This is a genomic window from Pseudoduganella lutea (assembly GCF_004209755.1).
GTDB lineage: Bacteria > Pseudomonadota > Gammaproteobacteria > Burkholderiales > Burkholderiaceae_D > Rugamonas > Rugamonas lutea.
Window position 1 is genome coordinate 4,131,226 of the sequence record NZ_CP035913.1, and the last position, 230,686, is coordinate 4,361,911.

Annotated in this window: 173 protein-coding genes, 1 tRNA gene and 1 other RNA gene (2 of these 175 running past the window's edge); 89 read left to right on the forward strand and 86 right to left on the reverse strand. The window is 65.3% G+C overall.

The window, feature by feature from the left end:
• The 8 genes from EWM63_RS17605 to EWM63_RS17640 form a co-directional block, all read left to right on the forward strand.
• Nucleotides 1–209: the end of an outer membrane beta-barrel protein gene (locus EWM63_RS17605; RefSeq protein WP_165390853.1), read on the forward strand. 283 nt of this gene lie to the left of the window's left edge; only the last 209 of its 492 coding nucleotides appear in the window; the start codon falls outside the window, past its left edge; its stop codon occupies nt 207–209.
• A 437-nt stretch (nt 210–646) separates the two neighbouring features.
• Nucleotides 647–2,008, forward strand: a complete 1,362-nt coding sequence (gene ltrA, locus EWM63_RS17615) for a group II intron reverse transcriptase/maturase (RefSeq protein WP_207221342.1) — start codon at nt 647–649, stop codon at nt 2,006–2,008.
• A gap of 274 nt (nt 2,009–2,282) precedes the next feature.
• A complete protein-coding gene (gene paoA, locus EWM63_RS17620) occupies nt 2,283–2,933 on the forward strand; it encodes an aldehyde dehydrogenase iron-sulfur subunit PaoA (protein ID WP_130187701.1) in 651 nt (216 codons plus the stop codon).
• Nucleotides 2,930–3,883, forward strand: a complete 954-nt coding sequence (locus EWM63_RS17625) for an FAD binding domain-containing protein (protein WP_130187702.1) — start codon at nt 2,930–2,932, stop codon at nt 3,881–3,883. The genes paoA and EWM63_RS17625 overlap by 4 nt, the downstream gene beginning before the upstream one ends.
• A gap of 4 nt (nt 3,884–3,887) precedes the next feature.
• Nucleotides 3,888–6,089, forward strand: coding sequence for an aldehyde oxidoreductase molybdenum-binding subunit PaoC (gene paoC / locus EWM63_RS17630; protein ID WP_130187703.1), 2,202 nt, complete (start codon nt 3,888–3,890; stop codon nt 6,087–6,089).
• Nucleotides 6,090–6,203: 114 nt separating this feature from the next.
• Entirely contained in the window at nt 6,204–6,623 is a 420-nt protein-coding gene (locus EWM63_RS17635; protein ID WP_165390854.1) for a DUF4019 domain-containing protein, read from the forward strand.
• A gap of 39 nt (nt 6,624–6,662) precedes the next feature.
• Nucleotides 6,663–7,805 carry a hypothetical protein gene (locus tag EWM63_RS32415; protein ID WP_229487349.1) on the forward strand — a complete coding sequence of 381 codons (1,143 nt, stop codon included), beginning with the start codon at nt 6,663–6,665 and terminating at the stop codon, nt 7,803–7,805.
• Nucleotides 7,806–7,929: 124 nt separating this feature from the next.
• Nucleotides 7,930–8,718, forward strand: a complete 789-nt coding sequence (locus tag EWM63_RS17640; protein ID WP_229487962.1) for an alpha/beta hydrolase family protein — start codon at nt 7,930–7,932, stop codon at nt 8,716–8,718.
• On the opposite strand, the gene EWM63_RS17645 is transcribed toward EWM63_RS17640, so the two are convergent.
• Nucleotides 8,719–9,558 carry a class I SAM-dependent methyltransferase gene (locus EWM63_RS17645; protein ID WP_229487350.1) on the reverse strand — a complete coding sequence of 280 codons (840 nt, stop codon included), beginning with the start codon at nt 9,556–9,558 and terminating at the stop codon, nt 8,719–8,721. It abuts the gene before it with no gap.
• Nucleotides 9,559–9,778: 220 nt separating this feature from the next.
• On the opposite strand from EWM63_RS17645, the gene coxB reads away from it, so the two are divergent.
• The 4 genes from coxB to EWM63_RS17665 all read left to right on the forward strand — a co-directional run bounded on the left by coxB (nt 9,779) and on the right by EWM63_RS17665 (nt 14,338).
• The gene (coxB, locus tag EWM63_RS17650) at nt 9,779–10,798 is read left to right on the forward strand and encodes a cytochrome c oxidase subunit II (RefSeq protein WP_229487351.1); all 1,020 of its coding nucleotides are present in this window, start codon (nt 9,779–9,781) and stop codon (nt 10,796–10,798) included.
• The gene (gene ctaD / locus EWM63_RS17655; protein WP_130187707.1) at nt 10,795–12,708 is read left to right on the forward strand and encodes a cytochrome c oxidase subunit I; all 1,914 of its coding nucleotides are present in this window, start codon (nt 10,795–10,797) and stop codon (nt 12,706–12,708) included. The genes coxB and ctaD overlap by 4 nt, the downstream gene beginning before the upstream one ends.
• A complete protein-coding gene (locus EWM63_RS17660) occupies nt 12,705–13,328 on the forward strand; it encodes a cytochrome c oxidase subunit 3 (RefSeq protein WP_130187708.1) in 624 nt (207 codons plus the stop codon). The genes ctaD and EWM63_RS17660 overlap by 4 nt, the downstream gene beginning before the upstream one ends.
• Nucleotides 13,329–13,480: 152 nt before the next feature.
• Nucleotides 13,481–14,338 carry a cytochrome c oxidase assembly protein gene (locus EWM63_RS17665; protein WP_130187709.1) on the forward strand — a complete coding sequence of 286 codons (858 nt, stop codon included), beginning with the start codon at nt 13,481–13,483 and terminating at the stop codon, nt 14,336–14,338.
• Here EWM63_RS17665 and EWM63_RS17670 read toward each other — a convergent pair.
• Nucleotides 14,335–15,264: a PLP-dependent cysteine synthase family protein gene (locus EWM63_RS17670; RefSeq protein ID WP_130187710.1), complete on the reverse strand. Its 930-nt coding sequence runs from the start codon at nt 15,262–15,264 to the stop codon at nt 14,335–14,337. The genes EWM63_RS17665 and EWM63_RS17670 overlap by 4 nt on opposite strands.
• Before the next feature lie 192 nt (nt 15,265–15,456).
• Between EWM63_RS17670 and lpxO the strand changes: the two genes are divergently transcribed.
• Entirely contained in the window at nt 15,457–16,356 is a 900-nt protein-coding gene (gene lpxO, locus EWM63_RS17675) for a lipid A hydroxylase LpxO (protein ID WP_130187711.1), read from the forward strand.
• Nucleotides 16,357–16,572: 216 nt separating this feature from the next.
• Here lpxO and EWM63_RS17680 read toward each other — a convergent pair whose 3' ends face one another.
• The 4 genes from EWM63_RS17680 to EWM63_RS17695 form a co-directional block, all read right to left on the reverse strand.
• On the reverse strand, nt 16,573–18,861 hold the full coding sequence (locus EWM63_RS17680) for a xanthine dehydrogenase family protein molybdopterin-binding subunit (protein WP_130187712.1): 2,289 nt from the start codon (nt 18,859–18,861) through the stop codon (nt 16,573–16,575).
• Nucleotides 18,858–19,916 carry an FAD binding domain-containing protein gene (locus tag EWM63_RS17685; RefSeq protein WP_130187713.1) on the reverse strand — a complete coding sequence of 353 codons (1,059 nt, stop codon included), beginning with the start codon at nt 19,914–19,916 and terminating at the stop codon, nt 18,858–18,860. Before EWM63_RS17685 ends, EWM63_RS17680 begins: the two co-directional genes overlap by 4 nt.
• Nucleotides 19,913–20,440 carry a (2Fe-2S)-binding protein gene (locus EWM63_RS17690; protein ID WP_130187714.1) on the reverse strand — a complete coding sequence of 176 codons (528 nt, stop codon included), beginning with the start codon at nt 20,438–20,440 and terminating at the stop codon, nt 19,913–19,915. The genes EWM63_RS17685 and EWM63_RS17690 overlap by 4 nt, the downstream gene beginning before the upstream one ends.
• A 235-nt stretch (nt 20,441–20,675) precedes the next feature.
• On the reverse strand, nt 20,676–20,870 hold the full coding sequence (locus tag EWM63_RS17695) for a hypothetical protein (RefSeq protein WP_130187715.1): 195 nt from the start codon (nt 20,868–20,870) through the stop codon (nt 20,676–20,678).
• Here EWM63_RS17695 and EWM63_RS17700 point away from each other — a divergent pair.
• Nucleotides 20,869–22,527: a methyl-accepting chemotaxis protein gene (locus tag EWM63_RS17700; RefSeq protein WP_130187716.1), complete on the forward strand. Its 1,659-nt coding sequence runs from the start codon at nt 20,869–20,871 to the stop codon at nt 22,525–22,527. The genes EWM63_RS17695 and EWM63_RS17700 overlap by 2 nt on opposite strands.
• 289 nt (nt 22,528–22,816) lie before the next feature.
• Entirely contained in the window at nt 22,817–23,344 is a 528-nt protein-coding gene (locus tag EWM63_RS17705; protein ID WP_165390856.1) for an Imm42 family immunity protein, read from the forward strand.
• A 60-nt stretch (nt 23,345–23,404) separates the two neighbouring features.
• Here EWM63_RS17705 and EWM63_RS17710 read toward each other — a convergent pair whose 3' ends face one another.
• Nucleotides 23,405–26,554, reverse strand: coding sequence for a ligand-binding sensor domain-containing diguanylate cyclase (locus EWM63_RS17710; protein ID WP_229487352.1), 3,150 nt, complete (start codon nt 26,552–26,554; stop codon nt 23,405–23,407).
• Nucleotides 26,555–26,740: 186 nt separating this feature from the next.
• Between EWM63_RS17710 and EWM63_RS17715 the strand changes: the two genes are divergently transcribed.
• A complete protein-coding gene (locus EWM63_RS17715; RefSeq protein WP_130187718.1) occupies nt 26,741–28,240 on the forward strand; it encodes a DEAD/DEAH box helicase in 1,500 nt (499 codons plus the stop codon).
• Between the two features lie 83 nt (nt 28,241–28,323).
• On the opposite strand, the gene EWM63_RS17720 is transcribed toward EWM63_RS17715, so the two are convergent.
• Nucleotides 28,324–30,243, reverse strand: a complete 1,920-nt coding sequence (locus tag EWM63_RS17720) for a hypothetical protein (RefSeq protein WP_130187719.1) — start codon at nt 30,241–30,243, stop codon at nt 28,324–28,326.
• Between the two features lie 160 nt (nt 30,244–30,403).
• Between EWM63_RS17720 and EWM63_RS17725 the strand changes: the two genes are divergently transcribed.
• Nucleotides 30,404–32,416, forward strand: coding sequence for an acyltransferase family protein (locus EWM63_RS17725; protein ID WP_229487353.1), 2,013 nt, complete (start codon nt 30,404–30,406; stop codon nt 32,414–32,416).
• Entirely contained in the window at nt 32,413–34,500 is a 2,088-nt protein-coding gene (locus EWM63_RS17730; RefSeq protein WP_130187720.1) for a DUF7024 domain-containing protein, read from the forward strand. The genes EWM63_RS17725 and EWM63_RS17730 overlap by 4 nt, the downstream gene beginning before the upstream one ends.
• Nucleotides 34,501–34,530: 30 nt before the next feature.
• Here the strand turns inward: EWM63_RS17730 and EWM63_RS17735 are convergent, their stop codons facing one another.
• From EWM63_RS17735 to EWM63_RS17795, 13 genes are all read right to left on the reverse strand, one after another.
• Nucleotides 34,531–34,935 carry a GtrA family protein gene (locus EWM63_RS17735; RefSeq protein ID WP_130190447.1) on the reverse strand — a complete coding sequence of 135 codons (405 nt, stop codon included), beginning with the start codon at nt 34,933–34,935 and terminating at the stop codon, nt 34,531–34,533.
• Nucleotides 34,935–35,930: a glycosyltransferase family 2 protein gene (locus EWM63_RS17740; protein WP_130187721.1), complete on the reverse strand. Its 996-nt coding sequence runs from the start codon at nt 35,928–35,930 to the stop codon at nt 34,935–34,937. Before EWM63_RS17740 ends, EWM63_RS17735 begins: the two co-directional genes overlap by 1 nt.
• A gap of 10 nt (nt 35,931–35,940) precedes the next feature.
• Entirely contained in the window at nt 35,941–36,279 is a 339-nt protein-coding gene (locus EWM63_RS17745) for a DMT family transporter (RefSeq protein WP_130187722.1), read from the reverse strand.
• Nucleotides 36,280–36,288: 9 nt separating this feature from the next.
• On the reverse strand, nt 36,289–36,777 hold the full coding sequence (locus EWM63_RS17750; protein ID WP_207221110.1) for a hypothetical protein: 489 nt from the start codon (nt 36,775–36,777) through the stop codon (nt 36,289–36,291).
• A gap of 8 nt (nt 36,778–36,785) precedes the next feature.
• Nucleotides 36,786–37,757, reverse strand: coding sequence for a UbiA family prenyltransferase (locus tag EWM63_RS17755; RefSeq protein ID WP_165390857.1), 972 nt, complete (start codon nt 37,755–37,757; stop codon nt 36,786–36,788).
• Nucleotides 37,754–42,052 carry a glycosyltransferase gene (locus EWM63_RS17760; RefSeq protein WP_130187725.1) on the reverse strand — a complete coding sequence of 1,433 codons (4,299 nt, stop codon included), beginning with the start codon at nt 42,050–42,052 and terminating at the stop codon, nt 37,754–37,756. Before EWM63_RS17760 ends, EWM63_RS17755 begins: the two co-directional genes overlap by 4 nt.
• A 3-nt stretch (nt 42,053–42,055) precedes the next feature.
• Entirely contained in the window at nt 42,056–43,399 is a 1,344-nt protein-coding gene (locus EWM63_RS17765) for an FkbM family methyltransferase (protein WP_130187726.1), read from the reverse strand.
• Nucleotides 43,396–44,442, reverse strand: a complete 1,047-nt coding sequence (locus EWM63_RS17770) for an FkbM family methyltransferase (protein WP_130187727.1) — start codon at nt 44,440–44,442, stop codon at nt 43,396–43,398. The genes EWM63_RS17765 and EWM63_RS17770 overlap by 4 nt, the downstream gene beginning before the upstream one ends.
• A 17-nt stretch (nt 44,443–44,459) precedes the next feature.
• Nucleotides 44,460–45,737, reverse strand: coding sequence for an ABC transporter ATP-binding protein (locus tag EWM63_RS17775; RefSeq protein ID WP_130187728.1), 1,278 nt, complete (start codon nt 45,735–45,737; stop codon nt 44,460–44,462).
• 12 nt (nt 45,738–45,749) lie between these two features.
• Nucleotides 45,750–46,550 (reverse strand): ABC transporter permease, encoded by an 801-nt coding sequence (locus tag EWM63_RS17780; protein ID WP_307720785.1) that lies wholly within the window; start codon nt 46,548–46,550, stop codon nt 45,750–45,752.
• Between the two features lie 160 nt (nt 46,551–46,710).
• Nucleotides 46,711–47,430 (reverse strand): Crp/Fnr family transcriptional regulator, encoded by a 720-nt coding sequence (locus EWM63_RS17785; RefSeq protein ID WP_130187730.1) that lies wholly within the window; start codon nt 47,428–47,430, stop codon nt 46,711–46,713.
• Between the two features lie 20 nt (nt 47,431–47,450).
• Nucleotides 47,451–48,680, reverse strand: a complete 1,230-nt coding sequence (locus EWM63_RS17790) for a tetratricopeptide repeat protein (protein WP_229487354.1) — start codon at nt 48,678–48,680, stop codon at nt 47,451–47,453.
• The gene (locus EWM63_RS17795) at nt 48,677–50,590 is read right to left on the reverse strand and encodes a CHASE2 domain-containing protein (RefSeq protein ID WP_229487355.1); all 1,914 of its coding nucleotides are present in this window, start codon (nt 50,588–50,590) and stop codon (nt 48,677–48,679) included. The genes EWM63_RS17790 and EWM63_RS17795 overlap by 4 nt, the downstream gene beginning before the upstream one ends.
• Nucleotides 50,591–50,784: 194 nt before the next feature.
• Here EWM63_RS17795 and EWM63_RS17800 point away from each other — a divergent pair, with 194 nt between their 5' ends.
• The 5 genes from EWM63_RS17800 (at nt 50,785) to EWM63_RS17820 (ending at nt 59,697) form a co-directional block, all read left to right on the forward strand.
• Entirely contained in the window at nt 50,785–52,188 is a 1,404-nt protein-coding gene (locus EWM63_RS17800) for a FecR family protein (protein WP_130187731.1), read from the forward strand.
• Between the two features lie 461 nt (nt 52,189–52,649).
• Entirely contained in the window at nt 52,650–54,581 is a 1,932-nt protein-coding gene (locus EWM63_RS17805; protein ID WP_130187732.1) for a DUF4214 domain-containing protein, read from the forward strand.
• A 280-nt stretch (nt 54,582–54,861) separates the two neighbouring features.
• Entirely contained in the window at nt 54,862–56,970 is a 2,109-nt protein-coding gene (locus EWM63_RS17810) for a type I secretion system permease/ATPase (RefSeq protein WP_130187733.1), read from the forward strand.
• 1 nt (nt 56,971) lies between these two features.
• The gene (locus EWM63_RS17815; protein WP_130187734.1) at nt 56,972–58,333 is read left to right on the forward strand and encodes an HlyD family type I secretion periplasmic adaptor subunit; all 1,362 of its coding nucleotides are present in this window, start codon (nt 56,972–56,974) and stop codon (nt 58,331–58,333) included.
• Complete coding sequence (locus tag EWM63_RS17820) at nt 58,333–59,697, forward strand: TolC family outer membrane protein (protein ID WP_229487356.1); 1,365 nt, start codon at nt 58,333–58,335, stop codon at nt 59,695–59,697. Before EWM63_RS17815 ends, EWM63_RS17820 begins: the two co-directional genes overlap by 1 nt.
• An 82-nt stretch (nt 59,698–59,779) precedes the next feature.
• Here EWM63_RS17820 and EWM63_RS17825 read toward each other — a convergent pair whose 3' ends face one another.
• The gene (locus tag EWM63_RS17825; protein ID WP_130187735.1) at nt 59,780–60,691 is read right to left on the reverse strand and encodes a sulfurtransferase; all 912 of its coding nucleotides are present in this window, start codon (nt 60,689–60,691) and stop codon (nt 59,780–59,782) included.
• Between the two features lie 84 nt (nt 60,692–60,775).
• Nucleotides 60,776–61,342, reverse strand: coding sequence for a PEP-CTERM sorting domain-containing protein (locus EWM63_RS17830; protein ID WP_130187736.1), 567 nt, complete (start codon nt 61,340–61,342; stop codon nt 60,776–60,778).
• 237 nt (nt 61,343–61,579) lie between these two features.
• On the opposite strand from EWM63_RS17830, the gene dnaE reads away from it, so the two are divergent.
• The gene (gene dnaE, locus EWM63_RS17835) at nt 61,580–65,128 is read left to right on the forward strand and encodes a DNA polymerase III subunit alpha (RefSeq protein ID WP_130187737.1); all 3,549 of its coding nucleotides are present in this window, start codon (nt 61,580–61,582) and stop codon (nt 65,126–65,128) included.
• A 145-nt stretch (nt 65,129–65,273) separates the two neighbouring features.
• The gene (locus EWM63_RS17840) at nt 65,274–66,077 is read left to right on the forward strand and encodes a hypothetical protein (protein WP_130187738.1); all 804 of its coding nucleotides are present in this window, start codon (nt 65,274–65,276) and stop codon (nt 66,075–66,077) included.
• On the opposite strand, the gene EWM63_RS17845 is transcribed toward EWM63_RS17840, so the two are convergent.
• The 3 genes from EWM63_RS17845 to EWM63_RS17855 all read right to left on the reverse strand — a co-directional run bounded on the left by EWM63_RS17845 (nt 66,064) and on the right by EWM63_RS17855 (nt 68,490).
• Nucleotides 66,064–67,107: a glycosyltransferase family 4 protein gene (locus tag EWM63_RS17845; RefSeq protein ID WP_165390858.1), complete on the reverse strand. Its 1,044-nt coding sequence runs from the start codon at nt 67,105–67,107 to the stop codon at nt 66,064–66,066. The genes EWM63_RS17840 and EWM63_RS17845 overlap by 14 nt on opposite strands.
• A gap of 163 nt (nt 67,108–67,270) precedes the next feature.
• The gene (locus EWM63_RS17850) at nt 67,271–67,501 is read right to left on the reverse strand and encodes a DUF6139 family protein (RefSeq protein WP_130187740.1); all 231 of its coding nucleotides are present in this window, start codon (nt 67,499–67,501) and stop codon (nt 67,271–67,273) included.
• Nucleotides 67,502–67,659: 158 nt separating this feature from the next.
• On the reverse strand, nt 67,660–68,490 hold the full coding sequence (locus EWM63_RS17855) for a glycosyltransferase family 2 protein (protein ID WP_130187741.1): 831 nt from the start codon (nt 68,488–68,490) through the stop codon (nt 67,660–67,662).
• A 28-nt stretch (nt 68,491–68,518) separates the two neighbouring features.
• On the opposite strand from EWM63_RS17855, the gene EWM63_RS17860 reads away from it, so the two are divergent.
• Genes EWM63_RS17860 through EWM63_RS17870 form a run of 3 tightly spaced genes read left to right on the forward strand, consistent with a single transcriptional unit; the run spans nt 68,519 to nt 72,399 of the window.
• Nucleotides 68,519–69,799 carry an O-antigen ligase family protein gene (locus EWM63_RS17860; protein WP_130187742.1) on the forward strand — a complete coding sequence of 427 codons (1,281 nt, stop codon included), beginning with the start codon at nt 68,519–68,521 and terminating at the stop codon, nt 69,797–69,799.
• A complete protein-coding gene (waaF, locus tag EWM63_RS17865) occupies nt 69,799–70,851 on the forward strand; it encodes a lipopolysaccharide heptosyltransferase II (RefSeq protein WP_130187743.1) in 1,053 nt (350 codons plus the stop codon). The genes EWM63_RS17860 and waaF overlap by 1 nt, the downstream gene beginning before the upstream one ends.
• 18 nt (nt 70,852–70,869) lie before the next feature.
• Nucleotides 70,870–72,399, forward strand: a complete 1,530-nt coding sequence (locus EWM63_RS17870; RefSeq protein ID WP_130190451.1) for a GGDEF domain-containing protein — start codon at nt 70,870–70,872, stop codon at nt 72,397–72,399.
• Nucleotides 72,400–72,447: 48 nt separating this feature from the next.
• On the opposite strand, the gene EWM63_RS17875 is transcribed toward EWM63_RS17870, so the two are convergent.
• The 10 genes from EWM63_RS17875 to EWM63_RS17920 all read right to left on the reverse strand — a co-directional run bounded on the left by EWM63_RS17875 (nt 72,448) and on the right by EWM63_RS17920 (nt 81,684).
• Nucleotides 72,448–73,458, reverse strand: coding sequence for a tetratricopeptide repeat protein (locus tag EWM63_RS17875; protein ID WP_130187744.1), 1,011 nt, complete (start codon nt 73,456–73,458; stop codon nt 72,448–72,450).
• Between the two features lie 179 nt (nt 73,459–73,637).
• A complete protein-coding gene (rng, locus tag EWM63_RS17880; RefSeq protein WP_130187745.1) occupies nt 73,638–75,101 on the reverse strand; it encodes a ribonuclease G in 1,464 nt (487 codons plus the stop codon).
• The gene (locus EWM63_RS17885; protein ID WP_130187746.1) at nt 75,098–75,718 is read right to left on the reverse strand and encodes a Maf family protein; all 621 of its coding nucleotides are present in this window, start codon (nt 75,716–75,718) and stop codon (nt 75,098–75,100) included. The genes rng and EWM63_RS17885 overlap by 4 nt, the downstream gene beginning before the upstream one ends.
• A gap of 38 nt (nt 75,719–75,756) precedes the next feature.
• Nucleotides 75,757–76,227, reverse strand: a complete 471-nt coding sequence (gene rlmH / locus EWM63_RS17890) for a 23S rRNA (pseudouridine(1915)-N(3))-methyltransferase RlmH (RefSeq protein ID WP_130187747.1) — start codon at nt 76,225–76,227, stop codon at nt 75,757–75,759.
• Between the two features lie 12 nt (nt 76,228–76,239).
• Entirely contained in the window at nt 76,240–76,950 is a 711-nt protein-coding gene (gene rsfS / locus EWM63_RS17895; protein ID WP_130187748.1) for a ribosome silencing factor, read from the reverse strand.
• A gap of 6 nt (nt 76,951–76,956) precedes the next feature.
• Nucleotides 76,957–77,625, reverse strand: a complete 669-nt coding sequence (locus tag EWM63_RS17900) for a nicotinate-nucleotide adenylyltransferase (RefSeq protein ID WP_229487357.1) — start codon at nt 77,623–77,625, stop codon at nt 76,957–76,959.
• Nucleotides 77,622–78,530, reverse strand: coding sequence for an oxygen-dependent coproporphyrinogen oxidase (gene hemF, locus EWM63_RS17905; RefSeq protein ID WP_130187750.1), 909 nt, complete (start codon nt 78,528–78,530; stop codon nt 77,622–77,624). The genes EWM63_RS17900 and hemF overlap by 4 nt, the downstream gene beginning before the upstream one ends.
• Nucleotides 78,531–78,548: 18 nt before the next feature.
• A complete protein-coding gene (gene purD, locus EWM63_RS17910; RefSeq protein ID WP_130187751.1) occupies nt 78,549–79,817 on the reverse strand; it encodes a phosphoribosylamine--glycine ligase in 1,269 nt (422 codons plus the stop codon).
• 194 nt (nt 79,818–80,011) lie between these two features.
• Nucleotides 80,012–80,737: a YebC/PmpR family DNA-binding transcriptional regulator gene (locus EWM63_RS17915; protein ID WP_130187752.1), complete on the reverse strand. Its 726-nt coding sequence runs from the start codon at nt 80,735–80,737 to the stop codon at nt 80,012–80,014.
• Between the two features lie 107 nt (nt 80,738–80,844).
• Nucleotides 80,845–81,684 carry a DUF4214 domain-containing protein gene (locus EWM63_RS17920; protein WP_130187753.1) on the reverse strand — a complete coding sequence of 280 codons (840 nt, stop codon included), beginning with the start codon at nt 81,682–81,684 and terminating at the stop codon, nt 80,845–80,847.
• 169 nt (nt 81,685–81,853) lie between these two features.
• Here EWM63_RS17920 and EWM63_RS17925 point away from each other — a divergent pair, with 169 nt between their 5' ends.
• The 4 genes from EWM63_RS17925 to EWM63_RS32840 are packed head-to-tail and all read left to right on the forward strand — an operon-like array spanning nt 81,854 to nt 84,323.
• A complete protein-coding gene (locus EWM63_RS17925) occupies nt 81,854–82,804 on the forward strand; it encodes a DMT family transporter (RefSeq protein WP_130187754.1) in 951 nt (316 codons plus the stop codon).
• A gap of 1 nt (nt 82,805) precedes the next feature.
• Entirely contained in the window at nt 82,806–83,207 is a 402-nt protein-coding gene (locus EWM63_RS17930) for a methylglyoxal synthase (RefSeq protein WP_130187755.1), read from the forward strand.
• Nucleotides 83,207–84,199, forward strand: a complete 993-nt coding sequence (locus EWM63_RS17935; RefSeq protein WP_371861248.1) for a quinone oxidoreductase family protein — start codon at nt 83,207–83,209, stop codon at nt 84,197–84,199. Before EWM63_RS17930 ends, EWM63_RS17935 begins: the two co-directional genes overlap by 1 nt.
• A gap of 1 nt (nt 84,200) precedes the next feature.
• On the forward strand, nt 84,201–84,323 hold the full coding sequence (locus tag EWM63_RS32840; RefSeq protein ID WP_259772484.1) for a hypothetical protein: 123 nt from the start codon (nt 84,201–84,203) through the stop codon (nt 84,321–84,323).
• A gap of 324 nt (nt 84,324–84,647) precedes the next feature.
• On the opposite strand, the gene EWM63_RS17940 is transcribed toward EWM63_RS32840, so the two are convergent.
• Complete coding sequence (locus EWM63_RS17940; protein WP_130187756.1) at nt 84,648–85,304, reverse strand: DUF4136 domain-containing protein; 657 nt, start codon at nt 85,302–85,304, stop codon at nt 84,648–84,650.
• Nucleotides 85,305–85,497: 193 nt separating this feature from the next.
• Between EWM63_RS17940 and pepN the strand changes: the two genes are divergently transcribed.
• The 3 genes from pepN to EWM63_RS17955 all read left to right on the forward strand — a co-directional run bounded on the left by pepN (nt 85,498) and on the right by EWM63_RS17955 (nt 89,353).
• Nucleotides 85,498–88,131, forward strand: a complete 2,634-nt coding sequence (gene pepN / locus EWM63_RS17945; protein ID WP_130187757.1) for an aminopeptidase N — start codon at nt 85,498–85,500, stop codon at nt 88,129–88,131.
• Between the two features lie 27 nt (nt 88,132–88,158).
• Entirely contained in the window at nt 88,159–89,169 is a 1,011-nt protein-coding gene (locus EWM63_RS17950; protein ID WP_130187758.1) for a class 1 fructose-bisphosphatase, read from the forward strand.
• Nucleotides 89,170–89,277: 108 nt separating this feature from the next.
• Nucleotides 89,278–89,353, forward strand: a tRNA-Thr gene (locus EWM63_RS17955).
• Between the two features lie 778 nt (nt 89,354–90,131).
• Here the strand turns inward: EWM63_RS17955 and EWM63_RS17960 are convergent.
• Nucleotides 90,132–90,623 carry an Hcp family type VI secretion system effector gene (locus EWM63_RS17960; RefSeq protein ID WP_130187759.1) on the reverse strand — a complete coding sequence of 164 codons (492 nt, stop codon included), beginning with the start codon at nt 90,621–90,623 and terminating at the stop codon, nt 90,132–90,134.
• 129 nt (nt 90,624–90,752) lie between these two features.
• A complete protein-coding gene (locus EWM63_RS17965) occupies nt 90,753–91,433 on the reverse strand; it encodes a TonB-dependent receptor plug domain-containing protein (protein WP_130187760.1) in 681 nt (226 codons plus the stop codon).
• Nucleotides 91,434–91,793: 360 nt separating this feature from the next.
• Between EWM63_RS17965 and EWM63_RS17970 the strand changes: the two genes are divergently transcribed.
• Nucleotides 91,794–92,993 carry a GGDEF domain-containing protein gene (locus tag EWM63_RS17970; RefSeq protein ID WP_229487359.1) on the forward strand — a complete coding sequence of 400 codons (1,200 nt, stop codon included), beginning with the start codon at nt 91,794–91,796 and terminating at the stop codon, nt 92,991–92,993.
• Nucleotides 92,994–93,044: 51 nt separating this feature from the next.
• On the opposite strand, the gene EWM63_RS17975 is transcribed toward EWM63_RS17970, so the two are convergent.
• A complete protein-coding gene (locus tag EWM63_RS17975; protein WP_130187761.1) occupies nt 93,045–94,169 on the reverse strand; it encodes a branched-chain amino acid ABC transporter substrate-binding protein in 1,125 nt (374 codons plus the stop codon).
• 82 nt (nt 94,170–94,251) lie between these two features.
• Nucleotides 94,252–96,720 carry a coiled-coil domain-containing protein gene (locus EWM63_RS17980; protein ID WP_130187762.1) on the reverse strand — a complete coding sequence of 823 codons (2,469 nt, stop codon included), beginning with the start codon at nt 96,718–96,720 and terminating at the stop codon, nt 94,252–94,254.
• A 220-nt stretch (nt 96,721–96,940) separates the two neighbouring features.
• Between EWM63_RS17980 and EWM63_RS17985 the strand changes: the two genes are divergently transcribed.
• From EWM63_RS17985 to EWM63_RS18010, 6 genes are all read left to right on the forward strand, one after another.
• Entirely contained in the window at nt 96,941–97,405 is a 465-nt protein-coding gene (locus tag EWM63_RS17985; RefSeq protein WP_130187763.1) for a hypothetical protein, read from the forward strand.
• A gap of 164 nt (nt 97,406–97,569) precedes the next feature.
• Nucleotides 97,570–99,990, forward strand: coding sequence for a catalase (locus tag EWM63_RS17990; RefSeq protein WP_130187764.1), 2,421 nt, complete (start codon nt 97,570–97,572; stop codon nt 99,988–99,990).
• A gap of 217 nt (nt 99,991–100,207) precedes the next feature.
• Nucleotides 100,208–101,884 (forward strand): MFS transporter, encoded by a 1,677-nt coding sequence (locus EWM63_RS17995; protein WP_130187765.1) that lies wholly within the window; start codon nt 100,208–100,210, stop codon nt 101,882–101,884.
• Nucleotides 101,881–103,038, forward strand: a complete 1,158-nt coding sequence (locus EWM63_RS18000) for an HlyD family secretion protein (RefSeq protein ID WP_130187766.1) — start codon at nt 101,881–101,883, stop codon at nt 103,036–103,038. Before EWM63_RS17995 ends, EWM63_RS18000 begins: the two co-directional genes overlap by 4 nt.
• Nucleotides 103,035–104,474, forward strand: a complete 1,440-nt coding sequence (locus EWM63_RS18005; RefSeq protein WP_229487360.1) for an efflux transporter outer membrane subunit — start codon at nt 103,035–103,037, stop codon at nt 104,472–104,474. The genes EWM63_RS18000 and EWM63_RS18005 overlap by 4 nt, the downstream gene beginning before the upstream one ends.
• 57 nt (nt 104,475–104,531) lie before the next feature.
• Nucleotides 104,532–105,098, forward strand: coding sequence for a GNAT family N-acetyltransferase (locus EWM63_RS18010; RefSeq protein WP_130187767.1), 567 nt, complete (start codon nt 104,532–104,534; stop codon nt 105,096–105,098).
• 10 nt (nt 105,099–105,108) lie between these two features.
• On the opposite strand, the gene EWM63_RS18015 is transcribed toward EWM63_RS18010, so the two are convergent.
• Entirely contained in the window at nt 105,109–105,522 is a 414-nt protein-coding gene (locus tag EWM63_RS18015) for a hypothetical protein (protein WP_130187768.1), read from the reverse strand.
• Between the two features lie 211 nt (nt 105,523–105,733).
• Here EWM63_RS18015 and EWM63_RS18020 point away from each other — a divergent pair, with 211 nt between their 5' ends.
• Nucleotides 105,734–106,405, forward strand: a complete 672-nt coding sequence (locus tag EWM63_RS18020) for a response regulator (protein WP_130187769.1) — start codon at nt 105,734–105,736, stop codon at nt 106,403–106,405.
• On the opposite strand, the gene EWM63_RS18025 is transcribed toward EWM63_RS18020, so the two are convergent.
• Together EWM63_RS18025 and EWM63_RS18030 are read right to left on the reverse strand one after the other, a co-directional pair.
• On the reverse strand, nt 106,386–108,446 hold the full coding sequence (locus EWM63_RS18025; protein ID WP_130187770.1) for an ATP-binding response regulator: 2,061 nt from the start codon (nt 108,444–108,446) through the stop codon (nt 106,386–106,388). The genes EWM63_RS18020 and EWM63_RS18025 overlap by 20 nt on opposite strands.
• An 84-nt stretch (nt 108,447–108,530) precedes the next feature.
• Nucleotides 108,531–110,132, reverse strand: a complete 1,602-nt coding sequence (locus EWM63_RS18030) for a methyl-accepting chemotaxis protein (RefSeq protein WP_130187771.1) — start codon at nt 110,130–110,132, stop codon at nt 108,531–108,533.
• 157 nt (nt 110,133–110,289) lie between these two features.
• On the opposite strand from EWM63_RS18030, the gene EWM63_RS18035 reads away from it, so the two are divergent.
• Nucleotides 110,290–111,060, forward strand: coding sequence for a GAF domain-containing protein (locus EWM63_RS18035; protein WP_130187772.1), 771 nt, complete (start codon nt 110,290–110,292; stop codon nt 111,058–111,060).
• Nucleotides 111,061–111,201: 141 nt separating this feature from the next.
• On the opposite strand, the gene EWM63_RS18040 is transcribed toward EWM63_RS18035, so the two are convergent.
• From EWM63_RS18040 to EWM63_RS18080, 9 genes are all read right to left on the reverse strand, one after another.
• Complete coding sequence (locus EWM63_RS18040; RefSeq protein WP_130187773.1) at nt 111,202–114,366, reverse strand: efflux RND transporter permease subunit; 3,165 nt, start codon at nt 114,364–114,366, stop codon at nt 111,202–111,204.
• A gap of 9 nt (nt 114,367–114,375) precedes the next feature.
• Nucleotides 114,376–115,602, reverse strand: a complete 1,227-nt coding sequence (locus EWM63_RS18045; RefSeq protein ID WP_207221111.1) for an efflux RND transporter periplasmic adaptor subunit — start codon at nt 115,600–115,602, stop codon at nt 114,376–114,378.
• Between the two features lie 8 nt (nt 115,603–115,610).
• Nucleotides 115,611–117,062, reverse strand: coding sequence for an efflux transporter outer membrane subunit (locus tag EWM63_RS18050; protein ID WP_229487361.1), 1,452 nt, complete (start codon nt 117,060–117,062; stop codon nt 115,611–115,613).
• Nucleotides 117,059–117,721 carry a CerR family C-terminal domain-containing protein gene (locus tag EWM63_RS18055; protein WP_130187775.1) on the reverse strand — a complete coding sequence of 221 codons (663 nt, stop codon included), beginning with the start codon at nt 117,719–117,721 and terminating at the stop codon, nt 117,059–117,061. Before EWM63_RS18055 ends, EWM63_RS18050 begins: the two co-directional genes overlap by 4 nt.
• Nucleotides 117,722–118,354: 633 nt before the next feature.
• Nucleotides 118,355–119,707 (reverse strand): hybrid sensor histidine kinase/response regulator, encoded by a 1,353-nt coding sequence (locus EWM63_RS18060; protein ID WP_130187776.1) that lies wholly within the window; start codon nt 119,705–119,707, stop codon nt 118,355–118,357.
• 85 nt (nt 119,708–119,792) lie between these two features.
• A complete protein-coding gene (locus EWM63_RS18065; RefSeq protein WP_130187777.1) occupies nt 119,793–120,578 on the reverse strand; it encodes a 2OG-Fe dioxygenase family protein in 786 nt (261 codons plus the stop codon).
• A gap of 130 nt (nt 120,579–120,708) precedes the next feature.
• Nucleotides 120,709–121,200 carry a DUF6702 family protein gene (locus EWM63_RS18070; RefSeq protein ID WP_229487362.1) on the reverse strand — a complete coding sequence of 164 codons (492 nt, stop codon included), beginning with the start codon at nt 121,198–121,200 and terminating at the stop codon, nt 120,709–120,711.
• The gene (locus EWM63_RS18075) at nt 121,200–123,749 is read right to left on the reverse strand and encodes a M1 family metallopeptidase (protein ID WP_165390859.1); all 2,550 of its coding nucleotides are present in this window, start codon (nt 123,747–123,749) and stop codon (nt 121,200–121,202) included. Before EWM63_RS18075 ends, EWM63_RS18070 begins: the two co-directional genes overlap by 1 nt.
• A gap of 277 nt (nt 123,750–124,026) precedes the next feature.
• Nucleotides 124,027–124,488, reverse strand: a complete 462-nt coding sequence (locus EWM63_RS18080) for a MarR family winged helix-turn-helix transcriptional regulator (protein ID WP_130187779.1) — start codon at nt 124,486–124,488, stop codon at nt 124,027–124,029.
• A 129-nt stretch (nt 124,489–124,617) separates the two neighbouring features.
• Between EWM63_RS18080 and EWM63_RS18085 the strand changes: the two genes are divergently transcribed.
• The 4 genes from EWM63_RS18085 (at nt 124,618) to EWM63_RS18100 (ending at nt 130,334) form a co-directional block, all read left to right on the forward strand.
• Nucleotides 124,618–124,953 (forward strand): hypothetical protein, encoded by a 336-nt coding sequence (locus EWM63_RS18085; RefSeq protein WP_130187780.1) that lies wholly within the window; start codon nt 124,618–124,620, stop codon nt 124,951–124,953.
• Between the two features lie 248 nt (nt 124,954–125,201).
• Complete coding sequence (locus EWM63_RS18090; RefSeq protein ID WP_130187781.1) at nt 125,202–127,472, forward strand: CHASE domain-containing protein; 2,271 nt, start codon at nt 125,202–125,204, stop codon at nt 127,470–127,472.
• A 263-nt stretch (nt 127,473–127,735) separates the two neighbouring features.
• Complete coding sequence (locus EWM63_RS18095) at nt 127,736–128,548, forward strand: formate/nitrite transporter family protein (protein WP_130187782.1); 813 nt, start codon at nt 127,736–127,738, stop codon at nt 128,546–128,548.
• 43 nt (nt 128,549–128,591) lie between these two features.
• Nucleotides 128,592–130,334 (forward strand): bifunctional protein-serine/threonine kinase/phosphatase, encoded by a 1,743-nt coding sequence (locus EWM63_RS18100; RefSeq protein WP_130187783.1) that lies wholly within the window; start codon nt 128,592–128,594, stop codon nt 130,332–130,334.
• Between the two features lie 63 nt (nt 130,335–130,397).
• On the opposite strand, the gene EWM63_RS18105 is transcribed toward EWM63_RS18100, so the two are convergent.
• Together EWM63_RS18105 and EWM63_RS18110 are read right to left on the reverse strand one after the other, a co-directional pair.
• Nucleotides 130,398–131,219 (reverse strand): sugar phosphate isomerase/epimerase family protein, encoded by an 822-nt coding sequence (locus tag EWM63_RS18105; protein WP_130187784.1) that lies wholly within the window; start codon nt 131,217–131,219, stop codon nt 130,398–130,400.
• An 11-nt stretch (nt 131,220–131,230) separates the two neighbouring features.
• A complete protein-coding gene (locus EWM63_RS18110; protein WP_130187785.1) occupies nt 131,231–132,070 on the reverse strand; it encodes a phytanoyl-CoA dioxygenase family protein in 840 nt (279 codons plus the stop codon).
• A 116-nt stretch (nt 132,071–132,186) separates the two neighbouring features.
• On the opposite strand from EWM63_RS18110, the gene EWM63_RS18115 reads away from it, so the two are divergent.
• The 7 genes from EWM63_RS18115 to EWM63_RS18150 all read left to right on the forward strand — a co-directional run bounded on the left by EWM63_RS18115 (nt 132,187) and on the right by EWM63_RS18150 (nt 140,658).
• Nucleotides 132,187–133,116: a LysR family transcriptional regulator gene (locus tag EWM63_RS18115; protein ID WP_229487363.1), complete on the forward strand. Its 930-nt coding sequence runs from the start codon at nt 132,187–132,189 to the stop codon at nt 133,114–133,116.
• 340 nt (nt 133,117–133,456) lie between these two features.
• A complete protein-coding gene (locus EWM63_RS18120) occupies nt 133,457–134,089 on the forward strand; it encodes a phasin family protein (protein WP_130187786.1) in 633 nt (210 codons plus the stop codon).
• 325 nt (nt 134,090–134,414) lie between these two features.
• Nucleotides 134,415–135,506, forward strand: coding sequence for a DUF5694 domain-containing protein (locus EWM63_RS18125; protein ID WP_130187787.1), 1,092 nt, complete (start codon nt 134,415–134,417; stop codon nt 135,504–135,506).
• A gap of 54 nt (nt 135,507–135,560) precedes the next feature.
• Nucleotides 135,561–136,172, forward strand: coding sequence for an alpha/beta fold hydrolase (locus EWM63_RS18130; RefSeq protein WP_130187788.1), 612 nt, complete (start codon nt 135,561–135,563; stop codon nt 136,170–136,172).
• Between the two features lie 157 nt (nt 136,173–136,329).
• Entirely contained in the window at nt 136,330–137,679 is a 1,350-nt protein-coding gene (locus EWM63_RS18135) for an alpha/beta fold hydrolase (RefSeq protein WP_130187789.1), read from the forward strand.
• A gap of 217 nt (nt 137,680–137,896) precedes the next feature.
• On the forward strand, nt 137,897–139,846 hold the full coding sequence (locus EWM63_RS18140; RefSeq protein ID WP_130190457.1) for a metallophosphoesterase family protein: 1,950 nt from the start codon (nt 137,897–137,899) through the stop codon (nt 139,844–139,846).
• A gap of 374 nt (nt 139,847–140,220) precedes the next feature.
• A complete protein-coding gene (locus EWM63_RS18150; protein WP_130187790.1) occupies nt 140,221–140,658 on the forward strand; it encodes a GFA family protein in 438 nt (145 codons plus the stop codon).
• 82 nt (nt 140,659–140,740) lie between these two features.
• Here the strand turns inward: EWM63_RS18150 and EWM63_RS18155 are convergent, their stop codons facing one another.
• Nucleotides 140,741–141,778: a M29 family metallopeptidase gene (locus EWM63_RS18155; RefSeq protein WP_130187791.1), complete on the reverse strand. Its 1,038-nt coding sequence runs from the start codon at nt 141,776–141,778 to the stop codon at nt 140,741–140,743.
• Between the two features lie 149 nt (nt 141,779–141,927).
• Between EWM63_RS18155 and EWM63_RS18160 the strand changes: the two genes are divergently transcribed.
• The 7 genes from EWM63_RS18160 (at nt 141,928) to EWM63_RS18195 (ending at nt 151,602) form a co-directional block, all read left to right on the forward strand.
• Entirely contained in the window at nt 141,928–142,389 is a 462-nt protein-coding gene (locus EWM63_RS18160; protein WP_130187792.1) for a hypothetical protein, read from the forward strand.
• Between the two features lie 156 nt (nt 142,390–142,545).
• Nucleotides 142,546–144,081 carry a hypothetical protein gene (locus EWM63_RS18165; RefSeq protein WP_130187793.1) on the forward strand — a complete coding sequence of 512 codons (1,536 nt, stop codon included), beginning with the start codon at nt 142,546–142,548 and terminating at the stop codon, nt 144,079–144,081.
• Entirely contained in the window at nt 144,039–145,595 is a 1,557-nt protein-coding gene (locus EWM63_RS18170; protein WP_229487364.1) for a hypothetical protein, read from the forward strand. Before EWM63_RS18165 ends, EWM63_RS18170 begins: the two co-directional genes overlap by 43 nt.
• 14 nt (nt 145,596–145,609) lie before the next feature.
• Nucleotides 145,610–146,110: a hypothetical protein gene (locus tag EWM63_RS32070; protein ID WP_207221112.1), complete on the forward strand. Its 501-nt coding sequence runs from the start codon at nt 145,610–145,612 to the stop codon at nt 146,108–146,110.
• A gap of 3 nt (nt 146,111–146,113) precedes the next feature.
• On the forward strand, nt 146,114–149,770 hold the full coding sequence (locus EWM63_RS18180; protein WP_229487365.1) for a tubulin-like doman-containing protein: 3,657 nt from the start codon (nt 146,114–146,116) through the stop codon (nt 149,768–149,770).
• A 3-nt stretch (nt 149,771–149,773) separates the two neighbouring features.
• Nucleotides 149,774–151,099 carry a hypothetical protein gene (locus tag EWM63_RS18190; RefSeq protein WP_165390861.1) on the forward strand — a complete coding sequence of 442 codons (1,326 nt, stop codon included), beginning with the start codon at nt 149,774–149,776 and terminating at the stop codon, nt 151,097–151,099.
• 140 nt (nt 151,100–151,239) lie between these two features.
• On the forward strand, nt 151,240–151,602 hold the full coding sequence (locus EWM63_RS18195) for an apolipophorin (protein WP_130187795.1): 363 nt from the start codon (nt 151,240–151,242) through the stop codon (nt 151,600–151,602).
• A 76-nt stretch (nt 151,603–151,678) separates the two neighbouring features.
• Here the strand turns inward: EWM63_RS18195 and EWM63_RS18200 are convergent, their stop codons facing one another.
• From EWM63_RS18200 to EWM63_RS18215, 4 genes are all read right to left on the reverse strand, one after another.
• Nucleotides 151,679–153,796, reverse strand: coding sequence for a tetratricopeptide repeat-containing diguanylate cyclase (locus tag EWM63_RS18200; protein ID WP_229487366.1), 2,118 nt, complete (start codon nt 153,794–153,796; stop codon nt 151,679–151,681).
• Nucleotides 153,797–153,970: 174 nt separating this feature from the next.
• Nucleotides 153,971–155,785, reverse strand: a complete 1,815-nt coding sequence (locus tag EWM63_RS18205; RefSeq protein WP_229487367.1) for an ABC transporter ATP-binding protein — start codon at nt 155,783–155,785, stop codon at nt 153,971–153,973.
• On the reverse strand, nt 155,775–157,526 hold the full coding sequence (locus EWM63_RS18210) for an ABC transporter ATP-binding protein (protein ID WP_130187797.1): 1,752 nt from the start codon (nt 157,524–157,526) through the stop codon (nt 155,775–155,777). The genes EWM63_RS18205 and EWM63_RS18210 overlap by 11 nt, the downstream gene beginning before the upstream one ends.
• Nucleotides 157,527–157,633: 107 nt before the next feature.
• Nucleotides 157,634–158,653, reverse strand: coding sequence for a phasin family protein (locus EWM63_RS18215; RefSeq protein WP_130187798.1), 1,020 nt, complete (start codon nt 158,651–158,653; stop codon nt 157,634–157,636).
• A gap of 202 nt (nt 158,654–158,855) precedes the next feature.
• Between EWM63_RS18215 and EWM63_RS18220 the strand changes: the two genes are divergently transcribed.
• Nucleotides 158,856–160,139 (forward strand): amidohydrolase family protein, encoded by a 1,284-nt coding sequence (locus EWM63_RS18220; RefSeq protein ID WP_130187799.1) that lies wholly within the window; start codon nt 158,856–158,858, stop codon nt 160,137–160,139.
• A gap of 17 nt (nt 160,140–160,156) precedes the next feature.
• Here the strand turns inward: EWM63_RS18220 and EWM63_RS18225 are convergent, their stop codons facing one another.
• Entirely contained in the window at nt 160,157–163,438 is a 3,282-nt protein-coding gene (locus EWM63_RS18225) for an alpha/beta hydrolase-fold protein (RefSeq protein ID WP_130187800.1), read from the reverse strand.
• Complete coding sequence (locus EWM63_RS18230) at nt 163,435–165,354, reverse strand: glycoside hydrolase family 13 protein (RefSeq protein ID WP_229487368.1); 1,920 nt, start codon at nt 165,352–165,354, stop codon at nt 163,435–163,437. Before EWM63_RS18230 ends, EWM63_RS18225 begins: the two co-directional genes overlap by 4 nt.
• A gap of 471 nt (nt 165,355–165,825) precedes the next feature.
• On the opposite strand from EWM63_RS18230, the gene EWM63_RS18235 reads away from it, so the two are divergent.
• Nucleotides 165,826–168,558: a TonB-dependent receptor gene (locus EWM63_RS18235; protein WP_130187801.1), complete on the forward strand. Its 2,733-nt coding sequence runs from the start codon at nt 165,826–165,828 to the stop codon at nt 168,556–168,558.
• Between the two features lie 57 nt (nt 168,559–168,615).
• On the opposite strand, the gene EWM63_RS18240 is transcribed toward EWM63_RS18235, so the two are convergent.
• A complete protein-coding gene (locus EWM63_RS18240) occupies nt 168,616–170,832 on the reverse strand; it encodes a TonB-dependent siderophore receptor (RefSeq protein WP_130187802.1) in 2,217 nt (738 codons plus the stop codon).
• Nucleotides 170,833–171,002: 170 nt separating this feature from the next.
• Nucleotides 171,003–172,868: a M2 family metallopeptidase gene (locus EWM63_RS18245; protein WP_130187803.1), complete on the reverse strand. Its 1,866-nt coding sequence runs from the start codon at nt 172,866–172,868 to the stop codon at nt 171,003–171,005.
• A gap of 106 nt (nt 172,869–172,974) precedes the next feature.
• Between EWM63_RS18245 and EWM63_RS18250 the strand changes: the two genes are divergently transcribed.
• The 4 genes from EWM63_RS18250 to EWM63_RS18265 all read left to right on the forward strand — a co-directional run bounded on the left by EWM63_RS18250 (nt 172,975) and on the right by EWM63_RS18265 (nt 180,338).
• A complete protein-coding gene (locus tag EWM63_RS18250; protein ID WP_130187804.1) occupies nt 172,975–175,362 on the forward strand; it encodes a TIM-barrel domain-containing protein in 2,388 nt (795 codons plus the stop codon).
• Between the two features lie 194 nt (nt 175,363–175,556).
• On the forward strand, nt 175,557–176,882 hold the full coding sequence (locus EWM63_RS18255) for an MFS transporter (RefSeq protein ID WP_130187805.1): 1,326 nt from the start codon (nt 175,557–175,559) through the stop codon (nt 176,880–176,882).
• A gap of 120 nt (nt 176,883–177,002) precedes the next feature.
• Nucleotides 177,003–178,634, forward strand: a complete 1,632-nt coding sequence (locus EWM63_RS18260) for an alpha-D-glucose phosphate-specific phosphoglucomutase (RefSeq protein WP_130187806.1) — start codon at nt 177,003–177,005, stop codon at nt 178,632–178,634.
• 36 nt (nt 178,635–178,670) lie between these two features.
• Entirely contained in the window at nt 178,671–180,338 is a 1,668-nt protein-coding gene (locus EWM63_RS18265; RefSeq protein WP_130187807.1) for an alpha-amylase family glycosyl hydrolase, read from the forward strand.
• 94 nt (nt 180,339–180,432) lie between these two features.
• Here EWM63_RS18265 and EWM63_RS18270 read toward each other — a convergent pair whose 3' ends face one another.
• The 3 genes from EWM63_RS18270 to EWM63_RS18280 all read right to left on the reverse strand — a co-directional run bounded on the left by EWM63_RS18270 (nt 180,433) and on the right by EWM63_RS18280 (nt 186,836).
• Nucleotides 180,433–183,168 carry an alpha-1,6-glucosidase domain-containing protein gene (locus EWM63_RS18270; RefSeq protein ID WP_130187808.1) on the reverse strand — a complete coding sequence of 912 codons (2,736 nt, stop codon included), beginning with the start codon at nt 183,166–183,168 and terminating at the stop codon, nt 180,433–180,435.
• An 86-nt stretch (nt 183,169–183,254) separates the two neighbouring features.
• On the reverse strand, nt 183,255–184,997 hold the full coding sequence (locus EWM63_RS32950; protein WP_307720788.1) for a methyl-accepting chemotaxis protein: 1,743 nt from the start codon (nt 184,995–184,997) through the stop codon (nt 183,255–183,257).
• A gap of 246 nt (nt 184,998–185,243) precedes the next feature.
• Complete coding sequence (locus EWM63_RS18280) at nt 185,244–186,836, reverse strand: POT-type proton-dependent oligopeptide transporter (RefSeq protein WP_130187809.1); 1,593 nt, start codon at nt 186,834–186,836, stop codon at nt 185,244–185,246.
• Between the two features lie 298 nt (nt 186,837–187,134).
• Between EWM63_RS18280 and EWM63_RS18285 the strand changes: the two genes are divergently transcribed.
• The 4 genes from EWM63_RS18285 (at nt 187,135) to EWM63_RS18300 (ending at nt 193,052) form a co-directional block, all read left to right on the forward strand.
• Nucleotides 187,135–188,754: an alpha-glucosidase family protein gene (locus EWM63_RS18285; protein ID WP_371861100.1), complete on the forward strand. Its 1,620-nt coding sequence runs from the start codon at nt 187,135–187,137 to the stop codon at nt 188,752–188,754.
• Between the two features lie 101 nt (nt 188,755–188,855).
• Nucleotides 188,856–190,721 carry a glucokinase gene (locus tag EWM63_RS18290; protein ID WP_130187811.1) on the forward strand — a complete coding sequence of 622 codons (1,866 nt, stop codon included), beginning with the start codon at nt 188,856–188,858 and terminating at the stop codon, nt 190,719–190,721.
• A 492-nt stretch (nt 190,722–191,213) separates the two neighbouring features.
• Nucleotides 191,214–191,759 carry a PadR family transcriptional regulator gene (locus tag EWM63_RS18295; RefSeq protein ID WP_130187812.1) on the forward strand — a complete coding sequence of 182 codons (546 nt, stop codon included), beginning with the start codon at nt 191,214–191,216 and terminating at the stop codon, nt 191,757–191,759.
• Nucleotides 191,760–191,819: 60 nt separating this feature from the next.
• Nucleotides 191,820–193,052, forward strand: a complete 1,233-nt coding sequence (locus EWM63_RS18300) for an MFS transporter (protein WP_130187813.1) — start codon at nt 191,820–191,822, stop codon at nt 193,050–193,052.
• Here the strand turns inward: EWM63_RS18300 and EWM63_RS18305 are convergent.
• From EWM63_RS18305 to EWM63_RS18320, 4 genes are all read right to left on the reverse strand, one after another.
• Nucleotides 193,036–193,731 carry a hypothetical protein gene (locus EWM63_RS18305; protein ID WP_165390862.1) on the reverse strand — a complete coding sequence of 232 codons (696 nt, stop codon included), beginning with the start codon at nt 193,729–193,731 and terminating at the stop codon, nt 193,036–193,038. The two genes, EWM63_RS18300 and EWM63_RS18305, sit on opposite strands and share 17 nt — an antisense overlap.
• A complete protein-coding gene (locus EWM63_RS18310) occupies nt 193,694–194,344 on the reverse strand; it encodes a glutathione S-transferase family protein (protein ID WP_130187815.1) in 651 nt (216 codons plus the stop codon). Before EWM63_RS18310 ends, EWM63_RS18305 begins: the two co-directional genes overlap by 38 nt.
• Before the next feature lie 54 nt (nt 194,345–194,398).
• Nucleotides 194,399–194,962, reverse strand: coding sequence for a hypothetical protein (locus EWM63_RS32430; RefSeq protein WP_229487370.1), 564 nt, complete (start codon nt 194,960–194,962; stop codon nt 194,399–194,401).
• Between the two features lie 72 nt (nt 194,963–195,034).
• Nucleotides 195,035–196,828: a thiamine pyrophosphate-requiring protein gene (locus EWM63_RS18320; protein WP_130187816.1), complete on the reverse strand. Its 1,794-nt coding sequence runs from the start codon at nt 196,826–196,828 to the stop codon at nt 195,035–195,037.
• A gap of 128 nt (nt 196,829–196,956) precedes the next feature.
• On the opposite strand from EWM63_RS18320, the gene EWM63_RS18325 reads away from it, so the two are divergent.
• A complete protein-coding gene (locus EWM63_RS18325; protein ID WP_130187817.1) occupies nt 196,957–197,277 on the forward strand; it encodes a glycine zipper domain-containing protein in 321 nt (106 codons plus the stop codon).
• 296 nt (nt 197,278–197,573) lie between these two features.
• Here EWM63_RS18325 and groL read toward each other — a convergent pair whose 3' ends face one another.
• Nucleotides 197,574–199,220: a chaperonin GroEL gene (gene groL / locus EWM63_RS18330; protein WP_130187818.1), complete on the reverse strand. Its 1,647-nt coding sequence runs from the start codon at nt 199,218–199,220 to the stop codon at nt 197,574–197,576.
• Nucleotides 199,221–199,258: 38 nt separating this feature from the next.
• Complete coding sequence (groES, locus tag EWM63_RS18335; RefSeq protein ID WP_130187819.1) at nt 199,259–199,549, reverse strand: co-chaperone GroES; 291 nt, start codon at nt 199,547–199,549, stop codon at nt 199,259–199,261.
• A gap of 263 nt (nt 199,550–199,812) precedes the next feature.
• Here groES and EWM63_RS32845 point away from each other — a divergent pair, with 263 nt between their 5' ends.
• From EWM63_RS32845 to EWM63_RS18355, 5 genes are all read left to right on the forward strand, one after another.
• The gene (locus EWM63_RS32845; protein ID WP_259772485.1) at nt 199,813–199,947 is read left to right on the forward strand and encodes a hypothetical protein; all 135 of its coding nucleotides are present in this window, start codon (nt 199,813–199,815) and stop codon (nt 199,945–199,947) included.
• A 175-nt stretch (nt 199,948–200,122) separates the two neighbouring features.
• Complete coding sequence (locus EWM63_RS18340) at nt 200,123–200,353, forward strand: hypothetical protein (RefSeq protein WP_130187820.1); 231 nt, start codon at nt 200,123–200,125, stop codon at nt 200,351–200,353.
• Nucleotides 200,350–200,661, forward strand: coding sequence for a cell division protein ZapA (locus EWM63_RS18345; protein WP_130187821.1), 312 nt, complete (start codon nt 200,350–200,352; stop codon nt 200,659–200,661). Before EWM63_RS18340 ends, EWM63_RS18345 begins: the two co-directional genes overlap by 4 nt.
• Before the next feature lie 46 nt (nt 200,662–200,707).
• Nucleotides 200,708–200,888: non-coding RNA, 6S RNA (ssrS, locus tag EWM63_RS18350), on the forward strand.
• Between the two features lie 96 nt (nt 200,889–200,984).
• Nucleotides 200,985–201,449: an EVE domain-containing protein gene (locus tag EWM63_RS18355; RefSeq protein ID WP_130187822.1), complete on the forward strand. Its 465-nt coding sequence runs from the start codon at nt 200,985–200,987 to the stop codon at nt 201,447–201,449.
• Nucleotides 201,450–201,510: 61 nt separating this feature from the next.
• Here EWM63_RS18355 and lgt read toward each other — a convergent pair whose 3' ends face one another.
• Together lgt and EWM63_RS18365 are read right to left on the reverse strand one after the other, a co-directional pair.
• Nucleotides 201,511–202,371: a prolipoprotein diacylglyceryl transferase gene (gene lgt / locus EWM63_RS18360; protein WP_130187823.1), complete on the reverse strand. Its 861-nt coding sequence runs from the start codon at nt 202,369–202,371 to the stop codon at nt 201,511–201,513.
• Nucleotides 202,372–203,268, reverse strand: coding sequence for a LysR family transcriptional regulator (locus EWM63_RS18365; protein WP_130187824.1), 897 nt, complete (start codon nt 203,266–203,268; stop codon nt 202,372–202,374).
• 133 nt (nt 203,269–203,401) lie between these two features.
• On the opposite strand from EWM63_RS18365, the gene ilvD reads away from it, so the two are divergent.
• On the forward strand, nt 203,402–205,264 hold the full coding sequence (ilvD, locus tag EWM63_RS18370; RefSeq protein ID WP_130187825.1) for a dihydroxy-acid dehydratase: 1,863 nt from the start codon (nt 203,402–203,404) through the stop codon (nt 205,262–205,264).
• A 132-nt stretch (nt 205,265–205,396) separates the two neighbouring features.
• On the opposite strand, the gene EWM63_RS18375 is transcribed toward ilvD, so the two are convergent.
• Nucleotides 205,397–205,627, reverse strand: a complete 231-nt coding sequence (locus EWM63_RS18375; protein ID WP_130187826.1) for a TIGR04438 family Trp-rich protein — start codon at nt 205,625–205,627, stop codon at nt 205,397–205,399.
• 188 nt (nt 205,628–205,815) lie between these two features.
• Here EWM63_RS18375 and EWM63_RS18380 point away from each other — a divergent pair, with 188 nt between their 5' ends.
• Nucleotides 205,816–206,127: a c-type cytochrome gene (locus EWM63_RS18380; RefSeq protein WP_130187827.1), complete on the forward strand. Its 312-nt coding sequence runs from the start codon at nt 205,816–205,818 to the stop codon at nt 206,125–206,127.
• Nucleotides 206,128–206,217: 90 nt separating this feature from the next.
• Here EWM63_RS18380 and EWM63_RS18385 read toward each other — a convergent pair whose 3' ends face one another.
• From EWM63_RS18385 to EWM63_RS18400, 4 genes are all read right to left on the reverse strand, one after another.
• Complete coding sequence (locus EWM63_RS18385) at nt 206,218–207,348, reverse strand: branched-chain amino acid ABC transporter substrate-binding protein (protein WP_130187828.1); 1,131 nt, start codon at nt 207,346–207,348, stop codon at nt 206,218–206,220.
• Nucleotides 207,349–207,456: 108 nt separating this feature from the next.
• Nucleotides 207,457–208,593 (reverse strand): branched-chain amino acid ABC transporter substrate-binding protein, encoded by a 1,137-nt coding sequence (locus tag EWM63_RS18390; protein WP_130187829.1) that lies wholly within the window; start codon nt 208,591–208,593, stop codon nt 207,457–207,459.
• Nucleotides 208,594–208,754: 161 nt separating this feature from the next.
• Nucleotides 208,755–209,270, reverse strand: coding sequence for a hypothetical protein (locus EWM63_RS18395; RefSeq protein WP_130187830.1), 516 nt, complete (start codon nt 209,268–209,270; stop codon nt 208,755–208,757).
• A gap of 22 nt (nt 209,271–209,292) precedes the next feature.
• A complete protein-coding gene (locus EWM63_RS18400; protein ID WP_130187831.1) occupies nt 209,293–209,736 on the reverse strand; it encodes a DNA polymerase III subunit chi in 444 nt (147 codons plus the stop codon).
• A 197-nt stretch (nt 209,737–209,933) separates the two neighbouring features.
• Here EWM63_RS18400 and EWM63_RS18405 point away from each other — a divergent pair, with 197 nt between their 5' ends.
• Nucleotides 209,934–210,953, forward strand: coding sequence for an IS110 family RNA-guided transposase (locus EWM63_RS18405; protein WP_130187832.1), 1,020 nt, complete (start codon nt 209,934–209,936; stop codon nt 210,951–210,953).
• 377 nt (nt 210,954–211,330) lie between these two features.
• On the opposite strand, the gene EWM63_RS18410 is transcribed toward EWM63_RS18405, so the two are convergent.
• Nucleotides 211,331–213,409 (reverse strand): M3 family metallopeptidase, encoded by a 2,079-nt coding sequence (locus EWM63_RS18410; protein ID WP_130187833.1) that lies wholly within the window; start codon nt 213,407–213,409, stop codon nt 211,331–211,333.
• Between the two features lie 28 nt (nt 213,410–213,437).
• A complete protein-coding gene (gene folD, locus EWM63_RS18415; RefSeq protein ID WP_130187834.1) occupies nt 213,438–214,283 on the reverse strand; it encodes a bifunctional methylenetetrahydrofolate dehydrogenase/methenyltetrahydrofolate cyclohydrolase FolD in 846 nt (281 codons plus the stop codon).
• Between the two features lie 395 nt (nt 214,284–214,678).
• Between folD and aceE the strand changes: the two genes are divergently transcribed.
• The 5 genes from aceE (at nt 214,679) to EWM63_RS18440 (ending at nt 222,226) form a co-directional block, all read left to right on the forward strand.
• Nucleotides 214,679–217,375, forward strand: coding sequence for a pyruvate dehydrogenase (acetyl-transferring), homodimeric type (aceE, locus tag EWM63_RS18420; RefSeq protein WP_130187835.1), 2,697 nt, complete (start codon nt 214,679–214,681; stop codon nt 217,373–217,375).
• A 20-nt stretch (nt 217,376–217,395) separates the two neighbouring features.
• Entirely contained in the window at nt 217,396–219,060 is a 1,665-nt protein-coding gene (gene aceF, locus EWM63_RS18425) for a dihydrolipoyllysine-residue acetyltransferase (RefSeq protein ID WP_130187836.1), read from the forward strand.
• Between the two features lie 12 nt (nt 219,061–219,072).
• Entirely contained in the window at nt 219,073–220,923 is a 1,851-nt protein-coding gene (gene lpdA, locus EWM63_RS18430) for a dihydrolipoyl dehydrogenase (RefSeq protein ID WP_130187837.1), read from the forward strand.
• A gap of 171 nt (nt 220,924–221,094) precedes the next feature.
• A complete protein-coding gene (locus EWM63_RS18435; RefSeq protein ID WP_130187838.1) occupies nt 221,095–221,403 on the forward strand; it encodes a DUF1272 domain-containing protein in 309 nt (102 codons plus the stop codon).
• Nucleotides 221,404–221,518: 115 nt separating this feature from the next.
• Nucleotides 221,519–222,226, forward strand: a complete 708-nt coding sequence (locus tag EWM63_RS18440) for a hypothetical protein (protein ID WP_130187839.1) — start codon at nt 221,519–221,521, stop codon at nt 222,224–222,226.
• Between the two features lie 22 nt (nt 222,227–222,248).
• On the opposite strand, the gene EWM63_RS18445 is transcribed toward EWM63_RS18440, so the two are convergent.
• The 4 genes from EWM63_RS18445 to EWM63_RS18460 all read right to left on the reverse strand — a co-directional run bounded on the left by EWM63_RS18445 (nt 222,249) and on the right by EWM63_RS18460 (nt 226,247).
• Nucleotides 222,249–223,484 carry an MFS transporter gene (locus EWM63_RS18445; RefSeq protein ID WP_229487965.1) on the reverse strand — a complete coding sequence of 412 codons (1,236 nt, stop codon included), beginning with the start codon at nt 223,482–223,484 and terminating at the stop codon, nt 222,249–222,251.
• 231 nt (nt 223,485–223,715) lie between these two features.
• Nucleotides 223,716–225,038: a GH1 family beta-glucosidase gene (locus EWM63_RS18450; protein WP_130187841.1), complete on the reverse strand. Its 1,323-nt coding sequence runs from the start codon at nt 225,036–225,038 to the stop codon at nt 223,716–223,718.
• A 215-nt stretch (nt 225,039–225,253) separates the two neighbouring features.
• Nucleotides 225,254–225,433: a hypothetical protein gene (locus tag EWM63_RS18455; protein ID WP_130187842.1), complete on the reverse strand. Its 180-nt coding sequence runs from the start codon at nt 225,431–225,433 to the stop codon at nt 225,254–225,256.
• A gap of 151 nt (nt 225,434–225,584) precedes the next feature.
• Nucleotides 225,585–226,247, reverse strand: a complete 663-nt coding sequence (locus tag EWM63_RS18460; RefSeq protein WP_130187843.1) for a TetR/AcrR family transcriptional regulator — start codon at nt 226,245–226,247, stop codon at nt 225,585–225,587.
• A gap of 231 nt (nt 226,248–226,478) precedes the next feature.
• On the opposite strand from EWM63_RS18460, the gene EWM63_RS18465 reads away from it, so the two are divergent.
• The 3 genes in view from EWM63_RS18465 to EWM63_RS18475 are tightly spaced (at most 24 nt apart) and all read left to right on the forward strand, a layout consistent with a single transcriptional unit that may run on beyond the window.
• Nucleotides 226,479–227,636 carry an HlyD family secretion protein gene (locus EWM63_RS18465; protein ID WP_130187844.1) on the forward strand — a complete coding sequence of 386 codons (1,158 nt, stop codon included), beginning with the start codon at nt 226,479–226,481 and terminating at the stop codon, nt 227,634–227,636.
• Nucleotides 227,637–227,648: 12 nt separating this feature from the next.
• Nucleotides 227,649–229,268 carry a DHA2 family efflux MFS transporter permease subunit gene (locus EWM63_RS18470; RefSeq protein WP_130187845.1) on the forward strand — a complete coding sequence of 540 codons (1,620 nt, stop codon included), beginning with the start codon at nt 227,649–227,651 and terminating at the stop codon, nt 229,266–229,268.
• 24 nt (nt 229,269–229,292) lie between these two features.
• A protein-coding gene (locus EWM63_RS18475) for an efflux transporter outer membrane subunit (protein ID WP_130187846.1) crosses the window boundary here: on the forward strand, nt 229,293–230,686 show its 5' portion. Its footprint extends 70 nt past the window's final position; only the first 1,394 of its 1,464 coding nucleotides appear in the window; it begins with the start codon at nt 229,293–229,295; the stop codon falls past the right edge of the window.

Consider the following 230,686-nt stretch of genomic DNA (forward strand, 5'->3'; position numbering starts at 1 on the left):
ACCTCGACCTGTTCGCACGCGTGGGCTACGGCTATGGGGAAATCGAAGCGGACCGCGCTGGCTACCGCGGCGAAGGCAACGTCGACAGCGCGATCTACGGTATCGGCCTGGGCTACCAGTTCGTGCCGAACCTGTCCTCCCGCGTCGAGCTGCAAAAGCCGGCAAGCGACATCACCAGCGTCACGGCAAGCCTGGTCTGGAAGTTCTGATCCACGGGATCGCGAAAAAGGCGCTGCTGGCGCCTTTTTTTTTCGTGTGCGCCCAGCATGGGCGCACTCTTGTGGGTGAAAGTCCCGCCGCAAGCTGACCACAGCAAGCGAAGTGAAGCGCAACTGCGGAAGGGTGACCGACTGTGGGGAGGAAGCGTGGAGCGAAACTGCGAGCCGATGGACAAGAATCGGATATAAGGCGCTGCCGAGCAGGGCGAGCGGGCACGTAACCGCGAAGCTCTTGTGGTCAAGGCGAAGTGGCGTAGATCTGGCGGTTGTGCAGTGAAGGAGTGCGTTCTTACCTGGGGAGATCTCGCCTCATGCCTGAAAGGGCGACGTGGCAGCACGGAGCGAGAAGTCAGCAGAGGCCGTAGTAGCTTCTTTTTTTTTCTGAGAGGCAAAGGGCCAAACGAGTAGGAGTGTCCGACACCTTGTCGATGAATCGGGTAAGGCATCAGATGTCCGCAGAAGCGGAGCGGGTCGCGGTAAGGCGGGGTGAAGCCTCGTCCCAAGCTTCCAGTGATGAAACCCGGTTCACGCGGCAGAAAACGAAAGACACAGGGCGAAACTTGCTCACGCAAGCGCTCGCGAGGGAAAACATGCATCGCGCGTGGAAGCGCGTGAAGGCGAACAAGGGAGCCGCAGGTGTCGATGGGCTGGATATCAGCCAGACTCAAGAACATCTGAAACACGCTTGGCCGACCATCAAGAAACAACTGCTGGAAGGCACGTACAGGCCGATGCCGGTGCGGCGTGTGGGCATTCCGAAGCCGGATGGAAGCGAACGTGAGCTGGGGATACCCACCGTGATCGACCGTCTGATTCAGCAGGCACTGCTGCAAGTGCTGCAACCGCTGATCGACCCTACCTTTAGTGAACACAGCCATGGGTTTCGGCCCGGCCGCCGTGCGCATGATGCCGTGCTCAGGGCACAGCAATATGTGCAGGAAGGCTACCGCGTCGTGGTCGATGTGGACCTGTCGAAATTCTTTGACCGGGTCAACCACGATATCCTGATCGACCGCCTACGGAAACGCGTGAACGACATCGGAGTGATCCGGCTGGTGCGCGCCTACCTGAACGCGGGAATCATGGATGGCGGTATGGTAAGCCAGCGAATGGAAGGTACGCCGCAAGGCGGGCCGCTGTCTCCACTGCTGGCCAACGTGCTTCTCGACGAGGTGGATCGCGAACTGGAACGCCGGGGCCACCGCTTTGCCCGCTATGCCGATGACTGCAACGTGTATGTGCGCAGTGAGAAAGCTGGCGAGCGGGTGATGGCCCTGCTCAAGCGTCAATACGACAAGCTGCACCTGAAGATCAATGAATCGAAAAGTGCAGTGGCTAGCGCATTAGGCCGCAAATTTCTGGGGTACGAGCTTTATGCAACCAAGAAAGGAGCGGTCAAACGGGCTGTGTCGGACAAAGCGCAAGACACGTTTCGGCAACGGATCAGGCAACTTACTCGCCGGTCCGGTGGCCGCAGCATCAGCGAGATAATCGACAAACTCCGCCCCTACGTGCTGGGATGGAAAGCCTATTTTGGACTGTCGCAAACTCCAGGAATCTGGCGTGAACTGGATGAATGGATGCGTCATCGAATGCGGGCGATCCACCTGAAACAATGGAAACGAGCGAAAACGATATATCGTGAGCTGCTCAATCTCGGGGCAACGCCCAATGTGGCGTTACGGGTGGCGCAGAACAGTCGCCGCTGGTGGCGCAACAGCCGATTTGCTCTAAATAACGTGCTGACGATCGCTTACTTTGATCGCCTCGGCATGCCACGCCTCACTTAACCTCAACTACTCGAACCGCCCGGTGCGGACCCGCATGCCGGGTGGTGTGGCAGGGGACCGGTCAGCAATGCTGACCGCCCCTATGCCGATCCGCCCACGTGCGAACGGTCTTTATTTTGCCGGGATCGGCGCGCTCCTGCACGCATCCCAACCGTGTGCAGCCATTTCACGTATTGCCATTACTATCATTGTCGGTTCCCGCCCGGCCACGAGTCCAGCGTGGCCCGCCGCGAACCTTCCCGGCCATACCCCAACCGCCATAGGATACCGACACATGGATGATATCGACACCACCCGGCGCGACCTGCTGATCGCGGGTGCGCTGACCGCCACGGCCGCCGCCGTGCCCACGGTGGCGGGCGCCCAGCCCGCCACCGCCGCAAGCCCGAACACAGGAGTACCGCAGACCCCTGTTTCTTCGAAGGTCACGCTGAAGGTCAACGGCCAGCAGCACACGATCGCCGTCGACACCCGCACCACCTTGCTCGACCTGCTGCGTGAGCAGCTGCACCTCACGGGCACCAAGAAGGGCTGCGACCAGGGCCAGTGTGGCGCGTGCACCGTCATCGCCGATGGCCGCCGCATCAATTCCTGCCTGTCGCTTGCCGTGATGCACGAGAATTCGGAGATCACCACGATCGAAGGCCTTGGCACGCCCGAGAAGATGCACCCGATGCAGGCGGCGTTCGTGAAGCACGATGGCTACCAGTGCGGCTACTGTACCCCCGGGCAGATCTGTTCGGCCGTGTCGGTGCTCGATGAAATCAAACAGGGCATCCCGAGCCACGTGACCGCCGACCTGACGAAGCGCCCGCCGCTCACGGAACTGGAGATCCGCGAGCGCATGAGCGGCAATATCTGTCGCTGCGGCGCCTACTCGAACATCGTCGATGCGATCGTCGAAGTCTCCGGGAGGCCGGCATGAAGGTCTTCACGTATGAAAAGGCGCGCACGCCCGCCGAGGCGGCGGCCGCCGCCGCGCGCGTGCCCGGTGCCCGCTTCATCGCCGGCGGCACGAACCTGCTGGACCTGATGAAGCTGGAAATCGAAACGCCACCGCACCTGGTGGACGTCAACGGCCTGGCACTCGACAAGATCGAGCCGACCCGCGAAGGCGGGCTGCGCGTGGGCGCGCTGGTGCGCAATACGGATCTCGCGGCGGACGAGCGCGTGCGCCGTGACTACGGCGTGCTGTCGCGCGCGCTGCTCGCCGGTGCATCGGCCCAGTTGCGCAACAAGGCCACGACCGCCGGCAACCTGCTGCAGCGCACCCGCTGCCCATATTTCTACGATACCGCGCAGCCGTGCAACAAGCGCCAGCCGGGCAGCGGCTGCTCGGCGATCGGCGGTTTTTCGCGCCATCACGCGATCGTCGGCACCAGCGAAGCGTGCATCGCCACGCATCCGAGCGACATGGCGGTGGCCATGGCGGCGCTGGAAGCCACCGTGGAAACGGTGCAGCCGAACGGCGCCACGCGCACGATCCCGATTGCCGATTTCCATAAACTGCCGGGCAACACGCCGCACATCGAACACGTGCTGGCGCCCGGCGAGCTGATCACGGCGGTAACGCTACCGAAGCCGGTGGGTGGCAAGCAGCTGTACCACAAGGTGCGCGACCGCGCCTCGTACGCGTTCGCGCTGGTGTCGGTGGCGGCCATCGTGCAGCCGGACGGCACGGGCCGCGTGGCGGTCGGCGGCATCGCGCACAAGCCTTGGCGCGTGCCGGCGGCGGACCAGAACCTGCCGCGCGGCGGCCGCGCGGTGGCCGAGCAGTTGCTGGCGGGCGCGAAGCCGATGCACGACAACGCGTACAAGGTCCCCCTCGTCCAGCGCACCATCGACGCGGTGCTGGCGGAAGCAAAGAAAGGATGATGCAATGAAGTTCACCACTCCCGCCACAACCAATCCGATCGACCAGCTGAAGGTCGTCGGCAAACCGGTCGACCGCATCGACGGCCCCTATAAAACCACCGGCACGGCGCGCTATGCCTACGAGCGGCACGACGTGGCGCCGAACGCCGCCTATGGCTACGTGGTCGGCGCCACGGTCGCGAAAGGCATCATCAAATCGCTCGACGTTACCGCCGCGCGGCGTGCGCCCGGCGTGATCGCCGTTGTCACCCACGTCAACGCGGGCAAGCTGGAAAAAGGCGACTACAACACGGCCAAGTTGCTGGCCGGGCCGCAGGTCGACCATTACCACCAGGCCGTGGCGCTGGTCGTTGCCGAAACGTTCGAGCAGGCGCGCGCCGCCGCGTCGCTCGTCAAGGTCTCGTACTCGCAGATCAAGGGCGAATACGACCTTGCCAAGGCGAAGGCTTCGGCCAAGGTACCGAAGGGCGGCGACGAGCCGGCGGAAACCAAGGCCGGCAATTTCCAGTCCGCGTTCGACAGCGCTCCCGTGAAATTCGACGCCACGTACACCACGCCGGACCAGACGCACGCGATGATGGAACCGCATGCCTCGGTCGCCGCGTGGGAAGGCGACAAGCTGACCGTGTGGACGTCGAACCAGATGATCGACTGGGGCAAGGGCGACATGGCCAAGACGCTCGGCATCCCGAAAGAGAAAGTGCGGATGGTGTCGCCGTATATCGGCGGCGGCTTCGGCGGCAAGCTGTTCCTGCGCGCCGAGGCGCTGCTGGCCGCGCTGGGCGCGAAGCAGGCGGACCGGCCGGTGAAAGTGGCGCTGCAGCGGGCGCTGATGATCAACAACACCACCCACCGCCCGGCCACGATCCAGCGTATCCGCATCGGCGCCACCCGCGAAGGGCGCATCACGGCGATCGCCCATGAAAGCTGGTCCGGCGACCTGCCGGACGGCAAACCGGAAACGGCCGTCAACCAGACCCGCCTGCTGTACGCGGGCCAGCACCGGATGACGCGCCTGAACCTCGCCGTGCTCGACCTGCCCGAAGGAAATGCGATGCGCGCACCGGGCGAAGCGCCGGGCATGATGGCACTGGAAATCGCCGTCGATGAACTGGCCGAGAAACTGAAGATGGATCCGGTCACGTTCCGCATCGTCAACGACACCACCGTCGATCCGGAGAAGCGCACGCGCAAGTTCTCGCAGCGGCGCTTCGCCGAATGCCTGCGCACGGGGGCGGAAAAATTCGGCTGGAACAAGCGCAACCCGCAGCCGGCGCAGGTGCGGGAAGGGCGCTGGCTGATCGGGCAGGGTGTCGCGTCCGCGTTCCGCAACAACCTCGTGCAAAAGTCCGCCGCGCGCGTGCGGCTCGATGCCAAGGGCATCGTCACCGTCGAAACGGACATGACGGACATCGGTACCGGCAGCTACACGATCATTGCGCAGACCGCGGCCGAGATGATGGGCGTCGCCCTGGACCAGGTGGTGGTGAAGCTGGGCGACTCCGATTTTCCCGTCTCGGCCGGTTCGGGCGGGCAATGGGGCGGCAACAGTTCCACGGCCGGTGTGTACGCGGCGTGCGTGAAGCTGCGCGAGGCCGTGGAGAAAAAACTCGGCCTGGCGGCGAACGCCGAGTTCACCGATGGCACCGTGCGTTCCGCCGGCAAGTCCGTGCCGTTGCGCGAGGCCGCGGCCGGTGGCGAACTGGTGGCCGAGGACAAGATGGAATACGGCGACCTGGACAAGAAGTTCCAGCAATCCACGTTCGGTGCGCATTTCGTCGAGGTGGCGGTGGACGCGTACACCGGTGAAGTCCGCATCCGGCGCATGCTGGCCGTGTGCGCGGCCGGCCGCATCCTGAACCCGAAGTCGGCGCGCAGCCAGGTGATCGGCGCGATGACGATGGGCGCCGGCGCCGCGCTGATGGAGGAACTGGCCGTCGACAAGCGCATCGGCTTCTTCATCAATCACGACCTGGCCACGTACGAGGTGCCGGTGCATGCCGACATCCCGCATCAGGAAGTGGTGTTCCTCGACGAGACCGATCCGATGTCGTCGCCGATGAAGGCGAAGGGCGTGGGCGAACTGGGGATCTGCGGCGTGGCGGCGGCGATCGCCAACGCGATCTACAACGCCACCGGCGTGCGGGTGCGCGAATACCCGATCACGCTGGACAAGCTGATCGACAAGCTGCCGCAGGTGGCATAGTCGCTGGCAGTCCGGTAGTTATCATCCTCATGCGGCATTAACCGTTCGATGGCAAGATCGTGGATGGCGCGGGCAGTGTGCCCGCGCCTTTCATCATGCCATGAAAGGATCCTCATGAAGCTGTTCGCCGCCGCATTGCTGTTATCCGCCACCACGTTTGCCCACGCGCAGGGAGCGCCGAACCAGGAAGCCATCGATGCCGCGAAAAAGGCGGCCGATACCTGGCTGGCGCTCGTCGATGCCGGCCAGTACAAGGCATCGTGGGAGCAGGCGGCCGAGCCGTTGCGCAAGGCAGTCAGCGTGACCCAGTGGGAGCAGGGCAGCCGCGCGGCGCGCATGCCGGTCGGCGCGTTGCAGGGGCGCACGCTGGCGTCGTCGACCTACACGACAACCTTGCCGGGCGCGCCGCAGGGCCAGTACGTGGTGCTGGAATACACCACCCGCTTCGCCGACCGCGCCAATGCCGTGGAAACCGTGATACCCACGCTGGAAGCTGACGGCAAGTGGCGCATGGCGGGGTATTTTCTGAAGTAACAAAGGTTAGTGCCGGATAGTGTCGCGGACGGGTGACATATGGTCGCCCGCCCCTTGACCCATGCGGTACGCAGCCCGAAGATCGTGGCCTTTGCCACCATTCCGAGCTCATCCATGACTAGTCTCCAGCAAGTGTGCGGGCTGCTCGCGCTCGCCGCCACGGCAGGCGCGATGGCAGCGCCGCCGCCGGTCGAGGCCTTTTTCAACGACCCCGAAATCAGCCACGTGACGTTGTCTCCGAAGGGCAACTATGTCGCCTACGTGCAGACCGGCGCTGACGGCCGGCAGATCGTGGCCGTGCGCGATACGCGCGACCCCTCGAAGGTCACGATTCCCGGCACGGCCGATAGTGCTCACGCCGTCATCGCCGCGATCCACTGGGTGAACGACGACCGACTGGGATTCACGATCGGCGACCGCCGCCTGGAATTCCTGGGCAACTTCGATGAATATGCCGCCGACCGCAACGGCAAGAACCTGGTTCATCTCATCTCGGGCAACTGGGCCCAACGGGGCGACCTGGCCAGCAGCAATATGAAGAGCCGCCTGCTGACGGCCGATTACGGCTTCTTCAGCGCCACCGTTGACGGCTCGGACGACATCGTTGTCCAGAAATACAAGTGGAACAAGGTCGGCAAAACGCCGGAGACGTCGCGCCTGTACCGGCTCGATACCCGCACGCGTGCATTGACCGACCTGCTGCCCGGCGCCCAGCCTGCGCGGGTGATCAAATGGGTGCTTGACATGGACGCCGTGCCGCGCATCGCCGTCTCGGCAGCCAAGGGGCGTTGCGTGGTGTCGTACCGCGACAGGGACGCGGCATCGTGGACCGAACTGGACAACAAGAATTGCCTGGACAGCGAACAGATCGATCCGCAATTTTTCGACGGCAATGGCACGCTGCATGTGCAAACCGCGCACAAGGGCTTCGACGCACTGTATGCCCTACGATACGGCAGGAAAGAAGCGGGCCGCCGAACCGCTGGTCAGTTTCGAAGGCTTCGACTACAACGGCACGCCCGAGGCGGATTTCCGGACCCGCGCGCTGGCGGGCCTGCATTACCGCACCGATGCCCGCGCAACGGCATGGCTCGACACGGCCATGAAAGCCGTGCAAGAAAAAGTCGATGCACAGTTGCCGGGCCTGGCCAACCGGATCACCTGCCCGCTGTCCTGCCGTGATGCAACGGCGTTGCTGGTCAGCTCCACGTCGGACCGCGAACCGATGCAGTATTTCATCTACACGCCGGCTACCTCCAAACTGGTCGGCCTGGGCAGTGAACGGCCGGACATCCGCCCGGCGGACATGGGCCAGCGCGACTTTTACCGTTACCGCGCGGGCGATGGCCTGCAGGTACCCGTGTATGTCACCCTGCCGCCCGGAAAACCGAAAGGTCCGCTGCCCACCGTGGTACTGGTGCATGGCGGCCCCTACGTGCACGGCACTTCATGGGAATGGGAACGCGAGGCGCAATTTCTCGCCTCGCGCGGCTACGTGGTACTGCAGCCTGAATTTCGCGGTACGCTGGGCTACGGCGTGAAGCATTTCCAGGCCGGCTGGAAACAGTGGGGCCGTGCGATGCAGGATGACCTGGCCGACGCGGCGCAGTGGGCCGTGAAACAGGGTTGGGCCGAACCGGGCCGCATCGCCATCATGGGGGCCAGCTACGGCGGCTATGCAACGCTGATGGGGTTGATTCGCCATCCGGACATCTTCCGCTGCGGTATCGACCTGATGGGTGTGTCCGACATCGGCATGATGTTCTCGGTCGTGGAATCGGACTTGCCGCAAGAATGGCTGGAATATGGCGCGAAGACAATGCTGGGCGATCCGGACGATCCGGCGCTGGCCAGCGTGTCGCCGCTGGCGCAGGCGGCACGGCTGACCCGGCCCCTGTTGATCGCCCATGGCGCCAAGGACCGGCGCGTGCCGATCGTGCATGCCAGGCGGATGAAAGATGCGCTCGCAAAGCACAACAATGCCGTCGAGTATGTCGTCTACGACGATGAAGGGCACGGCCTGTACCACCGCGAAAACCGCATCGACTTTTACAAGCGGGTCGAGGCGTTCCTGGCAAGGCATCTACGCCAGTAATCACCCGCGCCGGTAGATCCCCACGATGATGTCGCTGGGGAAAAGCCCCAGCAGCGGGATCATGGCGCGGATCGCCAGGTACTGCGTGTTCAGCTTGACCGGGTTGGGCTTGCCCACATAGGCCAGCCTTTCCTTCAGACCGTCCGCCCGCAGCGCCGCCAGTTCGGCGCTGTGCACGTGGGTGAACCCGGCGCCTTGCAGCAGCGACGTGAGGTTGGCCGGGTCGAAGTAATGCAGGTGGGGCGACGGCAGGCTTTTCTGCCACATGCGTTCGAACGCGCCAGGCAGGCCGGCGCGGGTCAGCCACTTCGACAGGCGGTAAAAGAAGCCGCGGCTGTTCGGCAGGTTCAGGACCAGGATGCCGCCCGGGTTCAGGCGCGCGTGGCAGGCGGCGATGGCACTGCGGATGTCGGGAATGTGCTCGATCACATCATTGAAGACGATGGCGTCGAACGTTTCGTCCGGCGCCAGCGCCGCGGGGAAATAGCCGGGCCGCACGGGCAGGCCGCGGGCGGCCGCCTTGCTGCCCACCGCCGCATCGGGCTCGATGCCCAGCACGTCGAAATGGGGCGCCGCCGCTTCCAGGAACCAGCCGTGCGCGCTGCCCACGTCGAGCAGGCGGCGCGCACCGGGCGCGCCATGCGTGCGGGCGAGCTGCACGATCTCGCGGAAATTCTCCATGCGCAGCATCTTCAGCGATGCCTCCCGCGCCGCCTCGTCGATCGCCGCATGGGCTTGCGCTTCATTGATTGAAACCTGCAGGGCCGCCGATTCGTAGCGGCAGGTGTTGCATTGAGCGTGCCAGGGCCTGAGCCCCTGCTGCACGGTCCCGTCACACACGATGCATTTCATCACGACCCCATCGTCGGTTATCGAAAAGACACACTCCCATACTGCCAGAATTCCGCACACAAAAGTGCATCCGGCATCTCGCGATCATTGTGGCGGGACAGCCACACACGTGCGTCGCGCCGTCGGGAATTGGGGCACAGTCGAAGCACCGGATTATAAAAATGCAAACATGCTTCGCCTGACTATTTTTGCCCTATTGCGTGTCGCATTGCCTGCCACATTGCTGTCGTGCTGCACCGCCGCCGGGGCCGTGTCGCCCCGTGTGCAGCAGAGTGCCGTGCAGCCGGCCGGCGTGCAGGCGGAAACGATCTTCGGCCTGTGGAACGTCACGCTGGCACTGTGCACGGCCGTCTTCGCGGCGATCGTGTTGGCGCTGCTGGTGGCCTTGTGGCGCGCACACAGGGCACGGCAGGCCGCTGCTGGTTCGTCCACCCTTGCGCCGGATCTGGCGCCGTTGCACCACCCCGAGCGCCGGGTGCACCGCGCGATACTGTGGGCCACCGTGGTCGCCACGGTCGGCCTGTTCATGCTGCTCGTGGCCGATATGTGGACGGCGCGCGCGCTGGCCCGGCTGCCGATGAAGGAAGCGTTGAGGATCGAGCTGACCGGCCACCAGTACTGGTGGGAGGTGCGCTATACGGATGAAGGATTCAGCACGGCCAACGAACTGCACCTGCCGGTAGGCCGGCCGGTCGTCGTCACATTGAAAAGCCGCGACGTGATCCACACGCTGTGGGTGCCGAACCTGGCCGGCAAGCGCGACATGATCCCCGGTCGCACCGCCACGATTTCGCTGCGCGCCGACCGGCCCGGCGTGTACCGCGCCCAGTGCGCCGAATTCTGCGGCCTGCAGCATGCGCTGATGGCGCTGCCCGTGACGGCCGTGGCGCCCGCGCAGTACGAGCACTGGGCGCGGGCGCGCAAGGCCGCCGCGCCGGAACCGGCAACCGACAGCCGGCGCCACGGGCGCGACGTGTTCGTGCGCGCCGCCTGCGTCGCCTGTCACACGATCGCCGGCACCATGGCCAGCGGCACGCTGGGGCCGGACCTGACGCACCTGGCCAGCCGCCCCACGCTGGCCGCCGGCATGCTGCCGAACGACCGTGCCAACCTGCAGGCATGGATCGTCGATCCGCACCGCTTCAAGCTGGGCGCGAACATGCCGCCGAATCCGCTGCCGGCGCGCGACATGCATGCGCTGCTCGATTACCTGGAGAGCCTGGAATGAGCGACGCCGCTTCCGCCACCCCTGCCGAAGTGCTGGAACAGACGTGGCGCGACCCGCCCGGGCTGTGGGGATGGCTGAGCGCCGTCAACCACAAGACGATCGCGGCCCGTTTCATCTACGTCACGTTCGGCTTCTTCGTGGCTGGCGGCATCCTGGCGTTGATGATGCGGCTGCAGCTGGCGCGGCCCGACAGCCGGCTGATCGGGCCCGACCTGTACAACCAGCTGTTCACGATGCACGGCACCACGATGATGTTCCTGTTCGCCGTGCCGGTGATGCAGGCCGTCGCCATCTGGCTGCTGCCGCTGATGCTGGGCACGCGCACCGTGGCGTTCCCGCGCATGAACGCGTTCGCGTTCTGGATCTTCCTGTTCGGCGGCGTGATGCTGTTCGCGGCCTTCCTGATCGGCGCCGGGCCGGATGCCGGCTGGTTCGCCTACGTGCCGCTGGCGAACGCCGATTATTCCCCCGGCAAGCGCATCGACATCTGGGGGCAGATGATCACGTTCACCGAGACCGCGGCGCTGATGGAGGCGATCGTCATCATCGTCACGATCTTCAAGATGCGCGCGCCCGGCATGACGCTGGACCGCATGCCGCTGTTCGCATGGGCCATGCTGGTCACGTCGTTCATCGTGCTGTTCGCCATGCCGGCCGTGATGCTGGCCAGTACCGCGCTGATCACCGACCGGCTGGTCGATACCCACTTCTACGATCCGGAACTGGGCGGCGATGCGCTGCTGTGGCAGCACCTGTTCTGGTTCTTCGGCCACCCCGAGGTCTACCTGATCTTCATCCCGCCACTGGGGGTGATCTCGGCCATCATCGCCACGTTTTCGCGGCGGCCCATGGTGGGCTACCGGGCCATGGTGCTGGCGCTGATCGCCACCGGCTTCCTGTCGTTCGGGCTGTGGGTGCACCACATGTTCGCCACCAACCTGCCGGAACTGGGCAAGGCCTTCTTCACGGCTGCCAGCCTGATGATCGCGATCCCGACGGCCGTGCAGATCTTCTGCTGGATCGCCACGCTGTGGACGGGCCGTCTGCACCTGCGCACGCCGCTGCTGTTCATCCTGGCGTTCTTCGTGATCCTGCTGGCCGGCGGCCTCACCGGGCTGATGCTGGCCTCGGTGTCGCTCGATACGCAGCTGCACGATACTTACTTCGTCGTCGCCCACCTGCATTACGTGCTGCTGGGCGGGGCCGTGTTCCCCATGTTCGGCGCGTTCTACTACTGGTATCCGAAATTCACGGGACGGATGATGAGCGAACGACTGGGCAAGTGGCAGTTCTGGCTGTTCTTCATCGGCTTCAACGTCACGTTCTTCCCGATGCACATCCTGGGGCTGGAAGGCATGCCGCGCCGCGTCTACACCTACCCGGACGGCATGGGCTGGAATGCGATCAACCTGGTTGCCACCATGGGCGCGTTCATGATCGCCGCGAGCGTGCTGCTGTTCATCGTCAACGCATGGCGCAGCCGGCGCCGCGGCGCGCCTGCCGGCGCCGATCCATGGGGCGGCGGCACGCTGGAATGGCGCGCCGCCTCGCCGCCCCCGGCCGCCAACTTCGACGTGCTGCCGGTGGTGCATGGCCGCTATCCGCTGTGGCAGCCGGCCGCGCTGCCGGACCGCGTGGCCGGTATCGACCCGGCACTGCGCGAAGTGCTGCTGACGAGCGTCACGGCGGCCGAGCCGGATCACCGGATGCTGATGCCGTCGCCGTCGCCATGGCCCTTCGTCACGGCGCTGGCCACCACCGTGCTGTTCGTCGGCTCGATCTTCACGCCGTGGGCCGTGGTCTGGGCCTCGCTGCCGGTGGCGATCACGGCCACGTTCTGGTTCTGGCCCCGGCACAGCGAAAGCCGCATACGGCACGAACGAGAAGTGCGGCCCGAGGTGCGGTCATGAAGGACGAAGCCTCCGGCAACGACGACGGCCGTTCGCTGCACGTGGGGCACCTGCCCACGTTCGCCTTCGGCCACCGCAGCCCCATGTGGTGGGGCACGCTGGGGCTGGTGGCGATCGAAGCCACCGTGTTCGCCCTGGTGATCGTCGCGTATTTCTACCTGCGCGGCCTTGCCGATGCATGGCCGCTGTCGGGCAGCCTGCCGCCGGACCTGCTGTGGGGTACCGTCAACACGGTCGTTCTGCTGCTCAGTATGATCCCGAACGAGATGGCGCGCCGTGCCGCCGAGAGGCTGGACCTGCGCGGCGTGCGCACCGGGCTGGCCTGGTGCCTCGCGTTCTCGCTCGCCTTCCTCGCCGTGCGCGCGCTGGAGTTCACGGCGCTCAATTGCGCATGGGACGACGACGCCTACGGTTCCGTCGTCTGGATGATGATGGGCCTGCACACGCTGCACCTGATCACCGACACGTGGGATTCCGCCGTGCTGGCCGTGCTGATGCACACCGGGCCGATCGACGGCAAGCGCTTCGTCGACGTCAGCGAAAACGCCGGCTACTGGTACTTCGTCGTGGGCAGCTGGCTGCCGATCTACGCCACCGTCTACTTCGGCGCCCGGATATGATGCCCACCACCAAAACTGGGGACGTACCCTGGTTTCCAGGAAATACCGGACACGTACCGGGACGCCGCACCGTCCTGTTTCCAGGCAGGACAGCGAAGGTATCGGGACATTTCCTCAAAACAGGGGTACGTCCCCAGTTTTTGCTGTTGGCAATGTTCGCAAGGGAAACTCCGGCGCATGTCCTGTCCAGCACCCAGCCAACACCACTGACCTGGGGTGCGGACTGGTGGGTACTGGCGTGCCTGGCCATATCGCTGCTGTTGTACGTGGCCGGCGTGGCGAAACTGTGGCCGCGGCTGGAGGGCGGAAGGCGGCCGGTGCTGGTGCGCACGGCGTGGTTCGGTGCCGGCTGGCTGGCCATGGTGGCGGCGCTGGCATCACCGCTCGATCCGGCAGGTGGCATGCTGTTCGCGGCCCACATGGTGCAGCACGAGCTGCTGATGATCGTGGCGGCGCCGCTGCTGGTGCTGGGCCGGCCGTTCGGGCCATGGCTGTGGGCGTTGCCGTCATCCTGGCGCCGCGCCATCGGCCGCGGCGTGCACTGGCGGCCGTGGGCGCTGGCGTGGCAGGCGATCACCCGGCCATTGTCGGCATGGCTGATCCATTTCGCGGCCCTGTGGGTATGGCATGCGCCGCCCCTGTTCCAGCGGGCGCTCGTCGACGACACGGTGCACGCGTGGCAGCACGCCAGCTTCCTGTTCCCCGCGCTGCTGTTCTGGTGGGCCGTGCTGGGCGCGCGCGGCCCGGCGCCTGGCGCGGCGATGCTGTACCTGTTCACAACCATGATGCACACGGGCGCGCTCGGCGCGCTGTTCGCGCTGTCGGGCACCGTGTGGTACCCGGCCTATGGCGACGGCCCGCTGGCGTTCGGCCTGATGCCGCTGGAAGACCAGCAGCTGGGTGGCCTGATCATGTGGATCCCGGGCGGGCTGGCCTATGTCATCGCCGGGCTTGTCCTGTGCCTGCGCTGGCTGGCACCGGGCAAAAGCGACGCCGTGAACACTGCCTAGAAATACTTGGACAGGTAATTCACGCCTGAATCCGGGAATACCGTGACGATGCGGCCGGACAGTTTCGGCAGCAGTTGCGCGATGCCCGCCGCCACGCAGCCGGACGAGCCGCCGGCCAGGATGCCTTCCTCGCGCGCCAGGCGGTGGCAGTAGTCGACGGCCGTGTCGTCCGGCACCTGGATCACGTCGTCCACCACGGCCGCGTCGAACGTGCCGGACGGCGCCCGCTTGCCCACGCCTTCGATCACGGTACCAAAGTCGCCCTCGGCCGCCGCGCCCGTGACCGCCGCCCGGTACGACGAGTGCAGCGGTTCGATGCCGATCACGGTGATGCGGCGGTCGCGCTCCTTCAGGAAGCGGCCGATGCCGGAAATGGTGCCGCCCGAACCGATGCCGCACACGAACACGTCGATACGCCCGTCGAGCTGGAACCACAGCTCGGGCGCCGTGTCCGTGTAATGGGCCTGCCGGTTCAGTGCCGAGCGGTACTGGTCGAGGTGGAACGCGCCATGTTCGGCGGCGATGCTTTCGGCCATGCTGTAATAGCTGCGTTCGTTCGACTCGGGGACATCCGAGGCGCACATGTGCACTTCGGCGCCATAGGCTTCGATGCGCCGGATCTTTTCCGTGCTGGTGCGGTCCGGCACCGTGACGTCGCAACGCAGCCCGCGCACCGCCGCCGCCATTGCCAGCGCCGCGCCGGTATTGCCGGACGAACTTTCCACCACGTGTTCCACGTCGGCCGGCAGGTAGCGCAGCATGTAGCGCACCATCCGGTCCTTGACGCTGCCGCCGGGATTCATGAACTCGAGCTTGGCCACCACATCATGGTCTCGGAACAGGCGCCCCAGGCGCACGACCGGGGTATTGCCGATGGCATCGAGCACGCAAGCGTGCACTTGCGACGTACGTTCGGAAGCCGACATGATTGCACCCTGCAATGTTTTCCTGAGAGAAATTTTAACATCGATGCACCGCCAGCAGCGCGCGCTTGGGTGAAAGCCGCATAAGCTATTGCAGGAAACGCATATCGCCGGCACAACGACGGGGTGGCGGCGAACCCGTGGCGGCAAGCTGCGTTAGAATGGCCGGTTTCGGCAATACTCGAGGTAAGCGCAATGAAATGGGCCCTGGTCGGTTTTTACATCCTGTCCGTGCTGCACATCCACTTCCGCGGCAAGGTGCGGCTGCCCTTCGGCCGCCAGCTGTTCGACCACTCGTCGTTCATGGCTCCGATCAATATCTTCATGCACTTCTTCTCGCGCGTGCCGTCCACGCCCTACCTGCCCGTATCCGATTTCAAGGAACTGGCGCCGCTGCAGGAAAACTGGCAGGTGATCCGTGAAGAAGCGGAAAACCTGATCCGCCTGCAGAAGATCAAGGCTTCGGAAAAGAACGACGACGCCGGCTTCAACTCGTTCTTCAAGGCGGGCTGGAAGCGCTTCTACCTGAAGTGGTACAACGCCAGCCACCCGTCCGCCGCCGAGCTGTGCCCCAGGACGCACGCGCTGCTGCAGGGCATCCCTTCCGTGAAGGCGGCGATGTTCGCCGAACTGCCGCCGGGCGGCAAGCTGAACCCGCACCGCGACCCGTTTGCCGGTTCGCTGCGCTACCACCTGGGCCTGGCCACGCCAAACGACGACCGCTGCTTCATCGACGTCGACGGCGTGCGCCACAGCTGGCGCGACGGCCAGGGCGTGATGTTCGACGAAACCTACATCCACTGGGCCATCAACGGCAGCGAGAGCGACCGCATCATCCTGTTCTGCGACATCGAACGCCCGATGCGCTTCCGCTGGGCGCAGGCCGTCAACCGCTTCCTGGGCCGCACCATGATGACGGCCGCCGCCTCGCCGAATGAAACGGGCGACCAGGTGGGCATGGTGTCGAAGCTGTTCCGCATATCGCACTACGCCGGCATCTACCGTCGCCGCTACAAGGCGTGGAACAAGACGGCATACAAGCTCACCAAGGTGGCGCTGATCGTCGGGCTGGGTGCGCTGATCTACTACATCTGAAGCGTCGACAGCAGTTGCGCCGCAGGGGTCTGTCCCCGCCAGTCGTTGGCCTTGAGCTTGGCCGTCAGCATAAATCGAGGGGACTGACCCCGGTTTTTGCAAGCGCTTCGAAAGCGCCGGCAAAAAACCGGGGTCAGTCCCCTTGATCGAAGCTATCGACTACCAACTGTGCCAACGACTGGCGGGGACAGACCCCTGTAGTTCACCCGCCGCGGATTATGGCCCGCCGCCGAGTACCTTGTCCGGCGTCATCGGCGTGCTGCGCAGCCGCTTGCCGGTGGCGTGCCAGATGGCGTTGCTGACCGCGGCGGCCACGCCGACGAGGCCGATTTCCCCCACGCCCTTGGCACCCAGCCGGCTCACGATCCGGTCGTCTTCCTCGACGAAGATCACGTCCATCGCATGGATGTCGGCATTCACCGGCACGTGGTACTCGGCATAGTTGTGGTTCATGAAGCGGCCCAGCCGGTGGTCGGCGTATGACTCTTCGTGCAGCGCCTGGCTGATGCCCCACACGATGCCGCCGGTGATCTGGCTTGTCGCCGTCTTCGTGTTCATGATGCGGCCGGCGGCGATGGCGCTCGTCACGCGCGTTACGCGCACCATGCCGGTTTGCTCGTCCACGCGCACTTCCACGAACACGGCGGAATGCACCAGCCGGCGGAACTTGCGCTGCTTGAGCATGTTCGGCAGCATCAGGTATTTTTCTTCCAGCTTCACGACACCGCTGTCGTTCAGGATCGCCGTCAGCGGCAGCGCCGCCTCCTGCCGGTGTTTCAGCCGGATCGTGCCGCCGGCGAATTCCACGTCCTTGAATTTCGCCTCCGCGAGCGGCGACCCGCGCAGCTTTTGCGCATGCTTGAACAAGGTCTTCTGCAGCTTCTCGCACACGCCGGCCACGGCCGAGCCCACGGTGGTCACGTGCGACGAGCCGCCTTCGATCGGCGCCACCGGCAGCGTCGAGTCGCCCAGCTGGAACGTGACGTCTTCCAGCGGCAGGCCCATGGCCTCGGCCGCGATCATCGCCATCACCGTGTAGGTGCCGGTGCCGATGTCGGTGGCGGCGCTCGACACCACCAGCTTGCCGTCCGCATGCAGCACGGCGCTGGCGCGGGCGAACATCTGCATCGCATCCCACACGCCGGTGGCCATGCCCCAGCCGATGAACTCCGTTCCTTCGCGCATCGAGCGAGGCTCCAGCGGCCGGCCTTCCCAGCCGAACTTCTTCGCGCCCAGCTCGTAGCAGGCGCGCAGTTCCTTGCTGGAGTAGGGCTTGTCCTCGATCGGCACCCGGTCCGCGTAGTTCTTCAGGCGCAGCGCCAGCGGGTCCATCTTCAGCTCATAGGCCAGTTCGTCCATCGCCACTTCGAGCGCATGCACGCCGTGCGCGGCGCCCGGGGCACGCATGTCGATCGGCGTGTACTGGTCGAGCTTTACCAGTTTGTAGTCGAGCTTGATGTTGTCGCAGGCGTACAGCAGGCCCGACCAGTTGACGACCACTTCCACGTAATCCTCGATCGGCGATGTCTCCGCAATAGCCTGGTGCCAGATCGCGCGCAGCGTGCCATCCCGTTCGGCGGCCAGCTTCACCCGCTGCACGGTCTCGGGCCGGTGGCCGAACGTGAACATCTGCTGGCGCGTCAGCACCACGCGCACCGAACGCTTCAGGTGCAGCGCGGCCATCACGGCCAGTGTCAGCTGGTACTGCGGGCGCAGGCCGGAGCCGAATGCGCCGCCCACGTAGGTATTGCGCACCGTGACCTTGCTCTTGGAAAGGCCGAACACGTGCGACACGTACCAGCGGCTGTTCTGCGAACTCTGCGTCTTGTCGTAGATGGTGAGGTGGCCGTCGTCGCCGCGGATCACGGTGGACGCGAACAGCTCCATCGGATTGTGGTGCTCCACGCCGCTGTAGAACTCCGCGTCGACCTTGACGGGTGCGGCATCGAAGGCGGCGTCGGTATTGCCCTTCTCGTCCGGCGGCGGCTCGAAGCCGGCCTTCAGCGGCTTGGGTTTGTAAGCACGGTCCAGGTTGGCCGACAGCTTGGTGCCGTGCGGTTCCACGTCGATGTCGAACGTCACCAGCGATGCCGCGTAGCGCGCCGCTTCGAACGTCTCGGCCACCACTAGCGCCAGCGGCTGCCCGCTGTACATCACGTGGCCATCGTACAGGGGCCGGAACGGCGAGCCGGCCGGCGCCGTCATGTCCTTGTAGGCGATGTCGAAGGAGCGGATCTTCGGCCGGTTCAGGTGTGTCAGCACCTCGACCACGCCTTCGACGGCCAGCGCGGCGCGCGTGTCGATCGACCGGATCGTGCCCTTGGCGGCCGGCGAGCTCACCACCACCCCGTAGGCCAGGTCCGGCGCCGGGTGTTCGGCCGCGTACTTTGCCTGGCCCGTCACCTTGGCGCGGCCATCCACCCGCGAGACCGGCGTGCCGGTGCGCACCGGGCCGGTGCCGCGGTCCGCCGTCGGCGCCTGCAATGCTTCGATCAGATCCGTCATTCGCGCTCTCCCGTGCTGATTCCCTGGTTCGTTACCGTTCCCTGGCTGGCCACGCGCAGTGCGCGCACGATGGCGTTCCTGGCCAGCGGAATTTTGAAGTCGTTGGCGCCGCGGCCCATCGCGCCATGCAGCAGCGCGTCCGCCACGCGGCCGAACGCGTCGTCGTCCGGCATGGCGCCTTCCAGCAATTGCTCTGCTTGCGGCAGGCGCCATGGCTTGTGGGCTACGCCGCCGAGCGCAATGCGCGCGCCGGCGATCCTGCCGTCCGGACCGATGTCCAGCGCGGCCGCCACCGACACGAGCGCGAATGCATACGACAGCCGCTCGCGCAGCTTCAGGTAGGCCGAGTGGCGCACGAAGCGCGCCGCGTCCGGCAATGCGATGCCGGTAATGAGTTCATCGGGCGCCAGCGTGGTGTCGATGTCGGGGCGGTCGCCCGGCAGCCGGTGGAACTCGGCGAACGGGACCTCGCGCTTGCCCCGCACGGATTGCACGTGCACCACCGCCTCGAGCGCGGCCAGCGCCACGCACATATCGGAAGGGTGGGTGGCGATACAGTGTTCGCTCGTGCCCAGGATCGCGTGCTGGCGCGTGATGCCGCCGTTGGCGGAACAGCCGCTGCCCGGCGTGCGCTTGTTGCACGGCGTGGCCACGTCGTAGAAATACCAGCAGCGCGTGCGCTGCAGCAGGTTGCCGCCATTGCTGGCCATGTTGCGCAGCTGCGGCGAAGCACCGGCCAGGATCGCGGCCGACAGCAGCGGATAGCGCTGCTCCACGAGCGGGTGCCAGGCGGTATCGGCATTGCGGGCGGTGGCGCCCAGCAGCAGGCCGCCATCCGGCGTTTCCTCGATGCCGTCCAGGGGCAGGCGGTTGATGTCGACCAGGTGCGGCGCGATCGTCACGCCTTCCTTCATCAGGTCGAGCAGGTTCGTGCCGCCTGCCACGAAACGGATCTCGTGTTGATTGGCGGTCGTCGCGGTAGCGGTAGCATTGGCGGCAATGCCCTGCAGCGCGGCATCGATGGTGGTGGGGCGGTCGTAGGCGAACGGGTTCATGCCGGCACCGTTCCGATGATGACCGGCCCTTCGGCATTCTCGCTGTCCGCCGGCACGCCGGCGACCTGGGAGACCGCGCGCAGGATCTGCGGATACGCGCCGCAGCGGCAGATGTTCCCGCTCATCAGCTCGCGTACTTCGGCCGAACATTTCGCCCGGCCTTCGTTCACCAGCCCGATCGCCGAACAGATCTGGCCAGGCGTGCAGTAACCGCACTGGAAGGCATCGTGTTCGACGAACGCCTGCTGCATCGGGTGCAGCGTATCGCCTTGCGCCAGGCCTTCGATCGTGGTGACCTCGCGGCCATCGTTCATCACGGCCAGCGTCAGGCAGGAATTGATGCGGCGCCCATCGACGAGCACCGTGCAGGCGCCGCACTGGCCGTGATCGCAACCCTTTTTCGTGCCGGTCAGCCCCATCCGCTCGCGCAGCAGGTCGAGCAGGGTGACCCAGGCTTCAATGTCCATCGTGTGCTGTTGCCCGTTGACGGTGATCGTCAGCGGACAGCGCGCGGGAGCTCCCATGGCGTGGCCCTTTCAGTTTGTTCATGAAAGGCGTCACGTTAGCGCGCACAAAAATGTCATTGCGTGCGCGCACACACACAAGCGATCGTCAAGATGGTGCCACTGCCGCGCCAAAGAAAAAGCCCGCAGCTTGCGCTGCGGGCTTGAGGGTACAACGAGGTGTTCTTGATTTTTATTCCGGCACTTCGGTGTTGCCGAAGCGTTGAAATCTGTTAATGATAGTAATCAACTTGTTTCAAAATTTCAAGAAAGAAATCCGGAATTCGTAACGGAAATGTAGTGGATTTGCAACGCGCAGTAACACTATCCGCATGCGCTGCGTGGCTCCCTGTTCGCAATCATCGTGGCAAGCTTGCGATGTCGCGATGCTGGCCTGCCGGTCGCTCGCCCGTTTCCCACCGCTGTCGTCCACCTGCAAGGAGATGACCATGCAATGGTTTCGTGACTTGAAGATCGCCCGCAAGCTGCTGCTTGCGTTTGCCGTCGTGCAGTTGCTCATGCTGGTGCTCGGCATCGCCTGCCTGCAGTCGATGTCCCGTATCAACGACGCCTCCGACGACCTGGCGGAGAACTGGCTGCCCAGCGTGCGCGGCGTGATGCAAGTGCGCGCCGACGTGAACGACCTGCGGCGCCTCGAACTGGCTTTCCTGCTTGCCAGCACCGTGCAGGAAAAAGACCGTATAGCCCAGCAGATGGACACGGTACAGGGGGCCTCGCGCGACAATGCCGCCCGTTATGAAAAGCTGATTTCCAGCCCGGCGGAGCGGGCACTGTTCGACAGTTTCGGGGGCAGCTGGCAGGCATTCCTCGCCGAGCACGGCAAGCTGATGGCGCTGTCCCGCGCAGGCAATAACGATGAAGCCCGGGCAATCGCCAACGGCTCGGCGTCCCGCCTTCTCCGCGAAATGAACACCACGCTGGACAAGCTGGTCCAGATGAACGTCGAGGGCGGCGACGCGGCCAGCGCGAACGCCACGCAGCTGTACCAGAGCACAAAGGCCTGGACAATCGGGCTGCTGGTCGGCGCCGTGACCGCCGGCATCGCGCTCGCGCTATGGGTGGCCGGCATTGTCGCGAAACCACTGCGCGAAGCGGTCGATGTCGCTCGCACCGTGGCCGGCGGCGACCTGACGCGGTCGATCCACGTGCGCTCGCGCGACGAGACCGGCGAGCTGCTGGCCGCGCTGAAGGACATGACGGCCAACCTGCAAAGCCTTGTCGCACAGGTGCGCACCGGTACCGAAACGATTTCCACCGCGTCGAGCCAGATCGCGGCCGGCAACCAGGACCTGTCGTCGCGCACGGAGCAGCAGGCCAGTTCGCTGGAAGAAACGGCATCGTCGATGGAAGAACTGACGTCGACCGTGCGCCAGAATGCCGACAATGCGCGGCAGGCGAACCAGCTGGCGCAATCGGCATCGAGCATCGCCGTGCGCGGCGGCGAGGTGGTGGGCGAAGTGGTCGGCACGATGGCATCGATCAACGCGGCATCGCAGCGGATCGTCGAGATCATCGGCACGATCGACAGCATTGCCTTCCAGACCAACATCCTGGCGCTGAACGCCGCCGTGGAAGCGGCCCGTGCCGGCGAGCAGGGCAGGGGGTTCGCCGTGGTGGCCTCCGAAGTGCGCAACCTCGCGCACCGCTCGGCCGCCGCCGCGAAGGATATCAAGCAGCTGATCGGCGATTCCGTGCAAAAGGTCGATGCCGGCTCGCGCCTCGTCGACGAAGCGGGCAGCACGATGCGCGATATCGTGGCCAGCATCGCCCGCGTGTCCGACATCGTCAGCGAAATCACGGCCGCCAGCAACGAGCAGAGTACCGGCATCGAGCAGGTCAACGAGGCGGTAACGCAGATGGACCAGGTCACGCAGCAGAACGCGGCGCTCGTCGAGCAGTCAGCGGCGGCGGCCGAGGCAATGCAGCAGCAGGCCGCGCGGTTGGCCGAACTCGTCGCGACGTTCCGCGTCAATGCCGATGCGATGGCCGGCCTGGCCGCGCAGGCCGCCGTTGCGCCGGTGCGGGCGGCCGCTGCGCGGCCGGCGCTGCAACATACGGCAGGGAAGGATGAGTGGGAGGCTTATTAGATACATAACTCAACAGCTTTATGAACAGCTGTTCAGGGGGGGCTGGCGTATCCATATCCAAAGCAAAGGCAGCAAAGACCCGTTCTTGTTCGAGGCACAGGAGCGCCGCAATCGGCGCATCGCCAGCCCACCTCACGGGTCACCTCAAGGAGGCGGCGACTTTGGCGTTTAGCGCCCAAGCAAATGATCGCGAGTGTTTCATACTCGGTGAATGTGACAATGAAGAACACCGGCACCACATCGTGGACGACCGCCGGCAAGTATGTCCTGTCGCTGGCTGACTCCAGGAATGAAAACAGTAGATGACAAGGCGTTATTCGCCGTTGAATGGGATTTGACCGCAACGGTGGACGGATGGGTATTTGGGGTGTTCACCTTCCTGATCGGGGACGTCTGCGTAGGCGATCCGGAAGACACCTCGGTCGACATGCTGGGCGTTGCCCGGTGGGTCCGTGATTTCCTGTCCGTGCCCCGGAACCGGTTCGAGGAAGGCTTGTTTGCCATGCCTGCCGAACGCGTGTATGCCTTGCTTGCGGGTTCGGTTCTTGCCGGTGGCGGCGATTCGGGCGCACACGTCGAGCCTTATGAAAACACGTTCGCGCGCTTCCATTTGTCCCATCTGGGCATGTCCTCGTTCGATGCGGTGACGTTATTGCTGGTAAAAGACGAAAACGGTGCCGAGCGTTGCATCTGGCAAATTGGCTCTGGCCCAGTCTCGGATGCTTGCTTCCCTCCCAGTACGCTGGAAAGCGTGCTCGCGGAATTTCTCCACGCATTTGAAATGCGCTGCCCGAACCCGACTCGCACGGGCGCGTGACAGGCCCGCTCTGTGTACCTTATACGCGGGAATCGAGAACCCGACACCTACCGGCCTGCGTCATTCCTTATTTGCATTTATCGCTACCACCACTGCATTCTTCCCGCGCACCTTCGCGCGCACCAAGGCCTCGTCCGCCCGCCGCACCAGCTCCTGCGGCGCTTCCGATTGCGGCTGCATCGCCGCCACGCCGATGCTGACGGTGAGCTTGCCCAGCGGCGAATCCTCGTGCGGCAGCTCAAGTGCCGCCACCTCGGCGACGATCGCCTGGGCGCCACGCTCGGCAACGGACGCATCGCCGGCGGCCCACAGCACGGCGAATTCCTCGCCGCCGTAGCGGGCCACCACGTCGGTGGTGCGCCGGCCATGCCTCCCCAGCACTTCGGCCACGGCGCGCAGCGCGGCATCGCCGGCCGCGTGGCCATAGCGCTCGTTGTACTGCCTGAACCAGTCCAGGTCCACCATCGCCAGCGCCAGCACCTGGCCCGTGCGGGCGGCGCGGCGCCATTCGGCGTCGAGCTGCGCATCGAAGGCGCGGCGGTTCGTTACGCCCGTCAGTCCGTCCGTGGTCGATTGCGCCGCCAGCTTCAGGTGCGTGTCTTCCAGCGCGCTCGTACGTGCCCGCACCAGCTCTTCGAGCGAACGGTTGTCGCGCTTCAGGCTGCGCACGCGCCAGTGCCAGATGGTCCACAACAGGGCCAGGGCCAGCAAGGCGGCCAGTGTGCGGAACCACCACGTTTCCCAGAACGGCGGCGTAATCGTTACCGCCAGCGTCACCGGCTGCTCGGTCCATTGGCCGCGATGGTTCGACGCCTTTACGCGAAACACGTAGCGGCCCGGGTCGAGGTTCGTATACGTGGCGTGGCGGCGCGTTGCATCCGTTTCCACCCAGTCGCGGTCGAAGCCCTCGAGCCGGTAGGCATAACGGTTCAGCGCCGGCTCCGTGTAGTGCAGCGCCGCGAACTCGATCGAGAACGCCGGCGTGATGGAGGAGAGCGTGAGCGCGCGTGGCGCCGTCACCGTGCCCTCCAGCGTCACGCCTGCGTGCGGGCCCGGTTCGGCCAGCGAGCGGTTGTAGACCTTGATGTCGGTGATCGCCAGTTGCGGCGGCACCGACTGGCTGCGCACCTCGCGCGGCGACACCGCCGTCAGGCCGTGCACGCCGCCGAAATACAGGATGCCGTCCGGGCCCGGTGTCGACGAGTTGACGGTGAAGCCGTCCGTCATGCCATCGGCCGCCGTGTACAGCGTGGCCTTCGTCGTGGCGGGATCGACGCGGAACAGGCCCACGATCGTGCTGACCCACAGCTGGTCGTCCAGGTCGCTGCGGATCGACAGGATCTTGGCCCCTTTCGTTGCTTCGGCATACGAGCGGAACGTGATCGCATCGCCCGACTGCACCACCTGCTGCAAGCCTTTCGCCGTGCCGATCCAGATGCGGCCCAGCGAATCCTCGTGCACGGACGAGACGTTGTCGTCGGCCAGACTGTCGGCGGCGCCCGCGCGGTGCGTGAAGTGGCGGAACTTGCCGGTCTTCGGGTCGAGCATGTCGAGGCCGCCGCCATTCCACTCCGAGCCCATCCACACGCGGCCGGTGCGGTCTTCCAGCACGGACGAAGTGCCGTTGACGGCCCGGCTGTCCGGATCGGCGGGATCGTTCTGGAAAATGCGGTGCTTGCCCGTGGCCGGTTCGTAGCGGATCAGGCTGTTGCCCGTGGCCAGCCACAGGATGCCGCCGCGGCCCGGCGCGATCGCATTGATGTAGTCGCTGGCCGGGTTGCCGAAGTGGATGGTCTTGAATGACCCGGCCGGATCGTCGAGTCGGTTCAGGCCATTCGACGTGCCGGCCCACAGCGGGCCGTCGGCACCCTGGTAGAGGCTGTAGACGATGTTTTGCGACAGCGACCCCGGCTGGCGCGGATCGGACGTGTAGCGCCGCACCACGGCGTTAGTGGCCGGGTCGAACAGGCTGATACCGACGTTCCCGCCCAGCCACAGCTTGCCGTCCGGCGCCTTTGCCACGGCCAGCACGGCGGCGCTTGTTCCAACAGTGGCCGTGCTCCCGGTAGTGGTGGTGGCGGTGCCGAAATGCTGCGGCACGTAGCGGGCGAAGCCGCTGCTGTTCAGGTTGACGAGGGCGATTCCGTCCGTGAACGTGGCGATCCACAGCATGCCGCTGCGGTCCTGCAGCATGGCCCGCGTGCTGTCGCCCGGCAGCGAATACGGATCGTTCGGCGTGTGCCGGTATTGCGTGAACGTGCCCGCCTGCGCATTCCAGCGCAGCAGGCCGGCCGACAGCGTGGTGGCCCACAGCGTGCCGCTGCGGTCGATGTAGAAGCTCGTCACGCGGCTGTTCGGGGCCGGTATCTGCCGGCGCGTCGTCCAGTCGCTCTTGCCATCCCAGCGCAGTACACCACTCTCGGTGCCGATCCACAGCGCGCCGTCGGCATCGAACTGCAGCGCGCGGACGATGTTCGTGCGCGGGTCGGTCTGCCCGGCCGGGTCCACGTGGTGGTGGACGAATTCGCTGCCGCCCGGCGGCAGGTAATCGAGTCCGCCGGGCCAGGTGGCCGCCCACAGGCCGCCCTTGGCATCGAGCGCGATGGCGTTCACGTCGTTGCTGGCCAGGCTGCCCGGCCGCTTCGGATCGTGCGCATGCACGGTGAACTTGCCGGTGGCGGGATCGAAATGCTGCAGGCCGCCCCAGCTGGCCAGCCACATGCCATTCGCGCCGTCGGAAATGATCTGCTTGATGATGGCCCGGTTGACGGACCGCGTACCCTGCGGCCCTTGAGGCGCCTTGTACACGGTGAAATCGTTGCTGCCCGGGTTGTACAGGGCCAGCCCGTCCTGCGTGCCGGCCCAGATGCGGCCCTGCCGGTCTTCATACAGCGCGGAAACGCGGTCGTGCGGCAGGCTTTTCGGGTCGTTCGCCCGGCTCTGGTAGCGCACGGCCTGGTAGCCGTTGTAGCGGTACAGGCCATTTACATGGGTACCGATCCACATGAAACCCTGGCGATCCTGCAGCAGCGACAGCATCGATGGCTCGTCGTTGCCGAGCGGACCCAGCTTCTTGAAGCGCAGGGTCGGCGGTGCCCCGGGTTCGGCCAGCGCCGCCGGGGGAATGGAAGCCAGCATCACGAGCACGGTGAATGCCGCCATGGCGGCCGCCCGCAGCGGCCTTGCGAGGAAGTAGAGGTGAGCGCGCATCCGGCGATTATGCCAGCAAACGTTTTCCTTTAATGCAATAAAATCCGGCGCTGTACGGCTATTTTGTGCGTAGCCGGCCTGGAACAGGTATTATTCGGGGTTGGCCGTTCCAGCCTCGACAGGTTGGCCGTCCCGGTCACAGCTGTAGTTTTTTATCGGAAAGCATGGTCGCACGACCACTCATTTATGTCTGACATCGAAACAACCGCCCAGCCCGTGGCGCCCGTCCAGGTGCGTTTCGCCGACTTTGGCCTCTCTCCCGACATCCTGCGCGCCCTGACCGACCAGGGGTACGAACACCCCACGCCGATCCAGGCGCAGGCGATTCCCGTGCTGTTGCAGGGGCGCGACGTCATGGGCGCAGCCCAGACCGGCACCGGTAAAACGGCCGGCTTCTCGCTGCCGATCATCCAGCTGTTGCTGGCGCACGCGAACGCCAGCATGAGCCCGGCGCGCCACCCGGTGCGCGCGCTGATCCTGGCACCGACCCGCGAGTTGGCCGTGCAGGTGGCGGAAAATGTCGCCGCGTATTGCAAGCACACGCCGCTGCGCTCGACCGTCGTCTACGGCGGCGTCGACATCAAGCCGCAGGCCGCGATCATGCGCGGCGGCGTCGAGATCGTCATCGCCACGCCGGGCCGCCTGCTGGACCACGTGGAACAGAAGAACATCTCGCTGTCGCAGGTGCAGATGCTGGTGATGGACGAAGCGGACCGCATGCTCGACATGGGCTTCCTGCCGGACCTGCAGCGCATCATCAACCTGCTGCCGAAACAGCGCCAGAACCTGATGTTCTCGGCCACGTTCTCGCCCGAGATCAAGCGCCTCGCGTCGACCTTCCTGACCGACCCCGTCACGATCGAAGTCGCGCGCAGCAATGCCACGGCCGACAAGGTCACCCAGGTGGTGTACAAGGTCACCGAGGAAAACAAGCGCGAAGCCGTGGCCCACATCCTGCGCCAGCGCGAGCTGAAGCAGGTGATCGTGTTTTCGAACACCAAGATCGGCGCCTCGCGCCTGGCGCGCGGCCTGGAACAGGAAGGCATGAAGGCTTCCGCGATCCATGGCGACAAGACGCAGCAGGAACGCATGGCGGCGCTGGATGCCTTCAAGCGCGGCGAAGTGGACGTGCTGGTGGCCACCGACGTGGCGGCGCGCGGCCTGGATATTTCCGACCTGCCGTGCGTGATCAACTATGACCTGCCGTACAACGCGGAAGACTACGTGCACCGCATCGGCCGCACGGGCCGCGCCGGCGCCTCCGGCGATGCGATCTCGATCTATTCGGACAAGGACGAGCGCCTGCTGGTCGACATCGAAAAGCTGATCAAGCAGACGATCAAGCGCGGCGAGCTGGAAGGCTTCCGCCCCGGTGCCCGTCCCGCCAGCGAAGAACGGCATGGCGAGCGCCGCCACCCGCGCAGCCCCGAGGGCGAGCGCCCACGGAGCAGCGGCTATGCCGGCAGCGGCAACGGCCGCCCGGGCCCTGGCCCCGGCGCCGGCACCGACCGCGGTCCCCGCCCGTCCGGCCCGCGCCGCGACAAGGTCGATCCATGGTTCCTCAAGCCCTACGAGCCTAGCCGCCCCGGCAACGCGGCCACGACCACGACGACGCCATCCTCGTCTTCGCCATCGAAGCCCAAGCCAAAGCTGGCCGCGCTGCTCGGCGGCCTGCGCAAGGAATAAGTCCCACGGAACCGCCGCGCCAGTCGCGGCGGTTCCGTTTCCACGGGGTTGCTTCACCCCGTCGCTTCACCCTCACTTCACCCTTATTTCACCTCGATGCCGGTCAGGAAGAACGCCAGTTTGCGCGTGTCCTGCCCATTCGGCTGGGCGGGGGCCTCGTGCCGCAGCGTGACCGTGATGCGCGTCCCCTGGATGTGACCGAGCGGGATGGTATTGCGCTTGTCCAGTTCCACCCAGCCCGCATCGCGCCCGTCGACCGCCACGCGGGTACGGCGATTGCCCTCGAAATAGTGACCCAGCAACGTCAGTGTGCTGGTGCGTTTGTCCGCCGGAAGGTCGATCGACAGGGTGGAGGCATCGCCATTGCTCCACACGCCATCCCATTCGCCGCCGCCCGCTTCCGGGCCGCTCCAGCCCTGCGCCAGCTGCACGCCCTGGCTGTACTGGAACTGGGGCAGGGTCAGGCGGATGACACCGGCGCCTTCCTGCCGGCACAGCAGCGCACCGTCGACATAGCGCCACCCCCGGTAGGTATCGGTCACCGCATTGGCCGGCGCCAACGCCTGCCCGGTGCCGCACAGTTTCTGCTCGATGCCCGGATGCCCTGTGTTGTACAGCCATTTCACGGGCTGGCCTTCGCGCGGCCAGTGATACACGTGGGCCGGGTTGATGTAGTCGTCGTTGTTGGCGGACCGCTCGGCAAAGATTTCCGGCTCCGGGTGATATTGACCCGGCAGCCAGCGCAGCGCCGCCAGCGCCAGGGGGCTGAACTGCACGTAGGTGTAGCTGAGCGCATGCACCATGCAGACCAGCTGCACGGCGAAGATGCCGGTCACGGCCATGCGAGGCCAGCGTGGCAATTGCGCGGCCTGCCACAGCAGCACGAACAGCAGCGGCATGGCCGCCCAGAACGCATAGCGCATGATGCCCACGGCGCCGGAATTCCAGTTCAGCACCGCCATCGCCGGTACCACCAGTGCCAGCATGAACAGCATTGCCAGTGCCAGCAGCGGCACCGTGCGCGCGTGCCGCTTGCCGAAAACTGTCCACAGCAGGGCTGCCGCCACGGCGGGCACGCCGATCAGCAGGCCCTGGTTCAGGTCGAAGAAGAACGACACGAAGCGCGTGGTGCTGACGAAATCGGAATTGGAAAACTTCTTGACGATGATGTTCGGCACGCCATACTGGTACAGGTTGAACAGCGGCGGCAGTGCGAACAACGCCAGGCCCAGTGCCAGGCCGGCCACGGCGCGCCCGGTGACTTGCCGGCGCAGGTTCGCCGCCAGGCCAATGGCCGGCTGGTAGTCGATGCACAGGCGCAGCAGTGGGGCAAAGCCGAAAAAGAACAGGATCGTGGGATTCTGCAGCGTGGCCAGTCCGCCCAGCAGGCCACCCCGAATAAAGGCGCCACTGCCGTAATATGCGAGCGCCGCCAGCAGCGCTGCCGCGCTCAGGCATTCCGGGCTCGACCAGCGGGCATACAGCATGCCGCCGCACAGCATGAACAAGGCCAGGCCCGCCGCGGCGCGGGTGGCCGAACCGAACAGGCGCAGCAAGGCCATGCCGAGCACGAAGATCATCACGGCATTGACCACCAGGAAGCAGCGGAACGGCGGCAGGCCTGTCAGCTGGAACAGCTTGTAAGGAATCGCCGCCAGCGCCGGATAGCCGAAGAAGTGCACGGCGTAGACATCGCCGCCGCGGCCGCGCACGAACGCGGCGTAGACCTCTTCCTTGCCGGCCACCATGTCTTTTTCCAGGAATTCGTATACGTGCCGCCATTGCGGTATCGCGTGCTTGACGGTGTCGATATCGGCAAGGCGGATGTCGGGCGTGCCGTGCGTGGCGATCGCATGGGCGACCAGCGTGTATTCGACAAAATCGCCATTGTGATCGGGTGGCGCCAGGCTCACGAAAGCCAGTAGCACGAGCAGCAGTCCCAGCACGAAACGGCGCGCGCCGGCTTTTCTGGTGTCGATTGAAGGGGTCAATAAGGCGGTCAAAACGTCATCCTGGACTCGATAAGGCGGCCAGTATATTGCAGAACTGTCACCATGGAAAATCGGGGTAAGGATGGGGTAAACGAGCGATAGGTTGCGCCAGGGACATCGTGTAAAATCGTCCATTTTGTGACGCCCGAGCTGGGTCGATGAAGTCAGCGCGATGAAACTGGAAAGCCACGACAGGCTGGGCCACCCGACCCACGCCAGCGAAAAACTGCCTGGCGGTGAAAAACTGCATGGCAGTGAAAAACTGCTCTATCGGCCTGACATCGATGGCATGCGCGCACTGGCCGTCATCGGCGTGCTGGTCTTCCACGCATTCCCTGGCGCCCTGCGCGGCGGCTTCACCGGTGTCGATATTTTCTTTGTCATTTCCGGCTTCCTGATCACCCGCATCGTCGCCGGTGAAATCGCGGCGGGCCATTTTTCGATCGCCGCTTTTTACGGGCGCCGCATCCAGCGCATATTCCCGGCGCTGGTCCTGGTCATGGTGGCCTGCATTGCGTTCGGCTGGCTGGCGCTGTTTCCCGACGAATTGAAAATGCTGGGCAAGCACGTGTTCGGCGGCACGGCATTCCTGTCGAATATCTTCCTGTGGCAGGAAGTAGGGTATTTCGATACCGCCGCTGAAACCAAGCCGCTGCTGCACTTGTGGTCGCTGGGCATCGAGGAACAGTTTTATGTGCTGTGGCCGCTGGCACTGCTGTGGTCGGCGCGCCGTGGCAAGGCGCTCGCCTGTGCCGCCGTGCTGGCGGTGTTGTCGTTCGCCGTCAACGTGGGAGGCCTTCATGCGTTCCCCAGTGCCACGTTCTATTCGCCGGCGAGCCGCGCCTGGGAACTGCTGGCTGGCGCGCTGCTGGCCTGCGCGGCGCTGGGGCAGCACCCGGCTGCCACGGCCGGCCTGGCAGGGCGCCTGTTGCACCGCTATCGTCATCCCGCCTCCGTGCTGGGCCTGCTGCTGGTCGCGCTGGCCTATGGCCTGGCCAGCAAGGAGCGCGCCTTTCCCGGCTGGTGGGCGCTGCTGCCCGTGGCCGGCGCCGTGCTGCTGATCGGTGCCGGGCCGCAGGCCTGCGTCAATCGCGTGCTGGGCAGCCGGCCACTGGTTGCCATCGGGATCGTCAGTTACCCCTTGTACCTGTGGCACTGGCCGCTGCTGTCGTTCGCGCAGATCGTGGAATCGGGCACGCCCTCGGCCGGCCTGCGCGCCGCCGCGCTGGCGCTGGCGCTGCTGCTGGCCTGGGCCACGTGGCGCCTCGTGGAACGCCCGTTGCGCACATGGCGCACGCCGCGCGCGCGCGTGGCGCTGCTGTCGGCGGCAATGCTGGCGCTGGCCGCCGGCGGGGCGCTGCTGTACCTGAAGGATGGCCTGCCGCGGCGCGCCGCCATCGCCACCAGTGAACGGATGCAGAAGGCACTGGTCCTCGTGGAAGACGTGGCCAACGCGGCGGCCTGCAAGCAGCGCTACGGCTTCGACACGCTGTACAAGTATTGCCTGCAAACGTGGCCGGACCGGGCGCCCACGGTGGCGCTGGTCGGCGACAGCCACGCCTACCACGTCAATGCCGGCCTGCAGGCCTGGTACGGCAGCCGGGGCGAGAACATGGTGATGTTCGGCACCCGCATTCCCTACTGGGGCCTCGATCCGTCGATCGGCGATGAATACCAGGCGGTAACGCAGCGCATGCTGGAACTGGCGCTGGAAACGCCGTCGATCCACACGGTGCTGCTGTCCACCGCGGCCAAGCTGAGCGATGGCAATACCGTGCATATCGCCGCGCTGCGTGAAACGCTGCGCCGCTACACGCAGGCGGGCAAGCAGGTGATCTGGCTGCACGACGTGCCGGCGCTCGATTTCGATCCCCGGTCCTGTATTCCACGTGCCGGCATCCCCAGCAGCAAGACGCGCCGCGACTGTTCGATTGCCCGCGCCAACTTCGAACGCGGCACGGCCGACCATGAGCGCCTGATGCGCGCCATCCTGGCCGACTTCCCGATGGTGCAGCAGTTCCGCCCCGCCGAGTACCTGTGCGACAGGCAGCGCTGCCACGTCGCCGCCGGCGGGACGCTGATGTACCGCGACAATAACCACCTCAGCTACGAGGGCGACCTGCGGGTCGGCGCCGGATTCGCCGCCGAGCAGGAAGCCAGGCTGCACCGCACCACGACCAAATGACCAAGATGCCCGACCCTGCGCCGGCCACGCTGCTGCGTGGCGATTCCGCCGTTGCGCTGCTGCGCCGCCATGGCTTTGCACTTGCCCTGGGCGTGCTGGCGCTGTACCTCGTGCTGCGCAGCGCCGGCATGTATCCCGCCGTCTTCGCCGACGAATGGCTGTACAGCAAATCGGCCCGCCTGTACCCGCTGGCCGATTCGATCCTGCCGTCGTGGCTGTACCTGGCGCTGTTCGGGCAGACGAGCCATTGCGGTCCCGGCTTCCTGGCGTGTGCCCGCATCATGAATATCGCGCTGTATATCGCTGCCGCGCCGTTCGTCTACGGCGTTGCCCGCACGGTGCTGGGCCGCGGCGCGGCGCAGGCGCTGACGGTGGTCGTGCTGCTGATGCCCGTGAACACCTATACGGCGTACTTCATGCCCGAGGCAATGTATTTCCTGGCCTTCTGCGTGCTGGCGTGGACCGCATTGACGAAGCACCACTTGCCGCCATTGCGCTATGGGCTGGTGGCGGGTGCCGTGCTGGGCACGGCATGCGCCATCAAGGTACACGGCCTGTTCCTGCTGCCGCCGCTGCTGGCATTCATGCTGTACCTGTGCGTGGCGGGCGGGCAGGGCTGGCTGCGCCGGTTCGCGGTGATGGCCGGCGCCGCGCTGGCCATGACCCTGCTGGTCAAGGCGGCGCTCGGCTACCTGGTGGCGGGGCCTGCCGGGGTGGGGCTGCTGGGCAGTTTCTACGGCAACCACGCCACCAATAACGAAGGTGCCGGGCGCTTTGCCCGGCTGATCGCGCCGGCATTGACCAGCCTGTATGGACACGTGCTGGCGCTGGCCGCGCTGGCGGCCTTGCCGCTGGCAACGCTGCTGGCGCACCTGGCGGCGCCGAAACGCGACCGCGACCCCGCGCTGGCACGGGCGCAGGTGTTCGTGTTGCTGATGCTGGGCGCAGCCGTCGCGGTCACGGTGCTGTTCACGGCCACCATCGCCGATGCGGCACCGGGCGAAGGCACGCGGCTGCACATGCGCTACTACAATTTCGTGCTGCCGCTGCTGGTGCTGCTGGCCGCCGCCCCGCTGGCCGCGCCGCAGCCGCGCGAACGCCGGCGCCGCATCGTCGTGGCCGCGCTCATGGCGGTGCCGCTGGTGCTGGCCGCCGCGATGCCGCTGGTCGCCGTCTATCCGACCAGCTTCGTCGACAGCCCTGAACTGAACCTGCTGGCCGCCACGCCGTATTACCTGAAGCTGCTGGTGGCCTTCCAGCTGGTGGCGCTGGCAGTGTGGGCGCTGTGGCAGCGGCCGGGCCGGCTGCTGTTCGCCTTCCTGCTGCTGCCGCTGGCGATGGTGCTGGGCGAGAAGACCTCGTACCTGACGATGGCCAGCCAGCAGGTGCCGGACCCCTATGACAAGGCGGGTAGCATGGTGCGGGACTACCTGGGCAAGGAAGAGGCGGCCGGCGTGACGGTGGCCGGCGACGGTGCCGGCCTGCTGCGGGCGCTGTTCCATATCGATACGGCCGGTGCCGATTTCATCGAGCTCGTACCCGGCGCGCCGCTGCGGGCCAACGAGTTGCCGCCGGACCGGCGCTGGCTGGTGGTCGTGGGGCCGCACCCGCTGCCCGACACCATCGTGCCGGAAATCCGCACGCCGGACTACGCGCTGATCCGCCTGAATACCGTCAAGGGTGAATTGACGCGGGTGCCGATGGCCGATCCAAAGGCCGGCGGCGTGCTGGCGTCCGTCACCGGGCTTTCGACGCCGGAGCCGTGGGGTGCATGGTCCGATGGACCGCAGGTGCGGCTGACGTTCGCCGCGCCGCTGCCGCGCGCATTGCGGCTGGTCATCCGCGGCAATGCGTTCGGCCCCAACCAGGAGCACGATTTCACGCTGCGCGTGGGCGACCAGCAACAGGCGTTCAGCATGGGACCGCGCGAACAGTCGCGCGTGTTCGACATGGAGACTGACGGCACCGTGACCGAGGTAACGATCGACGTGCCGAAACCGACCGCACCCGCGGCCATCGGCCAGGGCGCCGATACGCGCCAGCTGGGCATCGCGCTGCATTTCGTGGCGATCGGCAGCCGCTGAAGGCAGGGGCCGGGCGCCGGGCCGGCAGGCTCAGTGCCCGCGCGCGGCGCGCTGGCGGAAGATCCAGTGCTTGCCGAGCAGGAAGCCATTGACGGCCACCACCGGCATCGACAACAGCTTGCCCGGCATCGCCATGCCGAGCAGGCGTTCGGCGGCCGCCACCATGGCCACGGTGATCAGGTAGTTGATCGCCACCAGGCACAGGTAGCGCAGCACGGTGCCGCTGCCGCCACCGGCCAGGTCGCGGAACGTGACCCGCGCATGGAAGCTGTAGTTCACCAGCAGGCCCACGGCAAAGCCGGCGCTGGCGGCAGGCACAGCCGGCACGCCTGCAACGAGCAGCGCCTGCATCGTGCCCACGTCGGCCAGCGCGCTGAGCACGCCGCCGGCCAGGTAGGTGAGAAAGCGGCGGCTGAGGAAACCGCGCAGTGCCATCACGGCCGGCGCCGCCGCAGCGCCAGGTGCAGCGCGCGGCGCGGCACGGAAGCGATGTCATGGGCCGCGAAGGCCAGCACCAGCTGCAAGCCCACGATGACAGGGAGCGCCGCCACCATCACGGTGCCGGCAGTGGTGGGCACGCCTGCCCGCGCGGACATGATCCAGTGCACCGCGCCGAAGCCGGCCCCGCCCAGCAGCAATAGCAGACCCAGCGGCAGCTGCAGCGACGCCACGGACATATTGCGCAGGTAGTAGTTATAGAAGATGCGCTTGGCGAAATTGCGCATGTGCTTGAACAGGAACTCGGTGACGATCTTCGAAATCTTCAGGTTGCTGACCTCGTCGCCATAGTGCGCATCCATCGGAATGTCGATGACGGCGGCGGAAATCGTGTTCAGGCGGAACAGCATGTCCGTCTCGAAGAAATAGCGCTTGCTGATCTTGTCGAACGGCAGGTGGCGGGCGACGTCGGCATGGATCGCCGTGTAGCCGTTCGTGGGATCGAACAGGTCCCAGTAGCCGGACGAAAGCTTGGTCATCAGGGACAGCACGGCATTGCCGAACAGGCGCATGGCGGGCATGCGGCGGATGTGGTCCAGGTTGAAGAAGCGGTTGCCCTTCGTGTAATCGGCCTCGCCATTGACGATCGGCGCCACGAAGTTGTCCAGCAGCCCCGGGTCCATCTGGCCGTCGCCGTCGATCTTGACCATGACGGTCATGCCGTCGTCGATCGCGGCCCGGTAGCCGCTCATGACCGCTCCGCCCACGCCCTGGTTGACGTCGTGGCGTACCACGGTCACGCGCGGGTCGGTGCACTGGCTGGCCACGAAATCGCCGGAATTGTCCGGGCATTTATCGTCCACCACATAGATGCGGTGGACCTGCGGCCCGATCGCGGCGATCACGCCGAGGATATGGCGGGTGACCCGGTAACTGGGAATGATGACGGCGATGCGCGGTGCGGGCTGGCCCGGATGAGTACTGATGTTCATGGTGCGGTCGTTAGCGGGCCAGCACGAACGCGCCGGCGATGATGAGGGCGATGCCGAGCAGTTTTGCCGGCGCCAGCGGTTCCTGCAGGGCGACGCAGCCCAGTGCCGTCACCATGACCATCGTGATGGCCGTCATCACGGGATAGGCGAGGCTGATCTGCAATTTCTGCAGCGCCAGCGAATAGCAGGCGAAGCCCAGCACATAGCTGCCCACGGCGGCACCCAGCCAGCACAGGCGAGGCAGGTTCCAGTCAGGGCCGGCCTGTGCCGCATACTTGATCAGCAGGGTCGACAGGGCACTGGCGAGGGCTGCGCCGGCACACCACAGGTATCCGATCGGAGAGTTCATGGCGGCCTTCTAGAAAGTGGCGGTTACGACCAGGGCCACGCAGGCGGCGATCGTCATGAGGCTGACCTTGTCCTTGCTGACATACAGCACGGGGTCCTCGTTGACCTGGCCGCGGTAGGCCAGGATCCACAGCCGGCCCAGCCAGAACACGATCAGCGGCACCACGGGCAGCAGGAATTGCGGTGTGCTGTATTGTTCCAGCACCTGGTCCGAATTGAAATAGAGAATGAACACGAGCACCGAGAGAAAGCCGCTGTTGATGCCCATGGCGGCCACGGGCGTCCGGTCGTCCACCGTATAGCCACGCCCGCTGGTCTTGTCCTTGCCCTGTGCATTGAGGTTGTAGAGCTCGCTGTAGCGTTTCAGCAGCGCCAGGCTGAGGAAGATGAAGAACGAGAAGCCCAGCAGCCAGAACGACGGCGTGATGCCCGTCGCGGCACCGCCGCCGAGCACGCGCAAGGTGTAGAGCAGGGCCAGCGTGACGATATCGATCATCAACAGCCGCTTCAGGCGGAACGAGTACGCCAGCGTGCTGACGAAATAGATGGCCAGCAGCCCCCCAGCAGCGGATTGAATACCAGGCACAGCGCCAGGGCGCCAAAGGCCAGCAACGGGCTGGCGAACAGCGCCAGCGAGAGGGGCAGATGCCCGGCGGCGATGGGCCGCCGGCACTTGGTCGGGTGCAGGCGGTCGTCCGGCGCATCGAGTGCATCGTTGAGCAGGTAGGCGCTGGAAGCGCACATCGAGAACACGAGGAAGGCCAGCAGCGACTGCAGCAGGTGGCTGGCGTCCAGCGCATGGCCGGCCAGCATCGGCACGAATACCAGCAGGTTCTTCAGCCACTGGCGCGGCCGCATCGCCTTGACGAGCGCCGGCAGCATGGGCCGCCGCTCGTCGCCGATCCGTTCGGTGGCGCGGCCATCCGGCAGCCTGAAGGGGCGGCTGCCCACGGAATAGGCGCCACGGGCCACATGCCATACGGGGATGTCGACCCGGGCATTGCCGATATAGTCGAAGCCGCCGTTGCCGTAGCGCTGTACCAGCCCGGATGCCTTGTTTGCCGACGTGAAATTGACATCGCTGTCGGTGGCATACACGTGGTCGATCGTCTGCAGGTGGAGGGCAATGCGCTCGGCCAGCAGCCGCTGGCTGCCGGTGGCAAGCACGATCACCCGCCCGGCGCGGCGCTGGGCGGCGATTTCCTGGACCAGCACGCGGTCGTAGGGCAGGGTGGCCGGATCGGGCTGCACCCACTCGGCCAGCGCGTGCTTGAAGCCCGCCTTGCCGCGCAACAGCCAGAAGGGCAGGCGCCACGCCTGCAGGAAATGCAGGCGCAGGAACAGCATCAGCGATTCCCACAGCATGTCGCTGTAGATCAGCGTGCCGTCCAGGTCGACGACCAGCGGCGGTTCACCGGCACGCGAAGGCGCATGCGCGGTCGGCTCGAGCGATGGGGAGGAGGCGTTCTGTTCGGTCATGCGGGAGTTTCCGTCGAGTGCGGGCCAAACAGCAGGTCGGCCAGCTGGCGGGCATTGCTGGCCCAGGTTTGCCATGCCATGCCGGCCGAAGCGATCTCGCTGCCGGACGTGTGCAGGGCCAGCCACTCGCGCAGGCTGGCGGCCAGCGCGCCGCCGGAGGTGCCGTCGAAATAGTGCGCGTGGTCGCCCGCCACTTCGCGGAACACGGGAATGTCGCGCGCGATCACCGGCAGGTCGTGGCGCGCGGCCTCGATCAGCGGCAGGCCGAAGCCTTCGCCCTCGCTCGGCACCAGCAGGCATGCGCTGGCGCGATAGACGGCTTCCAGGTATTCATCGGTGATGCCGCGCAGCCAGTGCAGCCGCTTGCCCAGCTCTGGGTGCGCGGCAAGGCGCGCCATGATCGCCGGGATCGTGCGGCGCTGGCTGTCCGGCAAGCCCTTCCAGCCTTCGCCGCCGACGATCACCAGCCGCACATCCACGCCATCGGCCCACAGCTGCTCGAACGCGTCGAGCGCCTGCATGTGGCCCTTGCGCGGCTCGATCGTGCCCACCATCAGGAACGATGGCGCGCCGGCGATGTCGGCCAGTACGGCCGGCGCGTCATCGGGCAGGCCGGTGCTGGGGCGCGACGCATCGATGTCTGCGCCATGGTGCACCACCGCCAGCTCCGGCAGCGGCTGGTCGCTCATGTGCTGTTGCAGCCAGTCGCGCGTTTCATCGGCCACGGCGCCGCTGATGCAGATCAGCCGGTCACCGTTGGCGGCCACCGCCTTCATCCAGCTCTCGAACACGGCATCCGTGCGCGGCGGGAAATATTCGGGCCGCAGCACGGGTAGCAGGTCGTGGATGAGGAAGTTGACGGACACGCCGGCCGCGCGCCAGCGCGTGTACAGGCCGGTGCGCGCCGCCTCGGTGACGGCGCCCGGGAAGAAGTCCGGTGCGTAGAACACGTCGCCCTGGCCCACGCGCACTTCGTCGTCCACCACGCCATGGTCGTCCGTGCCCAGCAGCGCATGCTCGTAGCGGCGCGCGTAGCGGTAGTGCCAGCGGTCGCCCTCGTCGGTCAGGTACACCGGGTGCACCTGGAAGCGCGTGGTGGGCAGCCGCAGCAGTTCGAACAGCTGCGCGCGCACCACGCGCTGGATGCCGGTCTTCAGGTCGTCGCGCGCCACGGCCGACACGTCGACCAGCAGTTGCGGCGCGATGTCGCCGCCTTCCACGCTGGCATGCGTGCGGCCATGCACCACCGCATCCACCAGTTGCTGCGCGCTTTGCTGCCACGTCAGCCAGGGCATCCGGCTCGAGGCCGGCACGCTGCCGGCGCGGCGCAGCGCCAGCCAGGCTTTGATGGCGCTGGCCAGCTGCGCGGGCTCCTTGCCGTCGAAGTAGAAGGCGTGTTCGCCGGCCACTTCGCGGAACACGGGAATGTCGCGCGCGATCACGGGCAGGCATTTCTGCGCCGCCTCGATCAGCGGCAGGCCGAAGCCTTCGCCCTCGGAAGCCGCCAGCAGCGCGGCGCAGTTCGCGTACAGCCGGGTCAGCATCTCGTCGGACACGCCCGGCAGCCAGAACAGACGGGTGCCGCGTTGCGGGTGCGTTTCCAGCCGCTTGGCCAGCGCATCCATCAGCCAGCCGTTCTTGCCGACGATGACGAGATTGGCTTCCACGCCGCGTTCCCACAGCAGGTCGAACGCGGCCAGCGCCTGCGCCTGGCCCTTGCGCGGTTCCAGCGTGCCGACCATCAGCAGCGTGGGCGCCGCCGCCACGGCGGCCAGTACCTGTTCCGCATCCGGCGGCAGGCCGGCAGACGGCGCGCTGGCGTCGATGTCGGCGCCCAGGTGGAAGTAGCCGAGCTTCAACGGCGTGGCGCGGCGGTTCGGGCGGCTGGCCAGCAGGTCGTGGAGTTCCTGCGCCACCGAGCGCGAGATCGCCACGATGCCGTCCGCCGCCAGCGTAATCGTGTTGACGTAGTCGCCGTAGTACTTGCCGGTACCGTAGGGGAAGGCGTGCGGCAGCAGCAGTGGCAGCAGGTCGTAGACGACGAACCACATCCGCACGCCGCGGCGCCGCATCTGCAGCAGCAGCGCCTCGTTCTGCGTGGTGATGTTCGACGCCAGGTCGAGGCCCAGGAAGATGTCGCCCGCGGCCAGTTCGACCGGCGCGTCTTCCAGCTGCGGCGCCTGGCCACCCGTCATGCGGAACGTGAAGCCGCGCGCGTAGCGGTAGCTGCGCATGCCGCCTTCGCTGTACACGGGTTCGACCCGATAGCCGGGCGGCGGATCCTTCAGCATCGCCAGCAGCACGCTGCGCACCACCCGCTGGATGCCGGTCTTGTGGTCGGTCTGCACGAGCGCCGAGATGTCGACCAGCAGTTGCCGTGGCGCCGCCGGTGGCGCATTGCCGGCGATCAGGCCAGCCAGCTCGACCAGCGCACCGTCGTTCGGCGGGCGCGGCGTGCCGTGCGCGGCCAGCGCGCCCAGCATGCGACGGTAGTGCACGGGGCGGGCATGCCGCGCGAAATGCTCGATCGCTTCCACGTACAGCCGGCCAACCTGGGCCGGGCCATGTTCGCTTGCCACGAAGGCGCGCGCCCGTTCGCCGAGCGCCAGGCGCGCCGGCGCGTCGGCGTGCAGCCGGGCCAGCGCGGCCGCCAGGTCCTCGGTGGCGAATTCGTCGGACAGCTTCACCAGCACGTCACCCGGCAGGTCGGCCGACGCGCCGTGCGCATTGATCACGGTGGCCACGCCGTACAGCAGGCAATCGAGTACCGAGGCGGAGGTTTCGCCGCGCGTCTGCGCACGCAGTTGCACCGCCGTGTCGCTGGCGGCCAGCCAGCGCGCATAGTCGGTGCCGCTGACGAAACCGGTGATGCGCACCTTGCCTCCCAGTTCGCTGATCCTGCGCGCCAGCTCGCGGCCATACGGGCCGCTTTCGTTCTCACCCACGAACACGAGGCGGCAGCGCGGATCCTGCGCCAGCGGCGAAGCGAGGAAGGCATCGAGCAGGCGGTCGTTCAGCTTGGTCGCGCCCAGCATGCCGAAGGCGCTGACGATGTAGTCGTCGTTGCCGACACCCAGCGCCTGGCGGGCTTCGGCACGGAACGCCGCCGGGTCGGCGGGCGCGCCGCCGCGCAGCAGCGGCAGCGTGCGCCAGCCATCGGCGCTGCCGGGGCCATACCAGCGCTCGGCCAGCCGCTTCGAGAAATCGCTGTGCACGATCACGCCGGCCGCGTTCTTCAGCACCGGCAGGTTGCACGGATAAGCCCAGATCGTGGGGTTGCGCCCGTGCTCCGCGTGGTGGCGCATGCCCGTGTGGCCGTGCGACGCGTACAGCGCGTTCAGGAACGCTTCCGGCACGTCGCCGTCGCGCTCCATGTTGTCCAGCACGCCGGAAAGATAAAAGTCGTGCAGCACCACGATGCCCGGGTGCCGCTCGAGCAGCGCGAACATGTGCTTGTGGTAGTTCGAATTGCCGAAGTGGTAGACGATGCGATCGAACAGGTCGCCGTGCTGCATGAACCAGGCTGCATCGCGCACGGGGAAGCGCGCCAGAGAAGCATCGGGCACAGCGCCCGGCGTGAGCACCAGTTCGATGGCGTAATGCGCTTCCAGTTCGGCGATCACTTCGGCGCTGTAGTCGGCGATCCCGGATTTTTCCGGGGGCAGCGGCGAGATGTAGGCAAGGCGCGGCTTTTCGCTCATCCTTCCGCTCACCGGCGCCTGGGTGCGGGGTTTGACCGCATTCTCGAGGGCCGCCCAGATCCGCGTGGCGGCCGCTTCCGGCTGCAGCGGCACGGTGACAACGGTGGCCTTCGGCAGCAGGGCGCCCAGGCGGCGCTCTTCCGCGGACGACCCCACGAACACGAGCGCGGCCTGTTCCAGCAGGGGGCCGGGTGCGACGGCGACGTTGCCGATACCGGCCACGTTCAGCGCCGACGGCACTGGATCGGCCAGCGCGCCCGGCTGCGGATGATCGAGCACGCCGGGCATGTAGACGGCATCGGCGTCCAGCGAAGCCAGGAAGCCGAGCCGCAGCTGGCGCGCCGCGTGGTCGCTCCACGGCGTGCCCGGGGCGGGCGTACCGTAGCTGAGCACCCGTTCGGGCGGCAGCACGCCGTCGAACGCGTGGCGCAACGCATCGACATGCTCGGCGTGCCGGCCCGCCATGGCGACCAGCACCGTGTGTTTGCCTGCCTGGCCGGCCTGTTGCGCCAGCGCGCGCGCCTGTGCCAGCACGCCTTCGCGATCGTGGGCGGCGCCGTTCTGGCAGGACTGGAGATCGATGACGAGACGCATGGTTCAGGACTTTGCTTGATCTTGTTTCTGGTAAGTGCGCTGCAGGTCGGCCAGCACGGTGCGGGCCGATTGCGGCAGGTCGCGCAGCTGGTGCGGCACCGCCGCCGTCGCGGCCGGCGTATCGGCGGTGGCGCTCTTGGCGGCCGTGAGGAAGCGTGCCACGCAGGCCTGCAGCCATGGCGACCGGTCGATGACGGGCAGCAGCGTGCGGCGCAGCGACTCCTGGGCCGTCAGCCAGCGCAGGGTGCGGCGCGCGGCGCCCTTGGCCTTGCGGCGCGCCATGTTCGGCAGGCTGTCCGGCCCGCGGCGGGCGATGTAGCGCAGCGGCGCGGTGATGCGCCACGACGTGCTCGCATACACGGCCAGCAGGCGCTGTTCGAGGTTGCGGCCCCATTCGTCGGTGCGCAGCAGGTCCGCATGCAGGGCTTTTTCGCGGTCTTGCGCGGCGCGTATTTCAGCGCTCAGTTCCTCGGCCTTCTCGTGGCCGGCGGCAATCGCCTGCGCGGCTTCGCGCAACGCGGCATCGATCCGTTCGAGCTCGCGCGCGGCGTGGTCCAGTTGCTGCCCCCGCTCTTCGAGCAATGCCGATTGCTGTTCCACCCGCTGCCAGTGACTGCCCACCTGGGCTGCCAGCGTGCTGTTCTCCTCCTGCGCTGCAACTAGGTGATGCGACACGAATTCGTCGAACACGTTGGCCTGCACCGTCAGCGCGGCCATCAGTCCGGCGTGTTCCTCGGCCACGTAGTAGCGGTTCAGGCCATCGAAATACGCGAAGCGGTAGCGGTGCGGCGTCACCAGGTGTTCCCACGTATCGTGGTTCGTTTCGCGGCTGCCCGGCAGCGTGGCTTCCACGACGACGATCCATGGCCGGAAACGTTCGAAGTCCATGCCCTTCAGCACCTCGGCCTCGAAGCCTTCGACGTCGATCTTCAGGAAGTGGATGTCGCGCGGCGCATGCTGTTCGCAGATGGCCGCCAGCGTGTGCACCGGCACGTGCGTTTCCGTGACTTCATAGCCCTGCGCGCGGTGCATGGCGGCTACGCCGGCATCGGTCGTGGCCCAGCCGTTCATGCTGGGCACTTCGAACAGGATGAGTTCACCCGGCGCGGCACCGGCTGCGCACGTCAGGTTGATGTCGCGCGGGCGCTGTTGTTCGAACGGCTGGCGGTAGGACGGCATCGGTTCGATGTTGATGCCGTGCCAGCCGGCGTCGTAGAACGCCTTCGTTACCGAGTGCAGCACCGGGTCGTTGGCGCCCACGTCGATGTAGCAGCCGTTCTGCACGTGGCCGAGGGCGCGCCACAACAGCACGTCCTCGAAGTTCTGCGAGTAGGAAATAAAGCTCATGCGCGCTCCTGCGCGAACGCGGCCGCCAGCGCGGTTCCGCCAATGGCATCGAAGCGCCGGGCCAGCGATTCGGCCAGCGACGGCTTGTCGTACACCAGCAGCAGGGTCAGGCACTGGGCCAGCAGGGCATCGGGATCAAGCGCATCGGGGGCGCGCAGGAACAGTGCGTCGCCCCAGCCCAGGCGGTCGCGCGACCGGTTGCCCGACGGGCAATGGCTGGCGTAGTGGCACTGCGAGCTGAAGTCGATGAAGTGGAACCCGGCTGCGCGCAGCAATTGTTCGACTTCGGAGAACAGGCCCTGGTTCTCGTAGATCGGCGCGAACGAAACTTCGCAGTGGATCACATTGGTTCGGCCCAATACGTCCTGTGCGTGGCGCAGCACGGGCAGCTCGAAGCCCTGGATGTCCAGTTTCAGGAAGTCGACCGGGCCGGTGCCGGCCAGCACGTCGTCCAGCCGGCTGGTCGCCACGTCCAGGCGCTGCACCGTGGCGAGATGGCTGAGGTCGACGAGCTCCCTGTTGAGCGCGTCGTTCAGCGGCAGCAGCGATGAAGTGGCGTCTTCGTTATTGATGTGGAAGGTGTGCCGGCCGCCATCGCCGATAAAGGTGGGATACAGCGTGACGCGGCTGTCGGGATTGGCGCGGCGGCTGGCTTCGATCTTGTCTTCCTGCGGCTCGAAGCCGATGATCCGGTAGGGCAGGCCCGCGCCGGTCAGGGGGGCATAGACATGGCTTTCGCCTTCCAGTTCCTGCGCACCGATATCGACGATGGTCAGTTCGCGGCGCAGCAGCGGCGCGGCGGTGGCCAGCACGCGCTGCCTTGTCGCGTCGCTGTCGTGGGCCACGGTGCGCGCCTGCGCATATTCTTCCGACGCGGTGATGGCGGCCAGTACGTCCGCCACGGGCGTGCCGTCCATCAGGCGGCCGGTCCAGTAGGCGAGGCCCGAAGGATCGGCGGCGCGGCCCAGCAGGGCACGGTACAGGCCGGAAATCAGGGCGGCGGCTTCCCGCCGGTCGAGCGACGTTGCACGAAGTTCTGACATAACTATTCCAATGTGGTTCAGCGCGTGCTGAACTGCAGTTGCGGTTGCAGGTTGACCAGGCCGCTCCATGTGATGGCTTCGGGATTGGGCGCGACGACGAAGCTGTGTACCTCGTGCAGGTAGTTGAGAACGCGTTCGAACGAACCTTCGCCGTGTCCGCCTTCACCCAGGCCGACGGTGATCGTGTACTCGTCGGGGAACAAGGAGAGCGGCAGGGCGAAGCTGGCCGTCAGCACGCTGCCGGGAAGGCCGGGGCCGGCGGCATGGCGCATGCAGTAACTGTTCGTCTCGAACAGTACGGCGCCGAACCGGTTGCGGATCTTGAAACCCACGTGAGGATCGCGCAGGTGCTCATGCAGCAGGTATTCGATCTGCAATGTCACGGCCTGGTCGGCGATCAGCGTGGTACGTTCCGCGCCGTGCGCGTCGAGCAGCCGCACCAGCACGCAATCGGCGGCCGGCGTCGTGATGCTGCCTGTCTTGCCCGTCAACGCCACCAGGTGTTCCTTCGGCGGCACCGGGGCCGTGGCGGCGCGGATCTGCAACTGGTCGGCGGCCTGGTCGAGCCGGCTCAGCAGATCAGCCTGATACAGGTCGAGCGCATCGGCCGGCACGCCGTCGAATGCCACCTGGCCGCCGCGCAGGAAGATGCAACGGTTGCAGATATTGAGCACCGTGCCGGCACTGTGCGACACGAACAGCAGCGTGGTTCCCGCCTTGGTGAAGCTTTCGATGCGGGCAAAACACTTTTGCTGGAAGAAGACATCGCCCACCGCCAGCGCTTCATCGACGATCAGGATGTCGGGCCGCACGCAGGTGGCCACGGCGAACGCGAGCCGCATCTGCATGCCGCTGGAATATACGCGCACCGGCTGTTCGATGTAATCGCCGATTTCCGCGAACTCGAGGATCTGCGGCATCAGCCCGGCGATCTCTTCAACCGTCAGCCCCAGCAGCTGGCCGGACATCGTCACGTTCTGGCGCCCCGTGAAATCGGGATGGAAACCCATGCCCAGTTCCAGCAGCGCCGCCACGCGGCCCTGCGTGGTGACCGTGCCGATGGTGGGCTGCGTGGTACCCGTGATCAGTTTCAACAGCGTGCTCTTGCCGGCGCCGTTCACGCCGATCAGGCCCACGGCCTCGCCTGCCTCGATGTGGAAGTCGATATCGCGCAGCACCCATTTCAGCGTGTGCCGGGTGCCGAGCATGGGCAGCGCCCATTCGACCAGGCGCGACCAGCGTTTGCCATACTGTTTGTAGGCCTTGCCGAGGCCGCGGACCGAGATACTACCCATGATTGCCGCCCATTACAGTTCATCCACCATTTCGCTGGACCGTTTGCGGAACAGCTTCAGGCCCAGGATGCACAGCAGCAGCGCCACGAACAGGGGCCAGGCCAGCGTTTCCCAACGGGGCCACAGGCCTTCGACGAAGATGCGCTGGTAGCTCTGGATGACCGGCACCATGGGGTTCCACGCCATCCAGGGCCGCATGGGCTCGGGAATGATCGAGAACGGGTAGACCACGGGCGTGAGCCAGAACCAGAACTGGATCGCCACATTGAAGAACTGTCCCACGTCGCGGAAGAACACGTTCAGGATGCCCAGCACCAGCGCGAGCCCGATCGCCAGCAGCACCTGCAGCAGCAGCACCGGCACCATCGCCACGACCGGCACGCCGGCGAATTGGCCCGTGACCAGCAGGAAGGCGATGAACAGCGCGAACACGACTGCGAAGTTGACCAGTGCGTTCGCCACCACGATGATGGGCAGGCAGATGCGGGGGAAACTGAGCTTTTTCAGCAGGTTGCCGTTCTCGATGAACATCACCTGCCCGCGCGACGTGATCTCGGCGAACAGCCCCCACGTGAGCACGCCGGCGCACAGGTAGATGCTGTAGGCGTAGGGCGAGGCGATACCGGGCAGGCGGCTGTGCATGACCTGCGAGAAGATCAACGTATAGACGAGTATCATCGCCAGCGGGCTCAACACTGCCCACGTCGCCCCCAGCATGGTATTGCGGTACTTCGACTGGAATTCGCGTTTCACACTGCCGGCAATGAAGCCGCGATAGGTCCAGATTCCGCGTAGCAAAGCACGCGAAATCAAGCGGGACCCCTGGCGTGGAAGGTAGGTGAAGACATCGGAAACGTTGAGCTCGCGTGTGGCGCAAGGAGGAATTTCGGGAGGGCGCATTATAGCGCACTCGGCTTGCCATAGATGTAACAGGTTGATACAGAGTAATTGCTTTCTGTTACCTGTCTGGGCCTTATTCCCGATGTACCAGGCCGTGCAGCTTTTCCGGTTCGACGATCATCAGCCGCTGGTTATCCTTACGAACGATGCCCTGCTGCACCAGGGTCAGCAGCGCACGCGTCACGGTTTCGCGGCTGGTGTTGATCATGTTGGCGATATCCTGGTGCGTCGGCAGGTTTTCGACCACGTAACCGTCCGCGGTGCTGGTCTTCATCAACAGCAGGTACGCGTAGATCCGTCGCGTCGTGTTGTTGATGCTGAGCAGCGCACGAAATTCCGAATCCCGCTGGATTTTCTGCGCCAGGTGGCGCAATACCTGCCTGGCGACCGAGGGAACGTGCGAAAACAGGTGCAGGGCAGCCTGCGCCGGCAGGAAGGCCACGATGACGGTTGAAATCGCCACGACGGAAGCCGACCGTGTCGAATTGTTGATCAGCGCGATTTCACCGAAGAAGTCGCCGGGTGCCAGCAGGCGCAGGCCCACCGCGCGGCCTTCCTCGGTGATGTCCATGACCTGCAACTGGCCGGCAAGGAGGAACAGCAGCCCATCGCCGCTGCCGCCCTTGTGCAGCACGATCTCACGTTTGCTGTATTGCCGGATGCGGATTTCGGCTGCCACCTGGGCCAGCTGTTCCGGTGTCAACTCGGCCAGCAACGGGATCTTGCGCAAGTGGACCTGCAGATGCAGCGGGTCCGTCGCGCCCGCCGGCTTCAGGTCGTTACTGACTTTCATTGTACTTTCATTGCCCATTGCTATTGACTCTGCCATTGCCAGCTAAGCTGTACCTGCCTGTCATTGTACTGAAACAACGGGATATTCTCGCTATTGCGGATGAACCTTCCCTCGAGCACCAGCGAGTGGTTGCGCCCGACGGCATAGCTAAGCATGGTGCGCAGCGCGCTGGTGCGCTGCTTGCGGACAATATCGATCAGCCCGGGCGAATATTCGGTATCGTTATTCCAGGTCTGGCGGCTGGCGCCGAGTTCGCCTGTCAGGTCGCGCGTGAGCTGGTGGCGCACGAGCAGGTTGGAATACCAGCCCGACCGGTCGCCGCCGGGGCGGTCGGCATCCGCACGATCCAGCGCATAGCCGATGCCGGCCGAGGCGTAGGAGCTGTCATTCCGGTAGAACAGCTGGCTGCGCAACTCCACCGTCTTGGCATCGAAATTCTGCAGGGTCAGGTATTTCTGGATGTTGACGTTGGCCGATACCTGCGTTTTCAATCCATAGGGCAAGGTCCACGGCAGCGCCGTGCGCAACTGGAACTGCGTCTGGCGCTGGTAAAGGTGGCCGCCCAGCGTCACGAGCCCGAGCAACGCGCTGCCGCGCACGGTCTGGCGACCCCATTGCCACGCCTGCTCCAGGCCGCCGAACAGGGAGGCCGTGTCGTAGTCGCGCAGGCGATCGTAGCGGCGGCCCTGGATTTGCGCAAAGCCCATGATGCCATTGCCTGTCAGCTCGCGCGCCACGTCGAGCGTCACCGCGTTGAACTGGTCGTGCGTGGGCCGGAACTCGTCCAGGACGGGGAGTTCCACGGGCAGCCCCAGGTCGGTACCGTTGGCCTTCGTGCCCTGGTTGACGTTCTGCGCCATGCCGCGTCCCACGCTGAACGATGCCTGGCCCAGCGGTTGCCATTGGCGGCAACCGGTCAGCCGCGATTCGGCGATCAGGTCGGTAATGCCGGGCGGGGGATCGAAATTCTGTTCGATATGCACGAACAGCCGTTCCGCCTCGTCGCGCTGGCCCAGCGCACAGCGGATCAGCGCCAGGTCGAGCCAGGCGCCCGCATGCTTGGCCTCCTTGCGGATCACGCGTTCCAGCAATTCGATGGCGTCGGCCTTGCGCCCGTCCGCGATCGACTGCAATGCCTTGCGATAGTCCTCCTGGGTATCTTCGGCCACTGGCTGGGCCATGGCCGGGCGGCACAGGGCCGCCAGCAAGACCCAGCACAGCAGGCGCAGGGAAAAGCGGGCCAGCATCATGAGGTGGCGTTTCGGGCGGAGGGTAGCGGCATGTCGTTTTCCGGAGCAAGTGAATATAGTGTGGTCGGCTTTTCCTTGCCCCGCAAGATGCGCTCTCCCAATGATATGAAGCGATGGCGCCGTGCCCGCTCGACGGTGCCCGCGCCGACGATCACATCGTGCGGGAAATCGCGTGCGGCCTGTTCGAGGCGTGAAGCGGTATTGACGCTGTCGCCGACAGCAGTATAAATGCTGCGGAAGACCGTACCGAAATCGCCCGCGACGGCGATGCCGCTCTCGATGCCGATGCGCACCCGCAGCGGCGCGTGGCCGGCCTGCTCGCGCAGGCGGCTCAGTTCGCCAACGCGTTCGACGATCTGGCGGGCGGCGTCGAGCGCCAGGTCGGCATGGCGGGCGACCGGCAGGGGGGCGCCCCAGAACGCCACCAGGCCATCGCCCGTGTATTTGTCCAGCGTGCCCTGGTGCCCGATCACGGGCATGGTCAGGCATTCGAGGAAATCCCGGGTCAGGCGTGCCGCCTCTTCGACCGGCAGCGATTCCACGTGGCCCGTGTAACCTTCCATGTCGGCGATCAGCGTGGTCACATCGAATGCCTGCGGCTTGAGCGGGTCGTCCTCGTCACGTTGCAGCAGTTCCGCCACCACTTCGGGCGCCACGTACTGGCGCAGCGTATTGAGCAGGTGCCGGGCCCGGTACTGGCTTTGTTGCCACTGGTAGGGTACTGCGAGGGCGAGCAGCACGAGAAGCGTGCCGAGGGGGCCGGTCGTGACGAAATCGGGGTCATGGGGGCTGAGCGCCCACGCCATGCCAAGCCACGTCACGCCCAGTCCGCCCAGCAGGGCCACGCTCGCCAGGGCCGACAGGCGGGGCAGGCCGATCAGCGCCAGCAGCGTGGCGGCGAGCGCGAACAGGCAGGCGATCAGTGAGCCTGGCCAGGGCCTCGGGGTCTCGCCGGCCTGCATGTCGAGCAGCATCGACAGCACTTCGGCCTGCACGCCCAGGCCGGGCCGGCTGCTGCCCAGCGGCGTGGCGACCCGGTCGCCTTGCCCCAGCGACGAGGAGCCGACGATGACCAGCCGGTCACGGAACGCGTCGGCCGCATAGGCCTGGGCAAGGATCTCGGCCGCGGTGGCCACGGTATAGGCGTTCCAGTCGCGCCGGTACGGTACGCGCGCCGAGTCGGCTCGCCCCAGGGCGAGCGGGGCATGGTTGCCGGTGCCGCAGCAGTCGACCAGTGCCAGGCCGAGGGCGGGGAAGGTGAGCCCCTCGAAACGGGTCAGCAGCGGGACACGGCGCAGCACGCCATCGGCATCGGGCACGAAGCCGATATTGCCGACCTTGCCATGCCGGGACAGCGCGGCGTGCGAAGCGATGAAACCGGTCGCGGGAACACCCCGGGCGCCGTATCGCCCCGTCGCGCCGCCTGGTTGACCTTCCCGCAGCATCTGCGGCCGGCCCTGCTGGAAATCGAAGGCCTGGGCCAGCACCAGCGGCCCGTGTTCCGACAGCAGGGCCAGGCGGCGATCGCCGTCGGCGTCGGCGGGGTTGGGCAGCACGATGTCGAGCGCGACACCACGCACGCCATAATGGCTCAGCAGGGTCTCGACGAGGTCGGCGATCCGGCTGCGCGGCCATGGCCATGGCCCGAGCGCACCGGTGCTGCTTTCGTCGATGTCGACGACGAGGATCCGTTGTTCGGGCGCATCACTTTTCCGGGCTTGCAGGAACAGGTCGCGTAACCACTCGTTACCGAAATAAGAACCGGTGTAGGGCACGGACGCGGTGACGCCATGGGACAACAGCTCGCCAGCCAGCGTGATCGCCACCGCCAGGATCGCGATGCCAGCCCGCACGATAGCGGGATGGCGCAGCCTGGAGAAGTGAAAAAGGTCGTGGAAACGACGCGGCACGTTGCGGCTGGCAGAATTGGAAACGACAAGTATATCGCGAGTCCTCAGGGCAATGTCATTTGCTACAAAATGTAAGGCCCCCGGTGGTGCATTGAGTTTCCGCTAAAATGCACAGTGTCCCCGCCTCCCGCGTACCCGAAGCCCACGTTATTACTTGCTACCAATGACCGATGGCGAAATAAGGATTCCACGTCATGCTGCGCCATTCTTCCTCTATCCTCGCCTTTACTCTTGCGCTGTGCGCGTCATCCGCGCTGGCCGCCGATGCGGGAACCATCATTTTCGTTTCGGGTTCAAGCGAGCTCGATAGCAAAGCCGCGACGGTCGGGGCAACGGTTGCCGAAGGTGCGTTGCTGCGTACGCGCGGCGATGGCTTCATGTATGTGAAAACCGTCGATAACGGGCTGTTCATCCTGCGCCCGAATTCCGAGGCAAGGGTCGTGACGTACCAGGTCGACCACGCCAATCCGGGCAATACGCAAGTCAAGTTCGAACTGGTCAAGGGCGTGGCGCGTGCCCGTTCCGGCGACGCGGTCAAGGCCGCGCGCCAGAATTTTCGCTTCAATACCCCGGTGGCGGCGATCGGTGTGCGCGGCACCGATTTCACTGTGTTCACCGACAGCCAGACCACCAGCGTGACCGTGCTGGCCGGGGGCGTGGTGGTGAGCGGCTTTGGCGGCAGTTGCCGGCCGGAAGGCGCCGGCCCCTGTGAAGGCACTGCCAGCCGGGAGCTGTTTGCGGCACAGAAAGGTCAGTTGCTGCGCGTGCAACGCGGCAAGGCCTTGCCTGAAATCCTGCGGGGCGGCGACGCATCGCCCGACGAGGTCTCGCCACCGCGCAATGACGAACCCGAAGCGCGCGGTTCCGGCCATTCGGCAATGGGGCAGGGGCCCAGCCTGGATCCGCAAAAAGCCAGCAACCTTGGTGCGGTAACGACCAATCTGAATAAGCCGCCAACCGGGCCGGGCGAGGACAAACCGGACGGGTCATTGCCGCCGGAAGAACTGCCAGACGTGGTTCTGCCGCCAGAAAAACCACCGGTCGTCGTGGTGCCGGTCGATCCAATTCCCGTGGAACCGGAACGCAAGGTGATTTGGGGGCGTTGGCAGCCAGTACTGGGCAAGCCGGCGCCGATTAATATCCTGACGCAGAACAAGAAGGGCGACATGGTTGCCATGAACGGCAATTTCGTGTTGTATCGCATGCCTGGCAAGGATTATGTGGCGCCCGAACGGGGAACCATGGGTTTCAAGCTGATGCAAAGCGAGGTATATATGTATACCGACTATGGCAGCAAGCGCATTGAAAGTCCCGCGACCATGAGTAATGGCAAGCTGACGGTGGATTTCGGGGCCCGGAGCTTTGCCACCAGCGCCGATGTCCTGGTAGGGCGTACCGAGAAGTTTGGCCTGTCGGCACAAGGTGTGCTGGGTAATGATGGGCGGCTGTATGGCGATGCCGCGAACGGCAAGGCCGGCGTGATGAATGTGCAGGGTCTCCTCGGCAGCGAACAGAATGGCAGCGCCAGATACATCTTCGATGCCCGGCTGGATAAGAACCGCACTGTCAACGGCGGCACGCTGTGGCAAAAGCAGTAGTGGGCGGGAAGCGTTATCGGCGTGGATTCGCAATCTAGGCTGCCTTGGCTGTTTTTTAGATGAAATAAAAAAGCCCCGCGTATTGGCGGGGCTTTTTTTATTCGGGCTGCTCATTGACACGAGTAAGAGGGGACACAAGGCAAGGCCATTGGTCCGCATAACTTTTCCCTTAAGAAGCATGCATTTTGGGAGTCGCCATCAGTGCAAAGCGGCAAAAGAACGATCTGAATCCGGCTTGTGCTCTGATAAAAGTTGAATGATAATTGGCCGCCAATTGTTTGCCCAACAACTGGTATTAGGAAAATACTGAAAAAAGATGAAGATACTGCTGAAAATGTGATGGTGATCACATTTTCGACTTGTCCCTTCTGTCATGATTCGGGTATTGGGCTGCAGAACACTGTCTTGTGGCTGCAATATTGATGACTTTTGATCTTTCACGATCCCTCAGGAGCTTTTAGATGGCAACTACTTACCACGCCGCACTGCAAGAACTGTACGTCGCATACTTCAACCGCCCAGCGGACCCAGGTGGTCTGGACTACTGGGAAGGCATCGTTGAAGCCGCGAACGGCAACCTGTCGGCTGTGTCGGCTACCTTCGCTGCTTCCCCGGAATACAAGGACGCGTTCGCAGGCAAGACCAACGAACAGATCGTTGACCAGCTGTACATGAACCTGTTCGGCCACGCTGCCGATGCAGGCGGCAAGAAGTTCTATGCCGACGCGCTGACCCAAGGCCGTATCACCGTTGACCTGGTGGTCCGTGACATCGCTGGCGGCGCACAAGGCGCCGACGACGTTGCTTTCTCCAACAAGGCCAAGGCAGCCCTGGCGTTCACGGCCGCCCTGGACACCGATGCCGAGAAAGCTGGCTACGCTGGTGAAGACGCCCTGGCCCTGGCCAAGGAATTCATCGCCGGTATCACGACCGATGCGTCGTACGCCGCTGCCGTGACCCCGGCCGCGCTGGCCGAAGTGATCAATGATGTGGTTCACGCTGGCACGCCGTTCGTGCTGGTTGACGCCCTGGCTGCCCTGGATGCCGCCAACGACGCCGTGTCGGACTTCCTGGCTGAAACCGACCTGGACGAAGACGAAGACACCGACACCACCGAAGAAGATATCGAAGCTGCAGTGACTGCTGCTGGCGAAGCTATCGAAGAAGCCGGCGTGGAAGGTTACGTCGACGCTTCGACCGCTGTGAAAGCTGCCCTGGTGTCCGACGCGCAAGAAGCCCTGGTGCTGGAACTGGCTGACGCCGAGAAGGCCTACGCTACCTCCGTGGCCGCTGCTGACAAGGTCACCGGCCTGTCCGACGCGATCGAAGCACAGACGACCGCTGCCGATGCAGTGGAAGCAGCTGACGAAGCCGCTGCCGATGCAGGCGCGGTTGTGCTGGGTGCTGTTGCTGCCTACAACGGCTTCAACGCCGACGCTGACGCCGAAGTTGCAGACGACGGCACCGTGACCGGCGTTATCGAGCTGAACGACGACGGCGAGCTGGTGCTGGCCGATGACATCACCGAAGCCGACAACAAGGGCGTGACCGCCCTGCTGAACGCCGTGATCGCTCGTGAAGAAGCCGAAACCGCTGCTACCGCCGCCGCTACCGCTGCTGCCGATGCAGCCCTGGCTGTCGAGGTCCTGGACCTGTCCGACGACGCTGAAGACGAACTCGTGGCAGTGGGCGCGTTGATCGAACTGACCGGTACCGTGGACGAAGACGAAGCACCGACCGTCGAACAGATTCTCGACGAGCGTGCTGCGCTGGAAGCCGCAGTTGAAGCGGAAGAAGAAGGTGCTGAAGATGCGCTGGCTGCATTCAATGATGCAATCGACGCCTTCCTGACCGCCAACACGACGGCCCTGTCGGAAGACGTGGTTGCCAAGGCTGACGCTGTTGATACCGCCCAGGAAGCCCTGGACGACCTGAACGACGCCGTTGAAGGTCTGGGCGAAGCACAAGCCCTGATGACCCAGCTGGAAGGCCTGAAGGACAACATCGCCTTCGCGGAAGAATCGTTCGAACTGAACGATTACAACCTGCCACGTCTGTTGACCACCGCTTCGGTTTCGGCAACGTCCGGTAGCGACATCTACCTGGCCAACGAAGACCAGGCAGCTGCTCGTATCGTCAACTTCGGCGCCGCTGGCGACGACGTGCTGTACATCGGTTCGGGCTACAAGCTGAACACGACCGGCGACATCACCAAGGGCGTGAACGCCGATCTGGAAGTGTTCTTCGTGAAGAGCGGCACGAGCACCAACGTGATCGTCGAAACGTCGGCCTTCGGTTCGAACACCGCAACCAAGGAAGTCATCACCATCACCCTGACCGGTGTGGCCCCGGCTGACCTGGAGTTCGCAAACGGCATCATCACCCACGCTTAATACGCGTCCGAAGCCGGTCCCTGACCGGCTTTTGCAGAAAACCCCGCTGTTGCAGAACGGCGGGGTTTTTTTACGTCTGCGCCTCACATGGAGGCCTTGGCAAGCGGACCGGGCACATCGGGCAAATAGTGGCTGAACACTTGAAACTCGTTGTTTCTATGAAATATATGTGATGGGTGTCACATATTTTTGGCGTTTTGGGCGATAATCTCGCCTTCCTGAACAAAACGGGATGACTTGACGTGCCGCTTTTGCCGGCACTGTTGACCTGCCATTACCAATGAAAAACCTCCTCACAGTACGTAATGAAATCGAGCAAGCACTGCTCGGCTTCAAGAAAACCTTCTACACGGTCGGCGCTTTCAGCGCCATCACGAACCTGCTGATGCTTGTGCCGTCGCTGTACATGCTGCAGGTGTACGACCGTGTGCTGCAGAGCCGCAACGAATATACGCTGCTGATGCTCACGGTACTGATGCTGGGAGCTTACATGCTGATGTCGGCGCTGGAACTGATGCGCAGCTTCGTACTGATCCGCGTTGGCGCCCGTTTCGACATGCACCTGAACAAGCGCGTCTACACGGCCGCGTTCGAACAGAACCTGAAGCGGGCGGGCGCATCGGCTGGCCAGTCGCTGTCGGACCTGACGAACCTGCGCCAGTTCCTGACCGGCAACGCACTGTTCGCGTTCTTCGACGCGCCCTGGTTCCCGATCTACCTGATCGTGATCTTCCTGTTCCACTGGCAGCTGGGTGTGTTCGCGCTGGTCGGCACCGCCATCCTGGTAACGCTGGCCATCGTCAATGAAAAAGTCACCCGCAAGCCGCTGGCCGAAGCGAACGCCATGGCCATCACGTCGACCACGCTGGCCACGAACAATCTGCGCAATGCCGAGGTCATCGAATCGATGGGCATGCTGCCCAACCTGATGGGCCGGTGGTACAAGTCGCATGGACTGTTCCTGCACCTGCAGGCCGATGCCAGCGAAAAGGCCGGCAAGATCGCCGCCATCACCAAGTTCGTGCAAGTGTCGCTGCAGTCGCTGATCCTTGGTTTCGGCGCATTGCTGGTGCTGGAAAACCTGATGACTCCGGGCATGATGATTGCCGCGTCGATCCTGGTCGGTCGCGCGATGCAGCCGGTACAGCAGCTGATCGGCGTGTGGAAGACCTGGTCCAGCACGCGCAGTGCCTACGAGCGCCTGACCGAGCTGCTTCAGGCGAACCCGAAACGCGAGTCGGGCATGCAACTGCCGAAGCCGACCGGCCAGCTGTCCGTCGAGGGCGTGACTGCCGCGCCGCCCGGCACCAACGTGCCGGTCATCCGCAACCTGTCGTTCGGCATCAATCCTGGCGACGTGCTGGGCATCGTCGGCCCGAGCGGTTGCGGCAAGTCGACGCTGGCACGCCTGCTGGTGGGCGTGTGGCCGGCGGCGATGGGCAAGGTGCGCCTCGATGGCGCCGACATCTATCACTGGAACAAGGCGGAACTGGGTCCGCACCTGGGTTACCTGCCGCAGGATATCGAACTGTTCTCCGGCACGATCGCGGAAAACATCGCGCGATTCGGCGAGGTGGACGCCGAAAAGGTGGTGGAAGCCGCCAAGCGCGCCGGCGTGCACGACATGATCCTGCACATGCCGGACGGTTACGACAGGAAGCTGGGCGACGGCGGTGCCGGCCTGTCCGGCGGCCAGAAGCAGCGCCTGGGCCTGGCCCGCGCCATGTATGGCGATCCGGCGCTGCTCGTGCTGGATGAGCCGAACTCGAACCTCGACGATGCGGGCGAAGCGGCCCTGGTGCGCGCGGTGACCGACCTGCGCCAGCGCGGCAAGACCATCGTGCTGATCACGCACCGCACCAGCGCCATCGGCGCCACCACCAAGCTGCTGGTATTGCAGGAGGGCGGCACGGCCATGTTCGGGCCGACCCGTGACGTGCTGAACTCGCTGCAGGAACAGCAGGCCAAGCGCCTGCAGGCTCAGCAGGGCCAGCCGGGCCAGCAAGCTGCCCAGCAGCAGGCGGCGGCACAGCAGGGGGCACAGCAGAAACCAGCCGCACAGCGGCGAGCTGCGACACAGCAGAAACCGGCGGCCCCGCAGGCCGTGCCGGCAGCCGGGCCACAGGCAGCGCAGGCGACTGGACCGCAGGCGGTCCCTGTGACAGCAACGCCCAACATGGCATCACCGGTAACGCCGCAGCCGGCTCCGGCAGCGGAGCAACCAGTATCGGCAACGCAGCAACCGGCAGCGGCAACGCCGGCGCAACCATCGGCCGAACCACGGGCGGAAACGCAGGTCGCACAGGCCGCACCACAGGGCGCGCCACAGCCGGCGCCCGCGCAGCCGGCCAGCCCGGCACCCGCGGCGGCCACCACGGAGCAGAAATAACATGTCCAATATCATCAAGGCGCCGCAGGGCGCAGCCGACGTCGTCAGCCACGACGTCACCCCCATCACCGTCGAGACCGATGACCGCAAGTATGCACGGATGGGCTGGTTCATCGTGCTGGCCGGCGTGCTGGGTTTCCTGGTCTGGGCGTGCACCGCGCCGCTCGACAAGGGCGTGCCACTGTCCGGATTCCTGGCACCGGAAACGAACCGCAAGGCGATCCAGCTGCAGGCGGGCGGCACCGTGTCCGAAATCCTCGTGCGCGATGGCGACGTGGTCAAGGCCGGCCAGGTGCTGGTGCGCATGAACGACGTGCAGGTGAAGTCCGCCGCCGACGTCACGCGTACCCAGTATTTCACGGCCCGCGCCGCGGAGGCACGCCTGCTGGCTGAACTGAGCAACGAAAAGACGGTGCCGTTCCCGGCTGCGCTGGAAGAATTCCGCAACGACCCGGCAGTGCAGCAGGCCGTGTCGCTGCAGGCGCAACTGCTGATGTCGCGCCAGATGGCGTTGCAGAACGAACTGGGCGCGCTGCAGGAAAACATCGAAGGCCTGAATGCGCAAGCGAAGGGCCTGGAGGAATCGCGCATCGCCAAGAAGGCGCAGCTCGACATCCTGAAGGAACAGCTGGACAGTTCGCGCGACCTGGCGAAGGAAGGCTACATTCCGCGTTCCCGCCTGCTGGACCTGGAGCGCACCCACGCGCAGATCAGCGGCACGATCTCGGAAGACATCGGCAATATCGCGCGCTCGAAGCGCCAGGTCCTGGAACTGAAGCTGCGCGGCGCCCAACGCCTGCAGGAATACCAGCGCGAGGTGCGTACCCAGCTTTCCGACGTGCAGAAGGAAGCGGAAGGCTTGCAGGCGCGCCTGGTGGGGCATGCCTATGAAGTGGAGAACGTCGAAGTGCGGTCGCCGGTCGCCGGCATCGTCGTCGGAAGAAGCATCTTCAGCCGTGGCGCCGTCGTGACGCCCGGCCAGAAGATGATGGAAATCGTGCCGGCCGAAGATGCGCTGGTGGTCGAAGGCGACCTGCCGGTCAACATGGTGGACCGTGTGCACGTGGGCTTGCCGACCGAACTGATCTTCTCCGCGTTCAACACCAACAAGACGCCGCACATCCCCGGCACGCTGATCCATATCGCGGCCGACCGCAGCGTCGATGAAAAGACCGGCTTTGCTTTCTACAAGGTCAAGGCGAAAGTGTCGCCGGAAGGCGCGAAGATGATCGCGCAGCTGAAACTGGACATCGTGCCGGGCATGCCGGTGGAACTGTTCGTGAAGACGGGCGAACGCACGATGATGAGCTACCTGATGAAGCCGGTCATCGACCGTGCCCATTCGGCGCTGTCGGAGGATTGATGACGGACATGACCAGGACAAGGAAACACCAGGGCGCCGCCGTGCTGCGCCGCATTCCGGTACTGCTGGGCACGGCCCTGCTGCTGCACGGCGGTGCCGCTTCCGCGCTGGGCCTGATGCAGGCCTACCAGGCGGCGCTGCAGAACGACCCCGCGTTCCGCGCCGCGTTCTACACGGCCGAAGCCGGCAGGGAATACCAGGCGATCGGCCGCTCGGCCCTGCTGCCGACCCTCAGCGCCAGCGTCAGCGGCAGCAAATCGCACACGGTGACGTCCTTCCCCGGCAGCACGCTGGCCGAACGCGACCAGCACTATATCGCCCGTTCGAAAGTGGTCCAGCTGCGCCAGCCGCTGATCAGCCTCGATGCGCTGGCCCGCTACAAGCAGGGCAAGGCGCAAACGAACTACAGCGTCGCCCAGTTCGACAGCCAGCAGCAGGAAGTGATCGTGCGCGTGGCCGCCGCTTATTTCGAGGTGCTGTTCCAGCAGGACCAGCTGGCACTGGCCGAGATCGAGCGCGACATGTATGTGGAACAGCGCAAGGTCAACGACCTGCTCTTCGCGAAAGGCGAGGGTACGAAGACGGACGCGATCGAAACCCAGTCGCGCCTCGACCTGGCCGAGGCAAAGGTACTGGAAGGGCAGGACAACGTGCTCAATGCGCGGACCACGCTGGCCGGCATCATCGGTGGCGACGTCGATGCGCTCGACCCGATGCGCCCTGGCTTCCGCGTCGCGCCGGCCGATACGCTCGGCTTCGACGAGTGGAAGCGCACCGCGATGGAAAACAATCCGGACATCAAGGCCTTGCAGTACGGGATCGAGATCGCGCGGCAGGAATTCAACAAGGCGCGCGCAGGCCACACGCCGCGCCTTGACCTGGTGGGCTCTTACCAGAAAAGCGAATCCGATTCGGTCAACACGATCAACCAGAACATCGATTCGCATGCGATCGGTTTCCAGCTGAATATCCCGCTGTACAACGGCGGCGCCATCAGCGCGCAGGCGCGGCAGGCCGCGGCCAACAAGAGCAAGGCCGAGGAAGACCTGCAGGCGCAGATCGACAAGACCTTGACCGCGCTGCGCAAGGACTACAACACGTTGACCAGCAGCGTGCGGCGCATCGATGCGCTGGTGAAGGCTGTCGATTCGGCCAATCTCCTCGTGAAAGCCACCGAGCAAAGCATCAAGGGCGGCGTGCGCATCAACCTCGACCTGCTGAACGCCAAGCGCCAGCTGTATACGGCGCAACGCGACCTGGCGCAGGCCCGCTACGGCTACCTGCAGGCCTTGCTGCGCATGCGCGCGGCGGCCGGCGTGCTGTCCGTGGAAGACTTGCGGATGGTGGCGGCGTATTTCGACTGATGCGACGGCGCGCAGCCGTTGCATGAAAAAAGGCCAGGCATTTGCCTGGCCATTTTCTTATTGCGGCGGGCCCGGAATCGGGTCAGGCCTGTTCCTTGCCGTGGCAGTGCGGGCAGGAGACGCCGTACACGTATTCCGGTGCGAGTTGCTGGCGCGGGGTGACGATGGCGCGGCAGGCGAAGCACTGCACCGTTTCGGTGGGCTGCAACTGCGGATTGAGCGCGGTGCGGTAGTCGAACACGAAGCAGTCGCCCGTGTAGTGGGCACCGCCGACGTCCTCGAAATACTTCAGGATGCCGCCTTCGAGCTGGTAGACGTTGTCGTAGCCGATGTTCTGCATGTGGATCGCCGCCTTTTCGCAGCGGATGCCGCCGGTGCAGAAGGTGACCACCGTCTTGCCTTCGAAGTCGGCCCTGTGTTCTTCGATCACCTGCGGGAACTCGGTGAACTTGCTGATGCGGTAGTCGACCGTGTTGTCGAACGTGCCCACGTCCACTTCGAAGTCGTTGCGGGTGTCCACCATCACCACCGGCTTGCCCTTGTCGTCGTGGCCCTGGTCCAGCCAGCGCTTGAGGGTTTTCGCGTCCACGAACGGCGCGCGGCCTTCTTCCGGCTTGATCAGCGGCATGCGCATCGTGATGATCTCGGCCTTGATCTTCACGAGCATGCGCTTGTGCGACTGCTCGGCGGACAGGCTTTCCTTCACTTCCAGGTCCGCCAGGCGCGCATCGGCGCGCACCCAGACCATGAACTCGTCGATATTGGCGCGGGTGCCGGACAGGAACATGTTGATGCCTTCGGGCGTCAGCAGGATCGTGCCCTTCAGGCCGAGGCGCTGCGTGATGTCCTGGTACCGCGGGCGGAGTTCTTCGAGATGGTCCAGCGTGATGAACTTGTAGGCGGCGATGTTGACGAACAGGTCGGCGGCAGGCGCCGCCGAATGTGCCAATGCGGCGCCGGCCTCGATGGGGGCGCCGAGAGTGCTAGCTTGCATAACGGATCAGAGAGGGAAAGCGGAACAGCCGACATTATAAGCGTATCGGCTGGCAATTCCGCGTTGCCGCGGTTTCCGGTTCTGTTATGCAACGGTCTTGCCGGCCAGGCGCTTTCGGCGCACCGCCAGCGCGGCCAGGCCGAGGCCCGACAGCAGCAGGGTGGAAGGCTCGGGAACGACTTGCCGCTCCGGCTGGATCGACCAGTGCGCATAAGTGACACCCGACTGGTTCGCCGCATTGCCCACCACGAGGAAGGGAATGACCGGATCGATATAGCTGCTGGCCGTATTGGTGTAGCCTACGCCGGTCACGCCGAGAAAGTTGATGCTGTAGCCGGTCACCACCAGGCAGCTGAGCGAATTCGAACAGCCGTTGGTGCGGGCCGGGTTCGTGTCGTACACGTCCTGGAAGACGTTGTACAGCGCCTCCGAGGCGCCCCAGCTCTGGTTGAAGCTGCTGAACGCCATCGTGGTATTCGTCGGACGGATATCGGAGAACGACACGTTATAGTGGTGGCCATCGTATTCCACCCCCTGCGCACCCATCAGGATGCCGTTTGAGACGACGAGGAGCGGTCCGGCCTGGGCTGCGGTATGCAGACCCATCAGCATGCCGCCGGTGACGAGAATATTCTTGACGATGGTTCGCACGACGGCTCCCGTTGGTTAGTTACCAAGAGTTAAAGCAAGCATAATGCCAGCTATATAATCTTGAGTAAAATCAATGATATGGCTGAGCCTGCTCAACGGCTCGGCAGTCAACTGTAAAGTTTCTCGACAAAAACTCATGTGTAAAGGGAACTCCGCCGGGGTTTCCTGCGACGGCGCAAGGCGGCGGCGGTAAAATAGCACCTTCGCCGTCCGCAATCCGATCTTCGATACGACCCCATGAGCAACGAAATCCTCGACCAGCAAGTCATCCAACCCGACGAACCGGCAGCCCCGCCAGGCCCGGATTTCGTTCACCTGCGGGTGCACTCGGAGTACTCGATCGTCGATGGCCTGGTGCGTATCGACGACCTGGTCAAGGCCGCCGTGAAGGACAAGCAGGGTGCGCTGGCCATCACCGACCTGTCGAACCTGTTCGGCATGGTGAAGTTCTACAAGAGCGCGCGCGGCAAGGGCATCAAGCCCGTGATCGGCTGCGACGTGTGGATCACCAATGACGACAACCGCGAAAAACCGAGCCGCCTGCTGCTGCTGGCGAAGAACCGCGTGGGCTACCTGCAGCTGTGCGAACTGCTGTCGATGGCATGGTTGACGAACCAGTACAAGGGCCGCGCCGAGCTGCGCACCGAGTGGCTGCAGGCGTTGAAGGACCAGGCCTATGACGTGATGCCCGGGGAAAGCGGCGCCAACGGCCTGATCGCGCTGTCCGGCGCGCAGTTCGGCGATATCGGCTGCGCGATCGACAACGGCAACCTGGAGCTGGCCGAAAAGCATGCGCAAAAATGGTCGGCCATCTTCCCGGGCCATTTCTATATCGAGATCCAGCGCGCCGGCCAGCCGAACCAGGAGGCGCAGGTGCGCCAGTCCGTGGCGCTGGCCGCCAGGCTGCGCCTGCCGGTGGTGGCCACGCACCCGGTGCAGTTCATGTCCGAGCACGAATTCATCGCGCACGAGGCGCGCATCTGTATCGCCGAAGGCGAAATGATCGCCAACGCGAGACGGCCGAAGCGCTTCAACGAGCAGATGCGCTTCATGACCCAGGAGGAAATGGCGATCCTGTTCGAGGATCTGCCGGCCGCGCTGGCAAACTCCGTGGAAATCGCCAAACGCTGCAACGTCACGCTCACGCTGGGCAAGCCGCAGCTGCCGAACTTCCCCACGCCGGGCATGACGATCGACGAATTCCTCGTGGCCGAGACGAAGAAGGGCCTGGAAGAGCGACTGGTGCAATTGTTCCCGGACCCGGTGTATCGCGAGAAGATGCGCCCGCGCTACGAGGAGCGGCTGGCGTTCGAGAACAACACGATCATCAACATGAAGTTCCCCGGTTACTTCCTGATCGTGGCGGAGTTCATCCAGTGGGGCAAGAACAACGGCGTGCCGATCGGCCCCGGCCGCGGCTCGGGCGCGGGTTCCCTCGTGGCGTATGCGCTGAAGATCACCGACCTCGATCCGCTGAAGTACAACCTGCTGTTCGAGCGTTTCCTGAACCCGGAACGGGTATCGATGCCCGACTTCGACATCGACTTCTGCCAGGAGAAACGCGAGCTGGTGATCCAGCACGTGAAGGACCTGTACGGCCGCGATGCCGTATCGCAGATCGCCACCTTCGGCACCATGGCGGCAAAGGGCGCGATCCGCGACGTGGGCCGCGTGCTGGACTTCGGCTACAACTTCTGCGACGGCATCTCGAAGCTGATTCCGTTCAAGCCGGGCAAGCCGGTGACGATCGCCGAGGCGATCGAGGAGGAGCCGCTGCTCAAGGAACGCCTCGAGAACGAGGAGGAAGTGAAGCAGCTGCTGGACCTGGCGCAGCAAGTGGAAGGCATCACCCGCGGCATCGGCATGCACGCCGGCGGCGTGCTTATTGCGCCGGGCAAGCTGACCGACTTCTGCCCGCTGTACACGCAGTCCGGCGACACGGGCGTCGTGTCGCAGTACGACAAGGATGACGTGGAGGCCGTGGGCCTGGTGAAGTTCGACTTCCTGGGGTTGACCACGCTGACGATCCTCGACCGCGCGGTGAACTACATCCGCGAGCTGGACCCGGCCGACAAGGACTTCAACCTGGAATCGCTGCCGCTGGACGACCGCGGTTCCTACGACCTGCTGACCAAGGCGAAGACGGTGGCCGTGTTCCAGCTGGAGTCGCGCGGCATGCAGGGCATGCTCAAGGACGCGCGCCCCGACCGCTTCGAGGACATCATCGCGCTGGTGGCGCTGTACCGCCCGGGCCCGATGGACCTGATTCCGGACTTCTGCAAGCGCAAGCACGGCGAAAAGTTCGACTATCCGGACCCGCGCACGGAAGGCATCCTGTCCGAGACCTACGGCATCATGGTCTACCAGGAGCAGGTGATGCAGATGGCGCAGATCATCGGCGGCTACTCGCTCGGCGGCGCGGACATGCTGCGCCGCGCGATGGGCAAGAAGAAGGCCGAGGAGATGGCCGAGCACCGCGAGATCTTCCGCAAGGGTGCTGGCGAGCGCGGGCTCACCACCGAGAAGGCCGACGAGATCTTCGACCTGATGGAAAAGTTCGCGGGCTACGGTTTCAACAAATCGCACGCCGCCGCCTACGCCCTGCTGTCGTATCACACCGCGTACCTGAAGCAGCACCACACGGCCGCGTTCATGGCGGCCAACATGTCGCTGACGATGGACGACACGGAAAAGGTCAAGATCCTCGTCGAGGATTCGATCGAGGTGTGCGGCCTGACGATCCTGCCGCCGGACGTGAACCTGTCGGCCTACCGCTTCCGGCCCGATGGCGCGCCGCGCTCCGTCACCGGCAAGAAGGTGACGAACATCCGCTATGGCCTGGGCGGCGTCAAGGGCGCCGGCCAGAACGCCATCGAGGCGATCATCGCCGCGCGCGAAGCCGATGGCCCGTTCAAGAGCCTGTTCGACTTCTGCAAGCGCGTGGACAAGCGCCAGATCAACCGCCGCACGATCGAGGCACTGATCCGCTCCGGCGCGTTCGACTCATTGGGGGTTGAGCGCTCCGTGCTGTTTGCCTCGGTGGGGTTTGCCATGGAATGCGCCGAGCAGGAACTGAAGGCCGCCAACCAGGTCAGCCTGTTCGGCGGCGACGACAGCGACCTGGTCGCCCCGCCCGAATACGTGCAGGCCACTGCATGGACCGACCGCCAGAAACTGGCCGAGGAAAAGATCGCGCTGGGCTTTTACCTGTCGGGCCACATGTTCGATTCGTATGCGGCCGAGGCACGGCGCTTTGCCCGCACCAAGCTCTCCGAGCTGGAACCGTCGCGGGAACCGCGCATGATGTGCGGCGTGATCACCGGCATCCGCACGCAGATGACCCAGCGCGGCAAGATCCTCATCGTGAGCCTGGACGACAAGAGCGCCGTGGTGGAAGTCACCGTCTACAACGAGATCTTCGAGGCCAACAAGAAAGCGTTCAAGGAGGACGAGTTCCTGGCCGTGACCGGCAAGGTATCGGAAGACCGCTTCACGGGCGGCCTGCGCATCTCGGCCGAGAAGGTGTACGACATCGTTTCCGCGCGCCTGCAGTTCGGCCGGCAGATGGGCTGGCTGCTGCCCTCGAGCGTGCCGCCGGCGAAGCTGCAGGAAGTGCTGGCACCGCACCGCGACGACTATGGCTTGCCGGTGCAGATGCGCATCCGGCCGCAGGGCATCGACTGCACGCTGCAACTGGGCGACGACTGGCGCGTGGCGCCATCGGACGAACTGACGCTGGCGCTGGAACAGGTACTGGGTGCCAAGGACGTGGCAGTCGAGTATTAAAAATAGGGACGGACCGTTTTTCACGTCCCTGCTTTTCGCGCAGGTTACTTGCGGCTTGCTACTGTTGCGCTCGTTACGCGTGTGGCCGTCGAGGCCGGGGCCGGTTCGCTAGAATGGCCGCCTACCTTCCATAGACGGAGCCCCCATGCGAATTGTCCTTCCGTTGCTTGCCGCCGCCCTCTCTGCTGCGCCGGTACAGGCGCAAACGCTGCCATCCTTGTCCGTGCCGACATTTTCCCTGCAGTATGTGGAGAGCATGACCTGGGCCGGCGAGCCCCTGGATGCCGCCATCAGCGTGGAATCGACGGATGAGCAGGTAACCGTGCTCCGGCTGGACGGCACCGCCGAGCGGCTGGCAACGGTGGTTTCGGAGAGTTCCTACTCGCAGATCGTGTCGGACCAGTCGCGGATCAGGTTTGCTGTCGCCGAAGGCTATCGCATCACGAAAATCGAATTTTCGGGCATGCTGTCGGGCGAGCTGGTGCCCGCGGAGGTGCCGGCCGGCGCGACCATGGTGTCGCAGCCCCTGCCAAGGAACCAGATGCTCGTGACCGGCACCTACTTCGAGCCGGACAGTAATGACAGCGCGGGTTCCTACTGGACGATGGAGACCGATATCGAAAGCGCGCAGGGGATCGTCGCCGATATCGACAATTCGCTGAATTTGCCTGTGTTCGACTGGCATCTGGGGCTGTACGCGATTGCGCACGGTGCCGAATCGTCGTATTACCTGCCGGGTGATGACGACCCCGAGCTGTATTTCATTCCCGCCGCGGCCTACCTGCACCTCAGCGACCCGCGGCTGACGATCCATACCGAAGCGTGGACGCCTTCGCCGGTACCCGAACCTGGCCAATGGGCCATGCTGGCCAGCGGCCTGATGCTGCTGGGAACCCTGGGCTGGCGCGGGCGCGCCGCGAGGGCTCGCCTGGCGATCAGGCGCCGGTAGCCCGCGGCGCGCGCACGGCGGCCACCAGGTTGCGCACGAACGCCTTCATGTCGAACCGGCTGTCGAAGGCATCGAGCGCCCGGTCGGCCATCTGTGCCGTGTAGGGCACATCGTCCAGCAGGCGCGCGATGGCGCTGCGCATCGCCCCGGCATCGCCCTGCGGTACCAGCAGCGCTTCATTGCCGTCGCTGACATAATCCTCCACCGTCAGCGTGCGCGTGATCACGGTGGCCTTGTTGAAGGCCATCGCCTGCAGCAGCACCATCTGGCCGGCGGAAATGTCGGCCACGCCCAGCGGCACCACCACGAAGCGCGCGTTCTTGAGCTGCTCGACATAATCGCCGTCGTAGCAGTTGCGCAGCACCTTCACATTCGGGGGGATGGCAAGCCCGGCCAGGGGCTTGTCGTTGTCGCAGACCACGTGCAAGTCGACCGGCAGGCCGGCCATCGCCTCGAACAGCGTGCCGTAATCGCGGCCGGAGCGGCCCGCCGTCAGGATATAGGGCGAGTTCGATGCTTCCGGCAATTCCTCGCGGCCGTAGATGTGGGTGCCGTGCGGAATATAAAACACCTCGGTGCGACCGTTGCTGAACAGTTCCCGGTAGCGCTCGCGTTCCTTCTTCGAATGGCAGATGACCTTGTCGACGAAGCGCATCACGAAGCGGAAGTACAGCAGCCGCAACCTGTTTTGCAGCGGGTGCTTGCGTGGCGTGAGGATGAAGCCCAGCAGCACGATTTGCGTGCGGCGCGAGAAGAGGGCGCGCAGCGGGGCGAAGATGAGCACTTCGATGTCCGAGCCCAGCACCACGGCCTCGGGGTGCGTGCGGCTGGTGATCAGCGAACGGATACCGGCGCGCAGCGCGAACCAGGCCAGCTTCGGCCAGCCGACAAGCAGCAGCTTCAGCCGCGAGTGGTAGCGAAAGCGCACGTCGTCCGCGAACAGCCGGTATTCGACGCCGAGTTCCTGCAAGCCGAGCGCAAACGGCGAACGCGTGCCGTCTTTCGTGTAGGTGGGGAAGAAATGGATCACGGCGGGCCCTGTCGCGGTGGGTTGAACAACGGGAGTTACCAACTTGGCAATTGTAACCCCGTTATAACCACCGCGGAACGCCCCGGACGGGGCGACAGGCCTCCTGTTGCGCCAGCACAGCGGGCGCGGCCGCATCCGGCGGGCGGGTGCGGCTTGCTGTGGCTTACATATCCTTCAGGCCGGTGATCGCGTAGCCCTTGGTGCCGATCTGCTCGGGCAGATGCTCGATGTGGAACTCGGGCAGGGTATCGGCGTCGTCGTCGACTTCCAGTGCCTTGGCTTCCGGTTCCCAGTCGGTATTGATCGCTTCCTGGGGAATCGGCTTTCCTTCGGGCACTGCCAGATAGGAAAAAATGCCATCGTGTTCGGGTCGTCGGTAAATATCCAGGCGCATCGCGGTTCCTCCTCGTTGGTTGCTTGGTGCATTGTTCAAGTCGCCAGCTTGGCAGTACCCGCACGCAAGCTCAGTTCGGTACCGCACATGCTGCCAATACCCGGCTGATTGTACTCCCGGGGTGGAAGACCGCCAGTTCCGCAGGCCCGCCTCTTCCTTCAGGCCAGGGCCGCCAGTTCGCGCAGGCCCGCCTCGGCCTGCGTGGTGCCATCGGCGGCACGTTGCAGCACCACCTTGCGGTTCGACGTTTCCTGGTCGCGCTGGTTCTCGTGGTGCCACAGGTGATAGACCTCGGTGGCAAACGCGCCGTCCTTGCGCAGCACGCCGGCATTGAACAGCCGCACCACGAGGTCGGAATCCTCGTGGCCCCAGCCGGTGAAACTTTCATCGAAGCCGTTGACGCGATCCAGGTCGGCACGCCAGACGGCCAGGTTGCAGCTCTTGATGCGCCGCCAGCTGAACTTGCGCCGCTCGCGGCCCACGTCCGGCAGTACCAGCACCGTTTGCAGGAATTTGTTGAAATCCCCGGCCAGCCGAAGCCGCAGGCGATCGATCGCGCCAAGCCGGTGCAGATTGATGCGCGTCTCGAGCAGCGTGCGGGTGTACTGTTCGGAGAGCAGCACGCGGCTGCCGGAAACAATGAAGCCGGGCCGCGCCAGCTTGCGGTGCTGCGTCACGAAATTGCTTGCGGGAATACAGTCGCCGTCCAGGAACACGATGTAATCGCCGCTGGCGGCCAGCGTGCCCAGGTTGCGCACGCGCGCGGCGCGAAAGCCTTCGTCCGGCTGCCACACGTACCGCAGCGGCACCGGGGAGCGCGGACGCAGCGCCTCCACACAGTCCCGTGTGTTGTTCGTGGAGCCGTCATCAGCGATAATGATTTCGAAATGCGGGTCATCCTGTGCAAAGCAGGCTTCGATCACGGCCGCCAGCGCGTCCGGGCGGTTATAGGTCGTGACAATGACAGAAATTTTTGACGCTGGTTGCATGTAGTCGGCGCGCCCCACAAGAACATTGATGAATAAAAATATTGCCAGGCAAGCCGACGACGTTGCCCCTGTATCCGCTGTTTCCACCGTTTCCGCTGTCACCGCTTTTACCGTTGCCTGCCTGGTCTTCCTCCTGCCCTTCCTGACGCTGATCACCAATGCCGGCGTGGGCCTGTGCAGCTTTGGCTTCCTGTTGGCGGCAATCTGGTGCCACAGGCAAGGCCTGCCGGAGTTCCGGCGACATCTTAACGATATCCGCGGGGTTTTGACAGCTTTTGGCGCCGCCTGCCTGTTTGCCGCGCTCGCGGTACTGCTGCATCCCGATATCTTGCTGCGCAGCTGGGAAAAGCCCAGCCGCATGCTGCTCGCCGCCACCGCGCTCATTGCCGTGCTCGCTTGCCGCCCCAGCCGCATGGCGCTGTGGTGGGGCCTGATCGGCGGCACGGTCGCCGGCGCCTGCTGGGTTGGCTACCAGCGCTGGGTGCTGCATATCGACCGGCCGGGCGGACTGATGAACGCGATCACCTTCGGCGACATCGTGCTGTGCATGGGCCTCATGTGCCTGGCCGGCGTGCTGGATTTCCGCGGCCGGCAGCGTTGTTGGCCGGCGCTGGGCGTGGTTGCCGGCCTCGTCGGCATGCTGGCCACCGGCACGCGCGGCGGCTGGGTGGCAATCGTGTTCGCGGCACTGCTGTTCTTGAAATACGGCCATTACCTGCGCGGCAAGTTCGCCAAGGCTGCCGCCGCGCTGATAGCGGTGCTGATGATCGGCGCCTATTTCGTACCGCAGACGGGCATGAGCGAGCGCCTGGACCAGGGCGTGAGCGACGTGGAAACCTATTTTACCGGCGGCAGTGCCTTCACGAACGTGGGCGTGCGGCTGGAGTTGTGGAAGGGGGCCGTGCTGCTGGCCGCGCGCCATCCATGGATGCCGAGCAGCCAGCAGCAGGTCAAGGCCGAGCTCGGGGAACTGGTCGCCGCCGGGACGCTGCAGCCGTTCGTGCTGGAAGCCGAGCATTTCCACAACGATGTCCTGCAGGCGCTCGTGTTCGGCGGCGTGCCGGGCCTTTTATGCTGGTTCGGCACGCTGCTGCTGCCGTTCCTGTTTTTCCTGCGCATGCTGCATTCCCATGAATCGGCGCCCCACGGGCTCGTTGCCACGGCACTGGCCGGCTTGCTGCTCGTGCTGAGTTACTTCAGCTTCGGCCTGACGGAAGTGATCTTCTGGTCCGTGCGCGGCGCGATGTTCTATGCGCTGATGCTGTTCGTGCTCATGGGCCTGTGCCTGAACGCCCGCGAAAGAACGTGATGTCCAAGAATTCCCCACGCATCCTGGTGATCTCCCCCAACTGGATCGGCGATGCCGTCATGGCGCAGCCGCTGCTGCAACGGCTGCGCGCGCTGCACCCGGGCCACCCGATCGACGTGCTGGCCCCGCCCGCCGTGGCGCCCGTCTGGCGCCAGATGCGCGAGGTCGATGAAGTGCTGCAGACGCCGTTCCGCCACGGCGCGCTGCAATTGCGCGAACGCTGGCGCTATGCGCGCCTGCTGAAGGCGCGTGGCTATGCCGAAGCCTATGTATTGCCGAACACGTTGAAATATGCGCTGATTCCGTGGCTGGCCGGCATTCGCCGCCGCGTGGGCTACAAGGGCGAAAGCCGGTATGGCCTGATCAACGTGATGCACCACGACGATGTGCCGCCGCGCCCGATGGTGCCGTTCTACGCGGCGCTGGCCAATGCGCCGGATGCGCCGCTGGCGCCCGCGCCGAAGCCGGCGCTGCAGGTGACGCCGGAACAGGTGGCCAGCGCCTGCGCCACGGCCGGCCTGGCCCCGGAGCGCCTGCTGGTGGTGTTCGCGCCGGGCGCCGAATTCGGTTCGGCCAAGCGCTGGCCGCCGCAACATTTTGCCGCGCTGGCGCAAGCCATCGTGGCGAGCCGGCCCACGGCGCAGGTTGCATTGCTGGGCTCGCCCAAGGACCGTGCCGTGTGCGACGAGATCATGGCGGCCGTTGCCGGCACGCCTGCCGCGGCCTGCGTGCGCAACATCGCCGGCCAGACCAGCCTGGCCGAAGCGGTGGCGCTGATCGGCCATACCGCCGCCGTCGTCAGCAACGATTCGGGGCTGCTGCACGTGGCCTCGAGCCTGGATCGCCCCGTGGTGGCCATCTACGGCCCCACGGACCCGGACCACGCGCCGCCGTTCTCGAGCGTGGCGGCGGCGCTGTCGCTGCGCCTCGACTGCTCACCATGCCGGCAGCGCGAATGCCCGCTGGGCCACCACGACTGCATGCGCAAGCTCGACGCCGGCACCGTCTGGCACACCCTGCAACCGATGCTGCCGGCCGCCGCCGGCGCCTGACAGCGCAGCGACGTGGTGATGAAGCGCCTGCCGGTCACGTTCTGGACCACGCTGTTCGTCACGCTGGTCTGCGTGGCGCTGGTGGCGCTGGACTTCGATCGCAGCTGGCTGGCCCGCAAGGTCTTGCTGGAACAGACCGAGCGCAACGCCACCAACCTGGCGCGGGCGATGAGCGGCCATGCCGACGACACGCTGCGCGCCGCCGATACCTGCCTTACCGACCTGGAGGAGCGTATCGAGGTGGATGGCACCGGCCCCGCCCAGCTGCAGCGGCTGCACCGGCTGATGGTCGATCACGTGCGCACGCTGCCGCAGTTGAACGGCCTGTTCTTCTACGATGAAACGGGGCGCTGGATCGTCAATTCCCGGCCCCGGCTGGACCGCGCAGCCAACAACGCCGACCGCGAATATTTCCGGTATCACCGCGAGCACAGGGATGCCGGCCCGCGCATCGGCAAGCCCGTCGCCAGCCGGTCGACGGGCCGTTGGGTGATCCCGCTGTCGCGCCGCATCGACAAGCCGGATGGCAGTTTCGGCGGCGTGGTGCTTGCCACCATCGATATCGAGTATTTCAGTCGTTTCTATGCCGGTTTCGACATCGGCAACAACGGCGCCGTGGCGCTGCTTTCCGACGACGGCACGTTGCTGGTGCGCCGCCCGTTCAAGTCCGAAAGCGTTGGCATCAGCAGCGTCCGTACGCCGCTGTACGACGCCTACACGCGCGTGGCCCGCACCGGTACCGGCGAGTTCCGCTCGACACAGGATGGGCAGGTAAGACTGAACAGCTACCGCCCGCTGCAACACTATCCGCTGTTCGTCACCGCCGCGCTGTCGAAGGACGAGGTGCTGGCGCACTGGTGGCACGACACGCTGGTGCGCACGGCGGGCGTGCTGCTGCTGGCTGGCCTGCTGGCGCTGTTCGGGCAGCGGCTGGTGCGGCAGATGCGCCAGCGGCTGCGGGCCGAACAGGAGCTGCGCGAAGCACGCGACGTGCTGGCGTCGCTGAATGTCACACTGGAAAAGCTGGCGTTGCAGGATGGCCTGACCGGCCTGGCGAACCGCCGCCAGTTCGACGTTTCACTCGGCAACGAGTCCAGCCGCGCGATGCGGCAGGGCGTGCCACTGGGCCTGGCGATGATCGATGTCGACCACTTCAAGGCCTACAACGACCGGTATGGCCACAGCGCCGGCGACGACTGCCTGCGCGCGGTGGCACGGGCGATCCGCCAGCAGACACCGAAGCGGGCCGGCGACCTGGCCGCGCGCTACGGCGGCGAAGAACTGGCGGTACTGTTGCCGCACACGGATGCCGCCGGTACCGAAGCGGTGGCCGAGCGGATGCGCGAAGCCGTAGCGGCGCTGCGCCTGCCGCACGCGGGCAGCCCGCTGGGCATCGTGACGATCAGCGGCGGCGCCGCCGCCATCGTGCCGCGCCGCGGCATCGACCATGCGGCCGTGCTGGTCGAACATGCCGACCGGGCGCTGTATGCGGCCAAGGCGACGGGCCGCAACCGCGTCATGCGCCATGCGGAATTGCGGGAGACGTAGCCGGCGCTTCATCGGCCACATGCTTCGCCGGCCTGTCTCGGCGCGCGATCAGGGCAGGATATCGAGCTGTAGCTGCCACGGCCAGACAAGCTGCCTGCCCAGTGCTTGCCGCTGCACGACGATCGCCGCGGACAGGGTGTCGTCGATGCGGTCGGCCAGTTCTTCCAGGCGAGCCAGGATCTCTTCGCGCCTGCCCTGGTCGTTTTCCCACAGCAGCGCTTCCCGGCATGCCATGAACGATGCGCGTTCGATCATCACCTCCGGATGGTTGAACAGCCAGCGCACGAACGGCGTGCCATCGGGGCGCTCACGCCACAATGGGCCGTACATCGCCACGTAGTCCCGGGCGGCATCGGGCAGCGTCGTATCGTCCGGGTGCCAGAGCACGAACGGCGCGGGCGCGGGATTGCCGCCCAATATCTCGGCGATGTAGGGATTGCTGGCAAAGCCATGGCGCAACGCCGTGGCGGCAGCCACGAAACGGCCGCCTTGCAGGTGGGCCAGCGCCAGGTCATACCAGTACGGCGGGAAGGCCTCCGCGTGCGCCGCGAAAATCTCGATGGCACGCTCGTGCTGGCCGGCGCGCAGCGCCTCCGAACCCAGAAGGTAGCGCACGCCCTGGTTGTCGTTCGGATTGCGCAGCAGCATCTGCTCGCACAATGCCGCGGCATCCTTGTGCCGGCGCAGACGCACGTAACCGAGGACCGCCGCGTGCGTCAGCCGCAGGTAGGCGCGGTTGTCGATATCGACCCACTCGATCCGCCCGGCGTAGCCTGCGGGAATGGCGCGGTTGGCCAGGGCGAGGCCTTGCAGAGCGATATCGAGCGCCTTGGCCGGATTGCCCTGGCGGAGCCAATGGAACGCGAGCTGGGTGTGGGCATCGAGGAAATCGGGCGCTTCGGCCAGCATGCGTTGCAGCGCCGCAACGTAGATCGTGTCGTCCAGGCGGCCGGTTTCATGCTGGTCGAGAATGTCGTTGAACTGTCCCAGCAGGGGGCCGTATCGCTCTTCCGTATAGCCGAAGGCACCGGTTCCGGCAGCGTTGGCTTCAAATTCCAATGGCATATCGTGCAGGTAATGTTGTCGATATCAACATGATAGCAGTGGCAGCATGAGTGAACCGCGCTGCTGGGGCGGCTTGCTCAGCCGTTGTCCGCAATGAAACACGTACGCAGACAGCCGGAGAACATGGCATGCGGATGGTGCTCCCTGCACAGTGCCCCATCCGCCTGGACTGATCACATCAGGATCACGTCGTACTGCTCCTGGTGATACGAATTCTCCACCTGCAGCGAAATCTTCTTGCCGACGAAATCGCCCAGCATGGCCAGATGCTGCGATTCCTCTTCCAGGAACATGTCGACGACTTCCTGCGAGGCGAGGATGCGGAATTCGCGCGGGTTGAACTGCTTGGCTTCGCGCAGCAGTTCGCGCAGGATCTCGTAGCAGATCGTGCGTGACGTTTTTACCTGGCCCTTGCCGCTGCACGCGGGGCAGGGCTCGCAAAGGATGTGGGCCAGCGATTCGCGGGTGCGCTTCCTCGTCATCTCCACCAGGCCCAGTGCCGAGAAGCCGCTGACGGACACCTTGGTGCGGTCGCGTGCCAGGGCTTTCTTCAGTTCCGCCAGCACGTTGTTGCGGTGCTCGGCGTTGTCCATGTCGATGAAATCGAGGATGATGATGCCGCCCAGGTTGCGCAGGCGCAGCTGGCGCGCGATCGCGTGAGCCGCTTCGAGGTTGGTCTTGAAGATGGTGTCGGCGAAATTGCGGCCGCCCACGAAGCCACCCGTGTTGACGTCGATCGTCGTCATCGCCTCGGTCTGGTCGACGATCAGGTAGCCGCCCGATTTCAGGTCCACGCGGCGGCCCAGCGCACGCTGGATTTCCTCTTCCACGCCATACAGGTCGAACAGCGGGCGCTCGCCCGTGTAATGGTGCATGCGCGGCAGCACGCTGGGCGTGTAGGTCTTGCCGAACTCGGTGAGGCCAACAAAGTTTTCGCGCGAGTCGACCTGGATCGTGGCTGTTTCATCGTGCACGAAGTCGCGCAGCACGCGCTGCGCCAGCGACAGGTCCTGGTGCAGCAACGAAGTGGGCGGGCGCGTGCGGGCGCCATGCGTGATCGTGGCCCATGTCTTGCGCAGGTATTCGATATCGGCGGCCAGGTCGCCGTCGCCGGCATCCTCGGCCTGCGTGCGCACGATGTAGCCGCCTTTTTCCTCTTTCGGCAGCAGGCCCTGCATGCGCGTACGCAGCGCTTCGCGCTCGGACTCCTTCTCGATCTTTTGCGAGATGCCGATGTGCGAATCCTGCGGCAGGTACACCAGCATGCGGCCGGCGATCGAGATCTGCGTCGACAGGCGCGCACCCTTCGTGCCGATGGGGTCCTTGATGACCTGCACGGTCAGTACCTGGCCGTCGAACAGCAGCTTCTCGATCGGCGTGGGCGTGGCGTTGGTGCCGTCGTGCGGGCGGGCTTCCCAGATATCGGCCACGTGCAGGAACGCGGCGCGTTCCAGGCCGATGTCGATGAAGGCCGACTGCATGCCGGGCAGCACGCGCACCACCTTGCCGGAGTAGACATTGCCGGCCAGGCCGCGCGTAAGCGTGCGCTCGATGTGCAGTTCCTGCACGGCGCCCTGCAGCACGAGGGCCACGCGCGTTTCCTGCGGCGTGATGTTGATGAGGATATCTTCGCTCATGGCAGCCTCATGCCGGCACGGCGCAGCAGGTCGGCCGTCTCGAACAGCGGCAGGCCCATGATGCCGGAATGGCTGCCATCGATGTGTTCGATGAACATCGCGGCCAGGCCCTGGATGCCGTAGCCCCCGGCCTTGTCGTAAGGCTCGGTGGTGGCGCAGTAGGCGGTGATGTCGGCGGGCTTCAGCGTGGCAAAGCGCACCTGCGACACCTGCGTGAAGCTGTCGGAGAAATCGTGGGTGCGCACCGCCACGGTCGTCAGCACCTGGTGCGTGCGGCCCGACAGCTGGCGCAGCATCGCTTCCGCCTCGTCCTTGCCGGCCGGCTTGCCCAGGATGGTGCCATCGATCGCCACCGTGGTGTCGGCCGTCAGCACGGGGCGGGGTTTCAGGTGGCGCCGGCGGCACAGGTCGAACGCGACGTCGGCCTTTTCATTGGCCACCCGGCGCACGTAGGTCTCGGCCGGCTCGTCCGGCAGCACTTCCTCCGTCACGTCCGGACCGCGCGGCCCGTCGCTGCGCAGCAGCATCAATTCGAAATCGACGCCGATCTGGCGCAGCAGTTCGCGGCGCCGCGGGCTTTTCGAGGCCAGGTAGATTTTTCGTTCGACCAGTTTCATCTTGTTGTTTTCGATGTGGCGTCCTGGCGACGCCGGGGCTACACCCTGTGATAAGGGTGATTCTGCGTGATGGTCCACGCACGGTAGAGCTGCTCGGCCAGCATCAACCGCACCACGCCATGCGGCAGCGTCATGCTCGAGATACGGATCAGCCCTTCGGCCTTCGCCTTCAGGCCCGGATCGAGGCCGTCGGCGCCACCGATCAGGAAAGCCGTGTCGCGGCCATCCTGTTGCCACAGCTCGAGCTGCTGCGACAGCCCCACGCTGGTGAGATCCTTGCCGCGTTCATCGAGCGCGATGATGCGCACCGATTTCGGCAGCGCGGCCTCGATGCGCTCGCGCTCGAGCGCCATCGCGGTGGCGGCGGTCTTGCTGCCGGACCGCTCGACGGGCTTGATTTCCTTCAGCACGATGCGCAGCTCGGGCGGCATCCGTTTCACGTACTCGGCAAAACCGGTTTCGATCCAGGCCGGCATCTTGTGGCCGACGGCAGCGATGATCAGCTGCATGCGACGCTACCCTTACTCTTCCGCGGCGGGCTTCTTGATCCGCTTGATGACGGTCTTGGCGGGCGTCTTCGGATCCTTGGCCTTGGCTTCCTTCGCCGCCTTGGCCGATGCCACGGCCGTCTTCGGTGCCGCCACTTTCACCTTCTTGCCTTCCGGTGCGGTGACAGCCGGTGCCGCTTTCTTCGCGGCGGCCTTCTTGGCCACGGCACCCGCGGCGGCGGCGGCTTTTGCCGTGCCGGGCTTGCGTGCCGCCGGGGTCTTTTTCTCGATCACCGGTTCGGCTTCCTTGGCAACCTTGTTGGCCGCCAGGTGGCCAGCCTTTTTCTTCGGTGCCGCCTCAAGCGCCTCGGCAGCCTTGCCTTCGGCCGTGGTCTTGCGTTTCGCCGCGCCCAGTTTCACGGGCTTTTCGCCCCAGATCTCTTCCAGGCGGTAGTAGGCGCGGATCGGTGCCTGCATGATGTGGACGATCATGTCGCCCAGGTCGACCAGCACCCATTCGCCGGTGTCTTCGCCTTCGACGCCGACGACGTCGCCGCCGGCTTCCTTCACCTTGTCACGCACCGAAGCGGCCAATGCGCGCGTCTGGCGATTCGAGGTACCCGAGGCGATGGCGATGCGGTCGAACAGGCTCGTCAGACCGGTGGTGTCGAACAGGACGATGTCCTGGCCCTTGACGTCTTCCAGGGCGTCGACGACGAGGGCTTGCAGTTTTTTGATATCCATTCAGTTTTACTTCTTATAAAGATTATGTTGTTCAATATAGTCTAGCACCGGTGCGGGAATCGGCGAGCCGCTATCGTGCTGGTAGTTGCCCGCCGCCAGCGCCTGCCGGATGCGGGTCGATGAGATGTCCACCGCCAGGTCCGGGGCGATGCAGGTCTGCCCGGCCGGTCTGGCGCAAAGCTGTTCCGGCGCCACCAGTCGGCTCCGGAACTCGGCCGCCACGGCGGCCGGAATATCCGGGCCGTCGAGCATGAAGCCGGGGCGCGCCGCCACGCACAGATGTGCCAGCGCGAATAAGTCATGCCAGTCGTGCCACGTATCCAGCCGCTGCAGCTGGTCCGCGCCCATCAGGAAGCACAGCGCGGCATCCTGCCCCAGTTCGGCACGCAACGCTCGCAGCGTCTCGACCGTGTAGGTGGGGCGGCCCCGTTCGAGTTCCTGGCGGTCGATCACCACGCGGCAGGGCAGGTCCGCGAATGCCAGCGCGGCCATGTCCGCGCGTTGGTCCGGCGTTGCCACCAGGCTGCTCTTCTGCCACGGCACGGTGGGGATCACGCGCAGTTCGCTGGCGCCCAGCAGGCGCACGAACGTGGCAGCGAGCGCCACGTGGCCGTTGTGGATCGGATCGAAGCTGCCGCCCAGCAGCAGCACACAGGAAGACAAGGGTGCCGTCACGCGAGCCAGTCGCGGTGCGGCAGGAAATCGGTGTACAGCGCCGCTTCCGGCGTGCCGTCCGCCGGGTGCCAGTCGTAGCGCCATTTGACGACCGGCGGCATCGACATGAGGATCGCCTCGGTGCGCCCGCCCGACTGCAGGCCGAACAGCGTGCCGCGGTCGAACACGAGGTTGAATTCCACATAACGGCCGCGCCGGTAGGCCTGGAAATCGCGTTCGCGCTCGCCGTAGGGCGTGTCCTTGCGGTTCTGCAGGATCGGCAGGTAGGCGCCGATGAATCCGTCGCCCACGCTTTGCACCATGGCGAAGCTGGTGTCGAAATCGCGCTCGTTGAAATCGTCGAAGAAGATGCCGCCCACGCCGCGCGCTTCCTGCCGGTGCTTCAGGTAGAAGTACTCGTCGCACCACTGCTTGAAGCGCGGGTGCAGCTCGTCGCCGAACGGCGCCACCATCTCGCGGCAGCTGCGGTGGAAGTGGCGTACGTCCGCCTCGTTGCCGTAGTAGGGCGTCAGGTCCATGCCGCCGCCGAACCACCAGACCGGCGTGCCGTCCTCGGTCGACGTGGAGAAGAAGCGCACGTTCATGTGCACCGTGGGCGCGTACGGATTGCGCGGATGCAGCACCAGCGAAACGCCCATCGCTTCCCATGCGCGCCCGCCGATGCCGGGGCGGTGCGCCGCGGCCGAAGGCGGCAGCTTCGCGCCCATCACGTGCGAGAAATTGCAGCCACCGCGTTCCAGCACGTTGCCTTCCTCGACGAGGCGCGAGATACCGCCGCCGCCTTCGGGCCGCTGCCACGCGTCGCGCAGGAACGGTGTGCCGTCGGCTTCCTCGAGCGCGGCAACGATGCGCTCCTGCAAATCGACCAGCCAGGCCTTGACGGCTTCGGGATTCGGTGTCGTCATTGTGCTCGAGTCCCGGGCTCAGTGCTTCAGGCCGCGCCAGCCGATGTCGCGGCGGCACTGCATGCCCTCGAAGCGGATCTCGCCGACCGTTTCGTAGGCCTGCTTCTGCGCCAGCTTGATCGAGTCGCCCAGGCCGACCACGCACAGCACGCGCCCGCCGGAGGTGACCAGCTGGCCATCGACTTCGGCGGTACCTGCGTGGAACGTGACCGATTCCGGCGTTTCCGGCGGAATACCGTCGATGACGTCGCCCTTCACCGGATCGTCCGGATAGCCCGCCGCGGCCAGCACGACACCAACGGCGGTGCGGCGGTCCCATTCCAGGCCCACGGTGTCCAGCGTGCCGTTCACCGCGTGTTCCATCACCGACACCAGGTCGGTCTTCAGGCGCGCCATGATCGGCTGCGTTTCCGGGTCGCCCATGCGGCAGTTGAATTCCAGCGTCTTCGGGTTGCCGGCGGCATCGATCATCAGGCCTGCGTACAGGAAACCGGAGAACGGAATGCCATCCTTCGACATGCCCGCGATCGTGGGGTTGATGATCTCGCGCATCACGCGCGCATGCATGGCCGGCGTCACGATCGGCGCGGGCGAGTAGGCGCCCATGCCGCCCGTGTTCGGGCCCTGGTCGTTGTCGAGCAGGCGCTTGTGGTCCTGGCTCGTCGCCAGCGGCAGCACGTTCTTGCCGTCGCACATCACGATGAACGACGCTTCCTCGCCGGCCAGGAATTCCTCGATGACGATGCGCGCGCCGGCATCGCCGAAGCGGTTGTCCGAGAGCATGTGCTCGACCGCCTGGTGCGCTTCATCGAGCGTCATCGCCACGACCACGCCCTTGCCGGCGGCCAGGCCGTCGGCCTTGATCACGATCGGTGCGCCCTTGGCGTCGATGTAGGCATGGGCCTGCGCCGCGTCGCTGAAGGTTTCGTACTCGGCGGTGGGAATGCCGTGCCGCTTCATGAACGCCTTGGCGAAATCCTTCGACGACTCCAGCTGTGCCGCTTCCTTCGTGGGGCCGAAGACCTTCAGGCCGCGCGCACGGAACAGATTGACGATGCCACCGGCCAGCGGGGTTTCCGGGCCCACCACGGTCAGCGCGATATGTTCGCGGATCACGAACTCGGCCAGCGTGTTCAGGTCCGTGATCGGCAAATTCTGCAGGCGCGGATCGCGGGCCGTGCCGCCGTTGCCGGGGGCCACGTAGACGATCTGCACCCGTTCCGATTGCGCCAATTTCCAAGCCAGCGCGTGCTCGCGGCCGCCGGAGCCGACTACCAGGATTTTCATAAGGATCTTCGGTTGGTTTTTTGGGAAGCTGTTTCCGCATGCGCGCATGGTCGAACATCAGCACGAACAGATGCGCGAACACACGCATGAGGAAAGAACCTCGCAGACTGAAACAGCGGCCCGCGGGCCGCTGCTGCATCAGGTCTGCTGCATCAAGTCTCCATCGTCATCTGCCGGCCCGTGCCGGCCCGCGATCATTCCTCGATCACGGCGTTGGTATAAACCTCCTGGGTATCGTCCAGGTTTTCCAGCGCGTCCAGCAGTTTCTGCATCTTCACGGCGTCGTCGCCCGTGAACACGGTCTCGGTGGCCGGCTTCATCACGATCTCGGCCACCTCGGCCTTGAAGCCGGCGCCTTCCAATGCTTCCTTGACGGCGGCGAAATCGTTCGGCGCGCACAGCACTTCGAAGCCGCCTTCCTCATCGGTGATCACGTCTTCCGCGCCAGCTTCGAGCGCGGCATCCATCAGCGTTGCTTCGTCCGTGCCCGGGGCGAACAGGAACTGGCCGCAGTGCTTGAACAGGAACGACACGGAATTTTCCGTGCCCATGTTACCGCCGAATTTGGAAAATGCATGGCGCACTTCGGCCACGGTGCGCACGCGGTTGTCGGTCATGCAATCGACGATGATCGCCGCGCCGCCGATGCCATAGCCTTCGTAGCGTACTTCCTCGTAGCTTGCGCCATCTTCGCCGCCGGTGCCGCGCGTGATCGCGCGTTGCACGTTATCCTTGGGCATGTTGGCGTCCGCCGCCTTGTCGATCGCAAGGCGCAGGCGTGGATTCGAGTTGATGTCACCGCCGCCCATGCGGGCGGCAACGGTGATTTCCTTGATGAGACGTGTCCAGATCTTGCCGCGTTTCGCGTCCGTTGCAGCCTTTTTGTGCTTGATATTGGCCCATTTGCTGTGTCCAGCCATGTTCGGTCTTCCTTAGACGGTATGCAATCGAGGGCGGTATTCTAGCATACCGCCCCTTGCCGATCGCGCCGCCCGGGCCGGGGAAGGACTCCGTTCCCGCGCCTGGTTTATGCCGTGTAGAGCGTGTACTCGATGCCGGTCTGGATCTCGCCGATCACTGTCGCGCGGTTCTCGGCGCTCTGGGCAATGTGGTTCAGCACTTCCGCGCGCGACAGTCCACCTTCGAGCACGCCTTTCCAGTAGTCGAAGCCACCCTGGTCGTATGCACGGTCCAGGATGTTCGCATAAACGTTGGTCAGGAACTGCTCGTTCGTGGAGCTGGTGCCGTATTTCGCGATGAACTCGGGGCTGGCCATGAGTTCGCCGGCAATGAACGGAGCGCTGTAGTTCCGGTCCGACACGGAAATCCAGAAGCCCAGGCCGCCTTCGTCCGGCACGCGATCGAACGCGGCGCGGTACAGGCGGTAGATGTCGCCGGCACTGCCATTGATGTCGTAGGCGATCGCCCCGTCCGAGAAGCTCAGGCGCTCGACCGAAGCCAGGGTGTCCGACACCGACACGCCGGAGATCGACCTGACGCCGGCCGGCACGCCGTTCTGCATGGCCACCGTATAGTCGGACCGGGCTCCTGCATAGATGGCGGTGTCGTTGCCGGCGCCGCCTTCGATGCGGTTGGTACCGGCGCCGCCGATCAGCAGGTCGCTGCCGGAGCCGCCGACCAGCAGGTCGTTACCTTCGCCGCCATCGAGACGGTCGCCGATGAAGTCGAACCGGAAACCCAGCGGGGAGTTGGTATCGCTGTATTCGCCGCTGTTCACGTTGTCGTCGCCGCCGCCGCCGATCAGCACATCCGCGCCGCCCTGGCCAAAGAGGTGATCGGTGCCTGCGCCGCCGGTCAGTGTGTCGTTCGCGGCCGTGCCGCCCTGGAAGGTTGGTGAGTCTGCCATGATAGTTTCCTTGTCAATATAACATTACTTGTTTATCAAGGTTACAAGGAAAAAGCTGAGTTGTCGATGGCTGGCTTTCATTCGTGCGCGGATTGTTACGGTCAAGAAGGCGTCCACGGCGCCAGGGCAGGGGCCGGCAACGAGGTCGGTTTGCCCGTACAATGCCCCGATGGACAAAACCATAACGACCCCATCAGCGCCCTACCTGGGCGGACTGGCGCTGGCCATTGGTGGCGCCGTGCTGTTCTCGGCAAAGGCCGTTATCGCCAAGCTGTTGTATCGCTATCACATCGACGCTGTGACGCTGATCGCGTTCCGCATGCTGTTTTCGCTCCCCGTCTTTGCCGCCGTGGCGCTCTGGAAGATGCGGGGTGCCGCACCGCTGTCCACGGGCGACCGCTGGCGTATCGTGGGACTCGGCCTGGTCGGCTATTACCTGTCCAGCTTTCTCGATTTCCTCGGCCTGCAATACATTACCGTCGGCCTGGAGCGCCTGATCCTGTTTCTCACGCCCACCTTCGTGCTGCTGATCTCGGCCACGTGGCTGCGCCAGCACATCGGCCGGCTGCAATGGCTGGCGCTGGCGGTCTCGTATGCCGGCATCGTGCTGGTGTTCGTGCACGACCTGCAAGGCGGCTCAAACGTGCTGCTCGGTTCCGCACTCGTGACGGGGTCCGCCGCCGCGTATGCGGCTTACCTGCTGCTGTCCGGTGAAATGGTCAAGCGCCTCGGCGCGCTGCGGCTGGTGGCCTACGCGATGTGCGTGTCCAGCGCCGCCTGCATCGGCCAGTACTTCCTGCTGCGCCCCGCGGCGGGGCTCATCCAGCCGCTGCCCGTCTATGGCCTGTCGCTGATGAACGGCCTGCTGTGCACGGTGGCACCCGTGTTCATGACGATGACCGCCGTCCAGCGCATCGGCGCCGGCGCCGCTTCGCAGGCCGGCATGATCGGCCCCGTCTCCACGCTGTTCCTCGGCGCCGTCGTCCTTGCCGAACCCGTCACGAGCTGGCAACTGGCCGGCACCGCGCTGGTGCTGGCCGGGATCTACCTGCTGTCGAGTGCTAAAAAGGCTAATACGGCCAATATGGCCAATGCGGCAAAAACCAAGAATGGAACCTGAGATGAATGCTCCCCGGATTGCACTGATCGCCCATGACAAGAAAAAAGACGACATGATCGCCCTGGCCGGCGAATACGTGGATTTCCTGCGCCGTTGCACGCTGACCGCCACCGGCACGACCGGCGGCCGCCTGGTCGGCGAACTGGGGCTGGTGGTCGACCGCAAGCATTCCGGCCCGCTGGGCGGCGACCTGCAGATCGGCGCGATGCTCGTGGAAGACCGGATCGACGCCGTGATCTTCCTGCGCGACCCAATGACGCCGCAACCCCATGAACCGGACATCAATGCGCTGGTACGCGCCTGCGACGTGCATGACGTGGCATGCGCCACCAACGTGGCGACGGCGCACCTGGTGCTGTCGCAACTGCAGGCGGCAATGGCCGCATCGAACGAGGAGGCATGATGAGCAAGCCAATCGAAGGCAAGGCAATCAGGATGAGCCGCACCGGCGGCCCGGAAGTCATGGAATACGTGGACGTGGAAGTGGGCGCGCCCGGCCCGGGCGAGGCCACCGTGAAGCACGCGGCGATCGGCGTCAATTTCATCGATGTCTATTTCCGCACCGGCCTGTACCCGCAGCCGCTGCCGAATGGCCTGGGCATGGAAGGCGCCGGCACGGTGGAAGCGGTGGGCGAGGGTGTCACGCACGTGAAGGTGGGCGACCGCGTGGCCTACGCGGGCCGCCCGACCGGCGCCTATGCGCAGGTGCGCAACCTGCCCGCCAGCCTGCTGGTGGTGCTGCCCGACCATATCGCTTTCGATACGGCGGCGGCCATGATGTTGCAGGGGATGACGGCGCAATACCTGCTGCACCGCACCGCGCACCTGAAGCCGGGCGACACGATCCTATGGCACGCGGCCGCCGGCGGCGTCGGCCTGATCGCGTGCCAGTGGGCGAAAGTGCTGGGCGTGAACCTGATCGGTACCGTCGGTTCCGATGAAAAGGCGGCGCTGGCCATCGAACACGGCGCCGCGCACGTGATCAACTACAAGCGCGACAACTTCGTCGAGAAAGTCAGGGATTTGACGAACGGCGAGGGCGTGTCGGTGGTCTACGATTCGATCGGGCAGGATACCTTCTACGGCTCGCTCGACTGCCTGGCGCCGCTGGGGCTGATGGTCAGCTTCGGCAACGCCTCCGGCCCGGTGCCGGCATTCGCGCCCGGCGAACTGCAGTCGCGCGGCTCGCTGTTCCTCACGCGGCCCACGATGATGCACTACACGGCCAAGCGCGAGGACCTGGAAGCCACGGCCCGCTCGCTGTTCGGCGTGGTGGCCAGCGGCGAGGTGAAGATCGCCATCCACCAGCGCTATCACCTGCCCGACGTGGCGCAGGCCCACATCGACCTGGAGTCACGCAAGACCACGGGCTCCTCCATCCTCATTCCGCACTGACATGAGCAATCCGAACGAAGAAGACGACGGCAACCCGAAATTTGGCCGCCTGCTGGTGGGGCTGCTGCTGGCACTAGTGCTGGTCGTGCTGATCACCTTTGCCAGCGAAGCGATGTTTACGTAATGCCGTACAGTCAATCGTTGTGAATTTTTGAGTTGGCGTTCGAGTGCCTGGTGGTGGAGCAGGGGTTTCAAGGAGCACCGCTCCTTGCCTGCGTAACGGAGAGGGCCTGCAAGCCCTCTCTCCTTCCGGACATTTTTTCCGGGCGTTTCATCCGGAAAATGTGTCGGACACCGGTTCTCGACTCAAAAAATCTGCACATCATACGAAAACCGGTGTCGGACACCGTTTCCCTGCGGGAAAGGGTGTCCGACACCAATGTGCAAATGCCGACAGCAGCATCGAATGTTAGCAACTGAGCGGCATAAGGGGCCGTCTCTGGTCTTCTTACTGCAACTCCAGATCCACCTGCTTCGCCTTGCCGTTCTCGCCCGGGAACCCGGTGAAGGCGCTCTGCACGAGCAACGGCATGACCGATGGCGTGGACTGGCGCCGGCTGGTGTTCTGCACCGTCACGTCATACAGCTTCTTGCCCGTGTTGTCGGCGATCGACACGTTCAGCTTGCGCTCGTAGTTGTGCCGGATGACTTCCCGGTATTCGGTCGGACCATACATCCACGGGTCGTAGTAGGGACGGAACGCCCAGTACCGGTAGCGGTACCGCGAAGGGTAGAAGCCGCGGTGCGGCCAGCCGCCGCCGTACATGCCCCAGTAGGGGCCGCCGCCGGCCCAGAACGGATCGTAGGCCTGCAGCACCCGCGTCGGCCGGTCGATCGTGGAGAACGCCATGTCGACGCGCAGCTTTGCCTGCTCCGGCGCGCCCGCCTGGGTAAAGCCGAACTTCGACAATTCGTTCGCCACCAGGCCCTGGTAGCTGCGGTATTCCAGCGTGTCCTCGCTTGGCGCGGGCGTGCCGAACACATACGACTTGTCCTGCAGTTCCGCCGGCCACTGGTGGAATACCGTGACGTCGCTGCGGATGGTGGTTGCGCACCCGCCGAGAAGCAGGCTGGCTGCCGCGACAAGGATGGCGAAGGATTTCATGATCTACTCCCAGAAAAAGGTATTTCCCCACGTACAGTGTATGGCCGGTCCGCTTGCACGACTTAATTATTACAGAATCTTACGGCTGCGCGGAAAGCTGCAACGTTCCGCGATGGTGCCGCTGATGAATCGCGATCCATGGGCCCCGCTGTTGGTAAAATAACCTTTTGTCCGCAACGAAGGTACAGGCCCCATGAGAACCGACAGCCCGCAGACGATTTACCGCAAGGACTACACGCCGCCCAGCTACCTCGTCGAAACCGTGGAACTGGGTTTCGATCTCGACCCGGCCCGCACGATCGTCGCGAACCGGATCACGCTCCGGCACAATCCCGACAGCAAGAGCCGCGACATCGTGCTGCACGGTGAAGACATCGAACTGGTGGCGCTGAGGCTGAACGGTACCGAGCTCAACCCAGGTCAGTACATACTGGGGACGACCACGCTCACTATCAAGAAGGCACCGCTGAACGTGGTGCTGGAAATCGAGACCACCTGCACGCCGGAAAAAAATACCACGCTCTCCGGCCTGTACGTATCGAATGGCAGTTTCTACACGCAGTGCGAAGCGGAAGGTTTCCGCCGCATTACCTATTTCCCGGACCGGCCGGACGTGATGGCCGTCTTCACCGTGATGCTGCGCGCCAACAAGGAAAAGTATCCGGTGCTGCTGTCGAACGGCAACCTGGTCGAGGCCGGGGATCTCGACGATGGCCGCCATTACGCGAAATGGGAAGACCCGTTCAAGAAACCTTCCTACCTGTTCGCGCTGGTCGCGGCAAAGCTGGTCTGCCAGGAAGAAACGTTCAAGCTGGCGGACGGCCGCGAGGCGCTGCTGCAGGTGTGGGTCGAGGAGGGCAATCTCGACAAGACAGATTACGCGATGCAGTCGCTGAAGAACTCGATCCGGTGGGACGAGGAACGGTGGGGCCTGGAACTGGACCTGGACCGCTTCATGATCGTCGCCGTGGGCGACTTCAACATGGGCGCGATGGAAAACAAGGGCCTGAACATCTTCAACACCAAGTTCGTGCTGGCCAACCCCGCCACCGCCACGGACGTCGACTATGCCGGCATCGAAGCCGTCGTCGGCCATGAATACTTCCACAACTGGACCGGCAACCGCGTCACGTGCCGCGACTGGTTCCAGCTGTCGCTGAAGGAAGGCCTGACCGTGTTCCGCGACCAGGAATTCTCGGCCGACATGATCGGCACCGACAGCGGCCGCGCCGTCACGCGCATCGACCAGGTGCGCACGCTGCGCCAGGCGCAGTACCCGGAAGACGCGGGTCCGATGGCGCACCCGGTTCGCCCCGACTCGTTCGTGGAGATCAATAATTTTTACACGGTCACCGTGTATGAAAAGGGTGCCGAGGTGGTGCGCATGTATCAGACCCTGCTGGGCCGCGAAGGCTTCCGCAAGGGCATGGACCTGTACTTCGCGCGGCACGACGAGCAGGCCGTCACGTGCGACGACTTCCGCGCCGCCATGGCCTCGGCCAGCGGTCGCGACCTCACGCAGTTCGAGCGCTGGTACAGTCAGGCCGGCACGCCGGTCGTGACCGCGCGCGGCGAATACGATGCCGGTGCGCACCGCTACGTGCTGACGCTGTCGCAGCATTGCCCGCCAACGCCGGGCCAGCCGGAAAAGCTGCCGTTCCACATCCCGGTCGCCGTCGGCCTGCTGGCCGGCAGCGGCCGCGACCTGCCGCTGAATCCGAACGGCGACACCACCGTGGTGCTGGAGCTCACCGAAGCGGAGCAGTCATTCGCGTTCGACGGCATTCCCGAGGCACCGACCCCGTCGCTGCTGCGTGATTTCTCCGCGCCGGTGATCCTGGAATATCCGTACACCGACGAGGAACTGCTGCACCTGTTCCGCCACGACAGCGACCCGGTCAACCGCTGGGAAGCGGGCCAGCGCCTGGCCATGGACCGGCTGCTGAAGCTGACCGCCGCCGTGCAGGCGGGCGCACTGCTCGACCTGGACTACACGTTCGTGTCCGCACAGCGCGCGCTGCTGCTCGATAACACGCTGGAAGCGGCGTTCCGCGAGCAGGCGCTGATCCTGCCATCCGAATCCGTGATCGCGGACCAGATGGAAGTGGTCGATCCGCAGGCGATCCACCACGCGCGCCAGTTCATGCGCCGCACGATCGCCGTCATGCTGCGCAGCGAGCTGCTGAACGCGATCGCCGCCAACCAGACGCCGGGCGACTACAGCCCCGATGCCGTCTCGGCCGGCAAGCGCGGCCTGAAGAACCTGGCGCTGGCCTACCTGCTGGCCGCGCCGGATGCCTTCACACTCGACCTGGCGCGCCGCCAGTTCGACGAAGCCACCAACATGACGGACCGCGCATCGGCCCTGACGGCGCTGATCCACAGCGGCGCGGATGCCGATGAGCCGCTGCGGGCGTTCTACGACCAGTTCAAGGGCGAGGCGCTGGTGGTCGACAAATGGTTCGCGATGCAGGCCAGCGCGCCGACCACCAATGTGGCCCGCGTGCGCGAACTGATGGGGCATCCGGCCTTCACGCTGCGCACGCCGAACCGCGCGCGCAGCCTGCTGTTCAGCTTTGCCAACAACAACCCGGCGCAGTTCCATGCGAAGGATGGCAGCGGCTACGAGTTCTGGGCCGAGCACGTCATCAAGCTCGATGCGCTGAACCCGCAGGTGGCGGCCCGCTTCGCGCGCAGCATGGACCGCTGGCGCCGCTATGCGCCGGAGCTGCAGGCGCACATGCGCCACGCGCTGGAGCGGGTGGCCGGCGAACCGAAGCTGTCGAACGACGTGATGGAAGTCGTGTCGAAAGCACTCGCGAACTAAAGAATTTATTTGAAACCAAGGGAATCCATGAAACGTATCAGCCTCACCCAACACCTCGTCGAGGAACAGCGCCAGCACCACAACATCCCGGCCGAACTGCGCCTGCTGATCGAAGTGGTCTCGCGTGCCTGCAAGACGATCGCCCACTCGGTGGGCAAGGGCGCCCTCGGCGACGTGCTGGGCGCGCTCGAGAGCGAGAACGTACAGGGCGAAGTGCAGAAGAAGCTCGACGTGATTTCCAACGAGATCCTGCTGGAAGCCAACGAATGGGGCGGCCACCTGGCCGCGATGGCGTCCGAGGAAATGGAGACGATCCACCTGATCCCGAACCGCTATCCGAAGGGCGAATACATGCTCGTGTTCGATCCGCTGGACGGCTCGTCGAACATCGACGTCAACGTGTCGATCGGCACCATCTTCTCGGTGATCAAGGCGCCGGAAGGCATGGCCACGCCGACCGAAACCGATTTCCTGCAGCCGGGCAGCAAGCAGGTCGCCGCCGGCTACGCGGTCTACGGCCCGCAAACGATGCTGGTGCTGACCACCGGAAATGGCGTGAACTGCTTCACGCTGGACCGCGAAATGGGTTCGTGGGTGCTCACGCAGCGCAACATGCAGATCCCCGCGACGACGAAGGAATTCGCGATCAACATGTCGAACCAGCGCCACTGGCAGCCGCCGGTGCAGCGCTACATCGGCGAACTGCTCGCCGGCAGCACGGGCCCGCGCGGCACCGACTTCAACATGCGCTGGATCGCCTCGATGGTGGCGGACGTGCACCGTATCCTGAACCGCGGCGGCATCTTCATGTACCCGGCGGACGTGCGTGACCCGAGCAAGCCGGGCAAGCTGCGTCTGATGTATGAAGCGAACCCGATGGCCATGATCGTCGAGCAGGCCGGCGGCATGGCCACCGACGGCAAGCACCGCATCCTCGACATCCAGCCGCACACGCTGCACCAGCGCGTGCCCGTGTTCCTGGGCTCGCGCGACGAGGTGGCCGTGGTCACCGGCTACCACCATGAAGGTACCGCGTAAGTTTTTCGGAAAGAGACCCTAGTCAACTGTAAAACCTGTTGCTATAATGTGGCCTCTTTCGCAGCGCATCATGTGCGAAAGGCAAGGTTAGACCGCAGTACAGGTTTAGCCGCTGTAGCTCAGTCGGTAGAGCAGCGCATTCGTAATGCGAAGGTCACCAGTTCGATTCCGGTCAGCGGCACCAAAAAGTGAGAAGGGCCACCCAAATTGGGTGGCCCTTTTTGCATTGAAGTCACGAATTGCGGTGTGAACAATGCAGTCCGACTATTATTTTCATCGCCCTTCTCAGGCCTGCTCTGGTTTGCTCGCCGCGTTGAGCTTGAAGGTCGCCTGTTAAGTTCAGCGGCGAATCAGCGCTTTCGTAGCCTTAACACCAGTGCTGCGAGGACTGCCGAACCGATGAACGAAAAGACGATGATGTTATAAGCCTTGTCCAGATTCATGCCCGGATCGAAAAAGATTATAGAAACCCAGACAAGTACAGCTGTGGACAAGGCGACTCCAAGAGAAATACATGTGGATCTCATTTGAATGGCTCCGCAAGCGGACAATTGAAATACTGCCCGGCTCTGCTACCGCCAGCGCGTACAACTTCTTCGGCAAAGGAAGTGCAGTTATGAGCCACGGCGCCCCATAGCCACGGCTTTTGCATAAGTTCATGCAGCTTTTCATGAGAACCGTCAGGGTTAGGCAGCTTGATAAGCCAACGGCGAATTTCACGCTTGCCGTTTTCTCTCAAGTACCGAATATAGCTACTCTCAGGTATGAATCTAGGCAATTTATATGGGCAGCGATATGGACATACCAACTCCAACTTCCTCCGATGTGTAGTAGGGTATGGCCGCATGCGTTCACCCCGCTACCTGTCACAATAACAGCACAAACATGCTGGAAGTCGGAGACTTCAAGTGGGCAGACAATCATTGCTGCGCCCTCGTAAGGTTTAGACATATCGTCTCCGGTCAGCACACTTTATGGGCTGAACAATCCCAGCTACCGGAGGTATTGCCCTGCGTACCGCCCCGGATGCTTTGTTTTACGTAGTGCCACTTGATCTTCGCGTAGGCAAGCTGAATCCGTTCGACGATAATCCCACCCTCGCCACTGTCAGGGGCAATACCGGCAATGATCAAGTTTTCAAGTTCAATCTTGAAATATGGGATTGGCTTGCCGTCACCGTCAGCCCGCATGAACTCAAAATACGCCTTCGGAAGGGTCTTCCCGGCTGCACAGGTTTGCAGGAGAACAGGGGAAGCCAAGTCGGCGAGCTTGGTAAAGGTGATGGGGTACAGGTCCGCCCGTCCTGTTGTATGGCCCCCTGCCGTGGATAGCACCTTGGCTCTTGGCTGCTGGACTGCGTAGAGAACGCCCTGTACCTCGATCCAGTTTAGGTGCCGTTCGTCTTCTGATTCGCCATTGATGCCTTCGATCTTTAGATATGCGTCGCTTGCCATTTCTGCCTCCGCTGTCGGTTGAGCAAGTGGTGATTCTTGCTTGGGTGTACCGGGCGGAGCTTGGCTTGGAACAGAGAACGGGACGAGCAAGGTCAACGGGGATTTTCCCTGGAAAGTGACTGATACCGGCTACGTCGGTATCGCGCACAACCACCATATTTTTTCGTCAGCTGTCGATTTCGCAGGCACAAAGCTGCGGCCCAGCCGGTAGGAATCCTGGGTGGTATAGGACAGCGAACCCTGCACGTACCAGCTGCCCTGGTTGCTGCCGGCGTTCAGATAGGCGCTTTCGCCATTGCCATGGCCACCACGGCCCCTCGTCAGGCCCGCGTCGGCGTCGTCTTCGAACGCGAGGACAGGCCGGCGGCTCACCAGGTTGGTGGCGCCGCCCAGGGTGTTGGCGCCATACAGGGCGGAGCTGTAGCCCTTCGCCACGTCGATGCGGGCCAGGTCGAACGTGGTGAAGCGGCCCATGTCCGCATAGCCATCGTAGAGCACGTACACGGGAATGCCATCGACGTACACCGGCACCTGGCGCAGGTTGAAGCCGCGTACCCACAGCATCAATTCGTTGCGCTGGCCCTGCTTGGACAGGCTCACGCCAGACAGCAGGTCGATGGCCTCGCCGGCATTGACACGGTCATGGCGGCAGATCTCGTCGGCGGAAATACTGTCGCCAACCTGGCTGGGAGCATGCGGCAATGTCGCGGTGCCGATTTCGCCAAGGATGAAGACACGGGGCGTTTCCGCCGAGGCGGAGGCAAGGACGAAGGCGGCGGCAATGCCGGCCGAAAGAGGGAGCAATTTCATGGCGTCTTGTGAAAAAAGAAACCGTGATATATATCGATATATAGCGGTGTCAAATTCCAAATAGCGCTGCAGTCGATACGTGACAGCCGCAAGCCGCTCAGGCTGACACGGAGAACCACGAACGCAGGGGCAGGGTGGCCGAGAGACCCCATCAAGAATTTTCTCAAAAGCATTGTTTTTGCTATAATGCAAATCTTCGTGCGGGATCTTTCCGTCATGCGCACGCCAAGACGGCGGTGCTGTAAATTCGTTACAAATATCCCCCAAGTTAGTGACTATTAGTGAGAAATTCCCGTAGGGATACGTTTACAATAGCCCCCGTTTGCCTGCGCAGCAGGCTCATCAGTTTCAGGAGGAGACGTGTCCCCCCCGGTCCATGACGCGGCGTTCGCGATCTCCCGTTTGTCGGCGGAATTCACCGACAGGACGATCGAAGCGCATTTCAGCCATCATCTGCTGCCGCAGACGAAGATACAGCTGCGTACCACGCTGCTGTTTTGCGCTGCCGTTTACCTCGTCTTCGCGATCACCGACATCCTGGCGCTCGGCCTTACGCCCGTGGCGCTGGCACTGTTCGGCTGCCGCATCGCCGTGGCCGTGGTGGCCCTCGCCAGCTGCGTCACGAATCACCTGCATCCCCATTCCGTCGGCCGCGTCTACCTTACTGCCAGCATCACCGAGATCGTCGGCATGCTCGCGTTCGCGCCGATCGTGCTGGCCCGGCCCGACGAATTGCCGTGGCATTCGATGTCGATGGGGCTGATGGTGCTGGTGGTGTACCTGTACATCCCGAACCGCCTCGTGTACGCGCTGGCCATCGGGGTCATCTCCACGCTCGTGTTCATCGTGATGGCGCTGCTGGTCGGGGAACTGAGCGGCAAGGAACAGCTGACGATGGTGATGCTGCTGTCGCTGGCGAACTGCTTCGGCTACATTGCCGCGCGCCGCTACAGCCTGATCCGGCGCGAGGAATTCCGTGTGCAGTCGGTATTGAAGAATCTTTCCGAGCGCGATCCGCTGACCGGTTGCCACAACCGGCGCTACCTGCAGCAGGAACTGCTGAACATGGAACTGTCGCGCGCGCGGCGCTTCCGCCTCAGCCTGGCCGTGGTCGCCTGCGACATCGATTACTTCAAGTCCGTCAACGACACGTATGGCCACGCGGCCGGCGACCGGGTGCTCGTGGAATTCGCGGCGCTCCTGCGCGGCATGATCCGCGAAAACGTCGACAGCCTGATCCGCTTCGGCGGCGAGGAATTCCTGCTGGTGCTGCCCGAAACCGACCTGGCCGGTGCCATGCACCTGGCCGAGCGCATGCGCGCGGCATTGTCGGCCGCGGTAACGGAGATCGCTCCCGGCAAGACGGTGGGCGTCACGGCAAGCTTCGGGGTTACCTCCGTCAACTTCGCCAGCGTCGTCGCGCGCTTCCCGCAGGAAGCCGTGATCGAACTGGCCGACCAGTTGCTGTACGCGGCCAAGCACGACGGCCGCAACACCGTGAAGGCGCTGGAATTCTACGGCCGCCCCGGCCTGCACGTGGCGGCCCGCGCGGCCGGCTGAAGAACAAACGGCCGTGCAGCGCTTGTTTTCGTGTCGGGAAATGCGCGGCGGTCAGTAACTCGTCAACGCGCTCGGCTGCCCACCCTTGAACGTGAAGATCGTCACCGGCGACGCCTTCATGTCGCCCTTGGCATCGAACGCATACGTGCCGGCCACGCCCTGGTACGAGCCGGCGGAAATCGCGGCGCCCACTTTCGCGGGTTCGACGGAGCCCGTCTTCTGCATGGCCTGCGCGAACAGGTTGACGGCGTCGTAGTACGACGCGGCATACACGTCCGGCTCTGCGTTGAAGCGCTTCTTGAACTTGGCCTTGAAGCCCGGGCCGCTGGCGGCCTTGTCGAGCAGGGCGCCGCCCTGCGAGCACAGCACGTTGGCGCCGACGGCATCGCCGCCCAGCTTGCCCATCTCGGCCGTGCAGATCGTGTCGCCGCCCAGCAGCCTGGCCTTGATGCCCAGCTGGCGGATCTGGCGCGCCATCGGGCCGCCCTGCGGCGCATAGCCACCGAAGAAGATCGCTTCCACGTTCTTCGGGCGCAGCTTCGTGAGGATCGAGGTGAAGTCGACCGCCTTGTCGGTCGTGTATTCGTGGCCGGCCACCGTCATGCCTGCGGCGCGTGCGGCTTTCTTGAATTCCTCGGCCAGCCCCTGGCCGAACGCGGTGCGGTCGTCGATCACCGCCACCGTCTTCAGCTTCAGTTCCTTTGCCGCGTAGACCGCCATCCGCGAACCGAGCTGCGTATCGCTGGCGTTGACGCGGAACAGGTTTTTATAGCCCTGCTGCGTGAGTTTCGGATTGGAGGCCACGCTGGCCACCACCACGCCGGCATTGGCATACACGCGCGAAGCGGGGATCGCGACGCCCGAGTTGTATGGGCCAACCACATAGCGCACGCCACCGTCGGCCAGCTTTTGCGCGACGTTGACGCCGGCCTTTGGATCGCCCTGGTCGTCTTCCGACACCAGTTCGAACTTCACCTTCTTGCCGGCGACGGTGATCGGGCTGGCGTTCAGCTCCTCGATCGCCAGCCGCACGCCGTTTTCATTGTCCTTGCCGGAAAAGGCTTGCGCGCCGGACAGCGGGCCGCTGTGGCCGATGCGCACCACGGTGTCCTGCGCCGCGGCGCCGACGGTCATCGTGGCCAGCGCGAGGGCGCCGGCCAGGTTTTTGGTCTTCATTCGAACGTCTCCCGTCGTTATAGTCGAGTCCGGTGAATTATCCACGTTCTCGCGGCGGGAGCAAGCGATGCGATGGCTCCGCTCAGACCGGCGGCACGGTGCCCGTCCGGGTAACCGGCCGCACCGCCGGGTTGATCTCGTTGCGCGGCGGTGGCGCCGAACCCGCGTTCGGGCCGCCGCCAATGCCGCCGGCCAGGTACTGCGCGGCGATGGCCGCGGCCGTGGATGGGTCGGCCGCGTTCGGCGCGCGCGCGGCATTGTTCGCGGCAGCCCCCGCACCTGCCGCGCCTGCTGCACCTGCATCGGTACCCGGCGTGCCCGGCGCCGTACCGGCCGGAGCCCCCGTTGCCGATGGGGTGCCGCCGGCCGTGGTACCCGCTGCCGGATTGGCCGGCGTGCTCAGCGAAGCCTGCGCGGCCGCCGCCGTATCCGCCGCCGCCTGCGCAATGGCGGCGCCATCGGCGGTGGCCGCCGCAGCAGCGGCGATCTGCGCGTCGGCCGCGGCGCCTGCCACGGCCTGCTCGTTCGCCATGCCGGCCAGCGCCGTCGCACCGGTGGCGGTGCCGCGGCCTGCCGCCGCTGCCGCCTGTTGCGTGCGCAGCGCCACGCGCTGCTGGTCGAGAATCGTCTGCGCGCGTTCCGCACCCTGTTCCTGCAGCACCCGCAGCGCATCGCGCCGGCGCGCGTTTTCGGCCTCGGTCAGCTGGGCCGCCTGGCGGGCGTCATTGGACTGCTGGATCGCGGCCTGCCGTGTCGCTTCCTCGCGCACCTGCACGAGGCGCTGTTCCAGCAAGGTGTCCTCCTGTACCGCCTGCGTCTGCTGCGTCGCGATGCGGCGTGCTTCGAGCAGGCGGTCCTGTGCCAGGCGGTCGGTTTGCACCACCGTGTCCTGGCGGGCTTCGTCGAGGCGGTCGGCCAGCCGCTGCGCGGCCGCGTCTTCCTCGCGCGTGGTGGTCAGCTGGCGCGTCGCGGCGGCCCGCAGTTCCTGCAGCCGCTGGTCCTGCGTGACGACATCCTGCTGTTCGGCCAGCGCCTCGTTCGCGGTCTGCCGTGCCAGCGCCAGGCGGTCGGCCGCCGCCCGTTCCTGCTGCGTCAGTGCCGCGCGGTCGCGGTCGAGCCGTGCCGCTTCGTCGCGTGCCACTTCCTGGCGCCGCGCTTCGGCATTGGCGGCCACCGCCGCGCGCTCGGCGGCAAAACGCTCCGCTGCCAGCTGGCGGGCCAGCGCATCGGCCCTGGCCTGGTCGGGCGACGTGGTAGCGGCAGGCGGGGTCTGCACCGGGTTGGCCTGCGCTTCGCCCGTGGCGCCTGTCACGCGCGTGGGAGGCGGCTGCACCGCATCGCTCGCGGCCTGCCGGGCGTCGGCCGTTTCGGCTGCCGTCGTTGGCACGGGGTTGGCAAGGGCTTGCGGCGCATAATTAGGGACTTGCTGAGTGGGGACTTGCTGAGCCGGGACCTGCTGCGCGGGTGGTTGTTGCGTCGGCACCTGTTGCGCCGGCACTTGCTGGGGTAGCGCCTGCAGCGTCGGGCTTTGCTGCGCCAGCGCCTGCTGCGATACCGGCTGCTGCGATACCGGCTGCGCGGGTACCTGTTGCGCGGGTATCTGTTGCGGCACTTGCTGCGCTGCGGCCTGCTGTGCCGGGGCCTGTGCCGCGGCATTGGCCGGCAGTGGGTCAGGGGCCGCTGGCTGCGCACCGATCGTCAACTGCGCATTCTGTTGCGGCGCGTTGGCCGGACCGAGCGCGCCGCTGGCGCTGTTGTTGGCCTGCGCGGCCGTCAGCTCGGCGGCCTGGTTGTTCAGCATGGCCGCCGGCGTTCCGGAGCTGGCGATCTGCGGCGCCTCGGGCTGGCGCCCGGCGCCGCTGGCTGGCGCGTTGGCATCGTCGGCCGCGTCGTCGGCATCGCCGGCCGGGGCATTCTGCTGGTTCGGCTGCACGGCCGTATCGCGCAGCGCATTGCGGAACGCCGCGTCGCTGATCTCGCTCGGCGGCAGGTTGGTCGTGGGTGGTGGCTGCAGCGTGTTGCCGTCCGGGCCGATGGCATCCTGCTCGTGCGCCAGCGCGCTGGCCACTTCGTCGAAGCTGCCGGCGGCGCGCGCCAGCGTCTGCAGCGTGCCTTGCCGGTCGGCCTCGAACGCGGCCAGCAGCCGGCGATTGTCCACCGCGAGCATGTCGCCGTCGTCGCCCAGCAGCGAAGGCTCGAGGTCGATCCCCAGCTGCGCCAGCCCGGCGCGCTGTTCGGCGAAGGTTTGCGCCAGGCGCCCGGCCAGTGCACTGGCCGGCAGCGCTTCGCCGGAGGGCGGCGCCAGCGTGTCGACGGCGCGGCCGATGTTGAACGCTTCGACCAGTTCGCCAGCGGCGGTGCCCAGCTGTTCCAGGTCCGTATCGGTGATGCGCGCGCCGCTCGCGGCCGCCAGTTCGCCCAGCCGTTTCTGCGACAGCGCGAGCGTGCCCATGAACTGGCCGAGCGACGACACATCCACGTCGGAGCTCGGCGGCACATCCTGGCCCACGGGCGCCACACCCACGCCGCCCGTGCCGAACAGGGTGGACATGCCGGACGGTTCAGTCACAGAAGAGATTGGAAACATGGCGCACCTCCGATGCTTGATCCGGGCAGCATGCCATAACGGGCGCGCGGATGGCGCACCGGCCTGCTGCCCGACGTTAGCTCTTTGCTGCTCGACGTTAGCTCTTTGTTATGCACCGCACTGTGCAACCGTGTCGAACGGCCTATCGTTGGTCCTGCACACACCAACCAAGAGGATACCGATCATGGACAACGAAAAATCGACCATCAATGCGACGGGCACCGTGACGCCAATCGGCAATAACAACCGCACCGACGCCCTTAACACGATCGACAAGGCCGCTGACAAGGTACAGCCGGCCGCCGACAAGGCTGCCAGCGCCGCGCACAGCGCCGTCGACAAGATCGCCGACAAGGTGCCGGCCGCCGCCGAGAAGGTGCACAGCACCGTCGAGAAGCTGGCCGAGAAAGTGCCTGCCACTACCGACCGCCTGGTGGGCAAGGCCCACGACACCGTGGAAAAAGTATCGGCCAAGGCCGGCGCCGTGTCCGAAGTGCTGAGCCAGAAAGCCGCCGACCTGAACGTGGCCTATGGCCGCCTGGCCGAAACGGGTCGCAGCTATGTGCGCAAGAGCCCAGGCACGTCCGTGCTGGTTGCCCTGGCCGCCGGCTACGCCGTGTCGAAGCTGCTGGGTTCGCGCCGCCATTGATCGATCGCTGCTGCAAGGGTTTGCAGCACTGATGGCCCGCCGTCCGCTTCCCCTTGCGGACGGCAACGCCCGGTCGTGCACCCGCACGTCCGGGCGTCTTTGCGCCCGCTCCGTGCCGTTCACGGGATGCTGGCGCGGCATTCCCATAATTTTCAAGGAACCTAATGTCCACCAAACCTAGCAGTCAGTCGTCCGGCGTCGATGGCGCCGGTTCCATTCTCTCCACTGTTTCCGGTCCTTCCAACGCAGCCCCGCCCCAATCGCTGGGCAACAACAATCCGCAGGGCGACGTGCTCCTTGAAAAACAGGTGGGCGGCATGGACCTGGCCGCGCGCACGCCCTACAACGCCAACAAGCCGGGCGAATACGGCGACGCGGCGCGCACGCCGCAGCAGGGGCAGGTCGCCAAGTCGTCGACCGACATCGCGAGCGCCAGCACGGCCGCCGAGAATATCCCTTCGCCAAAGACGGGCAACGGCCAGCCGCCCATTGGCGTGAACAACACCAATGCGCCACTGGACCGCGTGCGCGCCGATTCGAACGGCCAGATGCTGACCACGAACCAGGGCGTGCCGGTGGCGAACAACCAGGATTCGCTGAAGGCGGGCCTGCGCGGGCCCACGCTGATGGAAGACTTCATCCTGCGCGAAAAGATCACGCACTTCGATCACGAGCGCATTCCCGAGCGCATCGTGCACGCGCGTGGCTCGGCGGCGCACGGCTATTTCGAAAGCTACGAGGACCTGTCGGACATCACGCGCGCCGCGCCGTTCGCACAACCCGGCAAGAAGACGCCGGTGTTCGTGCGCTTCTCCACCGTGGCGGGCGAACGGGGCTCCACCGACACGGCGCGCGACGTGCGCGGCTTCGCGGTCAAGTTCTATACGGACGAGGGCAACTGGGACCTGGTGGGCAACAACATTCCCGTGTTCTTCATCCAGGATGCGATGAAGTTCCCCGACCTGGTGCATGCCTTGAAACCCGAACCGCACAACGCGATGCCGCAGGCGGCCAGCGCCCACGACACGTTCTGGGATTTCGTGTCGCTGATGCCGGAATCGATGCACATGCTGATGTGGGCGATGTCCGACCGCGCGATCCCGCGCAGCTACCGCATGATGCAGGGCTTCGGCGTGCACACGTTCCGCCTGGTGAACGCGGCCGGAGAATCGGTGTTCGTCAAGTTCCACTGGACGCCGCTGCAGGGCACGCACTCGCTGGTGTGGGACGAAGCAGTGAAGATCAGCGGCGCCGACCCCGATTTCCACCGCCGCGACCTGTGGGAAGCCATCGAGGCCGGCGAATTCCCGGAATGGGAACTGGGCCTGCAGGTATTCACCGAAGAGCAGGCCGACAGCTTCGAGTTCGATGTGCTCGATGCCACCAAGATCGTGCCCGAGGAACTGGTGCCGCTGCGCACGGTGGGCAAGCTGGTGCTGAACCGCAATCCGGACAATTTCTTTGCCGAGACCGAGCAGGTGGCGTTCTGCACGGCCCACGTGATTCCCGGCATCGACTTCACGAACGACCCGCTGCTGCACGGGCGCATCCACTCGTATGTGGACACCCAGCTGTCGCGCCTGGGCGGGCCGAACTTCCACGAGATCCCGATCAATGCGCCGGTCGCGCAGGTGCACAACAACCAGCGCGACGGCATGCACCGCCAGACGATCAACCGCGGTCGCGTGTCCTATGAACCGAACTCGCTGGGCGGCGGTTGCCCGTTCCAGGGCGGCCGCATGGGCTTCACGAGCTTCCCCCAGCAAACCTTCGTGGAAGACAAGGTGCGCGGCAAGCCCGAGCTGTTCGCCGACCACTATTCGCAGGCCCGCCTGTTCTGGCAGAGCCAGACGCCGGTCGAGCGCGCGCACATCATCGGCGGCTTCCGCTTCGAGCTGACGCGCGTGACCGTACCGGCGATCCGCGAGCGCACGCTGTCGATGCTGGTCAATGTCGATGCCTCGCTGGCCAACGCCGTGGCTTCCGGCCTCGGCATGGCGGTGCCGGATCCGCAACCGCTGGCGACCACGCGGCCGTTGCCCACGTACCGCACGTCGCCGGGGCTGTCGCTGCTGGCGCGGCCAGGGCAGGTGGGCATCCACACGCGCCGGGTCGCAATCCTCGTTGCCGACGGCGTCGACGCGGCCGGCGTGCGCACGATCTACGCATCGCTGCTGGCCGATGGCGCGGTGCCGCGCGTGGTCGCCTCGCGCCTGGGCCAGGTTACCGGCGCCGATGGCGATACGCTGGACGTGGAAATTTCGCTCGAAGCCGGGCCATCGGTGATCTATGACGCCGTGGTGGTGCCGGCCGGCGAAAAATCCGCGCAAACGCTGGCGGCGGACGCCAACGCGCTGGACTTCGTGCGCCTGCAATACCGCCACTGCAAGCCGATCATGGTGGTGGACGCCGGCGCGCAACTGCTGGCCAGCGCCGGCATCCCCGCCACGCTGCGCGACGGTTCGCCGGACCCGGGCATCATCGGCGCCCAGCCGGTCGACGCCGCCGCCGCGCTGGCCGCGTTCAAGGCAGCGCTGGCGCAGCACCGTGTGTGGGCGCGCGAGAGCGATCCACCCGTGGTGTAAGCCCATCCACCACCCCGGCAGGGCTGTAGCTCTGCCATAGGTGGTGCCCGGCCCGGTTGCATGCGCCACGCGCGGCAGCCGGGCTTTATCATTCGTCGAGCCCGCAAAGTTTCTTCAAAACCGGTGACAGACCGCTGCGGCGGACCGACCGGTTTTCTTGGAATATTCCTGGAAACCGGTGTCTGTCACCGGTTTTCCTGCAACTTTTTACGATTGCATGGACGTCTACGCCCCCCAGACCTGGAAGCCCCATGAGCGGCCGATGCTGCCGGGGTCGCCGTCGTCGCCGCTGCATTCCACGCCGCGGCGCCTCGCTTACCTGCTGGTGGGTTTCATCGTGGCCCTCACGGGTGGGCTGGGCAATGCACTTGTCACCGTCAACCTCGTGTATGCGCAAGGTTCGCTGGGCGTCTATTCGGCCGAGATCCAGTGGCTACCCACGGTGTACGTGATGGCCAACGTGTCGATGAACCTGCTGCTGGTGAAGTTTCGCCAGCAGTTCGGCCTGCGCCTGTTCACCGAACTGTTCCTCGTGCTGTATGCGCTGGCCACGCTGGCCCACCTGTTCGTGCACGGCCTGGGTTCGGCGATCGCCGTGCGCGCGGCCAGTGGCATCTCGGGGGCTGCGCTCACCACGCTGGGGCTGTATTACACGCCGCAGGGCTTTCCGGCCCAGCACCGGCTGAAGGGCGTGGTGCTGGGCATCGGCTTTTCGCAGCTGGCGCTGCCGATCGCGCGGCTGTTTTCCACCGAGCTGCTGGAAATCGCCGAATGGCGCGGCCTGTACTGGTTCGAGCTGGGCATGTGCCTGGTATCGCTGGGTTGCGTGCTGTTGCTGAAGCTGCCGCCGGGGGACCGCATCCGCGTCTTTGAAAAGCTCGACGCCGTGACCTTCGCCCTGTTCGCGCCGGGCGTGGCGCTGCTGTGCGCCGTGCTGGGCCTGGGGCGCGCCGTGTGGTGGTTCGAGGCGCCATGGCTGGGCTGGTGCCTGGCCGGTTCCATCGTGCTGATCACGGCGGCGGTGGCGATCGAGCACAATCGCGCCCGGCCCCTGCTGAACATCCGCTGGCTGACGACGTCGAACATGGTGCGCCTGGCCCTGTCGGTGCTGCTGATCCGCATCGTGCAGTCGGAAGCCACGGGCACCGTCGGCTTCCTGCAGGCACTGGGCCTGCAGAATGACCAGATGCGCGACCTGTGGCTCGTCACGCTGGTCGCCAGCATCGCCGGCATGGCGGCCAGCGCGCTGACGATCGCGCCCAGCCGCATCCAGGGATCGCTGATGTTCGCGCTACTGCTGATGGCGATCGGCGCTTACATGGATTCGCATGCCACCAACCTCACGCGGCCGGACCAGATGTTCATCAGCCAGGCGCTGCTGGCCTTTGCCGGCGTGTTCTTCATCGGCCCCGTGTTTGTCTCCGGCTTCGGCGCGATCATCGCCCAGCCAAGCAACCTGATCAGCTTCTCGCTGATGTTCTCGATGACGCAGAACCTGGGCGGCCTGCTCGGCTCCGCGCTGGTGGGCACCGTGCAGGTGCTGCGTGAAAAATACCATTCCAGCCAGCTGGTCGAGCACCTCACGCTGATCGATCCGCTGGTGGCCAGCCGCGTGCAGGGCAGTGGCGCCGCACTGGCCGGCACGCTGGGCGACCCGGCGCTGCGCAGCGCGCAGGGCGTGGCATCGCTTGGCGCGGCCGCCACGCGCGAAGCCAACATCCTCGCCTACAACGACGTCTTCCTGCTGATCAGCATCGTCGCCATCGCCACGCTGGCGTGGATGCTGCTGCACTACCTGTGGCAGATGTGCACCGTGTGCCGTCCCGCCATGCCGGCGCAGAACGCCCAGACGGGCATGGCCAGGGTATCCCTCGACAACTCCGGATCGAAATGAGCGCAAACGACACCACCCCACCTCCAGCAACCGCGCCCACGCCGGCCGCACCGGCACCGGCACCAGCACCCGCACCGGCGTCGGGTCAGCCCGACCGGCCGCACCGCTGGCTGGCGACCGTCGGCTTTGCGCTGATCGCGCTGATCGGCGTGCTCATCGTGCTGTACGCATGGCGGCTGCCGCCGTTCACCAGCCCGGTCGTGTCGACGGAGAACGCGCTGGTGCGGGGCCAGGTGACGGTGATCGGCACCCAGCTGTCCGGCTATGTCACGCAGGTGCACGTGCAGGATTTCCAGTTTGTGAAGGGCGGCGACCTGCTGGTGGAGATCGACCGCCGAGTCTACGAGCAGCGCTACGAGCAGGCCGAGGCGCAATTGGCTGCGCAGAAGGCGGCGCTGGAGAACTGGGGCCAGTCGCGGCGCAGCGCCGCCGCCACCATCGCGCTGCAGGAAGCGGCGCTGGCCAACGCGCGGGCCCAGGCGAAACGCGCCAGCGCCGACCTGGAGCGCGTCGAGCAGCTGGTGCAGGATGGTTCGCTGTCGCAGCGCGAGCGCGATGCCCAGCGCGCGGCGCATGCGCAGGCCCAGGCGGCCGTGGCACAGGCGCTGGCCAATGTCGAGATCTCGCGGCAACAGTCGCAATCGGTCACCGTCAATCGCGCCGCGCTGGAAGCGGCAGTCGCCAATGCGCAGGCGGCCCTGAAGGCGGCAAAGGTGGACCTGGACAATACGCGCATCATCGCGCCGGCCGATGGCCAGCTGGGCCAGGTCGGCGTGCGGCGCGGCGCCTTCGTCAACTCGGGCGCCCAGCTGATGGCCCTGGTGCCACGCCAGATGTGGGTCATCGCCAACCTGAAGGAAACCCAGATGAATGGCGTGCGTGTCGGCCAGAGCGCCACGTTCAAGGTCGATGCGCTCGATGGCACGGTGCTGACCGGGCAGGTCGAGCGCATCTCGCCGGCGACCGGTTCGGAATTCTCCGTGCTGCCGGCCGATAACGCTACCGGCAACTACGTGAAGATCGCCCAGCGCATTCCGGTGCGGATCCGCATCGATCCCGGCCAGAAGCTCGCCGACCGGCTGCGGCCCGGCATGTCCGTTATCGTCAGCATCGATACGTCGGCGGAGCTCAACGACGCGGAGACGCGGCAATGAGGGCTGCGGTGCTGAAGCCGTTGCCGATGCTGGTACCGACGCTGGTAATGCTGGCTGCGCTGGCCGGCTGCGCCGCGAAAGTGGCGCCTCCGCCAGCGTCGCAGTTGCAGGTGCCCGCGCAGTGGCGCGCGCCGCTGCCGGAAGGTTCATCGGGGCTGCCGGTCGATGCGCAATGGTGGCAGGGCTTCGATGACCCGGCCCTCACGGCGCTGGTCACGCGGGCGCTGGCAAACAATGGCGACCTGCGCGTGGCACGCGAGCGGATCGAGGACTACCGCGCCCGCGTGCGTGCCGCGGCCGCCGCGCAGCAGCCCACGCTGTCGTTCGACACGTCGCCCACCCGTGCCCGCACGCTGTCCGCCGCGACCGGCCGGCCTTACGTGGCCAACGCCTTCCAGGCCGAGTTCCAGGCAGCCTACGAGATTGACGTGTGGGGCCGCCTGGCCAACGCTACCGAAGCCGCGGCCGCCACTCTACGCGGCGAGCAGGCCAGCCTCGATGCGGCGGCCCTGTCGGTCGCGGCCAATGCCGCTTCCGGCTACCTGAACCTGCGCGGGCTCGATGCGCAGCTCGAGCTGGCGCGGGCGACGCTGCAACTGCGCGAGCGCTCGCGCGACCTGGCACGGCGCCAGTTCGAGGTGGGCTACAGTTCGCGCCTCGAATGGCTGCAGGCGCAGGCCGAATACGACACGGCGGCCGAGCAGGTCCCGCAATTGCAGCGACAGATCTTCGAGCAGGAAAACGCCCTGGCGCTGCTGGCCGGTGAGTCGCCCGGCACGCCCGGCATCATCCTGCGTGGCAAGGCGCTGTCCGAGCTGATGCCGCCACCGGTGCCGGCCGGGCTGCCGTCCGACCTGCTGCGCCGCCGCCCGGACATCGCGCGTGCCGAACAGGCCATCGCGGCCGCCAGCGCGCAGCTGGCCGCCACGCGCGACCAGCTGCTGCCCACGTTCCGCCTGACGGCCGCCGGCGGCATCCAGTCCACCGAACTGTCCGACCTGCTGCACGGGCCCACGCGGCTGTGGCGCCTGTCCGGCGCGCTGGTGGCGCCGCTGTTCGATGGCGGCCGCGTGCAGGCCGCCACCGATTCGGCCGCCGCCCAGCGCAACCAGGCATTGATCGCGTATGAAAACACCGTGCGGCAGGCCTTTGCCGAAACGGAAAATGGCCTCGACGCGATCACGCGGCTGCGCGAACAAGTGGTGCAGAACGACGCGCGCCGCGCCACCGCCGCCGAAACGCTGCGCATCGCCCACAACCGCTATGCCAACGGCTATGCCGCCTACCTGGAAGAACTCGATGCGCAGCGCAGCCTGTACGCGGCGGACGTGGCGCGCCTGCAGTTGCGGGCGCGCCTGCTGGCGGCGTCGGTCGATCTGTACCGGGCGATGGGGGGAGGGTGGACGGCGCCAGCCCCGCCGCCGCCCTCGCGATAGGCCGTCAGGTCATCGCGCATTGATGATCGCCCATCGACAACCGGGTATGATTGCCCGATGAGCTATCACATCACCCTGACCACCACGCGGCTCACGCTGCGCCCGCCGCGCCCCGGCGACGAAGACGACCTGTTCGCCCTCCACGGCGATCCCGAAGTGATGCGCTACTTCAGCGAGCCGGCGTGGACGGATCCGGAGCGCCCCGCCCGCCAGATCGCCGAGGATGCGGCGGCCTTTGCCGCGCGCGAGGCCTTCCGGTTCGCGATCGTGCTGAACGAAACGGGCCGGCAGATCGGCAATTGCGTCCTGTGCCGGCTGCACTGGACGAACCGGCGCGGCGAAGTCGGTTATGCGCTCAATCGCGCGCACTGGGGCAAGGGCTACATGAATGAGGCGCTGGCGGTGCTGCTGGAATTCGCGTTCGTCGAACTCGATCTGCACCGGCTGGAAGCGGACATCGACCCGCGCAACACGGCCTCGACGGGCGCGCTGGAGCGCCTCGGCTTCCAGCGCGAAGGCCTGTTGCGCGAGCGCTGGATCGTGGGCGGCGAGGTCTGCGATTCGCTGATGTATGGCCTGCTGCGACGGGAATGGCAAGAGCTGGCACCTCGACGCCAACGCTAGCGCCACCCGGTCATGGCCGCGTGCCGGCCGTGCGGAATTCCGATGCGATGCGGTCCTCGCCTGGTCGCTTGCCGATGCAGCCCTGGCTGGCGCCGCCGTTCAAGGGGCACTGTGCCATGCCGTCATCGGCCAGCCGCGCCGGCCGGCTCGCTGGCTGCGACGATGCCTGTGGCCGCTGTGCCCGGCGCGCCGGCGAAGCCTGCACGGGCGGCGGCGCTGGCACGAAGACCGGGGCCGGCCGCAGGAAAGCCGGCGGCGGTGGCGCGGGCAGGAAGATTGGCAGGCCGAACGGCCCGTAGGGATGCGCCGCCGCGCCGGCACCGGACAGCAGGCCCGCCGCCAGCACCCAGCGGCGGGCCTGCGCCGCGGAGCTCCGGGGCGGTCGATGGAAGAAAGCGGGCAAGGCCATGCAGCGTGTGTTCATGTCGGTTCCCCTGTCGAGGCCGCCGTTCTGCGCCGGCGGAGCGCCTGGTAACCGGATCATTATGACAATGCGCCGCGCTTTCCGTTACCCGGGAAAGGCAGGGCAGGAGGCCACCACAGGAAGCCATGAAAAGGGAGCCCCCACTTCGCAGGGTGTCTCCCTTCGGGGAATTGCTCTACGATGAACGCTCCCATACCGGAACCGGAACACCATGGAACCCGCATTTTTCCGCAATGCCCTGCTGGTGGAAGACCAGGCGTTGACGCGGCAGGCATTGAAGACCCTGCTGGTCCAGTGCGATCCGCTGCTGTCGGTCGACGAGGCCGGCGACGTGGACACCTGCCTCGGCATGCTGGCCCGTGGTTCCTATGACCTGATGTTCCTCGATTACCAGCTCGGCAGGGGGCGTTCGGGCATGGAAGTGCTGCGCTGGGTCGCCGAGCACGACCTGCCGCTGCACACCATCATGCTGTCGGGGCAGGATGACCGCGACACGGTGATGGAATGCATCAAGGCCGGCGCCAGCGGGTTCATTTCCAAGAGCAGCGACGAAGGCAATCTGGTGTTCCGCTCGGCGCTCGACACCATCCTGCGCGGCCAGATCTACCTGCCGCACACGGCGATGGGCAAAGGCGGATTCAGCCCCGCGGCGCGGCCGGCGGCCAGTCTGGACGGCCTGGCCCTGTCCCCCAGGCTGGCTGAAACGCTCGGCTATATCTGCCAGGGCCTGTCGAACAAGTCGATCGCACGCAAGATGGGCTTGACGGAAAACACGGTCAAGGAATACAGCGGCGGGCTGCTGGAAAAATTCGGCGTGCGCCGGCGCACCGAACTGATCGTGGAAATGGCACGGCGCGGCATCGTCATTCCACGCAGCGGCTGACTTCCACCGGGCTTGTGCTGGCCTGGCTGACCGCCTGGGCAATCGCCGCTTTCAGCCGTTCCGGATGCACAGGTTTGGACAACACGGCCACCGTGCGGCCGGCAAGGCTTGCCATCGCGGCCTCGACTTCGCCGGTCACGGCCAGCACCGGCGGGCACCGGTCGCCATCGCCGCAGGCCGGCAACAGGATATCGAGCACGTCGGCGGCTGTCGCCCCATCGGGCAGGCGGAAATCCGTGATGATCAGGTCCGGCACGCGTTCGAGCCCGGCCGCGAGCGTGCGCGCCTCGGCGATCCCCGCAGCCGTGTCCACGAGCATGCCCCATTGGCCCAGCAGCGCTTCCATGGCGGTCCGCACGAGGCAGTCGTCCTCGACGACCAGCACATACAGGCCATGCAGATCGGCCACCGCCGGATCGCCGGCGGGCGCCGGGTCGGTGCCCGCCATGCCGACACCGCGCGGCACGTCGATCGAAAAACGGGTGCCAAGCCCCACCGCGGACTTGAACTCGAGCCGGTGTTCCGGCAACAGCGCGACCATGGCGCTGACGATGGACAGGCCCAGGCCCAGGCCTTTTTCGCGATCGCGCTCCGCATTGTCGAGCTGCACGAACGGTTCGAACACGCGGTGCCATTGCTGGGCCGGGATGCCGATGCCGTTATCCATCACGTCGATGCGAATCCGGGTCTGCAGCCGCACGGCACCGATCAGGACGAAGGCGCCGCGGGCTCCATCGTGGCGGGCATACTTGATGCCATTGCTGACCAGGTTGCGCACGATGCGGCTCAACATCTGCCGGTCGCTGACCACGACGATCGGGGCCACCGGCATGCGCGCGTGCAGCGCCACGCCGCGGCTCTGCGCGAACGAGCCGAGTTCCGCCACGGCTTCGCGCAGCAGGTCGTTGATGTCGAAATGGGAAAGGTCGGGCGCGACAAAGCCCGATTCGAGGCGCGACAGGTCGAGGACCGCATTGAAGGTCGTCGCCATCGTGCGCGCCGAGCGGATCGACAGCACCGTCAGCCGCTTCGCCTCGCCCGTGTCGCCGCTGTCGAGGGCGCGCTGCATGGCCTCGAGCGCCAGGCCCAGGCCGAACATCGGCTGGCGCAGGTCGTGCGCGGCGGCGGCCAGGAACCGGGCGGTTTCCTGGCTCGCCCGCAGGGCCTGGCTGCGCTGCTCATCCTTCAGCCGGATCAGCGCCTGCGCCTTGATCTGGTTTTCTTCCTTCTCGTCGGCGAGCTGGGCATTTCTCCTGCCGAGCCGTGCGTTCATCTGCGACAGTTCGCACTCCTGCTGGAACTGGCGCCGGGCGTTCCGTTCCAGCTTGATCGACATGCCGAGCCCGATCGCCACCATGTTCGCCAGGAACAGGATGCCATACCCCACTTCGGGCAGCAGGCCGCCCCGTCCGGTACCGAGCAGGGCGCCATGCGTGGCAATGACGGCGCCAAGCGTGGCCAGGCCGGCCAGCATGACCGGCCGCGCCCGCAAGTGCAGGAAGCCGAACAGGTAGAACGTCGCCATGCACAGCGCGACGAAATAACCGTTGAAGGCGATGGAGGGCGGAACGAGCGCGATCATCAGCAACTCGCCGGCCACGACCACCGCCACGCCGGACAGCAACGTGGCATGCGCCGTGCGGTCGTTGCAGAAGGCGGCCGTCAGCGACTTCAGCACGCAATGGAGCAGCACGGCGCAGATGACGGCCCGGCACAGCCACACTTGTGCGAGAGGAAAACCGTCGACCTGACGGAAAAGGAAATAATCGAAGACCGCGAATACCAGCAGGATCAGCAGGGCAAGGAGGGCGGCCGCGCGGCGAAACGGCGCGAAGCGGTGCCCGTAATCGACCAGGAAGCGGTGCTCCATGTCGCTCGGAAACGGCGCCGGCAGCGTGAAGGTCTCGCGCAGGCTGCGCAGGGCGGCGGCGCTGCGCGAGCGCAGGCGCGACACCCTGCGCAGCCTGCGCCGGGCTGCCGCCTGCCACGAGGCCGGCAGCTTCGCTCCCTGCCGGGCGATCAAGCACGAAAGCGATCCCAAGATCCCTCCCCGCGTTATGATTTCCCTGTCACGATAGCACGTCGACAAGTGGTAGCGGTGGTCGCGGCGCCACGTTCCAGCGGGTCACCTGGCGAGCCGGCGCACGGGCGTGCCGGCCGCCGGTGCGCCGGCCGCCGTCTCCTCGAGCTGGAACCTGTCGACGACGCCGGCCAGGTGGTCGGCCTGCATGCGCAGCGACTGTGCGGCCTCGGTGGCCTGTTCGACCAGCGCGGCGTTGCGCACCGTCATCTCATCGAGCTGGCCGATGGCTTTGCCCACCGATTCGATGTCGCTGCTCTGGGCCCGCGTGACGCTCGAGATATCCTGCATGATCGCCGACACGCGGGCGATGCCGGTGACGACCTCCTTCATCGTGGTCCCCGCCGCGCCGACGAGTACGGTGCCGGTGTCGACCTTGGCCACCGAATCCTCGATCAACTGTTTGACTTCCTTCGCGGCGGCGGCTGAACGGTGCGCCAGGCTGCGCACTTCGCTGGCGACGACCGCGAAGCCACGCCCCTGTTCGCCGGCGCGTGCCGCTTCCACCGCCGCATTCAGCGCCAGGATATTGGTCTGGAACGCGATGCCATCGATGACGGCGATGATGTCGACGATCTTCTTCGACGACGCGCCGATCAGGTTCATCGTAGCGACGATGCTGTCCACCGCCTCGCCGCCCTGGCGCGACACATCCGACGCCTGCCGCGACAGCGTGCTGGCTTCCTCCGCATAGCCCGCATTGGCACGCACCGAGCCGACCAGTTGCTCCATCGAGGCCGCAACCCGCGCCAGCGCGCCGGCCTGCGCCTCGGTGCGGTCCGACAGGTCGGCATTGCCGGCGGCGATGCCGGCCGAAGCCGAGGTGATCGCCACCGTACCGCTGCGCACATCCGTCACGATGCCGGCCAGGCCATCGCGCATCGTGCCCATCGCATGCAGCAGGCTTTTCGGATGGGCGCCGCCCGTCTCCACGGGACGGTGCAGCTCGCCGCGGGCGATGGCGCGCGCCACACCGGCCGCATAGCCTGGTTCGCCGCCCAGTTGGCGCAGCAGGCCGCGCACGATGGCGGTACCGACCAGCACGCACAGCAGGGCGCTGACGATGGCCAGCGTGCCGATCCACCAGCCTGCCGTATCGGCCTTCTCGGCGGCGGCATCGGTCGCCACGCGGTTACGCTCTTTCAGCTCGTTCATCAGCACATCGATGTCGGCCACGATGGTGCGGCGCAGCGGGCTGCACTCCTCCATGAGGAAGGTGCCGTACTGTTCCATCTCGCCGGCCACGCGGTATTTGCGCGGGCGTTCGAGTTCGCGCGCCATCTGCAGCATGCCATCGCGCACCTTCGTGAACTTCGGATTGTCACGCAACAGCGGCTCCAGCCTGCCCAGTTCCGCCAGGTACAACGCCTTCTCGCGGTCGAGGATGTCGAGTTCGCGCATGGCTGCATCGTCATCGCGGAAGATGTAGGCATTGCGCGCCGCCATGCCGGTCTGCGCCAGCGCTTCGCGCGCGTTGACGAGCGGGTCGAACTCCAGGCGCCGCAAATCGTTCGCGTTGTCGAGCGCGGCATCGATCTGGTTGACGCGCGAAATGGCCACGAGGGCAAGGATGGCGGTAAACAGCATGACCAGCGCAAACGCGGAATAGAGCTTGGTGGCGATACTGGCGTGACGGTAGGTGAGCATGGCGGGCTTTGAATTTGACGGATTTGATTGAAATCATGCCTCAATAATTTCCATCAATCAACACAAATTGCTGAATTTAAGGATTTGTTGTGCGTTCCCATCAAAATCGTCAAATTGCCTTGCCAGCCCGTATACTGTTGCCTCACAAGGTTGCACCATGAACACTACCGACGACCCGATTCTCACCACCACTGCCGCGGCGCGCCTGCTGGGCGTTGCCACCAGTACTGTCCAGACGTGGATGGAAAGCGGCGCGATCGCCTCCTGGAAAACACCCGGCGGGCACCGCCGCACCCGGCTTTCCGCCATCCAGGGTCTGCTGGAGCGTTCCCCCGGCCAGCCTTCGGCCACCGTCGGGCAGGCCATCGAGGCGGCGCTGTCGCCGGCATCGCCCCCCTTGTCTTCCTTATCCCCCTTGTCCGCCGAATTTTCGCCGCGTCGGGCGCCGGCCTATCCAGCGGGCAGGGACGAGGCGACGCGGCTGGTGGCGCTGTCCGCCTCCGGCCTCGTCGACACGCCGCCCGAGGCCCGCTTCGACCGCATCGTGCGTCTCGCCGCGCAGGTGACCGGCTCGCCGATCGCGCTCGTGTCGCTGCTCACTTCGACCCGGCAGTGGTTCAAGGCGCGCGTGGGGCTGGACGCGCAGGAAACGCCGCGCGAGTGGGCGTTCTGCTCGCACGCCATCCTGGGCGGCGAACCGTTCGTGGTGGAAGATGCGGCAGCCGACCCGCGTTTCCGCGACAACCCGCTCGTGCAGGGCGATCCGAAGATCCGCTTCTATGCGGGCGTGCCGCTGCGTGACCCGGAGGGCCAGGCGCTCGGCACACTGTGCGTGATCGACCGCGAACCGCGCAAGCTGCGCAGCGCCGAACTGCAGGCGCTGATCGACCTTGCCGATATCGCTTCGGAAGAAGTAAGCAAGAAGTAACCCCACCGTTGCCACACCCCAAAACCGGGGACGTACCCTGGTTTTGAGGAAAAACCAGGGACGTACCCCTGTTTAATGGAAACTGTGTCGATGTTGCCTCTAAACAGGGGTACGTCCCCAGTTTTGCCGAGCGGTTATGTATCAGTGGCCGCCGGCCTTGCCGGGCTCGGTCGCTTGCGGCAGGTTGGCCGCCTCGCCATGCGGCTGGTCGGCGTGCGGATGGTCCTTGTGGCGCAGCTTGCGCACCATGCGCCCGAGCCAGTGCTCGATGTCGTCGACGTACGTGAACACGGCCGGCACTACCAGAAGGCTCAGCAAGGTGGACGTGATCAGGCCGCCGATCACCGTGATCGCCATCGGCGCGCGGAAGCTGGGGTCGGCGCCCAGGCCAAGCGCCAGCGGCATCATGCCGGCGCCCATCGCGATCGTCGTCATCAGGATCGGGCGGCTCCGCTTGTGGCACGCATCCACCAGCGCCTCGGTGCGCGTCATGCCGGCGTCGCGCGCCAGGATCGCGTAGTCGACCAGCAGGATCGAGTTCTTCGTCACGATCCCCATCAGCATGATCAGGCCGATCATCGACGGCATCGAGAGCGCGCTGCCGGTGATGAGCAGCAGCACGATGGCGCCGCCGATGGACAATGGCAGCGCGGCCAGGATCGTCACCGGCTGCATGAAGTCCTTGAACAGCAGTACCAGCACGCCATAGATGCACAGCACGCCGATCGCCATCGCGATGCCGAAGCTGGCGAACAGCGACGCCATTTCCTGTGCATCGCCCAGTTCGGCGATGCGCACGTTCGGCGGCAGGTTGGCCAGCGAAGGCAGCTTGCGCGCCTCGGCGTTCAGTTCGCCCAGCGTGCGGCTGCCCAGTTCCACGTCCAGCGTCACGTTGCGGCTGCGGTTCAGGCGGTCGATCTGCGCCGGGCCCGATTCCATCGTGATCGTGGCCACGTTGGCCAGCAGCACGGGGCCGTTCCGGCCCGGCACGGTCAGGCGGCCGATCGCGTCGAGGTCGGCGCGCACGTAATCGGGCAGCTTCACGCGGATCGGTACCTGGCGTTCCGGCAGGTTCATTTTCGTGAGGTCGAAGTCGTAGTCGCCGGCCGTGGCCACGCGCACCGTTTCGCCGATCGACGCGGCCGTTACGCCCAGGTCGGCGGCGCGGGCGAAGTCGGGGCGCACGATGATCTCCGGCCGCACCAGCGACGCCGACGACGTCACGTTGCCGATGCCGGACAAGGTGCGCAGCTCGCGCTCGGCACGGCGCGCGGCCGCGATCAGCGCATCGGGATCTTCCGACTGCAGCACGAGCTGCATCTTCACGCCGGTATCGGGCGGGCCCACCGTGAAGCGGGCGCCGGCGATATTGGCCAGCTGGCGGCGCAGCAGCGAATCGATTTCCGCCATCGTTTCATCGCGGTCGGTGCGGTGCACGGTGGTGATCGTCAGCACCGCGCGGCGTGCCTCGGCCGCGGCGCCGGGCGCGAACGCATCGCCGGAAGAACCGCCGCCGATCGAACTGAACACACCGGTCACCCCGGGCACCCGCATCGCGGCCAGGCGTGCCTGCTCGGCCACTTCACGCGTTTGCGCCAGCGTGGAGCCGGGCGGCAGTTCGGCGTTCACCTGCGTCTGCGCGCGGTCGGCCGGCGGCACGAAGCCGGTTGGCAGCAGCCCCACCAGCATGATCGAGCAGACAAAGAAGATGGCCGACGCCAGCGCGGTGAACATGCGGTGCTTCAGGCACCATTTCATGGTGCGCATGTAGCGCGACATGATCGGACCGTCTTCTTCCACGTGGCCCGGATGCTTCGGCTTGTGCGGTTTCAGCAGGTAGGCGGCCATCATCGGCGTCAGCAGCCGCGCCACCACCAGCGACGCCAGCACGGCCAGCACGGCGGTCCAGCCGAACTGCTTGAAGAACTTGCCGGGAATGCCGCCCATGAACGCGGTCGGCAGGAACACGGCCACCAGCGCGAACGTGGTGGCGATGACCGCCATGCCGATTTCGTCGGCAGCTTCCAGCGCCGCCTGCATCGGCGTCTTGCCCATGGCCAGGTGGCGCTCGATGTTCTCGATTTCCACGATCGCATCGTCGACCAGCACGCCCACGACGAGCGCCAGCGACAGCAGCGTGACCGTGTTCAGCGTGTAGCCGAACCAGTAGATGCCGAGGAAGGCGGGCAGCACGGACAACGGCAGCGCGGCCGATGCCACCAGCGTGGCGCGCCAGTCGCGCAGGAACCAGAACACCACGATCACGGCCAGGATCGCGCCTTCGTACAGCAGCTCCATCGAGCCCTCGAAGTTCTCCTCGACGGGGAAGGCGTTGTCGATCACCTGCTTCAGTTCCAGGTTCGGATGCGCCTTGCGCAGTTCCTCCACCGCTTCCTGCACGCCGTCCTCCACCGCCGTTTCGCTGGCGCCCTTGGTGCGGAACACTTCGAATGCCACCACCGGCTTGCCGTCCTGCGTGGCGATCGCGCGCGGTTCGGCGATCGTGTCGGTCACTTTCGCCACCTGGTCGAGGCGCACGTGGCGGCCATCGCCCAGCGGGATGTCCATGCGCGCCAGTTCCTGGGCCGACTGCACGGTGCCGATCGTGCGCACCGACTGCTCCGCGCCGGACACGTCACCGCGGCCGCCCGGGGCTTCGCGCTGCACCAGCCGCAGCTGGCGCGACACGTCGAGCGCCGACACGCGCAGCGCGGCCATCTGGGCGTCGTCCAGTTCCACGCGGATCTCGCGGTCCACGCCGCCCACGCGGTTGACGGAACCCACGCCGGGCACCGTCAGCAGACGCTTCGCCACGGTGTTATCGACGAACCACGACAGGTCGGCATCGTCGACGGGCGTGGAGCCCGGCTTGTTCACGGCAACGTACGTGGTGATCACCCGGCCGGCCGTGGACACCTTGCTGACGACGGGTTCGCGCAGTTCGGCCGGCATGTCGGCGCGCACCTGCGACACGGCGTCGCGCACTTCGTTGACACCGTCCGAGATGTTCTTTTCAAGGATGAACTCCACGGTGATCGTGGCCACGCCGTCGAGCACCTTGGTGTAGATGTTCTTCACGCCTTGCAGCGTGGCGACCGAATCCTCGATCTTGCGCGCAACCTCGGTTTCCAGCTGCGCCGGGGCGGCGCCCGGCAGCGAGGCGCTGACCGTCACGATCGGCAGTTCGATGTCCGGAAAGTCCTGCACCGGGTTGGCCTTGTAGGCCATCAGGCCGGCCAGCGTGAGCAGCACGAACAGCATGATCGCCGGAATCGGATTCCGGATCGACAGGGCGGAAAAGTTCATCGCGGCTCCTTAATTCGCGGCGCGCTGGTTTGCCGCGGGTGACGTGGCCGCAGCCGCCGGCCCTGCATTGGCAACCCGCACCAGGTCGCCATCGTTCAGGAAGCCGGCACCGTTCTGCACCACCTGCATGCCGTCGCCCACGCCGGACAGGATCTCGATCCGGTCGCCCATGCGCCGTCCCGTCTGCACCTTCAGCTGGCTCACGCGCGAATCGGCATTGAGCCGGAACACGTAGGGGAAGCCATCCCGTACCACCACGGCCGGCTGCGGCAGGGTCAGCGCGCCCGAGGTGCCCAGCTCGAAGTGGCCGCTGGCATACATGCCGGCCTTGAACGGTGCATTGCTGCGGGTATCCGGTGGCAGGTCCACATAGACCAGCGCGGAACGCGTCTGCGGGTCGATGGTGGGGGCGATCATCCGCACCTTGCCTTTCAGCTCGCTGCCGTTGGCCGCCTTCACCGTGACCGTGCCACCGATGCGGATGTTCTTCAGCTCCGCCGCCGTCACCTCGGCACGCCATTCGAGACGGCCCTGGCGGATCATGCGGAACAGTTCCGTGCCGGCGCCCACCACCGAGCCCACCGTGGCGCTGCGCGCCGAGATCACGCCGCTGTCCGGCGCCACCACCTGCGTGTATTTCTGTCGCAACTGCTGCGAGGCCAGGGCCGCGCGGGCCGACTCGATGCGTGCGTTGGCCGTCTGCTCGGCCGTCAGGTATTGCGAGACCTGCTGCTCGGACAGCGCGCCCGACGCCTGCACGGCGCGTGCCCGCTTCGCATTGGCCTGGGCCTCGGCGGCATTGGCCCGTGCCTCGGCCAGCGCGGCTTTCGCCTGCGCCACGTCGGCGTTCACGGTATCGGCCGAGAACACGGCCAGCACCTGGCCTTTTTTCACCACGTCGCCCACGTTGACGCGCACCTCGGTCAGCCGCAGGCCGTTCGACTCGCTGCCGAGCGAGGCTTCCTGCCACGCCGCCACATTGCCGTTCGCGGTGAGCCGCAGTGGCAGCGTGGCCTGCTGCGGCCGGGTGGTGGACACGGTCAGCGCCGGCGTGGCGGCCGGTTTCTTTTCATCGGCCGCGGTGGAGGAGGGGCTGTACAGCGTGACGCCGGCGGTGCCCACGGCAAGCGCGGCCAGCAGTACCAGCGCGAGCGGCTGCTTGACCACGTTGGTGCCAAACTGCGTGCCCGGCTTTGCACCCGACGCTGTGCTCGACTTCGTTTTCGGATTGGTCATGTTCTTTTTCATGGATTGCTCGCGTTGGTCATCACGGATGCGTTCGAATTGTCGCGGTTCCAGCCGCCGCCGGCCGCGCGGTACAGCGCGATCCAGGCGGCGCTGCGTTCGCGCTGCACGGCGATCATCGCGTTCTCGGCGGCGAGGCGGGTGCGGCGCGCGTCTTCCAGCTGCAGCAGGCTGCCCATGCCGTTCCTGTACAGGTCTTCGGCCGCCGTGAACGATGCGCGGTAGCCTTCCAGCGCGGCCTGCGCCTGCACGGCGCGCAGGTCGGTGCCCTGCAGGTTGACGAGCGCCTGTTCGACTTCGCTGACGGCCTGCCGCACGCTGCCGCGGTAGCTGGTCACGGCCGCTTCGTAGCGCTCCTGCGCCGCCGCGACGGCGGCGCGGCGCCGGCCGGCATCGAAGATGGGCAGGGTCACCTGCACCGGGCCGATCGTCCACGTATTGGCGGTCACGCTTTCCCCGGCGGCGCGGATCTGGCCGCGACCGATCGCGCCGGAGATGCCCAGCCGCGGATAGCGCTGGGCGCGGGCGCCGGCCACTTCGAAGCTGGCCGCGGCCACTTCGCGCTCGGCATTGAACACGTCCGGCCGCTGGGCCAGCGTCTGGGCCGGCAAGGCGTCGATACCGATGCCCTGCGCCGGCGACAGGTCGGCGGCGCCGGCCGCCAGCCGGCTGCGCAGCTCTGGTTCAGGGACCGCGGTCAGCGCGACCAGCGTCTTCACGTCCACCTCGCACTGGGCACGCTGTGCGATTTCGCGGTTGGCACCATCGGCCGCGCTGGCGCGGGCCAGCGCCAGGCTGGCGGGCGCCTCGAAGCCCGCCTGCGCCGTCAGTTCCGTCAGCCGCGCGGTATCGGCGCGCGAGGCGGCATCCTGGCGTGCCACGTCGAGCAAGCGCTCGCAGGCGCGCAGCTGGTAATACGTGTTCGCGGTATCGGCCGCCACGGAGACGCGTGCATCGTGCCAGCCTGCCTGCGCGCCCTCGTAGCGGGCCTGCGCCGCATCGCGCACGGCGCGGTTGGCGCCAAAGATGTCGATTTCCCACGACGCCTGCAGGTAGCCCTGCGACGTCGTGTTGGTGGGCATCGCGGCGCTTTGCTGGCTGGCGCGGGTGGACGTGAGCGCCGCGTCGACTGTCGGTGCCAGCGCCGCGCCGGCGGCCACGCGCTGTTCGCGCGCCTGCGCCAGCCGGCTGCGTGCCGCGGCCACCGTGGGGCTCGCCACCTGCGCTGCCTCCACCAGCTCCGCCAGCAGCGGGTCGCCCTGGCCGCGCCACCAGCCGGACAATTGGGTGACCGTTCCCCCGTGGGGCAAGGGCGCATGCCATTGCGCTGGTTCCTTCGACTCGACGACCGGCGGCGGACCGGACAGCGCGCAGCCGCCCAGCGCCAGCGCGACCGCCAGCGTCATTGCCAGCTTCGTCGTCGACTTCATGATCGGTGCTGCTGGATTCATGCTGCTCCTTTCCTTCTTTTTTCGTGTTCGGCGGTGACGATCGCCTCGGCATAGTCGACCAGCCGCGGTATCCATTCCTGCAATGCGTGCGGTGCCGCCACCAGCTGCGGCGTGACGGCGGCAACGATGTCCTGCGAGATCATCAGGTGCGCGCCCAGGGCCGCCACGCCATGCACCAGCCGGCGCACCTCGTCGTCCACCGCCACGTCGAGGTGGCGCGCGAGCACGGCGGCCAGCGCCTCGAACTCGGGGCGGATGCCGTTATCGATCTCGTTCTGCCAGATGCCGGTGGGTTCCAGCACTTCGCGCAGCCACATGCGCAGGCGCAACTGGGCGATGTCGCCTTCCATCATCGGCGCCAGCAACTGCGTGTAGTAACCGTGCAGCATCTCGCGCAGCGTGAAGCCGGGCTGGTCGAACTGGGCGATGTTCTTTTCCGGCGGTGGCATGAAGTCCGTCAGCGCCGCGCGGTACAGGCCCGCCTTGTCGCCGAAGTAATAGGCGATCGCCGCTACGTTGGCGCCCGCCGCCAGGGCGATCTCCCGGGTGGACGTGGCATTGAATCCCTGCGCGGCGAACAGCCGCATGGCCGCCCCCAGCAGGCGCTCGCGCGACTGTTCGCCATCCGAACGGATCTTGCGTATGTGTTTTTCTGACATCCCTCGATTAAATCATAGATTTAAAACGATTGATATAAGTAAGTCATTCGTTTGAACAAGACGCTGTGCGCTTGCTGGATGGCCGGCGTTACTGGACGGCGCTGCGGGATGGAAGATGGTGCGACGGTACCGGTGCGTCATCGGACGCGCGGCAAAAGGAAAGTGACGGGCTGGCACCGGGGTCAGACCCCAATCATGGGAAATATTGCCAGGATTTGGGGTCTGACCCCGGTTTCTGGAAATATAGCGGGATATACGGGCAAAAAAATGCCCGCGAGCCAGGGGCTGCGGGCGAGGTCCAATTGTTCGGAGAACGCTTGGAGGAGACGGTTCCAATATAGCTTGGTATATGTTGCGCTGCAATACCGTAAAACTACCGTGCGCGCGCCCCCTCTGGATCGGAAGCGTTTCCAGCGGTTATGTGCACTGCAACAAAATTTGGTGTCGGCGGCCTGCGGCAAATATCCCAAAGCGTAAATTCGGAATCACCAAGAGTTCTTCAGCTGAGCTGACGCGACAGGAATGCAAGCGGCGCGACAATGCTCTCCGCAAAAATATTTTGCGGTTGCGTAAAACATACGCGACTATTGGAAGGTATAGCGACCGCCCCGGCCAGGCAGCGGTCTTGTCCGTTTACTGTGCTTTGAGTTGCAGCGTGAACGTGCTGCCTTTGCCGAACTCGCTGCTGAAGAACAGCGAGCCGCCGAGCACGTTGGCAAGGTTCTGGCACAGATAAAGGCCGAGGCCGGCGCCTTCGGCATGGCGAGTCGAGGTGGAATCGAGTTGCGAGAATGCCTGGAACAGCTTGGCCTGGTCCTCGTCGCGGATGCCGGCCCCCGTGTCGGACACGGAAAATTCCGCCGCCGTGCCGCCCCCATCGAGGGTGCGCCGCGCCAGGGTCACGCGCACGGTGCCTTTTTCAGTGAACTTGATGGCGTTGTTGGCCAGGTTGATGAGGATTTGCGTGAGCGCACGGCGGTCGGTGTCGATGGAGACCGGCTGTTCGTCCAGCACCACTTCCAGTGCCAGCCCTTTTTGCGCCGCAAGCGGGCGCAGTGTTTCAGCCACCTGGCGCACCAAGTCCTGGCATTGCACGTGCTCGATCGACAGCGTGACCTTGCCCGCTTCGATCTTGGCCACGTCGAGGATGTCGTTGATGAGCGAAAGCAGGTGGCGCGCCGAACCGCGAATGGTGTTCAGCTGCTTTTCCTGCTCGTCCGTCAGCGGCCCGGGCAGCTTCATCAGCAAAGCGCCCGTGAAGCCGATGATGGCGTTCAGCGGCGTGCGCAACTCGTGCGACATATTGGCGATGAAGGCCGATTTCGTCCGGCTGGCCTCGCCCAGTTCCACGTTCTTCAGCGCGATCTCGCGGTTGATCGTTTCCAGCTGCCCGGCATGGTGTGCGAGGCGCATGTTCAGTTCGATCACCTGGCGCTCGCGCGCCTGCAGTTCGCTGTTGACCTGCACCGCCTGCTCATAAGTGGAGATCAGCAGGTCGAGGATCTGCTGGCGCTCGGCATTGATGAAGTGCTTCTGCTCGCCCAGGTAGAGGGCGATGCCCACTTCCATGTTCTGGTCCTTGCGCAGCTTCTGGTTGACCAGCATGTGGCCGATGCGGTTGAGCAGGTAGTCTTCCGCATAGGGCTTGCGGATAAAATTGTCGGCGCCGCATTCGATGCCGCGGATGATGTCCTTCGGGTCGTTCAGCGACGTGACGAGGATGACGGGAATGTCGCGCATCGCCGGATCGGTCTTGATCGCACGGCACAATTCGTAGCCATCCATTTCCGGCATCACGATGTCCGACAGCACCAGGTGCGGCTTGCGTTCGGCGATCGCCGCCAGCGCCAGCCGGCCGTTGCCGGCCACCCGCGCCTTGTACTTGACCGACTGGATCAGGCGGCGCAGCCGCTCGGCCTGCGTGGGGCTGTCCTCGACGATCAGGATCTCGATTTCGCCCGGTTCGATTTCGTAGGTGGAGTCCACTCGTTTGCCCTGTGCTGTCATCCGGTTTGGTGTGTCCGACTATAAATGAAATGCGGGGCCGGCGGCGCCCGCGCGACTACGGTGTTCAGGCATCCCCGCCCCGGGCGGCGGCTTGCGCTTCTGCCGGCATCTCCGCCTGCACCTCGCCCTGGAAACCGCCCGCACGGTACGTGACCACCAGCGTATCGCGGTGGCCATGCGCGGCCACCGGCTGGATCGGCGTCGATTCGTGGATCACGGTCGCATCGTCGAGCAGCAGCATCGTCCATGGCTCGGTCATCGTGAAGCGCTTGCCGTTCGGGCCATCGGCTTCGAAGATGCGTGTCTCGCCACCCTTGATGCCATGGCGGCCGACGAGGGCCACCGCCACGTAGTCCACGCCATCGCGGTGCGCTCCTTCGGGCGTGGGGCGGCCGATGCCGTCGGCCGTGTCGATGCGGAACTGATGGGCTTCCACATACCACGTCTTCTCGTCGCGCACGCTGGAAAACAGCCGGCCCAGCGCCGTCAGCAAACCCTGCCAGCCCGGTGCTTCCACCGTTTCCGGCAGCACCGGTGCGAACATGCGGTGCATGCCGCCGTGCAGCGCATTGTATTCCACGCTTTGCCAGTGGGCCCGGTGCGGGGTCTGCGCCAGCGCCTGGTCTTCCTGCACGTGTTGCACGAAGCAGGAGTGGCGGCGGCGCCGGTAGCGGCCGCCGTCCTTCAGGTAATTGTCCAGTTCCAGGGTATCCCAGCCCGGCGCCAGCGCGTCGAGCTGCGCCAGCGGTGTGCCGGCAAGCGCCGCCACGTCGGCCGGTGCCAGCAAGGCCCAGCCTTGCGTACGCAGCGCCTGGGTGACCTGGTCGAGGGATGTGAACTGCGGCGTCATGGCGCACCTTCATTGGTTGAAAAATATTGTCGTATTGTACGACTTCAACTGGCGGGGCGTCAGGGGAGCAATTCAGCCGATACGCATTGGAAGGAATGGCCGGGCGGCGACCGTCGCAAGCGCATGGCGCTCAGGGCAGCCGCTGCTCTTCCTTCGCCGCCGTGAACGTCAGCGTGGCGGCAGCCCGCCCCGCGCTGCCACCCACGTTGACGGTATTGATCTGCCCCGGCAGGAAATCGGTCAGCACGCCATTCTTCAGCACGGTGCCGGCGGGTAGCGCGGCGCCGTCGACCTGCTGGTAGACGGTGATCGTGTCGGCGCTGGCCTTGACGCCCACCCATTGCAACGGCAGGCGCCGTCCTTCCGCGGCCAGCACGAAGCGCTTGTCCAGGTAGCGCCGCAGCGCGTCCTGGCCTTCGTCGAGGCCGAGGTCGAACTGGCGGCCGTACAGGTTTGCCAGCAGCGCTTCCACGTCGTGCGCGGTGTACGTGTGCACGATCTCGGTGTTGCCGGTGTCGGCGTTGTAGCCGATGTCCGCCAGGCCCATGTGGTAGTTGTGGGCCGTGGCGGTGCCGGACAACACCGCCGCCGCGAGGGCGGCGTTCCTGAACCAGCGCAGCATCAGCGGGCGGGCTCCGGCGTTGGCTGCGATGGATTGGCTTGCTGCGTGGCGGGCGGCGTGGCCGGCTGCGCAGGCGCGGCCTCCTTCAGCTGGTTCGTTTCCGCCTGCTGCTTGGCGGCGGCGCCATTGGCCGGCGTGGCGGTATCGGCCGGCTTTGCCTCCGCTTTTGTCTTTTCATCGCCCTTCAGCGGCGCATTGAAGTCCTTCATCATGTCGTTCGGCTTGCGCTCCATCTTGAACAGCTCCAGGCGCGACGGCACGGCCTTGCGCGGCCACGCATTGTTGCTGGTGTCGATGTCGGCCGTTTCCCAGTACGGGTCCTGCGCCAGCGCCGTCATCGGTTCGTCCGTCACCAGCAGCTTCGTCACCTTCTGCGGCGAGTAGCGCCACACTTCGGCCGGCACGCGTTCGATGTATTTTTTACCCGACTTGAGCGTGATCTCCAGGATCAGCGGCATCACGAGACCGCCCTTGTTGGTGAAGTCGACCAGGTAGATGTACTTGCCCTGCCTGAGCAGATCCTTTTGCCATGGCTCCAGGCCTTCCAGTGTTTCCTTGTACTTGTTGCGGTCCGCATTCGTGACGGTGAACTGGTCATGCTGGTTGTAGAAGTCCTTCAGCTCTGGATGGCGGTCGATGCGGCGCTCCATGCCCTCGTTGCGCTGGTCCGTGATGGACACCGGCTCCTCGGCCTTGCGGGCGCGGGCCCATGCCTTTTCGATTTCCGGGTCCTGCGTGCTGATGTTGAATTCCGTGATGTTGTCCAGGCTGATGTCCACGGCATCCGTGGTGTAGAACCAGCCGCGCCAGAACCAGTCGAGGTCCGTGCCGGACGCGTCTTCCATCGTGCGGAAGAAGTCGGCCGGCGTGGGGCGCTTGAACTTCCAGCGGCGCGCATATTCGCGGAACGCGTGGTCGAACAGTTCGCGACCCAGGATCGTCTCGCGCAGGATGTTCAGCGCGGTGGCCGGCTTCGCATAGGCGTTGTTGCCGAACTGGAGTACCGATTCGGAGTTCGTCATGATCGGCACCTGGTTCGTCGAGCGCATGTAGGCGGTGATGTCGCGCGGGTCGCCGCGGCCGATCGGGAAGTCCTTTTCCCATGCCTGCACGGCCAGGTATTCGACGAAGGAATTCAGGCCCTCATCCATCCACGTCCACTGGCGCTCGTCCGAGTTGACGATCATCGGGAAGTAGTTGTGGCCCACTTCATGGATGATCAAGGCGATCAGGCCATATTTCGTGCGCTGGGAATACGTCAGTTCGCCGGTCTTCTTGTCCTTCGTCGGGCGCGGGCCGTTGAAGGAGATCATCGGGTACTCCATGCCGCCCACCGGGCCGTTCACGGAAATGGCGGTCGGGTACGGGTAGTCGAAGCTGTACTTGTTGTACTGCTCGATCGTGTGGATGATCGATGGCGTGGAATAGCGCTCCCACAGCGGGTTGCCTTCCTTCGGGTAGTACGACATCGCCAGCACGTTCGTGCCATCCTTCTTGTAGCCTTGCGCATCCCAGATGAACTTGCGCGACGAGGCAAAGGCGAAATCGCGCACGTTCTTCGCCTTGAAGTGCCAGGTCCTGGTGGCCTTGCTGACCGTCTTTTCCGCTGCTTCCGCCTCGGCCTGGGTAACGATCAGCACGGGCTTGCTCGCGGTGCGCGCCTTTGCCAGGCGGTCGCGCTGGGCCGCCGTCAGCACGTCGCCCGGATTCTGCAGCTCGCCGGTGGAGGCCACGATATGGTCCGCGGGCACGGTGAGCTTCACGTCGTAGTCGCCGAATTCCAGCGTGAATTCGCCGGAACCGAGGAACTGCTTGTGCTGCCAGCCGGCCACGTCGTAGTAGGCGGCCATGCGCGGGAACCACTGGGCGATCTCGAACAGCGCGTTCTTGTCGTCTTCAAAATATTCGTAGCCGGAGCGGCCGCCGAGCACTTTCTGCTCGTTGATCTTGTACGACCAGTCGATGCCGAACGTGACCTTGTCGCCCGGCTTGAGCGGCGACGGCAGGTCGATGCGCATCATGGTGCCGTTGACCACGTACTTCAGCGGGGCGCCACCGGCGCTGCGGATGTTCGACAGCTTGAAGCCGCCATCGAATTCGCGGCCGGTCAGCACGTTGCGCAAGCCTTCGAACTTGGCGCCGCCTTCCTCGCCCTGCGGCTTCATCCATGCCTCGCGCGACGGCGCGGTCTGCACGCGGCGCGCATCGGAGTCGGACTTGTAGATGTTCTGGTCCAGCTGGAGCCACAGGTAAGTGAGGGTGTCCGGCGAGTTGTTGTGGTACGTGACCTGTTCCGTGCCCGAGATCGAGCGGTTCGCTTCATCGAGCGTGGCGCGGATCGTGTAGTCGGCACGCTGCTGCCAGTACTGGTGGCCGGGCGCGCCCGAGGCGGTACGGTAGGGCGTGGCGGTGGGCAGCAGCTCGTCGAGCTGGCGGAACTTGTCGTCGAACGTGCCGGCCGGCGGTGCGGCGGCAAAGGCGGAGGCGGCCAGGCCCAGTGCGGACAGGCTGGCGGTGAATACAGTGGTGACGATGCGCAGGCGCTTCATTGATACCCCAGGGCAGTGAGGGTGCCGCGCCGTGCCGGGTCTGGCCGGGCGATACGCCTTCGTGTTTTTGTGGAAACAGCCGGGATATTCTAAGCGTGCTCGTCAGTCTGTGCTGGCGGCTTGTTTGTAACAAAGCGGAAACATTGCCGGGTGCGGACGTCCGCGCCGGACAATCGCGCATGGCAGGGCGCACCGCTGGTGGGCCGCGGGGCAGCCGGGCCGGACGTCCGCTGTCCGGCCCGGCTGCCACCCTGTCGCGCCAGCGCGACGGACAGCGTCAGCCGGCGTCCGCCAGGCTGGCCCGCAACGTGTCGAGCCGCCCCTTCAGGTCCTGCACCTGGTCCAGGCTGCACTGGCTGGCGGCCAGCACGCACGGTGGAATTGCCTTGGCCTGTTCGCGCAGCGCGTCGCCCTTCGGGGTCAGCGCGATGATGACCTGGCGTTCATCGTTCGCGCACCGTGTGCGGGTGATCAGCTCCGCCTGTTCCATCCGCTTCAGCAGCGGCGTCAGCGTGGCCGAATCCAGGAACAGCTTGTCGCCCAGTTCGCTCACGGTCTGCTCGTTGCGCTCCCACAGCACCATCATCACCAGGTATTGGGAATACGTGAGATCGAGCTTGCGCAGCAGCTTGCGGTACAGCTTGTTCATGGCCAGCGAAGTGGAATACAGCGCAAAGCACAGCTGCTGGTCGAGCTGCGGCACCAGCGAGGAAGGGGAGGGAGAGGGCGGCGTTTTCATGTCCACAGTATAGATAGTGCGCGATCTAATTGCAACCTACTTTTGAAGGGACGAATGTGCTTGCATGCGGCAGCCGATTTGGCTATCGTGTTCAGGCCCGTCCTTCCATGGCGGGCATGGAGGTTCAGAATGAATCGTGCAAGCAACCGAGTAGACGCACCAGCCTCGCGTACAAGCCCGCATTATTCGACACCGGCCGAACAGCGGGCCAGCCCGGCGCACCTGTACCTTGTCCAGCTCGATCCCCAGACGGTGGTCGATGGCGTGCGCTTCGATGATACCTACCTCGCGGATGAAATCCGTACCTGTGGCACCATGCGTGAAACCTGCCCTGTATGTGCCGAGGGGCACCTGCAGCTGGTATTGCGGCAGAAGAGCGTGCGGGTGCCGCACCTGTTCTGCCTGGAATGCACGCGCTGCTTCGGTGCCTTCCTCTCCGACGGCACACCCGCGCTGATCGAGTAAGCAAACCCGGCGCCTTCCTGCAAGGCGCCTTTTTCCTCCCGCCCGCTTTTCGCCGCGTTGTGCGGCTTCGTGCCGCGTTCCTCCGGTTTTTCCCGCGGTTCCACAGCCGTTTCCACAACCATTCCACGCGCCGTCGCGTAGCGCCCGGGCGCCGTTCCGCACCGGCCTCGGCCTTGCCGCACGGTCCGGATCGCACGAGGCCCCATGCTATAGTTGCTTGCATAATATAAGCACAAGCAGGGGACAACATGCGTGCACACGGTTACCTGGCCTTTGCCGTCGGGATCTGCCTGACCGCCTGGGCATGCCTGTTCGCCATGCAAACGCAGGACCGGCAGATTACCGACCGCTTTGGCTACGACGCGGACAAGGTGGTGCGCGACACCGAGGCGCGCCTGAAAACCTATTTCGACACGCTGCTGGCGATCCGCGGCACGTTTGCCGTGAACGAGCATGTGAGCCGCGCCGACTTCCACCGCTACGTGGCCGAGCTGGACCTGGCCGAGCGTTATCCCGGCTTCCAGGCGATCCAGTGGGCGCTGCGCGTGCGCGAGGAAGACCTGGCCGGGCACGTGGCCACCGTGCGTGCCGATACCGGCATCGCGCCGGGCGGGTATCCGGGCTATCGCATCCACCCGTCGATCGTGCGCGACGAGCATTATCCGATCGTCTACACGGAACCGATGGCGGGCAACGAGAACGCCTTCGGGCTCGACCTGGCCGCGCTGCCCGCCCACCTGCGCGCGCTCGAACTCGGGCGCGACACGGGCGAGGTGGTGGCCACCGAACGCATCACGCTGGTGCAGGATGCCAGCGGCCAGCCCGGCTTCATTGCCCGCCTGCCGGTCTACCGCAAGAACGTGCCGGTCGCCACGGCGGAAGAGCGCCGCGCGGCCCTGGTGGGCTTCGTGGCGATCGTGTTCCGCGTCACCGACCTGATGCGCGAAGTCATCGATCCGCCGATGTTGCGCCACCTGCAGGTGGTCATCCACGACACCGGCTACCTGCACGAAGGTACCCCGCCCGAACCGGCGCTGGGCGGCCTGCTGTTCGACAGCGCCGGCAAGCAGGGTGGCGCGCGGGAAGGGCGTACCACCGTGCCGGGCCTGCAGTCGAAGGCGGTGCTGAACGTGGGCCAGCGGCGCTGGCTCGTGCAGGTGGCCGGCTACGATGGCGCGCGCTACGGGCGCGACCGCGAAACCATCTGGCTGATCGGCGCGTGCGGTTTCCTGATCAGTGCGCTGATCGGCGCACTGCTCGTCACGCTGCAGCGGCGCCGCGCGCTGGCGCACACCTTGCGCGCCGCGCTGGAAGAGCAGGGGGCGCTGCAGGACAGCGCCGTGGTCGGCATCGGCCTGTTCGCGGATGGCCGCGTCGCCCGCTGCAACCGCGGCATGGAGGAAATGCTGGGCTATCCGCATGGCACGCTGGCCGGCAAGTCGACGGCCGGGCTGGTGCCGGCCGGGCCGGATCCCTTCGTGTGCGGTCCTTCCGGCCAGCGCACGCACCGCGAACTGGAACTGACGCGGCGCGATGGCGGCCGCATGTGGTGCATCGTGAACGGACGCGTGGTGGACCGGCAGGCGCCGGAGAAGGGCAGCGTCTGGGTGCTGTGCGACATCAGCGACCGCCGCCGCACCGAGGCCGCGCTCGAGAACAGCCTGGCCGAGCTGGCGCAGCAGAAGGCCCAGGTGGAACAGGCGCACCGTGAACTGTCCGACGTGCTGGACCGGCTGCGCCAGGCGCAGGATACGCTGCTCACGTCCGAGAAGATGGCGTCGCTGGGCGCGCTGGTGGCCGGCATCGCGCATGAACTGAACACGCCGATCGGCAACAGCCTGCTGACGGCGACCGCGCTGGCCGACCGGGTAACGGACTTGCAGTGCCAGCTGGACGGGCCCGGCCTGCGCCGCTCGGCGCTGGAAACGCACCTGGCCGATGCGCAGGCCGCGTGCGCCATCATCGCCGGGTCGCTGGGCAAGGCGGCCGACCTGATCACGTCGTTCAAGCAGGTGGCGGTGGACCAGGCATCGGACCAGCGGCGCCGTTTTGGCCTCGGCGGTGTGGTGCGCGATACGGTGGCCACGTTTGCCGCGCAGTTGCGGCGCGCCGGCTGCGCCGTGCGGGTGGACGTGCCGGACAGCCTGGACTGCGACTCGTATCCGGGCAGCGTCAGCCAGGTACTCAGCAACCTGATCAACAACGCGCTGCTGCACGCTTTCGACGGCCGGCCGCACGGCACGGTGACGATCACCGCCCACGCGCTGGACGACGACATGGCCGAGCTGCGCTTCACCGACGACGGCGTGGGCATGAGCGGGCGCACGCTGCACCAGATCTACGATCCGTTCTTTACCACCAAGATGGGGCAGGGCGGGTCCGGCCTGGGCATGAACATCGTCTACAACATCGTGACCGGGGTATTGAAGGGGAATATCCGCGTGGAATCCACACCGGGCAGCGGCACCACGGTGGTGATCACGCTGCCGCGCACCGTGCCGCGGGCAGCGGCAGCCTAGCCGGGCCGCTGCACCAAGATGGCCCGAAGGCTGGGGGACGCCGAAACCACTCTGTTCGATACCATGCTCCGCGATCGCGCATGGCGATCCCGGCTGGTGCAGCGGCGCACCACCGTATGGCGCGACGGGCCACTTTCGTGCGCCGAAAGCATGAGCTGACCGTCGCTCATCAATTTTCAGCCGGCCCTGGCGGTAGGCCCGCTTCTTGCTCTCCCTTGAATAAAGAGCGCACAGCTCACTGACCAAAACTTAAGGGGAAAAACATGGCGTACCTGGTGCCAACCGAATTCGTGACCAAGATGGTGGATGCGGGCGAATCGAAAATCTACATGGCCACGCGCGACGCGCTGATCCGCGCCTACATGGCGGGCGCGATCCTGGCCCTGGCGGCCGTATTCGCGGTCAGCTGCACGGTCGCCACCGGCATTCCACTGGTGGGCGCCCTGCTGTTCCCGGTTGGCTTCTGCATGCTGTACCTGATGGGCTTCGACCTGCTGACCGGTGTGTTCGTGCTCACGCCGCTGGCCTGGATCGACCGGCGTCCCGGCGTGACGATTCCCCGCATCCTGAAGCACTGGGGCATCGTCTTTGTCGGTAATTTCCTCGGCGCCTTCACGGTGGCCGTGCTGATGGCCTACATGTTTACGTACGGTTTCAACACCGATGGCGGCAAGATCGCCCAGACCGTGGCGCACATCGGCGAAAACCGCACCACCGGCTATGCCGAGTATGGCGCGGCCGGCATGCTCACGCTGTTCATCCGCGGCATGCTGTGCAACTGGATGGTGTCGATGGGCGTGGTGGGCGCCATGGTGTCGACCACCGTGGGCGGCAAGGTACTGGCGATGTGGATGCCGATCATGCTGTTCTTCTTCATGGCGTTCGAGCACTCGGTGGTGAACATGTTCCTCTTTCCGTTCGGCATGATGATGGGCGGTAATTTCACGATCATGGATTACCTGATCTGGAACGAGATCCCGACCGTGCTGGGCAACCTGGTGGGCGGCCTGGCCTTTACCGGCCTCACGCTGTACTCGACGCACGTGCGCACCGGCGCAAAACGCAAATTCAACTAAGTTAGATTGAACCCCCCGCGCGCGGCCCGTTGCCACCGCCACCATGACTGACCGACTGACACTGTCCATCGGCCAGCACACGGACGCCGGTCGCAAGGCGGTCAACCAGGACTTCCACGGCAGCCACGTGCCGCGCGAGCCGCTGCTGTCGGTGAAGGGCGCAGCACTGGCGGTGGCCGACGGCATCGGCAGCAGCGACGTCAGCCATATCGCCAGCGAAACGGCGGTGGCGGCCTTCCTCGAGGATTACTACTGCACGTCGGACGCGTGGTCCGTGAAGACGTCGGTGGAGCGGGTGCTGGCCGCCACCAACTCCTGGCTCTACGCGCAGACCCAGCAGGGGCAGGGGCGCTACGACAAGGATCGCGGCTACGTGTGCACGCTGTCGGCGATGGTGATCAAGTCGAACACGGCATACCTGTTCCACGTGGGCGATACGCGCATCTGCCGGGTGCATGCCGGCGGCCACACGGCCGCGCTGGAACCACTGACGGTCGAGCACCGTGTCTGGGTATCGCCCGGACAGAGCTACCTGGCACGCGCGCTGGGCGTGGATGCGCACCTGGAGATCGATTACCGTACGGTGACCCTGCACGCGGGCGACTTGTTCATGCTGGCCAGCGATGGCGTGCATGAATACGTGAACGCCGCCGAGGTGCACGAGGCGCTGTCGGCCGGCGCGAACCTGGACGAAGCCGCGCGGCTGCTGGTTGCGCGCGCGCTGGCCAACGGCAGTGCCGACAACCTGACGGTGCAGCTGGTGCGGGTGGAATCGCTGCAGGCGCACGAAGCGGGCGAACTGCTGCAGCAGATGGCCGAACTGCCGTTCCCGCCGCAGTTCGAGCCGCGCAGTGAATTCGACGGCTACCGCATCATGCGCACGCTGCACGGCAGCAGTCGCAGCCACCTCTACCTGGCGCTCGACCTGGCCAGCGGCGAGCCGGTGGCCATCAAGGCGCCCTCGATCGACCTGCGCGACGATCCCGCCTATCTCGAACGGTTCCTGATGGAGGAGTGGATCGCGCGGCGCATCGTCAGCCCGCACGTGTGCGAGCCCGTCGTGCACGAGCGCCCGCGCAGCTATGTCTACCTGGTCACCGAATACATCGAAGGCATGACACTGGCCCAGTGGCTGCGCGACCGCGGCAGGCCGGACCTGGACGCGGCGCGCGATATCGTCGGGCAGGTGGCGAAAGGACTGCGCGCGTTCCACCGGCTGGAAATGCTGCACCAGGATATCCGCCCTGAGAACGTGATGATCGACCGCACCGGTACGGCGAAGATCATCGACTTCGGCTCGGCCAGCGTGGCCGGCGTGCGCGAGATGGCGCCGTCGGCCGGCGACGAGGGCTTCACGCTCACGGGCGCGGCGCTGTACGCCGCGCCCGAATACTTCCTCGGCGAGCCGGGCACGGTGCGTTCCGACATCTTTTCTTTGGGCGTGCTTGCCTACCACATGCTGACCGGGCAACTGCCCTATGGCGTGCAGATCCCGCAGGCGAAAACCCGTGCGGCGCAACGCAAGCTCGTGTACACCCCCGCGCGCGAGCACGATCCGGCCATTCCCGCCTGGGTCGACGCGGCGATCGAGAAGGCGGTAGCGATCGACCCCGGCAAGCGCCACGAGGATGTCGACGAATTCGTGTTCGACCTGCACCGGCCGAACCGCGCCTTCCTCGATCGCACGCGGCCGGCGCTGATCGAGCGCAGCCCGCTGGCATTCTGGAAGGGCGTGTCGTTCGTGCTGCTGATGGCGCTGGTCGTGGACCTGGCGCTGCGGCGCTAGGTCACAAAGCGGCGGGCCTGCAGTCAGTCCAGCGGCTCCATCGAGTTGTAGCGGGGCGTCGCGTCAACGCCCGTAGCGCTCGCGCAGCAGGGCCGCCATCGCCACGTTCAGCTCCCATGCGTCGGCCACGAGCTGCCGCGTGTAGGGCAGCCGGAACGTGTAGGGCGCCGGGCCGAATTCCGGCGTGATGGTCAGCACCGGTGCCCCGTCCGCGCGGCGCAGCGCCACGACGCGGTCCCACCATGCCAGGTGGGCAGCCAGTTCGACCGCATACTCGGGTGCGCGGAAGTCCGGCACCTGCGGGCCTTGCGCGTGGCCCACGCGCGCGTGGATGTGCCGCACGCGCGGCAGCACGGCATCGAGCATGGCCGGCTGGTCTTCCAGCAGCGATTCGCAGGCGGCGCACCAGTGCGACAGGTCGGCCGTCAGCCGCAGCCCCGGCAGGCGCTCCAGGTAGGGGCGCAGCAGCACCGGGTGGCCGGAAAAGCGGCTGCGGTGGATTTCGTGGACGATCGGCACGCGGTATTCGCGGGCGATCGCATCGGCCAGCGCAATCAGTTCCTCGTTCTGTTCGGGCGTGTAGAAATCCTTGCCGGTGTGCGAATTCACCAGCAGCGGCCGCACCGAGCACGCCTGCGTCAGCAGCGACTGCAGGGCCGTGCGGTGGGCATGGAACTCCGTGTGGAACACGGTCTGCCATTGGGAAACGACGAGATCGAGCCCGGCATCGCCGATGCGGCGCAGCCAGTCTTCCCGCTCGGCGCCATCGTCGGGCAACGACATCTCAATGCCGTCGAAGCCGGCCTCCACCACGCGCTCGATGAACACCGGTGCGGCAAGCTCGTTATTGCCCCACTGCGGAGCGAGGATGCGGATTTTCGTCACGGCCGCTTCGGTCACAGGAAACCCCGCACCGGGAACGATTCGCCGCGCTGGATCCAGTTCTGCGGCGAGTAGGCGGTGCGCCCGTCCGTTACGTGCAGCGTGTACGCATGGCGCGACACCGGCGAGCGGTTCGGCGCGCTGTAATGGGGCAGCAGCCCGTGGAAGCATACCAGCGCGCCGGCCTTGCACTCGAGCGGCACGGCGGTGCTGTCGTCCGGCCATGGCGTGGCGTCGAGCTTTTCCATGCGGATGTCGTCGCCATGGCGCACGAAGCGTTCGCGCAGCGGCGTACGGTGGCCACCCGGTTCGGCCCACAGGCAGCCGTTGTCCAGCGTGGCGTCTTCCAGCGCGAACCAGAAGGTGGTCACGCTGATCGGATCCGTCTCGAAATAGGTCGCATCCTGGTGCCAGCGCACCTCGCCGCCGATGCCCGGCTGCTTGAAGATGTACATCGACTGCCATACCTGCGGCTGTGCCAGCCCGAGGTCATGGGCGACCTGCTGCAGCCGCGGGTCGGCGGAAAAGGCGCGGAACGCCGGATCGAGGTCGTGCATCGCATGGCCGATCTTGTTGATCGACAGTTCCTTCGGCTGGCGCAACTGGCCATCCGGGTCGAACGCTTCTTCCTCGAAGAAGCAGCGGATCGTGTTGTCCGAACGGAGAAAGTATTCGTCGGCCTTTCTTTCCTGGTCCTTCGTGGTGAAGATGCCGCTGGCGGCGCCCGGGTCGAACGCATCGACGATGTGCGCGGCACCGGCGCGCAGCGCGGCGATGTCGTCCGGCGACTTGAAACCCGGAATGACGAGGAATCCGTCGCGTTGGTACTGCTCCTGTTGCGCTGCGCTCAGCATGGCGATGCTCCCGATGGCTTTCAATGGATGATGCCGGCGATTGTACGGAACCCTGCCTTTCACGGAAAGGTAGACAATGGTTGACACATTGTCGCCGGAATGCAGACAATGACCCCATGGACCAGCTGCGTGCAATGGAAATCTTCGTCGAGGTGGCCCGGCAGCGCAGCTTTTCGGAAGCCGCGCGCCGGCTCGGCCTGTCGCGCGCGATGGTGTCGAAGCACATCCTGCAGCTGGAAGAAAAACTGAACGCGCGGCTGCTGCACCGTTCCACGCGCGAAGTGAGCCTGACCGACGCCGGCCAGGCTTACCTGGCGCCCTGCGAAGCCGCCGTGCGGCAGGCACAGGAGGCCGCCCGCATCGTGGCGCATGCCGGCGACACGCTGGCCGGCCCGCTGCGCATCCAGGCGCCATCGAGCTTCGGCGTCACGTGGCTGGCCGATGCGCTGGCCCGTTTCAGCCTGCCGCACCCGCAACTGACGCCGCTGCTGCACGTGGACGACGCGCTGCTCGACCCGATCGCGCATGGTTTCGACCTGACGATCCGCGTCGGCGGCATCCCGGACAGCCGCGCGCTGGCGATCCGCCCGCTGGCCCCGTGCCGCGCCGTGCTGTGCGCCACGCCGGCATACCTGCAACGGCACGGCACGCCGCGCGAACCCGGCGACCTGGCCGTCCACCGCTGCCTGCATTTCTCGCACCTGACCGACGGCACCGCGTGGCACTTCGAGCGGGCAGGCGAGCGCCGCACCGTGCACGTAAACGCCACCTTCACGTCGAACAACGGGCTGGTCCTGCACCACGCGGCCTTGCAGGATGCCGGCATCGTCTACAGCACCACCTTCCTCGCCTGGCGCGAGCTGCAGGCCGGCACGCTGGTGGCCGTGCTGCCCGACTGGCAGCTGCCGCTGAATCACCTGTCGGCGCTGTACCCGGCCAGCAGCCGGCTGTCGCCGAAGGTGCGCAAGCTGATCGATTTTCTCGTGGCCGAATACCAGCCGGTGCCGCCGTGGGATGCGGCGCTCGTGCTGGAGCATGAGCGGTAAATCGTTGGCAGGAAACCGTGGCAATGACGGGTCGTGCCGAAATGCGACGGGCTTCCGCTATCGGTCGGGCTGGCAATCATGTGTATTTGCCGCTTAATACCCAGCACGATCCTCCGATTTAAGTTGGTGATTAATAATGTTTTCTACTTAGATTAGTTGCCGAGGCCAATTCATTGCCGGGATGATTTTAATTTTTCGGAATTAAACCATTTGAACTAAATTATTTTATTTGTAGTCTTTTCAGGGTTAATGGCGCATAGTGCCCCTGTTCGCACGGTTTCAACGTGATACTTACGAGAGCAATTCCATCGCTTTCTCCAGAATATAAATAAAGGCCACCATGTTCCCATATTCCCAGGCAGTTAATCCATCGCTTCGATCGCATCTGGAATCGCAAGCAGCATTCTTCAATGATTTTTCAAATTCCTTGTCGACGGCATTCCAGAATATTTATAGTGCAAATCTCAAGCTCGGCCAGGCAATGCTGGAAGAATCGGCAACCGTCGGGCGGCGTCTGCTGACCACCAGGGATACGGCCGAAGCCTTGCAGGTCGTGGCTTCCGCTGCGCAGCCGGCATCCAACAAGTATCGCGCCTACCAGCAGCACCTTTCGCGCCTTGCGGCCGATGCCCAGGTGGACTTTTCCCGCGTGACGCAGCAGCACGCACAGCACACTTCACGTACCGCGCGTGACCTCGTGGAAGAGGTGGCGCGCAATGCGGCAGAGCAAACGGAGAACAATCTCCGGCAGCAACGCGAAGCGGTAGAGAAAGCTGGCCAGTCGTTCCGCTTTGGCGCGACGCAGGATGACAATGACAGCGCGGATTCCGTGGCGGGTGCCCGGGATAAATCCAAGGGCAACGGCGCAAGTGTGCAAGTCGACGCACAAGCGGGCGGTGCATCCATTCATGGCAGTGCCCAGGGGCCAATTACGAATGCTGCTCATGAGCAAAGCAACAAGAAGTCCGGCTGACCGTATAACAGCAGAAGGTGCTGGCCTCGGGGGGCCGGCAATTTGAAGCTTTCCAAACCGCGATTTGCAGCCGAGATGGCTGTGATCCGGTTTTTTTTCGTCTGTATTGATCAGGCGCCGTTCACACCCAGCCCAGCAGAACGTCCACATGCGTTCCTTAAAATGATTTCGGAAAATGGTGCAGTCCGTGCGCTTGGGACGATCTGTATGTGTGACAAAGCACGCATTTTCAGCACGCTACCATTTGCTAATGTGCTGCTCCCACCAGTTGAAACGTGAAACCATCCGCTGGCCCCGCTTCGTTGACGATGAGAGGAAAAAACCGATGCTGCATCGACTGGCCGGCCTGGGGGCCGCCGCCCTGTTCTGGACCGCTGGCGCAACGGCGCACGAACAGGCGGGAACCTTCGATCCCGGCAAATTCAAGGGGCCGACGAAAGGTGTGGCGAACGAGGTGATGGTGCTCGGCACGCCGCACCTGGCGCAGTTGCCGGCAAGCTTCCAGCCATCCGGCCTGGCCACGCTGGCCGAGCGCCTGCGCGGCTGGAGCCCCCGCATCGTCGCCATCGAGGCCGTGTCGGGCGTGCAGTGCGCCTTCCTGCGCCAGTATCCGCAGCGCTATCGCCAATCCGTCGAGCAGTACTGCCCGTGGGATCCCGCACCGGCGCGCGTGGCCACGGGCCTCGATGTGGCGGGCGCGACCGCCGAGATCGAGCGCTTGCTGGCGAACTGGCCGGCGGCACCCACGCCGTCCCAGCGGCGCCGCCTTGCCGCCCTGTTCCTGGCCGGTGGCGAACCGGTGTCCGCGCTCGTGCAGTGGCTCCGCTTGCCGGAGACGGAACGGCGCACAGGCGACGGGCTCGATGCCACGCTGGTCGCAGCCCTCAGGGCAGAACGTGGCGGGCGCCGGCAGCGCGGCGAAGACACGATGATCGCCGCCCCCCTGGCGGCCGCGCTCGGGCTGGAGCGTGTCCACAGCATGGACGACCATACGGCGGACAGCCCCGCATCGGACCCGAAAGCGTACAACGAAGCGCTCACGAAAGCCTGGGGCAATCCCGCGACCGCCAGGTACATTCAATTGTTCGATCGCTTTGCGGCCGGCCTTGGTGAACCGGAGGGTGTCATGGCGCTGTATCGCCACCTGAACGATCCGTCCGTGGCCAGGCTCAACTACGACAGCGACTTCGGTGCGGCGCTCGAGGAAGGCTCGGCACAACAATTCGGCCGCAGCTATGTCGCCTACTGGGAAACACGCAACCTGCGCATGGCCGCGAACATCAGGGAAGCGGTTGGCTACCAGCCGGGCGGCCGCACGCTGGTCATCGTCGGCGCCTCGCACAAGCGCTATCTCGAAGCCTACCTGGACCAGATGCACGACGTACGCGTCGTGTCGACCAACCAGGTGCTGCACTAGAAGCTGGCCACAGCTTCCCGCCATCGACAAATTCGACCATCCCCGACACTGAGCATGCGGAAGCCTTCCAGACTGTTCTTTCTCCCCGGCGCCCTGGGCCGCAGGGAATTCTGGCATCCCCTTGCCGACCTGCTGGCCTTTCCGGGGCCGAGGGTCCATGTCGGCTGGCCCGGCTTCGGCGGCGTTCCGCCGGATGCGGGCGTGCGCGGCATCGACGATCTGGTGGCCAGGTTACTGGCGAGTGTCGCCGAGCCCAGTGCCATCATCGCGCAATCGATGGGGGGTGTCGTCGCCTTGCGTGCCGCGCTTGAAAAGCCGGAGCTCTTTACGCACCTGGTGCTGTCCGTGACGTCGGGTGGAATGGATATGACGCCTTTCGATGCCGAGGACTGGCGACCGGGACTGCGGGCAAACCATCCGGGGTTGCCGGACTGGTTCACCAGCCATCAGGAAGACCTCTCGCCCAGGTTATCGACGCTGCGCATTCCCACACTGCTCCTGTGGGGCGATGCGGACCCGATCAGCCCCGTACAAGTGGGCCAGCGGCTCGCTTCGCTCTTGCCGCAGGCCCACTTGCACATCGTCCCGGGCGGAGAGCACGACGTCGGGTGCACGTTCGCCAGCACGATTGCGCCGCTCGTCGATCGGCACCTTGGGTTCGCTTGATGGCCCGACGCATCGGGTTCTGATTCGCGCATGGCCGGCACCCGGGCGCGCATGGTGCTCATGTATCGTTCTTCTTTTCTTCCTGTCGTGCTATCGTTATCGGGCGCCATACTGCGACACGAGCGGCGCCCCGCTAACCTTTCGGACGGAGCACGATATGTTGCAGACCACGCGCGTCATTCCCTTGCGTTTGTCGACCCTCATCACTGGTATTGCCATCGGCCTTGCAGGCTGCGGCGGCAGCGGCGACCAGGGAGAGCCAGGCGCACAAGGCCTGCCCGGCCCCCCGGGCGCCAATGCGGACGCCATCGCCACCATCGGCGAAGGCGCCATCATCATCGATGGCGCTGCCGCCGGCGATCCGAAGGAAAGCATCTATGTCCGCAAGGCCGGCCATGGCCCGAGGACCATCGTCCTCATCCCCGGCAACAACACTTCGGGCGCTACGTTCGACGGCATGATGGGCTTCTTCCGTTCTGTCGATGCGTTCAATGACGCTTATACGGTCTACACCTTTGATTACCGCGGCAGCGGCAAGTCAAGCTACAACAAGAAGATCACGTCGCTGAAGGATTTCGCCGCCGATTTCGACAAGGTGATGAACAAGATCGGCAACTTCCCGGCCTCCGGCGTCACGCTCGTGGGCTACTCGATGGGCTTCGGCGTCGCACTGGAAATGGTCATTGCCAACCCCGGGCGGTATGCCAATATCGTCGGCCTGGCGGGGATCGGCACGCGGGGCGTGCGTGTCGGCTTCAATGCGAGCCAGGCGGGCACCGATACGGCCGGCCATGCATGGGCGAACGGCGACTGGGTCACCGTGGCAAACGATGCCGCCGGCATTGCCGGTACCGCGTTCCAGCAGCGTTCGTGGCAGGGCGAGCAGCGCACCTACGCCAACGTGCAGGCCACGTGGGACGCGGTCGTCTACAACGATGTCCTGAAATACGACATCAGCAAGGCATTCACGCCGGCGGCTGTCACCGATCCCACGTTCCGCGCTTCGCCGAACTACACCGGTTCCCTGCTCGACGGGTTCACGATCCAGTACATGCCCGAATCGCTGTACTACGCGCATACATTCAACGTCTCGCCCGTCAACGTGGTCAAGCCCGTACCGAATGCCGACGGCAGCGTGGTCACCATTGCGGGCGACGGTCGCCTGGGCACGCTGTTCAACGGCAAGCGTGCCATGCTGGTGAAGGCCACCACCGATTTTGCCGCCTGGCGGGGCGACCAGGTCATCTACGACAACTACACGGCGACTTCGAAATATGACCTGAAGCGCGCGGGCGCCAATGTGACCGCCGTGATGATCAATCCGAATCAGGGCTTCGACCACGGCTTTCCGGTCGCGCGGCCACTGGAAACGGTGCGGCTGATCGACGCCTTCATCAAGGCCGATATCACGGCGCCCGGTGCGACAGGCGCGCTGGGCAACGCTGGCGTGGTCGTGTATGCGAATGCGGAAACGGCGTGGGAGACCGACACCTTCACCGGGTTCTGACGCATGGCGTGAAACCGGATTTCGCCAGTCTGGCGAGGCCATGGCAAGGTGCTGTGCGTTTGGGAACATCGGCGTGCAGATACCGATACCATGAACGATCGCCAATGAGCCGCTTCCATGCTGAAACCCTCCGGCGCGTCTGCTACACTGATCTGTTCATTCACCCGGATAGTGCACCCGATTGACCCAGATTCCTGCCCCTGAAGCCCTGCCGGCCGTGCTGGCCGGTCCCATCCTGCGCCGCCTCGAGCCGGGCCGCCTGGTGCTATGGCTGGTCGGCAGCGCGCCGCTCGGCCTGACCCTGGTGCTGGCGCCCAAGGAAAGCGAACCCCGGCGCGTGCTGCTGGACGCAAGCCACTGTCGCGTGGTGCGTGTCGGCCGCCACGCCTGCATTCACCTGATCGATGTCGAGCTGCCCGAGCCGCTGCCGCAGGACACGCTCATCGAGTACGACCTGCTCGTCGCCCAGGGCGATGGCAGCGAGGCCGGCATTGCGCACTGGGCGCCGCACCTGCTGCATGCCGGCGCGGCGCGGCCGAACATGGTGCTGCGCAGCCGCAGCGACAATATCCTGTATGGCTCGTGCCGCAAGCCGCATCATCCCGCGCCGGACGGCCTGGCGCGCGGCGACGACCTGATCGCTGAAAATGTGGAACGCGCCGACGAGCGGCCCGCCATGCTGATCATGTGCGGCGACCAGGTGTATGCCGACGATGTGGCGGGCCCGATGCTGGTGGCGATCCATGCGCTGATCCGGCGCCTGGGCCTGTTCGCCGAATGCCTGGAAGGCGCCGTGGTCGCCGACAGCGAGGAGCTGTACCGCCATCCGGCCAGCTACTACCGGCGCGAAGAACTGCTGCCTGCGTTCAACGCCAACGAAGCGCTGCGCAACCGCTTCTTCACCGGCAAGAAAAAGCCGATCTTCACCACGGCCAGTGCGCAAAACCACCTGATGACACTGTCCGAGATGATGGCGATGTACCTGCTGGTCTGGTCGCCCGTGCCATGGCAACTGGTGGCGGATGCGCCCGCGCCCGCGCTCGATCCCAAGCATGAAGAGCGCTGGCGGCGCGAGTCGAAGGCGCTGGTGGGCTTTTGCCGCGACCTGCCGCGGGCCGCGCGGCTGCTGGCGCACGTGCAGACCCTGATGATCTTCGACGACCACGACGTCACCGACGACTGGAACCTGTCGGCCAAGTGGGAGACCGCCGCCTACGGACACCCGTTCTCGCGCCGCATCGTGGGCAATGCCCTGATCGCCTACATGCTGTGCCAGGGCTGGGGCAACCGCCCCGAGGTGTTCCAGGAGGCGCTGGACGAAATGACGGCACTGGCCGACACGGCCGCCCCGGCTTCCGATAACCGCCTGGATGCGCCGGTACAGGACGCGCTGATCGGGCGCCTGCTGGCGTTCCGTCAATGGGGTTTCGTTGTACGGACCCAGCCTGCGATCATCGTGCTCGATACCCGCACCCGGCGCTGGCGCAACCGGCGCAACCCGGGCCATCCGTCGGGCCTGATGGACTGGGAAGCGCTGACCGAGCTGCAGCATGAACTGCTGGACGAAACGGCCGCCGTCATCGTCTCGGCGGCGCCCATGTTCGGGGTCAAGCTGATCGAGGTGGTGCAGCGGATCGCCACCTTTATTGGCCAGGCCCTGATCGTCGACGCCGAGAACTGGATGGCGCATCGCGGCGCCGCCAGCAGCATGCTCAATATCTTCCGCCATTCGCGCACGCCGGGCAATTACGTGGTGCTGTCGGGCGACGTGCATTATTCCTTTGCCTACGATGTCGAGGTGCGCGAATCGGATCGCACGCCGCATATCTGGCAGATCACCAGCAGTGGCATCAAGAACGAATTCCCGCACGGCCTGCTCAACTGGCTCGATCGCCTCAATCGCTGGCTGTACTCGCCGCGCTCGCCGCTGAACCTGTTCACCCAGCGCCGCGATCTTGCGATCTCGCCGCGCCTGCCCGACGCGCGCCAGCATGGCGAGCGTGTCTGGAACGGCGCCGGTGTCGGCCAGGTGTGGCTCGACGCGCAGGGGCGGCCAGTGCGCATCGTGCAGCACAATGCCGACGGCCGGCCGTCGACCCGGTTCCTGGCGCCGGCACAGGACGCGTCCCGCGCGGCGGCCGCCGAGCAGCCTTTGGGGAAGCATTGATTGCTGGAGAAGATTTGGACATTACACTGAATATTCGATACGACATTCCCGAACGCGAATGGAAACTGGTCGCCGAGATTTACAGTGGCATGGATGGTTGGCTGGGACACGACGACCTGCCGCGGTGGTATGGGACCGAGGATGACGAAAGGTTCATTTATGCATCTGTAGAGCCCGGGGGTGTCCGGTTCGAAGGCAAAATGGATCCCGATTCCTGGACAGCCTGGTTGACAGTCCTTTGTGCCAGACTATCGATTGCTCTTGGCAGGGAAATTCACGACGCGGAGATGTAGCGTCGGCGGATTTCCTTCACCATCCGCCTGAGCGATACCGGCCGTCAGGAGCAGCCACTGTCAGACAGCAAAGAGGCGAATATGAACAGCAACCCCAAGCAGGTCAATGGTTCGTGTCACTGTGGATCGGTCAAATTCCGTGTCCGGCTTTCCGACGGGTTGAACACCGCCCGGCGCTGCAACTGCTCCTATTGCAGCATGCGTGGCGCGATTGCCGTGTCGGCGGCACTGCAGGACATCGAGATCACGGCAGGCGAGGAATGGCTCACCCTTTACCAGTTCAACACCCTGCAGGCAAAGCATTATTTCTGCGCGAAGTGCGGCATCTACACGCACCACCAGCGCCGGTCAAATCCCGATCAATATGGCATCAATGCGGCTTGCCTGGAGGGGATCAGCCCATTTGATTTCACGGAGGTGCCGGTGAACGAGGGAAGAGTGCACCCCAGCGACAAGGCTGGAAAAAGCGGCCCCGACATTGCTGGTTACCTGCGGTACTTTCCCGGCCCTGTACGATGATGCAGCAATCGGATGCCGCCGACAGCCGGCGTAGTCGGGATGATGCCGACCAGTCTGAAAATGCGGACGCTGGAGCGTGCGTTCAAACCGTCCACGCCCCGTCTGCATAGATCCGCTCGCCATCGAGATACACCCCCTCCGTCACCGCAAACACATCCACGTGATACCGCGCATCCTTGCGCTTGAACTGCGGCTTCTGGTATTGCCCGTGCTTGGCCCCCAGCGACAGGTGCACGCCGCACATCCGTTCATAGGTGCCGATATCGTCCACCGTGCGGGTAAAGGAAAACGCGCGGTTCATGCCGAAGCCCAGCTCGCGCACCCACACGTCGCCTTCGTGGGCGCGGATGATGGCCAGCATCTCGTCGAACGCCGGCGTGCTGTTTTCCGCGCCGGTCACGCGGCCCCGCTCGACGATCATGGTGATCGGTTCGACAGGGCGGTTGACGCGGAACGACGTGTCGCCGAACACGAACACGCGCACCCGGCCGTTCACCGCTTCCAGGTCGCGCGCTTCCGTGAAGACTTCGCCGATGGGAAACAGGCCGCCCACGTTCTTCATCGCCGAGTAGTCGCCGATATTGAGCTTGGTTTCCTCGAACGGCGATGCGTAGACGAGTTCGCACCCGTCGCCGCTGTCGACCACACCGCCTTGCGCCCGGTCCAGCCGCCCCTTCAACGCGTGGCCCGTGCCGCGGAAATAGGCCGGGTCATAGGCCAGCGCGTCAATGTAGACCAGCCCCTGTTCGCCCGGCATGCGCGACAGGTGCAGATGCTCGATCACCTTCAGGCCGCGCTGGAACAGTTCCATCCGGATCCGGTATTCGTTCAGGCGGAAGCTGGTGGTCTGCACCAGCACCACCAGGTCGCGCGGCGCCAGTCCGGCAAAGGCGGCGAGTATATCGTCGGGAGCGACCGCGTCGAAGTCGATGAACGTGCCGTCGGGCAGGGCGCGCCGGTAGGCTTCCGTCAACACGGCGTTCAGCTCGCTGCGGCGGTCGAACACCACCACCGCACGATGGGCCGGCCCATGCTCGAGTGCATGGGCAAGCAGGTCGGCCACATTGCGGGCGGCCGTCCCGGTGGCGAGATCCCTGGCGGATGGTGGGAAAGTCATCATGTTTGCAAATCAGAAAAGGAAAACGGCAAAGTGTTGCGGCGAGCACATTATAAGTCGCGTGTTGCTTGTGACTGTTCCGAACCCCAAGTAGAATCGGCGAATATATCCACTCGGCAACACCTTTGGGCCGACGCAAACACGGAGCGAAAATGAGCATTACGTTTGGCCAGGATCTGCCGCAGGAGCGCCCCGACGCGGACGGTCGCGCGGCGCTGTTCGTGCCGAAGGCGGGCATCAAGGACGATGTGCTGCAGCTGGTGCGCAAGGGTGCCGCCGTGGTCGGCTTCGGCAATCACGACCGCACGGTGACGATTTATTACGAAAGCAACCGTTTCAACGAACCGACGCTGGGCAAATGGGAGCTGAAGGCTCGCAAGGCCTATGCGCGGCTGGTGGACGACCTGCCGACCACGTCGAAGATGACGACCAAGCTCGAATACTTCGAACAGGTTGGCTACATCAGCGGCAAGGGCATCAATATCCGCCGCATGGACAGTCTGAAGCGCTGGCTGGAATTTTCCGATGCGCTGGATACGGCGCCGGCCAGCGAAACCGTCACCTGGGCGCTGCCGCCGCCACCCAAGAAATCGGCGGCCGACACCGAGCTGTAACAAAAATCCCCGATCCGCCGCCAGCCAGCTCGAATCCATGCCAATCACGCCCCGCCATCGAGCGGGGCGTTTGCATTGTGTGCCTTCCATGTCCTATCACAGTGGTCAAATGCGTTATGATTGACGCAACAGATTGCAATCGTGGATGGGGGATCGATGGATGAATGGTGGCGGGCCGGGGACAGCGTGTGGCGCGAGGATGCGGCATCGTCCACGCGCTTCGTGCTCGAGGCGGTGCAGGGCGTGCCACGCATCGACTGGGAACTGGCGCGCGGCCGGTTGACGGACGTGGCGCTGCTGGTGGGCGCGGCGCTGCCCACCACGTGCGCGCATGCGGCGATCTTCCCCCAGGAATTTGCCTTTTGCCCGGAATGCGGCGCGGCGCTGCATCGCGCCGCACCGGCACGGCACCCCGCCTGGTGGGGGCCGGCAACCGGTTCCCTGGCGCCTGGTGCGGCCCCGTTGCCGCGCCACGTGCCGCATGGCTTGCCGCAAACGGCGATGCCGCTCGGCGATGCGCTGGAAGCGCGCGAACCGGAACCGTTCGTCGGCCGGCCCGACTGGCGCATGCCGGCACCGCCGAACGCCGTGTGCGTATTCGCCGCGGCCGACTTCGGCTTTGCCGCGCAACGCCTCGTCGCGCTCGCTTATACCCGCAACGTGGTGCAGTACTGGGATCCGCCGGGCGCCCGCTGGCATGTCTTCACCGCCGACGAAGGTTCGGCCGACCTGCACTTCACCGCGTCGGCCTATGCGTGGCTGCCCCCGGCCGATGCGCACGATGCCACCTCGCGCGGCGAGTTCGGCATCGTGCCCACCGCGCAGGGCCTGTTCCGCCTGGTGATCAATCCGCTGGCCGAGAGCTGGCGCACCGAAGCCGTGTTCCAGGCACCGCTGGCCGCCAGCCCCGGCGGCGTGGGCCGCCGCATCGCGTGCCCGTTCGTCACGCCCGACGGCGTGCGCGTGTGGAGCGCGGCCGCCGATGGTGCCGATCCGGAAGTGCTGGACATCGAATCCGTCGACCCCACGGTGCCGGTGCCGCAAGGCGGCTGGTCGCGCCCGTTCAGCTACGACGGCCGGCTGTACTGGCTGCACGAGGATGGCCAGTTGCTGTGGCGCCCCGGCCATGCGCCGCGCTGGTTGCCATGGCCGTTCCCCTGGACGCCGCGCCTGCAGTTCGGCGGCCCGGCGCGCAGCCGCGACGGGCGCCTGTGGCAGATCGGGAACGATGGCGCCGGCTATTCGTTCCGTGCCCTGGACGATGGCGCCGGCCTCGGCGCGCCGCAGGTCGAGCCGATCGATGGCGCGCGGCTGGGCTTCGGCACGCTGCTGTTCCGCCGCGGCCACCAGGTCAAGGACGACCCGTGGTCGGTCGAGGATGTGGAAGACCAGGCGCGTGGCGATGCGCTCGTGCTGCCGCTGCTCGAAGCCGTATCGGCCACGCGTGGCCAGCCGTCCGGCCTCGTGCTGCGCTTTGCCGGCTTCACGGGCCGGGCCGAGGCCGCGCTGGCCGGCGACATCCTGCCGCGCACCTTCGTCGAATGGATCGGGCGCCACAACGTGATCCTCGATGAAATCGCCCGGCTGAAGAATCCGGGCGACTGCGTGGCGTTCGTCTGGCATGGCAGCCTGTGGCTGCACCACCCCACGTGGAACGAGATCCGCGGCTGGAAGCTGGAGGGGCTGGCGTGACGGGCTGGCAGCGTTGGTCGGCGTTGGTACTTGCATCCGCCGTTGCTTCATCCCCGGCCGTCACCGCGCAGGCGGCGTCGCACGTGTTCCTCGTCCAGAACTCGGGCTGGATGGAGCCGTTCTACACGGACCCGGCATCGCCCTACAAGGCGCTGGTGACGGAAGTGGTGCAGGCCGCGATGGCGCCCGGCGATGCGCTGGTGCTGGCCTCGTTCAACCAGGGCTTGCCGGGTGCCCCATCGCCGCGCGCGCTGCTGGCGCAGCAGGGCAAGCCCAATCGGAACAAGCTGCGCGGCGTGCTGGGCCCGCTGGAAGTGGGCCGCAAGCCCGGCGGCAAGGCCATGGCCGATACCGACCTGGGCGAAGCGGTCGGCGGTGCGATCGACGGCGCGCTGGGCGGCAAGCCCGGCCTCGTGTGGCTGTTCACGAACAACCGCAACAGTCCGAACAACGACCAGGCCACGGCACGTCGCAACCGCGAGTTCTACCAGCTGATCCACGAGGGCAAGGCGATCCGCAAGGCGCTCGCGTTCCCGCTGAAGATGCCCGTGCAGGGCGCCCAGTACAGCGCGGGCGGCCTGATGGTCTACGTGTTCGCCGTGCACGAAGGCGGCGCGCGCGAGCTCGATGCGCTGCTGGCCAGCGGCCGCCTGAAGCAGGTCATCACCGAGACACCCGCGCGACTGAAACCGCTGGACCAGGACACGGTACGGCTCGTGCCGGCCCGCGTGGAAAACACGCCGGGCGTGCGCTACGCCGTATTGCCGGATGGCCGGCTGCGCGCCGAGCTCGATGCCGACAGGCCGGCCGCGGCTTCCACGCCTTCCGCGCGCATCACATGGCGCCTGGAAAATGCGATGTACCCGTACACGATCACGTCGGCCGACATCAGCGCACAAGCGGCGCTGGCCGGCGAAGTGAAGCCCGTGGCGCTGCAGGCCGATACCGTGCGCAACCTGGCCCCCGGCAAGCCGCAGCCGCTGGCGTCGACACTCAGCCTGCCCGTGGCGAACGTGCCCGGCAAGTGGTCGCTGGCGGCATTGTCCACGGCCGGTTCCGCCCAGGTGATTCCGGGACGGATCGAGGTGCGGCTGGCGAACCAGCGGCTCGAACTGTCCCAGACCTTCCGGCAGCGGATGGCGGAACTGTTCCCCGGCGACCCGCTGCCCGATATCTTCACGCCGCCCGCGCAAATCCAGGGTTCGCGCGCCGTGCTGCCTGTCGAAGTGCGGCTGCAATATGGTGCCGGCCCGCTTCTGGCCATGATCGGCGGCCTGTTCGCGCTGCTGGCCGCGGCTGGCGCGCTGGCGGTGGCGGCCACGCGCGGCCGCAAGGTCGTCGTCATCGTCGACGGCGAACGGCGCACGCTGCGCACCAAGGCCGGCGCGAAGTCGCCTCTGTACAACGCGGCCGGCGACCAGGTCGCCGAGCTGCACACCACCCTGTTCGGACACCAGCTGGCGAACGTGCGCGAAGGCGCCAGCGTGCAGCTGGCTGATAAAGCCGGCCGATAAACAAAAGGAAAACCATGCAAGCCAACGAACCCCAGCGCGATCCCGGCTTCCGGATCCCCGACGACAAATCCGCCCAGGCACCCGCCGGCGACGGCGCGCTGTCCACCACGCCGCCGGGCGATACCGCTGCCGGCACGGCCGGCAGCACAGGCAGCACAGGCAGCACAGGCAGCACAGGCACCACGGGCATCGAAGTCGCACCCGAAGGGCAGGTGCCGGCCACCGACACGTCCACGCGCGACATCGCCATCGGCGGCGGCATCTTCCTGTTCCTGCTGGTGATCTTCTTCTTTGTCCGCAACGCCTTCGTCAACAACCTGGTGAAGCGCCGCGTGGCGCCGTCGGCGGCCGACACGGCTGGCTGGCTGCTGTTCGTCGGGCTGGCATTCCTGTCCGCCGCGGTGGTGCTGGGCTTCGTCAATTCCACCAAGTTCCTCAGCCTGGCCATTACCGGCACGCTGCTGGTGTTCGGCATCGCAGCCATTGCCGGCGCACTGTTCACCGGGCGGAGGTAAGCCGTGGACCCGATCGGTAAAGGAATAGATAAACGCGCCGAACTGAAGGTCGACCTGCGCCCGACGCTGTTCATCGGCGCCGGCGGCACCGGCATGGAAGTGATGATGCGGATCCGGCGGCGCATCCTGTCGGCCGTGTGGAACCGCCACCATCCGGCGCGCGTGGAATCGATCGGCGAATTTCCTGTCGCGCGTTTCCTGCACATCGACCTGGACAGCGGCGCCGTCATCGACGAGGGAAAATCGCAGCGCACCGACCCATGGTATGAACTGGTCAAGCTGGGCGACGAAGAGCGCCTGATCGAGCCGATCGACCTGCAGCAATACCACGAGTCCGACGACAGCCTGGCGCGCTTCCCGCTCATCGAAAGCTGGATGCCGCTGCGGCCGAAGAAGCTGCGCTCGCTGGGGATCGACCCGTCGCTGGGCGCGGGCCAGATCCGCGCCGTGGCACGGCTGTACCTGTTCGACAAGTATCCGAAGCTGCGCGGCCGCATCAAGGGTGCGCTCAATTTCCTGGCGTCGAACGCCGGCATCGAGCGCAAGGACAATTACCAGCGCCTCGGCCTGCAGGTCGATACGTCGAAATTCCGCATCGTCGTCATCGCGTCGAACGCGGGCGGTACCGGCGCCGGCACCGCGCTCGACCTGGGCTGGCTGGCCAAGGCGATCGCCCGGCAGGAAGTGGCCGACAGCCAGGTCGACCTGGTGATGTTCATGCCCACCGGCTATGCGCGCGCCAACAAGGAGCGCACGGAAGCCAATGCCTATGCCACGCTGATGGAAATGGAAACGGCGATGCGCGACATGAACGCGCAGGTGCGCTGGGCCGATCCGGACAGCCTCGTCGGCCGCGGCGCGCCGTACGACGACGTGTACTTCGTCGATACGGCGAACCTGGCCAACAAGGCCACGCAGGACGTCAAGGACGTGTACCAGATGGTGGCCGATTCACTGTTCGAAGATTTCGCCTCGGCCGATTTCGCCAACCGCAAGCGCTCGGTGGCCGTCAACCAGCAGCAGCACAAGCTCGGGCCGTTCAATCCGAAGGTGCCGGAACAGCGCTTCGGCGACATGCGCCTGTCGTACTCGAAGGTGTATTCGGCCTTCGGCCAGTCGGTGCTCGACACGCAGCAGGGCCTGCGCGAGGATATCCGCGCCTATGAGCTGGCCGCGCTGATGGTGAAAGCCTTCTTCGGCATCATCGGCAAGGACGGCGCCCCGGCCCGCCGCGCCGGCGACGGCGAACGCGACGTGTTCATGCGCGAGCACATGTGGCTGGCCGAGCGCCCGTTCGACGAATTCCCCGATTTCAAGAAGGGCACGGTGGAAGTGACGCCGTTCCAGGAATACGCGCTGACCGACCAGCTGTTGATGGACAAGGACCAGCGTTCGCTGCTGGAGCGCGTGGAAGCGAAGGTACAGGCCGAGATCGACCGCATCACGGGCGGCTACGACCTGAAGGAATGGCGCGCCAAGATCGCCGAACTGCTGCCGCAGCTGGAACGCGATGCGATCCGCGAAGCCGGCGCTATCGCCGAGACGAGCGAAGACCGCCTGAAGCGCCACACGCAGGAACTGGTGATGCGGCTGAAAGGTCGCGTGCGCGAGCGCCTGTATGCGCTGCTGGACGACCGCCGCCAGGGTGGCCTGGAATTCGTGCTGTCGCTGCTCGAGCAGGTCAAGGCCCGTGTGGCCCAGCGCGACATTCCGCGCATGGAGCACAACGAACGCCGCTACCGCGAGATGCGCGACGCGCTACGCACGCGGCAGGTCGAGGAATCGCTGAACAACCTGGCGCAGGCCGCCAGCAAGTGGATCAACGCGGGCGCGCAGGCGCGCGAGGTGATCGTGCACTTGAAACGCGACATCGCCGACTACCTGCGCTTCCACCTGCTGGCCGTCACCGCCGGGCAGTCGGCCGAGGTGCTGCGCCAGACCTCTTCCTGGCTGGGCGAACCGCAGTCGGTCGACGAGAAGGGCCAGGCCGTGTGGTCCGGCATCGCCGGCGAATTCCAGGAAGGGCGCCGCCACGTGGAAGCCATGCTGGGCGCCGTCGACCAGCGCGTGGCGCAGTTGCGCGCCGATGCGCAGCACGACCATGCCACCTACATGAAGCTGGCGAACGACGAAGCGCCGCCGCCCGTCAAGCTGACCGGCGACGTGTCGGCATGGAGCGAGGAAGTGCTGCTGGAATTCGGCGGCTCGGCGCGGCTGTTCCCCCAGCTGGGCGACGAAAAGCTGCGCTCCTCGCTGCTGCTGAAACTGTTCCGTCGCGCGCAGACGCAGCTCTCCACGGAAGAAGCCGAAGGAGGAATAAATTCGGAACCCTCCGATCCGCTGCTGGACCGCCTGCTGGCCATGTCCGTGCAGGAGCGGCAGCGCGTCTTTGCCGAATGGCTCAAGAGCGCGATGCCGTGGGTGAACGCCAGGTTCTCGGCGGAGTTTACGCCGGGTGCCGACCAGTTCAAGTGCTTCGTCGGCGTCGGCGACGTCAATGCGTGGAAGCGGCTGGAAGCGGAAATCCGCGCGGCCGCGCCCACCGGCTATTTCCACGGCGAGCTGGTCAACATCGTCAACACGGGCGTGAAGGGCAGGGCGGTGTGCTACATCGAACTGTCCGGCTATCCGATGACGGTGCTGCGCGGCCTGCCCACGTGGCGCACGTCGTACCAGATCGAGAACCCGAAGATCCCCACGCACCTGCACTTCGACGCGACGCGTTTCCGCCACCCGATCGCACCCGGCATGGATGAACTGAACCGGCTGGCCGACGATTACGAATGGTTCCTGCAGGCCGTGGCCATCGGCGTGTTGAAACGCAAGGCCGACCTGGCCGACCGCGAGGCCTCGTTCCAGCCGCGTGGCCAGTACCTGTTCGAGGTCGAGCAGGGGTCCGGCGAATGGCTGCAGGTGGGGAACGAATACGCGATCCGTTCCAACGGCCTGCCATCGTTCTACCGCGAGCAGATCGTGGGGACCGTGCAGCAGCGCCTGGCGCGCATGGGGCCGCACCAGTTCCTGCTGCTGGCGGCGCTGATGCGCCACTACCAGCATCGCGTCTACCAGCCGCGCCTGGAAGTGGACGAGACCGGGGCCGAGCTGCCGTCGCCGTCGCTGCCGAACATCACGGCCAAGCGGCTGCACGAGGAATGGCTGCGGCGCGCGCTGGCGGCCGAGCCGGCGCTGGCCGGGTCGTTCGACCGCGTGCTGGAGCTGCTGCCGCAGTGGAGCGAACTGGTGCCGGGTTCGGCGTCCGATGCCTACCAGTGGGAAGTGCAGCACAGTGTCGACAAGCGCGTGCCGCGCGCCGAATACTCGGCTGGCGAAGCCGCCGCGAAGGCACTGCTCGGCGGTGGGGTGTCGATCGCCAAGGCGGTGGATGCGCCCGCCGGTGCCGTGGCGTCCGGCATGCCGGCCACTGCCTCGTCCGCGCTTTTCAAGGTGTTCGTCAACAGGACGCAGCAGGGGCCTTACACGGTTGCCGAACTGGCCGAGCGCATCGCGCGCGGCGAAGTGGATGCCGCCACCAAGACCTGGAACATGCGCTGGGTGCCGCACGTGGATCAATGGCAGCCTGCCGGCGCCGTGGCGGAGCTGGCGCCGCTGTTCGCCCAGGCGATCCCCGATCCGGTGGATGACATCCCCGACCCGGAGTAAGCGGTGACGTCCGATCTTCGTTGCATCAACCAGTCTTGCGGCCGCGGCTTTCCGCGCGCCGTGCGGTTTTGCCCGTATTGCGGTACCGGCCAGGCGGCCGGCGCACCACGCACCGCCACGCCACCGGCCGCCGTGCCACCGCCCGCGCCCGTACCACCGCCGGCGCCGGTTCCCTCACCGGCAACAGTGACACCACCACCGGCAACGGTGACGCCACCGCCACCGGCCCCCGTGCCGCCGCCGGTCCGTCCGCCCGCGCCGCCGGCGGCGGCGCCGGCACCTTCGCGTCCCGGTCCCACCCAGGCGCCGGGCTACCAGCAGGCGCAGCCGGCGGCCGGCGTGCCGCGGCCACCGGGCAGCATGCCGGGCGGGCCGTCGCTGCCACCGGTGCGCAAGCCGGTCGGCAAGGGCACGTGGATCTTCATCGGGCTGTTGCTGGTAGCGATCTGGTTCCTCGTCAAGCCGGGCGATCCGGCAAAGGCGCTGGCCGGCAAGGTCGATGAAGCCATTGTGCTGACGGAAGAGTGCAAGATCGCCGACGCGCGCGAGGCGCTTGCCGAACTGCGCAGCGCCAAGGCCGACACGGTCCAGCTGGCGCGGCTGCAGAAGGCGATCGCCAGTGCCGCCCCGGCGTGCGAAAAGAAAAAACAGCGTGACAAGGCCTGGTCCGATGCGCGTGCCGCACTGGAAACGGCATTGTCCGGCGATGCGCTCGACAAGGCGTCTGCGCGGCTGTCGGCGTTCGTCAAGCGCTGGAAGGACGACGAGGAAACCCGCGAGATGCGCGAACGCATCGACGTGCGCCGCGCCGAGAAGCTGCTGGACGAAGCCAACGCGTGCCTCGCCAGGAAAGATCGCGCCTGCGTGGAAGCCCGGCTGGACGCGGCGGAGAAACTGCGCCGGCCGGAAACCCGGCCGCGGATCGAGGCGCTGCGCGAATCGCTGTCGCGGATGCTGGAATCGACGCTGCTGGAAGGGGCAGGCCAGGGCAGTGGACAAGGCAGTGGACAAGGTACCGGACAGGGGGGCCAAGGTGGGCAGGCCGGGCAGGCCGCCTATCCGCCGCCGCTGTCGACGACGCCGCCACGCGTCGCCACGGCCGCGGTGCAAATGCCTGGCAGCAGTGCCGAGGCGCGGCGACTGCGCGCCGAGGCCGAACGCGAGCTCGCCCAGGGCAACTACCGCAGCGCGATGGGCCTTGCCGGACAGTGCAGCGCACAGGGCGGCAGCGATTGCGGCGCGCTGCGCGACAGGGCCGCGCGGCTGGAGCGCGAAATGCACGCCTGCGTGCAGGGCGGCCGCGAATGGGTTGGCGAACGCTGCGAGTAGTTGGCGAACGTGGCGCAACGGGCGCAAGTGCGTGCAAATGCGTGCAACTGAGCACAACTGAGCGCAGGCGAGTAAGCTGACCGGCACGCGAACGGCGGCGCAAGGGCGAATTTTGTTAAGCTGCCGGCAAGGAGGAAATCATGCAACCCATATCACGATTCACCACGACCACAGGCGTTCTTGCGCTGCTGCTGGCACTTGCCGGCTGCCACAAGGAGGACGACCGCCGCGTCGACGGTCCGGCCGAGCGCGCTGGCCGCGAGCTCGACGAGGCTACCGGGAAAGCGGCCGAGCACCTGGAAAAAGCACGCGAAAATTTCCAGGAAGCCGCGAAGGAAACGGGCCGCGAGCTGGACCAGGCGGCGGAGAAAGCGGGCGAGAACCTGAACAAGGCCGCCGAAGTGGTCGGCGAAAAGCTCGAACGGGCCGGCGAAAAAGTGCAGGCCAGCGCGGAAGCTGCGCGCGAGGACCAGGAAGAAGCGGAAAAAGGCAAGTCGAAGTAAAGGCATCGCCTGGCCCGGCCGCGACGCGGCGACTACCACGCGGCAACCACCACGCGGCAACTCGGGCCACAGCAATTCAGGCCACCAGGTCCGCCCGCTCCAGGGTCTCCGCTGCGGCGGGCACGCCGTCCAGCATGTCGCCTGTCACGACAACCAGGTCGACGAAGCCGTTGCGCCACGCGCTCTCGAGATCCTGTTCGACGGCTTCCAGCGTTGTCCGCTCCAGGTCGTGGAAGCCGCGCACGCCATAGGCGCGGTTGCGGCCATGCGACTTGGCCATGTACAGCGCCATGTCGACGAGGTTGACGGCCCGCTCCCACGACATCGGCGTGTCGAGTGCCACCAGCGGGAACGGCGCGAATCCCACCGATGCGTTCACGGCCAGCATCCTGCCCTGGTACTCGACGGATTGCGATGAGATGCCGTGCAGGATGCGGCGTGCCACGTCGTCGAGGCCGCCACGCGGCACGGCCGGCAGGAATGCGAGGAATTCCTCGCCGCCCCAGCGCACGATCATGTCCGTTTCGCGCAGCGTCTCGCGCAGGCTCGCGGCGATCATCTTCAGCACCGCATCGCCGGCCGCATGGCCGTGGCTGTCGTTGATGTGCTTGAAGTGGTCGACGTCCAGCAGGAACAGCGCGCCGATCAGGTCGCCATCCTGCTGGCGCCGCTCGGCCTTCCCATGCCCGGCCTGCCCGGGCTCGACCTGCCCATGGTGGCGCATGAACTCCTGGAAGTGCCGGCGGTTGTACAGCGCCGTCAGCGGATCGCGCGCGCTTTGCTGCTTCAGCTCCCGGTTCTTTACCTCGAGCTGGGCATTCGCCTGGCGCACCTTGCGGTACAACAGCCCCACGACCACGGCCGCCAATGCAAACACGATCGCCAGCAGCCACCAGATGCGCTGCTGCAGCCGCCGGTTATCCAGTTCCACCCCTTTCACGCGGTTTTCCTGGCGCAGCGCGTCGATCTGCCGCTGCTTCTTTTCGGTGTCGTACTTCTGCTGCAGTTCCAGTACGGCTTTCTGGCGCTGCTCGGCGAACATCTCCTCGGAGATGTCGCGTTCCCGGTGATACGCGTCGATGGCGCCCTTGTAGTCGCCAGCCTGTTCCAGGGCGGCGCCATATTCCACCAGCACGGCCTGCAGCTCCGGCTTTACGCCGTTCTTTTCATAGGCGTCCAGCCCCGCCTCGAACTGGCGCCTGCCTTCCGCCAGCCGGCCCATGCCCAGGTAAGCCTGGCCCAGGTTGACGCGGGCAGTGGCGATCACGAGGGGACTTTTCACGTCCTCGCCGGCGGCCAGCGCCTGCTGCGCGAAGCCGACCGTGCTTCGGTAGTCGCGTTTCTTCAGGTACAGGTCCGACAGGTTGACGAGAGTGTCGGCGATCATTTGCCGCGCGCCCAGGCGGCGCTCGACATCGAGTTCCGCCAGCAGCGCGCGGCGGGCCTGTTCATGCTGCCCCGATTCGATCGCCAGGCCGTATTCGGTGGCCAGCGCGATCGCCAGTCGGCCGGGCGATTTCATGCGTTGCGCCACTTCCAGCGATTCGCGCTGCACCTCCCAGCCCTTGTCGAACTGCTTCATGTCCGTGTAGAGGAATGCCAGCGCGTTCAGCGCGCCGGCCAGCGGCGCATTGTCCTTCTTTACCGTGCGCGCCAGGTCGATGGCCGCCTGCAGCCGGGCCAGCGCGGCCGGATAGTTGCCCTGTTCCTGGAACGACTGGCCGGCCGAGATCGTCGCCTGTACGCGCAGTGGCAGGTCGCCCGTGTTGTTGGCCGCCCGCTCCGCCTCGAAGTTCGCCTTGTGCGAACCGCCCAGGTCATCCAGATCGAACAATGCATAGGCGCGGGTCAGCTGGCCCTTGGCATACACGGCATCGTCGCGTGCCGCGCGGCCCCAGGCCACCAGCTCGTCGCCCATCGCCAGAGCGCGTTTCGGGTCGCCGGCGCGCCGGATCGCACTGCTGTACAGCCAGTGCAACTCGGCACGGGTGGCCAGGGGCGCGGTCCGCGCCTGCGGCACCAGGCGGGCCAGGCGGGCCACGGCCTCGTCCGGGTTGAAGCGCACCATCTCGCGCGTGGCGGCCAGCTCCTCGTCGAGCGCAGCCTGGCCGAACGCGAGCGCCGGCGCCAGCACCAGGAGGGCGGCGAAGCGGCGAACGGCGCGGGAATGGAAAGCGGAGAGCAGGGCGGCCAACGGAAGGTCCTTGCCGCGCAAGGATGGGGCACGGGTGCACATATTATAGGCTTGTTGCTATAAGGAATTTCACGCGCAGCCGCGAATTTTCCCGGCCGCGCGGCACGTCACGGCATTTCTGCAACACAGTTATCTTGCCGTCATTGCCCAAGTCACAAGTCCGGGCGTTCAGGCTCACGCGGCCAGTTGCTGCAGCAGGTACAGCCGCTGGTACAGGCCGCCCTCGATCCGCATCAGCGCGTCATGCGGGCCCGATTCCTCGATACGGCCGTGGTTCAGCACCACGATGCGGTCGGCGTCGCGGATCGTCGACAGCCGGTGGGCGATCGCGATGATCGTCACCTGTCCGCGCAATTCGTCGAGCGCCTGCTGCACGATCTGCTCGGTGGAGCTGTCGATGCGCGAGGTGGCTTCGTCGAGCATGAGCACGCGCGGCTCGCCGGCCAGCGCGCGGGCGATCGCGATCAGCTGTTTCTGCCCAGATGAGAGCCGGGAGCCGCCTTCGCCCAGCAGCGTGTCGTAGCCGTTTTCCAATGCCATGATGAAGTCGTGCGCATGCGCCGCGCGCGCCGCCTGCTCGATCCGTTCGGGCGGCAGGTTGCGGCCCATGTCGATGTTTTCGCGGGCCGACGCGGCCAGCAGGAACGGGTCCTGCGGCACCAGGCCCACGCGGGCGCGGAACGCATCGTTCCCGATGTCGTCCAGCGGCACGCCGTTCATCAGGATGCTGCCGCGCGGTGCCGGGTAGTAGCGCAGCAGCAGCGACATCAGCGTGGACTTGCCGCTGCCGGTATGGCCCACGATGCCGTAGAACGCGCCCTGCGGGATCTGCAGCGAAAGATCGTGCAGCACTTTCTGGTTGTCGACATAGGCGAAATCCAAATGGCGGATGTCGATGGCCGGCGTGTCATGTGAGGCTGCTTCGTTCGCGGCGTCGGCCGCCGCGCTGTCGCGATATTCGGGCACACCCGCTTCATCGAGCAGCGTGGCCACGCGCGCCGTGGCCACCACCGATTGCTGCAATTGCGAAAATTGCGTGGTGATCTGGATCAGCGGCTCGATCACGCGCGCGATATAGCTGATGAACGCGTACAGCACGCCCACTTCCGCCACGCCGAGCACCGCGCTTTCGGCACGCTGGCCGAACAGCCAGATCACGGAGGCGAGCAGCACGATGTTCAGCATGTCCAGCGCCGGCCGCAGCAGCCAGGCATTGGCGCGGATCTCGGCCACCCGCTGCGTGTATTGGTCTTCGTTGGTGCGGAAAAAGCGCTCGGCAAAACGTTCCTGCGCATTGTTTGCCTGCAGCACGTTCATGCCGCCGATCGATTCGGCCACCTGGGCATTGATGTCGCTGCGCAGCTGGCGCGCCTTCGCCACGGCCGGCGCCGACAGGCGCTGGTACAACCACACGATCAGCAGCACGCATGGCATGAGCGCCACCACCAGCAACATCAGCCGCCAGTCCAGCCACGCCATCGCCAGGATCGTGCCGATCAACACGATGGTGCTGTCCAGGATCACGAACAGCACCTGGATGTACAGGCCCTTCACCGCCTCGGTATCGTTGGTCACGCGGGACACGAGCTGGCCGGTGATGGCACGGTCGAAGAACGCCATCGGCAGGCGCAGCACGTGGCCGTACACGCGCTCGCGCAGCCGCTGCACCGAGCGCATCGCCAGGCCGGACAGGCGCACCAGCTGCAGGTAGCGCAGCCAGGAAGCGGCGCAACCGGTGAGTACCACGCCGCCCAGCAGCAGCGCCATCGCCTGCCAGTCCAGCACGCGCGGCAGCAGGTGTTCGTCGATCAGCCGCTTGCCCAGCAGCGGGCCGACCACTTCCAGCCCAGCGGCAATGACGAGCCACAGCACGGCCCACCACAGGTGGTGGCCATCCGGCCCGGCGGCATCCTTCAGCAGGCCCGTTGCCCGCCGCATCGATTCCGCGTGTGATTTTTCCTGCGGGTTTTCGTCCGTGCTAGCTTGCATCGAGGCTCGCCTCCAGTTGTTGATAGCGCCATTGCCGGGCATACCAGCCATCGTGCGCCAGCAATTCGTCGTGGGTGCCCTGTTCGACGACGCGGCCATGGTGCAGCACGACGATCCAGTCGGCGTTTACCACGGCCGAGAGCCGGTGGCTGGCGATGATTGCGCTGCGCACCGGCCTCGCACGGCGCAGGTCTTCCAGGTGGTCGAGGATGCGCGTTTCGGTGCCCGTGTCGACGGCCGACAGTGCATCGTCCAGCAGCAGCAGGTCGTTGTCGGACAGCAGCGCGCGGGCGATCGCCACGCGCTGGCGCTGGCCGCCGGACAGCGTGATGCCGCGCTCGCCCACCTCCGTCTCGTAACGGTGCGGGAACAGCAGGATATCGTCGTGGATGGCCGCCAGGTCGGCCGCGTGTTCCACTTCGGCCCGCGTTGCACCGGGCTTTGCCAGCGCGATGTTCTCGGCGATCGATGCCGAGAACAGGAACGATTCCTGCGGCACCCAGCTGATCGCGCCGCGCAGCGTCCCGAGCTTGTACTCCTCCAGCGCATGGCCATTCCAGCGCACGGTGCCCGACTGCGGCGCCAGCTGGCGCAGCAGCACGCGCAGCAGCGTGGTCTTGCCCGAACCGGTGGCGCCGACGAGGCCCAGCGTCTGCCCTGGCCGCAGGCGCAGCGTGACGTCTGCCAGCGCCGGTTCCACCTGGCCCGGGTAGCACACGGTCAGGTGGTCGACCGCCAGTTCGCCCGGCTGCAGTTCGGCCATCGTGCCGTGGTCGGCGATCGTCAGCGGCGCGTCGAGCATCGGCTGCAGCCGCTGCCATGCGGCGCGGCCCCGTTCCAGCAGGGACAGCACCCAGCCGGCGGCGAACATGGGCCAGATCAACTGGCCCAGGTACATCGAGAAGCTCGTCAACCCACCGATCGTCAGCTGGTCCGTCCACACGAGGTAGCCGCCCACGCCCAGCGTCAGGCCGGTGGCGGCCGTCAGCGTCAGTCCCACGGCCGGTTCATAGGCCGCTTCCCAGCGCTGCGCGGTGAGCGCCGCGTTAGATGCCTTGCCGGCCAGTTCGGAAAACGTGGCGGCGCTGCGCGCTTCCAGGCCGAGCGTGCGCAGTGTGCGCACGCCGGTCAGGGTTTCCTGCACATGGTCGTTCAGCGCGGCGAACCGTTTCAGCGAATCGCCCGCCGCCGTGTGGATCTGCGTGGAGATGCGCCAGAACGCATAGGCCATCAGCGGGAACGGCAGCAGGGCGACGAGCGCGAGGCGCCAGTCGACGCCCAGCGTCATGATGCCGATGACCAGCACCAGGGTCAGTGCGCCGTCGAAGCCGGCCAGCATGGCTTCGCCGGCCGCCTGCTCGATCGAATCGATGTCGTTCGTGGCCAGCGCCATCAGGTCGCCGGTGCGCTGCTTCTGGTAGAAGGCCGGACCCTGCAGCGTAAGGCGCCTGTAGAAGCGCGTGCGCAATTCCACGCCGAGCCGGTAGGCGGTCGAATACAGACGGATCCGCCATGCCACGCGCAAGCCGTAGTTGGCCACGCCGACCAGCAACAGCAGGCCCACGCCCTCGATCAGTTCCGTGTGCGAAAGACGCTGCGCGGCCAGTGCGTCGACCATCTGGCCGATCTTGCGGGGAATCCAGACGCCGATGACGGCAACGAGGACCAGCATCACGCCGGCACCCGCATACGCGCGCCAATGCGTGCGCACGAAGCCGGTGATTAGCCTCGATAAACTCATGACATATCCTTGAATGGGGCCAGCGGCCGATTCGGGGGACTAGGATACATCAGGCGGGCAGAGCGCGTCGGCCGACCCGTGCGGGTCGGCGACGTGGGGAGGGGAAATTACTTGCGGGATTTGCCCGGTGCCGAGCGGGCCGGCTTGTTGTCGGCCAGTGCGGCCAGTGCTTCGGCAACGGGTTTCGTGGCCGGCTTGCCGCGCACGGTTTTCGCCGCCGCCTGTTCCGCCTCGAACAGCGTGGCCGAAGCCTCGGCGGCTTCGGCCGCGATCGGTGCGGCAACCGGCGTCGCTTGCGCCGCCGCGTCGGTCACGCGTTCCACGGCTTCGCTCACCGCGTCGCTTGCCTTCGACGTTGCGTCGGACCCGGCTTCGGCTGCCTTGGCGATCGACTCGCTGGCGGCTTCGACCGCATTGCTCGTGGTTTGCGCGGCTGCCTCGGTGGCCTCCTGCGTTGCCTTCGAGGTTGCCTCGGCCGCATCCTGCGTTGCCTTCGAGGTCGCCTCGGTGGCATCCTGCGTTGCCTTCGTGGCGGCTTGCGCCGTGCCTTGCGCCGCCGTGGCGGCCGCTTGCGTGACCGCGCGGGACGCTTCCACCGTGCTACTGGTGGCCGCTTGCGCGGCGTCGCTTGCCGCATGCGCCGCCTGGGAAGCCGTGGCGGTGGCGCCGGCAGCGGCCGACTGCGCCGCTTCCGCCGCCGCGTTCGTGGCTGCCAGCGCGGCGTTCGCGGCGGACTCGGACACTTGGGCAACGGCTGGCGCGGCCAGGCTCAGCGTCTTCGCCGGCACGTCGCGGAAGCGCTCCGTTGCCGTGCGCAGCAGCGCCTGCTGGGTCTTGGTGGCGATCGAGAACACTTCGCGGTTGTAGGCAAACAGGCCTTCGATCGCGGACAGCGGGCGGGCCAGTTCGAAGACCGCGCTGGAATCCTTTGCTTCGATCAGCTTGCGGGCGGCAACCGTGCTGCGTTCAGCGGCGTTGCGTGCCGTGCTGAGGTTCAGTGCCACGAGCTGGCCGGCACCGTCGACGGTGCTTTTCAGTACGCTGTTCAGGAAATTGAGCTGGCTCTCAAGCTGCGTTTTGCTCGTTCTGGAAATCTGTTCGGAAATCTGTTCGGTAATCGAAGACATAAGCTCTCCCGGGAACAAGGAATTGTGCGTTGCAATAAATGAATTCTAGCGATGAAACAAGGCATTGGAAAGCGGTTTGTGCGTTCTTTATTCGGAAATTAACGCACTGCAACATACGTTTCGGTATCCGAATTTTCAGTGCCATTGCGCCGTTTGCCTTGTTGTCCCTACAATCGGCCATCCCCATTGCTGGAGTTCACCCATGGAATTCGTCATTCGCAACGCCACGCTGCCCGACGGGCGCACCGGCATCGACATCGCCGTGCAGGATGGCCGCATCGCCGCGGTCGCGCCGCGCCTCGCCCTGACCGCCGCGCGCGAGATCGATGCGGAGGGCGACCTGGTCACGCCGCCGTTCGTCGATGCGCACTTCCACATGGATGCCACGCTGTCCTACGGCCTGCCGCGCGTGAACGCCAGCGGCACGCTGCTCGAAGGGATCGCGTTGTGGGGCGAACTGAAACCGCAGCTCACGCAGGAAGCGCTGGTCGAACGGGCGATGCGCTATTGCGACTGGGCGGTAGCGCGCGGCCTGCTGGCGATCCGCACCCACGTCGATGTGTGCGACGACCGCCTGCTGGCCGTGGAGGCATTGCTGGAGGTGAAGCGACGCGTCGCGCCATACCTCGACATGCAGCTGGTGGCGTTCCCGCAGGATGGCCTGCTGCGCAGCCCGACGGCGCTGGCCAACCTGAAGCGGGCGATCGCGATGGGCGTGGACGTCGTCGGCGGCATTCCCCATTTCGAGCGCACGATGGCCGATGGCGCCGAGTCGGTGCGCGTGCTGTGCGAATTCGCCGCGGCGCAAGGGTTGATGGTGGACATGCACTGCGACGAATCGGACGATCCGCTGTCGCGTCACATCGAAACGCTGGCCGCCGAGACCCACCGCCTCGGCCTGCACGGCCGCGTGGCGGGCTCGCACCTGACATCGATGCACTCGATGGACAACTATTACGTGAGCAAGCTGCTGCCGCTGATCGCCGAATCCGGCGTCGCGGCGATCGCCAACCCGCTGATCAACATCACGCTGCAAGGCCGGCACGACACCTACCCGAAACGGCGCGGCATGACGCGCGTGCCGGAATTGATGGCGGCCGGCGTGACCGTGGCGTTCGGCCACGACTGCGTGATGGACCCGTGGTACGGCATGGGGTCCGGCGACATGCTCGAAGTGGCGCACATGGGCCTGCACGTGGCGCAGATGACCAGCCAGCATGGGATACGCGCCTGCTTCGCGGCCATCACCGAAAACCCGGCAAGGATCCTGGGACTGGATGGCTATGGCCTGGAGCCCGGCTGCCACGCCGACCTGGTGCTGCTGGACGCGGGCGACCCGATCGAGGCGATCCGGCTGCGCGCGGCGCGCCGGCTGGTCATGCGGCGCGGCCGCATCCTGGCCGAATCGCCGCGTGCCGTGGCCCGGCTCCACCTGCCGGGCCGGCCCGACAGCGCCGACTTCCGCCAGTTGGGCCGGCCGAGCTAGCCAGCCGCGGCCGGCACTTATTGCATCGGGTTCGCGTCCTTGTACGACCGGGAGGCCGGGAAGAACCACCGCAACGCGCGGTGCACGCGACCGGCCCAGGCCTGCTCGTTGTGCATGCCGCCTTCGTCTTCCACGTACAGCAGGTCGTCGCCCTCGCGCCAGCCGTTCTTCAGCACGGCCTGGCGGAATGCCCGCGTGCCTTCGACGCCGTCCATGCCCGTGCCGGCATCCACGTACAGCCGCACCGGCGTTGCCGCGATCTTGCGCGCAGTGGTGACGGGCGCGCCGCCATTCCACCAGAACGAACCGGACATGATGCCGGCCTGGCCGAACACGTTCGCATGGTGCTGCGCCAGGTACAGCGATGCCAGGCCGCCGAACGACGATCCCATGACGGCGGTATCGGCCCGGCCGGGCAGCGTGCGGTACTGCCCGTCGATGTAAGGCTTGACGGTATCGACGAGGAATCGGCCATAGGCCGCCAGCTTGCCGCCGCCGTAGCGCGCATCGCAGCAGGGCGTGTACTCGCTGTTGCGGTCCGGCGTGTTGTCGACGCCGACCACGATGATCTCGCGCATGTCGCCCTGCGCGGCCAGCCGGTCGACCACTTCATCGATGTGCCATTCGGTGCTGTAGGCCGTCTTCTGGTCGAACAGGTTCTGGCCGTCGTGCATGTACAGCACCGGGTAGCGCTTGCCGGGATTGCGGTCGTAGCCTGCCGGCAGCCAGATGCGCAGCTTGCGGGTATTGCCCAGTTGCGGCGATGCGAAGTCATCGACGATGACGAGGCGGCCTTTCGCCACAAGCGCCGGTGCTGTCGCGCCCGTGGCCAGCAGCCGGATGCCATGGATGTCGACCCGGTTCGCCGGCCCCGACTTGCCGCCCGCATCCGCGTACGTGGCATTCGATTGCAGGCTGCTCATGTTGATGAAGTCCGACAGCTCGACCGAGTGTTTGCCCGCCTTCAATTGCGCGGACAGCGGCGTCGAGTACACGGCCTGGCCGGCAGGGGAGTGCGGCAGCTGCACGACCCCCTGGGCGACGACGCCGCCTGCCGCGTCGCGCACCTTCATCCACTTGACGCCGCCCGTGATGCCCAGGTTGACCTGGTGCGCATTGTTGCGGTAGCGGACCTGCACGGCATAGGTGCCTGCCTGCGGCACGGCAAGCGTGGCCGAAAACGTATCGGCGGGCGCGCCCCAGCCGGCGAACGCGCCGTTCTTCGCCTTCACGCTCGATGCGATGCGCGCATCGCCGGCGGCCACTTCGATGGCGCGGCCCGTGCAGGCCGGCGCGCTGTGGTGGCTGCGGTTGCCGGAGTCGGGAAACATGGCTTCCACCGCGTAGCATGCCGCCGCGGCCGGCTTCGGATCGGACCAGCTGGCGCCTTTCACGCCCGCTGCCGCCAGCTGGCCATCGCGATACACGTTGTAGACGGTGCCCGCCGCCGGCTTCGACGCGAATCCGAGCCTGCCATGCGCGGCCGACACGATCGCCGGTTCGGCCGGCGAGAACACGGCCGGATCGACCGTGAGCGGATCGGCCGCCACGCGCGTGATCGTTTGCCGCCCCGGCATCAGGCTGCCCAGCTGCACGACGATCGTGTTGTGTTCGCCGAGATCCGCCCACTTGATGCGGCCATCGACCGGCTTGCCGTTCAACAGCACCTGCTGCACGGGGTGGTAGCCGGCCATGGACTGCGCCGGCGGTAGCACCAGCTGCACGTCGATCACGTGGTTGCGCAGCTTCAGGCCGGCCAGCAGGGCCGTGCCGCTGCCCTGGAACGCTTCGTGGCGCAGCTTCGACGTGACGAAGGGCTTGACGTCGATGCCGTCCTGCGCGGTCGAGATGCCGAACACGCCGCCCACCAGCGCGCCGGCGAAGCCGCCCACGGACCATAGCTGGCGGCGCGAGTTGACGACGGGGCCCGCCAGGTCGGTCTGCCGGCCTCCACTCGGGTCGAACATCGGCAGGCCCGTGAGCCATTCGAAGTTTTCCATGTTGGACGCATTGACGGCGGCGCCGCGCAGGAGCGTGTCGTAGGCGGCATCGGCCGCAGCCACGTTCTGCACCTGGATCGCGGCCTTCAGCCCATAGGCGGTGACGAAAGGCCAGATCGCCCGGTTGTGGTACACGGCGCGGCCCGGCTGCTGCGGCCAGATCACCGGCGCGCCCATCGGCCCATGCGGGTAGCGGGCGACGATGCTGTTCGCCTGCTCGGCGTCCGCCACGCCGGTGACGATGGCCAGCGCCTGGCCCAGCCAGTCGAACTTGTGCAGCGGCGCGCCGTCGAAATGGCCGGCCGTGAGGCTGCTGTACATGCCGGCATCCTTCAGCCACAGCCGGCCGTTGATCGCATCCTTCAGCTGCACGGCCCAGTCGCCGTAGCGCTTTGCCGTGGCGGCATCGCCCTGTTCCTCCGCAAGTTGCGCCGCCAGCGTCAATGCCTTGTAGTGGGCCACGTTGGTCGACAGCGCCTTCGCCGTCGCCATGTGCGCCAGCTGGCCGGGAATCCAGTCCGCATACGTTTGCTCGCGCCAGTCGAGGAAGGACTCCTCGCCGTTGTACAGGCCCGCGGCCGGATCGAACGCCGCCACGCGGTCGATTTCGATCGTGTTCGACAGGGCTTTCAGGGCGACCGGCACGAACGCCGCGCGCTCGGCCGGCGGCAGTGCCTTCAGCGCCTCGTCGGCGCCGAACGCCCACGTGACGCGGTCGGTGCTGACGGGCCAGCTGCCGCCGCTGCCGGTATCCTGCACGATCTGCAGGCCGTCTTCGGTGCCCGGCACTTGCGCCGGCTTCTTCACGCCATCCCGGTAGCCCGAGAGCTTGAACTGCAGCGAGTTGCGCACCCGCTGCGGGTCCAGCATGCCCAGTCCCAGCCCGGCCGCGTAAGCCAGGTCGCGTGTCCATACGTAGTGCCATTTCTCGCCCGTTTCAAAGCATTCGCAGGGAATGGGCTGGCCGCCGTTATAGGAGTCGTCGCGGATCGCGGCCACGGCATCCTGCCGCATCTCGGCCATCGCCATTGCGAACAGCGCGTCGAACGCCACGCTTCCACTGCGCACGCGTGGCAGGCCCGCGCTCTCGGCATAGGTGACGTTCCGCGGATCGCCGTCCCGCAGCGTCATCGTCGTGCCATGCGTGTAGGTGCGCAGCGGCGCCTTCTCGTCGTCCGTGGCGATGCGCACCGCTTCCGGCTTGCCCCACGAACCGAAGGGAATCGTCTGCTCGGCGCATTGCAGCGAACCGGCGACGAGCATGGCCAGGGTGGCGGTGGCGATGAGGGTGCGCTTCATTGTTTCAACTCCAGGATGATGGCCGTGCGGGCCGGCAGCGTGATGCCGCGTTCGAGGTGGAAGGTTTGTCCGGTCAGGACATCGGTGCCGGCATGGACGCCGTCGAGCATCTCGCCGAAGCGGGCCGTGTCGAGCGTGACGGGCGTGCGGTTCTTGTTCAGGGCGACCATCACCTTGCCGCCGCCCTGCGCATTGCCGCCATACCGGAAGAACACATAGGTGTCTTGCTCGGGGCCGAAATGCATCGTTCGGCCACGGTGGATCACGGTGGCGCCCTTGCGCCAGTTCAGCAGTTTTTTCAAAAAAGCCTGTGCTTCGCGCTGCGCTGGCGTAAGGCCCGTGCCAGTGAACGCATTCACCTTGTCGCCCGGCCAGCCGCCCGGAAAATCGTGGCGGTACGACGCGTCGTCGCGGCCCTGCGTGGTGCTTCCCATCAGGATTTCGGTGCCGTAATAGAACTGGGGGATGCGCGGCGCCGTCAGCACGTAGGCCATCGCCATCTTCCACAGGCCCATGTCTTCGCCGAGCACGCTCCAGGTGCGGGGCAGGTCGTGATTCCCCTCGAACAGCACGAGGTCTTGCGGCGCCGGGTACAGGTGATCCTGGGCCAGCGTCTCATACAGATCGTTCAGGCTGAAGGTACCGTGGTCGCTGTCAGTCGCGGTACTGGTCAGCGCGCGGCGCAGCGCATCGTTCAGCGGGAAATCCATCAGCGACGGCAAATGGGACACGTAGCCATCGTGGTTGGCCTTGCCGGCCTGCCATCGCGCCACGACGGGCACGCGCGTGCTCCACTCTTCGCCGACCAGGTTCAGGTTCGGATATTCCGCCATCACGCGGCGCGACCATTCGGCGAGGAAGGCATTGTTCGAGTAGCCCCACGTATCGACCCGCAGGCCGGACAGGCCCGCATACTCGATCCACCAGATCGTGTTCTGGATCAGGTAGTTCGCCACGTAGGGATTCGCCCCATTGAGGTCCGGCATGCCGCGCGAGAACCAGCCTTCCGTGAAATTGCGCGCGTCGGCGCGGCTGCCATACGGATCGCCCACCGCCACGCGGTGGTGCCGCGTCATCACGGGCTTGCCTTCGTGGGTGATCCAGTCCGGCATGGGCAGATCCTTCATCCACCAGTGACCGGCGCCGATGTGGTTGAGCACCACGTCCTGGATGACGCCGATGCCCCTGGCGCGCGCGGCGGCCACGAAGGCACGGAAATCGTCGTTGCTGCCATAGCGCCGGTCGATACGGTAATGGTCGGTGGCCGCGTAGCCGTGATACGAATAGGCCGGCATGTCGTTCTCGAGCAGTGGCGTGGGCCAGACCTGCGTGTAGCCCATCGCGGCAATGTAATCGAGATGCGCGGTCATGCCGGCCAGGTCGCCGCCATGCCGGCCGCCGCCGGCTGCGCGGTTCGCCTTGTCGGGCATGGCCGCGATGCTGTCGTTCGCCGGATCACCGTTGGCGAAGCGGTCCGGCATCACCTGGTAGATGGCATCGCGGCCCGTGAAGCCCTGGCGCTCGCGCGAGCCCGGCGCGCGCGGCTGCAACTGGTAGCGGTGCTTCAGGACCGCCGCCTTGCCGGCCGCGCCGGGCGCGTGGAAGGCGATGTCGAAACTGCCCGGCCGCACGCCGGCGGCCAGCTCCAGGTCGATGAACAGGTAATTCGGGTTGGCCACGCGCGTGGTCCCGGCGATGCGCACGCCCGGGTAACCGATGTCCGGCCGCAGGTCGGCAATGTGCTCGCCATGTACTATCAGCTGCAGTGCCGGGTGGCGCATGCCGGTCCACCACGATGCGGGTTCCAGGTGATCGATGCGGTAACTGGCGGGGCCGCCCTTGGCAGGCGCGGGGGCCACCAGCATGGCAAGCATCAAGGGCACGGCGAGCGCCGGCGGCAACAGGGCAGGGTGCATGGTCTCCTCCGCAAAAGCCTGTAAGTAGTGGGACTACAAGCTCTTGGACGGCTTGCTGCCACGGGAAAACGTGAGCAGAATACTATGATTGCAGGGACTCTACAACGCCCCGGACAGCCAATCCCCTAGTTTTAATACATGGTGTGGACGGCAGCAACATGGCCGAAAGACGGTTTCGTTACATCTTTACAGTGGAAACGGTTGTCTTGCCGTGTTTTTTGTAGTTCCACTACAGAGTGCCGCCATGATTTCTGTAGCCGCGATACAACGAAAACGTTGCATGTGCCGCAAACACGGCGCAAAACCGCCAAAACAGGCGTAGTCGGATTGAACTTTAATTGACACTAGATCTAGTTTTAATACAAAATTCCCTCAGGACGTCTGACAGAGCGGCCGCAATCCTTGGAATCCCATGTAGTCGAGCTAATTATTGCGCGTGGGAAAAAATCGTACTTTAGTGAGGGGACTTCGATGAAATTCTTTGCGCCTGAGCGCCGTGTGCGCACGGCCCTGCAACTGAGCCCGGTCGCGGCTGGCTGCGCACTCTTCGTAACCGCGCTGGCGAACCCCGCCGCCGCGCAAACCACCACCACCCCGGCGGCCGAGGCGCCGATCACCACGGTGACCGTGACCGGCATCCGCCGCGGCATCGAGGATGCCATCTCCGTCAAGAAGGACTCGTCGTCGATCGTCGAGGCCATCTCCGCGGAAGACATCGGCAAGCTGCCGGACGTGTCCATCGCCGAATCGATCGCCCGCCTGCCGGGCTTGGCCGCCCAGCGCGTGGCCGGCCGTGCGCAGGTGATCTCGGTGCGGGGCCTGTCCCCGGACTTTTCCACCACGCTGCTGAACGGCCGCGAACAGGTCTCCACCGGCGACAACCGCTCCGTGGAATTCGACCAGTACCCGTCCGAACTGCTGTCCGGCGTGACGATCTACAAGACCCCGGACGCTGGCCTGATCGGCCAGGGCCTGTCGGGCACGATCGACCTGCAGACCGTGCGTCCGCTGAACTTCGGCAAGCGCACCGTGGCGATGAACGCCCGCGCCGAGCACAATTCGCTGGGCAGCGTGGCCAACACGAAGTCGCTGGGCAACCGCTTCTCCATCAGCTACATCGACCAGTTCCTGAACCGCAAGCTCGGTGTGGCGATCGGCTTCGCGCACCTGGAGTCCCCGGTGCTGGCCCACGAAACCGGCATCTACGAACCGTGGAAGACCGATTCCCGCACGGGCCTGCCGGCAGGCACCACCGCCACCGATGGCATCAAGGCACTGTCCCGCACCGGCTACAACCGCCGCGACGGCCTGATGGGCGTGGTGGAGTATCGCCCGACCAAGTCGTTCACCAGCACGCTGGATTTCTACGCGTCGGTGTTCAAGCATGAAGACACCGCCAACCAGTTCGAAGTGAACCTGTCCGGCTGGAATGGCGGCCTGCAGCCGGAGCCGTTCTATTCGAACGTGACGAAGAACGGCAACGCGATCGGCAGCGCCGTGGCCAACAACGTCTACCCGCTGGTGCGCGGCATGTACACCAACCGCCGCGACGACATCCGCGCGCTGGGCTGGAACAATGAATGGCGCCTCGATGGCGTGAAGCTGGTGGCCGACCTCTCCTGGTCGAAAGCCAAGCGCGATGAACTGGGCCTGGAAAACAACCTGCAACTGGGTGCCGTCAACAACGCGCAGTACCTCGATACGATCAACCTGGGCTTCAACAGCGGCACGTTCCCGACGATGACGCCGGGCCGCGCCGACTATAGCGACGCATCGAACCTGTACGTGAAGAACACGATCTACGGCTCCGGCTATGGCAAGGTGCCGTACGTGGAAGATGAGCTCAAGAGCGTGAAGCTGGCCGCCAACTTCCAGGCGCCGGCCGCGCTGGAAAACTGGTTCTCGGGCTTCGACGTGGGCGTCAACCACAGCGACCGTTCGAAGGACAAGGATCAGCCGGAAGGCAACATCAACCTGGCCGGCAACCCGACCACGATCGATCCGTCGCTGCTGTACGGTTCCGTCGACCTGGGCTTCGCCGGCGTCGGCAACGTGCCCGCATGGGACGTGCCGGCCGTCGTCGCGCGCTACATGACGTTCAACCCGACCGCTGGCAGCGGCGCCATCCTGATCAAGAACTGGTCGGTGCGCGAGAAGATTTCCACGGCCTACGCCAAGGCGAACATCGAGCATGAGTTCGGCGACATCTCGCTGCGCGGTAACGTGGGCGTGCAGGTGCAGCACACCAAGCAGTCGTCCGATTCGAAGTACTTCAACGGTGCGCTGGCCGGCGACCAGCAGGTGCAGCCGATCCACGACGGCAAGTCCTACAACGACTGGCTGCCGAGCATGAACCTGAACTTCGGCCTGCCGAACGACCAGACCGTGCGTGTGGCAATGGCCAAGCAGATCGCCCGCCCGCGCGTGGACCAGCTGCGCGCCGCGCTGGACTTCGGCGTGTCGGACACCACGTTCAAGCCGGGCGCTTCGGGCGGCAATGCGCAGCTCGATCCGTGGCGCGCCAAGGCGTTCGACGTGTCGTATGAAAAGTACTTCGGCAAGAAGGCCTACGTGGCCGCGGCATTCTTCTTCAAGAAGCTCGACACGTACATCTTCACGCAGACCAAGACCTATGACTTCTCGGCGTTCATCCCGGGCACGAAGGCCAACACGCAGTTCGGCGACTACAAGGCGCCGTACAACGGCAACGGCGGCACGATGCGCGGCATCGAACTGTCCGGCTCCCTGCCGCTGAACATGCTGACCCCGGTGCTGGATGGCTTCGGCATCGTGGCGTCCGGTACCTACACGGACAGCAATATCGCGATCCAGGAACCGGATGGCTCGATCGGCCAGAACATCCCGCTGCCGGGCCTGTCGAAGCGCGTGACGAACCTGACCGTGTACTACGAGAAGAACGGCTTCGAGACCCGCCTGAGCCAGCGCAAGCGTTCCGACTTCGTGGGCGAGATCGGCAACTTCGCCGCCGAACGTTCGCTGCGCTACGTGGTGGGCGAGAGCATCCTGGACTTCCAGGTCGGCTACACGTTCCAGAACGGCCCGCTGAAGGACATGGGCATCGTGCTGCAGGCGAACAACCTGCGCAACGCCGCCTACGAAACCTACAACGGTTCGAAGAACCAGCAGCTGGAATACCAGAAGTACGGCCGCACCGTGCTGCTGGGTGTGAACTACAAGTTCTAAGCCAGCTTCGCTGCATGCAAGAAGCCCCGTCGCGCAAGCGGCGGGGCTTTTTTGCTTTTACCAGAGATACCTTGCCGTCAGCATCACCGTGCGCCGCTGGCCGTAGAAGCAGTCGCCGCGGGCGAGGCAGGTGGTGATCTGCACCTTGTCGGCCAGGTTGACGGCGTTCAGCGCGAAGCGCCACGGGCCGGTCTCGTAGGCGAGCAGGGCGTCGACCAGCGTGGCGGACGGCGTTTCCAGCGAATCGGCGCCGTCCCATGATGTGCCGATGTAACGCACGCCGGCGCCCGCCGTGAAGCCGGTCACGCCGCCGACGGCGAAATCGCGCGCCAGCCAGGCCGACGCGTTGTGCTTCGGGATGCCGGACACGCGCTTGCCCAGGTCCGCGCCATTGCTGCGCGAGGTGCGTGCGTCGGTGTACGTGTAGGCGGCGGTCCAGTCCCAGCCGCGCACCGCGCCGGCCGTTTCCAGTTCGGCGCCGCGCACCTTCACTTCGCCCAGTTGCACGCTGTTTTGCGGGTTCGCCGGGTCGGCCGTCTTGCGGTTCTGGTCGCGCAACTGGTACAGCGCCAGCGACGCCGTCACCGCGGGGGCGGCTTGCCATTTAATGCCCGCCTCCCACTGCTTGCCGCGCTGCGGCTTGAACGGTTCGTTGTAGACATCGACACCGCCCAGCGGCAGGAACGATTCGGCATAGCTGACGTAAGGGGAAAAGCCGCCGTCGCCCAGGTACAGCAGGCCCACGCGTTTCGTGCTGGCCTTGTCGTCCGTGCGGGATGCGGGACGGCCCGCGATGTCGTTCTCCGCGTGGTCGCGGCGCCAGCCCAGCACACCGACCCAGCGCTCGTCGAACTTGGCCTGTTCCTGCACGTAGAAGCCCTTCTGGTGCAGCACGGCGGTCGGCTGTTGCGCCAGCGATGCGGGCGGCGTGAAGTTGCCGTACACGGGGTTGTACACGTCCAGCGCGGCGGCGGTGCCACGGCCCGTCGCCTGGCGGGTCTCGGCGCGCTGCACGTCGAAGCCGGCCAGGAACGTGTGCTGCCAGCGGCCGGTGGCGAACTGCGCTTCGAGCTGGGTGTCGAAGAGCAGCGTGTCGAGCGCGTTCGCCTGCTGGATCAGGTCGCGCTCGATCGTGCGGTTGTCCGCGTTGAACACGGGGCGCCCGGGCCGGCTGCGCAACGGGATCGCGGTGAAGCTCGTGTAGGCACTGCGGTAGTCGACGTCCGAATTGCTCTTGCGGGCGTTCTGGCGCAGCGCGAGGTTGTCGCTGAAGTGGTGGCTGAACTGCCAGCCGAACGACGTCTGGTCCGTCTTGTAGGCATCCCAGCCCGGCTCGCCCGTGAACGTGTCGGTCGGGATCTGGCCATATTGCGACGGCAGCAGCGTGCCCTGCCACGGGAAGAAGCCGATCAGCGAGCCGCTTTCATCCTGCTGGCGCAGTGCATGCAGCGTCAGGGACGTGTCGGCGTCCGGCGCCCACGTCAGCGACGGCATCAGCACCTTGCGGTCGTCGGCCACGTGGCCGACCTGCGAACCGCTGTCGCGGCCGATCGCCACCACGCGCAGGCGCCAGTGACCCGCATCGTCGAGCACCTCGTTGAAGTCCACGGCCACCTGCTTGCGGTCATGGCTGCCGACCTGCACCTGCACCTCGCGGCGCCGTTCGGCCACCGGTTTCTTGGTGACGTAGTTGACCACGCCGCCCACGCTGCCCTGGCCATACAGCACCGACGACGGGCCGCGCAGCACCTCCACGCGTTCCAGCATGAACGGATCGGGACGGGTGGTGTTGTAGAAGCCGAAGTTGTACTGCAGGCCATCGACGAGCGATGTCGGCGAACCGCCGCGCGACGTGACGCTGTCACCGCGGCTGTCGAGCGACACGGCAACGAGGCCGGCCGTGTAGTTCAGCGTCTGCCGCAATGTTTGCGCGCCCTGCAGCTGCAGGCGTTCGGCCGGGATCACGGAGATCGATTGCGGCGTTTCGATCAGCGGCGTGTCGGTCTTCGTGGCGGAGCCACTGCGCCGCGCCACGAAATCGTCGTCGGCCTTGCTGCCTTCGATCTTCACGACGGCGATCGGGGCCGCGTCGGCTTCCGCCGGGGCGTCGACGGCGGGCGCGGAGGCAGCCGCGTGGACGGGTGCCCAGGCGCACAGCAGCGCAAAGGCGATCGGACGAAGCCTGACCGGTTGACGTGCTTGAAGCGTTTGACGCGGGTGAACCGGAAGAAACGAAAGAAGGCCGGCCTGTGCCGGCTTGGAGAACTGCGCCATGAAACCCTTCCCGATGGTGGCAGAAGCGGGCTGGCGTCGGCTGGCTGGCTAATAGTTGACTGGAATCGTCAAGTATAGCCTTTGCGTGCAGGAAGGACAAGGCGGGACAAGGCGAGACAAGGTGGAACACGGCGGCACCGGATGCATCGAGTGCCCGCCGTGCGCAAGGGTCACCACTTCTGCTGCGCGGCCAGCACCCGGTTCTGCTCATCGAGCCAGCCTTTCAGCGGCGCGAAGTACTCGAGCAGGGCGCCGCCATCGATGCGGTCTTCGCCGCTGATCGCCTTCAGCGCCTCGGGCCACGGCTTGCTGGTGCCCAGTTCCAGCATGGCCTGCAGCTTCTTCCCCGCCTTTTCGTTGCCGTGGATCGAGCACGCGTGCAGCGGGCCTTCGTGGCCGGCCTCGCGGCACAGCGCGCGGTGGAACTGGAACTGCAGCAGGTTGGCCAGGAAGTAGCGGGCATAAGGCACGTCCGCCGGAACGTGGTACTTGGCGCCGGCGTCGAAGCCGTTCGCCGCCATGGGCAGCGGGCGGCCGATGCCCATGTACTGTTCGCGCAACTGCCACCAGCTGCGGTCGTAGTCGGCCGGCTGCGTGTTGCCCGCGTAGACGTCCCAGCGCCAGCGGTCGACCATGTAGGCCCACGGCAGCACCGCCACTTTCGACAGCGCGCGGCGCAGCAGTTCGCCCATGTCCGCCTTCGGGTCCGGGTCTTCCTTCATCAGGCCGATGCGCTTCAGGTAGGCGGGCGTGATCGACAGGGCGATGGTGTCGCCGATCGCCTCGTGGAAGCCGTCGTTGGCGCCGTTGCGGAACAGCGCCGGCTGGTTCTGGTAGGCGAGGAAGTAGTAGACGTGGCCCAGCTCATGATGGATGACGGTGAAATCCTCGGCCGTGGGATTGATGCACATCTTGATGCGCACGTCGTCGCGGGCATCGATCGACCACGCCGACGCATGGCACACCACTTCGCGGTCGCGCGGCTTGGCCAGCAGCGAACGTTCCCAGAAGGTGGCCGGCAGCTTCGGCATGCCCAGCGAGGTGTAGAAGCGTTCGGCGTATTCCGTCATCTGCCTGGGCGTGGTCTTGCGCTGTTCCAGCACCTTCGTCAGGTCGAAGCCGCTGGCGCCGGACTTCGGCCTGACCAGCGGGTAGAGGTTGTCCCATGTCTGGCTCCACATATTGCCGAACAGGTGTGCGGGGACAGGGCCGGTCAGCGGCACCGCTTCCGGGCCGTAGGCGGCGCGCAGTTTGTAGCGCGTGTATTCGTGCAGCGCGTCGTACAGCGGCTTCACCTGCAGCCACAGGCGTTCCATCTCGAACGCGAATTCGTCGGGCGCCATGTCGTAGCCGGAGCGCCACAGTGCGCCGGTATCGGCATAGCCCATCTCGCGGGCGCCCTTGTTCGACAGGGCCACGAAGCCGGCATAGCGGTCCTTCCAGCCTGGCGACTGCGCATGCCAGCCGGACCATGCATCGAGCAGCTTCTTCGGATCGCGGCTGGTGGCCAGGATCTTTTCCAGCTCGCCCAGGGCCATGCAGGGGCGGCCATCGGCTGGGCAGTATTTCGCCTTGCCGTAGGCACCGGCCAGGGCTGCCCGTGCGGCAGCGTAATCGGCGCGTTCCTTCGGGTCGGACAGCATCAGGGTCAGCTGCAGCAACTTCAGCTTGCGCGCATCAGCGTGGCTCAGCGACTGGACGAAACCCGGGCTGTTGAAGCGGCGTGCGGCCAACGCCGCCTGGCCCGCCGCGTCCAGCTGCAGTTCGCCGAAATACGCGGCGATCGCTTCGGTATCGTCGGTGATGAAATTTGCGCCCACCCAGTCGGCGCGTGCCTGGTCCGCATTGACCCTGTCGAATCCTGCCTCGGTCTGGGCCAGGAAACGCTTGGCTTCGACGAGCGTGGGTTTCGCCGGTGCCCTGGCCTGCGCCTTCGTCTTGCCCGGCTTTGCCGGCGCCTTCGGCTGCGCATGCGCCTGGGTCATGCCCGCGCCCAGCGCCAGCAACGTGATGAGTGAAACAGCGGACAGCTTCATCGTCCCCTCCGATCCTTTATGAAGCCTTCAATATAAAGCATTTACCCTTGTTTTCATTGCGCCGTTTTGTCATGCTCGCGGTTCTCCATCATCACACTTCCACACCATGAAAATCTCCACGACCGCGGCGCTCGCGCTGACCTTCGCCTGTCAAACCGCCGTTGCGCAGAACAGCGCGCGGCAGGTGGAAAGCTGGACTGAAAAGGATGGCGCGCTACAGATCGTTACCAACGACGGCCGCTACGTGATCCGCCCGTACTCCGCGGCGATTGTCGAGACCACGTTCATCCCGAATGGCGAGCAGCAGGATGCGCGGTCGCACGCCGTGGTGCTGCGGCCAGCGGGCGTGCCGGCCACGGTGAAGGAAGCCGCTGGCCGCATCGAGTACGCCACGCCGGGCATCACCGTCACGATCGAGCGCCGGCCGCTGCGCATCAGCTACGCTTACAAGGGCCAGCCGCTGCTGGCGGAAAAGCTGGGCTACACGAGAAGGAACGGCATGGAGGCGCTGGAGTTCGCGCTCGATGCCGACGAGGCGCTGTACGGCGCAGGTGCCCGCGCCGTGGGCATGAACCGCCGCGGCTACCGCTTCCAGCTCTACAACAAGGCGCACTACGGCTACGGCAACCGCTCGGAGCTGCTGAACTTCACGATCCCCGTGGCGCTGTCGTCGAAAAAGTACGCGGTGCACTTCGATAACCCGCAAACGGGCTACCTGGATTTCGACAGCCGCAAGGACGGCACGCTCGCGTACGAAACGATCGGCGGCAGGAAGACCTACCAGGTGATCGCCGGCGATGCGTGGGCCGACGTGATGGCGAACTACACGAGCCTGACGGGCCGCCAGCCGCTACCGCCGCGCTGGGCATTCGGCAATTTCGCCAGCCGCTTCGGCTACCACGACGAAAAGGAAGTACGTGCCGTCGTCGACAGGTTCAGGGAAGAGAAGATCCCGCTCGATGCGGTGGTGCTCGACCTGTACTGGTTCGGCAAGGAGGTGCAGGGTACGATGGGCAACCTGGCATGGGACAAGGACAAGTTTCCCGAGCCGCAACGCATGCTGCGCGACCTCCAGAGCAAGGGCGTGAACACGGTGGTCATCACCGAACCGTTCGTGCTGACCACGTCGGGCCGCTGGCAGGAAGCGGTGGCGGCGAAAGCGCTGGCCACCACGAAGGATGGCGCACCCTATACGTACGACTTCTTCTTCGGGAATACCGGTCTGGTCGATATCTTCAGCCCGCAGGGCAAGGGCTGGTTCTGGAACATCTACAAGGGGCTGAAGGAGCAGGGCGTGGCCGGGTGGTGGGGCGACCTGGGCGAGCCGGAGCTGCATCCGGCGGCGCTGCAGCACGCCACCGGTTCGGCGGACCAGGTGCACAACATCTATGGCCATGACTGGGCGCGGCTGATCGCCGAGGGCTATGCGAAGGACTTCCCGGACGAGCGCCCGTTCATCCTGATGCGCGCCGGCTATTCTGGGTCGCAGCGCTTCGGCATGATTCCGTGGTCCGGTGACGTGTCGCGCAGCTGGGGCGGGCTGCAGTCGCAGATGGAGATCGCGCTGCAGATGGGCATGCAGGGCCTGGCCTACATGCATTCCGACCTGGGCGGCTTCGCCGGCCCCGCGCTCGACGACGAACTGTATGTGCGCTGGCTGCAGTATGGCGTGTTCCAGCCGGTGTTCCGCCCGCATGCGCAGGAAGAGGTGGCTTCCGAGCCCGTGTACCGCGCGCCGCGCGCGAAACGCCTGGCCGCCGATGCGATCCGGTTGCGCTATGCGCTGCTGCCGTATCACTACACGATGGCGTTCGAGAACAGCACCACCGGCATGCCGCTGATGCGCCCCGTGCTGTTCGAGGATACGAAGAACGATGCGGGCCTGCTGGCCTCCACTTACCTGTGGGGCGGCAGTTTCCTCGTTGCGCCGGTGACCGAGCCGGGCGCGCGGCGCAAGGAAGTGTATTTCCCGACCAAGGGCAGCGCATGGTTCGACTTCCATACCGGCGCGCGGCACGCCGGGGGTATCCTGGAAACGGTCGACGTGGTGGAAGAACGCATCCCGGTGTACGTGCGCGCCGGCGCGTTCGTGCCGATGGCGCCGGTCGTGCAGACCACGCGCGACTACACGAGCAGGAACATCGATCTGCATTACTGGCATGACCACAGCGTGACGGCGTCGAAGGGCATGCTGTACGACGACGATGGCGCCACCGCCGATGCGTGGGGCAAGGGCAAGTACGAGATTGCCAGCTTCACCGCGGCCGCGCGGCCGGATGCGCTCGACATCGGCATCGCCACCGAGGCGGGCAGCGCGATGGCGCCGGTAGTGCGTGCTTACACACTGCACGTGCATGGTCTCGCGAAACCGAAACGCGTGCTGCTCGATGGCCGCGCGCTGGCTTTCACGTGGGACGCGAAAACGCGGGTGGCGCGGGTGGCCATCCCGGCGCGGGCGCGGCTCGCGGCAAAGGTCACCGTGCAGTTTTCGTGATCCACACAAAACCCGGGACAGACCCCTGTTTAGAGGAAATTTCCTAGAAACACGGGTCTGTCCCTAGTTTTTCTGTTGTTTGACTACAAAACAACTGAAATCTGGCGTTTTGGCCACTGAAGTGACGTTGACTGCGTGGTTCGTCCATGTTATTTTGCTACATATAGAGTAGCGCATAACATCGGAGACCGCGGATGCATTCTTCTTCCACCAAACCACGGCTGTCGTTCTGGCAGCTGTGGAACATGAGCTTCGGCTTTTTCGGCATCCAGTTCGGCTTTGCGCTGCAAAATGCCAATACCAGCCGCATCTTTTCCACGCTGGGCGCCAATCCCGATGAACTGCCGCTGCTATGGCTGGCGGCGCCGGCCACCGGCCTGCTGGTGCAGCCCATCATCGGCTACCTGTCCGACAATACCTGGCACCCGAAATGGGGCCGCCGCAGGCCGTTCTTCTTCCTCGGTGCCGTGTTCGCGTCGCTGGCGCTGGTCCTGATGCCCAATTCGCAGTCGCTGTGGATGGCGGCCGCCGTGTTGTGGATGATGGATGCCGCGATCAACGTATCGATGGAGCCGTTCCGTGCCTTCGTCGGCGACAAGCTCGATGAGTCGCAGCAGACGGCCGGTTTCGCGATGCAGACCTTCTTCATCGGCTGCGGCGCCGTCATCGCCTCGCTGCTGCCGACCATCTTCACCGACTACCTCGGCGTCAGCAACGTGGCGCCCGCCGGTACCATTCCCGATTCGGTCCGCTATGCGTTCTACGCGGGTGGCACGGTGTACCTGCTGGCCGTGCTGTGGACCGTGTTCACCGCCGACGAACTGCCGCCCGAGAACCTGGAAGAGTTCCAGCGCGAGCGCAGCCTGTCCAAGGGGCTGGGCCATGCGCTGGCGGAGATCCTCGGCGGCTTTGGCCGCATGCCGAAGACGATGGTGCAGCTGGCCTACGTGTCGTTCTTCACCTGGGTCGGTCTCTACACGATGTGGATCTACACCACCGCTTCCGTGGCCGAGAATGTGTTCGGCACGACCGATGCCACGTCGGCCGCCTACCAGGCTGCCGGCAACTGGGTCGGCATGATGTTCGCCGTGTACTCGGGCGTTTCCGCGCTGGCCGCGTTCATCCTGCCCGTGCTGGCCCGCCTCACGAGCCGCAAGACAGTGCACATGGCCTGCCTTGCCATCGGCGGCGTCTCGCTGGCCAGCGTGTTCCAGATCCACGACAAGCAGATGCTGATGCTGCCGATGATCGGCGTGGGCCTTGCCTGGGCCAGCATCCTGACGATGCCCTACGCGATCCTGGCCGGCTCGCTGCCGGCCAAGCGGATGGGCTACTACATGGGCCTCTTCAATTTCTTCGTCGTGATCCCGCAGATCATCGCCGGTGTCGTGCTGGGCTTCGTGATCCGCCACGCGTTCGATGGCCATGCCGCCAAGACGCTGGTGCTGGGCGGCGTCTCGTTGCTGGTGGCCGCCGCGCTGACGGTGTTCGTGAAGGACAACGTGCGGCGCCCGAAGTGAGCGTCAACCTGTAGCGCCGACCTGGAAACGGCGCGTTCGGCACCGAGCCGCGCGCCGTCGCGCACTGGATCGCGGTAGGCTGGGATGTTAATCTTAAGCCAACACCACAGCGGAGCAGACATGGCAATTCAGACGATTCAAACCACGCCCGTCGCCGGCCAGCGGCCGGGCACTTCCGGCCTGCGCAAGAAGGTCGGCGTATTCCAGCAAGCGCATTATCTCGAGAACTTCGTGCAGAGCGTCTTCGATACGCTCGGCGACCTGACCGGCAAGACACTGGTGCTCGGCGGCGACGGCCGCTTCCACAACCGCGTCGCGATTCAAACCATCCTCAAAATGGCCGCGGCCAATGGCCTGGCGCGCGTGCTGGTGGGAAGGGGCGGCATCCTGTCCACGCCGGCGGTGTCGTGCGTCATTCGCAAGCATGAGGCGATGGGCGGCATCGTCCTGTCGGCCAGCCACAATCCCGGCGGTCCGGACGGCGACTTCGGCATCAAGTACAACATCGGCAATGGCGGCCCGGCACCGGAAGCGGTGACCGAAGGCATCTACCAGCGCACCACCACCATCAACACCTACCGCATCAGCGATGCGCCCGACCTCGACATCGACCACGGCGGCCGTTCCTACCTGGAGCAGATGCAGGTCGAGGTGATCGACCCGGTCGACGATTACGCGCAGCTGATGGAACAGCTGTTCGACTTCGAGGCGATCCGCAACCTGTTCGCCAGCGGCTTCCGCATGCGCTTCGATGCGATGCATGCCGTGGCCGGCCCGTATGCCAGGGCGATCATCGAAGGCCGCCTGGGTGCGCCGGAAGGCACCGTGATCAACGCCGTGCCGAGCGAGGACTTCGGCGGCGGCCACCCGGACCCGAACCCCGTCAACGCGGCCGAACTGATCGAACTGATGGCGCGCGACGATGCGCCCGATTTCGGCGCCGCCTCGGACGGTGACGCCGACCGCAACATGATCGTCGGGCGCAAGTTCGACGTCACGCCTTCCGATTCCCTTGCGATCCTTGCCGCCAATGCGCAAGTGGCGCCTGGCTACCGCGCCGGCATCGCCGGCATCGCCCGATCGATGCCCACGTCGCGCGCGGCCGACCGCGTGGCCGAGGCGCTCGGCGTGCCATGCTACGAAACGCCGACCGGGTGGAAGTACTTCGGCACGCTGCTCGATGCCGGCCTGGCCACGCTGTGCGGCGAGGAGAGCTACGGCACCGGCTCGAACCACGTGCGCGAGAAGGATGGCGTGTGGGCCGTGCTGTTCTGGCTCAACCTGCTGGCCGTGAAGGGCCAGTCGGTGCAGCAGATCGTCGAGGAACACTGGCAGCGCTTCGGCCGCAACTATTATTCGCGCCACGACTATGAAGCCATCGATGCGCACGCGGCCAAGGTGCTGATGGACGACCTGCGCGTGAAGCTCGCCGCGCTGAAGGGCGTGGAGATGAACCACTACACGGTCGATTACGCCGACGATTTCGAATACACCGATCCGGTCGACGGTTCGCAGGCCACGCAGCAGGGCATCCGCATCGTGATGACGGATGGCTCGCGCATCGTCTACCGGCTGTCCGGCACCGGTACCGAAGGCGCCACGCTGCGCATCTACCTGGAGCGCTACGAAGCCGATCCCGAGCAGCACCACATTCCCACGCAGCAGGCACTGGCGGCGCTGATCGCCATTGCCGACAGCGTGGCCAGCGTCGCCTACAACACGGGGCGGAGCAATCCGACCGTGATCACTTGATTAACCTCGCCAACCTCGCCAACCTAGAAAGGTCGCATGAAGCTCACATCCATTGCATTGTCCATCCTTTTGGCCGCATCCGGCACGTCCGCGCTGGCGGCGACACCGAAACCAATGCCGTTCATGTGGGAGAACGCGACCGTTTATTTCCTGCTCACCGACCGCTTCGCCAACGGCGACAAATCGAACGACCTGGCCTATGGCCGGAAAGCCGACGCGGCGCCGTTGCGCGGTTACCTGGGCGGCGACCTGAAAGGGCTGACGGCGAAGGTCAAGGAAGGCTATTTCGACAGCCTGGGCGTGAACGCGATCTGGCTCACGCCACCCGTGGAGCAGATCCACGCCGGTACCGATGAAGGTACCGGCAAGTCGTATGGCTTCCACGGTTACTGGGCACGCGATTTCACGGCCGTCGATGCCAACCTGGGCACCGAGCAGGATTTCCGCGACTTCGTCGACGCGGCCCATGCGCGCGGCATCCGCGTGCTGCTGGACGTGGTGATGAACCACACCGGCCCGGTAACGGATGCCGATCCCGTGTGGCCGGCGGATTGGGTGCGCACGTCGCCCACGTGCGCGCACAAGGATGCGCCGACGACGATCTCCTGCACGCTGGTGGACAACCTGCCGGACGTGCGCACGGAAAGCGATACGCCGGTGGCCCTGCCGCCAGCGCTTGTTGAAAAATGGAAGAAGGAAGGGCGCTACGAGCGCGAAGCGAAGGAGCTGGACGACTTCTTCGCCCGCACCGGCTACCCGCGCGCGCCGCGTTACTACCTGATGAAATGGCACGCGGACTGGGTACGCAAGTACGGCCTCGATGGCTATCGCGCCGACACCGTCAAGCACACCGAGGCGGGTGTATGGAAGGAACTGCGCACCGTCACCGAGGCGGCGCATGCCGAATGGAAGAAGGCCAACCCGGGCAAGGTGCTTGGCGACGGAAAATTCTTCACCGTGGCCGAGGTGTACAACTATGCCATCGGCCATGGCCGCGAGTTCGACATGGGCGGCGGCGTGAAGACCGACTTCTACGCGAACGGCTTCGACAGCCTGATCAACTTCAGCCTGCCCGGCGATGGCAAGGGCGACTACGAAAGCATCTTTGCGAAATTCTCGGCGCAGCTGCATGGCCCGCTGAAGGGCAAGTCCGTACTGAACTACATGGACTCGCACGACGACGCCAACGCCTTCGATGCGGCGCGCGTCAAGCCTTTCGAGACCGCGAACAAGCTGCTGCTGGCACCGGGCGCCGCGCAGGTCTACTACGGTGACGAAACCGCGCGGCGGCTCGACATCGCCGATGCTGTCGGCGATGCGAAGCTGCGCTCGTTCATGAACTGGGACGAGCTGGCATCGAACGGCGCACGCGACGGTTACCGCGTCGCCGATGTGCGCGCGCACTGGGCGAAGCTGGGCCAGTTCCGGCGCGCCCACCTGTCGGTCGGCGCCGGCACGCATGCGAAGCTGGCCGATGCGCCGTATACGTTCTCGCGCACCTTCAGCGGCAATGGCGCCAGCGACAAGGTCGTGGTGGCGCTGGACGCCCCGGTCGGCAAGCCCGTCGCGATCAAGGTCGGCGGCATCTTCGCCAACGGCACCAAGGTGCGCGACGCCTACGCGGGCGCCACCTACACCGTCGCCAATGGCGCCGTGCGCACGAGCGGCAAGTTCAGCACCATCCTCCTCGAACTTGCCCGTTAAAAAAATTCCCTGAAACCGGGGACTGTCCCTCCAAGGGGGACAGTCCCCCAGGGAGGGACAGTCCCCATGGTTTTTACAACACTGTTTGTCGGGTTTATTCCACAAACACGACGGCGGTGCGGGCGGGGATGGTGAAGCGGCCGGTGGGGGCGTCGTAGCGGGCTTCGCGGGCGCGTGTGTCAGCGGCGGTGGGAGAGGCCTGCACCGGGTGCAGCGTCCAGGTGCGCCCGGCTTCCTGCGGCACGACGATCGATTGTGCGGTCTTGTCGACGTTGAGCAGGTACAGCACGGCCTTGAAGCCGGCGCCGGCGTAGCCGTTGCCGTCGAGGCGGCCGGCGATCACGGTGGGGACCTGGGCGGGGCCGGTGTTGTAGAAGCGCAGGCGCTGTTCGACGTCGGCGGTGCTGCGCAGCCGGAACAGCGTGCTGCCGGCGCGGATCTTCAGCAGGTCGCGGAAGGCGTCGCGGGTGAACGCGATGTCGGCTGGCGAAGGCTTGAAGGCCGGATTGGCCAGCAGCGGCTGGAACAGCGCGTAATCCTTGCCGTTGTCGGCCGCGGGCGGCAGGCCCGTGCCGAAATGGTTGTCGCGGTAGGTCCAGTCCAGCCGGTTGAACCAGTCGCCCGATTCGAAGCTGTTGCGGTCCAGCGATTTGGAGCGGAGGATGTCGAAGCCGGCGTGGAAGTAGGCCACGCCCTGGCTGAACGCGTTGATGGCGGCGGCCAGCACCTGCACGCGGGCGCGGTCGGCCGTCGATGTCGAAGCGGGCAGGCGCAGCACGTTCAGGTCGTACAGCGTCTGGTTGTCGTGGTTTTCCACGTAGTTCACCACTTCGCCCGGTTCGCTCGCGTAACCGGCCGGCTGGCCGCCGTAGTCGATGCGCTGCAGTTCGCGGATCTCGCCCGTGTGCGTTGGCAGCGGGTAGGTGCGCAGCGTGCCGGCCAGGCCCGCCTTGACGAGATCCGCCGCCTTCAGCAGGTCCGCAGGGTTGCGGGAGGCGCCCTCGTTGGGGTCATACACCAGCCCGTTGACATAGCCCTGGCGCGTGATCATGTCGCGCCCGGCGTCGCCGGCGCCGCCACCGCGCACGGCATCGCGGCCACGGTCGCTGAAGGTGCCGATGCCGCTGCCGTTCAGCGACAGCTGTGAAGCCTGCACGAAGCGCTTGCCATCGGCCACCTCGCCGAAGTTCCAGCCTTCGCCGATCAGGTGCACGTGCCGGCCGGCGGCCGCGTTCACGCGGCGCTGCAGCGTTTCCATGACGGCGCGGGGCTGGTGGCCCATCAGGTCGAAGCGGAATGAATCGATGTGGTAGGCCTGCGTCCACAGCACGCTCGAATCGACCATCAGCTTGCCCATCATGCGGTGCTCGGTGGCCGTGTTCTCGCAGCAGGTGGAGCGCTCGATCGCACCTTTCGCATCGAGGCGATGGTAGTAGCCGGGCACCACGCGGTCCAGCACGGATTTTTCATCCTGGCCGGCCGTGTAGGTGTGGTTGTAGACAACGTCCATGCCCACGCGCAGGCCGGCGCCGTGCAGCGCCATCACCATCTGTCGCAGCTCCAGCACGCGCTTGCCGCCGTCCGCCGGATCGGTGCTGTAGCTGCCTTCCGGCGCGTTGTAGTGGTAGGGGTCGTAGCCCCAGTTGTAGCAGTCCGCCAGCTTGCTCGCGCCGATGAGTTTCTGCTGGGCGTCGCTGTCCGCCGCGCCCACCGGGGCTTGCGTCACGCAGCCTTTCTCGGGAATGCTGCCGATGTCGTACACCGGCAGCAGGTGCACATCCGTGAGCCCGGCCTGCGACAGCGCACGCAGGTGCTTCATGCCGTCCGAGCCCTGTTCGAGGAAGGCCGTGTACTTGCCGCGGTTCGCCGGGCTCACGGTCGCGTCGCCGATCGAGAAATCGCGCACGTGCAATTCGTAGATCGACATGTCCGGCTGTGCGCGCACCTTGGCCGGCGGTGCATCCTTGTCCCAGCCGGCGGGCTTCAGGCGCGGCGACGACAGGTCGGCGATGTAGCTGCGCCGCGAATCGGTGGTGAGGCTGACGGAATACGGGTCGGTGACGAGGTTGCGCACGATGCCGGCGCCCGGCACGGGCACGTCCACCGCATACCGGTAGTACTTGCCGTCCAGGTTGCCGCCCACCGTGGCGGACCAGACGCCGGTCTTCGGGTCGAAGCGCAGCGGCGTCGCGGCGCGCGAGGGGCTGGTGCCCTTGTCGTAGGTGCACACGGATACCCGTTGCGCGGTCGGCGCCCACAGCTTGAACGTGGTGCCGTTCGCGCGCGGCGTGGCGCCCAGGTCGGGCACCGCTTCCGCCGCCGCATACAGGTCGTCGAGCGCGCCCGCCACCTGTACCCGCGTGGCATCGAGCACGGTGCCGTCCGCGGCTTCGCTCACCAGCAGAAGCTTGCCGCGGTGCAGGCGGGCGATATCGGCCACGTCGGCGTCGCGCAATGCGAACACGGGGGCCTGCCCCAGGTAGCGCAGGCGTTCCGGCATGGCGGCAGGCGTGGCATCGAGGGCTAGGAACCCGTCCGCGCCGCCGACCTTGCCGCCGGCCGGCGCCGTCACCGAAGCGTTGCGCGCGTGGTAGAGCCTCACGCGGCTGTCGGCACGGGCACCCGGCCACGCCAGCGTGCGCCGGTCCAGCCATGCGGCACGCGCGTCGAACGTCGCGGTATTGGAAGAAAGGACAACCTGGAATCCATCGCCATCGCAGAGGGCGGCGGATGAAGTGGCGGCGTGCGCTGCACCCGCCGCGGCGATGGCGTTGGCGAGTGCCGCGGCAACGGCGAGGCGCAGCGCGCGGCTGCGGTATTGATGGTCCATGCGTCCCCCTGTTTCGATGGGGACGTATGGTAAAGGAAGCTTGCGACTACAGCCATGCTGTAGTCGCACCGGTCATGCACGGGGGATCAGAACTCTTCCCAGTCGGTCTCGGAACCCACGGTCACGGGCGCCTTGCGGGCCGCCGGTGCCGCCGGCCGGGTGGTGTTTGCCGCCGGCAGGGCTGCGCGGACGACAGGCTTTGCCACCGGCTTTGCGGCCGGCCTGGTGGCATGGGCGCGCGTGGCTGGCGCCGGGGCGCTGCCCTGTGCCACCGTGAACGTGCCCACCAGCTCGGCCAGGCGGCGCGCCTGTTCCTGCATCGATTCGGAAGCGGCGCTGGCCTGTTCCACGAGCGCGGCGTTCTGCTGCGTCACTTCGTCCATCTGCGTGATCGCCACGTTCACCTGGTCGATGCCGCTGCTCTGCTCGCGGCTGGCCGACGAGATTTCCGCCATGATGTCCGTCACGCGCTGCACGCTGCCGACCACTTCGGTCATCGTGGCGCCGGCCTGGCCCACCAGCTGGGTGCCGACGCCGACCTTGTTCACGGAATCGTCGATCAGCACCTTGATTTCCTTGGCGGCGGTGGCGGAACGGTGCGCCAGGTTGCGGACCTCGCTGGCCACGACGGCGAAGCCACGGCCCTGTTCGCCGGCACGCGCCGCTTCGACGGCCGCATTCAACGCCAGGATATTGGTCTGGAACGCGATGCCGTCGATGACGGAAATGATGTCGACGATCTTCTTCGCGGACGCATCGATCGCGCCCATCGTGTCGACCACCTGCGCCACCACGGCGCCGCCCTGGGCGGCAACGGTGGAAGCCGATGCGGCCATCGCGCTGGCCTGCTGTGCATTCTCGGCGTTCTGGCGCACGGTCGACGTCAGTTCTTCCATCGACGATGCGGTTTCTTCCAGCGAGCTGGCCTGCTCTTCGGTGCGCGACGACAGGTCCAGGTTGCCGGCCGAGACTTCGGCGGCAGCGGTGGCGATCGTGTCGGTGCCAGTGCGCACTTCGGTGACGATGGCGGCCAGCTTGTCGCGCATGTTACGCATGGCGAACATCATGCTGGCGGTATCGCCGGCCTTTACCGGTACGTCCACCGTCAGGTCGCCATCGGCGATGCGGGCGGCAATCGCAGCCGCGTCGTTCGGTTCGCCGCCCAGCTGCTTGAGCAGGGCACGCGTAATCGTCACGGCGGCCGCGATACCCACGACGAGCGCCAGCGCCGCCAGGGACAGCATCAGCGTCACGGCGCTCCGGTATGCCTCCTTGGCCGCCTCGGCATCTTCCTTGTTCAGCTTGTTCTCGAGCTGGATGAGCTGGGACATGGCGGTTTGCCATGCGATCTGCACTGGGCGCACCTTTTCCAGCAGGACCTTCGTGGCCGCTTCGGCCTCGTTGGCCAGGCCCAGCTTTTCAGCTTCGGCCATCAGCGGCATGGCGATGCGTTCCTGTTCGCGGATCGTGGCGAACAGCACCTTTTCCTCCGGTGCCGTGTCGGGTGCGTTCAGGGATTTCTCCAGCAGGACGATCCGTTCCGCATACATCTTTTCCAGTTCGCGCATGCGTTCCGCTTCCGGGCGCATCACGTTCACGTCGGTCAGCAGCGCCAGATTGCGCAGGATGATCGCGCGTTCCATCAGGCTGTCCTTCAGGGCGCCGATATTCGAGATCTGGACGTTGTTGAAATCGGTGATCCCGTCGATGCGTTCCTGCATCGTACGCATTTTCATCAGGCCAGCGCCCACGATGACGAGCAGCAGGACAAAGACGATCGCATAGCCCAGCGCCAGCCGGGTGCCGACTTTCATATTCTTGAAGTTCATGGTTTTCCGTTCGGTATCGACGACCGCGAGAAAGCAGGGGCGGTCAATGGGGCCGGCGACGCGAGGACTGGGCGGGGCCGGTCGGCACTGTCATAGTGCCTTCGGGCAATTATACGGAAATTTCCGTATGGAATGAGTTTGCTTGCACTGTTTTGTTGCGTGTGCGCCGCAGGAAGCGTCGGAATTCTTGTATGTTCTACCGGTACTCCATCGAAAGGATCGAGTACCGGTAGCCGAACATGAAAATCAGGCAACGGCCGGCTGCGCCCGGTAGTTGTCGACCATCTTGTAGCGCCGCGCGTAAAGGCCGAACAGCAGGGCCGTCACCATGGCAAAAGCAGCAAAGAAGAACATCTGGAAGGCGATCACGGACAGCCCCGTATCGCCGATATGGCCCAGCACCGCGTCGTTCTTCACGCTGGCGTTGACGATCAGCACCCACAGGTTGCCCACCGTGACGGCCAGCGTCCAGAAGCTCATGATCGATCCCTTCATCGATGCCGGTGCCTGGCTGTAGGCGAATTCCAGGCCCGTGGCGGAGACCAGCACTTCGCCCATCGTCAGCAGCGCGTAGGGTGCCAGCTGCCACAGGATCGACATCGGCGTGCCGGCATCCATCGATACCTGGATCCAGCCGATCACCAGCCACGACACGGCCGAGAAGACGATGCCGGCCGTCATGCGGCGCAGCGCGGTCGGTTCCACGCCGCCTTTGCGCAGCAGCGGGTAGATCACCAGGTTGTTGAACGGGATCAGGAGCATCACCAGGGCCGGGTTCACGGCCTGCATCTGCGCCGGCAGGATCTGGAATTCCCAGCCGAGCAGGTTCAGCACGGGGCTCGTCATGGCATTGGCCTGCACGATCCACGTGGAAGCCTTCTGGTCGAACAGCGACCAGAATGGCGTGACCAGCGCGAAGACGACGAGGATGCGCAGCACCGCGCGCACGCCTTCCACCGCTTCATCGGGGTGATGGCCGCGCGCCCGTTCCAGCTGCATCGCGGTGCCGATGCCGCCGAATGCCAGCAGCAGCACCAGCGCCGTGCAGGCCGCGATCACGAAGCCCCATGAGAACGACATGAGCAGCGACACCACTGCCCCGGCGGCGCCCATGGCGGCCACCACCAGGCCGGGGCGGCCCTGGCCCGGCTTTTTCGCCAGCAGCGCGGTGCGCGCCACGCGCGTCAGCGAATCCGGGCTGGGCGGCGCCGGTGGCACGTGCACGTATTTCTTGTTCCCCAGCCAGAAGATGAGGGTGGCCAGGGCCATCAGCAGGCCGGGAATACCGAAGGCCACGGAAGGGCCATAGTTCTTCAGGAACAGGGGCATCAGCAGCGACGCGAAGAACGAGCCGAAATTGATGATCCAGTAGAAGGCGTCGTAGACGACCTTGGCCCGCTTCTTGTTGGTCTGGTCGAACTGGTCGCCCACGAAGGCCGACACGAGCGGCTTGATGCCGCCCGCGCCCAGCGCGATCAGGAACAGGCCGAAGTAGAAGCCCGTGAGGTTGTCCTCGAAGATCGCCAGGCAGGCGTGGCCGGCCACGTAGACGAGGCTGAGCCAGAAGATCGTGTTGTATTTGCCGAAGTAGCGGTCGGCCAGGAAGCCGCCCAGCAGCGGGAAGAAATACACGCCGATGACGAACGTGTGGAACACGTGCTTTGCTTCGCCCGTGCGGTCTTCCAATGGAATGAACAGCAGCAGGGTGCTGATCAGGAAAGGCGTCAGGATATTGCGCATGCCATAGAAGGAAAAGCGTTCGGCCCCTTCGTTGGCGATGATGTACGGTATCTGGCGCGGCAGCGGGCCGGAGCCCGCTTCGTGGGTGGCGTTTGCCATGGATAGCCTTCTCGAATTGTGGATGGACGCGATGCTATGCCGAATACGGTTGCGCTGGCAATGGCACGCCAGCGCCGGCTTGAGCCATCTTTATTGAGGGTGATGTAGTTTGACTACGGATGGCCTGACAAATATTTTATCGATGAATGTATAAGTCATTGATTTATAAGGATGGTGTGCGACTACGTCGTTACAGCGCGCCGTTGAACTATTCATACGCATGATGTATATTCTCTACAGCACCATCAATTTTGTTCCACATTCTCCTTTACCACTCTCTCTCTCAATGAGCCAGCCCATGACCGTGTCCCCGTCTTCGACCTGGTGGCAGGAAGCCATCATTTATCAGGTGTACCCGCGCAGCTACCTTGACACGAATGGTGACGGCGTGGGCGATCTGAACGGCATTACCAATCGCCTCGACTACATCGCGAAGCTGGGGGTGGACATCGTGTGGATCTCGCCCTTCTTCAAGTCGCCGATGAAGGACTTCGGCTACGACATCGCCGATTACTGCGACGTCGATCCGATGTTCGGCACGCTGGCCGATTTCGACCGGCTGATCGCCAAGGCCCATTCCGTGGGCGTGAAGATCATGATCGACCAGGTGATGAGCCATTGCTCGGAACAGCACCCGTGGTTCGTGGAAAGCCGTTCGAGCCGCGACAACCCGAAGGCCGACTGGTTCGTGTGGTCCGATCCGCTGCCGGACGGGAATCCGCCGAACAACTGGCTGTCGATCTTCGGCGGCTCGGCGTGGCAATGGGATGCGCGCCGCAAGCAGTACTACATGCACAATTTCCTGACCAGCCAGCCGGACCTGAACTTCCACAATCCGGAAGTGCAGCAGGCCATGCTGGACAGCCTGCGCTTCTGGCTGCAGCGCGGCGTGGACGGCGTGCGGCTCGACGCGGTCACATTCCACTTCCATGACAAGGAATTGCGCAGCAACGCGCCGGCGACGGTGCGCGACACGGCGACCGTGACGGACGTGAACCCGTACGGCATGCAGGCGCACGTGTACGACAAGTGCCGCCCGGAGAACGTGCCTTTCCTGCGGCGCGTGCGCCAGGTGCTCGATGAATTCGGCGCCGTGTCGATCGGCGAAGTGGGCGCGGACGATGCGCTGGCCTTCATGGCCGAATACACGGCCGGCGGCGACAAGCTGCACATGGCGTATAGCTTCAACCTGCTGACCGAAGACCATTCGGCGCGCCACATCCGCACGCAAGTGGAGGATTTCAAGCGCCGCGTGAAGGATGGCTGGGCTTCCTGGTCGGTGGGCAACCACGACGTGCCGCGCGTGGCCACGCGCTGGGGCAAGGGCAAGGACCCCGTGGCGTTCGGCAAGCTGGCGCTGGCGATGCAGCTGTCGCTGAAGGGCACGCCGTGCCTGTACCAGGGCGACGAGCTGGCGTTCACGGAGGCCGACGTGCCCTATGAACTGATCCAGGACCCGTACGGCATCACGTTCTGGCCCGAGTTCAAGGGCCGCGACGGTTGCCGCACGCCGATCGCCTGGACCGATGGCGAGAATGGCGGCTTCACGACCGGCAAGCCTTGGCTGCCGGTGGCGCCGGAACACATCGCCGCCGCCGCTTCCGTGCAGGAAGCCGATCCGGAATCGCCATTGAACTTTGCGCGCCGCCTGATTGCGTGGCGCCGCACGATGCCGCAGCTCACGCGCGGCGACATCGAATTCCTCGAGGTGCCCGAGCCGGTGCTGGCATTCCGGCGCACGCTGGCCGGCGAGCGTTCCGTGCTGTGCGTGTTCAACCTGGGCGGCGCAGACGTCACGTTCACGCTGCCGCAGGCCAGGGGCGCGCAAAAGATCGGCGAAGCCGGCCTGCCAGGCGATGTCGTCGATGGTGTCGTCACCCTGCCGGCCTGCGGCGGGTGGTACGGGTACGAAGGCTGACGACCAGCCTTGGTGGGGCGGGCGTGCTTTTTCAGCGCGCCCGTTTCAGGTATGCTGCGACCTCGCCCGCATGAGCGAAGCAACAAGTAAAAGAGAGCGAGATGAGACAAGTGGAAGTGGAACAGAAACTGGGACGTGCCGCGTTTGCCGACGGCCCGCGGCTGCTGGCCGACATCGGCGCCACGCATGCGCGCTTTGCGCTGCAGACGGGGCCGGGCGAGTACCAGGCCGTGCGCGTGCTGCAATGCGACGACTATACCGGCATCGTTCCACTGCTGCGCAGCTATCTCGCAGACCATCCGGACATCAACCTGAACCACGGCGCGCTGGCGCTGGCGAACCCGGTGCACGGCGACTACATCCGCATGACGAACCGCGACTGGCAGTTCTCGACGGATGAAGTGCGCCGGGAGCTGGGCCTGCACACGCTGCTGGTGGTGAACGACTTCACCGCGCTGGCGATGGCGATTCCGGGCCTGAAGCCGACGGACCTGATGCAGGTGGGCGGCGGTGCCCCGGCGGCGAACTCCGTGATCGGCGTGCTCGGCCCCGGCACGGGCCTGGGTTGCTCGGGCGTGATCCCCACCGTCGATGGATTCGTCACGCTCGGTTCCGAAGGTGGTCACAACAACTTCGCGCCGGCGGACGAGCGCGAATACGCGATCCTGCAATATGCGTGGCAAACGTGGTCGCACGTGTCGAACGAGCGCCTGATTTCCGGGCCGGGCATGGAAATCATCTACCGCGCGCTGGCACGCCGCAACGGCTTGCACGTGCGCGACCTCACATCGCAGCAGATCATCTCCGGCGCGCTGAAGGACAAGGACGCGCTGTGCATCGAAGTGCTCGAGTGCTTTTCCGCGATGCTGGGTGGCGCGGCCGCGAACCTGGCCGTCACGCTCGGTTCGTTCGGCGGCATCTTCATCGGCGGCGGCATCGTGCCGCGCATGGGCGACTGGTTCCGCACGTCGCCGTTCCGTGCCCGCTTCGAAGCCAAGGGCCGCTTTTCGTCCTACCTGGCCGAGATTCCTACTTACGTGATCACCACGCCAAACCCGGCGTTCTACGGCGTGGCCACGATCCTCTCGGAACACCTGCGCGGGCGCAGCGGCGCCAACACGCTGATGGAGCGCGTGCAGACCCTGCTGCGCGAACTCACGCCGGCCGAGCAGCGCGTGGCGCAGCTGGTGCTGGAACAGCCCCGCCTCGTGCTGAACGAGCCGATCGCCGATATCGCGCGGCTGGCCGAAGTGTCGCAGCCGACCGTGATCCGCTTCTGCCGCTCGCTGGGCTTCACGGGGCTGGCCGACTTCAAGCTGAAGTTCGCCAGCAGCCTGACCGGTGCCATTCCCGTGCGCCACAGCCAGGTGCGCATCAGCGACAGCACGCACGACCTGTCGGCCAAGGTGGTCGACAACACCGTGTCGGCGATCCTGAAGTTCCGCGACCAGCTCGACGTGCGCGCCATCGACCGCGCCATCGCCCTCGTGGCCAAGGCAAAGAAGGTGGAGTTCTACGCGATGGGCAATTCGCGCGTGGTGGGGCTGGACGGGCAGCACAAGTTCTTCCGCTTCCGCATTCCCACGGCTTCCTATGGCGACTCGCATCTGCTGTCGCTGGCGGCCGAACTGCTGCAGCCTGGCGACGTGGTCATCGCCATCTCGAATTCGGGCCGGCTACCGGAACTGCTGGAAGCGGTGGACACGGCGCGCGCGGCCGGCGCCGACGTCATCGCCATCACCACCAGCCAGTCGCCATTGGCCAAGAAGGCCAGCGTGTGCCTGGCCGTGGACCATAGCGAAGACAGCACCACGTTCCTGTCGATGATCTCGCGCATCCTGCAACTGCTGCTGATCGACATCCTCACCGTGGGCATCTCGCTCGACGAGCAGAACAAGTCGCTCGTGCTGGAAGGGAAGGGCGCGGCCAATGGCCAGCGGCTGCAGATCTCGCACCTGGACAGCTGACGTTGCACGCGCCAATGAAAAACGCCGGGTTGCCCCGGCGTTTTTTTTTGCTTCCGCCGCGTTAATAGCGGCGGCGCACGGTCTGGGCCGGCGCCCGGTTCAGCATCCGCGCCTGCACCTTCTTCCAGATGAAACCGGCGATCGCCATCATGATCATCTTGCGCATACATCCTCCTGTCAGCTTGGTTTGTTGTACCACGGCACGACCCAATGCCTGCCGCAGCGATGAGTACACGATACCGTAAATGAAAAATTGCCAGCGCAGCAAAGGATTCCGCTACTGCCCAGCCCGTGTCCACCTTGGGGTCAACCCCATTTGTGGACACGTGCTCATCCGTAGACAAGCCCTTTGTTGTGATTTATGGCCGAGCCTGTGTCCGATTCTGGGCCTGACCCCAGGGTGGACACGGGCGCGGCTGTAAAAATTGTGCTTGCACTGCGGCGCAAAAGGATTAAGATATATCTTATTGCGATATATCTTAAGGAGTTCACATGTTCCACAAGTTCCGACACCATGGCCCGCGCTCGCACGAGCATGCTCATCACCGCGGCGGCCACGGCGGCCCGGCTGGCGCGCAGGGGGCGAGGGGGCCGCGCATGTTCGATGCGGGTGCCATGCGCTATGTCGTGCTGCAACTGATCGCGGAAAAGCCGCGCCATGGCTATGAGATCATCAAGGAGCTGGAAGGGCGCGTGGGTGGCGGCTATGCACCGAGCCCGGGCGCGATCTATCCACTGATGGCCATGCTGTACGACATGGGCCACGTGTCGATCAGCAGCGAAGGCAACAAGAAGCTGCATTCGATCACGCCGGAAGGGCAGGCGTTCCTGGACGAGAACCGGCAGATGGTCGATGCGTTGATGGCGCGGCTGTCCGAGCCCGGCAGTGGGGGGCGCGACAACCTGCGTTCGGTGATGCACGAGCTGAAGCACGTCGTCATCGAGAAGGGCCGCGATCCCGCCGCACCGTCGGCCAGGGGCGAGCAGATCGCGGCGATCCTGCGCCGCGCCGCGGAAGAGATCCGGCAGCTGGCGTAACGTGCCGGGTAATGAAACCGGCGGGCCCGCTGGGCCCGCTGACCGACAGGAAAAATGCACATGACAACATCCCTGACTCCCGCACGCGAACGGCTCGTGCTGTGGCTGCTGGCGCTGACCCAATTCACCGTGATCATGGATTTCATGGTGATGATGCCGCTGGCGCCGCAGCTGATGACGGCGTTCGCGATCAGCCCGGCACAGTTTTCCGGCGCCGTGTCCACGTATGCATGGTGCGCCGGCCTGTCCGGCCTGCTGGCCGCCACGTACATCGACCGCTTCGACCGCAAGCGCATGCTGCTCGCGGTATTCCTGCTGTTCAACGTGTCGAACCTGGCGTGCGCGCTGGCGCCGAACTTCCACGTGCTGGTGCTGTCGCGCGCATTTGCCGGCTTGACCGGCGGCGTGCTGGGCGCGATCGGCATGGCGATCATTGGCGATCTCATCGCGCCGCAGCGGCGTGGCTATGCGACCGGCATCGTGATGACGTCGTTCTCGATGGCGGCGATCCTCGGCGTGCCGCTGGGCGTTGGCCTGGCCGCGCGCTTCGGCTGGCAGTCGCCGTTCTACCTGCTGGTGGTGTTCTCGATGGCGATCTGGTGTCTCGCCGCGTTCGTGTTGCCGTCGCTGCCGGCGCAGCTGGACCGGAAGACACCGCTGGCCCGGGCGGTGCCCGACCTGGTGGCGCTGTTCCGCGTGCCGGAACACCTGCGGGCCTTCCTGCTGACGTTCGTGACGATGTTGAACGGCATGCTGGTGATCCCCTTCATTTCGCCGGTCCTGGTGGGCAACCTGGGCGTGCGTCCCGGCGACATCACGTGGATCTACATGGCGGGTGGCGTTGCGGCGTTCTTCAGCTCGCGCTTCGTCGGGACATGGTCCGACCGCGCCGGCCGGCACAAGGTATTCCGCCTGTTCGTGCTGTTCTCCATCGTGCCGATCCTGGCGGTGACGCACCTGCCCCAGCTGCCGCTGCTTGCGCTGGTCTGCCTGTTTCCGTTCTTCATGGTGACGATGAATGGCCGCAACGTGCCGCTGCAGGCCCTGATGACGACGGTACCCGATCCGCGGCAGCGTGGCGCCTTCCTCAGCGCGAACGCGGCCGTGCAGCAGGTCGGCACCGGCCTCGGGGCATTGCTGGGCGGGCTGTGGCTGCGCACGGACGCGGCGGGCCACATCAGCGGCTACGGCCTGAATGGCTGGCTCGCCGCCGGGCTGTCGCTGTTCACGTGGTGGTGGGTGGCCAAGGTGCAGGAAGTGCCGGCACCCGCGGCGCTCAGGAGCCCTGCCTGACGACGAGGTCGAGCAGGCGTTGCGCCTGCTTCAGCACGGGCGATGCGATCTTGTCGCGGTCGATGTCGCCGAACGTGCCGTCGCGCACGTGCAGCCCGTCCGCGGCCAGCAGCGACAGGCGCACGTTGCCCAGCACCGGTGGCGCGGCGCGGTGTTTCACCAGCCCCTTCGCCGCCAGCGGAATCGCGGCATGCACGAGCAGCTTGCCCTGCTGGGCAATATCCTCGGGCGTTCCCTCGAAGACCGCGACACGGCCGGTATGGTGGATATAGCGCACGCTGCCATCGGCATAGGCGGCCAGGACGTCGAGCCCGCCCTCGAGCGGCACTTCCACGACCACGCCCAGCAGTTCGCGCGACGCCACCGGCTGGCCGGCAACGCGCAGCCATTGCCATGCCAGCAGCCGCACGCGGCTTTCCTCGGCGGGATCTTCGCCGATCGTCTGCACCACGCGCGGATCGGGTGCGGCGCCGAACAGTGACGCAGGCTCGGGCCCCTGTTGCACCAGCTGCGCATCGTCGCAGAACAGCAGCTGGTACATCAGGTTCAGTTCTTCCTGCTTGTAGGGCAGGGCGGCGGCCGCGGGCCGGGATGCGTGACGCCGCGACGACAGCGCGGCAATGAGTTTCTTGAACATGTCGTCATTGTACTGGTTCAGCGCTATCGAGATGCCAGCCACGCAGGCCTTCCATCGCCACCGCGTTGCGCCAGGCCGGCCGTGCGCTGACCAGCCGCGCCAGGCGGTCGAGTTCCGGCCATTCGGTAGCGGGTTTGGGCATCGCGCGCGACCAGCGCATGTACATGCACAGCTGGTAGTCGGCGATGCTGAAGCGCTCGCCCAGCAGGTAGGGACCGTGCGCCTGCAGGTGCGAGGCAATGCGCTCGAAGCCCGCCTCGAGCGTGCGGCGGACCGGCGCGCGGCTGTTTTCGTCATGCGCTTCCAGGCCCAGGTCGCGCGGATAGAACCATAGCCGGAACGGGCCGCCCAGCGACGTGGCCAGTGCCACCGTCCATTGCAGCCATTCGGCCCGGCCGGGCGTTCCCGGTGCCGGCGCGAGGTTCGCTTCGGGGTGGCGTTCGGCCAGCAGGATCAGCAGGGCCGCCGACTCGCGGTGCGCCAGGCCATCGATGACCAGCGTGGGAACGGTGCCTTGCGGATTCAGGCGCAGGTAGTCGTCGGTACGCGGCACGTTCAGATCGACGTTGACGAGCTCGTGTGCCGCGCCGCTTTCATGGATCGCGGCGTGCACGGCCAGGCTGGCCGCGCCGGGGGAATAGAACAGTTTGTACATCGCCTCGGGTTCTCCTTTGTTTTCCATTGTTCCCGCAATTTCCCATCCTGCCGCTTACTCGGGCCGACGGGGAGCGCTGTCGGGACCCGCACGGTCCATTGGCTTCTTTTCGCTGCGCCAGCGGGCGAGCGGCAGCAGGGTGTCATCGTCGTCGACGAGGATGTCGCCATCGGCCGCGCCAACGAGGAAGCTTTCCCACGTGACGACGGCTTCCGGCCGGTTTTCGACAAAGCTGAGCTGGTGATACTGCTTGCCATCCACCGTGCGCAAGGCCGGATCGAACGGGATCACGGCGCCGCGCACCGTGCCGTTCGAGCCGGATTCGATCTGCCTTGCCCACGCCTGCAGTTCGGGGAGCGCCATCAGGCGCGCCACCGCCTGGTCGCGGCCCAGCGCCTGCCGCTGCCCGGCGGGCGCCACCGTGGTGGCGGGAACCGTGGCCGCATTGGGGACGGAACCCGCGGCAGAACTGGCGATGGAACCCGCGGCGGTGCCCGGCCTCGCCGGCGCGGTGCCCGGTCCCACGTGCTGCGGATACAGGTACCACGCTCCGAACACGGCGGCCAGCAAGCCAGCCAGCGTGCCGGCCACGGCGGGGAGGTGGGAGGATTTGCTCATGCGGCGTGCTTTCATGTTCATGTTGCGAACATGGTAATCGAAAGCTCCCGTGCGTGGCGGTCGCTTATCCGGTCACGTATCCTTCTTGGGCGGGAACCAGGATTCCCAGGTTTCCTTGATGCTGGCGCGAACGGTGGCCAGCGCGTCCGGGTCGCCCTTGAGCAGCGCCTTGAAGTAGGCGGCGGCCTGCTTGGCCGGCACGTCGGGCGGCAGCGGCGGCACGTTCGGATCCGTCACCATCTCCAGCACACAGGGGCGATCCGACGCCAGCGCCGCTTCCCAGCCGGCGGCCACCGCGTCCGCGCTGTCGATCCGGATGCCTTTCAGGCCCACCAGTTCCGCATATTGCGCGTAAGGGAAGTCCGGCATCACCTGCGAGGCTTCGAACTTGGGGTTGGCGCCCATCACGCGCTCTTCCCAGGTGACGAGGTTCAGGTCCTGGTTGTTGAGTACCATGACGACGAGTTTGCCGTTGCCCCAGCGCTGCCAGTACTTGGCGATGGTGATCAGGCCATTGATGCCGTTCATCTGCATCGCGCCATCGCCCACCAGCGCGATCACGTGGCGATCGGGATGCGCGAACTTGGCGGCGATCGCATAGGGCACCGCGCAACCCATCGTGGACAGGCCGCCCGATACGCTCGTCATCATGCCGCGCCGTATCTTGACGTCGCGCGCATACCAGTTGGTGGCCGAGCCGGAATCGCCGACGACGATGCAGTTGTCCGGCAGCCGCGGTGACAGTTCCCAGAACACCCGCTGCGGATTGATCGGGTTGGCGTCGTTCATGGCGCGGCCTTCGAGCACCCGCCACCAGCGCTCCACGTTGGCGCGGATATCGTCCTGCCATTGCCGGTCGGCCTTGCGCTGCAGGAGGGGAATCAGTGCGCGCAGGGTTTCGCGCGAATCGCCGATCAGGTTGAATTCCATCGGGTAGCGCACGCTGGCGCGGCGCGCATCGATGTCGATCTGCACGCCGCGTGCCTGGCCTTCCTTCGGCAGGTGCTCGCTGTACGGGAAGTTCGAGCCCACCATCAGCAGCGTGTCGCAGTCGTTCATCATGTCGTGGCTGGGCTTGGTGCCGAGCAGGCCGATGGTGCCGGTGACGAACGGCAGGTCGTCCGGCACCGCCGCCTTGCCCAGCAGCGCCTTGGCGATGCCGGCACCGAGGATCTCGGCCACTTCGATCAGTTCATCGGTCGCGTGCAGGGCGCCGGCACCCGCGAGGATCGCGACCTTCTTTCCTTCATTGAGGATGCGCGCGGCCTGCTGCAAGGCATCGAGCGGCGGCACGTGGCTGCGCGTGAGCGCGCCGATGCCGGACACCACGGTGCCATGCTCGCGCGGCGGCTTCGGTACCGCTTCGAGTTCCTGCACGTCGTTCGGAAAGATGAGGCACGTGACGGCGCGTTCTTCCTTGGCGATGCGGAAGGCGCGGTCGATCAGGTGGCGCACCTGGGCCGGATCGGTGGCCATGTGCACGTATTCGTGCGCCACGTCCTTGAACAGCGTCTGCAGGTCGACTTCCTGCTGGTAGTCGCTGCCCATCGACATGCGCTTCTGCTGGCCCACGATCGCCACCACGCCCTGGTGATCGAGCTTGGCGTCATACAGGCCGTTGAGCAGATGCACCGCGCCAGGGCCGGAGGTGGCGAGACAGACGCCCACCTCACCCGTGAATTTCGCGTGCGCGGTGGCCATGAAGGCGGCCATCTCCTCGTGGCGCACCTGGATGAATTCGATCTGCTCCTGCCGCCCGAAAGCGCCCATGATGCCGTTGATGCCATCGCCGGGGTAGCCGTACACGCGGCGCACGCCCCATTCGCCCAGCCGTTGCAGCAAGAAGTCGCCTACCGTATCTGCCATGGTGCTCTCGCTCGATTAGTCAAGCGGAAATGATAGGTTGGCCGACAAACGGCAGGCGCACGCAAGCGGTGCAGTGCAGCATCCTGGCTCCTTCCAGGGTTGTCTGCGAGCTCTCCTTTAGGACGGAAATGCGTGATTTGATGCGGCGCAAAAGCATGTTGGGCGGGGCGCTGAAAACGTTGTTCACGTGGGACGGTGCGCTTAAAAAAACGGCAGAGAGATCAAAAACCGGGTGTATATTGAATGCACAACAACCACGGAACAGGAGACGCAAGATGGATATGGAACCGGACGACCGCACCGGGCGCTATGTTGGCTTCGGTATCAGCCTGGGTGCAGCGATCGGCTGCGCGATCGGTGTTGCAATGGGTAATTTCGCGATGGGCATCGGCCTCGGTGTCGGCGTCGGCAGCGCCGTCGGAGCCGGCCTCGCGCGACGGCGACCCTGATCGGCCTCTTGCAAAGTAATCACGGCTGCCTCGGCAGCCGTTGTTGTTTCCGCAGTCCAAAACTGGGGACGTACCCCTGTTTAGAGGAAACATCTCGAGAGAAACCGGGGAAGAAAACTGGGGACGTACCCCTGTTTAGAGGAAACATCCCGCGAGCTTACCCTAGTCGGTGCGCCAGCAGTCTTGCCTGGAAACAGGGGTACGTCCCCAGTTTGTTGGCCAGGCAATAAAAAAGGCTGCTTCCGAAGAAGCAGCCTTTCCAGGTGCAGCTGGCCGGAGCCGGCTTTACCGCATGATTACATCATGCCGTCCATGCCGCCCATGCCACCCATACCGCCCATGCCACCCATGCCGCCGGCTGGCTTGTCTTCCACCACTTCAGCCACCATGCAGTCGGTCGTCAGCATCAGGCCGGCGATCGATGCGGCGTTCTGCAGTGCCGAACGGGTCACCTTGGCCGGATCCAGCACGCCCATTTCGACCATGTCGCCGTAGGTGCCGTTGGCGGCGTTGTAGCCGTAGTTGCCGGTACCGCCCAGGACGGCGTTGACGACCACCGACGATTCTTCGCCGGCGTTCTGCACGATCATGCGCAGCGGCTCTTCCATCGCGCGCAGCACGATCTTGATGCCGGCTTCCTGGTCAGGGTTGTCGCCCTTCACGGTCAACGCAGCGCGGGCACGCAGCAGGGCCACGCCGCCGCCAGGAACGATGCCTTCTTCCACGGCAGCGCGGGTGGCGTGCAGTGCATCTTCCACGCGGGCTTTCTTTTCCTTCATTTCGACTTCGGTGGCAGCGCCAACCTTGATCACGGCAACGCCGCCGGCCAGCTTGGCCACGCGCTCTTGCAGTTTTTCACGGTCGTAGTCCGAGGTGGCTTCCTCGATCTGTGCGCGGATCTGGCGAACGCGACCTTCGATGCCAGCGGCTTCGCCGGCGCCGTCGATGACGATCGTGTTTTCCTTGCCCACCTCGATGCGCTTGGCCTGGCCCAGTTCTGCCAGCGTGACTTTTTCCAGCGTCAGGCCGACTTCTTCAGCCACCACCTGGCCGCCGGTCAGCACGGCGATGTCTTCCAGCATGGCCTTGCGGCGGTCGCCGAAGCCAGGAGCCTTCACTGCGCAGGTCTTCAGGATGCCGCGGATGTTGTTGACCACCAGGGTCGCCAGCGCTTCGCCTTCGATGTCTTCGGCGATGATCAGCAGCGGACGGCCGGCTTTCGCCACTTGCTCCAGTACCGGCAGCAGGTCGCGGATGTTCGAGATCTTCTTGTCGAACAGCAGGACGAACGGGTTTTCCAGGACAGCGACCTGCTTTTCCTGGTTGTTGATGAAGTAAGGGGACAGGTAGCCGCGGTCGAACTGCATGCCTTCCACGATGTCCAGCTCGTCGTTCAGCGACTTGCCGTCTTCCACGGTGATGACGCCTTCCTTGCCCACTTTTTCCATCGCTTCAGCGATGCGCTCGCCGATCGAGTAGTCCGAGTTCGCAGAGATCGCGCCAACCTGGGCGATTTCCTTCGACGTGGTGCATGGCTTGGCGATCTTCGTCAGTTCTTCGACGGTGGCGGCCACGGCCTTGTCGATACCGCGCTTCAGGTCCATCGGGTTCATGCCGGCGGCAACGAACTTCATGCCTTCGCGCACGATGGCTTGTGCCAGCACGGTCGCGGTGGTGGTGCCGTCGCCGGCGTTGTCGGAAGTCTTGGATGCGACTTCCTTCACCATCTGCGCGCCCATGTTCTGCAGCTTGTCCTTCAGTTCGATTTCCTTGGCGACCGAGACACCGTCCTTGGTCACGGTCGGGGCGCCGAACGAGCGCTCCAGCACCACGTTTCGGCCTTTCGGGCCCAGGGTGACCTTGACCGCGTTGGCCAGGATGTTGATGCCTTCAACCATTTTGGCGCGCGCTGCGTCGCCGAAAATCACTTCTTTAGCTGCCATGTTCGAATTCTCCAGAATCTAGGTAAGGGGTCGGCCGATTACTTGTTGACGATGGCCAGGATGTCTTCTTCGCGCATCACCAGCAGCTCTTCGCCGTCAACCTTGACAGCTTGGCCCGAGTATTTGCCGAACAGAACGCGATCGCCAACTTTGACTTCCAGTGCGCGCAGCGTGCCATTGTCGGCAACCTTGCCGTTGCCCACTGCCAGTACTTCACCCTGGTCCGGCTTTTCGGCGGCGGCATCAGGGATGATCAGACCGGATGCGGTCTTGGTTTCCTGGTCCAGGCGTTTGACGATGACGCGATCGTGCAAGGGGCGAAGGTTCATACAAAACTCCTTATGTGTACAGTGAGGTTGATTCGTTGTTAGCACTCTCGACTAACGAGTGCCAACGATTATAGGGATGGTCACAGGTGATTTCAAGAGGATTCATATTGGAAAAATGTCTAAGGCCTCTCCGGAGGGCTCAAGCGCGCGCCGGAGAAGCCCGGTTTGTGTTTTGACAAAGCCGCGGCGGAGGTGCACACTGTCCATTCGCATTCGGAAGCAATCATCAAACACTGCAACAACATTGTTGAGCGGAGGCTGCGATGTTCCAGACGAAATTCCCAAGAGACTTGCATGCGCCCGGGTGGGTGCGTGTCGCGCTCAATGTTGCCGCCGGCGCGGCGTTGGGTGTACTGGCCGGGGCAGCATTGCTGCTGGCGGTGGGTGCCATCACCTGAACACCGATTTCCTGAACTTCCCCTGGGCTGTCTTCCATGCCGCCTCGTGGCGGCATGTCGTCATGCATCTTGTTAAGACGCATTCTCATCAAGACGCATTCCATTAAGATTATATTAAGTATATAAGTCAGCCGATTCGGTTGACCGTGTCATCGTGCCGTCCTATAGTGACGGGATGATTGCAGACTTCCAAGAACTTTCCGACAAGATCGAGCAGTTGGCCGAGATGACGCAGGCATTGCGCCGTGAAAACGCGCAACTGCGCCAGGCCAATGCCGCCATGGTCGCCGAAAACCTCGGCCACCAGAAGCGCCTGGCCGAAGCGCATGCGCGGGTGTCGGCTTTGCTGGAACATATTCCACCGCTGGAAACGGCCACCCCTGAAAACGAGGACATCCCGTCATGAGCAATGTGGACGTCATCATCCTGGGTTCGTCGTACCGCCTCGTCTGCAAGGAAGGCGAGGAGCGCGCGTTGCGCGAAGCCGCGGCATTGCTGGACAAGAAAATGACCGCCATCCGCGATACCGGCAAGGTCAAGGGCAACGACCGCATCGCCGTGATGGCCGCGCTGTCGATGGCGGCCGAATTCCTGACGGCGAAAGCGCCGGCCGGACCGCTGTCCGAGATTTCCCTGCTCGAGGTGCAGCACAAGATCGCCGCGATGCACCGGGTGCTCGACAGTGCGCTGACCCCGCAAGAAAATCTCTTCTGACGCACGATAAGACTTTCCCTTATCAGGATTGAGGAGTAAACTCCGTGTCACCCTGCGGTGTTCGAGAAGTGCCATATATTCCTTGAACCATTTACACGCATAGGTCGCGGAACATTGTTTGGCGGGTGTGAGCGTCGCTAGTCCGATGAACCCGAAGTTGAACTGACTGTGACCGCCTTGAACCGTAAGGTTCAGGATGCCGGCATGACGGCACAGGCGGGGCCCTATTCAGTGAGAGCGGTTGCATGCATCGAAAGATGCGCAACCGCTTTTTTTATGCCCTGGTTTTTCATGTCCATCATTGTTACGTCCGGAGGAGCGCGATGGCAAAACGGTACTGGTTGATGAAGTCCGAACCCGATGATGTGAGTTTCGACGACGTGCTGTCGGCCAAGGACCAGACCACGTCATGGTATGGCGTGCGCAACTACCAGGCCCGCAACTTCATCCGCGATGGCATGGCGGTTGGCGATGGCGTGCTGTTCTACCACTCCAGCTGCGCGGTGCCCGGTATCGCCGGCATCGCCGAAATCGCCAGCGCGCCGTACCCGGATGCCACGCAGTTCGACGTGGAGAGCCCGTATTACGACGCCAAGGCCACGCGGGAAAATCCCCGCTGGACCGGCATCGACGTGAAGGCCGTGAAGAAGGGGCGCTACCTGGAGTTGAAGGAATTGCGCAGCCACCCGGCGCTGGAAAACATGCGCCTGCTGGCCAAGGGCAGCAGGCTGTCCGTGATGCCGGTGGAGCCCGAAGAGTGGCGCTTCATCCTGAAGCTGATCGGCTGATCGGCGGACTGGCTGAACGCGCAGGCGCTTGGCCCGCGCGTGCCAGCCTCCCGCAGCCGCCTTATCCGGCTGCCTGTGCGGCCGTCGGTGCCACGCCGTAGACTTTGCGCCGGTACGACCACACGAGCATCGCGATGGCCGCCATGATCATCGGCAGCGACAGCACCTGGCCCGACGTGATGGGCAGGCCCAGTACCGTGGTTTCCCAGTCCGGCGTGCGGAAGTATTCGGTGAAGAAGCGCGCGCAGCCATACAGCAGCGTGTACATGGCACCCACCGCGAGGCGCGGGCGGGCATGGCGGGCATAGGGCCACAGGATCGCAAAGACCAGCAAGCCGTCGACCAGCATCTGGTAGAGCGGCGACGGATGGCGCAGGCCTTCCAGGAATACCGGGTCCGGCAGCAGCGGGAAATGCAGGTCCGGCCACTGCATGGCCCACGGCAGCGAAGGATCGCTCACCACCCGGCCGGGCAGTTCGGCGTTGATGAAGTTGCCGAGACGCCCGGCCGCGTACCCGAGCGGTACCATCGGCGCGATGAAGTCATACACGTCCAGCAGGTTGCGCTTTGCCTTGCGCGACCAGAACCACATCGCGATCAGCACGCCGATGAACCCGCCATGGAAGCTCATGCCGCCACGCCAGACCTTGAAGATCTCCAGCGGCGTGGCGAACAAGTGCGGCTGATAGAAGATCACTTCGCCGAGCCGGCCGCCGAGCACCACGCCCAGCATGCCATAGAACAGCATGTCGTCCAGGTCCTGGTTCTTCCAGCCTAATGCGGCGATGTGCGGCTGCCTGATCCGTACGCGACCCAGCGCGATGAACAGCGCGAACGCCAGCACGTACATCAGGCCATACCAGTGGATCGCCACCGGGCCGACATGCAGGGCGACGGGATCGGGCATCGGGTGAATCAGCATTCAGAGTCTCTTTCTCATCAAGTCCAGGAAGCCCTTGAGAACGGGGGAAGTATTGTCGCGGCGCCAGGCCAGGCCCGTTTCCACGAGCGGCGTGGCCTGCGCCAGCGGGCGGTATTCTACCCCCGGGCGGCGCAGGTTGGAGACCGATTGTGGCACAAGTGCGATGCCCATGCCGGCCGACACCAGGCTCACGATCGTCTGCATCTGGATCGCTTCCTGCCCGATCACGGGTGTGATGCCGGCGGCGCGGAACACGGCCAGGATCGCGTCGTACAGGCTCGGAGATATCGCGCGCGGAAAGATGATCAAAGGCAGGGGTGGCAGCGTGCGCAGGCTGGCTTCATGCTTGCCGCGCAGCTCCGGCAGGTTGGCTGGCGACGCGAGGATCAGCGGCTCGTTCAGCACCGGCAGGTAATCCAGTTCGGCCTTTGCTTTTTCCGGCAGTGGCGGGATCAGCAAGCCCGCATCGACGCGGCCATGCAGCAGTTCTTCCAGCTGCAGGTCGGAGGTGGCTTCCTGCAGCGTGATCCGCACCTGCGGAAAGGCGGCACGGTAGGCGCGCAGCGAAGGCGGCAGCACGCTGTAGTCGGCCGACGACACGAATGCCAGCACCAGCTTGCCCGTAGCGCCCGATGCGGCCCGCTGCACGAGACCCGGCAGCTCGCCGGCCTGCGCGATCAGCCGGCGCGCCTCGGGCAACAGGGCTTCGCCGGCCGCGGTCAGTGCCACGCCGCGGCGGTTACGGTCGAACAGCAGGGCGCCCAGCGTGTCTTCCAGCGCGAGGATCGTTTGCGACAGCGGCGGTTGCGTCATGTGCAGGCGCTTCGCGGCGCGGCCGAAATGAAGCTCTTCGGCGACTGTGACGAAGTAGCGCAGCTGGCGGAGTTCAACGTTCATTGGCGGGTCTGTGAGAGTTCATGTGAATCACAGCGCATTAAATCATATATTTGACAACTGATGGCAACGGGCGCAAGCTGATGTCCTTTACGCGTTACCACGCATCACTGAACAAGTCTGAGGAGACATCGTCATGCCAACCTACCGTTCATATACCACCACCCAGGGCCGCAACATGGCGGGCGCACGCGCGCTGTGGCGCGCCACCGGCATGAAGGATGGCGATTTCTCCAAGCCGATCATTGCCGTCGTCAACTCGTTCACGCAGTTCGTGCCGGGCCACGTGCACCTGAAGGACCTGGGCCAGATGGTGGCCCGCGAAATCGAGGCATCCGGCGGCGTGGCCAAGGAATTCAACACGATCGCCGTCGACGACGGCATCGCGATGGGCCATGGCGGCATGCTGTACTCGCTGCCGTCGCGCGACCTGATCGCCGACTCCGTCGAATACATGGTCAACGCGCACTGCGCCGACGCGATGGTGTGCATCTCGAACTGCGACAAGATCACCCCGGGCATGCTGATGGCCGCGATGCGCCTGAATATCCCGACCATCTTCGTGTCCGGCGGGCCGATGGAAGCGGGCAAGGTGATCAAGGTCGTCAACAACGACAGGAAGATCATCAAGCTGGACCTCGTGGATGCGATGATCAAGGCCGGCGACGCCACCGTGTCCGATGCGGACGTGGCGGAAATCGAGCGCTCCGCCTGCCCGACCTGCGGCTCCTGCTCCGGCATGTTCACGGCGAACTCGATGAACTGCCTGACCGAGGCGCTGGGCCTGTCGCTGCCGGGTAACGGCACCATCCTGGCCACGCACTCGGACCGGAAGGAACTGTTCCTGCGCGCCGGCCGCATGATCGTCGAGATCACCAAGCGCCACTACGAGCAGGACGACTACTCGGTCCTGCCGCGCAATATCGCCAGCAAGGCCGCATGGGAAAACGCCATGGCGCTGGACGTGTCGATGGGCGGCTCCACCAACACCGTGCTGCACCTGCTGGCCGCCGCGCACGAAGCGGAAGTGTCGTTCACGATGGCCGACATCGACCGCATCTCGCGCAACGTGCCATGCCTGTGCAAGGTCGCGCCGATGACGGACAAGTACCACATCGAGGACGTGCACCGCGCCGGCGGCATCATTGCGATCCTGGGCGAGCTGGCGCGTGCCGGCCTGCTCGATACATCGCTGCCGACCGTGCACTCGAAAACGCTGGGCGAGGCGATCGAGAAATACGACATCAAGCGCAGCGATGACCAGGCGGTACATCAATTGTTCCGCGCCGCGCCGGGCGGCGTGCCCACGCAGACGGCGTTCTCGCAATCGGAACGCTTCGAGGCCAACGACCTCGATCGCACGGCCGGCTGCATCCGCGACCGCGAGCACGCCTATTCGCAGGATGGCGGCCTGGCCGTCCTGTACGGCAATATCGCCGAGAAGGGCTGCATCGTGAAGACGGCCGGCGTCGATGAAAGCATCCTGAAATTCTCCGGCAAGGCGCGCGTGTTCGAAAGCCAGGACGCGGCGGTGGAAGGCATCCTCGGCGATACCGTGCACGCGGGCGACGTGGTCATCATCCGCTACGAAGGCCCGAAGGGCGGCCCGGGCATGCAGGAAATGCTGTACCCCACGTCGTACATCAAGTCGAAGGGCCTCGGCAAGGCGTGCGCACTGTTCACGGACGGCCGCTTCTCCGGCGGTTCCTCCGGCCTCGTGATCGGCCATGCTTCGCCGGAAGCGGCCGAAGGCGGCGCGATCGGCCTGGTGGAAGAGGGCGACATGATCGACATCGACATCCCGAACCGCACGATCAACCTGCGCGTGACGACCGAGGAACTGGCGCACCGCCGCGCCAAGATGGAAGACCTGGGCGCCGCCGCATGGCATCCGGTCAACCGCGAGCGCGCTGTCTCGCAGGCGCTGCGCGCCTACGCCGCGCTGACCACCTCCGCCGACCGCGGCGCCGTGCGCGACCTGTCGCAGCTGAAGCGGTAACAGCAACGGCCGGGCTCGTGTCCACCTTGGGGTCAACCCCAAAATCGGACACGAGCCCGACAATTATCCGGATGAGCTCGTGTCCGAAAAAAGGCCTGACCCCAAGGTGGACACGAACTCAACTGCACTAGATTACTTTTTCCTCGATGCGCCGAAGCGATCGGTGACCCGGTCCTTGCGTCGCTTCGCATCCACGTCGTGCGCCTTGCGTTTGTCCAGCCCCAGCATCGGTTCGACGAACTCGAACCAGACGAAGGCGGCCACCATCGATCCCGCGATCCACCACCACGACAGGTCGGCAAAGCGCCATACTTCGAAAAAGCGCAGTATGCAAAGTGCAAGGATGGCAAGGATGATCGGCATGGCGGGCTCCGGTAAGCTGTCCATGGTACTTACAAAATTTACGTATTGCAACAATTGGAGGTCAACGGACTGCCCGGGCGCCCCGTTGTGTCGATAGACGCTATACGTACCCCGCCATACGTACTCGCTGATGCGAAACGCGTTAGAATCACCGCGGGTTTAATGTAGAGAAATCGTTGGAGAAATCGATGAAACGTTTCGTGATGGGTGCAATGGTAGTGGGCGCGGCGTTCGTGTCGCAGTCAGCAATGGCGAGCGCCGATCTGGCGAAGGCAAAGAACTGCATGGCTTGCCACGCTGTTGCGAACAAGCTGGTGGGACCGGCCTACAAGGACGTGGCCGCCAAATATGCGGGCCAGAAGGATGCCGAAGCCAAGCTGGTGGGTAAGGTAATCAAGGGCGGCGTGGGCACGTGGGGCGCGATCCCGATGCCGGCCAACCCGCAGGTGAGCGAAGCGGATGCGAAAACGCTCGTCAAATGGATCCTGGCGCAGAAGTAATCTTCCGCGCCATGTAGAAAAACCGGGCAACGCCCGGTTTTTTATTGCCGCGCATTATTGCCGCGCATTATTCCCACATATCGTTGCTGTTTACTTCACGACTTCGATCAGCGTCTTCTTCCCGCCACGGAACGTGAACAGCGTCAACGCGCCATCCTTGATGTCGCCAAAAGCATCGAACGCGATCGTGCCGGTGATGCCGGGGTAGCTGACTTTCGCCAGGCTCGGCAGGTACTTCTTCGGATCGGCCGATTTGGCCGTCGCCATGGCGGTTGCCATCGCCATCACCGCGTCATACGAATACGGCGCGTAGATCTGCAACTCCTGCCCGTAGCGTTTCCTGTAGCGGCCGGCGAATTCCTCCATCTTCTTTTGCTGTACAGGCGTCACGCCGCCGGCTTCGGCGCACACGATCGCATCGTCGCCGGCCGTGGGGCCGGCCAGTTTCGGCATCGCTTCCGTGCAGATGCCGTCGCCGCCCATCAGCTTCGTCCTGATGCCGAGCGCCTTCATCTGGCGCAGCAGCGGGCCGCCCACCGAGTCCATGCCGCCGAAGAACACCAGGTCCGGGTTTTTCGACCGGATGCTGGTGAGGATGGCGTTGAAGTCGGTGGCCTTGTCGGTGGTGAACTGCTTGTCGACGATCTGCGCGCCTTTCGCGGCCTTGACGAACTCGGTCGCCACGCCCATGCCATAGGCGGTGCGGTCGTCGATCACGGCGATCCGCTTCGCGCCCAGCTTCTGCACCGCGTACTTGCCCAGCGTGCCGCCCAGCTTCAGGTCGTTGGCAACGACACGGAAGGTGGTGTTGAACTTCTGGCGCGTATAGACGGGGCTGGTGGCCGAGGCGGAAATCTGCGGGATCCCCGCGTTGTAGTAGATGCGCGAGGCGGGGATCGACGTGCCCGAGGTCTGGTGGCCGATCACGCCGTTGACCTTCTGGTCCGCCAGCTTCTGGGCGGCGGCCGTGGCCTGCTTCGGTTCGGCGCCATCATCCTCGGCCATCAGCACGAACTTGACGGGCTTGCCGTCGATCTTGAAACCCTTGGCGTTCAAGTCTTCCACGGCCAGGCGCGCGCCATTCGACGTATCCGTGCCCAGGTGCGCGGACTGGCCCGACAGCGGGCCCACGTAGCCGATCTTGACCACTTCCTGCGCCATCGCGCCGCCGGTGGCAAGCAGCGTGGCGCCGATGGCGAGGGAAATCAGCTTCTGTTGCATATGCGTTTTACTCCAATACTTATGCGACCACCTCATAAGGGTCGCTGAAAAAACAAAAGGCCGCCCATGATGGACGGCCACTCGGGTGTCTCCCGTTTTTTGTCCTTGTTACCTGACGACTTCCATCCGCGTCTTCTTGCCGCCCGTGTAGGTGAACAGCGTCAGCGAGCCATCGTTGATGTCGCCGAACTGGTCGAACGTGATCAGTCCCGTCACGCCCTGGTACTTCACCTTCTTCAGGAACGGCAGGTATTTCTTCGGATCGCTCGAGCCGGCATCCTGCATCGCCTGGGCCAGCGTCATCACCGAATCGTACACGTACGGCGCATACAGCTGCACTTCCTGGTTGTATGCCTTCTTGTAGCGGGCGCGGAAGTCGTCCATGTTCTTCTGCAGTTCGGGTGGCACGCCGCCCGCTTCGGCGCAGGTCACCACGCCATCGGCCGCGGCGGTGCCGGCCAGGCGCGGCAGCGCATCCGTGCACACGCCGTCGCCGCCCATGAATTTCGCCTTGATGCCCAGCGCCTTCATCTGGCGCAGCAGCGGGCCGCCCACCGCATCCATGCCGCCGAAGAACACCAGGTCCGGATTCTTCGCCTTGATGCTGGTGAGGATCGCGTTGAAGTCGGTGGCCTTGTCGTTCGTGAACTGCTTGTCGACGATCTGCGCGCCCTTGGCACCCTTGATGAACTCGGTCGCCACGCCCATGCCGTAAGCGGTGCGGTCATCGATCACGGCGATCTTCTTCGCGCCCAGCTTGTCGACGGCGTACTTGCCCAGCGTGCCGCCCAGCTTGGCGTCGTTGGCGACCACGCGGAACGTGGTGTTGAACTTCTGCTTGGTATAGACGGGATTCGTGGAGGCCGGCGAAACCTGCGGGATACCGGCATTGTAATAGATGCGCGACGCCGGCACCGTGGTGCCCGAATTCAGGTGGCCGACCACGCCGTTGACCTTGGCATCGACCAGCTTCTGGGCCACGGTGGTGCCCTGTTTCGGATCGGCGCCGTCGTCTTCCAGCACGAGCACGAACTTCACGGGCTTGCCACCGATCTTGATGCCCTTGGCATTCAGGTCGCTGATGGCCATGTTGGCGCCATTCTCGTTGTCCTTGCCCAGGTGGGACTGGGCGCCGGAGACCGGACCCACGTGGCCGATCTTGACGATCTCCTGGGCGCCGGCCGATACCGTGGCGCCAGCGCCGAAGGCGAGGGCAATGGCAACTGCGATGAATTTCGTCTGCATACTCGTCTCTCCAATGAAAGTAATGGATGCCTCGTGGGCATCATCTTGCGTGAAGGTACAACAAATTTTTCGATTGGCAAAGGCGCAAATGCCGATTGTTGCCGCATGCACCGGCAGGGGGCGCGGATGCACCGGCCGGGGTCGCGCTTTTTACTCCCTGCTCACCCTTTCGGTGCCCGCCGCCTGGCAAGTTCGTCCTGCACGGCGGCACTGACCACTTTCGTGACCGAGTCGCCAAGGCCGGCCCTGAGGTCGGCGGCCAGGTGCCGCAGAAGCTGTTCGACGCGCTCGGTCACCAGCGCGTCGACACGGGGCATCAGCTGCTCCAGGATGCGTTCGGTGATCGCGTGTTCGAGTGCTGTGAAGTCGGGGGCGGCCTGTTCGACGGGCTCAATGGGCTCAACGGGCTCGACATGTTCGATGGGCGCCACAGTGATCGGCGGTTCATCCGGTTCGTCCGCTTCGGCAGGCACGACCAGGTCGATGTGCGGAGCCGGTGCGGTCTCGATGACAGGTACAGGCGCGGTTATCGCTGTCCCGGTGCGCCAGACGGCCGGCTTCATCACCGCGGACGCGGCAGCAGGGGCGGGAGCGGGCACGGCGTCAGGCAACGCAACCTCCTGCAGCACTTCGGTGAGTACGGGAATGCCGGCATCGAATGGGGCTGATGTGCTCATGCTGCCTGCCTGTGATGCGTGCTCATGATTTACCCACGCTGAGGTGCTCCGGCTTGAAATCCTGACGCTTGTAGGCAACGAAACGGATGCGGCCCGCGGCTGCATCGGCCTCTTCCGTGGACACCACTTCGATCAGGCGGGGAAAGGCCTCGAACTGCGCCGGCGCGCGCTGCGCCAGGTTGATCAGCAGGTCGGCCTGCGGCAGCTCCACGTCGTCGCTGTCGGCCAGCACGATCGGCGTATCCGGCGCCAGCGGGTCGTTCGCATGCACGTGCGGCAGGAAATCGACATCCGACACGGCCCACAGCGCCGCATCGAAGCGGGCCAGCTGGTCGCTGTCTTCCGTCATCACGACGATGCGGTTCTTTGCACCCGACGTGCTTGCAGCATTGTAGGCCTTGCGCACCAGGCGGCACGCGTAGGCGATCTTGTCGGGAACGTTGGTGTGAAAATCGATGCGGGTCATGGGCGCTATTGTAGCGCGGCGGGAAATGCAAACCCAGAAGCAAAACCTGGGGTCAGACCCAGGTCTGACCCCGGCATGTGCCGTTGGGGTGAAAGCAGGCGCGAAAACCAATGGGATGGACGCCCCCACCCTAAAACGGCATCAATGTGCCAAAGTGGAGTTGTCGAGAAACCACTTAACTAGAGGGGGGCGTCACCATGAAGATTACGGTATGCGGTGTTGATTTGGCAAAGGAAGTTTTCCAATTCCACGGTGTGAATGCGGCTGGCAAGGTGGAGAAGCGTATCCAGCTGAGGCGTGGCAAGGTAATGGAATTTTTCGCCAACATGGCACCGTGCCTGATCGGGATGGAGGCATGTGGGAGCGCGCATTACTGGGCGCGGCAGTTACAAAGCCTGGGGCACACGGTCAAGCTGATAGCTCCGCAGTTCGTCAAGCCGTACGTGAAGACCAACAAGCACGATGCAGCAGATGCAGAAGCGATCTGCGAAGCAGTACAACGACCAAGCATGCGTTTCGTGCCGATCAAGAATATCGAACAGCAGGCGATCCTTGCTGTCCACACGGCCCGGGCAGGATTCGTCAAGCAGCGCACGGCGCAGGCTAATCAGATTCGCGGGCTATTGGCGGAGTTTGGATTGATCGTGCCAAAGGGCCTGGCCCTGCTTAAGGAGCGGGTGCCGACATTGCTCGATGAAGCGAAGGATGAACTGCCCGGCGCGTTCCGCCAGACCATCCTCGAACTTCTTGATCACTTGAACGTATTGGACAAGCGAGTTAAGCAATTCGAGCTGGAGATCCAGAATTGGCATCGCTCGAATTCGATGTCTCAGCGACTAGAGAAGATACCGGGCATTGGTCCGATTACAGCGAGCGCATTGGTGGCAGCGATCGGTAACGCCAAGCACTTCGCCAACGGCCGACAGCTCGCTGCATGGCTTGGCCTGGTGCCGAAACAGCATTCAACGGGCGGCCGAACCAACCTTCTTGGCATCAGCAAACGAGGCGATACGTATCTGCGCACGTTGCTCATTCATGGCGCCCGAGCAGTAATCCGGCACGCAGCCAACAAGATCAAGCAAGACTGGCTTCATTCGCTACTTAGCCGGCGACACAAGAATATCGCTGCCGTGGCCTTGGCCAACAAAAATGCAAGAACAGTGTGGGCGTTGTTAGCACATGACAGAGAGTTCCGAGCCGATTACGCTGCCGCGTAATCGACCCGGTTAAGGGTCCCTTGTCGAAGGGAGGCAAACAGTTTTTGGAAGCAGTGCCGGTACATTCCACCGATTGCACAAGCGATCAAGCAGTGATGGCAAACCAGGTAAGACCGTGGTTGGCTAAGCCCGTCTGTCACCAAGCACTTCGAGTGCGTTAAACCGCCGGGGCGTCGACCAGCAAATCCGATCAGGGACAGTGGCATCGGCCACATCAAAGTCCGAATGTACGGGTGCAATCTTTACCTAAAGCCGTCATGAAAAGAAAGCTTGGCATACCGGGGGCGTCCATGTACGGTGACAGGCACCAATTAACGGGAAACATTCCAAAAAAACCGGTGTCTGTCACCGGTTTTGATGGAACATTCTCGCGGGATTCAAGCGGCCATGCCGCTGTGCCGGAGCAGCGCGTCGATCTGCGGCTCGCGGCCACGGAAGGCCGTGAACGATTCCAGCGCCGGCCGCGAGCCGCCGACGGACAGGATCTCGTGCAGGAACTTGCGGCCCGTATCGACCACGCGCTCGTCGGCGCCTTCCAGGCCGGCTGCTTCCTCGAACGCCGCGTAGGCATCGGCGGACAGCACCTCGGCCCACTTGTAGCTGTAGTAGCCGGCCGCGTAGCCGCCGGCGAAGATGTGGCCGAACGCGTTCTGGAAGCGGTTGAACGCCGGCGGGATGATGACCGCGAAGCGCTTGCGCACGTCGTCGATCACGTCCTGCACCGACTTGCCTGAATCGGCCTGGTAGTCGTAGTGCAAATGCATGTCCAGCAGCGAGAACTCCACCTGGCGCAGCGTCTGCAGGCCGGACTGGAAGTTCTTCGCGGCCAGCATCTTGTCGTATAGCGCGCGCGGCAGCGGCTCGCCCGTCTTCACGTGCGCCGTCATGTGCGACAGCACGTTCCACTCCCAGCAGAAGTTTTCCATGAACTGCGACGGCAGTTCCACCGCATCCCACTCCACGCCGGCAATGCCGGAGACGCCCAGCTCCTCGACCACCGTCAGCATGTGGTGCAGGCCGTGGCCGAATTCATGGAACAGCGTGATCACTTCATCGTGCGTGAACAGCGAAGGCTGCACCTTGCCGTCGATGACGGCCGGCTCGGTGAAGTTGCAGGTGAGGTAGGCGATCGGCGTCTGCAAGCGGCCCGCTTCCACGCGGCGGCTGCGGGCATCGTCCATCCACGCGCCGGGTCGCTTGCCGGGGCGCGCGTACAGGTCCAGGTAGAACTGGCCCACCAGTTCGCCGTCGCGCTCGATGCGATAGAAACGCACGTCCTTGTGCCACACCGGCGCTTCGTCCGGCAGGATCGAGACGTCGAACAGGTTCTGCACCAGCTTGAACAGGCCGTCGATCACCTGATTCTCGGGGAAGTACTGCTTCACTTCCTGCGCGGAGAACGCGTAGCGGTGCTGCTGCAGTTTTTCGGAAGCGTAGGGCAGGTCCCACGCATTCAGTTCGGTCAGGCCCAGATATTCGGCTGCGAACGTGCGCAGCTCTTCCAGATCTTTTTCGGCATAGGGGCGGGCCCGCTTCGCCAGGTCTTCGAGGAAGCCGATCACCTGCTCGGGGCTCTGCGCCATCTTCGGCACCAGCGATACCTCGGCAAAGTTCTTGTAGCCCAGCAGTTGCGCCTCTTCCGACCGCAGCTTCAGCAGCTTGACGATGTTGGCGCTGTTGTCCCACTTCTCGCGCTCGCTGAACACGTCGCCCAGCTCGGAAGCCTTCGTAGCGTTGGCGCGGTACACCTTCTCGCGCAGCGCGCGGCTGTCGGCGAATTGCAGGACCGGGTAATAGGAAGGGAAGTGCAGCGTGAATTGCCAGCCCTGTTTGCCATCTTTCTCGGCAAGGGCTTTCGCCGCCTGTTTCACGTCGTCCGGCAGGCCGGCCAGCTCGGCCTCGTCCTCGATCAGCAGCTTCCAGTCGTTGGTGGCGTCCAGCACGTTTTCCGAGAAGCGGGTCGACGTGGCGGCATGCTCTTCCTGGATTTGCGCGAAGCGTTCCTTCTGCTCGGCGGGCAGCTCGGCGCCGCCCATGCGGAAGTCGCGGATCGCGTTCTCGACGATGCGCTTGCGCGCCGGCGTCAGCGTAGCGAATTCCGGCGACGCCTGCAGTGCCTTGTACTTGGCGAACAGCGCCTCGTTCTGGCCCAGCTCGGTCCAGAACTCGGTCACCTTCGGCTGGTTTTCGTTATAGGCCGCACGCAGCTCGGGCGTGTCGGCCACGCTGTTCAGGTGACCAACGATGCCCCATGCCCGGCCCAGCAGCTCGGTGGCGCTTTCCAGCGGCGTCACGAAGTTCTGCCACGTCACCGTGTCCGCGGGCGCTTCCAGCTGCGCCACCACGTCACGGTTCTTCGCCAGCAGCTCGTCGATGGCCGGCGTCACGTGTTCCGGCCGGATCGCGTCGAAACGCGGCAGGCCGCCAAAGTCCAGCAGGGGGTTGTCAGTCGTCATCGTCTATTCCTATGGTTGGCCGAAAGGCTTAACCCCTTTCGGCGGATTCGATCGTATTCATCAGCAACATTGTGATCGTCATTGGACCAACACCGCCGGGTACCGGCGTAATGTGCGCGGCCACTTCCTTGATGGCGGCAAAATCCACGTCCCCGCACAACTTGCCATTATCGTCGCGGTTCATGCCCACATCGATCACGATTGCGCCCGGTTTCACCATGTCGGCGGTCAGCGTGTTGCGGCGGCCCACCGCCGCCACGACCACGTCCGCCTGCTTCGTGTACACGGAGAGATCCGGCGTCGCGCTATGGCAGATGGTGACGGTGGCGTTGGCCTGCAAGAGCAGCAGGCCCATTGGCTTGCCGACCGTGTTGCTGCGGCCGATCACCACCGCGTGCTTGCCGCGCAGGTCGATGCCGGTCGATTCGATCAGCTTCATGCAGCCATACGGCGTGCAGGGGCGGAAGCCTTCCAGGCCGGTCATCAGCTCGCCGGCGGACAGCACCGAGTAGCCGTCGACATCCTTCGACGTGGAAATCGCCTCGATGACCTTGTGCGGATTGATGTGCTTTGGCAACGGCATCTGCACGAGGATGCCGTGGATGGCCGGATCGGCATTCAACGCCGCAATGCGGTCGAGCAGTGCCGCCTCGGCCAGGTCGGCATCGTATTTTTCCAGCACGGAGTGGATGCCCACGTCGCCGCAGGCCTTCACCTTGTTGCGCACATACACCTGGCTCGCCGGGTCTTCGCCCACCAGGATCACGGCCAGGCCGGGCTGCTTGCCCTGGGCGGTCAATGCGGCAGCGCGGGATGCGATTTCGGCGCGCAGTTTTTGGGAGAGGGCGATTCCGTCGATGAGTTGGGCAGACATGGTGATTGGCTAGTGGGGATGAAAGACCAACATTATAAATGCGCGTCGGCTGGCGCTGGGGCTTCATGTGGCCCGGTACTGCCAGCGCGACCAAGAGGGCGGCGGCCCCCGTTTTCGGGAAGTTACCAGAAGTGGTATCGAATTCAGTTTGAACACGATCAGGAAAGTGATTTTTTGCTCACGAAAACTGATTGGAAATCACGTGTTTATGCGGCGTTGCAGCATTTTTGCCCAGGGAGATTTCACATTATAAAAAGCTCTTTCGTATTTTGAAAAAGGCCGAATTCACTGTTAGAATCTCCGCACTTTGTAAAAGTCTTGGTAAATAATCACCCCTCGCGTCCGCCACGATCTCCGCATCGGGTTCGGGCCAAATCACTCAGGAGACTAGATAGATGTCAGCTCAACTTGACCAGGTCACGGCCCAAACCGCCAACGATCCGGACGCACTGGAAACCAAGGAATGGCTCGAGGCACTCGAGGCAGTATTGCAGAATGAAGGGCCGGAACGCGCCCAGTACCTGATGGAGCGCCTGGTCGACCTGGCGCGCCGCCGCGGCGCCGACATTCCGTTCTCGGCCAACACCGCTTACGTGAACACCATCCCCGCCGACGTTGGCGCCCACTGCCCGGGCAACCTGGAATACGAAGAGCGCCTGCGCTCGTGGATGCGCTGGAACGCGATGGCGATGGTAGTGCGCGCCAACCGCGCCGACGGCGACCTGGGTGGCCACCTGTCCTCGTTCGCTTCGCTGGCGAACATGCTGGGCATCGGCTTCAACCACTTCTGGAAAGCCGCGAGCGAAGAACACGGCGGCGACCTGCTGTACATCCAGGGCCACTCGTCGCCCGGCGTGTACGCGCGTGCCTACCTGGAAGGCCGCCTGACCGAAGAACAGCTGATCAACTTCCGCAAGGAAGTGGACGGCAAGGGCCTGTCGTCCTACCCGCACCCGAAACTGATGCCGGACTTCTGGCAGTTCCCGACCGTGTCGATGGGCCTGGGCCCGCTGATGGCGATCTACCAGGCGCGCTTCCTGAAGTACCTGCATGCCCGCGGCATCGCCAATACCGACGGCCGCAAGGTGTGGGCATTCTGCGGCGACGGCGAGATGGATGAACCGGAATCGCTGGGCGCGATCGGCATGGCCGCCCGCGAACAGCTGGACAACCTGGTCATCGTCGTCAACTGCAACCTGCAGCGCCTGGATGGCCCGGTGCGCGGCAACGGCAAGATCATCCAGGAACTGGAAGGCGAGTTCCGCGGCGCCGGCTGGAACGTGGTGAAAGTCATCTGGGGCCCGGGCTGGGACGAGCTGCTGGCCAAGGACAAGGAAGGCATCCTGCAGCGCGTGATGATGGAAACGCTGGACGGCGAATACCAGAACTACAAGGCCAAGGATGGCGCCTACGTGCGCAAGCACTTCTTCGGCAAGCATCCGAAGCTGCTGGAGATGGTCGCCAACATGAGCGACGACGACATCTGGCGCCTGACCCGTGGCGGCCACGATCCGCACAAGATCTACGCTGCGTTCAAGGTCGCGCAGGAATCGCAAGGCAAGCCGACCGTGCTGCTGGTGAAGACCGTCAAGGGCTACGGCATGGGCAAGTCCGGCGAGGCGCGCAACACCGCCCACCAGACCAAGAAGCTGGATGACGAAGCCATCCGCGAAATGCGCGACCGCTTCAACATTCCTATTCCCGACGACAAGCTGTCCGAGATCCCGTTCTTCAAGCCGTCCGACGACGCGCCTGAAATGAAGTACCTGCACGAGCGCCGCAAGGCCCTGGGCGGCTACCTGCCGGCACGCCGCATGAAAGCCGACGAAACGCTGGTCGTGCCGCCGCTGGAAGCTTTCAAGGCCGTGCTGGATCCCACGCCGGAAGGCCGCGAGATCTCCACGACCCAGTCGTTCGTCCGTATCATCACCGCCCTGCTGCGCGACCAGAGCCTGGGCCAGCGCGTGGTGCCGATCCTCGTCGACGAATCCCGCACCTTCGGCATGGAAGGCCTGTTCCGCCAGATCGGCATCTTCAACCAGCAAGGTCAGCTGTACGAGCCGGTCGATAAAGACCAGGTGATGTATTACCGCGAAGACAAGGCCGGCCAGATCCTGCAGGAAGGCATCAACGAAGCGGGCGGCATGAGCTCGTGGATCGCGGCGGCCACGTCGTACTCGACCAACAACCGTGTGATGATCCCGTTCTTCACGTACTACTCGATGTTCGGCATGCAGCGCGTGGGCGACCTGGCCTGGGCGGCTGGCGACATGCGCGCCCGCGGCTTCATGATGGGCGGCACCGCCGGCCGTACCACGCTGAACGGCGAAGGCCTGCAGCACGAGGATGGCCACAGCCACCTGTTCGCCGCGGCGATCCCGAACTGCCTGCCGTATGACCCGACCTTCGGCCACGAACTGGCGGTGATCGTCCATGACGGCCTGCGCCGCATGGTGACGGAACAGGAAGACGTGTTCTACTACATCACCATCATGAACGAGAACTACGCTCACCCAGGCCTGAAGGCTGGCCAGGAAGAGGGCATCCTGAAGGGCATGTACCTGCTGCAGGAAGGCGCCGCGAATGCCGGCCAGCGCGTGCAACTGATCGGCTCCGGCACGATCCTGCGCGAATCGATCTTCGCCGCCGAGCTGCTCGAGAAGGATTGGGGCGTTGCCGCCGACGTGTGGTCCGCACCGTCGCTGACGCTGGTGGCGCGCGATGGCCAGGATGCCGAGCGCTGGAACCTCGTCAACCCGACCAAGGAACAACGCGTGCCGTACGTGACCGGCCTGCTGAAGGACACGCAGGGCCCGATCATCGCCACGACCGACTACATGCGCCTGTACGCCGAGCAGATCCGCGCGTTCATGCCGAAGGACCGCACCTACCGCGTGCTGGGCACCGATGGCTTCGGCCGCTCGGACAGCCGCGCCAAACTGCGTGAGTTCTTCGAGGTCAACCGTTACTACATCACGGTTGCCGCGCTGCGCTCGCTGGCCGACGAAGGCAAGATCGACATCTCCGTGGTGGAACAGGCTGTCGTGAAATATGGCCTGAACCCGAACAAGCCAAATCCGGTGACCCAATAACGAAATACGGAGCAAACGCTATGAGCATTGTGGAAGTCAAAGTCCCGGATATCGGTGATTTCAAAGAAGTCGAGATCATCGAGCTGATGGTGAAGGTCGGCGACACGATCAAGGTCGACCAGTCGCTGGTCACCGTCGAATCGGACAAGGCGTCGATGGAGATTCCATCGTCGTCGGCCGGGGTCATCAAGGAAATCAAGGTCAAGGTCGGCGACAAGGTCGCCGAGGGTTCGCTGCTGTTGCTGGTCGAAGGTGAAGGTGCTGCCGCCGCCCCGGCTCCGGCCGCCGCGGCGCCCGCACCGGCTCCGGCCGCTGCGGCTGCCCCGGCCCCGGCACCTGCCGCTGCTCCGGCAGCCGCTGCCGGCCCGGTGGACGTGAAAGTGCCGGACATCGGCGACTTCAAGGAAGTGGAAGTCATCGAAGTGATGGTCAAGGTCGGCGACACGATCAAGAAGGATCAGTCGCTGATCACCGTCGAGTCGGACAAGGCATCGATGGAAATCCCGTCGTCGCACGACGGCGTGGTCAAAGAGATCAAGGTCAAGGTCGGCAACAAGGTGGCCGAAGGTTCGCTGGTGCTGGTCGTTGAATCGACCGGCGGTGGCGCTGCCGCTCCTGCCCCTGCTACCGCTGCTCCGGCGCCTGCTGCTGCTCCTGCAGCCGCGGCTTCCGCACCGGCACCGGCACCTGCCGCGTCGCCGGCTCCGGCGCCTGCCGCTGCCGCGCCGGCTGCGCCAGCCGTTTCCGGCAAGCTGGCCCACGCATCGCCATCCGTGCGCAAGTTCGCCCGCGAACTGGGCGTGGACGTGTCGAAGGTGCCTGGCACCGGCCAGAAAGGCCGCATCACCCAGCAGGACGTGCAGAACTATGTAAAAGGTGTGATCGCTGGCGCGTCGGCCGCTCCGACCGCCGCGCCAGCCGCTGCGGGTGGCGGCGCAGGCATGAACCTGCTGCCATGGCCGTCGCTGGACTTCTCCAAGTTCGGCGAGACGGAACTGCAGCCGCTGCCGCGCATCAAGAAGATCTCCGGCCCGAACCTGCACCGCAACTGGGTGATGATCCCGCACGTGACGCAGTTCGAGGATGCGGACATCACCGACCTGGAAGCGTTCCGTGTCGAGACCAACAACGCCAACGCAAAGAACAAGGATGCCGCCAAGCTGACGATGCTGGCCTTCGTCATCAAGGCATCGGCCGCGGCGCTGAAGAAATACCCGGCCTTCAACTCTTCGCTGGACGCGAAGGGCGAGAACCTGATTCTGAAGAAGTACTACAACATCGGCTTTGCCGCCGATACGCCGCAAGGCCTGGTGGTGCCGGTGGTGAAGAATGCCGACCAGAAGAGCGTGTCGCAGATCGCCCGCGAAATGACGGAACTGTCGCTGGCGGCGCGCGAAGGCAAGCTGAAACCGGCCGACATGCAGGGTGCCACGTTCACGATCTCGTCGCTGGGCGGCATCGGCGGCTCGCACTTCACGCCGATCGTGAATGCGCCGGAAGTGGCGATCCTCGGCCTGTCGAAGGCTTCGATGAAGCCGGTGTGGGACGGCAAGCAGTTCGTGCCGCGCCTGATGATGACGCTGTCGCTGTCGTACGACCACCGCGTGGTCGACGGCGCTTCCGGTGCCCGCTTCGCAGTCTACCTGGCAGAAGTGCTGGGCGACATGCGCAAAGTGCTGCTGTAAGGAGCCCGCCACATGAGTATTGTTGAGGTAAAAGTACCGAACATCGGCGACTTCAAGGAAGTCGAAGTCATCGAACTGATCGTCAAGGTGGGCGATACGATCAAGGTCGACCAGTCGATCGCCACCGTGGAGTCGGACAAGGCTTCCATGGAGATCCCGGCCACGCACGCAGGCGTGATCAAGGAACTGAAGATCAAGGTGGGCGACAAGGTATCCGAAGGCTCGCTGCTGCTGTTGCTGGAAGAATCGGCGGGCGCCTCGGCTGCCGCGCCGGCTCCGGCCCCGGCTGGCGTTCCGGCCTCGCCGGTTGCCAAGCCCGAGGAAAAGGGTGAAGCGCCAGGGCAGGCCGCGCCTGTGTATGGCGGCCCCGCCGTGGCGGCGCCGGCTTCCGCTCCAGCTTCCGGCCCCGCGCCGGCAGCCGGTTCGTACACCGGCAATGTCGACATCCAGTGCGACATGATGGTGCTGGGCGGCGGCCCCGGCGGTTACTCGGCCGCGTTCCGCGCCGCCGACCTGGGCCAGAACACCGTGATCGTCGAGCGCTATGCAACGCTGGGCGGCGTGTGCCTGAACGTGGGCTGCATTCCGTCCAAGGCGCTGCTGCACCTGGCTTCCGTGATCGATGAAACGTCGCACATGGGCAAGCATGGCGTGAAGTTCGCCAGGCCCGAAGTGGACATCGACGAAGTGCGTGCATACAAGGAAGGCGTGATCTCGAAGATGACCGGCGGCCTGTCCGGCATGGCCAAGGCACGCAAGGTGCAGGTGGTGCAGGGCGTGGGGCAGTTCGTCAGCCCGAACCACATCGAAGTCACCGGCGCCGACGGCGTCAAGAAGGTCGTGCAGTTCAAGCAGGCGATCATCGCGGCCGGTTCCGCTGTCGTCAAGCTGCCGTTCGTGCCGGAAGATCCGCGCATCGTCGATTCGACCGGCGCGCTGGAACTGCGCTTCATGCCGAAGCGCATGCTGGTGATCGGCGGCGGCATCATCGGCCTGGAAATGGCCACCGTGTATTCCACGTTCGGCGCGCGCATCGACGTGGTCGAGATGATGGATGGCCTGATGCAGGGCGCCGACCGCGATGCCGTGAAGGTCTGGCAGAAGTACAACGCGCACCGCTTCGACAACATCATGACCAAGACGAAGACCGTGGGCGTGGAAGCGCTGCCGGAAGGTATCAAGGTCACGTTCGAGGCAGCCGAAGCCGGTGCCACCGCACCGGCACCGCAGATCTACGACATGGTCCTCGTGGCCGTGGGCCGCAGCCCGAACGGCAAGAAGATCGCCGCCGACAAGGCCGGCGTGCAGGTGACCGACCGCGGCTTCATCAACGTCGACAGCCAGATGCGCACCAATGTGCCGCACATCTTCGCCATCGGCGACCTGGTGGGCCAGCCGATGCTGGCGCACAAGGCCGTGCACGAAGGCCACGTGGCCGCCGAAGCGGCCGTGGGCCAGAAGTCGCACTTCGACGCCACCGTGATCCCGTCCGTCGCCTACACCGATCCGGAAGTGGCGTGGGTGGGCCTGACGGAAGACGAAGCGAAGGCCAAGGGCATCAAGGTCGAGAAGGGCCACTTCCCGTGGGCCGCCTCGGGCCGCGCCGTGGCCAACGGCCGCGACGAAGGCTTCACGAAAGTGCTGTTCGACGCTGAAACGCACCGCATCGTGGGCGGCACCATCGTCGGCACGCATGCCGGCGACATGATCGGCGAAATCGCGCTGGCCATCGAAATGGGCGCCGACGGCACCGACATCGGCAAGACGATCCACCCGCACCCCACGCTGGGCGAGTCGATCGGCATGGCCGCCGAAGTGTACGAAGGCGTCTGCACCGACCTGCCGCCGGTGCGCAAGCGCTGATCGTTCCCTCCGCAGCACCGCAACGCCACCTTCGGGTGGCGTTTTCACAACGATTTCTGTTTCCAGAATTCGGGGACAGTCCCCGTTTTTTGGAAATATTTCCTGAAAATGGGGACAGTCCCCGATTTCAGGAAATATTTCCATGAGCTTACTGGTTGAAAGGCGTCGGCCATGCTTGAACTAAGACCCACTTGCGAACACTGCGACAAGGCGCTGCCGCCGCATGCGGACGATGCGCGTATCTGCTCCTATGAATGCACGTTCTGCGCCGAGTGTGTGGATGGCCTGCTGCAGAACGTCTGCCCGAACTGTGGTGGCGGGTTCGTGCCACGGCCCATGCGACCGGCATGCAACTGGAAGAACGACAATTACCTCGGCAAGGATCCGGCCCGCGTGGCGCCGAAGCACCGGCCTGTCGATCCTGCCGCGCATGCCGCGTTCGCAGCGGCGATCCGGGATATTCCACCGGCAGGGCGGTAGCCGGCGAGACGCCGCAGCGCCAAACCATTGGTGCGTGCTATCGACGGTGCCGGGTGTAGCATGACAGGTCGTACTTCATCGCATGCTGTCATTCATACCGAAAGGCAAGGCACGTATGAACAAGCGCTTCCTGATGGTGCTGCTGGCCGCTTTTGTATCGGCCCCGACGTCGGCAGCCAACGACACCGCCGCGGCGCCTGCTGTCCAGAATACCCGGCAGGCCAGCGGTTCGCTGGTCATCGAGCGGCCGTACAGCGCCATCCAGACGGTGACGATCCGTCGCCTGCTGGCGGACGGCGATGAATTCACCCGGCAGACGGTCACGCGGCTGTACCGTGACAGTGCCGGCAGGACGCGTCGTGACACGCTCGACGGCGACGGCGAGCTCGATCACTCGGTCATCACCGGCGCCGATGGCGCGACGATCTTCCTCGATCACAAGAATGAACTGATTTCCGGTGGCGGGGCTGGCCGGCAAGCGCCTGCGCTCGACAGGGAAGCGGGCCAGGCGCCTGCCAGCCCGGCAGGCCGGGCTCGCGCTGCCGCCGTGGAGCAGTTGGGCCAGCGCGACATCGAAGGGGTGACGGCAACGGGCCGCATCACGCGCCATCCGGCAGGCCGGGACGGTGAGGACATCGAGGTGACCAGTGAAGTCTGGTATGCGGAAGAGCTGAAACTGGCGCTGTACCGCAAGCACAGCGACCCGCGCTTCGGCGAGTCGACCATCGAACTGTCGGAGCTCGACAGGAGTGAACCGGATCCGGCGCTGTTCGAAGCGCCGGAAGACTACAAGCTGCTGACCTCGCATTTCCGCAGGAATTGACGGAAAAGCGAGGTGAAGGGCATTACGCTTCCTTGTGATGGAACGGCGCGAACCACGTCACGAGGAACGAGGGAATCGTGGCGGCCATCACGAACCAGAAGTAATTCACATACCCCATCCATTCCTGCAGGTGGCCGGAGACGGCGCCCGTCACCATCATGCACAGCCCCATCAGGCCGGTACCGAACGCATAGTGCGTGGTCGAATACTTGCCCGGTGCCAGCTGCTGCATCAGGTAGATCATGAAGCCCACGGAACCAAAGCCGTAGAAGAATTTTTCGATCGCCACGCCGGCGCTGATCGCGACCAGGCTCGTGGGCTGGTACATCGCCATCAGCAGGAACGTCACGTTCGGGATATTGACGGCGCAGCACAGCAGGAACAGCGTGGGTTTCAGGCCGCGCTTGGCCACGAAGAAGCCGCCCAGCAGCGAGCCGACCAGCACCGCCACCAGCCCGTAGGTGCCGTAGACGATGCCCAGCAGTTCGTTGGACAGTCCGAGGCCGCCCTTGGCAACCGGGTCGACCATGAAGAACGGGCCGATCTTTTCCAGCAGGCCGATGGAGAGGCGGAACAGGAAGGCAAAGCCCACCATCAGCCACACGTCGCGCTTCTGGAAGAACGTGACGAACGAGTCCCACAGGATGGTCAAGGCCTGCCCGATCGACGCGGGCGCGTTTTCCGCCCTGGAACCTTCCGGCATCGTGCGCAGGTGCCATGCGGACATCACCAGCGTGATGCCAGCCACGATGAAGAACACGATGCGCCAGCTGTCGATCCAGGCTTCGCCGAAGACCTTCGGGTCGTGGCCGAACACATTCACGTGCAGCCAGCCGGACAGGTAGACCATGCCGCCGGAAGCGACGATCGGGCCGACGTTCCACGACAGGCTCTGGATGCCGCAGTACAGCGACTGCGTGCGCGTGTCGAGCGCCGTCACATACACGCCGTCGCAGGCGATGTCTTGCGTGGCGCCGATGAACGACAGCAGGATGAACAGGCCGACCATGATCGCCATGTAGCCGGGCAGGGACATCGCCAGCGCCACCAGGCCGAAGCCGACACCGATGGTGAGCTGCGCGCACAGCACAAAGAACTTCTTGGTGCGGTACATTTCCACGAACGGCGCGAACAGCGGCTTGATCGTGTAGGCCAGGATCAGATAGCTCGCATACTCGGCCGCCTTGCCGTTGTCCATGCCCAGGTTCTTGAACATGATTGCCGTCACGCTGGTAAGCATGACGTAGGCGAGCGCCATCGTGAAGTAGCCGGTCGGTACCCACAGCAGCGGGCTCACGCGCGGCGCGGCGCCGGTGGTGCCCGTCGTGCCATTGCCGGGCAGGGCGCCCGGCGTGGCGGCTTTCGTGTTCATGTCGTCTCCTGTCTTGGTCGTCTGGTGAGAGGCGCGGGCTATGTTGCCGCTGTGCCCGTTACGCTGTGCTCATCATGATAGCGCCAACAATGCTGCTTGTTGGCGCTTCTTCGACCATCAGCGGCGTTGCATGTCGATGAATTCGCGGTACCACAGCGCACTGTCCTTCGGCGTGCGTTTCTGGGTGGCGTAATCCACGTGGATGATGCCGAAACGCTTGGCGTAGCCGGAATTCCATTCGAAGTTGTCCAGCAGGCTCCACAGGAAATAGCCTTGCACGTCCACGCCCGCGTCCATCGCCTCCTTCAATGCGGCCAGGTGGCGCTCCACGTAATCGATGCGCTTGGCGTCGGCCACGCGGCCTTCGACCACCTGGTGATCCGGATTGGCCATGCCGTTCTCGGTGATATAGATCGGCGGCAGGTCGTATTCGCCCTTCAGCTTCACCAGCAGTTCCGTCAGGCCCTGCGGATAGATTTCCCAGCCCATGTCCGTGGTACCCAGCGCGGCCGGCGCCTGGCGCGGTGGCGTCTCGGCGCTGCAGAACGAGCGGAAGTAATAGTTCACGCCGAGGAAATCGATCGGCTGGCGGATGATGTCGAAGTCGCCTTCCTGCACTTCCGGCGCGTTGGCGCCGTGGCCACGCAGCGCGTAGTCCGGATAGTGGCCCTTGAAGATCGGGTCCATGAACCATTGCACCGAGCGGGCGTATTCCCACTGGGCCAGGTCACGGTCGGCCTGGCTGTCGGTGGCCGCGTCGGCGGTCCACTGGTTCAGCACGATGCCCAGCTGGGCGGAGCCGCCGACGGCGCGCATGGCCGTCATGGCCAGGCCGTGCGACAGCAGCAGATGGTGCGATACCTGTACCGACTGCTTCACATCCGCCACGCCCGGCGCGAACTGTGCATTGCCATAACCCAGGTTCGCCGTACACCATGGCTCGTTGTGCGTTGCAATCGTTTTCACGCGATTGCCGAAGCGGCGTGCCACTTCGGCGGCATACTCGGCGAAGTGGTAGGCGGTATCGCGGTTCAGCCAGCCGCCTTCATCCTGCAGGCCTTGTGGCAGGTCCCAGTGGTACAGCGTGACGTGGGCGGCGATGTTTTTCTTGTCCAGCTCGTCCAGCAGGCGTTCATAGAAGGCAAAGCCGGCTTCGTTCCAGGCGCCCTTGCCGGCAGGTTGCACGCGTGCCCAGGCCATCGAAAAGCGGTAGGCATCCACGTGCAGGTCCGCCATCAGGCCGACATCTTCCGCATAGCGATGATAGTGGTCGCAGGCCACGTCACCATTGCTGCCGTCGATCACTTTGCCAGGCGTGTGGCTGAACGTATCCCAGATGGAAGGGCCCTTGCCATCGGTAGCGGCGGCACCTTCGATCTGGAACGAGCTGGTGGCCACGCCCCACGTGAACGAAGGCGGAAATTGCAGTGTGTCGGTCATTGTCTTGTCTGCTGGAAGAGTAGGGGAAAATCCATGAAAACGATTTCATGCAGTGCTGGACATTAGACCGCAAGGCCGATGCCGTGTCAATTACGAAAAATCCGCACTCCCCACTGTTTTTTAGCAATAAAAAAACCCGGGACAGACCCCTGTTTTCAAGAAATTTCCTTAAAAACAGGGACTGTCCCGGGTTTCGGTGCGCTGGCTGGGTCTGCTTAGCTGGCGATGAAGCGCGGCGGGATTTCCATGCCGGCACTGGCGGCCGCGGCATAGTCACGCAATTCGTTGATGGCCAACTCGAGTTGTTCCTCGCTGGGATTTGCCTGGAAACCACGGATGCGTTCGTTCAGCGCAGCCACTTTCTGTGTCCATTCCAGCCTGTCAATCTTGCTCATACAGCCTCCCTGCAAATTATAGTCTTAAGGACATTAGTATCCCTTCACGGCAGCATACCCTCCGTACGGTACCGCACCAAGCAACGGTCACCAAGGATGAGTTACTGGCGCATATGTGTCAAGTGAGCGCCAGATGAGTTTCACATGGGTGTCAAGCCTTGGCGCCGTACAGGAAGAGGTCGACGCGCCCTTCGACAAGCGAGGCATTGCCGTGCGAAACAGGGGCGTGCGAGGCAAACAGGTAGCGCTTCAGCAGGTCGCCCATCAGGCAGTTCATCAAATGCACGGCAAGCTGTTCCGCGGGGAGGTCGCGCAATTGGGCGCGCACGTCCGCCCGCGAGAAATAGCGCTGCAGTGCGAGGCGGGTCTGCTGCGGACCCGATTCGAAGAAGACCTCGGCGAGTTCGGGATCGTGATGCGCTTCGGCGATCACCATCCGGTGCAGCTTGATGGCGCCCTCGGACGACATCAGTTCATGCACCCGCATGCCGAAGTCGACGAGGACATCGCGGATCGGGCGCGAAGTGGTTTCCAGGTCTTCCATCGACTCGAAATAGACGTCGCGGCCGGACTTCAGGATTTCACGGAACAGGCCGCTTTTGCCGCCGAATTTCACGTAGATCGTGCGCACGGCCACGCGGGCACGGCGGGCAATCATGTCCAGGCTGACCTTTGCATAACCTTTTTCCAGGAACAGCTCGGCAGCAGCGCTCATCAGTTCCTGGGTGCGGGCTTCCGCGTCGCAGGCGCGCGGGCGTCCGGCGCCGCGGGCGATCGGGCAGGGAGAGTCGGCAGGAGTGTGCTCGTCGGACATAGGCAGTAGGGTGGGCGGATCGATGAAAGGTGGATGAAGAAGAGTGGATCGAAAAAGATGCTTGAACAAGGGTGGCTTGAACAAGGTGGCTTGAACAAGCAGCCGCGGAAGGCTATCAGATGACGCCACTTTATTCTACCCAGAAATGAAATGCAATCGTTTCATTTCTTGACTTCGTGATGCCCTTGGCCAATAATGCGCTCAACTCATTTCATTTTCGGAGCGTTTTCCATGTCCAACCAGGCAGAACAACAAGTGCTGGGCACCACCTCGCAGGCAACTCCCCGTGCGGCCGCGCCGGCGAAAAAGCCGAACCGTCGCGTGCTGGTCGTGGCCGGCCTGATCGCCATCGCGGCCATCGCGGGGGGCGGGCGCATGTGGTACCGCGGCGCGCACTTCGTGGAAACGGAAAACGCCTACGTGGCGGGCCACGTGCACCCGGTCTCGTCGCGCATCGCCGGCACCGTCACGAAAGTGCTGATCGACGATAACCAGTACGTGAAAGCGGGCGCCGTGATCGCCGAGCTGGATCCGTTCGACCAGCGCGTGAAGGTGGAGCAGATCCGCGCCCAGATCGCCAGCGCGGAAACGCAGGTGCTGCAGGCCGATGCCCAGGTAGCCCAGGTAAAGGCCCAGGCCAGTGCCAGCGCCGCCCAGGTCAAGCAGTCCGAAGCGCTGCTGGTGCGCGCCAGCCAGGATGCCGAGCGCTATGGCCAGCTGTACACGAGCCAGATGAAGGCCGTGTCGAAGGCGGAACTCGATGCCGCCAATGCGGGTCGTGCCAGCGCCGTGGCCGACCTGGCGGCCCGCAAGGGCAGTGTCAGTGCCGCAAAGGCGCAGATCGCCGCCGCGATGTCCGCGCGCGACGTGCTGAAGGCGCAGATCGACGTGCTGAAAGTGCAGTTGAAGGAAGCCGAACAGCAGCTTGCCTACAACACCATCGTCGCACCGGTGAGCGGCCGTGTCGGCAAGCGCAGCATCGAAGTGGGCCAGCGCGTGTCGCCCGGCCAGCAACTGACCGCGCTGGTGCAGGACAATGTGTGGATTACCGCGAACTTCAAGGAAACGCAACTGGCCGACATGCACGTGGGCCAGCCCGTGCACATCAGCGTCGACGCGCTGCCGGGCAGGGAACTGACGGGCCGCGTGGACAGCTTCTCGCCCGCCTCCGGCAACCAGTTCGCGCTGCTGCCGGCCGATAACGCCACCGGCAACTTCACGAAGATCGTGCAGCGCGTGCCGGTGAAGATCACGCTGGACGAGAAAGACCGCAAGGCGCTGGCCGGCCGTCTCGTGCCGGGCATGTCGGTGATCGCCGAGGTGGCGATCGGCGACGAAGCGCCGCAGCATGCACAGGCCGCATCGCCAGCCGGCACGCAAGTCCGCTAACCGGAAGCTGCAATGAGCACGCAGACAAGCACGCAGGCGCTGGGCGGCGGCCTGCCGGGCGCGCCGGCCTATGGCCAGGCCAGCGGCGCGGTATCCGGCCGCACGTGGATCGCGGTGGCCGCCGGCATGCTGGGCGCCTTCATGGCGGTGCTGGATATCCAGATCACCAACTCGTCGCTGAAGGACATCCTGGGTTCGCTGTCGGCCACGCAGGAAGAGGGCTCGTGGATTTCCACTGCCTACCTGGTGGCCGAGATCGTCGTCATTCCGCTGACGGCCCTGCTGACGCGCGTGTTCTCGCTGCGCGGCTACATGCTGGGCACCACCGGATTGTTCCTCGTGTTTTCCACGCTGTGCGGCTTTGCGTGGAACCTGGAAAGCATGATCGCCTTCCGCATGGCGCAGGGTTTCACCGGCGGCGCACTGATCCCGATGGCGATGACGCTGGTGATGACCAAGCTGCCGCCGTCGAAGCGGGCGGCCGGCATGGCGATGTTCGGCCTGACGGCCACGCTGGCGCCGGCCATGGGCCCAACGCTGGGCGGCTATCTCTCCGAACTGTACGGCTGGCCATCGATCTTCTACATCAACTGGGTGCCGGGCGTGCTGCTGATGGCGGGCATCGCCTATGGCCTGGACAAGGAAAAGTGGCACCTCGACCAGTTGTGGAATGCCGACTGGCTGGGCATCGGCTTCATGGCGCTGGGCCTGGCGAGCCTGACCATTTTCCTGGAAGAGGGCAACAGCAAGGACTGGTTCGATTCCGGCTTCATCATCGCCTTCGCCGCGATGGCGCTGGTCGGCCTGCTGGGCTGGGTCGTCACCAGCGCAATGCGCGAGCAGCCGTTCGTCAACCTCGGCCTGTATGGCCAGCGCAACTTCCTGGTCGCCACCGTGCTATCGGCGGTGATGGGCATGGGATTGTACGGCTCGTCGTTCCTGCTGCCGCTGTTCCTCGGCCAGATCGCCGGCTATTCACCGATGCAGATCGGCGAAGTGATCATGTGGGTGGGCCTGCCGCAGCTGTTCATCATGCCGTTCGTGGCCAAGCTGTCGGCCAGGATCGACAACCGCATCCTGTGCTCGTTCGGCCTGTTGCTGTTCGGCGGCTCGTGCCTGATGAATGCCTACATGGATGCGAGCACGGGCTACGACCAGCTGATGCTGTCGCAGATCATCCGCGCGCTGGGCCAGCCGTTCGTGATGCTGACCCTGTCGAACTTCGCCATGAACGGCATCGCGCCGAAGGACATGCCATCGGCTTCGAGCCTGTTCAACATGACGCGCAACCTGGGCGGCTCGATCGGCATCGCGCTGCTGGCCACCGCGCTGTCGACGCGCGAGCACTTCCACTCGGCTCGGCTGGGCGAATCGATCACCAGCTATTCGCTGGCCACGCAGCAGCGGCTCGACCAGATGACGCAGGCCTTCATCGGCCAGGGCTTCGACCCGGTCAACGCGGCGGACAAGGCCCTGAAGGCGATCGACGGCATCGTGCGGCGCGAAGCGTTCGTGATGGCCTACAACGACGGCTTCTTCATCGTCGGCGGCATCCTGCTGTCCTGCATCGCCATCCTGTGGCTGTCGGACAAGGTGAAATCGCCATCGGGCGCCGGCGGCGGCGGGCACTGAGACCAATATACAAGAGGTAAGACCATGTTCATCAAGCAAAGCATTACCGTGGCGGTGGCCTCCGCCGTGCTGTTCCTGTCCGGCTGCGCCACTGTCGGTACCGACTTCAAGGCGCCGGCCAATGCGGCCGATGCCGGCTTCCGCCATGCACCGCAAGCCGTGGACAGTGCCGCGCGGCTTCCGCAAGAATGGTGGAGCGTGTTCGGCGACGAAACGCTGAACCGGCTGGAGCAGCAGGCATTGGCCGGCAGCCCGACCGTGAAGGCGGCCGCGCAGCGGCTGCTGCAGGCCGAGGCGCAACTGGGCGTCACCCGCGCCAGCGAACGGCCGCAGTTGAACGTCAGCGCCGGTGTCTCGAACACGCGCACGTCGGCCAATGCGGCGCAGGGCATCGCGCAGGGCCGCCGCGCCGTCGCCGGCAACAACTACGCGATCGGCTCGTCGTTCTCCTACGAGCTCGACTTGCTGGGCCGCGTACGCCGTGCCGTGGAGGCAGCCGACGCGCAGGCGCTGGCGGCGCAGGCCGACCGCGATGGCGTGATGCTGCTGCTGACGTCGCAGATCGCGACGACCTACTGGGAACTGCGCGGACTCGATGCGGAAATCGGCATCCTGCGCGGCGCACTCGATACGCGCCGCGAAACGGAGGAACTGGCGAACGCGCGCTTCGATGCCGGCCTGTCGAACGAACTCGATACGTCGCGCGCGAAGATCGAACGCGCCAATGCCGAAGCCGACCTGGAAGAAGCGCAGCGCCAGCGCAACACGCTGGAACATGGCCTGGCCGTGCTGCTGGGCGCATCGCCATCGTCGACCGTGCTGGCAGCGGCGACCGGCGACGCCGGCCTGCCGCGGCCGCCGGCAATCCCCGTGGGCCTGCCGGCCAGCCTGCTGGCGCAACGGCCCGACCTGGCGCAAAGCGTGGCCACGCTGAAGGCGGCCAATGCGAACATCGGCGTGGCCGAGGGCGCGCTGTACCCCACGCTGAGCCTGACCGGCAATTTCGGCTTTGCCTCCGAGAGCCTGTCCGAGATCGCCAAGGGCGGCTCGCGCCAGTTCAGCTTCGGGCCGCTGGCGCTGTCGCTGCCGGTGCTCGATGGTGGCCGCAACAAGGCCAACCTGGCGGCCGCGCAGGCGCGCTACGACGAAGCGGTGGCGAACCACCAGGGCCGCCTGCTGACCGCATTGCGCGAAGTGGAGGATGCGCTGTCCGACGTGCAGCAGCGCGAGCGGCAGGGCAAGGCGCAGGCGGTATCGCGCGAGGCGGCCGGTCGCGCCTACCAGGTGGCGCGCGCCCGCTACGAGCGCGGCCTGTCCACCTACCTGGACGTGACGGATGCGCAGCGCAGCGCCCTGGCCGCCGACCGGGCCGCCGCGCAGATCGACACGCAGCGCCTGCTGGCCGCCGTGTCGGTGGC

Excerpts from the sequence above, each read along its gene's own strand:
- EWM63_RS32845 (WP_259772485.1), top strand. The coding sequence starts at position 199,813 with ATGTTCCAGACGAAATTCCCAAGAGACTTGCATGCGCCCGGGTGGGTG.
- EWM63_RS18005 (WP_229487360.1), top strand. The coding sequence starts at position 103,035 with ATGAGGGCTGCGGTGCTGAAGCCGTTGCCGATGCTGGTACCGACGCTG.
- EWM63_RS32840 (WP_259772484.1), top strand. The coding sequence starts at position 84,201 with ATGAGCAATCCGAACGAAGAAGACGACGGCAACCCGAAATTTGGCCGC.
- EWM63_RS17985 (WP_130187763.1), top strand. The coding sequence starts at position 96,941 with ATGGACAACGAAAAATCGACCATCAATGCGACGGGCACCGTGACGCCA.
- EWM63_RS18035 (WP_130187772.1), top strand. The coding sequence starts at position 110,290 with ATGAACACTACCGACGACCCGATTCTCACCACCACTGCCGCGGCGCGC.
- rsfS (WP_130187748.1), bottom strand. The coding sequence starts at position 76,950 with ATGGATATCAAAAAACTGCAAGCCCTCGTCGTCGACGCCCTGGAAGAC.
- purD (WP_130187751.1), bottom strand. The coding sequence starts at position 79,817 with ATGAAAATCCTGGTAGTCGGCTCCGGCGGCCGCGAGCACGCGCTGGCT.
- EWM63_RS18365 (WP_130187824.1), bottom strand. The coding sequence starts at position 203,268 with ATGAACGTTGAACTCCGCCAGCTGCGCTACTTCGTCACAGTCGCCGAA.
- EWM63_RS18285 (WP_371861100.1), top strand. The coding sequence starts at position 187,135 with ATGACCGTGTCCCCGTCTTCGACCTGGTGGCAGGAAGCCATCATTTAT.
- EWM63_RS17870 (WP_130190451.1), top strand. The coding sequence starts at position 70,870 with ATGAAGCGCCTGCCGGTCACGTTCTGGACCACGCTGTTCGTCACGCTG.
- EWM63_RS17685 (WP_130187713.1), bottom strand. The coding sequence starts at position 19,916 with ATGAACCCGTTCGCCTACGACCGCCCCACCACCATCGATGCCGCGCTG.
- EWM63_RS18220 (WP_130187799.1), top strand. The coding sequence starts at position 158,856 with ATGGAATTCGTCATTCGCAACGCCACGCTGCCCGACGGGCGCACCGGC.
- EWM63_RS17995 (WP_130187765.1), top strand. The coding sequence starts at position 100,208 with ATGGACGTCTACGCCCCCCAGACCTGGAAGCCCCATGAGCGGCCGATG.
- EWM63_RS17790 (WP_229487354.1), bottom strand. The coding sequence starts at position 48,680 with ATGATGCTGGCCCGCTTTTCCCTGCGCCTGCTGTGCTGGGTCTTGCTG.
- EWM63_RS18325 (WP_130187817.1), top strand. The coding sequence starts at position 196,957 with ATGCGTGATTTGATGCGGCGCAAAAGCATGTTGGGCGGGGCGCTGAAA.
- EWM63_RS18165 (WP_130187793.1), top strand. The coding sequence starts at position 142,546 with ATGGATGAATGGTGGCGGGCCGGGGACAGCGTGTGGCGCGAGGATGCG.
- EWM63_RS17760 (WP_130187725.1), bottom strand. The coding sequence starts at position 42,052 with ATGCGTCTCGTCATCGATCTCCAGTCCTGCCAGAACGGCGCCGCCCAC.
- EWM63_RS32415 (WP_229487349.1), top strand. The coding sequence starts at position 6,663 with ATGGTCGCCCGCCCCTTGACCCATGCGGTACGCAGCCCGAAGATCGTG.
- EWM63_RS18235 (WP_130187801.1), top strand. The coding sequence starts at position 165,826 with ATGAAATTCTTTGCGCCTGAGCGCCGTGTGCGCACGGCCCTGCAACTG.
- EWM63_RS17800 (WP_130187731.1), top strand. The coding sequence starts at position 50,785 with ATGCTGCGCCATTCTTCCTCTATCCTCGCCTTTACTCTTGCGCTGTGC.
- EWM63_RS17840 (WP_130187738.1), top strand. The coding sequence starts at position 65,274 with ATGCGAATTGTCCTTCCGTTGCTTGCCGCCGCCCTCTCTGCTGCGCCG.
- EWM63_RS18270 (WP_130187808.1), bottom strand. The coding sequence starts at position 183,168 with ATGGACCATCAATACCGCAGCCGCGCGCTGCGCCTCGCCGTTGCCGCG.
- EWM63_RS18345 (WP_130187821.1), top strand. The coding sequence starts at position 200,350 with ATGAGCAATGTGGACGTCATCATCCTGGGTTCGTCGTACCGCCTCGTC.
- EWM63_RS17665 (WP_130187709.1), top strand. The coding sequence starts at position 13,481 with ATGTTCGCAAGGGAAACTCCGGCGCATGTCCTGTCCAGCACCCAGCCA.
- EWM63_RS18250 (WP_130187804.1), top strand. The coding sequence starts at position 172,975 with ATGAAAATCTCCACGACCGCGGCGCTCGCGCTGACCTTCGCCTGTCAA.
- EWM63_RS18045 (WP_207221111.1), bottom strand. The coding sequence starts at position 115,602 with ATGACCAATCCGAAAACGAAGTCGAGCACAGCGTCGGGTGCAAAGCCG.
- EWM63_RS18020 (WP_130187769.1), top strand. The coding sequence starts at position 105,734 with ATGGAACCCGCATTTTTCCGCAATGCCCTGCTGGTGGAAGACCAGGCG.
- EWM63_RS17820 (WP_229487356.1), top strand. The coding sequence starts at position 58,333 with ATGACGGACATGACCAGGACAAGGAAACACCAGGGCGCCGCCGTGCTG.
- EWM63_RS18095 (WP_130187782.1), top strand. The coding sequence starts at position 127,736 with ATGGCGTACCTGGTGCCAACCGAATTCGTGACCAAGATGGTGGATGCG.
- EWM63_RS17765 (WP_130187726.1), bottom strand. The coding sequence starts at position 43,399 with ATGAGCTTTATTTCCTACTCGCAGAACTTCGAGGACGTGCTGTTGTGG.
- EWM63_RS18265 (WP_130187807.1), top strand. The coding sequence starts at position 178,671 with ATGAAGCTCACATCCATTGCATTGTCCATCCTTTTGGCCGCATCCGGC.
- ltrA (WP_207221342.1), top strand. The coding sequence starts at position 647 with ATGAATCGGGTAAGGCATCAGATGTCCGCAGAAGCGGAGCGGGTCGCG.
- EWM63_RS18160 (WP_130187792.1), top strand. The coding sequence starts at position 141,928 with ATGAGCATTACGTTTGGCCAGGATCTGCCGCAGGAGCGCCCCGACGCG.
- EWM63_RS18300 (WP_130187813.1), top strand. The coding sequence starts at position 191,820 with ATGACAACATCCCTGACTCCCGCACGCGAACGGCTCGTGCTGTGGCTG.
- EWM63_RS18255 (WP_130187805.1), top strand. The coding sequence starts at position 175,557 with ATGCATTCTTCTTCCACCAAACCACGGCTGTCGTTCTGGCAGCTGTGG.
- EWM63_RS17855 (WP_130187741.1), bottom strand. The coding sequence starts at position 68,490 with ATGCAACCAGCGTCAAAAATTTCTGTCATTGTCACGACCTATAACCGC.
- EWM63_RS18375 (WP_130187826.1), bottom strand. The coding sequence starts at position 205,627 with ATGCCGATCATCCTTGCCATCCTTGCACTTTGCATACTGCGCTTTTTC.
- EWM63_RS18240 (WP_130187802.1), bottom strand. The coding sequence starts at position 170,832 with ATGGCGCAGTTCTCCAAGCCGGCACAGGCCGGCCTTCTTTCGTTTCTT.
- aceE (WP_130187835.1), top strand. The coding sequence starts at position 214,679 with ATGTCAGCTCAACTTGACCAGGTCACGGCCCAAACCGCCAACGATCCG.
- EWM63_RS17625 (WP_130187702.1), top strand. The coding sequence starts at position 2,930 with ATGAAGGTCTTCACGTATGAAAAGGCGCGCACGCCCGCCGAGGCGGCG.
- EWM63_RS17640 (WP_229487962.1), top strand. The coding sequence starts at position 7,930 with ATGGGCCAGCGCGACTTTTACCGTTACCGCGCGGGCGATGGCCTGCAG.
- EWM63_RS17990 (WP_130187764.1), top strand. The coding sequence starts at position 97,570 with ATGTCCACCAAACCTAGCAGTCAGTCGTCCGGCGTCGATGGCGCCGGT.
- EWM63_RS18050 (WP_229487361.1), bottom strand. The coding sequence starts at position 117,062 with ATGAATCCAGCAGCACCGATCATGAAGTCGACGACGAAGCTGGCAATG.
- EWM63_RS18340 (WP_130187820.1), top strand. The coding sequence starts at position 200,123 with ATGATTGCAGACTTCCAAGAACTTTCCGACAAGATCGAGCAGTTGGCC.
- EWM63_RS32070 (WP_207221112.1), top strand. The coding sequence starts at position 145,610 with ATGCAAGCCAACGAACCCCAGCGCGATCCCGGCTTCCGGATCCCCGAC.
- EWM63_RS18075 (WP_165390859.1), bottom strand. The coding sequence starts at position 123,749 with ATGAAGCGCCTGCGCATCGTCACCACTGTATTCACCGCCAGCCTGTCC.
- EWM63_RS17710 (WP_229487352.1), bottom strand. The coding sequence starts at position 26,554 with ATGCGCGCTCACCTCTACTTCCTCGCAAGGCCGCTGCGGGCGGCCGCC.
- EWM63_RS18195 (WP_130187795.1), top strand. The coding sequence starts at position 151,240 with ATGCAACCCATATCACGATTCACCACGACCACAGGCGTTCTTGCGCTG.
- aceF (WP_130187836.1), top strand. The coding sequence starts at position 217,396 with ATGAGCATTGTGGAAGTCAAAGTCCCGGATATCGGTGATTTCAAAGAA.
- EWM63_RS17730 (WP_130187720.1), top strand. The coding sequence starts at position 32,413 with ATGACCAAGATGCCCGACCCTGCGCCGGCCACGCTGCTGCGTGGCGAT.
- EWM63_RS17635 (WP_165390854.1), top strand. The coding sequence starts at position 6,204 with ATGAAGCTGTTCGCCGCCGCATTGCTGTTATCCGCCACCACGTTTGCC.
- groES (WP_130187819.1), bottom strand. The coding sequence starts at position 199,549 with ATGAACCTTCGCCCCTTGCACGATCGCGTCATCGTCAAACGCCTGGAC.
- EWM63_RS18205 (WP_229487367.1), bottom strand. The coding sequence starts at position 155,785 with ATGCAAGCTAGCACGGACGAAAACCCGCAGGAAAAATCACACGCGGAA.
- EWM63_RS18465 (WP_130187844.1), top strand. The coding sequence starts at position 226,479 with ATGTCCAACCAGGCAGAACAACAAGTGCTGGGCACCACCTCGCAGGCA.
- EWM63_RS17810 (WP_130187733.1), top strand. The coding sequence starts at position 54,862 with ATGAAAAACCTCCTCACAGTACGTAATGAAATCGAGCAAGCACTGCTC.
- EWM63_RS18040 (WP_130187773.1), bottom strand. The coding sequence starts at position 114,366 with ATGAACTTTTCCGCCCTGTCGATCCGGAATCCGATTCCGGCGATCATG.
- EWM63_RS18210 (WP_130187797.1), bottom strand. The coding sequence starts at position 157,526 with ATGAGTTTATCGAGGCTAATCACCGGCTTCGTGCGCACGCATTGGCGC.
- EWM63_RS17725 (WP_229487353.1), top strand. The coding sequence starts at position 30,404 with ATGAAACTGGAAAGCCACGACAGGCTGGGCCACCCGACCCACGCCAGC.
- lpxO (WP_130187711.1), top strand. The coding sequence starts at position 15,457 with ATGAAATGGGCCCTGGTCGGTTTTTACATCCTGTCCGTGCTGCACATC.
- EWM63_RS18310 (WP_130187815.1), bottom strand. The coding sequence starts at position 194,344 with ATGTACAAACTGTTCTATTCCCCCGGCGCGGCCAGCCTGGCCGTGCAC.
- EWM63_RS17975 (WP_130187761.1), bottom strand. The coding sequence starts at position 94,169 with ATGAAGACCAAAAACCTGGCCGGCGCCCTCGCGCTGGCCACGATGACC.
- EWM63_RS17660 (WP_130187708.1), top strand. The coding sequence starts at position 12,705 with ATGAAGGACGAAGCCTCCGGCAACGACGACGGCCGTTCGCTGCACGTG.
- EWM63_RS17930 (WP_130187755.1), top strand. The coding sequence starts at position 82,806 with ATGAATGCTCCCCGGATTGCACTGATCGCCCATGACAAGAAAAAAGAC.
- EWM63_RS17700 (WP_130187716.1), top strand. The coding sequence starts at position 20,869 with ATGCAATGGTTTCGTGACTTGAAGATCGCCCGCAAGCTGCTGCTTGCG.
- EWM63_RS18440 (WP_130187839.1), top strand. The coding sequence starts at position 221,519 with ATGAACAAGCGCTTCCTGATGGTGCTGCTGGCCGCTTTTGTATCGGCC.
- EWM63_RS18010 (WP_130187767.1), top strand. The coding sequence starts at position 104,532 with ATGAGCTATCACATCACCCTGACCACCACGCGGCTCACGCTGCGCCCG.
- EWM63_RS18445 (WP_229487965.1), bottom strand. The coding sequence starts at position 223,484 with ATGGCGCTCGCCTACGTCATGCTTACCAGCGTGACGGCAATCATGTTC.
- EWM63_RS18080 (WP_130187779.1), bottom strand. The coding sequence starts at position 124,488 with ATGAAAACGCCGCCCTCTCCCTCCCCTTCCTCGCTGGTGCCGCAGCTC.
- groL (WP_130187818.1), bottom strand. The coding sequence starts at position 199,220 with ATGGCAGCTAAAGAAGTGATTTTCGGCGACGCAGCGCGCGCCAAAATG.
- ilvD (WP_130187825.1), top strand. The coding sequence starts at position 203,402 with ATGCCAACCTACCGTTCATATACCACCACCCAGGGCCGCAACATGGCG.
- EWM63_RS18000 (WP_130187766.1), top strand. The coding sequence starts at position 101,881 with ATGAGCGCAAACGACACCACCCCACCTCCAGCAACCGCGCCCACGCCG.
- EWM63_RS18090 (WP_130187781.1), top strand. The coding sequence starts at position 125,202 with ATGCGTGCACACGGTTACCTGGCCTTTGCCGTCGGGATCTGCCTGACC.
- EWM63_RS18065 (WP_130187777.1), bottom strand. The coding sequence starts at position 120,578 with ATGACGCCGCAGTTCACATCCCTCGACCAGGTCACCCAGGCGCTGCGT.
- EWM63_RS17690 (WP_130187714.1), bottom strand. The coding sequence starts at position 20,440 with ATGGGAGCTCCCGCGCGCTGTCCGCTGACGATCACCGTCAACGGGCAA.
- EWM63_RS18405 (WP_130187832.1), top strand. The coding sequence starts at position 209,934 with ATGAAGATTACGGTATGCGGTGTTGATTTGGCAAAGGAAGTTTTCCAA.
- EWM63_RS17960 (WP_130187759.1), bottom strand. The coding sequence starts at position 90,623 with ATGGCAAGCGACGCATATCTAAAGATCGAAGGCATCAATGGCGAATCA.
- EWM63_RS18130 (WP_130187788.1), top strand. The coding sequence starts at position 135,561 with ATGCGGAAGCCTTCCAGACTGTTCTTTCTCCCCGGCGCCCTGGGCCGC.
- EWM63_RS17885 (WP_130187746.1), bottom strand. The coding sequence starts at position 75,718 with ATGAAACTGGTCGAACGAAAAATCTACCTGGCCTCGAAAAGCCCGCGG.
- EWM63_RS17860 (WP_130187742.1), top strand. The coding sequence starts at position 68,519 with ATGAATAAAAATATTGCCAGGCAAGCCGACGACGTTGCCCCTGTATCC.
- EWM63_RS18125 (WP_130187787.1), top strand. The coding sequence starts at position 134,415 with ATGCTGCATCGACTGGCCGGCCTGGGGGCCGCCGCCCTGTTCTGGACC.
- EWM63_RS17745 (WP_130187722.1), bottom strand. The coding sequence starts at position 36,279 with ATGAACTCTCCGATCGGATACCTGTGGTGTGCCGGCGCAGCCCTCGCC.
- EWM63_RS17805 (WP_130187732.1), top strand. The coding sequence starts at position 52,650 with ATGGCAACTACTTACCACGCCGCACTGCAAGAACTGTACGTCGCATAC.
- EWM63_RS18055 (WP_130187775.1), bottom strand. The coding sequence starts at position 117,721 with ATGTCAGAAAAACACATACGCAAGATCCGTTCGGATGGCGAACAGTCG.
- rlmH (WP_130187747.1), bottom strand. The coding sequence starts at position 76,227 with ATGCAGCTGATCATCGCTGCCGTCGGCCACAAGATGCCGGCCTGGATC.
- EWM63_RS18385 (WP_130187828.1), bottom strand. The coding sequence starts at position 207,348 with ATGCAACAGAAGCTGATTTCCCTCGCCATCGGCGCCACGCTGCTTGCC.
- EWM63_RS18120 (WP_130187786.1), top strand. The coding sequence starts at position 133,457 with ATGTTCCCATATTCCCAGGCAGTTAATCCATCGCTTCGATCGCATCTG.
- EWM63_RS18355 (WP_130187822.1), top strand. The coding sequence starts at position 200,985 with ATGGCAAAACGGTACTGGTTGATGAAGTCCGAACCCGATGATGTGAGT.
- EWM63_RS18155 (WP_130187791.1), bottom strand. The coding sequence starts at position 141,778 with ATGATGACTTTCCCACCATCCGCCAGGGATCTCGCCACCGGGACGGCC.
- EWM63_RS18015 (WP_130187768.1), bottom strand. The coding sequence starts at position 105,522 with ATGAACACACGCTGCATGGCCTTGCCCGCTTTCTTCCATCGACCGCCC.
- EWM63_RS18295 (WP_130187812.1), top strand. The coding sequence starts at position 191,214 with ATGTTCCACAAGTTCCGACACCATGGCCCGCGCTCGCACGAGCATGCT.
- EWM63_RS18450 (WP_130187841.1), bottom strand. The coding sequence starts at position 225,038 with ATGACCGACACACTGCAATTTCCGCCTTCGTTCACGTGGGGCGTGGCC.
- EWM63_RS18100 (WP_130187783.1), top strand. The coding sequence starts at position 128,592 with ATGACTGACCGACTGACACTGTCCATCGGCCAGCACACGGACGCCGGT.
- EWM63_RS17715 (WP_130187718.1), top strand. The coding sequence starts at position 26,741 with ATGTCTGACATCGAAACAACCGCCCAGCCCGTGGCGCCCGTCCAGGTG.
- EWM63_RS18030 (WP_130187771.1), bottom strand. The coding sequence starts at position 110,132 with ATGCTCACCTACCGTCACGCCAGTATCGCCACCAAGCTCTATTCCGCG.
- EWM63_RS18070 (WP_229487362.1), bottom strand. The coding sequence starts at position 121,200 with ATGCTGCGCTGGTTCAGGAACGCCGCCCTCGCGGCGGCGGTGTTGTCC.
- EWM63_RS18085 (WP_130187780.1), top strand. The coding sequence starts at position 124,618 with ATGAATCGTGCAAGCAACCGAGTAGACGCACCAGCCTCGCGTACAAGC.
- EWM63_RS17920 (WP_130187753.1), bottom strand. The coding sequence starts at position 81,684 with ATGGCAGACTCACCAACCTTCCAGGGCGGCACGGCCGCGAACGACACA.
- pepN (WP_130187757.1), top strand. The coding sequence starts at position 85,498 with ATGAGAACCGACAGCCCGCAGACGATTTACCGCAAGGACTACACGCCG.
- EWM63_RS17925 (WP_130187754.1), top strand. The coding sequence starts at position 81,854 with ATGGACAAAACCATAACGACCCCATCAGCGCCCTACCTGGGCGGACTG.
- EWM63_RS18395 (WP_130187830.1), bottom strand. The coding sequence starts at position 209,270 with ATGAGCACATCAGCCCCATTCGATGCCGGCATTCCCGTACTCACCGAA.
- EWM63_RS18410 (WP_130187833.1), bottom strand. The coding sequence starts at position 213,409 with ATGACGACTGACAACCCCCTGCTGGACTTTGGCGGCCTGCCGCGTTTC.
- EWM63_RS17825 (WP_130187735.1), bottom strand. The coding sequence starts at position 60,691 with ATGCAAGCTAGCACTCTCGGCGCCCCCATCGAGGCCGGCGCCGCATTG.
- EWM63_RS18460 (WP_130187843.1), bottom strand. The coding sequence starts at position 226,247 with ATGTCCGACGAGCACACTCCTGCCGACTCTCCCTGCCCGATCGCCCGC.
- EWM63_RS18435 (WP_130187838.1), top strand. The coding sequence starts at position 221,095 with ATGCTTGAACTAAGACCCACTTGCGAACACTGCGACAAGGCGCTGCCG.
- folD (WP_130187834.1), bottom strand. The coding sequence starts at position 214,283 with ATGTCTGCCCAACTCATCGACGGAATCGCCCTCTCCCAAAAACTGCGC.
- EWM63_RS18150 (WP_130187790.1), top strand. The coding sequence starts at position 140,221 with ATGAACAGCAACCCCAAGCAGGTCAATGGTTCGTGTCACTGTGGATCG.
- EWM63_RS18225 (WP_130187800.1), bottom strand. The coding sequence starts at position 163,438 with ATGAAGCGCACCCTCATCGCCACCGCCACCCTGGCCATGCTCGTCGCC.
- EWM63_RS17940 (WP_130187756.1), bottom strand. The coding sequence starts at position 85,304 with ATGAAATCCTTCGCCATCCTTGTCGCGGCAGCCAGCCTGCTTCTCGGC.
- ctaD (WP_130187707.1), top strand. The coding sequence starts at position 10,795 with ATGAGCGACGCCGCTTCCGCCACCCCTGCCGAAGTGCTGGAACAGACG.
- paoA (WP_130187701.1), top strand. The coding sequence starts at position 2,283 with ATGGATGATATCGACACCACCCGGCGCGACCTGCTGATCGCGGGTGCG.
- EWM63_RS18380 (WP_130187827.1), top strand. The coding sequence starts at position 205,816 with ATGAAACGTTTCGTGATGGGTGCAATGGTAGTGGGCGCGGCGTTCGTG.
- lgt (WP_130187823.1), bottom strand. The coding sequence starts at position 202,371 with ATGCTGATTCACCCGATGCCCGATCCCGTCGCCCTGCATGTCGGCCCG.
- EWM63_RS18280 (WP_130187809.1), bottom strand. The coding sequence starts at position 186,836 with ATGGCAAACGCCACCCACGAAGCGGGCTCCGGCCCGCTGCCGCGCCAG.
- EWM63_RS18230 (WP_229487368.1), bottom strand. The coding sequence starts at position 165,354 with ATGCACCCTGCCCTGTTGCCGCCGGCGCTCGCCGTGCCCTTGATGCTT.
- EWM63_RS18110 (WP_130187785.1), bottom strand. The coding sequence starts at position 132,070 with ATGCTGAGCGCAGCGCAACAGGAGCAGTACCAACGCGACGGATTCCTC.
- EWM63_RS17950 (WP_130187758.1), top strand. The coding sequence starts at position 88,159 with ATGAAACGTATCAGCCTCACCCAACACCTCGTCGAGGAACAGCGCCAG.
- EWM63_RS17735 (WP_130190447.1), bottom strand. The coding sequence starts at position 34,935 with ATGGCACTGCGCGGTTTCCTCAGCCGCCGCTTTCTCACCTACCTGGCC.
- EWM63_RS17670 (WP_130187710.1), bottom strand. The coding sequence starts at position 15,264 with ATGTCGGCTTCCGAACGTACGTCGCAAGTGCACGCTTGCGTGCTCGAT.
- EWM63_RS17770 (WP_130187727.1), bottom strand. The coding sequence starts at position 44,442 with ATGTCAGAACTTCGTGCAACGTCGCTCGACCGGCGGGAAGCCGCCGCC.
- EWM63_RS18260 (WP_130187806.1), top strand. The coding sequence starts at position 177,003 with ATGGCAATTCAGACGATTCAAACCACGCCCGTCGCCGGCCAGCGGCCG.
- EWM63_RS18245 (WP_130187803.1), bottom strand. The coding sequence starts at position 172,868 with ATGAAGCTGTCCGCTGTTTCACTCATCACGTTGCTGGCGCTGGGCGCG.
- EWM63_RS32430 (WP_229487370.1), bottom strand. The coding sequence starts at position 194,962 with ATGAGCAAATCCTCCCACCTCCCCGCCGTGGCCGGCACGCTGGCTGGC.
- EWM63_RS18390 (WP_130187829.1), bottom strand. The coding sequence starts at position 208,593 with ATGCAGACGAAATTCATCGCAGTTGCCATTGCCCTCGCCTTCGGCGCT.
- waaF (WP_130187743.1), top strand. The coding sequence starts at position 69,799 with ATGTCCAAGAATTCCCCACGCATCCTGGTGATCTCCCCCAACTGGATC.
- EWM63_RS18320 (WP_130187816.1), bottom strand. The coding sequence starts at position 196,828 with ATGGCAGATACGGTAGGCGACTTCTTGCTGCAACGGCTGGGCGAATGG.
- EWM63_RS17915 (WP_130187752.1), bottom strand. The coding sequence starts at position 80,737 with ATGGCTGGACACAGCAAATGGGCCAATATCAAGCACAAAAAGGCTGCA.
- EWM63_RS18400 (WP_130187831.1), bottom strand. The coding sequence starts at position 209,736 with ATGACCCGCATCGATTTTCACACCAACGTTCCCGACAAGATCGCCTAC.
- EWM63_RS17775 (WP_130187728.1), bottom strand. The coding sequence starts at position 45,737 with ATGGGTAGTATCTCGGTCCGCGGCCTCGGCAAGGCCTACAAACAGTAT.
- EWM63_RS18290 (WP_130187811.1), top strand. The coding sequence starts at position 188,856 with ATGAGACAAGTGGAAGTGGAACAGAAACTGGGACGTGCCGCGTTTGCC.
- EWM63_RS17815 (WP_130187734.1), top strand. The coding sequence starts at position 56,972 with ATGTCCAATATCATCAAGGCGCCGCAGGGCGCAGCCGACGTCGTCAGC.
- EWM63_RS18115 (WP_229487363.1), top strand. The coding sequence starts at position 132,187 with ATGGACCAGCTGCGTGCAATGGAAATCTTCGTCGAGGTGGCCCGGCAG.
- EWM63_RS18135 (WP_130187789.1), top strand. The coding sequence starts at position 136,330 with ATGTTGCAGACCACGCGCGTCATTCCCTTGCGTTTGTCGACCCTCATC.
- EWM63_RS17980 (WP_130187762.1), bottom strand. The coding sequence starts at position 96,720 with ATGTCCACCCTGTTCGGCACGGGCGGCGTGGGTGTGGCGCCCGTGGGC.
- hemF (WP_130187750.1), bottom strand. The coding sequence starts at position 78,530 with ATGACGACACCGAATCCCGAAGCCGTCAAGGCCTGGCTGGTCGATTTG.
- EWM63_RS17965 (WP_130187760.1), bottom strand. The coding sequence starts at position 91,433 with ATGAAATTGCTCCCTCTTTCGGCCGGCATTGCCGCCGCCTTCGTCCTT.
- EWM63_RS17705 (WP_165390856.1), top strand. The coding sequence starts at position 22,817 with ATGAAAACAGTAGATGACAAGGCGTTATTCGCCGTTGAATGGGATTTG.
- EWM63_RS17850 (WP_130187740.1), bottom strand. The coding sequence starts at position 67,501 with ATGCGCCTGGATATTTACCGACGACCCGAACACGATGGCATTTTTTCC.
- EWM63_RS17740 (WP_130187721.1), bottom strand. The coding sequence starts at position 35,930 with ATGAACATCAGTACTCATCCGGGCCAGCCCGCACCGCGCATCGCCGTC.
- lpdA (WP_130187837.1), top strand. The coding sequence starts at position 219,073 with ATGAGTATTGTTGAGGTAAAAGTACCGAACATCGGCGACTTCAAGGAA.
- EWM63_RS18455 (WP_130187842.1), bottom strand. The coding sequence starts at position 225,433 with ATGAGCAAGATTGACAGGCTGGAATGGACACAGAAAGTGGCTGCGCTG.
- EWM63_RS18215 (WP_130187798.1), bottom strand. The coding sequence starts at position 158,653 with ATGTCTTCGATTACCGAACAGATTTCCGAACAGATTTCCAGAACGAGC.
- EWM63_RS17695 (WP_130187715.1), bottom strand. The coding sequence starts at position 20,870 with ATGGTCATCTCCTTGCAGGTGGACGACAGCGGTGGGAAACGGGCGAGC.
- EWM63_RS17755 (WP_165390857.1), bottom strand. The coding sequence starts at position 37,757 with ATGACCGAACAGAACGCCTCCTCCCCATCGCTCGAGCCGACCGCGCAT.
- EWM63_RS32950 (WP_307720788.1), bottom strand. The coding sequence starts at position 184,997 with ATGAACTTCAAGAATATGAAAGTCGGCACCCGGCTGGCGCTGGGCTAT.
- EWM63_RS17785 (WP_130187730.1), bottom strand. The coding sequence starts at position 47,430 with ATGAAAGTCAGTAACGACCTGAAGCCGGCGGGCGCGACGGACCCGCTG.
- EWM63_RS18470 (WP_130187845.1), top strand. The coding sequence starts at position 227,649 with ATGAGCACGCAGACAAGCACGCAGGCGCTGGGCGGCGGCCTGCCGGGC.
- EWM63_RS17935 (WP_371861248.1), top strand. The coding sequence starts at position 83,207 with ATGAGCAAGCCAATCGAAGGCAAGGCAATCAGGATGAGCCGCACCGGC.
- dnaE (WP_130187737.1), top strand. The coding sequence starts at position 61,580 with ATGAGCAACGAAATCCTCGACCAGCAAGTCATCCAACCCGACGAACCG.
- rng (WP_130187745.1), bottom strand. The coding sequence starts at position 75,101 with ATGAGCGAAGATATCCTCATCAACATCACGCCGCAGGAAACGCGCGTG.
- paoC (WP_130187703.1), top strand. The coding sequence starts at position 3,888 with ATGAAGTTCACCACTCCCGCCACAACCAATCCGATCGACCAGCTGAAG.
- EWM63_RS17680 (WP_130187712.1), bottom strand. The coding sequence starts at position 18,861 with ATGACGGATCTGATCGAAGCATTGCAGGCGCCGACGGCGGACCGCGGC.